Annotated in this window: 187 protein-coding genes, 2 tRNA genes, 4 pseudogenes and 1 riboswitch; of the genes and pseudogenes, 91 read left to right on the top strand and 102 right to left on the bottom strand. The window is 72.8% G+C overall.

The genetic code is table 11. From position 1 onward, the window contains the following. Positions 1-409 precede the first annotated feature (409 nt). The 3 genes from AC07DW_RS13980 to AC07DW_RS13970 form a co-directional block, all read right to left on the bottom strand. Positions 410-835 carry a ParB N-terminal domain-containing protein gene (locus tag AC07DW_RS13980; RefSeq protein ID WP_478857881.1) on the bottom strand — a complete coding sequence of 142 codons (426 nt, stop codon included), beginning with the start codon at positions 833-835 and terminating at the stop codon, positions 410-412. Between the two features lie 357 nt (positions 836-1,192). Then, positions 1,193-1,729 carry a flavoprotein gene (locus AC07DW_RS13975; protein ID WP_478857880.1) on the bottom strand — a complete coding sequence of 179 codons (537 nt, stop codon included), beginning with the start codon at positions 1,727-1,729 and terminating at the stop codon, positions 1,193-1,195. After that, on the bottom strand, positions 1,726-3,087 hold the full coding sequence (locus tag AC07DW_RS13970; RefSeq protein ID WP_478857879.1) for a helix-turn-helix domain-containing protein: 1,362 nt from the start codon (positions 3,085-3,087) through the stop codon (positions 1,726-1,728). The genes AC07DW_RS13975 and AC07DW_RS13970 overlap by 4 nt, the downstream gene beginning before the upstream one ends. Before the next feature lie 86 nt (positions 3,088-3,173). Here AC07DW_RS13970 and AC07DW_RS13965 point away from each other — a divergent pair, with 86 nt between their 5' ends. After that, positions 3,174-3,617, top strand: a complete 444-nt coding sequence (locus AC07DW_RS13965) for an ATP-binding protein (protein ID WP_478857878.1) — start codon at positions 3,174-3,176, stop codon at positions 3,615-3,617. 741 nt (positions 3,618-4,358) lie between these two features. On the opposite strand, the gene AC07DW_RS13960 is transcribed toward AC07DW_RS13965, so the two are convergent. Together AC07DW_RS13960 and AC07DW_RS13955 are read right to left on the bottom strand one after the other, a co-directional pair. After that, positions 4,359-4,640 carry a hypothetical protein gene (locus AC07DW_RS13960; RefSeq protein ID WP_478857877.1) on the bottom strand — a complete coding sequence of 94 codons (282 nt, stop codon included), beginning with the start codon at positions 4,638-4,640 and terminating at the stop codon, positions 4,359-4,361. Between the two features lie 331 nt (positions 4,641-4,971). Then, entirely contained in the window at positions 4,972-5,817 is an 846-nt protein-coding gene (locus AC07DW_RS13955; RefSeq protein WP_478857876.1) for a helix-turn-helix transcriptional regulator, read from the bottom strand. A gap of 263 nt (positions 5,818-6,080) precedes the next feature. Here AC07DW_RS13955 and AC07DW_RS13950 point away from each other — a divergent pair, with 263 nt between their 5' ends. The 22 genes from AC07DW_RS13950 to AC07DW_RS13845 all read left to right on the top strand — a co-directional run bounded on the left by AC07DW_RS13950 (position 6,081) and on the right by AC07DW_RS13845 (position 30,207). Next, positions 6,081-6,239 carry a hypothetical protein gene (locus AC07DW_RS13950; protein ID WP_478857875.1) on the top strand — a complete coding sequence of 53 codons (159 nt, stop codon included), beginning with the start codon at positions 6,081-6,083 and terminating at the stop codon, positions 6,237-6,239. A gap of 97 nt (positions 6,240-6,336) precedes the next feature. After that, the gene (locus AC07DW_RS13945; protein WP_478857874.1) at positions 6,337-7,683 is read left to right on the top strand and encodes a sugar phosphate nucleotidyltransferase; all 1,347 of its coding nucleotides are present in this window, start codon (positions 6,337-6,339) and stop codon (positions 7,681-7,683) included. 28 nt (positions 7,684-7,711) lie between these two features. Then, the gene (locus tag AC07DW_RS13940) at positions 7,712-8,404 is read left to right on the top strand and encodes an SDR family oxidoreductase (protein ID WP_478857873.1); all 693 of its coding nucleotides are present in this window, start codon (positions 7,712-7,714) and stop codon (positions 8,402-8,404) included. A gap of 421 nt (positions 8,405-8,825) precedes the next feature. Beyond that, entirely contained in the window at positions 8,826-10,025 is a 1,200-nt protein-coding gene (locus AC07DW_RS13935) for an IS701 family transposase (protein ID WP_478857872.1), read from the top strand. Then, positions 10,022-11,497, top strand: a complete 1,476-nt coding sequence (locus tag AC07DW_RS13930; RefSeq protein WP_478857871.1) for a maltokinase N-terminal cap-like domain-containing protein — start codon at positions 10,022-10,024, stop codon at positions 11,495-11,497. Before AC07DW_RS13935 ends, AC07DW_RS13930 begins: the two co-directional genes overlap by 4 nt. Positions 11,498-11,502: 5 nt before the next feature. Beyond that, positions 11,503-12,438, top strand: coding sequence for an NAD(P)/FAD-dependent oxidoreductase (locus tag AC07DW_RS13925; RefSeq protein ID WP_478857870.1), 936 nt, complete (start codon positions 11,503-11,505; stop codon positions 12,436-12,438). Positions 12,439-12,574: 136 nt separating this feature from the next. Then, positions 12,575-13,279: an EthD domain-containing protein gene (locus AC07DW_RS13920; RefSeq protein ID WP_478857869.1), complete on the top strand. Its 705-nt coding sequence runs from the start codon at positions 12,575-12,577 to the stop codon at positions 13,277-13,279. Between the two features lie 52 nt (positions 13,280-13,331). Continuing rightward, positions 13,332-14,168: a type 1 glutamine amidotransferase domain-containing protein gene (locus AC07DW_RS13915; protein WP_478857868.1), complete on the top strand. Its 837-nt coding sequence runs from the start codon at positions 13,332-13,334 to the stop codon at positions 14,166-14,168. 31 nt (positions 14,169-14,199) lie between these two features. Next, positions 14,200-15,867 (top strand): thiamine pyrophosphate-binding protein, encoded by a 1,668-nt coding sequence (locus AC07DW_RS13910; protein ID WP_478857867.1) that lies wholly within the window; start codon positions 14,200-14,202, stop codon positions 15,865-15,867. Beyond that, positions 15,851-16,459 carry a DJ-1/PfpI family protein gene (locus tag AC07DW_RS13905; protein WP_478857866.1) on the top strand — a complete coding sequence of 203 codons (609 nt, stop codon included), beginning with the start codon at positions 15,851-15,853 and terminating at the stop codon, positions 16,457-16,459. Before AC07DW_RS13910 ends, AC07DW_RS13905 begins: the two co-directional genes overlap by 17 nt. Before the next feature lie 5 nt (positions 16,460-16,464). Further along, entirely contained in the window at positions 16,465-16,989 is a 525-nt protein-coding gene (locus AC07DW_RS13900) for a hypothetical protein (RefSeq protein ID WP_478857865.1), read from the top strand. Further along, positions 16,968-18,311 carry an AGE family epimerase/isomerase gene (locus AC07DW_RS13895; protein WP_478857864.1) on the top strand — a complete coding sequence of 448 codons (1,344 nt, stop codon included), beginning with the start codon at positions 16,968-16,970 and terminating at the stop codon, positions 18,309-18,311. Before AC07DW_RS13900 ends, AC07DW_RS13895 begins: the two co-directional genes overlap by 22 nt. Beyond that, positions 18,308-18,649, top strand: coding sequence for an STAS domain-containing protein (locus AC07DW_RS13890; RefSeq protein WP_478857863.1), 342 nt, complete (start codon positions 18,308-18,310; stop codon positions 18,647-18,649). Before AC07DW_RS13895 ends, AC07DW_RS13890 begins: the two co-directional genes overlap by 4 nt. Continuing rightward, positions 18,646-20,823 carry a glycogen debranching protein GlgX gene (gene glgX / locus AC07DW_RS13885; RefSeq protein ID WP_478857862.1) on the top strand — a complete coding sequence of 726 codons (2,178 nt, stop codon included), beginning with the start codon at positions 18,646-18,648 and terminating at the stop codon, positions 20,821-20,823. The genes AC07DW_RS13890 and glgX overlap by 4 nt, the downstream gene beginning before the upstream one ends. Next, positions 20,820-21,131 (top strand): STAS domain-containing protein, encoded by a 312-nt coding sequence (locus AC07DW_RS13880; RefSeq protein WP_478857861.1) that lies wholly within the window; start codon positions 20,820-20,822, stop codon positions 21,129-21,131. Before glgX ends, AC07DW_RS13880 begins: the two co-directional genes overlap by 4 nt. A 14-nt stretch (positions 21,132-21,145) precedes the next feature. Next, the gene (locus tag AC07DW_RS13875) at positions 21,146-21,937 is read left to right on the top strand and encodes an ATP-binding protein (protein WP_478857860.1); all 792 of its coding nucleotides are present in this window, start codon (positions 21,146-21,148) and stop codon (positions 21,935-21,937) included. Positions 21,938-21,943: 6 nt separating this feature from the next. After that, the gene (locus tag AC07DW_RS13870) at positions 21,944-23,242 is read left to right on the top strand and encodes a PP2C family protein-serine/threonine phosphatase (protein WP_478857859.1); all 1,299 of its coding nucleotides are present in this window, start codon (positions 21,944-21,946) and stop codon (positions 23,240-23,242) included. Positions 23,243-23,264: 22 nt separating this feature from the next. Next, positions 23,265-24,032, top strand: a complete 768-nt coding sequence (locus tag AC07DW_RS13865; protein ID WP_478857858.1) for a MinD/ParA family ATP-binding protein — start codon at positions 23,265-23,267, stop codon at positions 24,030-24,032. A 48-nt stretch (positions 24,033-24,080) separates the two neighbouring features. Next, entirely contained in the window at positions 24,081-26,285 is a 2,205-nt protein-coding gene (locus AC07DW_RS13860; RefSeq protein WP_478857857.1) for an alpha-1,4-glucan--maltose-1-phosphate maltosyltransferase, read from the top strand. Further along, a complete protein-coding gene (glgB, locus tag AC07DW_RS13855; RefSeq protein ID WP_478857856.1) occupies positions 26,282-28,468 on the top strand; it encodes a 1,4-alpha-glucan branching protein GlgB in 2,187 nt (728 codons plus the stop codon). Before AC07DW_RS13860 ends, glgB begins: the two co-directional genes overlap by 4 nt. Positions 28,469-28,496: 28 nt before the next feature. Further along, entirely contained in the window at positions 28,497-28,982 is a 486-nt protein-coding gene (locus AC07DW_RS13850) for a cation:proton antiporter regulatory subunit (protein WP_064071875.1), read from the top strand. A 4-nt stretch (positions 28,983-28,986) separates the two neighbouring features. Beyond that, entirely contained in the window at positions 28,987-30,207 is a 1,221-nt protein-coding gene (locus AC07DW_RS13845; RefSeq protein WP_478857855.1) for a cation:proton antiporter, read from the top strand. Here AC07DW_RS13845 and AC07DW_RS13840 read toward each other — a convergent pair. From AC07DW_RS13840 to AC07DW_RS13785, 12 genes are all read right to left on the bottom strand, one after another. Then, on the bottom strand, positions 30,144-31,391 hold the full coding sequence (locus tag AC07DW_RS13840; RefSeq protein WP_478857854.1) for a cation:proton antiporter: 1,248 nt from the start codon (positions 31,389-31,391) through the stop codon (positions 30,144-30,146). The genes AC07DW_RS13845 and AC07DW_RS13840 overlap by 64 nt on opposite strands. Positions 31,392-31,484: 93 nt before the next feature. After that, positions 31,485-31,781, bottom strand: a complete 297-nt coding sequence (locus AC07DW_RS13835) for an antibiotic biosynthesis monooxygenase family protein (RefSeq protein WP_478857853.1) — start codon at positions 31,779-31,781, stop codon at positions 31,485-31,487. Beyond that, positions 31,778-32,614, bottom strand: coding sequence for an NAD(P)H-binding protein (locus tag AC07DW_RS13830; protein WP_478857852.1), 837 nt, complete (start codon positions 32,612-32,614; stop codon positions 31,778-31,780). The genes AC07DW_RS13835 and AC07DW_RS13830 overlap by 4 nt, the downstream gene beginning before the upstream one ends. Next, a complete protein-coding gene (locus AC07DW_RS13825) occupies positions 32,611-33,579 on the bottom strand; it encodes an NADP-dependent oxidoreductase (RefSeq protein ID WP_478857851.1) in 969 nt (322 codons plus the stop codon). The genes AC07DW_RS13830 and AC07DW_RS13825 overlap by 4 nt, the downstream gene beginning before the upstream one ends. Beyond that, entirely contained in the window at positions 33,576-34,088 is a 513-nt protein-coding gene (locus AC07DW_RS13820) for a cupin domain-containing protein (RefSeq protein WP_478857850.1), read from the bottom strand. The genes AC07DW_RS13825 and AC07DW_RS13820 overlap by 4 nt, the downstream gene beginning before the upstream one ends. A gap of 16 nt (positions 34,089-34,104) precedes the next feature. After that, positions 34,105-35,754, bottom strand: a complete 1,650-nt coding sequence (gene mdlC, locus AC07DW_RS13815; protein ID WP_478857849.1) for a benzoylformate decarboxylase — start codon at positions 35,752-35,754, stop codon at positions 34,105-34,107. Beyond that, on the bottom strand, positions 35,751-36,959 hold the full coding sequence (locus AC07DW_RS13810) for an MFS transporter (RefSeq protein ID WP_478857848.1): 1,209 nt from the start codon (positions 36,957-36,959) through the stop codon (positions 35,751-35,753). Before AC07DW_RS13810 ends, mdlC begins: the two co-directional genes overlap by 4 nt. 256 nt (positions 36,960-37,215) lie before the next feature. Next, positions 37,216-37,524 (bottom strand): muconolactone Delta-isomerase, encoded by a 309-nt coding sequence (locus tag AC07DW_RS13805; protein WP_064071883.1) that lies wholly within the window; start codon positions 37,522-37,524, stop codon positions 37,216-37,218. 3 nt (positions 37,525-37,527) lie between these two features. Then, the gene (locus tag AC07DW_RS13800) at positions 37,528-38,562 is read right to left on the bottom strand and encodes an ankyrin repeat domain-containing protein (RefSeq protein WP_478857847.1); all 1,035 of its coding nucleotides are present in this window, start codon (positions 38,560-38,562) and stop codon (positions 37,528-37,530) included. Continuing rightward, positions 38,562-39,008 (bottom strand): nuclear transport factor 2 family protein, encoded by a 447-nt coding sequence (locus AC07DW_RS13795; protein ID WP_478857846.1) that lies wholly within the window; start codon positions 39,006-39,008, stop codon positions 38,562-38,564. The genes AC07DW_RS13800 and AC07DW_RS13795 overlap by 1 nt, the downstream gene beginning before the upstream one ends. A 124-nt stretch (positions 39,009-39,132) precedes the next feature. Then, the gene (locus tag AC07DW_RS13790) at positions 39,133-39,594 is read right to left on the bottom strand and encodes a nuclear transport factor 2 family protein (protein WP_478857845.1); all 462 of its coding nucleotides are present in this window, start codon (positions 39,592-39,594) and stop codon (positions 39,133-39,135) included. Beyond that, positions 39,591-40,793, bottom strand: a complete 1,203-nt coding sequence (locus AC07DW_RS13785) for a low temperature requirement protein A (RefSeq protein WP_478857844.1) — start codon at positions 40,791-40,793, stop codon at positions 39,591-39,593. The genes AC07DW_RS13790 and AC07DW_RS13785 overlap by 4 nt, the downstream gene beginning before the upstream one ends. A 343-nt stretch (positions 40,794-41,136) precedes the next feature. Here AC07DW_RS13785 and AC07DW_RS13780 point away from each other — a divergent pair, with 343 nt between their 5' ends. Next, positions 41,137-42,141 carry an SMP-30/gluconolactonase/LRE family protein gene (locus tag AC07DW_RS13780; RefSeq protein ID WP_478857843.1) on the top strand — a complete coding sequence of 335 codons (1,005 nt, stop codon included), beginning with the start codon at positions 41,137-41,139 and terminating at the stop codon, positions 42,139-42,141. Between the two features lie 63 nt (positions 42,142-42,204). Here AC07DW_RS13780 and AC07DW_RS13775 read toward each other — a convergent pair whose 3' ends face one another. The 6 genes from AC07DW_RS13775 to ku form a co-directional block, all read right to left on the bottom strand. Beyond that, positions 42,205-43,458 (bottom strand): MFS transporter, encoded by a 1,254-nt coding sequence (locus AC07DW_RS13775; RefSeq protein WP_478857842.1) that lies wholly within the window; start codon positions 43,456-43,458, stop codon positions 42,205-42,207. 44 nt (positions 43,459-43,502) lie between these two features. Beyond that, on the bottom strand, positions 43,503-44,012 hold the full coding sequence (locus tag AC07DW_RS13770) for a nuclear transport factor 2 family protein (RefSeq protein ID WP_478857841.1): 510 nt from the start codon (positions 44,010-44,012) through the stop codon (positions 43,503-43,505). A 27-nt stretch (positions 44,013-44,039) separates the two neighbouring features. After that, on the bottom strand, positions 44,040-44,522 hold the full coding sequence (locus AC07DW_RS13765; RefSeq protein ID WP_478857840.1) for a nuclear transport factor 2 family protein: 483 nt from the start codon (positions 44,520-44,522) through the stop codon (positions 44,040-44,042). Between the two features lie 28 nt (positions 44,523-44,550). Further along, the gene (locus AC07DW_RS13760; protein ID WP_478857839.1) at positions 44,551-45,258 is read right to left on the bottom strand and encodes an SDR family oxidoreductase; all 708 of its coding nucleotides are present in this window, start codon (positions 45,256-45,258) and stop codon (positions 44,551-44,553) included. 176 nt (positions 45,259-45,434) lie between these two features. Beyond that, a complete protein-coding gene (gene glgA, locus AC07DW_RS13755; protein WP_478857838.1) occupies positions 45,435-46,655 on the bottom strand; it encodes a glycogen synthase in 1,221 nt (406 codons plus the stop codon). A 314-nt stretch (positions 46,656-46,969) separates the two neighbouring features. After that, positions 46,970-47,992: a non-homologous end joining protein Ku gene (ku, locus tag AC07DW_RS13750; protein WP_478857837.1), complete on the bottom strand. Its 1,023-nt coding sequence runs from the start codon at positions 47,990-47,992 to the stop codon at positions 46,970-46,972. 40 nt (positions 47,993-48,032) lie between these two features. On the opposite strand from ku, the gene ligD reads away from it, so the two are divergent. Both ligD and AC07DW_RS13740 read left to right on the top strand, forming a co-directional pair. Beyond that, positions 48,033-48,917 (top strand): non-homologous end-joining DNA ligase, encoded by an 885-nt coding sequence (ligD, locus tag AC07DW_RS13745; RefSeq protein WP_478857836.1) that lies wholly within the window; start codon positions 48,033-48,035, stop codon positions 48,915-48,917. Continuing rightward, entirely contained in the window at positions 48,914-49,819 is a 906-nt protein-coding gene (locus AC07DW_RS13740; RefSeq protein WP_478857835.1) for an ATP-dependent DNA ligase, read from the top strand. The genes ligD and AC07DW_RS13740 overlap by 4 nt, the downstream gene beginning before the upstream one ends. 31 nt (positions 49,820-49,850) lie before the next feature. Here AC07DW_RS13740 and AC07DW_RS13735 read toward each other — a convergent pair whose 3' ends face one another. Continuing rightward, positions 49,851-50,654 carry a nuclease-related domain-containing protein gene (locus AC07DW_RS13735; RefSeq protein WP_478857834.1) on the bottom strand — a complete coding sequence of 268 codons (804 nt, stop codon included), beginning with the start codon at positions 50,652-50,654 and terminating at the stop codon, positions 49,851-49,853. Positions 50,655-50,913: 259 nt separating this feature from the next. Between AC07DW_RS13735 and AC07DW_RS13730 the strand changes: the two genes are divergently transcribed. The 6 genes from AC07DW_RS13730 to AC07DW_RS13705 all read left to right on the top strand — a co-directional run bounded on the left by AC07DW_RS13730 (position 50,914) and on the right by AC07DW_RS13705 (position 58,538). After that, positions 50,914-53,106, top strand: coding sequence for a PBS lyase (locus AC07DW_RS13730; RefSeq protein WP_478857833.1), 2,193 nt, complete (start codon positions 50,914-50,916; stop codon positions 53,104-53,106). Beyond that, on the top strand, positions 53,103-53,348 hold the full coding sequence (locus tag AC07DW_RS13725; RefSeq protein ID WP_478857832.1) for a zinc-ribbon domain-containing protein: 246 nt from the start codon (positions 53,103-53,105) through the stop codon (positions 53,346-53,348). The genes AC07DW_RS13730 and AC07DW_RS13725 overlap by 4 nt, the downstream gene beginning before the upstream one ends. 151 nt (positions 53,349-53,499) lie before the next feature. After that, entirely contained in the window at positions 53,500-54,228 is a 729-nt protein-coding gene (locus tag AC07DW_RS13720; protein ID WP_478857831.1) for a hypothetical protein, read from the top strand. Then, positions 54,228-55,523, top strand: coding sequence for an ATP-binding protein (locus tag AC07DW_RS13715; protein ID WP_478857830.1), 1,296 nt, complete (start codon positions 54,228-54,230; stop codon positions 55,521-55,523). Before AC07DW_RS13720 ends, AC07DW_RS13715 begins: the two co-directional genes overlap by 1 nt. A gap of 139 nt (positions 55,524-55,662) precedes the next feature. Next, complete coding sequence (locus AC07DW_RS13710; protein WP_478857829.1) at positions 55,663-57,042, top strand: FtsW/RodA/SpoVE family cell cycle protein; 1,380 nt, start codon at positions 55,663-55,665, stop codon at positions 57,040-57,042. Beyond that, positions 57,039-58,538, top strand: a complete 1,500-nt coding sequence (locus AC07DW_RS13705; RefSeq protein WP_478857828.1) for a penicillin-binding transpeptidase domain-containing protein — start codon at positions 57,039-57,041, stop codon at positions 58,536-58,538. Before AC07DW_RS13710 ends, AC07DW_RS13705 begins: the two co-directional genes overlap by 4 nt. Before the next feature lie 14 nt (positions 58,539-58,552). Here the strand turns inward: AC07DW_RS13705 and AC07DW_RS13700 are convergent, their stop codons facing one another. After that, entirely contained in the window at positions 58,553-59,425 is an 873-nt protein-coding gene (locus tag AC07DW_RS13700) for a hypothetical protein (protein ID WP_478857827.1), read from the bottom strand. 35 nt (positions 59,426-59,460) lie between these two features. Then, on the bottom strand, positions 59,461-60,564 hold the full coding sequence (locus AC07DW_RS13695; RefSeq protein WP_478857826.1) for a ferritin-like domain-containing protein: 1,104 nt from the start codon (positions 60,562-60,564) through the stop codon (positions 59,461-59,463). 160 nt (positions 60,565-60,724) lie between these two features. On the opposite strand from AC07DW_RS13695, the gene AC07DW_RS13690 reads away from it, so the two are divergent. From AC07DW_RS13690 to AC07DW_RS13670, 5 genes and pseudogenes are all read left to right on the top strand, one after another. Further along, complete coding sequence (locus AC07DW_RS13690) at positions 60,725-61,660, top strand: AurF N-oxygenase family protein (protein ID WP_478857825.1); 936 nt, start codon at positions 60,725-60,727, stop codon at positions 61,658-61,660. A 42-nt stretch (positions 61,661-61,702) separates the two neighbouring features. Then, positions 61,703-62,431, top strand: coding sequence for a TetR/AcrR family transcriptional regulator (locus AC07DW_RS13685; RefSeq protein WP_478857824.1), 729 nt, complete (start codon positions 61,703-61,705; stop codon positions 62,429-62,431). A gap of 21 nt (positions 62,432-62,452) precedes the next feature. Further along, a complete protein-coding gene (locus AC07DW_RS13680) occupies positions 62,453-62,719 on the top strand; it encodes a hypothetical protein (protein WP_478857823.1) in 267 nt (88 codons plus the stop codon). A gap of 84 nt (positions 62,720-62,803) precedes the next feature. Further along, positions 62,804-63,070: pseudogene (locus AC07DW_RS13675) on the top strand (outer membrane protein assembly factor BamB family protein); the annotation flags it as partial. Positions 63,071-63,292: 222 nt separating this feature from the next. Then, positions 63,293-64,537, top strand: a complete 1,245-nt coding sequence (locus AC07DW_RS13670) for a C40 family peptidase (RefSeq protein WP_478857822.1) — start codon at positions 63,293-63,295, stop codon at positions 64,535-64,537. Between the two features lie 25 nt (positions 64,538-64,562). Here the strand turns inward: AC07DW_RS13670 and AC07DW_RS13665 are convergent, their stop codons facing one another. Beyond that, positions 64,563-65,969 (bottom strand): aminotransferase-like domain-containing protein, encoded by a 1,407-nt coding sequence (locus AC07DW_RS13665; RefSeq protein ID WP_478857821.1) that lies wholly within the window; start codon positions 65,967-65,969, stop codon positions 64,563-64,565. Here AC07DW_RS13665 and AC07DW_RS13660 point away from each other — a divergent pair. Then, positions 65,968-66,900, top strand: a complete 933-nt coding sequence (locus tag AC07DW_RS13660; protein ID WP_478857820.1) for a DMT family transporter — start codon at positions 65,968-65,970, stop codon at positions 66,898-66,900. The genes AC07DW_RS13665 and AC07DW_RS13660 overlap by 2 nt on opposite strands. A 103-nt stretch (positions 66,901-67,003) precedes the next feature. On the opposite strand, the gene AC07DW_RS13655 is transcribed toward AC07DW_RS13660, so the two are convergent. The 5 genes from AC07DW_RS13655 to AC07DW_RS13635 are packed head-to-tail and all read right to left on the bottom strand — an operon-like array spanning position 67,004 to position 72,740. After that, a complete protein-coding gene (locus tag AC07DW_RS13655) occupies positions 67,004-68,239 on the bottom strand; it encodes a styrene monooxygenase/indole monooxygenase family protein (RefSeq protein ID WP_478857819.1) in 1,236 nt (411 codons plus the stop codon). A gap of 17 nt (positions 68,240-68,256) precedes the next feature. Beyond that, the gene (locus AC07DW_RS13650) at positions 68,257-68,874 is read right to left on the bottom strand and encodes a GTP-binding protein (RefSeq protein ID WP_478857818.1); all 618 of its coding nucleotides are present in this window, start codon (positions 68,872-68,874) and stop codon (positions 68,257-68,259) included. Continuing rightward, entirely contained in the window at positions 68,855-69,265 is a 411-nt protein-coding gene (locus AC07DW_RS13645) for a DUF742 domain-containing protein (protein WP_189553156.1), read from the bottom strand. Before AC07DW_RS13645 ends, AC07DW_RS13650 begins: the two co-directional genes overlap by 20 nt. After that, positions 69,262-69,771 carry a roadblock/LC7 domain-containing protein gene (locus AC07DW_RS13640; protein WP_478857817.1) on the bottom strand — a complete coding sequence of 170 codons (510 nt, stop codon included), beginning with the start codon at positions 69,769-69,771 and terminating at the stop codon, positions 69,262-69,264. Before AC07DW_RS13640 ends, AC07DW_RS13645 begins: the two co-directional genes overlap by 4 nt. After that, a complete protein-coding gene (locus AC07DW_RS13635) occupies positions 69,768-72,740 on the bottom strand; it encodes a sensor histidine kinase (protein WP_478857816.1) in 2,973 nt (990 codons plus the stop codon). The genes AC07DW_RS13640 and AC07DW_RS13635 overlap by 4 nt, the downstream gene beginning before the upstream one ends. A gap of 369 nt (positions 72,741-73,109) precedes the next feature. On the opposite strand from AC07DW_RS13635, the gene AC07DW_RS13630 reads away from it, so the two are divergent. Continuing rightward, complete coding sequence (locus AC07DW_RS13630; protein ID WP_478857815.1) at positions 73,110-73,886, top strand: hypothetical protein; 777 nt, start codon at positions 73,110-73,112, stop codon at positions 73,884-73,886. A 39-nt stretch (positions 73,887-73,925) separates the two neighbouring features. On the opposite strand, the gene AC07DW_RS13625 is transcribed toward AC07DW_RS13630, so the two are convergent. Next, positions 73,926-74,444 (bottom strand): MarR family winged helix-turn-helix transcriptional regulator, encoded by a 519-nt coding sequence (locus tag AC07DW_RS13625; protein ID WP_478857814.1) that lies wholly within the window; start codon positions 74,442-74,444, stop codon positions 73,926-73,928. Positions 74,445-74,675: 231 nt separating this feature from the next. Between AC07DW_RS13625 and AC07DW_RS13620 the strand changes: the two genes are divergently transcribed. Beyond that, positions 74,676-75,494, top strand: coding sequence for a lysozyme (locus AC07DW_RS13620; protein WP_478857813.1), 819 nt, complete (start codon positions 74,676-74,678; stop codon positions 75,492-75,494). Between the two features lie 55 nt (positions 75,495-75,549). Here the strand turns inward: AC07DW_RS13620 and AC07DW_RS13615 are convergent, their stop codons facing one another. Then, a complete protein-coding gene (locus AC07DW_RS13615; protein WP_478857812.1) occupies positions 75,550-78,366 on the bottom strand; it encodes a M4 family metallopeptidase in 2,817 nt (938 codons plus the stop codon). 149 nt (positions 78,367-78,515) lie between these two features. On the opposite strand from AC07DW_RS13615, the gene AC07DW_RS13610 reads away from it, so the two are divergent. Continuing rightward, on the top strand, positions 78,516-79,490 hold the full coding sequence (locus AC07DW_RS13610; RefSeq protein WP_478857811.1) for a helix-turn-helix domain-containing protein: 975 nt from the start codon (positions 78,516-78,518) through the stop codon (positions 79,488-79,490). A 38-nt stretch (positions 79,491-79,528) separates the two neighbouring features. Further along, positions 79,529-80,344, top strand: a complete 816-nt coding sequence (locus tag AC07DW_RS13605; RefSeq protein WP_478857810.1) for a trypsin-like serine peptidase — start codon at positions 79,529-79,531, stop codon at positions 80,342-80,344. A 101-nt stretch (positions 80,345-80,445) separates the two neighbouring features. Here AC07DW_RS13605 and lon read toward each other — a convergent pair whose 3' ends face one another. Beyond that, positions 80,446-82,857 carry an endopeptidase La gene (lon, locus tag AC07DW_RS13600; protein ID WP_478857809.1) on the bottom strand — a complete coding sequence of 804 codons (2,412 nt, stop codon included), beginning with the start codon at positions 82,855-82,857 and terminating at the stop codon, positions 80,446-80,448. 124 nt (positions 82,858-82,981) lie between these two features. Here lon and AC07DW_RS13595 point away from each other — a divergent pair, with 124 nt between their 5' ends. Next, the gene (locus AC07DW_RS13595; RefSeq protein ID WP_478857808.1) at positions 82,982-83,779 is read left to right on the top strand and encodes a nucleotidyltransferase domain-containing protein; all 798 of its coding nucleotides are present in this window, start codon (positions 82,982-82,984) and stop codon (positions 83,777-83,779) included. Positions 83,780-83,865: 86 nt separating this feature from the next. Here the strand turns inward: AC07DW_RS13595 and AC07DW_RS13590 are convergent, their stop codons facing one another. After that, positions 83,866-84,414 carry a hypothetical protein gene (locus AC07DW_RS13590; protein WP_478857807.1) on the bottom strand — a complete coding sequence of 183 codons (549 nt, stop codon included), beginning with the start codon at positions 84,412-84,414 and terminating at the stop codon, positions 83,866-83,868. 161 nt (positions 84,415-84,575) lie between these two features. Between AC07DW_RS13590 and AC07DW_RS13585 the strand changes: the two genes are divergently transcribed. Further along, on the top strand, positions 84,576-85,208 hold the full coding sequence (locus AC07DW_RS13585; protein WP_478857806.1) for a GNAT family N-acetyltransferase: 633 nt from the start codon (positions 84,576-84,578) through the stop codon (positions 85,206-85,208). 72 nt (positions 85,209-85,280) lie between these two features. Here the strand turns inward: AC07DW_RS13585 and AC07DW_RS13580 are convergent, their stop codons facing one another. Next, positions 85,281-85,934, bottom strand: coding sequence for a rhomboid-like protein (locus AC07DW_RS13580; RefSeq protein ID WP_478857805.1), 654 nt, complete (start codon positions 85,932-85,934; stop codon positions 85,281-85,283). A gap of 362 nt (positions 85,935-86,296) precedes the next feature. Between AC07DW_RS13580 and AC07DW_RS13575 the strand changes: the two genes are divergently transcribed. From AC07DW_RS13575 to AC07DW_RS13555, 5 genes are all read left to right on the top strand, one after another. After that, positions 86,297-87,010, top strand: coding sequence for a spermidine synthase family protein (locus AC07DW_RS13575; protein WP_478857804.1), 714 nt, complete (start codon positions 86,297-86,299; stop codon positions 87,008-87,010). Positions 87,011-87,092: 82 nt separating this feature from the next. Further along, on the top strand, positions 87,093-87,830 hold the full coding sequence (locus AC07DW_RS13570) for a response regulator transcription factor (RefSeq protein WP_478857803.1): 738 nt from the start codon (positions 87,093-87,095) through the stop codon (positions 87,828-87,830). Beyond that, the gene (locus AC07DW_RS13565) at positions 87,827-88,909 is read left to right on the top strand and encodes a HAMP domain-containing sensor histidine kinase (protein WP_478857802.1); all 1,083 of its coding nucleotides are present in this window, start codon (positions 87,827-87,829) and stop codon (positions 88,907-88,909) included. The genes AC07DW_RS13570 and AC07DW_RS13565 overlap by 4 nt, the downstream gene beginning before the upstream one ends. 269 nt (positions 88,910-89,178) lie before the next feature. After that, positions 89,179-93,000: a multifunctional oxoglutarate decarboxylase/oxoglutarate dehydrogenase thiamine pyrophosphate-binding subunit/dihydrolipoyllysine-residue succinyltransferase subunit gene (locus AC07DW_RS13560; RefSeq protein ID WP_478857801.1), complete on the top strand. Its 3,822-nt coding sequence runs from the start codon at positions 89,179-89,181 to the stop codon at positions 92,998-93,000. A gap of 135 nt (positions 93,001-93,135) precedes the next feature. Next, complete coding sequence (locus AC07DW_RS13555; protein WP_005312030.1) at positions 93,136-93,318, top strand: DUF6104 family protein; 183 nt, start codon at positions 93,136-93,138, stop codon at positions 93,316-93,318. Here AC07DW_RS13555 and AC07DW_RS13550 read toward each other — a convergent pair whose 3' ends face one another. Beyond that, the gene (locus AC07DW_RS13550) at positions 93,319-94,155 is read right to left on the bottom strand and encodes a hypothetical protein (RefSeq protein WP_478857800.1); all 837 of its coding nucleotides are present in this window, start codon (positions 94,153-94,155) and stop codon (positions 93,319-93,321) included. It lies immediately after the preceding gene. A gap of 121 nt (positions 94,156-94,276) precedes the next feature. Here AC07DW_RS13550 and AC07DW_RS13545 point away from each other — a divergent pair, with 121 nt between their 5' ends. Continuing rightward, complete coding sequence (locus AC07DW_RS13545) at positions 94,277-95,110, top strand: DUF4097 family beta strand repeat-containing protein (protein WP_478857799.1); 834 nt, start codon at positions 94,277-94,279, stop codon at positions 95,108-95,110. A gap of 1 nt (position 95,111) precedes the next feature. Further along, positions 95,112-96,005 carry a PadR family transcriptional regulator gene (locus AC07DW_RS13540; RefSeq protein WP_478857798.1) on the top strand — a complete coding sequence of 298 codons (894 nt, stop codon included), beginning with the start codon at positions 95,112-95,114 and terminating at the stop codon, positions 96,003-96,005. Between the two features lie 41 nt (positions 96,006-96,046). On the opposite strand, the gene AC07DW_RS13535 is transcribed toward AC07DW_RS13540, so the two are convergent. Further along, a complete protein-coding gene (locus AC07DW_RS13535) occupies positions 96,047-96,616 on the bottom strand; it encodes a Clp protease N-terminal domain-containing protein (protein ID WP_478857797.1) in 570 nt (189 codons plus the stop codon). Beyond that, positions 96,616-96,825: a helix-turn-helix domain-containing protein gene (locus AC07DW_RS13530; protein WP_064068547.1), complete on the bottom strand. Its 210-nt coding sequence runs from the start codon at positions 96,823-96,825 to the stop codon at positions 96,616-96,618. Before AC07DW_RS13530 ends, AC07DW_RS13535 begins: the two co-directional genes overlap by 1 nt. A 154-nt stretch (positions 96,826-96,979) precedes the next feature. Here AC07DW_RS13530 and AC07DW_RS13525 point away from each other — a divergent pair, with 154 nt between their 5' ends. Then, positions 96,980-97,888, top strand: coding sequence for a hypothetical protein (locus tag AC07DW_RS13525; protein WP_478857796.1), 909 nt, complete (start codon positions 96,980-96,982; stop codon positions 97,886-97,888). A gap of 103 nt (positions 97,889-97,991) precedes the next feature. On the opposite strand, the gene AC07DW_RS13520 is transcribed toward AC07DW_RS13525, so the two are convergent. From AC07DW_RS13520 to AC07DW_RS13500, 5 genes are all read right to left on the bottom strand, one after another. Then, positions 97,992-99,341: a glycoside hydrolase family 5 protein gene (locus AC07DW_RS13520; protein ID WP_478857795.1), complete on the bottom strand. Its 1,350-nt coding sequence runs from the start codon at positions 99,339-99,341 to the stop codon at positions 97,992-97,994. A gap of 60 nt (positions 99,342-99,401) precedes the next feature. Continuing rightward, the gene (locus AC07DW_RS13515) at positions 99,402-100,367 is read right to left on the bottom strand and encodes a zinc-binding dehydrogenase (RefSeq protein WP_478857794.1); all 966 of its coding nucleotides are present in this window, start codon (positions 100,365-100,367) and stop codon (positions 99,402-99,404) included. An 84-nt stretch (positions 100,368-100,451) separates the two neighbouring features. Beyond that, complete coding sequence (locus AC07DW_RS13510) at positions 100,452-102,008, bottom strand: alkaline phosphatase D family protein (RefSeq protein ID WP_478857793.1); 1,557 nt, start codon at positions 102,006-102,008, stop codon at positions 100,452-100,454. Continuing rightward, a complete protein-coding gene (locus AC07DW_RS13505; RefSeq protein ID WP_478857792.1) occupies positions 102,005-102,586 on the bottom strand; it encodes a phosphoesterase in 582 nt (193 codons plus the stop codon). Before AC07DW_RS13505 ends, AC07DW_RS13510 begins: the two co-directional genes overlap by 4 nt. A 207-nt stretch (positions 102,587-102,793) precedes the next feature. Next, a complete protein-coding gene (locus AC07DW_RS13500) occupies positions 102,794-104,011 on the bottom strand; it encodes an NAD(P)-dependent malic enzyme (RefSeq protein ID WP_433114175.1) in 1,218 nt (405 codons plus the stop codon). Positions 104,012-104,572: 561 nt separating this feature from the next. On the opposite strand from AC07DW_RS13500, the gene AC07DW_RS13495 reads away from it, so the two are divergent. From AC07DW_RS13495 to AC07DW_RS13485, 3 genes are all read left to right on the top strand, one after another. After that, positions 104,573-105,553, top strand: coding sequence for an ABC transporter substrate-binding protein (locus AC07DW_RS13495; RefSeq protein WP_478857791.1), 981 nt, complete (start codon positions 104,573-104,575; stop codon positions 105,551-105,553). A gap of 646 nt (positions 105,554-106,199) precedes the next feature. Next, positions 106,200-107,105 carry an amino acid ABC transporter permease gene (locus tag AC07DW_RS13490; protein ID WP_478857886.1) on the top strand — a complete coding sequence of 302 codons (906 nt, stop codon included), beginning with the start codon at positions 106,200-106,202 and terminating at the stop codon, positions 107,103-107,105. Then, the gene (locus AC07DW_RS13485) at positions 107,102-107,863 is read left to right on the top strand and encodes an amino acid ABC transporter ATP-binding protein (RefSeq protein ID WP_064068541.1); all 762 of its coding nucleotides are present in this window, start codon (positions 107,102-107,104) and stop codon (positions 107,861-107,863) included. The genes AC07DW_RS13490 and AC07DW_RS13485 overlap by 4 nt, the downstream gene beginning before the upstream one ends. 57 nt (positions 107,864-107,920) lie before the next feature. On the opposite strand, the pseudogene AC07DW_RS13480 reads toward AC07DW_RS13485, so the two are convergent. Beyond that, a pseudogene (locus AC07DW_RS13480) lies at positions 107,921-108,683 on the bottom strand (class I SAM-dependent methyltransferase). Positions 108,684-108,767: 84 nt separating this feature from the next. Here AC07DW_RS13480 and AC07DW_RS13475 point away from each other — a divergent pair. After that, on the top strand, positions 108,768-109,400 hold the full coding sequence (locus tag AC07DW_RS13475; RefSeq protein ID WP_478857790.1) for a CGNR zinc finger domain-containing protein: 633 nt from the start codon (positions 108,768-108,770) through the stop codon (positions 109,398-109,400). Here AC07DW_RS13475 and sodX read toward each other — a convergent pair. Beyond that, positions 109,304-109,741, bottom strand: coding sequence for a nickel-type superoxide dismutase maturation protease (gene sodX / locus AC07DW_RS13470; protein WP_478857789.1), 438 nt, complete (start codon positions 109,739-109,741; stop codon positions 109,304-109,306). The genes AC07DW_RS13475 and sodX overlap by 97 nt on opposite strands. Positions 109,742-109,936: 195 nt before the next feature. On the opposite strand from sodX, the gene sodN reads away from it, so the two are divergent. Continuing rightward, a complete protein-coding gene (sodN, locus tag AC07DW_RS13465) occupies positions 109,937-110,332 on the top strand; it encodes a superoxide dismutase, Ni (protein WP_064068537.1) in 396 nt (131 codons plus the stop codon). Between the two features lie 229 nt (positions 110,333-110,561). On the opposite strand, the gene AC07DW_RS13460 is transcribed toward sodN, so the two are convergent. Further along, positions 110,562-111,083, bottom strand: coding sequence for a GNAT family N-acetyltransferase (locus AC07DW_RS13460; protein WP_478857788.1), 522 nt, complete (start codon positions 111,081-111,083; stop codon positions 110,562-110,564). Positions 111,084-111,106: 23 nt separating this feature from the next. Then, positions 111,107-112,069, bottom strand: coding sequence for a LysR family transcriptional regulator (locus AC07DW_RS13455; protein ID WP_478857787.1), 963 nt, complete (start codon positions 112,067-112,069; stop codon positions 111,107-111,109). A 174-nt stretch (positions 112,070-112,243) separates the two neighbouring features. Here AC07DW_RS13455 and snpA point away from each other — a divergent pair, with 174 nt between their 5' ends. Beyond that, positions 112,244-112,900, top strand: coding sequence for a snapalysin (gene snpA / locus AC07DW_RS13450; protein ID WP_478857786.1), 657 nt, complete (start codon positions 112,244-112,246; stop codon positions 112,898-112,900). Positions 112,901-113,003: 103 nt separating this feature from the next. On the opposite strand, the gene AC07DW_RS13445 is transcribed toward snpA, so the two are convergent. The 3 genes from AC07DW_RS13445 to AC07DW_RS13435 form a co-directional block, all read right to left on the bottom strand. Then, the gene (locus AC07DW_RS13445) at positions 113,004-113,462 is read right to left on the bottom strand and encodes a DUF6304 family protein (RefSeq protein ID WP_478857785.1); all 459 of its coding nucleotides are present in this window, start codon (positions 113,460-113,462) and stop codon (positions 113,004-113,006) included. A gap of 61 nt (positions 113,463-113,523) precedes the next feature. Beyond that, positions 113,524-113,652 (bottom strand): hypothetical protein, encoded by a 129-nt coding sequence (locus AC07DW_RS13440; protein ID WP_478857784.1) that lies wholly within the window; start codon positions 113,650-113,652, stop codon positions 113,524-113,526. 19 nt (positions 113,653-113,671) lie between these two features. Further along, positions 113,672-114,247 (bottom strand): dihydrofolate reductase family protein, encoded by a 576-nt coding sequence (locus AC07DW_RS13435; protein WP_478857783.1) that lies wholly within the window; start codon positions 114,245-114,247, stop codon positions 113,672-113,674. A 112-nt stretch (positions 114,248-114,359) separates the two neighbouring features. Here AC07DW_RS13435 and AC07DW_RS13430 point away from each other — a divergent pair, with 112 nt between their 5' ends. Next, positions 114,360-114,935, top strand: a complete 576-nt coding sequence (locus tag AC07DW_RS13430; RefSeq protein WP_478857782.1) for a TetR/AcrR family transcriptional regulator — start codon at positions 114,360-114,362, stop codon at positions 114,933-114,935. Positions 114,936-115,115: 180 nt separating this feature from the next. Here AC07DW_RS13430 and AC07DW_RS13425 read toward each other — a convergent pair whose 3' ends face one another. Then, on the bottom strand, positions 115,116-116,168 hold the full coding sequence (locus tag AC07DW_RS13425; RefSeq protein WP_478857781.1) for a family 2 encapsulin nanocompartment cargo protein polyprenyl transferase: 1,053 nt from the start codon (positions 116,166-116,168) through the stop codon (positions 115,116-115,118). A 146-nt stretch (positions 116,169-116,314) separates the two neighbouring features. Then, a complete protein-coding gene (locus AC07DW_RS13420; RefSeq protein ID WP_478857780.1) occupies positions 116,315-117,730 on the bottom strand; it encodes a family 2B encapsulin nanocompartment shell protein in 1,416 nt (471 codons plus the stop codon). 251 nt (positions 117,731-117,981) lie between these two features. On the opposite strand from AC07DW_RS13420, the pseudogene AC07DW_RS13415 reads away from it, so the two are divergent. Further along, a pseudogene (locus tag AC07DW_RS13415) lies at positions 117,982-118,571 on the top strand (N-acetylmuramoyl-L-alanine amidase). Between the two features lie 10 nt (positions 118,572-118,581). Beyond that, the gene (locus tag AC07DW_RS13410) at positions 118,582-119,505 is read left to right on the top strand and encodes a 1-aminocyclopropane-1-carboxylate deaminase/D-cysteine desulfhydrase (protein WP_478857779.1); all 924 of its coding nucleotides are present in this window, start codon (positions 118,582-118,584) and stop codon (positions 119,503-119,505) included. Here AC07DW_RS13410 and AC07DW_RS13405 read toward each other — a convergent pair. Continuing rightward, positions 119,481-121,079: a Na+/H+ antiporter gene (locus AC07DW_RS13405; protein WP_478857778.1), complete on the bottom strand. Its 1,599-nt coding sequence runs from the start codon at positions 121,077-121,079 to the stop codon at positions 119,481-119,483. The two genes, AC07DW_RS13410 and AC07DW_RS13405, sit on opposite strands and share 25 nt — an antisense overlap. A 98-nt stretch (positions 121,080-121,177) precedes the next feature. Here AC07DW_RS13405 and AC07DW_RS13400 point away from each other — a divergent pair, with 98 nt between their 5' ends. The 3 genes from AC07DW_RS13400 to AC07DW_RS13390 all read left to right on the top strand — a co-directional run bounded on the left by AC07DW_RS13400 (position 121,178) and on the right by AC07DW_RS13390 (position 122,997). Beyond that, positions 121,178-121,438: a UBP-type zinc finger domain-containing protein gene (locus AC07DW_RS13400; RefSeq protein WP_478857777.1), complete on the top strand. Its 261-nt coding sequence runs from the start codon at positions 121,178-121,180 to the stop codon at positions 121,436-121,438. A gap of 240 nt (positions 121,439-121,678) precedes the next feature. After that, complete coding sequence (locus AC07DW_RS13395; protein ID WP_073754203.1) at positions 121,679-122,092, top strand: ATP-binding protein; 414 nt, start codon at positions 121,679-121,681, stop codon at positions 122,090-122,092. Next, the gene (locus AC07DW_RS13390) at positions 122,089-122,997 is read left to right on the top strand and encodes an RNA polymerase sigma factor SigF (protein WP_478857776.1); all 909 of its coding nucleotides are present in this window, start codon (positions 122,089-122,091) and stop codon (positions 122,995-122,997) included. Before AC07DW_RS13395 ends, AC07DW_RS13390 begins: the two co-directional genes overlap by 4 nt. Positions 122,998-123,090: 93 nt before the next feature. On the opposite strand, the gene AC07DW_RS13385 is transcribed toward AC07DW_RS13390, so the two are convergent. Next, positions 123,091-123,522 carry a hypothetical protein gene (locus AC07DW_RS13385; protein ID WP_478857775.1) on the bottom strand — a complete coding sequence of 144 codons (432 nt, stop codon included), beginning with the start codon at positions 123,520-123,522 and terminating at the stop codon, positions 123,091-123,093. Positions 123,523-123,623: 101 nt separating this feature from the next. Here AC07DW_RS13385 and AC07DW_RS13380 point away from each other — a divergent pair, with 101 nt between their 5' ends. Together AC07DW_RS13380 and AC07DW_RS13375 are read left to right on the top strand one after the other, a co-directional pair. Continuing rightward, positions 123,624-124,592: a diacylglycerol/lipid kinase family protein gene (locus AC07DW_RS13380; RefSeq protein WP_478857774.1), complete on the top strand. Its 969-nt coding sequence runs from the start codon at positions 123,624-123,626 to the stop codon at positions 124,590-124,592. Between the two features lie 318 nt (positions 124,593-124,910). Then, on the top strand, positions 124,911-125,168 hold the full coding sequence (locus tag AC07DW_RS13375; RefSeq protein ID WP_003953983.1) for a WhiB family transcriptional regulator: 258 nt from the start codon (positions 124,911-124,913) through the stop codon (positions 125,166-125,168). Between the two features lie 161 nt (positions 125,169-125,329). On the opposite strand, the gene AC07DW_RS13370 is transcribed toward AC07DW_RS13375, so the two are convergent. Both AC07DW_RS13370 and AC07DW_RS13365 read right to left on the bottom strand, forming a co-directional pair. After that, complete coding sequence (locus AC07DW_RS13370; protein WP_478857885.1) at positions 125,330-126,799, bottom strand: sensor histidine kinase; 1,470 nt, start codon at positions 126,797-126,799, stop codon at positions 125,330-125,332. A 309-nt stretch (positions 126,800-127,108) separates the two neighbouring features. Continuing rightward, complete coding sequence (locus AC07DW_RS13365; RefSeq protein WP_478857773.1) at positions 127,109-127,726, bottom strand: TetR/AcrR family transcriptional regulator; 618 nt, start codon at positions 127,724-127,726, stop codon at positions 127,109-127,111. 84 nt (positions 127,727-127,810) lie between these two features. Here AC07DW_RS13365 and AC07DW_RS13360 point away from each other — a divergent pair, with 84 nt between their 5' ends. Further along, positions 127,811-128,563 carry an SDR family oxidoreductase gene (locus AC07DW_RS13360; RefSeq protein WP_478857772.1) on the top strand — a complete coding sequence of 251 codons (753 nt, stop codon included), beginning with the start codon at positions 127,811-127,813 and terminating at the stop codon, positions 128,561-128,563. 8 nt (positions 128,564-128,571) lie between these two features. On the opposite strand, the gene AC07DW_RS13355 is transcribed toward AC07DW_RS13360, so the two are convergent. Continuing rightward, positions 128,572-129,621 (bottom strand): SIS domain-containing protein, encoded by a 1,050-nt coding sequence (locus AC07DW_RS13355; RefSeq protein ID WP_478857771.1) that lies wholly within the window; start codon positions 129,619-129,621, stop codon positions 128,572-128,574. Between the two features lie 104 nt (positions 129,622-129,725). Between AC07DW_RS13355 and nagB the strand changes: the two genes are divergently transcribed. After that, complete coding sequence (gene nagB / locus AC07DW_RS13350) at positions 129,726-130,511, top strand: glucosamine-6-phosphate deaminase (protein WP_478857770.1); 786 nt, start codon at positions 129,726-129,728, stop codon at positions 130,509-130,511. Between the two features lie 84 nt (positions 130,512-130,595). Here nagB and AC07DW_RS13345 read toward each other — a convergent pair whose 3' ends face one another. The 4 genes and pseudogenes from AC07DW_RS13345 to AC07DW_RS13330 all read right to left on the bottom strand — a co-directional run bounded on the left by AC07DW_RS13345 (position 130,596) and on the right by AC07DW_RS13330 (position 135,521). Beyond that, positions 130,596-132,101, bottom strand: a complete 1,506-nt coding sequence (locus AC07DW_RS13345) for a glycoside hydrolase family 3 protein (RefSeq protein ID WP_478857769.1) — start codon at positions 132,099-132,101, stop codon at positions 130,596-130,598. An 8-nt stretch (positions 132,102-132,109) separates the two neighbouring features. Further along, positions 132,110-132,928 (bottom strand): carbohydrate ABC transporter permease, encoded by an 819-nt coding sequence (locus tag AC07DW_RS13340; RefSeq protein ID WP_478857884.1) that lies wholly within the window; start codon positions 132,926-132,928, stop codon positions 132,110-132,112. 53 nt (positions 132,929-132,981) lie between these two features. Next, a pseudogene (locus AC07DW_RS13335) lies at positions 132,982-134,005 on the bottom strand (carbohydrate ABC transporter permease). 229 nt (positions 134,006-134,234) lie between these two features. Beyond that, on the bottom strand, positions 134,235-135,521 hold the full coding sequence (locus tag AC07DW_RS13330) for an extracellular solute-binding protein (protein ID WP_478857768.1): 1,287 nt from the start codon (positions 135,519-135,521) through the stop codon (positions 134,235-134,237). Between the two features lie 294 nt (positions 135,522-135,815). On the opposite strand from AC07DW_RS13330, the gene AC07DW_RS13325 reads away from it, so the two are divergent. The 6 genes from AC07DW_RS13325 (at position 135,816) to AC07DW_RS13300 (ending at position 143,468) form a co-directional block, all read left to right on the top strand. Further along, positions 135,816-136,580: a GntR family transcriptional regulator gene (locus AC07DW_RS13325; protein WP_064068516.1), complete on the top strand. Its 765-nt coding sequence runs from the start codon at positions 135,816-135,818 to the stop codon at positions 136,578-136,580. Positions 136,581-136,735: 155 nt separating this feature from the next. Next, the gene (locus AC07DW_RS13320; RefSeq protein WP_478857767.1) at positions 136,736-138,961 is read left to right on the top strand and encodes a carbon starvation CstA family protein; all 2,226 of its coding nucleotides are present in this window, start codon (positions 136,736-136,738) and stop codon (positions 138,959-138,961) included. Positions 138,962-138,969: 8 nt separating this feature from the next. After that, positions 138,970-139,182 carry a CstA-like transporter-associated (seleno)protein gene (locus tag AC07DW_RS13315; RefSeq protein ID WP_478857766.1) on the top strand — a complete coding sequence of 71 codons (213 nt, stop codon included), beginning with the start codon at positions 138,970-138,972 and terminating at the stop codon, positions 139,180-139,182. Positions 139,183-139,264: 82 nt separating this feature from the next. Further along, positions 139,265-139,768, top strand: a complete 504-nt coding sequence (locus tag AC07DW_RS13310; protein ID WP_478857765.1) for a GNAT family N-acetyltransferase — start codon at positions 139,265-139,267, stop codon at positions 139,766-139,768. Between the two features lie 53 nt (positions 139,769-139,821). Next, positions 139,822-139,944: riboswitch (cobalamin riboswitch) on the top strand. Between the two features lie 138 nt (positions 139,945-140,082). Continuing rightward, on the top strand, positions 140,083-142,455 hold the full coding sequence (locus tag AC07DW_RS13305) for a ribonucleoside-diphosphate reductase subunit alpha (protein WP_478857764.1): 2,373 nt from the start codon (positions 140,083-140,085) through the stop codon (positions 142,453-142,455). Beyond that, the gene (locus tag AC07DW_RS13300; protein ID WP_478857763.1) at positions 142,455-143,468 is read left to right on the top strand and encodes a ribonucleotide-diphosphate reductase subunit beta; all 1,014 of its coding nucleotides are present in this window, start codon (positions 142,455-142,457) and stop codon (positions 143,466-143,468) included. Before AC07DW_RS13305 ends, AC07DW_RS13300 begins: the two co-directional genes overlap by 1 nt. Here the strand turns inward: AC07DW_RS13300 and AC07DW_RS13295 are convergent. Next, positions 143,420-143,689, bottom strand: a complete 270-nt coding sequence (locus tag AC07DW_RS13295) for a hypothetical protein (protein ID WP_478857762.1) — start codon at positions 143,687-143,689, stop codon at positions 143,420-143,422. The two genes, AC07DW_RS13300 and AC07DW_RS13295, sit on opposite strands and share 49 nt — an antisense overlap. Before the next feature lie 81 nt (positions 143,690-143,770). Here AC07DW_RS13295 and AC07DW_RS13290 point away from each other — a divergent pair, with 81 nt between their 5' ends. Beyond that, positions 143,771-144,736, top strand: coding sequence for a helix-turn-helix domain-containing protein (locus tag AC07DW_RS13290; RefSeq protein ID WP_478857761.1), 966 nt, complete (start codon positions 143,771-143,773; stop codon positions 144,734-144,736). Positions 144,737-144,740: 4 nt separating this feature from the next. On the opposite strand, the gene AC07DW_RS13285 is transcribed toward AC07DW_RS13290, so the two are convergent. From AC07DW_RS13285 to AC07DW_RS13245, 9 genes are all read right to left on the bottom strand, one after another. Then, positions 144,741-145,478: a D-Ala-D-Ala carboxypeptidase family metallohydrolase gene (locus AC07DW_RS13285; RefSeq protein WP_478857760.1), complete on the bottom strand. Its 738-nt coding sequence runs from the start codon at positions 145,476-145,478 to the stop codon at positions 144,741-144,743. Positions 145,479-145,650: 172 nt separating this feature from the next. Further along, positions 145,651-146,283 (bottom strand): peptide deformylase, encoded by a 633-nt coding sequence (gene def / locus AC07DW_RS13280; RefSeq protein ID WP_478857759.1) that lies wholly within the window; start codon positions 146,281-146,283, stop codon positions 145,651-145,653. Positions 146,284-146,370: 87 nt separating this feature from the next. Continuing rightward, positions 146,371-147,351, bottom strand: coding sequence for a tetratricopeptide repeat protein (locus AC07DW_RS13275; RefSeq protein WP_478857758.1), 981 nt, complete (start codon positions 147,349-147,351; stop codon positions 146,371-146,373). A 105-nt stretch (positions 147,352-147,456) separates the two neighbouring features. Beyond that, positions 147,457-148,734, bottom strand: coding sequence for an HD-GYP domain-containing protein (locus AC07DW_RS13270; protein ID WP_478857757.1), 1,278 nt, complete (start codon positions 148,732-148,734; stop codon positions 147,457-147,459). Between the two features lie 206 nt (positions 148,735-148,940). Further along, entirely contained in the window at positions 148,941-150,359 is a 1,419-nt protein-coding gene (locus AC07DW_RS13265; RefSeq protein WP_478857756.1) for an HD-GYP domain-containing protein, read from the bottom strand. Positions 150,360-150,703: 344 nt separating this feature from the next. Beyond that, positions 150,704-151,003, bottom strand: a complete 300-nt coding sequence (gene rsrA, locus AC07DW_RS13260; RefSeq protein ID WP_189553036.1) for a mycothiol system anti-sigma-R factor — start codon at positions 151,001-151,003, stop codon at positions 150,704-150,706. Further along, positions 151,000-151,656, bottom strand: coding sequence for a sigma-70 family RNA polymerase sigma factor (locus tag AC07DW_RS13255; RefSeq protein WP_198944053.1), 657 nt, complete (start codon positions 151,654-151,656; stop codon positions 151,000-151,002). The genes rsrA and AC07DW_RS13255 overlap by 4 nt, the downstream gene beginning before the upstream one ends. 293 nt (positions 151,657-151,949) lie before the next feature. Continuing rightward, positions 151,950-152,597 (bottom strand): alpha/beta hydrolase family protein, encoded by a 648-nt coding sequence (locus tag AC07DW_RS13250; RefSeq protein ID WP_478857755.1) that lies wholly within the window; start codon positions 152,595-152,597, stop codon positions 151,950-151,952. A 17-nt stretch (positions 152,598-152,614) separates the two neighbouring features. Beyond that, a complete protein-coding gene (locus AC07DW_RS13245; protein ID WP_478857754.1) occupies positions 152,615-153,436 on the bottom strand; it encodes an SOS response-associated peptidase in 822 nt (273 codons plus the stop codon). A gap of 51 nt (positions 153,437-153,487) precedes the next feature. Between AC07DW_RS13245 and AC07DW_RS13240 the strand changes: the two genes are divergently transcribed. The 4 genes from AC07DW_RS13240 (at position 153,488) to AC07DW_RS13225 (ending at position 157,037) form a co-directional block, all read left to right on the top strand. Beyond that, on the top strand, positions 153,488-154,231 hold the full coding sequence (locus AC07DW_RS13240) for a M50 family metallopeptidase (RefSeq protein ID WP_478857753.1): 744 nt from the start codon (positions 153,488-153,490) through the stop codon (positions 154,229-154,231). Between the two features lie 37 nt (positions 154,232-154,268). Beyond that, on the top strand, positions 154,269-155,585 hold the full coding sequence (gene aroA, locus AC07DW_RS13235; protein ID WP_478857752.1) for a 3-phosphoshikimate 1-carboxyvinyltransferase: 1,317 nt from the start codon (positions 154,269-154,271) through the stop codon (positions 155,583-155,585). A 4-nt stretch (positions 155,586-155,589) separates the two neighbouring features. Beyond that, positions 155,590-156,603: a ribosome small subunit-dependent GTPase A gene (rsgA, locus tag AC07DW_RS13230; RefSeq protein ID WP_478857751.1), complete on the top strand. Its 1,014-nt coding sequence runs from the start codon at positions 155,590-155,592 to the stop codon at positions 156,601-156,603. Between the two features lie 110 nt (positions 156,604-156,713). Continuing rightward, a complete protein-coding gene (locus AC07DW_RS13225; protein ID WP_344366389.1) occupies positions 156,714-157,037 on the top strand; it encodes a DMT family transporter in 324 nt (107 codons plus the stop codon). Here AC07DW_RS13225 and AC07DW_RS13220 read toward each other — a convergent pair. Beyond that, complete coding sequence (locus AC07DW_RS13220; protein ID WP_478857750.1) at positions 157,003-157,608, bottom strand: TetR/AcrR family transcriptional regulator; 606 nt, start codon at positions 157,606-157,608, stop codon at positions 157,003-157,005. The two genes, AC07DW_RS13225 and AC07DW_RS13220, sit on opposite strands and share 35 nt — an antisense overlap. A 109-nt stretch (positions 157,609-157,717) precedes the next feature. On the opposite strand from AC07DW_RS13220, the gene hisN reads away from it, so the two are divergent. Together hisN and AC07DW_RS13210 are read left to right on the top strand one after the other, a co-directional pair. Further along, a complete protein-coding gene (gene hisN, locus AC07DW_RS13215; protein WP_478857749.1) occupies positions 157,718-158,515 on the top strand; it encodes a histidinol-phosphatase in 798 nt (265 codons plus the stop codon). 195 nt (positions 158,516-158,710) lie between these two features. Continuing rightward, on the top strand, positions 158,711-159,115 hold the full coding sequence (locus AC07DW_RS13210) for a CBS domain-containing protein (protein ID WP_478857748.1): 405 nt from the start codon (positions 158,711-158,713) through the stop codon (positions 159,113-159,115). Positions 159,116-159,187: 72 nt separating this feature from the next. Here the strand turns inward: AC07DW_RS13210 and AC07DW_RS13205 are convergent, their stop codons facing one another. Continuing rightward, entirely contained in the window at positions 159,188-160,639 is a 1,452-nt protein-coding gene (locus tag AC07DW_RS13205) for a catalase (protein WP_478857747.1), read from the bottom strand. A gap of 153 nt (positions 160,640-160,792) precedes the next feature. Here AC07DW_RS13205 and AC07DW_RS13200 point away from each other — a divergent pair, with 153 nt between their 5' ends. Continuing rightward, positions 160,793-161,209, top strand: a complete 417-nt coding sequence (locus tag AC07DW_RS13200) for a Fur family transcriptional regulator (protein ID WP_478857746.1) — start codon at positions 160,793-160,795, stop codon at positions 161,207-161,209. Positions 161,210-161,373: 164 nt separating this feature from the next. Here AC07DW_RS13200 and AC07DW_RS13195 read toward each other — a convergent pair. From AC07DW_RS13195 to AC07DW_RS13180, 4 genes are all read right to left on the bottom strand, one after another. Then, a tRNA-Met gene (locus AC07DW_RS13195) sits at positions 161,374-161,447 on the bottom strand. 177 nt (positions 161,448-161,624) lie between these two features. Beyond that, positions 161,625-163,484 carry a tetratricopeptide repeat protein gene (locus AC07DW_RS13190; RefSeq protein WP_478857745.1) on the bottom strand — a complete coding sequence of 620 codons (1,860 nt, stop codon included), beginning with the start codon at positions 163,482-163,484 and terminating at the stop codon, positions 161,625-161,627. A 219-nt stretch (positions 163,485-163,703) separates the two neighbouring features. After that, positions 163,704-163,777, bottom strand: a tRNA-Met gene (locus tag AC07DW_RS13185). A gap of 74 nt (positions 163,778-163,851) precedes the next feature. Next, positions 163,852-166,818 (bottom strand): UPF0182 family membrane protein, encoded by a 2,967-nt coding sequence (locus tag AC07DW_RS13180; protein WP_478857883.1) that lies wholly within the window; start codon positions 166,816-166,818, stop codon positions 163,852-163,854. Between the two features lie 138 nt (positions 166,819-166,956). Here AC07DW_RS13180 and AC07DW_RS13175 point away from each other — a divergent pair, with 138 nt between their 5' ends. Then, positions 166,957-167,511, top strand: coding sequence for a PPA1309 family protein (locus AC07DW_RS13175; RefSeq protein ID WP_478857744.1), 555 nt, complete (start codon positions 166,957-166,959; stop codon positions 167,509-167,511). 157 nt (positions 167,512-167,668) lie between these two features. On the opposite strand, the gene AC07DW_RS13170 is transcribed toward AC07DW_RS13175, so the two are convergent. From AC07DW_RS13170 to AC07DW_RS13155, 4 genes are all read right to left on the bottom strand, one after another. Next, a complete protein-coding gene (locus tag AC07DW_RS13170) occupies positions 167,669-168,757 on the bottom strand; it encodes a YlbL family protein (protein WP_478857743.1) in 1,089 nt (362 codons plus the stop codon). A 76-nt stretch (positions 168,758-168,833) separates the two neighbouring features. After that, positions 168,834-169,004 carry a hypothetical protein gene (locus AC07DW_RS13165; RefSeq protein WP_189553019.1) on the bottom strand — a complete coding sequence of 57 codons (171 nt, stop codon included), beginning with the start codon at positions 169,002-169,004 and terminating at the stop codon, positions 168,834-168,836. Between the two features lie 126 nt (positions 169,005-169,130). Continuing rightward, a complete protein-coding gene (locus tag AC07DW_RS13160) occupies positions 169,131-169,592 on the bottom strand; it encodes a molybdenum cofactor biosynthesis protein MoaE (RefSeq protein ID WP_478857742.1) in 462 nt (153 codons plus the stop codon). Between the two features lie 103 nt (positions 169,593-169,695). Continuing rightward, a complete protein-coding gene (locus tag AC07DW_RS13155; RefSeq protein ID WP_478857741.1) occupies positions 169,696-170,829 on the bottom strand; it encodes an SDR family oxidoreductase in 1,134 nt (377 codons plus the stop codon). A gap of 190 nt (positions 170,830-171,019) precedes the next feature. On the opposite strand from AC07DW_RS13155, the gene AC07DW_RS13150 reads away from it, so the two are divergent. Next, positions 171,020-172,405 carry a zinc-dependent metalloprotease gene (locus AC07DW_RS13150; RefSeq protein WP_478857740.1) on the top strand — a complete coding sequence of 462 codons (1,386 nt, stop codon included), beginning with the start codon at positions 171,020-171,022 and terminating at the stop codon, positions 172,403-172,405. Next, positions 172,402-172,974: an NUDIX hydrolase gene (locus AC07DW_RS13145; protein WP_478857739.1), complete on the top strand. Its 573-nt coding sequence runs from the start codon at positions 172,402-172,404 to the stop codon at positions 172,972-172,974. Before AC07DW_RS13150 ends, AC07DW_RS13145 begins: the two co-directional genes overlap by 4 nt. Positions 172,975-173,067: 93 nt before the next feature. Here the strand turns inward: AC07DW_RS13145 and AC07DW_RS13140 are convergent, their stop codons facing one another. The 4 genes from AC07DW_RS13140 to AC07DW_RS13125 all read right to left on the bottom strand — a co-directional run bounded on the left by AC07DW_RS13140 (position 173,068) and on the right by AC07DW_RS13125 (position 176,878). Further along, positions 173,068-173,823, bottom strand: a complete 756-nt coding sequence (locus tag AC07DW_RS13140) for an AIM24 family protein (RefSeq protein WP_478857738.1) — start codon at positions 173,821-173,823, stop codon at positions 173,068-173,070. Between the two features lie 18 nt (positions 173,824-173,841). Further along, positions 173,842-174,522 carry an AIM24 family protein gene (locus AC07DW_RS13135; RefSeq protein WP_336318939.1) on the bottom strand — a complete coding sequence of 227 codons (681 nt, stop codon included), beginning with the start codon at positions 174,520-174,522 and terminating at the stop codon, positions 173,842-173,844. An 11-nt stretch (positions 174,523-174,533) separates the two neighbouring features. Beyond that, the gene (locus AC07DW_RS13130; RefSeq protein ID WP_478857737.1) at positions 174,534-176,192 is read right to left on the bottom strand and encodes a TerD family protein; all 1,659 of its coding nucleotides are present in this window, start codon (positions 176,190-176,192) and stop codon (positions 174,534-174,536) included. Between the two features lie 110 nt (positions 176,193-176,302). Continuing rightward, positions 176,303-176,878, bottom strand: coding sequence for a M48 metallopeptidase family protein (locus tag AC07DW_RS13125; protein ID WP_478857736.1), 576 nt, complete (start codon positions 176,876-176,878; stop codon positions 176,303-176,305). Between the two features lie 221 nt (positions 176,879-177,099). Between AC07DW_RS13125 and AC07DW_RS13120 the strand changes: the two genes are divergently transcribed. Both AC07DW_RS13120 and AC07DW_RS13115 read left to right on the top strand, forming a co-directional pair. Continuing rightward, on the top strand, positions 177,100-178,242 hold the full coding sequence (locus tag AC07DW_RS13120) for a ThiF family adenylyltransferase (RefSeq protein ID WP_478857735.1): 1,143 nt from the start codon (positions 177,100-177,102) through the stop codon (positions 178,240-178,242). 63 nt (positions 178,243-178,305) lie between these two features. Next, entirely contained in the window at positions 178,306-179,679 is a 1,374-nt protein-coding gene (locus AC07DW_RS13115; RefSeq protein ID WP_478857734.1) for an ABC1 kinase family protein, read from the top strand. A gap of 88 nt (positions 179,680-179,767) precedes the next feature. On the opposite strand, the gene AC07DW_RS13110 is transcribed toward AC07DW_RS13115, so the two are convergent. The 5 genes from AC07DW_RS13110 to AC07DW_RS13090 all read right to left on the bottom strand — a co-directional run bounded on the left by AC07DW_RS13110 (position 179,768) and on the right by AC07DW_RS13090 (position 183,656). Continuing rightward, complete coding sequence (locus AC07DW_RS13110) at positions 179,768-179,965, bottom strand: hypothetical protein (RefSeq protein ID WP_478857733.1); 198 nt, start codon at positions 179,963-179,965, stop codon at positions 179,768-179,770. 104 nt (positions 179,966-180,069) lie between these two features. Beyond that, positions 180,070-180,396, bottom strand: coding sequence for a hypothetical protein (locus tag AC07DW_RS13105; protein ID WP_478857732.1), 327 nt, complete (start codon positions 180,394-180,396; stop codon positions 180,070-180,072). Further along, complete coding sequence (locus AC07DW_RS13100; protein WP_478857731.1) at positions 180,393-180,770, bottom strand: WhiB family transcriptional regulator; 378 nt, start codon at positions 180,768-180,770, stop codon at positions 180,393-180,395. The genes AC07DW_RS13105 and AC07DW_RS13100 overlap by 4 nt, the downstream gene beginning before the upstream one ends. A 170-nt stretch (positions 180,771-180,940) precedes the next feature. Continuing rightward, on the bottom strand, positions 180,941-181,273 hold the full coding sequence (locus tag AC07DW_RS13095) for a hypothetical protein (RefSeq protein ID WP_478857730.1): 333 nt from the start codon (positions 181,271-181,273) through the stop codon (positions 180,941-180,943). A 169-nt stretch (positions 181,274-181,442) separates the two neighbouring features. Continuing rightward, complete coding sequence (locus tag AC07DW_RS13090) at positions 181,443-183,656, bottom strand: ATP-dependent DNA helicase UvrD2 (RefSeq protein ID WP_478857729.1); 2,214 nt, start codon at positions 183,654-183,656, stop codon at positions 181,443-181,445. Positions 183,657-183,812: 156 nt separating this feature from the next. Between AC07DW_RS13090 and AC07DW_RS13085 the strand changes: the two genes are divergently transcribed. Next, positions 183,813-184,055 (top strand): mycoredoxin, encoded by a 243-nt coding sequence (locus AC07DW_RS13085; RefSeq protein ID WP_064068479.1) that lies wholly within the window; start codon positions 183,813-183,815, stop codon positions 184,053-184,055. A gap of 13 nt (positions 184,056-184,068) precedes the next feature. On the opposite strand, the gene nudC is transcribed toward AC07DW_RS13085, so the two are convergent. The 5 genes from nudC to AC07DW_RS13060 all read right to left on the bottom strand — a co-directional run bounded on the left by nudC (position 184,069) and on the right by AC07DW_RS13060 (position 194,362). After that, entirely contained in the window at positions 184,069-185,016 is a 948-nt protein-coding gene (gene nudC, locus AC07DW_RS13080; RefSeq protein WP_478857728.1) for an NAD(+) diphosphatase, read from the bottom strand. Between the two features lie 88 nt (positions 185,017-185,104). Continuing rightward, a complete protein-coding gene (locus AC07DW_RS13075) occupies positions 185,105-186,511 on the bottom strand; it encodes a dipeptidase (protein ID WP_478857727.1) in 1,407 nt (468 codons plus the stop codon). Between the two features lie 9 nt (positions 186,512-186,520). Then, positions 186,521-190,315 carry a UvrD-helicase domain-containing protein gene (locus AC07DW_RS13070; RefSeq protein WP_478857726.1) on the bottom strand — a complete coding sequence of 1,265 codons (3,795 nt, stop codon included), beginning with the start codon at positions 190,313-190,315 and terminating at the stop codon, positions 186,521-186,523. Between the two features lie 34 nt (positions 190,316-190,349). Continuing rightward, positions 190,350-193,787, bottom strand: coding sequence for an ATP-dependent helicase (locus tag AC07DW_RS13065; protein ID WP_478857882.1), 3,438 nt, complete (start codon positions 193,785-193,787; stop codon positions 190,350-190,352). 167 nt (positions 193,788-193,954) lie between these two features. Beyond that, a complete protein-coding gene (locus tag AC07DW_RS13060; RefSeq protein ID WP_478857725.1) occupies positions 193,955-194,362 on the bottom strand; it encodes an MGMT family protein in 408 nt (135 codons plus the stop codon). A 179-nt stretch (positions 194,363-194,541) separates the two neighbouring features. Here AC07DW_RS13060 and AC07DW_RS13055 point away from each other — a divergent pair, with 179 nt between their 5' ends. The 3 genes from AC07DW_RS13055 (at position 194,542) to AC07DW_RS13045 (ending at position 200,486) form a co-directional block, all read left to right on the top strand. Continuing rightward, the gene (locus AC07DW_RS13055; RefSeq protein WP_478857724.1) at positions 194,542-197,184 is read left to right on the top strand and encodes a lysylphosphatidylglycerol synthase transmembrane domain-containing protein; all 2,643 of its coding nucleotides are present in this window, start codon (positions 194,542-194,544) and stop codon (positions 197,182-197,184) included. Between the two features lie 70 nt (positions 197,185-197,254). Continuing rightward, the gene (locus AC07DW_RS13050) at positions 197,255-198,868 is read left to right on the top strand and encodes an alpha/beta hydrolase (protein WP_478857723.1); all 1,614 of its coding nucleotides are present in this window, start codon (positions 197,255-197,257) and stop codon (positions 198,866-198,868) included. Positions 198,869-198,920: 52 nt separating this feature from the next. After that, positions 198,921-200,486 carry an alpha/beta hydrolase gene (locus AC07DW_RS13045; protein ID WP_478857722.1) on the top strand — a complete coding sequence of 522 codons (1,566 nt, stop codon included), beginning with the start codon at positions 198,921-198,923 and terminating at the stop codon, positions 200,484-200,486. A 90-nt stretch (positions 200,487-200,576) separates the two neighbouring features. Here AC07DW_RS13045 and moeZ read toward each other — a convergent pair whose 3' ends face one another. The 5 genes from moeZ to AC07DW_RS13020 all read right to left on the bottom strand — a co-directional run bounded on the left by moeZ (position 200,577) and on the right by AC07DW_RS13020 (position 206,977). Continuing rightward, complete coding sequence (moeZ, locus tag AC07DW_RS13040) at positions 200,577-201,755, bottom strand: adenylyltransferase/sulfurtransferase MoeZ (RefSeq protein WP_478857721.1); 1,179 nt, start codon at positions 201,753-201,755, stop codon at positions 200,577-200,579. 67 nt (positions 201,756-201,822) lie between these two features. Beyond that, positions 201,823-202,584, bottom strand: a complete 762-nt coding sequence (locus AC07DW_RS13035; protein ID WP_478857720.1) for a spherulation-specific family 4 protein — start codon at positions 202,582-202,584, stop codon at positions 201,823-201,825. Continuing rightward, positions 202,572-203,561 carry an NAD-dependent epimerase/dehydratase family protein gene (locus tag AC07DW_RS13030; protein ID WP_478857719.1) on the bottom strand — a complete coding sequence of 330 codons (990 nt, stop codon included), beginning with the start codon at positions 203,559-203,561 and terminating at the stop codon, positions 202,572-202,574. Before AC07DW_RS13030 ends, AC07DW_RS13035 begins: the two co-directional genes overlap by 13 nt. Positions 203,562-203,673: 112 nt before the next feature. Beyond that, on the bottom strand, positions 203,674-205,074 hold the full coding sequence (locus AC07DW_RS13025) for a hypothetical protein (protein WP_478857718.1): 1,401 nt from the start codon (positions 205,072-205,074) through the stop codon (positions 203,674-203,676). Continuing rightward, the gene (locus AC07DW_RS13020) at positions 205,067-206,977 is read right to left on the bottom strand and encodes a DUF3492 domain-containing protein (protein ID WP_478857717.1); all 1,911 of its coding nucleotides are present in this window, start codon (positions 206,975-206,977) and stop codon (positions 205,067-205,069) included. Before AC07DW_RS13020 ends, AC07DW_RS13025 begins: the two co-directional genes overlap by 8 nt. Between the last annotated feature and the right edge of the window lie 178 nt (positions 206,978-207,155).

Here is a 207,155-nt window from a genome sequence, read left to right as displayed (position 1 = left end):
GAACCCCCGCCCCTTCACATGGACGAAGAGCGCCGACGAGATCCTCGAACGCCTGGCCTCATATCTTAATCGAATTCCCGGCGCAGGACACTAGCACTATTGAACGAAGCCGCCTATGCGCTGAAGTGTTCACCACTGCGGCCCACTTGACGATAACTCAGCTAGCCGCCTGCGGCCCACCGGTTCACCTGGGATCTCTTGCGCGGGGCACCACACTGCTTCGAGAGCTGCCCTGGCCTCGCGTCCGCTGTAGCCAGTACCGACGGCGGGCACCGGCGGGTGTCGACCACGCTCTCCCACCAGGCCGGCCCGCTTGCACGGTGCACTGGCCAACTGACCGAGGTTCTGGACCAGACGGACGGCATCGACGCCCCAGTGATGGTGTGCGTCGTCTGGGCCGGCCGGCCGCTTACATCGCGGACGAACTCGTGGCGTCCATGTCCGGCGAGGGTCCGCCACAGCAGCCGATGTGCGCAACCCAGGCATAGAGGTTCGCCACACCCTCCTTGCGTGCAGCATTGAAACGGTGGCACCCGTCGAGGAGGAAGTAGTTACCCCGATCGGGGGTGAGCCCGTGGACCAGCACGACCGGCGGTACGGAGCCACCGTCACTGAGTGTGGCACGAAGCCTCTCGACGCGATGCGTACCGTCGTGGTCGTCGAGGTCATCCATTATCTGGAAGCGGTCAATCTCGCCGACCGGCACCGCTTCAGACTTCCAACACCGAAGTGCCTCGGTGCTGTTGTACAGGGCAACCAAAGCGTCCAGGACCGCTTCGTAGTCTTTACAGGGCTCGAAGTGGTGGAGGTGTGCCAACGTCGTCCAGGTCGTCATGCCGCGAGGCTACCCACTGTCATACGGCAGAGGAGGACGATCTGCGACGCCTCCTTTGGACGGGCAAGACTCGGACGGACGCCGTGGACCACCTGTGGACCGGATGAGTTCTGGGCAGGCATAACACGACCTCGGCCAGGCCTTACGCCGACGGACGAAGCGGCCTCCGCAGCCGTGTGCGCAGGGTCGAATCCTGCCGGGTCAACCCTGCACGAGGTGGTGTCCAAAGACCCCGTCATCAGCGGAAACGCTGAGGCCGGGGTCTTCGCGTATGTGCAGGCGTGTGCCGCCCGGAACGGGCGTGTGTCGGGGCTGTGGTCGAGGCGTGACGGGATCCTCGCATCGCCCCGGAAGTGACTAGCTCACCTTCGGCTCCAGCAGCTCCAGCGCCGACTCCCAGCGGAAGCGATCAGCGCCCCCGCCTGACTTCGGCTTATGGGGTTCGTACTCCCCCACCAGGACGTCCATCTCGCGTAGGCGCTCCAAGCTCTGGCGATAAGCCGGGTAAGCGGCCTGGGCGGCGTTCACGTAGGGCAGGACCGCTGTCGGAATGCCGGCGCCGTACGCCTCGCACAGGATGCCCAAGGCTAGGGTGTCCGAGATTCCGGCAGCCCACTTGTTGATGGTGTTGAACGTGGCCGGCGCGACGGCGATGGCATCGGCGGGCGGCAGGGGGCGTGGATCTCCGGGAACGCGCCATGCGGAACGAATCGGGTAGCCCGTCCGGGACTCGATCGCCGCGACGTCGAGGAAGCCGAGGCCCTGGGGCGTTGCGACGACGCCGACGTCCCAGTTCCGCGCCTGTGCGGCGGTCACCAGCTTGCCGGCGTCACCGGCGATGCCCGCCGCGCAGACCACGACGTACAGGAAGGGCTTCTTCGGCTGATCATTCATGCGGGTACTCCGAGACGACGACTGAAGTCGTGCAGCTGAGGAAGCTTACGACGGTGGTCACGGGCCGCCATGTGTGCGACCGGTTCCCGGACGGCCGGGCGACGGATGTCCTGAGCGGCACAGCTCTCCGCGACGCGGAGTGCTTGGTAGCCCTCGGCGAGTCGGTCCTGCTGGGTGTACGCGCGCGCCGTCTCGACCCACAGCGCGGCGCGACGCTCGGGCACGGGGATGTGGCGACGCATGAGAGGGCGGGCGGCCCGCAGTGCCACGCCCGGGTCGCTGAGGGCGACTGCGGCGCTCACCTCGTGCAGAGCCACGGCGAGGGGACTGAAATTCGCCCACTCGTCCGGGCGGTCGAGGGCGACGTACCGGGCCACCTCTTTGGCCTCCAGGAGAAGTTCCTGGGTGGCTTCCCTGTCGCCGCCGCTACTGGCAGCGGTCACCCCCCGCAGGAGCAGCAGCCCGAGCGCCGCGAGATGACGTGGGGAGCGCTGGTCGTAGGCACCGGCAAGCCGGCCGCTGGTGTGCCGGACGAGGGTGATCGCCTGGTCCGCGTGCCTCTCACGGGCCAGCACGTGTGCGTGAACCCTGACGCTGGAGGCGAGGACCACCGGATCGCCGGAGCGTTCCGCCTCGGCGATGGCGCGGCCGACCGCGAGCCAGGCATTGCCCTGATCGCCCTGCTTGAGAAACAGACTCACCGCGGTCTGGTAGGCCGTGGCAAGAAGCGCGGACAGCTCCGCCGAGCCCGGGGACTCTCCGACTGCTTGCCGGAGAGCGCTGACAAGACCTGGCAGGGTGCGCGCCACTCCCGCGTAATCACAGGTGCAGAAGAGCCGGCGCACCGCGGTGACGCGGTCACGGAGTTCTCCGAGCGCCGGGATGCGACGTGGTGGATCCGGCGGTGGTCCGGGAAGGAGCGACGCGATCAGTGCCTGCCGGGTTCCCGAGGGTGGTGCAGGAGCCGTGAGTGCGGCGACGCCTGTCGCCAGGATGGACCGGCGGCGCACTGTCTCCGCGCAGGGCTCTGTGCGCCGTACCTCAGGCGTGGCAGCCAGTCCGAGACGACCAGGAGGAATGTCGAGCGCCCGCGCGATCTCGCGAAGCAGGCGTACGTCCCCGGTTCCACGCCCACTTTCCAGGCGGCTGACCTTCGACTGGTGGTAGCCGAGGGCCTGAGCGACGTCAGCCTCCGAGCGGCCCCGCGAGACACGAGCTTGGCGAATCACCGCACCGATCCGCCTTGCTTCCCTCTGTACATCGGCCCATCCGTGCCAGGGCTCCTTCCGCCGTTGCCGATTTTGCCCCACCAAACGAGCTTCAGGCAGCGGGACTTGGTGGCAATGCAGGACGTGCATAAGCCATGCACCAGCGGCATCCGCGATCGCTGACAACTGTGCGCTCCGGTTTCGTGAAGTCACCACGCTCGATCAGGAGGCCGCTCATGGAAGCGCACTGTCTGGACCTGTCACTACCGGCCACTCCGGCGGCTGCCGCCGCCGCACGCCAGCGACTCGCGGACAAGATGAGGAGCAGTTGGGGCAGTACTGTCCACGCCGAAGCGCTGCATGATGCCGAGTTGGTGGCAGCGGAGCTGCTCGGTAACGCCGTGACCCACGCAGGACCCGGGCCTGTCTCGGTCACCGCCTCTCTCGACGACGGCGTGCTGCGGATCGAGGTCCAGGACGCCACCGGCACGTCGCCCTCCCCAAGGCTGCCCCATGTGGAGGACGAACGAGGACGAGGTTTGTTCATCGTCCATGTCCTGACCGATCGTTTCGGCGTCGAGCCGCATCCCGCCGGCAAGCGGGTCTGGGCGGAGATCACGACCGATGTCGGCAGGCGGCCGCCCCTTGGCGCGTCCACACTCCCGAGCTCCGCGTCATGACCGACCCGAGAAGTTGGATGGATCCGGGCGTCCCCCTTCCCCTCCCCCTGGTAGCACCCCGCCCCGCGGAAGGCTGCGACATCTGCGCCGCCCTCGCCGAACAGAGGCGTGCAGCGAAGCGTGCAGGAGACTATTCCGCCGCGAGTGACGCCTCCGTCGCAATCAGCGCCCATCCCCACGCTGTGGGGAACCGTCCGTGACAGCTCAGCAGCCGCCCCGACGACTTGAAGGCGGCGCCGCCGCCGAGGGGGCAAGCGATCTCCGCGCGCCCTGGCAGGGGGGGCGAACGGTGCAGCCGTCAGCAGTGAGGGTTGGGGAGGTCTCCGCCCTTCGTTGTAGCGAGCAGGCCGTGCCTGTCGACGTCGCCACCGGCAGGTTCGGCGGCCCGCCATTCGGTCCAGAGGCCGCCGTGGACCGCGGTGCCGGCGCAGCCGGACAGGTGGGCCGCGAGGGCGAGCAGGCAGACCTGCTGCCCTGAGCCGCGGGCAAGGAGGAGCGTGCGACGGGGGCCGGCCGCACTGGTGAAGGGGGCGCATCCGGGCGCCGGGCGGGGCAGTGGGCGCCGAACCGGGGGCGAGGGCGGCCGGCGTGTGGCCGTCGCGGAAGCTCGGGCGTGGCTCGGGGCCCGGTCGGCGAAGCGGGCGGGAGCGGGCGTCGGGGGTCGAGGGGCCGGGGCGGCCGCCACCAGCGTGCTGTCGGCCGGCAGAGGCAGGTGGAGGCGTGTGCCGTTCGGCGCGGACGTCACATTGCGGTTCGGGTCTCCACCAGCAGGCGCTGTACGTCGTCGACGACGTGCCGGAGGTGGCCGGGCCGTACGCCTTCGTGGTCCAGCCACTCGTCGAAGCGGGGACGCAGGTGCCGCACCATGACCGTCCCGTGGCGGCGCAGCACCGAGCGGGTGACCGAGATTTCCTCCTGTACCTCTCGGCGGAGATCGTCGGTCCAGCCCTGCGCCCGGTCGGCCTCCTCCAACGGGGCCTTGAGCGTGGCCACCGCTTCGTCGAGTACCGCCAGCAGGCTCATGACATCTCCAGGGACCGCGATGCGCGGTCTTCGGCTCGGGGTGAGGGTCAGACCGTATACGACGTCGGGCAGCGCGCGGGGGCGGGAACGGGAGGTTGGGGGAGCCCGGTGTGTGGCTCGGGGGGCCGGCGGAGACGGGCGGGGGACGCCGTGAGGGCCGTCGTGTCCGGGGCGGCCGCCGCCCGGGTGCGGGCGGTACGTGTGGCCGTCGTCGTCCTCGGGCCGGGTCGCGTGCCGTTCGGGACGCCCGGGAGAGGGCCGGGCCGGTGGGGGGATGTGCGGGGCACATCGGCGGGGGCGGGGGGCCTGCTCCTCGTGCGGGTGTGGGGGGTCAGCCGGGGCTCGTGTCGAGGAGGTCGGACTGGGCCAGGAGGTAGGCCAGGTGGGCGCGGCTGCGGCCGCCCAGGAGGTCGGAGGCCTTCTTGATGTGGGTGGAGACGGTACGGGCGCTCACGCCCAGCCGGCCGGCGATCGCCGCGTCGGTGTAGCCCTCCACCATCAGACGCAGCACGGCGCGACGGGTCTCGTCGGTCATGAGCGGGGGGCGGGCGTACTCCTGGGTGATGCTGACCGCCTCGGCGCGCTCCCAGGTGTGGTCGAACACCTTGGCCAGGTAGTGGACGATCGCCGGGTGGTCGATGGCCAGGGCGGCGGTTCTCAGTTCGTGCCGCGGGTCCGGGATGAAGGCCGTGGTGCGGTCGTAGATGATCAGGCGGTCGAAGACCTCGTTGATGGTGCGGAACTGGGCGCCCGACGCGGTGGCCCGCTCGATGTAGGCGAGCGTGGGGCCGTGGGCGCGCACCGTGTGCTGGTAGATGGTGCGCTGTTTGACGCCGCGCCGGTGCATGGCGAGGACGCGGGAGAGGGATCTGGCGAGGTTCTCCGGGGCGCGTCCGCCGCCCGGCTGGCAGGTCAGGAGTTCCTCGCGGCAGGCCTCGGCGGCCTGGTGCAGGGCGGCCTGGATGACTTCGGCTCCCTGGAGGAGGCGTACCGGGCCGGCGCCGGCCGACCGGGTGGAGCGGTACACCGTCTCGGCCGCCGAGATCGAGTCACGGATGGCGGCGATGGTGTGCTGGTGGGCCAGCAGCTCGCGTTCTATGGGCCGGGTCAGCTCGCGGTCCGCTATGTCGGGAGGGACGGCTGCCAGCAGTGTGGGGGTTTCGGCCAATGGCCGCATCAGCCCCAACCGGAGGAGACAGTCCGGCACTTCCTCGGAAACCGGACCCTGCAGCAGGGCACGGCGGTAGACCTCGAGACCACGAGCGCACAGCTTGGCGACGTTCGAATGCGGGGCTAAGTCCGAATTTGTGCACATTTGCCTCTCCTTCCGATTCTCGCATTGCGTGATCATGATGCTACTCAACCGACCATTGGGGCGCTGTCGTACGGCATATTTCTCGTGGCGAGAGGCCGAGGGGCCTTTCAGCCAGGGGAGGGAAAATGCAACAGAAGTCAATCTCCATACCCGTGTTCCTCGCGGTGGCATTGGCACTGATCTCGGGCCTGGGCGGACAGGGCGTCGCCGGCTTCTTCGGAGGATCGAATTCCGCCATCGTGCAGGCGACGGTGAAGACCGAGCAGCCCGACGACGACTGGTAGAGAGCGGACGGTCGGCCGGGCGGCCGACGGGAACGTCGGATTTCCGCGGTGTGAATCCCGGGCGTCGCTGATTCGCCCGATTCGAGGGGGGCGCTGGATGAGTACGGACAGGAACCGGGAAACGGTCGGCATACTCCTCGCCGGCGGCCGGGGCGAGCGGGCCAAGCCCATCACGCTCAAGTCCCCGGACCACATCCGCAGCAAGGCACTGATCCCGTTCGCCGGGCGCCGCCTGGTGGAGTGGGTGGTCGACGCCTGCCGCGAGCAGGGCATCCGCCGCTTCTACGTGGTGACCCACGGCCTGGAGAACCGTACCCAGATCAAGCTCCTGCTCGGCCACGGCGAGCGCTACGGCGTCGACGTCACCTACTCCCGCTCGCGCTTCGACCGGTACAACGTCGGGTCGGCCGGCGCCACCCTGCACAACCTCGAGCAGTGGGACCTCCAGGGCCGCGCCCTGGTGCTCCCCGTCGACTCCCTCTTCGACTTCGACCTGGGGGCGATGGAGGCGACGCACGCCGAGCGCGGCGCGCTGGTGACCGTGGCCGCCGTGCGGCGCACGGCGGACGAGATCGCGGGCAAGTACGGGGTGATGCGCACCGACGACGAGGGCCTGGTCCAGGGCTTCGTCGAGAAGCCCGACCGGACCCGGCTCGGGGAGCTGTTCCCGCGCACCACGGTGGACGCGGGGGTCACCCTCCCCACCAACGCGGGGATGTACCTGGTGGACTGCGCCCGGCTGCGGCTGCTCGCCCGGGAACCGGAACTGTTCCGGCAGAGCTACCAGCGGCTCGACTGGGGCCAGGATTTGTTGCCGTGGCTCGCGGCCCGCGGCCTGCCGGTGGCGGCCCACTCCATCGGGCGGCTCGGCGACCTGGGCAACGTACCGGACTACCTGCACACCCTGGGGCTCGTGCTCGACGGCGCGTACGAGCAGATGAACCGGCTGATGCGGCTCCCCGACGTCGCCTCACCGCGCTGCTGGATCCATGAGAGCAGCCTGCGGACGAAGGACGACGTCACCGGCACCACCCTCGCCCAGAAGATCGACGAGGGCTCGGTGGTGGTCGGACCGGGCGTCAGGATCGGCCGTGAGGTGGAGATCGGACCCGGCGTACGGCTCGACCACGCGGACATCGGCGACGGGGCCGAGGTCCGCGAGGGCGCCAGCGTGGTCCGGTCGGCCGTCGGTGAGTCCGCCGTCGTCGGCGCGTACGCCGAGATCGAGGACTCCTACATAGGCCCCATGGCCGAGGTCTGCTCGGAGCGGACCCGGCCGGCACGGCTCGAACGATTCTCGGCCATCGGCGACGGCGCCATGCTCTGGCCGGGGTCACGGTTCTGCGGGGTGAGCGTCTACCCGCGGCTCAGGGTGCCCGCGATGACCGGGGTGCCCGCGGAAACGGAACTCAAGAGCGCCGACGACATCCTCAACTGGGTGTAGCGGCGGCGGATCACTCCTGGAGGGGACCATGCGGAGTCCCATTGCGGTAATCGGAGGCGCGGGCCGGCTGGGCAGTCTGGTGACCCGCCGCCTGCTCCAAGAAGGCACCCGGGTACGGGTGGTGAGCCGGCATCCCGAACGCGGCCGGCTGCCGCTCGGAGTGGAGGAGCACCGCGCCGACGTGCGGTACGCCGACTCGCTGGCCACCGCGCTGCGCGGCTGCGCCGGTGTGGTGTTCAGCGTCGAGCCGGGCACGGCCGACTCCGGGCCCGACAGCCCCGAGACGACCATGTACGACGGCGTGCGCAACGTGCTGGCCGCGGCCACCGAGCACGGCGAACGGCCGCACTTCGTGCTGGTCAGCCAGATCTTCGTGACGCGGCGCGAGCACCCCATGAACGCGTACGGCAGGCTGCTGGACTGGCGGCTGCGCGGTGAGGACGCCGTGCGCGAGTCGGGGCTCCCGTACACCGTCGTACGCCCCAGCTGGCTGACGGACGAGGGCTTCGCGGGCAACCGGGTGCGGCTGGAACAGGGCGACCGGGGCGACGGCTGGGTGTCGCGCACGGCGGTGGCCGAGGCGTGTGTCCAGGCGCTGGGCTCGCCGGCCGCCGCGGGCCGCACCTTCGAGATGTACAACGAGCTGGGCGAGACGCCGACCGACTGGGCGCCGCTGTTCTCCCGGCTCAGCGCCGACCGGCAGCTCGAGCGCAGCCGCTAGGCGGTGGCCGGGGGTGTGCCCGGGCCGGGCACACCGATGACCGACGCGGGCGGGCCCCCCATCCCCCGCCCCCGTCCTCACCCCCGTCGCCCACGTCCCCCGGGGCGGCGGGGCCGGACCCGGGGCCGGTGACACGCGCGTGCCACGACGGCGCGTCCGCGTGCCGGCCGGCCCCGGTGTCCGCTTCCGGACCGGCGCTTTTGGCAGAGGGGCCCGGACCGGTGTTTCCCGGGTTCCCGCTGTACCGCGTTCCGGGGTTCGCGCTCCGGAATGCGGAGGGCGGATTCATGGAGTGCGGGTGCGCGTACCGGTTCGCCGCCACGCTCCTTGAATTACCGGAAAAAACCGGCTGGCCGATTTGCTCGGGACAAACGTAGACTTCTGTGGAGAGAGCTGGGTAACGGTCGTGGAAGACCTGAATATGCCCGAGGATCATTCCCCCGCGATATTCGCCGAGTTCCTCACGCGGACACTCGCTTCCATTCCCCGGAGCGACCAACGCCGCTGGGGCGAACTGTATGTGCGGGGCCTTCTCTCGGTGGACGGCAAGAAGACGATGAGGGCCCTCGCCGGCCACGCGGGCGGCGGTGTCGAACAGAGCCTGTACCAATTCATTACGAAGTCGCCGTGGGACTGCGTTCCCGTGCGGCGGGAAATGGCCCGTCACCTCCACCTGCGCACCGAGCCGCGCGCCTGGGTGGTGCGGCCACTGGTGATCACCAAGGTGGGTCAGCACTCCGTCGGCGTCGAGCGGCAGTTCGTGGCGCAACTGGGCCGGATCGTCAACTGCCAGCAGGGCATGGGGCTGTGGCTCGCGTCCGACCAGCTCAGCACACCTGTCGACTGGTGGCTGGCGCTGCCCGAGTGCTGGACCGACGAGCCCGAGATGCGCCGCCGCGCCTCCATTCCGGAGCACGTCGGGTCGTGCCCGCCGGAACAGTGCGCGATCGGCTCGGTCGTCCGGATGACCGAGGAGTGGAACATGCCCGCCCGTCCCGTGGTGATGGACCTGCGCGACACGGCCCCGTTCCCGCTGTGCGCCGAGCTGATGGACCGCCAGGTCCCGTTCGTGGTACGGGTGGATCCGGCCAAGTCGCACACGCTCGTCGAGCCGTTACGGCCCGCCGACCGGTCCCCGGCCCCCCTCTCCGCGGCCGACCCGGACGGCGGCCTGACCGGGGCGCTCAGCCGCAACCGGATGCCCGTCGAGTGGCTCGACCACCGCACCGGGGCCGTCCGCGCCACGTCCGTCGGCTCCACCCGCGTGCGGCTGCGCTCCCCCGGCGGCGGCCGCGACGGCCGGCAGGAGCTGGTCCTCCTCGGGGCGTGGGGCAAGCCGGGGCGGCGCACGCCCAGCGAGTACTGGCTGTCCAACCTGTCCCGGCCCCGCCTCGGCACGGTGTACCGCACCGCGATGCTCGCCCGGCGCGTGGAGCGCGACCAGGCGGAGGTGAGCGACCGGCTCGGGCTGCGCGACTTCGAGGGGCGTTCCTTCCGGGGCTGGCACCACCACATGACCATGGTGTCCCTCGCGCACGCGATCACCATGCTGTCCCGGGCGGACCGCGGTCCCGCGCCGGAGTCCTCCGTCCCCCGTAGCGCGAAGGTGTCCGCCGCATGACCGTGTCCCCGGACGTGACCGAGACCGGGCGGATCGCCGCCGATCTGCACCGCCTGCTGCCCGGCTGGCTGGCCCGGCAGCGCTGGTTCGGCGGCAAGGACCGGGCCGCTCCCGACGTGGAGCCCGTCCTCGTCGAGACCCTGTGCGCCGACGGCCCGCGGCTGTTGCTGGTCGTGGTGCGCACGGAGCACGACGAGTGGTACCAGCTCCTGGTCGGCGAGAGCCCGGCCGTGCCGGTGGGGCTCACCGACGCGGTCATCGGGCCGAGCGGCGGGACGCTGCTGTACGAGGCGACCGGCGACCCCGAGCTGATGGGGCGGCTGCTCGGCCTGATCGCCGCCGGTGACCCGGGCCCGGGGGACGGCGGCGGGGCGGCAGGCGCGGCGGGTCCGGTGGAGTTCCACCGGGTTCCCGGCGCGGACATCCCCGCCGGGCTGCCGGCGTCGGTGCTCACCGCCGAGCAGTCCAACACGTCCATCGCGTTCGGCGGCCGGATGATGCTCAAGGTGCTGCGGCACGTGGTGCCCGGACCCAACGCCGAGGTGGAGATGCTGGCCGCCCTGCGGCGCGCCGGTGACGTGCCGAGCGCGGCGCCGCTCGGCTGGGTGCGGACGTCCCCGTCGGCGCCCGGCGGCGGGATCACGCTCGCCGTCCTCCAGGAGTTCGTGCCCAACCGGGGCGACGGCTGGGCGGTCGCCGTCGAGGAGGCCCGCGCCTGTGTGGTCGGCGAGTGCGAGAGCGTCGCCCCGCTGGGCGGCTTCGCCGAGGAGGCGCACGCCCTCGGGCGGGCCACCGCCCGGGTGCACGCGGCGCTCGCCGAGCAGCTGGAGACCCGGGTGCTCGGGCCGGAGCAGGTCGACGGGCTCGTGGACGCCCTGACGCGGCGGCTGGAGGCGGCGGTGGACCAGGTGCCGGCCCTGCTGCCGTTCGCCCGGCAGTTGCGGGCGGTGCACCAGGACCTCGGCGAGGTCGCCAAGCGCGGCAACACCCCGCTGCTGGTCCAGCGCGTCCACGGCGACCTGCACCTGGGCCAGACGCTGCGCGGGCGGGACGGCTGGGTCGTGATCGACTTCGAGGGGGAGCCGGGGCAGCCGGAGGCGGAGCGGCGGCGGCTCCAGCCCGCGCTGCGGGACATCGCCTCCATGCTGCGGTCCTTCGACTACGCCGCGCACCACGCGCTGGCCGACGTGCTCGGCGTACCGCCGGGCGAGCAGTCGCCGCAGAACGTGCACGGCACCCGGCTCGCCCGCCGGGCCTCAGCGTGGGCGGTGCACAACCGGGGCGCGTTCTGCGCGGGTTACACGGCCGCCGGCGGTACGGACCCGCGCAGCCAGCCGGTGCTGCTGCGGGCCTTCGAGGCGGACAAGGCGGTGTACGAAGCGGTGTACGAGGCCCACAACCGGCCCGAGTGGCTCTCCATCCCGATGGCCGCGGTGCGCCGCCTGGCGGGCCGCCGCCGCCCGGCCCGGTGAGCGGCGTGGACGTGTCCCCGGCCGGGCCGGACCGGGTCGACGCCGCCGTGGTGGGCGGCGGGCCCGCGGGGCTGTCGGCGGCGATCTACCTGGCGCGCTACAACCGGCGGGTGCTGGTGTTCGACACCGGTCACGGCCGCTCCACCCACCACCAGGTCAACCACAACTACCTGGGCTTCCCCGGCGGCATCGCCACCGTCGACCTGCGCAGGCTGGCCGTCGAGCAGCTCGCCCGGTACGACAACACGCGCCTCGTCCACCACCTGGTCACCGCCGTCGAGGGGGACGCGGCCGGCGGGTTCACGCTCCGCTCCCAGGGCCACCGGTGGCGGGCCCGCACGGTGCTGCTGGCGACCGGGGTGCTGGACCACTTCCCGCACTTCCCCGACTGGCGGTCGTACGTGGGGCGGTCGATGTTCTGGTGCATCACCTGCGACGGGTACGAGAACCGGGGCCGCGACATCCTCGTCGTCGGCCACACCGACGCCGCCGGCGAGGCGATGCAGCTGCACGCGCTGACCGACCGGGTGCGGCTGCTGACCAACAGCCGTCGCGACGACATCAGCGAGACGTTTCGCCGCAGGCTCGCCGGCGCCGGGATCGAGGTGGTCCACGACCGGATCGAGGAGGTCGAGGGGGCGGACGGCCGGCTGCGCGCCGTCCTCACCCGGGGCGGACGCCGCCTCGGGCTGGACGCCCTGTTCTCCATCCAGGGCGCGACCCCCGAGACCGCGCTCGCCCGCTCCCTGGGCGTGACGCTCAACGACGCCGGATACATCACGGTCGACTCCGAGCAGAAGACCTCCGTGCCCGGGGTGTACGCGGCCGGGGACGTCACCTCCCTGCATTCCCACCAAGTCGCCGCGGCGGTCCACGAGGGCGCGCAGGCGGCGTCCGCCGCGCATTACTTCCTCCATCCACCGGAACTCAAAGCCGACTGACCGAACCTCAGTTCAGGAAGTCGGCGGAGGTTCTTTGCCGCGTGCCCGGACGGCCGCCAATGATGGCGTAGCACCGTCCCGGAAATGTGGCATTTCCATGCGCGATGCCGCGCGGGGCCGAAAAGGAGACTTCCCCATGATTCATCAGTTCATTCTGGCGGCGCCCAAGCCGGGAATGACCGCCCAGGAGTTCCAGGACTACTGGGTGGACGTCCACGCCGTGAAGTACGCCGCGAAGATTCCGCAGATCCGCAAGTACCTGGTCGACACCCGCGTCGAGACCGGTGCCGACCTCGGCACGCCGGCCCTGCCCCACCAGGGCATCGCCGAGATCTGGCTGGCCAACGGCGAGGAGCAGCTCGCGTCGCTCCAGACGGAGGAGTTCCTCCAGGGCGCCCGCCTCGACGAGCCCAACTGGGCCGCGTTCTGGCAGACGATCGTCGTCGACACCACGGCGTACGAGGTCATCCCCGGGCCCGCGCTCGCCAAGGGCCAGGACTGGGTGAAGCTCACCGTCCTGATGAAGCGCCGGCCGGGCCTCGGCCTGGAGGAGTACCGCAAGCAGACCCTCGGCGGCTACGCCTCCGTCGTCGGCGCCACGCCCGGCCTGCGCCGCTACCTGCACGCGCACACCGTGGACGGCGCCTACGTCTTCGGCGAGGCCGGCTTCGACAGCGTCGAGCAGCTCTGGTTCGACGACGTCGACGCCCTGAAGGAGGCGCTGCGCTCGCCGCACTTCACCGGCCAGGTGGCGGCCGCCCGCGACGAGGTGGCCGACCCGAAGTACGTGTTCTCCCTCGCCGTGAAGGAGAACTGGATCATCGGCCCCGAGGCCCGCTGACGGGCCGGTGACGCGCCGCTGATCCACCCCACCGATTACCGAAGGAGCAGGCGTGGCCAGAAGGAACGCCAAGAAGATCCTCGTGATTCTGTCGGAGTACGGCTACTGGGGCGAGGAGCTCGTCGGGCCGCTGCACCACTTCGACCAGCGCGGTTACGAGGTCGTGTTCGCCACCCCGACCGGCAGGCAGCCGCACGCGCTCCCGCCGAGCATGGACCCCACGTACATCGACCCGCCGCTGGGCAAGTCGGTGACGTCCGAGGAGGTCGCGAAGCTCACCCGGCAGATCGACGAGTCGGACCGCATGGCCGACCCGATCGACATCTCCGGCTGGGTGCCGGAGCGCCCCTACACCGCGGACGAGGACTACCTGCGCAAGCTGGAGGCCTACCACCGCGCCGTGGACCTGGTCGCCCAGGAGCTGGAGGAGTACGACGCGCTGCTGATCGTCGGCGGCTCGGGCCCGATCGTGGACCTGGCCAACAACGAGCGGGTGCACCAGCTCATCCTGTCCTTCCTGCGCGCCGACAAGCCGATCGCCGCCGAGTGCTACGGCGTCGCCCCGCTCGCGTTCGCCCGCGACTGGGAGGACCGCAAGTCGATCATCTGGGGCAAGCACGTCACCGGGCACTGCAAGGAGTACGACTACAAGGACGGGACCGGTTTCCTCGGCACCGATTTCGTCATGGGGCCGCCGCCGTATCCGCTGGAGTACATCCTGCGTGACGCCACCGGCCCGGACGGCCGCTATCACGGCAATTTCGGCAAGGAAACGTCGGTGATCGTGGACTACCCGTTCATCACCGGGCGTTCGACGCCGGACTCGTACCTCACCGGCGAAAAGATCGTCGAGGTCCTCGAGGACGGGCTGCGCCGCTTCGGCTGGTAATTCAACGGTTGACCGACGAGAGAAGGAAGACATGGCCAGGCAGGGCAAAGCGGCGATCATCGAGCAATTCCTCGCCGATGGAATTCCCTATATGTTCGGCAATCCAGGAACGGTCGAGCAGGGATTCCTGGACGCGCTGGAGGACTACGACGGCCTCCAGTACATCCTGACCCTGCAGGAGACGGTCGCCGCCGGCATCGCCGACGGGTACGCCCGGGCCACCGGCCGCCCGGCGCTGCTCCAGCTGCACAGCGGCGTCGGCCTCGGCAACGCGATCGGCATGCTCTACCAGGCCAAGCGGGGACACTCACCGCTCCTGGTGATCGCCGGCGAGGCCGGGGTGAAGTACGACGCGATGGACGCGCAGATGGCGGCCGACCTGGTCGCCATGGCGGAGCCCGTCACCAAGTACGCGACCCGGGTCACCGACCCGCACTCGGTGCTGCGGGTGCTGCGGCGGGCCATGAAGATCGCGATGACCCCGCCGCGCGGCCCCGTCTTCGTCTCCCTTCCGATGGACGTCCTGGACGCGGTCAACACCGAGCCGGTCGTCCCGAGCACGTTCCTGGAGACCCGGGCGCTGCCGGTGCCCTCCCTGGTGGAGCAGGCGGCACGGCTGCTGGCCGGCGCCGAGAAACCGGTCGTCATCGTGGGCGACGGCGTCTCGGCGTCCGGCGGGCAGGCGGAGCTGGTGCGGGTGGCCGAGCAACTGGGCGCCGACGTGTGGGGCATGGACTTCTCCGAGGTGAACCTGGACGCCCGGCACCCGCTCTACCGGGGCCAGCTCGGCCATATGTTCGGCGAGGTCAGCCGGGCGGCGGTGAAGGACGCGGACGCGGTGCTGATCGTCGGCACCTATGTCTTCGGCGAGGTCTTCCCGGTGCTGGACAACCCGTTCCGGCAGGACGCCAAGATCGTCCACATCGATCTCGACGGGTACGAGATCGCCAAGAACCACCCGGTCACCCTCGGGCTGGTCGCCGACCCCAAGGCCACCCTCGCCGCGCTCGCCTCCGAGCTGGACGGCCGGCTGTCGGCCGAGGACCGGGCGCTGGCGTCGGGGCGGCTGGAGTCGCGCCGCCGCGAGCAGCCGGCCGGACCGCGGGACGACGGTTCGCTGCTGCACCACTTCCTCCGGGAGCTGGCCGGGCAGGCCCCGGAAGACCTGATGGTCTTCGACGAGGCGCTGACGGCGGCCGGGCCGCTGAACGCGTACCTGCCGGGGCGGCTGCCGGGGCACTGGTTCTCCACGCGCGGCGGGTCGCTGGGCGTGGGCATTCCCGGGGCGCTGGGCATCAAGCTCGCGCACCCCGACAAGACGGTGATCGGCTTCACCGGCGACGGCGGGTCGATGTACACGTTCCAGGCGCTGTACACGGCCGTCCGGCACGACATCGGCGCCAAGTTCGTGATCTGCAACAACCGCAGCTACAAGCTGCTCGACCTCAACATCGAGCAGTACTGGCGGGAACGGGACATCCCCGAGCACGCCCACCCGACGCCGTTCGACCTGTCCCACCCCGACCTCGGCTTCACCCGGCTCGCCGAGGGGTTCGGCGTCGAGGCGCTGCGGGTCGACGACCACGAGCAGGTGGCGTACGCGGTCAAGCGGATGCTCAGCGACGACAAGCCGTTCCTCATCGACCTGCGGACCACCGAGGGAACAACCGAAGGGGGGACCCATGGCCGGCACAGCTGAGACACCGTCGCGCGACGGTGTGCTCACCGGCCGGAGGATCGCGATCCTCACGGAGAGCGACTTCTACGAGCCCGAGATCGCCTACTACCAGCGCCGGTTCGCCGAGGAGGGCGCCCGCGTCGACTTCCTCACCCGGCTGTGGGGCAACAAGTCCATCACCTTCACCGGCCACGAGTACCGTGCGCCGCTGACCGTGACCCGCAGCCTGGAGGACCTGGACGACCGGCGGCTGCGCGAGTACAGCGCGCTGATCGTGCCGTCCGGCATGGTCGCGGACCGGCTGCGCTACACCGAGGACATCGAGCGGCTGGCGCCGGCCACCGACCTGCTGCGCCGGGCGTTCGCCCGGTCGGGCGTGGTCAAGGGGATCATCTGCCACGGCATGTGGCTGGCCGCGTCGATCCCGTACGTGGTGCGCGGCCGCAAGGTGGTCTGCCACAACAACCTCATCGGCGACGTACGCAACATGGGCGCCAACTACGTGGACCAGGACGTCGTCGTGGACGGGGACCTGGTGACCGCCCGGACGGGCGACCACTGCCATCTGTTCGCCAGGACCATCATCGACGAGCTCGTGCTGCGAGGGGCGTGAAGGCCATGTCCACCACTTCCGACACCGTGAACTTCACGTTCTCCGACACCATCGCGGGCCGTGTCACCGGCTTCGACCGCGACGCCCGGGTGGTGAGCGTGGTCACCCAGGCCGGCACGGAGTTCCGGATATCCCTGGACGGCGACCCGAGCGCCGAGCTGCTGCACAACCTGGGCGAGCCGTACCAGGACGCCTCGGGGCACATCGACGACATGCTCCAGGAGGGCACGTTCCTCCTGGCGTACGGCGTGTTCTACCCCACCGAGGAGCGGCTGCGGTTCGAGGCCAAGCGGCTGATCTTCGTGGGCCGGCAGGGCGACGACTTCCGCTTCGAGGAGACGGGCTGGTGGGTCCGGCAGATCAAGGAGATCGCCGCGTTCTACCGCAAGGCGCAGTTCGGCGACGGCCCCGTCGACTTCGGGCAGTACCGCACCGAGATCCGGCCGGCGGGGAGAAGACCGCCAGCCACGTCCAGGAGACCGACACCATCTCCCGGCTGGTGTACGGCATGGCGTCGGCGTTCCTGCTGACCGGTGAGGACGAGTACCTGGAGGTCGCCGAGCGCGGCACCGAGTACCTGCGCGAGCACATGCGGTTCGTCGACACCGACGAGAACGTCGTGTACTGGTACCACGGGCTGTCCATCGACGGCGACATCGAGAAGAAGCTGTTCACCTCGGAGTTCTCCGACGACTACGACGCGCTGCCGGCGTACGAGCAGATCTACGCGCTCGCCGGGCCGGTCCAGACGTACCGGATCACCGGCGACCCGCGGATCAGGAACGACGCCGACGCCACCCTCCGGCTGTTCGACCGGTTCTACCTGGACCCGGAGCACGGCGGGTACTTCTCGCACATCGACCCGATCCTGCTGAGCCCGCACCACGAGTCCCTCGGCCCGAACAGGGCCCGCAAGAACTGGAACTCGGTCGGCGACCACGCCCCCGCCTACCTGATCAACCTGTACCTGGCGACGGGCGAGAAACGTTACGCCGACATGCTGGAGTACACCTTCGACACCATCGTCGAGCGGTTCCCCGACCCGAAGAACAGCCCCTTCGTCCAGGAGCGGTTCCACCAGGACTGGTCGCACGACACCACCCACGGCTGGCAGCAGAACCGGGCGGTCGTCGGCCACAACCTGAAGATCGCCTGGAACCTGATGCGGATGCACAGCCTCCGCCCCAAGCCCGAGTACCTGGAGATGGCCGCCTCCATCGGCGAGACCATGCCGGACGTCGGCGCCGACCGCCAGCGCGGCGGCTGGTACGACGTGGTCGAGCGGATCAAGCGGGACGGCGAGGAGCACTTCCGCTTCGCCTGGCACGACCGCAAGGCCTGGTGGCAGCAGGAGCAGGCGATCCTCGCGTACCTCATCCTGCACGGCATCACCGGACGGGAGGACTTCCGCGACGAGGCCCGCGACGCCCAGTCCTTCTACAACGCGTTCTTCCTCGACCACGACGAGGGCGCCGTCTACTTCAACACCCTCGCCAGCGGCCTGCCGTACCTGCTGGGGGTCGAGCGGCTCAAGGGCAGCCACTCGATGAGCATGTACCACTCGGCGGAGCTGTGCTACCTGGCGGCCGTCTACAACAACCTGCTGGCCGGCGGGAAGGCCATGGACTTCTGGTTCAAGCCCGACCCGTCCGACCTGGACGGCCGGCTGCTGCGGGTCGCGCCCGACCTGCTGCCGCCCGGCTCGGTGCGGATCGAGTCCGCCGAGATCGAGGGCGAGCCGCACACCGACTTCGACGCCGACGCCCTGACCGTGACGCTCCCCGAGACGTCCGGCCGGGTCAAGGTCAAGGTCCGGCTGGCCCCCCGGGCCAGGACGGAGGTGGCCGGATGACCGTCAAGGTCAACGCGCGCTCCGAGGGCGACATCACCGTCATCGCCCTCGACGGCGAGATCAACAGCACCACGTCCGGGGGCCTCCAGGCGCAGCTCCTGCCGTTCATCCGGCAGGGTGCCGACGTCCTGGTCGACCTCACCGGGGTGTCCTACGTCTCCAGCGCCGGGCTGCGCACCCTGCTCATCGTGCACCGCAGGGCGCAGCAGCTCACCGCGCGGATCACCCTCGTCGGCCTGTCGGAGGAGGTCACCTTCGTCATGAACGCCACCGGCTTCCTCGACTTCTTCCGGATCGGCGAGGACGTGGACTCCGAGCTGGAGCGGGCGGCGCGATGAGCCCCCGGGACCTGACGGAGATGCGCGAGCGCGTCGACGCGTACCCCACGCACCGGATCGCCGGCTACCGGGTAAGGGCCGGGCGGCCCTTCCCGTACGGGGCGACCCCGGTGCCGGGGGGCGTCAACTTCTCGGTCTACTCGGACCGCGCCACCTCGATGAGCCTGGTGCTCTTCGAGCGGGGCGCGCCCGAGCCGGCCGCGGAGCTGCCCTTCCCGGCGGAGTTCCGCACCGGCAGCGTGTACGCGATGACGGTGTTCGGGCTCGACGTGGAGAACCTGGAGTACGGCTTCCGCGCCGACGGGCCCTTCGACCCGGTGACGGGCGACCGCTTCGACGCGCGCCGGGTGCTCAGCGACCCGTACGCCCGGCTCGTCTCGGGGCGGGACGTGTGGGGGCGCGAGCCCGACTGGAACGACGTCTACCCCTACCGCGCCCAGGTGGTGAACGACGACTTCGACTGGGGCGACGACACCCCGCTGCGGATCCCCACCGAGGACCTCGTCATCTACGAGACGCACGTGCGCGGTTTCACCCGCCACCCCTCGTCGGGGGTGACGGCGCCGGGGACGTACGCCGGGCTGCGGGAGAAGATCCCGTACCTGCGGAAACTCGGCGTCAACTGCGTGGAGCTGCTGCCGGTCTTCGAGTTCGACGAGCTGGACAACCCGCGCACCAACCCGGTCACCGGCGAGCGGCTGCACAACTACTGGGGCTACAACACCGTCTCCTTCTTCGCCCCGAAGGCCGGCTACGCGGCGACGGGCCGGTTCGGCATGCAGGCCGACGAGTTCAAGTCGCTGGTGAAGGAGCTGCACCGGGCGGGCATCGAGGTCGTCCTGGACGTGGTGTTCAACCACACCGCCGAGGGCAACGAGTACGGGCCGACGATCTCGTTCCGCGGGCTCGACAACGCCACGTACTACATGCTCACCCCGGACGGGCAGTACTACAACTTCAGCGGCACCGGGAACACCGTCAACTGCAACCACCCGGTGGTGCGGGACTTCGTACTGGGCTGCCTGCGCCACTGGGTCGCCGAGTACCACATCGACGGGTTCCGCTTCGACCTGGCGGCCATCCTCGACCGCGCCCCGGACGGCACCCCGCTGCCCAACCCGCCGCTGCTGGAGCAGCTCGCGTACGACCCGATCCTGCGGCACACCAAACTGATCGCCGAGGCCTGGGACGCGGCCGGGCTGTACCAGGTGGGGCACTTCCCCAACTACGGCCGCTGGTCGGAGTGGAACGGCAAGTACCGCGACGCGGTCCGCAGGTTCGTCAAGGGCGAACCGGGGCTCGCCGGCGAGCTGGCCACCCGGATGGCCGGCTCCCCCGACCTGTACCGGGGTCGCGGGGCCGCCGCGTCCGTCAACTTCATCACCGCGCACGACGGCTTCACCCTGAACGACCTCGTCTCGTACAACGACAAGCACAACGAGGCGAACGGCGAGGGCAACAACGACGGCGCCAACGACAACCACAGCTGGAACTGCGGCGAGGAGGGCCCCAGCGCCTCCCCGCACGTGCGGGACCTGCGGATGCGCCAGATGAAGAACCTGCTGGCGATCCTGCTCACCAGCCAGGGTGTCCCCATGATCCTGGCCGGCGACGAGGTGGGCCGCACCCAGCTCGGCAACAACAACACGTACTGCCAGGACAACGAGCTGTCGTGGTTCGACTGGGGCCTCGTGGAGGCCAACGCCGAGCTGCTGCAGTTCACCCGCGGCCTGATCGCCTTCCGGCACGCGCACCCGGTGCTGCGCAACACCGAGCACCCGCGCGGCGTCGACTCGACGGGCAGCGGCTACCCGGACGTCAGCTGGCACGGGGTGCGCGCCTGGCACCCCGACTGGGCGGACCACTGCCGGGTCGTCGCCCTGATGCGGTGCGGCCGGCACGCGAAGGGCGGGGTGCCCGACGACCACGTGTACGTCGCCGTCAACGCCCACTGGGAGCCCCACGACATGGAGCTCCCGCAACTCCCGGACGGCCAGGCCTGGCACCTGTTCGCCGACACGGGGGCCCTGATGCCGTACGGCATGCACCCGCTGGGCCAGGAGCCCCTGCTGGAGCACCCCGGGCGCTACCACCTGGGCCCGCACTCGGCGGTGATCCTCGTGGGCCGCCCGGTATCCACGACGCAAGCGACGCAGAAGGAGATGGCACCGTGACGTTCGACGTGAGGCTCAGGCTCAACGAGCGGGTGGCGACGATAGAGCTCATCGGCGAGCTGGACGCGTCCAGCGCCGGCCGCTTCCACGACACGATCGACGAGGCCGCGGCTGCCGGGTCGATCGAGCTGGTGATCAGGGCCGAGAAGCTGGAGTACATGTCCAGCGCGGGGCTGCGGTCGCTGGTGTTCGCCCGCCAGAAGATGGGCGACGGCGTCAGGATCGCCGTCGTCGGCGCCACGGAGCCGGTCGCGCACACGATCAGGCTGGCCGGGTTCGACCACAGCATCGACCTGATCGACGCCTGAGGGGGCGGGGAGACATGGGCCTCGACTCCGGCGCCACGTCGCCGTCCGGCACGTCCGCCGGATCCCTCGCCCCGGGCGGCCTCGCCCCGTCGGGCGGTGCCCTTCCCGGTGCGCCGGCAGCCGCTGCCGGCCGCGCGCCGGCCACCTGCGCGCCGGGCGTGCCGGGCGGCCCGGGTGCGGCGGGCACGTCCCACGGCCCGGGCGCGACCGGGGCCGGGGCGGCACGGGGCCCGCGCCCGGGACCGGGACCAGGGCCGGAACCGGGCTCGGCACCGAGACCGGCACCGAGACCGGGCGGGGTCCCGGACGGCGCGGGCGCACGCCCCGGCGGCGCGAAGGGCGCCGGCGCCGGGCCGTGGACCCCCGGGACGCCGGACGCGCTGCGGATCCCCGCGCGGCTGGCGTGCCTGGACCGGGTCGCCGAGTTGGTGCTGGGCCTCGGCGCGCGGGCCGAACTGCCGCAGAGCTCCGTGTACCGGCTGCGGCTGGCCGCCGACGAGCTGGCGACCAACATCGTCATGCACGGCTACCGGGGCGCCACCGGTGAGATCTCCGTGGACGGCGGCATCGACCCGGACCAGGTGTGGGTGCGCTTCGAGGACGACGCCCCGGCCTTCGACCCGCGCCAGGGCATGCGCGCCCCGGTGCTCGACGTGCCGCTCGCCGAACGGCAGATCGGTGGGCTCGGGGTCTTCCTCGCCTTCACGGCGGTCGACTCCTTCGAGTACGAGCTGGTCGCCGGCCGCAATGTGAGCACGCTCGTGATGCGCCGCTCGGCCACGGCCGCCGGCCCCGGGACGGGATGAGGTGACATGCTCCAGACCAATGTGCTGCTCCTGGACGAGCACCGCAGCGCGCCGCCGGAGCTGCTGAAGGCCCTGGACAGCGTGGGCGCCGTGGTGCGCATCCGCACCCCGGCCGACGTGCTGGTCGTCCAGCACGGCCAACTGCCCACCACGGAGGTGCTGCTGGCCTACGCGGGCCTGTCGCCGCACACCGTCCGCGCCGTGGCGCGCCGGCTGGACGACGAGGGGCAGCGGCCGACCGTCGTGGCGTTCGCCGAGCACGACCTGCACCTGCTGGGAAGCCACATCCACGCCGGCTCCGACTACCTGGTGCCGCCGTTCTACCCCGACCTCGTACGGGCCCGGCTGCGCGACTGCCACGAGCGGGCCAACTTCACCCGGACCATGGAGGACGTCACCGCCCGCGCCGAACTGCTCAGCTACGAGCGGGAGCTGGAGATCGGGCGGGAGATCCAGATGGGCTTCCTGCCCGAGACGCTGCCCAACCCCGACGGCTGGGAGATCCACGTCCGCTTCCGGCCCGCCCGGACCGTCGCCGGCGACTTCTACGACGTGTTCGAGCTGGTCAACAACCGCCGCCTCGCGCTGGTCGTGGCCGACGTCTGCGACAAGGGCGTCGGCGCCGCGCTGTTCATGGCGCTCATCCGCAGCCTGCTGCGGCACACCGCCGAGCAGAGCGGACTGCAGAGCCTGATCGCCGCCGACCTGCTGGGCGAGGACGCGGGCTGGGGCGAGCAGAGCCGGGCCATCCCGGTGGTCGGGGCCACGCCGCTGCTCAACGCCGTGGTGGGCACCAACAACTACCTGACCAGGAACCACATCCGGCAGGGCTACTTCGCCACCATGTTCTTCGGCGTCCTGGACCCGCTCACCGGCAACCTCGTCTACATCAACGGCGGCCACAACCCGCCCGTCCTGGTGAGCGGCGAGGGCAAGGACCCGGTGCTGCTCGAACCCACCGGGCCCGCCGTCGGCGTGATCCCCGACGGCACCTTCTCGCTCGGGTACGCGCAGATCGGCCCCGGCGACACCCTCTTCGTCTACACCGACGGGGTGACCGAGGCCCGGTCGATGTCGGGGCGGTTCTTCGGCGACGAGCAGTTGCTCACGGAGCTGGGGCGGGCGGCGGTGCGCGGGGAGGAGCTGCTGGACCACATGGACGGGGTGCTGAGCGAGTTCGTCGGCCCGTCCGAGCAGTCGGACGACATCACCATGATGGCCGTCCACTGGCGGCTGCCCGGGGAGGGCGGGGACGACGCCCGCGCACACGACCACCGCCGGGCCCACGGCCAGGACGACCACTAGACCGATTCACCGGATGGGATCCATGTCGCAGATCATCACCGTGCACTCCTACCGAGGGGGTACGGGGAAGTCCAGCACGGCCGCCAACCTCGCGTTGCTCCTGGCCTCCGGGGGCCGCCGGGTCGCGCTCGTGGACACGGACATCCAGACGCCCGCCCTGGACCTGATGTTCGGTGACACCGTGCCCGCCGCCCGCCGCTCGCTCGCGGACTACCTGGTCGGCCACTGCGAGATCGAGGACGCGGCCTACCCCTGCCGGGCGGACGTGGGCCACGACGGTGTCTTCCTGGTACCGGCCAGGAGCGGGGCGGCCGGCATCAACGAGATCATGGGGCGCGGCTACGACGTGGGGCTGCTGCGCGAGGGCTTCGACCGGCTGATCGACCTGCTGGCCCTCGACGTGCTGCTCCTCGACACCCATGCCGGGTTCAACAACGAGACCGTGACGGCGATGGCCAGCTCCGACGCGCTGGTGATCGTCACCCGGGCCGACCGGCTCGACCTCGCGGGCGCCGCCGAGACCATGGCGCTGGCGGGCCGGCTCGGCTGCGTACGGGTGAGCGTGGCGCTCAGCATGGTGCCGGACGGCGTGGTCGACGCGCGGATGCGCGCGGAGGTCGAGTCCGCGTACGCCACGGAGATCACCGCCGTCCTGCCGTACGCCCCGGAGATGGCGTCCCTCGCCGGTGAGCGGCTCTTCAGCCCGGCCTACCCGCACCACCCGCTGGTCACGGGCTACCGCCGGATCATCTCCGCCGTGAGCAACGGCACCACCGCGATACGCCGGTGACACCGGCGCCTTTCCAGCGACTGCACCCCGGTGCGAGGAGGCACGACGATGCACGGCAGGACCAGACACCGCGACGCCACGCCGAAGGGCACGGCCCGGCCCGGCGCGTCCACCCCCCGGGGCGCGGACGCCCGGACGGGCGGCACCGCCCCGTCCGCCGGGGCCGGCCCCTCGCGGCGAACCGGTGACGCGGACACGGCGGGCGCGCCGCCGGCCGCCCGCGCGGCGGCACCCCGGACCTTCGCGCCCACCGTCGGGCGCATCCCGGTCGTGGACGTACGGCCCCGCGTGGACGGAGGGCGGCGTCCCGCCCGCGCCGTTCCGGGAGAGGTGTTCGAGGTGAGCGCCACCGTGTTCCGGGAGGGGCACGACGCGGTGGCCGCCAACGTGGTGCTGACGGGCCCCGGAGGGGAGCCCGGCCCGTGGACGCCCATGCGGCTGACGGCACCCGGAACCGACCGGTACGCCGCACCCGTGTCGGCGGACCGGGAGGGCGACTGGACGTACCGCGTGGAGGCGTGGGCCGACCCGGTGGCGACCTGGCGCCACACCGCGGAGGTGAAGGTCCCGGCGGGCATCGACGTGGAGCTGGTCCTCCAGGAGGGCGCCGCCCTCCTGGAGCGGGCCGCCGGGGCGTTCCCCGCCGGCGAGGGCGCGCCCCTGACGGACGCGGCCGCCCGCCTCCGGGACGTCTCGCTGCCCGTGGCGGAACGGCACGCCGCGGCCCTCGCCCCCGTGGTGACCGGCCTGCTCGCGGCGCGTCCGCTGCGCGAGCTGGTGACCTCGTCGGGCGAGCTGCCGCTGCGGGTCGACCGCGAACGCGCCCTGTACGGCTCCTGGTACGAGTTCTTCCCCCGCTCCGAGGGCGCGGTCGTGCCCGCGGAGCCGGGCCCCGACGGGCACCTGGAACCGCCCCGCTCGGGCACCTTCCGGACGGCGGCGCGCCGGCTGGACGCGGTGGCCGCGATGGGCTTCGACGTGGTGTACCTGCCGCCGGTCCACCCCATCGGCACCTCCCACCGCAAGGGTCCGGGCAACACGCTCACGCCCGGACCGCACGACCCGGGCTCCCCGTGGGCGATCGGCTCGGCGGACGGCGGGCACGACGCGGTCCACCCCGACCTGGGCACCCTCGACGACTTCGACGCCTTCGTCGGCCGGGCGCGCGAGCTCGGCCTGGAGGTCGCCCTGGACTTCGCCCTCCAGTGCTCGCCCGACCACCCGTGGGTGACGGAGCACCCGGAGTGGTTCCGGCACCGGATCGACGGCTCGATCGCGTACGCCGAGAACCCGCCCAAGAAGTACCAGGACATCTACCCGATCGACTTCGACACCGACCCCGAGGGGCTGCACGCGGAGTGCCTGCGGATCCTGCGCCACTGGATGGCGCACGGGGTGCGGATCTTCCGGGTCGACAACCCGCACACCAAGCCGGTGGCGTTCTGGGAGCGGCTGATCGAAGCGGTCCACGCCACCGACCCCGACGTGCTGTTCCTCGCCGAGGCGTTCACCCGCCCGGCGATGCTGCACGCCCTGGCCCGCGTCGGGTTCCACCAGTCGTACACGTACTTCACCTGGCGCAACTCCAAGGACGAGGTGGAGTCCTACCTGTCCGAGCTGGCCGGGCTCGGCGGCGAGGAGAGCGCCGCCCACCTGCGCCCCAACCTGTTCGTGAACACCCCGGACATCCTGCACGCCTACCTCCAGTACGGCGGCCGGCCCGCCTTCGAGGTACGGGCCGTCCTCGCCGCCATGGCGTCCCCCACCTGGGGCGTGTACGCGGGGTTCGAGCTGTGCGAGAACGTGGCCGCCGGCCCCGGCAGCGAGGAGTACCTGGACTCGGAGAAGTACCAGTACCGGCCCCGCGACTGGGCCGCCGAGGAGGCCGCGGGCACCTCGCTGGCGCCGCTGCTGCGCACCCTCAACGAGGTGCGCCGCGCCCACCCCGCCCTGCGGCAGCTGCGCAACCTGCGCTTCCACCGCGCCGACGACGACGCGGTGGTGTGCTTCTCCAAACGGCACGGGGACGACTGGGTGCTCGTGGTGCTCAACCTCGACCCGCACGGCGTCCGGGAGACGACCGTCTCGCTGGACCTGCCCGCCCTCGGGCTGGACCGGACCGGCACGTTCACCGTCCGCGACGAGCTCTCCGGCGACGGCGCCACCTACACCTGGGACCGCAGCAACTACGTACGTCTCGACCCGCGCCGGCAGGTCGCCCACATCCTCACGAACGGGGACAGCGCGTCGTGAACCGCGAAATGGCCGACACCCATCTGCCCGCCACCGACCTCAAGCGCCTCACCAGCGGCGAGGTCAGCGACCCGCACGCGCTCCTCGGCCCCCACCCGGGCCCCGCCGGCGTGACGGTACGGGTGCTGCGCCCGCTGGCCGACGGCGTGACCCTCACCGGTCCGTCAGGCGGGCCGCTCGCCGAGCTGGCCCACGAGGGCGGGGGCGTCTTCTCCTGCGTGCTGCCCGGCCGGGACGTACCGGACTACCGGGTCGCCGCGGTCTACGGCGACACCGTGTTCACGTACGACGACCCCTACCGCTATCTGCCGACGCTCGGCGAGCTCGACCTGCACCTGATCCGGGAGGGCCGCCACGAGCAGCTGTGGCGGGTCCTCGGCGCCACCGTCCGCGAGCACGAGTCCGGGCACGGCCGGACGCGCGGCACCGCCTTCGCCGTGTGGGCGCCCGGCGCCCGTGCCGTACGCCTGGTCGGCGACCTCAACCACTGGGACGGCGCCGCCCATCCGATGCGGTCGCTCGGGGCCAGTGGGGTGTGGGAGCTGTTCGTCCCGGGGGTGGAGCCGGGCTGCCGCTACAAGTACGAGATCCTCACCCCCGACGGCCGCTGGATCCAGAAGGCCGACCCGCTGGCGACGTCGGCCGAGCCGGCGCCCGGCACCGCGTCGGTCGTCCACAGCTCCGCGTACCGCTGGGGCGACGGCGACTGGATGCGCCGCCGCGGCGAGCGGCCCGCCACCTCGGCGCCGATGAGCGTGTACGAGATGCACCTGCCCTCCTGGCGGCCCGGCCTCGGCTACCGGGAGCTGGCCCATGAGCTCCCCGGGTACCTGAAGGGGCTGGGCTTCACCCACGTGGAGTTCCTGCCGCCCGCCGAGCACCCCTTCGGCGGCTCGTGGGGCTACCAGGTGACGTCCTACTACGCGCCGATGGCGAAGCCGGGCTCCCCCGACGACTTCCGGTACCTGGTCGACCGGCTGCACCGGGCGGGCATCGGGGTGATCGTGGACTGGGTGCCCGCGCACTTCCCGAAGGACGACTGGGCGCTCGCCCGGTTCGACGGCACCCCGCTGTACGAGCACCCCGACCCGCGCCGGGGCGAGCACCCCGACTGGGGGACGCTCGTCTTCGACTACGGGCGCGCGGAAGTGCGCAACTTCCTGGTCGCCAACGCCGTGTACTGGTGCGAGGAGTTCCACGTCGACGGGATACGCGTGGACGCCGTCGCCTCCATGCTGTACCTCGACTACTCCCGGCGGGACGGCGAATGGCTGCCCAACGCCTACGGCGGGCGGGAGAACCTCGAAGCGGTCGAGTTCCTCCAGGAGATGAACGCCACCGTGCAGCGCCGCTGTCCCGGGGTCGTCACCGTCGCCGAGGAGTCGACGGCCTGGGACGGGGTGACCCGCTCCACCGACGAGGGCGGTCTGGGCTTCGACCTGAAGTGGAACATGGGCTGGATGCACGACTCGCTGTCGTACATGGCCAACGACCCCGTGCACCGGCAGTACCACCACCACGCGATGACGTTCGCGACGATGTACGCGTACGCCGAGAACCACCTGCTGCCGATCAGCCACGACGAGGTGGTCCACGGCAAGGGGTCGCTGCTCGGCAAGATGCCCGGCGACCGGTGGCAGCGGTTCGCGAACCTACGCGCCTACCTGGCGTGGATGTGGGCCTTCCCCGGGAAGCACCTGCTGTTCATGGGGCAGGAGTTCGCCCAGGACAGCGAGTGGTCCCACGACCGGGGCCCCGACTGGTCACTGACGGGGTACGCCCCTCACGCCGGGGTCCGCGACCTGGTGCGCGACCTCAACCGGCACTACCTGGCCGACCCGGCGCTGTGGAGCCGCGACACCCGCCCGGAGGGGTTCCGCTGGATCGACGCGGACGCCGCGCAGGACAACGTGTACTCGTTCGTGCGGTACGGGGAGTCGGGCGGACCGCTGGTGTGCGTCTTCAACTTCCAGCCCGCCGCCCGCCCCGGCTTCCGGGTCGGCCTGCCGTCGGCGGGCGACTGGACCGAGGTGCTGAGCACCGACGCGGCGGCGTACGGCGGCAGCGGCGTGACGAACGCCGGGCCGGTGCGGGCACGGGACGTGCCCTGGCAGGGACTGCCCGCCAGCGCGGAGCTCACGCTGCCGCCGCTCGGCGCCGTCTGGCTTTCGCCGCACAGCTGACAACGACTGGAGAGGGAGGCGACCCGCCATGCCCGCACCGCGACTGAGGACCACCCCGCTGCCCGGGATCGGCGTGCAGTACGAGCTCACCACCCGGCGGCACGACACCCTGTCGGTCGTCGCCCACCGCGACGGCACCCGCACCCTCAACGTCCACCACGACGACGACCCCGACTCGTGCGGCCTGTCCATGCGGCTGACCGGCGCGGAGGCGCTCACCCTCACCGAGGCGCTGCTCCCCGGCCACAACAACCCGAACCTGCTGCACACCAGCGACTTCGGGCTGCTGGCGGAGCGGGTCACGGTGACCGGCGACTCGTACTGGAACGGCCGGCAGCTGGGCGAGACGAGGATGCGGACCGCGACGGGCGCGTCGATCGTCGCCGTCATGCGCCGCGCGCACCCGATCCCGTCCCCGGGGCCGGAGTTCCGGCTGCGCGGCGGGGACACGATCATCGTCGTCGGCACCCGCGAGGGCGTGGACGCGGCGCACGCCATCCTCGAACGGAAGTGATGTCGTGCATTCCGCTGTCTTCCTGATCGAGTTCGGCGCGGTGGTGCTGGCGCTCGGGCTGCTCGGCCGGTTCGCCGCACGGGTGCGCTTCTCCCCCATACCGCTGTACCTGCTGGCCGGGCTGGTCTTCGGGCACGGCGGGATCGTCCCGCTGGGCGGCAGTGAGGAGTTCATCGAGATCGGCGCCGAGATCGGGGTCGTGCTGCTGCTGCTGATGCTGGGGCTGGAGTACACGGCCGGTGACCTGGTGGGGCACCTGAGGACGCACGCCCCGGCCGGGGCGGTGGACTTCGTGCTCAACGCCGTGCCGGGCGCGGCCGTCGCGCTGCTGATGGGCTGGGGCCCGGTGGCCGCGGTGGTGCTGGCCGGGGTGACCTGGGTGTCGTCGTCCGGGGTGATCGCCAAGGTGCTGGGCGACCTGGGGCGGATCGGCAACCGCGAGACGCCGGCCATCCTGAGCGTGCTGGTCCTGGAGGACCTGGCGATGGCCGTGTACCTGCCCATCCTGACGACGCTGCTCGCCGGCGCCGGCTGGGCGGCGGGCGGGGTGACCCTGGCGATCGCGCTGGGCGCGGTCGGTGTGGTGCTGGTCGTCGCGGTCCGCTACGGGCGGCACATTTCGCGGTTCATCTCCAGCGACGACCCGGAGAAGCTGCTGCTGGTCGTCCTGGGACTGACGCTGCTGGTGTCCGGGTTCGCCCAGGAACTCCAGGTGTCGGCCGCGGTGGGGGCGTTCCTGGTGGGCATCGCGCTGTCCGGTGAGGTCGCCGAGAACACCCACCACCTGCTGATGCCGCTGCGGGACCTGTTCGCCGCCGTCTTCTTCGTCTTCTTCGGGCTCAGTACGGACCCGTCGACCATCCCGCCCGTGTTCCTGCCCGCGCTGGCGCTGGCGCTGCTCACCGCCCTGACGAAGATCGCCACGGGGTACTGGGCGGCCAGGCGCGCCGGCATCGGCGAGCGGGGGCGGTGGCGGGCGGGCGGGGCGCTGGTGGCGCGGGGCGAGTTCTCCATCGTCATCGCGGGGCTCGCGGTCACCGCGGGCGTCGAGCCGGCGCTGGGGCCGCTGGCGACGGCGTACGTGCTGCTGCTGGTCGTCCTCGGCCCGGTGGCGGCGCGGTTCACCGAGCCGGTGGCGCTGTGGGTGACGGGCCGCCGGGCTCAGCGGCGGGGCGTCGCGCCGGTGGTCGACGCGGTGGTCGAGCCGGTACCGGTGCGGGACTGAGGGCCGGCCGCCAGGCGCTCCGCGAGGCGGAGCGCCGGGGCGGTCATCGCGGTGGTGACCAGGGCGACGACGGTGAGGGCGATCAGCAGCGTCCGGTCGATGAGCCCGGCTTCGTGGCCGATGGAGATGACGACGATCTCGGTCAGCCCCCGGGAGTTCATCAGCGCCCCGACGCGCAGCCACTCGCGGCGCGGCAGACCGCCGAGGGCGCCGGCCGCCGCGCACCCCACCGACTTGGTGAGAACGGCGACCAGCAGGAGCACCGCGGTGAGCGGCCCGTCCCACGGGGCCGCGCCGAGGTCGAGGCGCTGCCCGAAGCCCAGGAAGAAACACGGCAGCAGGACCGTGCCGGCGACCGTGTCGAGTGACCTCAGCGCCGGTTCTCCGGCCGAGGCCGGACGGCGGCGGCCGTACACGTAACCGAACAGCAGCGCGCCCAGCAGCTGGTGGAGCCCGGTCGCGGACGACGCCGCGGCGGCGAGCGCGCAGCCGGCGACGGTCAGGGCGAGGTCGGTGCCACGGCTCGCGGGGCCCGGCCGCGCGCGGAGCAGGACGGCCACCGCGACCAGGCCGGTGGCCGTCAGGGCCAGGTGCCGGGCGCCGAGGGTGCCCGAGGCGATCAGCGCGGCGGTCAGGACGCACCAGGCCACCGCGTCCCCGACGGCCGCCGCGGCGAGGCTGGTGCGGCCCGCGGGGGTGGCCGTCAGGCCCTCGTCGTCCAATATCCGGGCGAGGACCGGCAGCGCGGTGACCGACAGGGCGCAGCCCAGGAACAGGGCGGAGGCCGCGGGGGTGGCCCGGGGGCCGGCGTGGGCGCCGTCCAGGGCGAGCGCCAGCACCGCTCCGGCCGCCATCGGCAGCAGGACGGAGGCCGCGCCGACGGCGGCGAGCGCCGGGGGCGCCGTCGTCGGTCCCGCCGGGCCGGCCAGGTGGCGGCCGATGCCGAAGGCGTACAGGACCAGGCCGAGTTGGGCGAGGGCGCCCAGGGCGGGCAGGACGTCCGGCCCGAACAGGAAGCGGTGGACGCCGGGGGCGACCGCGCCGAGCAGGGACGGCCCGAGCAGCAGCCCGGCCGCCAGTTCGGCGATCACCGGGGGCTGGCCGGCCCGGCGGGCGAGCCGGCCCGCGGTGCGGGTGAGCAGCAGCAGGCACGCGAGGGCCAGCAGGAACCGGCCGTCCGTCATCGGGGGGCTCCTTCGGTCGGGTGGGGGGAAGCCGAAGGGCGCCCGGTCAGGCCGGGCGCCCTTCGTGGTGCGGCCTCGCCGCGGCCCGGCGGGTCAGCGGGCGACCCGGGCGTAACGGCCGGACTGGACCGTGCTCTTGTCGATGGCCGCGAGGAAGTCCTGGGTCTCGGCGGCGGAGAAGAAGCCGGTCATGGTGGCGTCCGCGTCCTCGGGGGTGGCCCAGTGGACGATCACCAGGTACTCCCCGTCGTCGCTGCGGGTGACTTCGCGGGACAGGAAGCCGGGACGCTTGGCCATGTAGTCGTCCTCGACCTTCCGGTCGAGGGTCTCGAAGGCGGTGGTGTCGGTGCCGGGGACCAGCTTGAACCTGACGGTCTCTACGGTGCTCATCGTTCCTCCTGGAAGACGTGGGCGTGGGCGCGGGCCCACTGGGTGAAGGTGCGGGGCGGGCGGCCGAGGAGCTCGGCGACGGTGGGCCGCACCCGCGAGTCGTCGAGGGTGCCGTCCGCGTAGTAGCGGAAGAAGGCGTCGATGTACGCGGGCGGCGTGCCGCCGGCCTCCATCTCCTCGCGGGCCTCCTCGTCGGTCAGGCCCTCGAAGCGCAGGGGGCGTCCGAGGACCTCGCCGAGGACGCGGACCCGGTCGGCGGGCAGCAGCGGTTCGGGCCCGCTCAGGGCGTGGGCGCGGCCGTGGTGGTCCGGGTCGAGCAGGACGTGCGCGGCGACGGCCGCGATGTCGTACGGGTCGATCATGGCGACCGGCACGGTGGGGAACGCGGCGCGCACCACGTCGCCGGCCGCCAGCTGCGCGGTCCACTGGAAGGTGTTGGACATGAAGCCGCTGGGCCGCAGGATCGTCCAGGGCAGCCCGGAGGCCCGTACCGCCTCCTCGGAGACGATCATGAACCGGGAGATGGCGTTGTCCATGTCGCCGTCCGGGGCGGCGATGCTGGAGAGCAGCACCACGTGCTCGACCCCGGCCCGGGCGCACTCGCCGAGCACGCCCGGCATGTCCGCGTAGCCGGGCAGCAGGAACACCGCGCGGGCCCCCTTGAGGGCGGGGCGCAGCGATGCGGGGCGGTCGAGGTCCCCGACGGCCGCCTCCGCGCCGGCGGGCGGTTCGGCGCCGTTCCTGACCAGGGCGCGCACCGGCCGGCCGGAGCGGGCCAGCCTCGTGGTCAGCTCGCCGCCGACGTGGCCGGTGGCTCCGGTCACCAGGATCATGCGGGTCTCCTCGCCTCAGACGTCAGGTCGAGCACCAGGCGGCCACGTACGTGGCCCTCCTCGCCGAGCCTGTGCGCCCGTGCCACCTCGTCCAGCGGGAAGACCCGCTGGATCTCGGGGCGGACGCCGCCGGTGGCGAGGAGGCCGGCGAGCCGGTCGAGGACCGGGCCGTCGGGGTGCACGTAGGTGAAGCCGGCACGGACGCCGTGGGCCTGCGCGGTCCGGCGGTGGTCGGGTCCCTCTCCCTTGAGGGTGACGACGATCCCGCCGGGGCGTACGACGTCGAGCAGCCGGAAGAACTCGGCGCCGCCCATGGGGTCGACGGCCAGGTCCACGTCCCCGACCTCCTTCTGGAGCGGGACGGTCCGGTAGTCGACGGCCCGCTGGGCGCCGAGGGAGCGGACGAACGGGTGGTTGGCGGGGGACGCGGTGCCGATGACCTCGGCGCCCGCGTCGGCGGCCAGTTGCACCGCGATGTGCCCGACTCCCCCGGCCGCCCCGGACACCAGGACGCGGTGGCCCGGCCGCAGCCCGCCGTGCTCGAACAGCGTCTGCCAGGCGGTGAGGCCCACCATCGGCAGCGACGCGGCCACCACGTGGTCGACGCCGTCCGGTTTGGCGGCGAGTTCGGCCTCCGGGGCGACGGCGTACTCGGCGTACCCGCCCGCGAGGGCGGGAAAGCGGGGCATGCCGAACACGGCGTCGCCCTCGGTGAACCGCCGGGTGCCCGGGCCGGTGGCGGCCACCGTGCCCGAGACGTCCCAGCCGAGCACGGCGGGGAACCCGTCGACGCCGACGCCTTGACCGGCCCGGGTCGCCTGGTCGATGGCGTTGACGCCGGCCGCGTGGACGCGGATCAGCACCTCGCCCTCGCCGGGCACCGGGACGGGTACCTCACGCACCCGGAGGGTGTCCGGCGTACCGAAGGCGTCGATGACCGCCGCCCGCATGACGGCCGGCGTCACGGCGCGAGGCGCAGGTCGTGCTTGGGCGCGAGCTCCACGATCTGCCGCTTCCGCTCGTCGGTCAGCGGGACCGGGGCCTCGCCGGCCCGCGCCTCGTGGCCGATCTCCATGAAGAAGTTCTCCAGGTACGCGGGGGTGAACAGGAACAGCATCCGGCTGACGTGCAGCCCGACGTTGCGGAACCGGTGGCGGGTGCCGCGCGGCACGAAGACGAAGTCGCCGTCGTGGGCGACGAAGGTCTTCTCGCCGTTGAGGAACTCGATGTCGCCGTTGAGGATGTAGAACGCCTCGTCCGCGTGCGGGTGGATGTGCGGCGGCGGGCCGCCGCCGGGCGGGACGGACGCCTCGGCGAAGGTGAGCGTGCCGCCCGTGTTCTCGCGGGTGGCCTTGAAGGTGTAGACGGCGTCGCCGAACCAGTACGTCGGGCCGGTGCCCGCCGGGTGGTGGACGACGGCGCCCTCGGGGTGGGGGTCGCTCGTCCCCGTGGTGGGCCGTGCGGTGGTGGTCATCCGGGTCTCCTGGGGGTCAGAGGCGGAACAGGCCGGGGTCGCCGACCACGACGTCGAGGAGGACGGGGCCGTCGGCGGTCAGCGCCTCGCGCAGCGCCGCCTGGAGGCCCTCGGGGGTCTCGACGCGCTCGCCGCGCACGCCGAACCCGCGGGCCAGCTGCGCCATGTCGACGCCGCTGAGGTCGTACCCCTTCTCCCAGGACTTCTGGTCCTGGAGGTAGTACTTCAGCGAGAGGTAGCCGGCGTTGTCGGGGATGACGAAGGTGACCGGCAGGTTGTGCTGGGCCGCGGTCCACAGGGAGTGCAGGGTGTACTGGGCCGAGCCCTCCCCGACCACCACGACCGCGCGGCGGTCGGGGCGGGCGAGCGCGTAGCCGACGGCGCCGGCGAAGGGGAAGCCGAGCGCGCCGCTGGCGGTGGCGAAGTACCCGTTGCCGGCGCCGAGCGGGATCTGCTCGTGGAAGTCGGCGCGGGCGATGGGCAGTTCCTCGAACAGGACCGCCGTCTCGGGCAGTTCCTTCGACAGCAGGTGGAACAGGTACGCCTGGGTGAGCGGCGTCGAGGGCTCCGGTACGGGGACGGGCTCGCGCACGGGGGTCAGCTCGACGCGCTCGCGCTGCTCGACCAGCGGGACCAGGGCCCGCACCACGTCGCCGGGCCGGGCGATGAACGCCGCGTCGGCCAGGGTGGCGGCGGCGGCCTGCGGGTCGTCGGTGACGTGCAGGAACTCGACGTCGGCGGTGAGCGTGGGCCGGGGGCTCCGGTCGAGGTCGGCCGGCGCGGTGGAGAACAGGTCCCAGGCGGTGAACAGGGTGAACGCGGGCCCGCCGAGGACGACGACCACGTCGTGCTGGGCGGCGAGCCGCTCGTTGATCAGCTCGGGGATGGGCGGCAGGACCCCGGCGAACAGCGGGTGGTCCTCCGGGAACGCGCCGCGGTTCCACACGGGGGCGCCCCAGACGCGGGCGTTGAGCTTCTCGGCCAGCTCGACCAGCGCGCCGCGCGCCCCCTGGGCGTCCACCGGGCCGCCGGCGATCAGGCCGGGGCGCCGCGCCCCGTTGAGGGCGGCGGCGATGCGGTCCAGGGCGGCGGGGGACGGGACGGTGGCGTCCTCCACGGTGGGGATGCGCACCGGCTCGGGGTCGGCGGGGCGGACGAAGTCGTCCTCGGGGACGGCCACGAACACCGGGCCCTGCGGCGCCTGCTTGGCGATCCGGTAGGCCTGGGCGATGGTCGCGGGCACGTCCTGGGGGCGGGCGGGTTCGGCGGCCCACTTGATGTACGGCTTGGGCAGCTGGGTGGCGTCCTTGGCGATGAGGAACGGGTCGCCGAGGAGCATCTTGCGGGCCTGCTGGCCGCCCAGGATGACCATGGGGGTCTTGGCGGAGGCGGCGGTGTAGACGCTGCCCATGGCGTTGGCGAGGCCGGGGCCGCCGTTGATGATGACGAGCGCGGGTTCACCGGTGGCCTGGGCGTAGCCGTCCGCCATGCCGACGACGGACGCCTCCTGGAGGCCCATGACGAACCGGAACTCGTCGTCCGGCCAGGCTTCGAAGAGCTTCATCTCGGTGTGGCTGGGGTTGCTGAAGATGGTCGTCAGCCCCAGCCGGCGCAGCACGTCCAGCGTTTCGTCGCGTACGGTCCGGTGGCCGGTTGCCTCGGTCACGGCATGTCTCCTACGGGGGTGGGCCGGCTGGCGGGGGCCGCCAGGGCGGTGGGAAGGGTGAGCTTGCGCCCGGCCCAGGTGGCGGGCAGGGCGAGGGCGCAGACGATCAGGGCGACGAGGGGCGTGCGGCCGACGCCGTACGTGGCGACCGCCCAGCCGCCGATGGCGGCGCCGGCGGCGATGCCCGCGTTGACGGCGGAGGCGCCCAGGGTGGCGGCGAGGTCGCCGCCGGGGCCGGCGAGGGAGATGATCCGCAGCTGGAGCGACGGCACGATGCCGAACCCGACGAGGCCCCAGGCGGCCAGGGCGACCGCGGCGAGCACCGGGTGGGAGCCGGTGAGGTGCAGCGCGCCGAGGGCGAGGACGAGGACGGTGTTGCCGACGAGGAGGGTGAGGTCGGCGTTCCGGTCCGCGAACCTGCCGCCGGCGAAGGTGCCGGCGGCGCTGGCGAGGCCGAAGATCAGCAGGAAGGCGCTGACGCCGCCGCCGGAGATGCCGGTGACGTCCTCCAGGTACGGCGCCAGGTAGGTGAAGGCGGTGAACTGGCCGCCGAGCAGCAGCAGTCCGATGCCGAGCATGGCCAGCACGCGGGGCGCGAAGGCGTGCCGGGCCTGGGCGCGCAGCCCGCCGGAGCCGCTGCCCTCGACGGCGGGTACGAGGGCGAGGACGGCGACGAGCGCGAGGGCGCCGAGGACGACGATGCCGGTGAAGGCGGCGCGCCAGCCGAGGGACTGGCCGACGAGCGTGCCGAGCGGCACCCCGATGACGGTGGACACCGCGATGCCGCCGAACACCATGGAGACGGCCTGCCCGCGGCGTTCGGCCGGTACGAGCCCGGCGGCGACGGCGGAGGCGACGCCGATGAACAGACCGTGGATGGCGCCGGTGACCACCCGCGCGGCCAGCAGCAGCCCGAACGCGGACGCGAACACGGCGACGAGGTTGCCGGCGACGAACACGGCCAGGGCGAGCCCCAGCAGTGTGCGGCGGGGCAGCTTGATGGTCGCGGCGGTGACGACGGGCCCGCCGAGCGAGATGCCCAGCGCGTACGCGGTCACCAGGAGCCCGGCCGTCCCGACGGACACGTCCAGGTCGCCGGCGATGAGGCTGAGGACGCCGACGATGACCAACTCGGCGGTGCCGATGACGAACGCGCCGAGGCCGAGTGCGGCGAGCGCGTGGGTACTGCTCCGGGTCCCGCTCATCGGCGAGCCCCTCCTTCTGTTTCCGTTCGGACGTGGTGACCGGCCCATGGCCTCGGGGGATCACCGGCCCCGTGGGGGCCGCCCGGGGGCCGGGCGGGGGGGGAGAACCGGGTGTGGGCGGGGCGTGGGCCGGGCGTGGTGGCGACAGGCGCGGCTGCGGGGGAGCCGCCCCGGCGGGGGCGGGGGTCCCGGGGGCGCGCCTCCGTGGGGGTGGGGGCGCGCCCCTGTGGGGCCGTGGCGGGGGTGGGGCCCCGCGTCAGACCTTGTAGCGCTGCTTGACGTCCTCGGCGAAGCCGAGGTAGTCGCGCAGCGGCCAGACCTGCTCGAACTCCAGGTACTCGCGCATGGGGAGGCGCCCCAGGGCGGTGCGGTCGAGTTCCTCGGCGTCCGGGGAGTCGATGATGGCGATGACCCGCTTCTGGGCGGCCACCTTCCAGATCCCCACGCAGAAACCGGAGTCGAGCGTCTCCTGGGCGTGGACGGCCTCGTCCTGCTCCAGCTCCCACAGCTCGTCGAGCGTGAGGCGTCCCTCGTGCTTCCACTTCATCTGGACGTAGAACAGCATGGGTCACTTCCCGTCGGTGTCGCGTATCAGTGCGGTGAGCGCGTGGTCGGCGCCGAACACCTCCACGGCCAGGTCGAGCGGCGTCTTGCCGTCGTGGCCGACGAGGTCGAGCCGGGCGCCGGCGTCGACGAGGATGCGGACGCACTCCTCGTAGCCGTGCCACAGCGCGTCGTGCAGCGGCGTGTATCCGTTCGTCGCGCCCTGGAAGTCCAGGTCGATGCCGGGCCGGGCGACGAGCTGGGCCGTGATGTCGGCGTGGCCGTTGTAGACCGCCTTGTGCAGGGGTACGGCGCCGAACGTCGGCTCCACCGCGTTGACGTCCGCGCCCGCCGCGAGCAGCAGCGCGACGATCTCGCCGTGCCCGTCGCGGGAGGCGACCAGCAGCGGGGTGTGCCAGTCGTTGAACCCGCCCAGGAACGGGGACCGCTCGTCGACCTCGGCGCCCTCGTGCAGGAGTTTGCGGACCCGCTCGGTGTCGCCCTCCGCGGTGGCGGCCATCAGCTCCTGCCGGGACACCGCCGCCTCGTCGCTCGCGCGCCGCGCGTTGAGGTGCTCCTCGGCCTTGAGCAGCTTGTCCTTGCCGAAGGTGTTGACGTTCAGCTCGTACGCGAAGTGCTGCTCCAGCGAGAAGCCGTAGTGCGTGTACACCTTGAGGGAGGCGCCCTTGGCGAGCAGGTACTCGGCGATGTCCGGGTACTTGTACCAGAGGGCGTCCATCAGGGCGGTGTGGCCGGTGGTGGGCGCGACGGCGTCGACGAACGCGCCGGCCTCGACCAGGGCGCGCACCACGTCGAGGCTGCCGCCCTGGCAGGCCTTGTGCAGGGCGGTCGCCCCGGCGCGGGTGTCGGCGGTGTGGACGTCGGCGCCCGCCCCGATCAGTGCCCGCACGGTCGGCGCGTCGGCCTGCCCGGCGGCGATCATCAGGACGGTCAGGCCGCTGGCCGCCTCGCGGGTGGAGGGGTCGGCGCCGGCGACCAGCAGCCCCGCCACGTTGGCGGTGTCGCGCTCGCGGACGGCCGCGACGAGGTCGGTGCTCATCAGGCGGCCACCTGTCCGGACGTGTCCCCGCGCAGGGCGCGGACGATCGGGGACGGGTCGGTGTACGACTTCCAGCGGACGATCCTGCCGTCGCGGACGGTCAGCCACTGGACGAACTCGATCTCGAATTCGACACCGTTGTTCCGGACCGCCGACAGTTCGTGGATGACACCCGCGGCCTTTTCGCCGTCGACCACCAGGTCCACGAGCTTCTCGAACTTGACCTCGCACTCCCCGGTGAAGACCTGGAGGCTGGCGAGGACCGCGTCACGGCCGCGGATCGCGCCGATCCACTTCATGTCGTCGTTGTAGCCGGGGACCGGCGTGTAATTGATCCACTCGACGTCGTCGGCGAGCAGTCCGAGACAGGTCTCGAAATCCCCGGAGGCGAGCGCGTCGAACCAGCGCTGGGCGACCGAGCGGGTCGCTGCTGTGAGGTCACTCATGTGTACTCCTCGATAAGCCCGAGAGAATTCCCAGAAGATAGTGATTCCGTTTCCGCCCGCTCACCAACAATGTGCCGCCGACTTCCTGAGATTCCGGATTCCGGGGCCGCCGGAATCCGGAATCTCAAGACTTCTGCGACTCGGCGGCGAGCGTGAGCAGTTGCCGGTTGCCGTCGGCCCATGTCGCCGTCATGACGACGTCGGCGATGCGCCAGCCGTCATCGGTGCGCACGAGCGCGAAGCGGTAGTGGCCGCCCAGGGTCCACAGCGGGCCGCCGTGCTCGTTGGGCAGCCGGTGCGTGGCCTGGAACATGGCCGTGCACACGGCCGAGTCACCGTCGAGGTCGACCAGGAAGTTGCTGAACACGTGCTGGGTGGCGGTGAAGGCGCCGAGCAGTCCGGACCAGGCGCTCACCAGGCCCTTGGCCGGGACGACGGCCGGCTCGCCGCCGTTGAGGCTGGTGTAGTCGAGCCGGACCTCGTCGGTGAACACCCGCTCCAGCGCCTCCCAGTCGCGCTGGTCGGTGTACCAGCCCATCCGGGTGCAGGTGTCGATGACGTCAAGTCGGTCCGTCGTGGTACTCATCGGCCGACCACCTCCAGATTCTCCGTGGGTGCGTAACAGGTGTGGCCCGACTGCTCGGTCCACCGGTGCTCGATGAACAGCGCGCAGACGATCAGGGCACCGAGGGACATCACCTCGGCGACGGCCGCGCCGAAGTGGCCGGCCGGCACGGTGAGGAAGGCCAGCGCGGCGGCGGCGAAGTGGAAGCGCTGCGGGCCGATCTTGAGGATTCCGTGGAACCAGGCGATGCCCACCAGGTAGAGCGCCACACCGCCGGCCAGCGCCAGGGACGGCGCGAGCGGCAGCTGGGCGAAGGGGTGGGCGATCGTCTTCTTCACGGCCGCGGCGATCAGGATCAGGCCCAGCAGCATGGGGACGTGTGCGTAGAAGAAGGCGGACAGCGCCATGCGGGACCGGGTGGTGGCGTCCTGCCGCTCCAGAGCGACCTCGGCGCGCCGGGCCTTCTCCGACTCGTTGAAGTACACCCACCACAGGCAGGCCGGGATGACGAAGATGAGCACGGCCGTGGTGACGACCGACAGCCCCGCCGGGGCGCCGTCGGTGCCGATGCCCAGCGCCAGGAAGGAGTCCCCCAGCGCGATGATCATGAGCAGGCCGTGGCGCTCCACGAAGTGGCCGGGTTTGAGGTCGAAGCCGGAGACCCCGGTGATGATCGGCGCCAGGATCTCCAGCAGCACCGCGCCGCCCCAGCACAGGTACACCGGTGTCCCGTCGAGGAACCCGGCGCAGATGATCAGGGCCGCCCCGGTGACGTGGAAGGGGGCGATGCGCAGCATGTTCCGGGCGGCGCTGGGCCCGCTGAAGGCGAACAGCGCGGCGTGGACGCTGACGATCAGCAGGTAGCCCACGCCGAAGGCGACGCCGTCGCCGTCGAAGGCGTTGGGCGTGGTGAGCCCGACGACCAGGAACGACGCCATGCCGAGGAGCAGCAGCAGTCGCTGGTGCTTGCCGTGCGGCGGGACGTGGTTGGTCAGCCAGGCGTACCCGCCGTACATCCACCACAGCAGCCAGAAGATCAACAGGATCTGGAGGACCCCGAGGGGGTTCATGCGGTCGCTGAAGACCCGGGCGAGCTGGGTGAAGTTGAAGACGAACGCGAGGTCGAAGAAGAGCTCCAGGGTGGTGACCCGCGCCTTGTCAGCCGGCGGCGCGTCGTCGCCGACTTCCCGGGTGCCTTTCGTAACGGCTTCCGTGGACATGGTCGTGAAGGTAACGGCCGGTCCGGCGGTGGGTCGAAAAGTTCGGTCGGACATCATGAGGTCGCGCGCACCAGGGATCGGCGGTTCGGCTTTCGCACTCCTGCGCCCCCTCCGGCGGAACGGCAAAATCCGCACTTGACATGAGAAAGTCTGGCTGTCCTCGGCCCGGGGATGAGCACCCCTTTTCCGGTGCGTGCCGCCGTCCTCACCTGAGCTTTCCGGCCATCCGGAAGGTTTTCCCGGAGGTATTGCGGTCCGGCCGGAGTCCGCCGTCCGAAACATAAGGTCTCTCGCACCTGGGCGGGTTGGCCCGAAGCCGCCCTTCGAGAGAAGAGAGACACACGTGCACCGCATTCGTCCTTTCCGTTCTTTGCTGGCCGCCGGGCTCTCCCTGGCCGGTCTGCTCTCCCTCACCGGCATGGCCGGTACGGCCGTCGCCGACGACGACATGGCCGACGCCAAGTACGTGGCGGGCACCGCCTTCACGCTGCCGGGCGCCCGCGCGTTCCCCGAGGGCATCGCCGTGGACAGCAGGACGGGTGACTTCTACGTCGGCTCGTACGCCACGGGCGCGATCTACCGCACGCCGGCCGGCCAGAAGGCCGCCGAGGTGTTCCTGCCGGACGGCGCCGACGGCCGTACGACGGCGGCCGGGCTCAAGGTCGACGGCGCCGGCCGGCTGTGGGTCACCGACCCCAAGGGCGTGATGGTCTACGACATCGCCGGCCGCAAGCGGCTCGCGCACTTCACCGTGTCGGCCCCCGAGGTGTCCCTGCTCAACGACCTGGACATCGCCCCGGACGGGACGGCGTACGTGACCGACTCGTACCTGGCGGTGGTGTACCGCGTCACCCCGGCGCAGCTCCAGACGGCGATCGGGGCCGGCGGCAACGGTGGGACGCTGACCACCGCGTACAACCTCACCGGCGTCATACCGCCGCAGCCGGCGAAGACCGTCACGCTCAACGGCATCGAGGCCGACGCTTCGGGCGGCTACCTGATCACGGTCGACTCGGCCGGCGGCGGGCTGTACCGGATCGACCTGAGATCGGGGGCCATGCAGAAGGTGACCGGCACCGTCAGTCTCAAGTACGGCGACGGGCTGCACCTGGAGTCGGGCCGCGTGTGGCTCGCGCACTACGGCAACGACACCCTGAGCCGGCTGCGGCTCAACTCCGACGCCACGTCGTTCACCGTGGAGCGCCAGGTCGTCGACGCCACGCTGGAGATGCCCACGACGGTGGTGCGCCGCAACAGCCACCTGTACGTGGTGCGTTCGCAGTTCGGCAAAATGGCCGGCGGCACGGCCGACCTCCCGTTCACCATCGCCGACGTGACCGGGTTCTGACGCGCGACGGCGGGGAGACCGGGTTGCGCCCCGGTCCCCCCGCCGCCCGTCCGGCGGCCGGGCTCAGCCGGCCGTCACCACCGGTACGGCGCTCACGCCGTCCTGACCGTCCGCGGCGGAAGGACCGGGTGCCGGGACCCGCGGCACCTTCAGGAAGCGGGTGGCCCACACCACGGGCAGCGCGACGACGGCGGCGACCAGCGCGACGACCGGCACCTCGCCCGTGCCGAAGGCCGCCAGGGCCCAGCCGCCGACCGCCGCGCCCGCGGCGACCCCCACGTTGGCCGCCGAGGCCCCGAGCGTGGCCGCCAGGTCGGCGCCCTCGCCGGCGAGCGAGATGACGCGCAGCTGGAAGGACGGGGTGACGCCGAACCCGACGATGCCCCAGCCGGCCAGGGCCAGCGCCACCAGCCAGGCGTTGGAGCCGAACGCCCACAGCGCCGCCATGGCCGCGATCACGACCAGGTTGCCCACCAGGAGCGTGGCGGAGGCGTTGATGTCGGCGAACCGGCCGCCCGCGAACGTACCGATGGCACTGAAGACACCGAAGATCAGCAGGAAGGCGCCCACCGCGCCGCCGGAGATGCCGGTGACGTCCTCCAGGAACGGGGTGAGGTAGGTGAAGGCGATGAACTGGGAGCCCATCAGCAGGACCGTGGCCGCCAGCATCGCCAGCACCCGGGGGTGGAAGGCGTGCCGGGCCTGCGCCCCGAGGCTGTCGCCGGTGCGGTGCTCCACCCGCGGCACGCACACCAGCGTGGCGACCAGCGCGAGCGCGCCGAGCACGACGACGCTGCCGAAGGTGGCCTGCCAGCCGAGGCCCTGGCCGATCAGGGTGCCCAGCGGCACGCCGATCACGGTGGAGACGGAGATGCCGCCGAAGACCAGGCCGACGGCCTGACCCCGGTGCTCGGGCGCCACCAGGCCGGTCGCCACGGTGGACGCCGCGCCGAGGTACAGGCCGTGGATGGCGCCGCACAGCACGCGGGCGGCCACCAGCAGGCCGAAGGAGGCGGAGAACACGGCGATCAGGTTGCCGGCGATGAAGACGGCGAGGGCGGCCCACAGCAGGGTGCGCCGGGGCAGCCGGATGGTCGCCGCGCTCACGACCGGGCCGCCGAGGGAGACGCCGAGCGCGTACGCGGTGACCAGGAGGCCGGCCGTACTGACGGAGATGTCCAGGTCGCCGGAGATCAGGCTGAGCACGCCGACGACGACGAGCTCGGCGGTCCCGATGACGAACGCGCCGAGACCCAGTGCGGCCAGCGCGAGATTGTTACGGGTCGGGGCGGGCCCGGTTCCGGTTGCGGTGCTCATACGGGAGCCCTTCTTCTTCGACTGTCTTCGACTCTTCGGGCGGGTCAGGCGTACTGGAGGTTCAGCTTCTCGATGCGTCCGTCGCGGACGTCGAACTCGTAGTTGGCCTCGAAGCCGCCGGTGCCGCCGGGGGCGAAGCGGACGAGGAGCGTGGTGCCGTTGCTCTTGGGGGTGTTCTTCAGGACGGTGAGCCTGCCGCCGATCACCTCGTTGTCCGCCCACCGGCGGATCTCGTCGTGGCCGGAGAAACGGCGTCCCACGTCGGTGAGTTCGGCGTCCGGGTGGAAGGCGGCGACCAGCGCGTCGAGGTCCTCGGCGGCCACGGCGTCGACGTAGGCCTGGGCGGCGGGGTCGACGGCATCCTTGTCGTCGGCGGCGGCCGGGGCGGACTGACGCACCCGCGAGACGGTGTCGCTGGGCGCGGGCGAGGCGGCCGCCCGGTCCCGCGTACCGCCTTCGCCGGCGCCGCTTCCGCCGCCGTCGTCGGAGCAGGCGGTCGCGCCGAGGAGCAGGGCGGCGGTGAGGACGACCGGAGGTATCACACGCTTTCTCATGACATTTCTCCCTGAGGGGGTCGGTGGTCAGGCATAGCTCATGGACACGCCGTGGATGAGCCCGTCCACGACCGTGAACGTGTAGCGGGCCCGGAACCCGGCGAGCAGTCCCGCGGGGTCGAACCGCAGCAGCACGGTCGGGCCGTTGTCGCCGGGCGTGTGACCGAGCACCGTGACCTTGCCGCCGATCACCTCGTCCGCCGCCCAGGCGCGGATGGCGTCCCGCCCCTGGAACCGGCGCCCGGTGTCGGTGACCGTGCCGTCCTCGTGGAACGCGGCGGCCAGGGCGTCCGCGTCCCCGGCGTCGACCGCGTCCACGTAGGCGCGGACGGCCGGGTCGAGGGAGGACAGGGTCTTCGGCTCGTGCGCCTGGGGCGTGGACCGCAGCGCCTCGCTCGCCGCGGCCTGTACGTAGTCGCTGCTGAACGCGGCGCCGATGCCGAAGATCAGTACGGCGGCGGTCACGATTCCCGCCGTGCGGCGCCCTCGGCCGCGGGAGGAGAGCTTCATCGTTCTTCCCTTCGTGTGTCGTGGCCGCTCACCACGGGATCCGCCGGCGCTCCCGGAAGAACCCGCCGGTGGGGCCCTCGTCCTGGAGCAGCGCCAGCCAGGTGACCGTGTCCGCCCCCTTCTCCACGCTCGTCGGCGCCCAGGAGCCGCCCATGTCGGTGCGGACCCAGCCGGGGCAGACCGCGTTGACCTTGACCGAGGGCGGCACGGCGGCGGAGACGACGAGCGTGAGCGCGTTGAGCGCGGCCTTGGTGATGCCGTACGCGGCCGGGGAAGGGACGTTGTCGGTCATCGCGCCGAGGCCGGAGGACACGTTCACGACCCGCCCGTGGCCGCGCCGGACCATGTCCGGGACGAAGGCCCGGCAGGTGCGGAACGCGCCCATCAGGTTGACGTCGACCGACCGGCTCATCGTCTCCTCGCCGAGCGAGAAGAACGACTCGGTGGGGTAGACGCCCGCGTTGTTGACGAGGGCGTCTACCTCCACGCCGTCGTGCGCCAGCCGGTCGGCGCACGCCCGCACGCTGTCGCCGTCGGTGATGTCGAGCTGCTCGAACCGTACGGCCAGGCCCTGCCGGGCGAGCCGGTCGGCCGCCGCCCGGCCGCGTGCGGGGTCGCGCGCGGCCAGGACGACGTCGAGGCCCGCCCGGCCGAGCTGACGGCAGGTCTCCAGGCCGATCCCCCGGTTGCCGCCGGTGACCAGCGCGGTGCGGATTGTGTGCGGCGCGTGGGACATGACGACGACGCTAACGGCGGCCGGTACGGCCGGGTCAACGACACCGCCGCGACAACATGAGGTCGGCCCCGGGCCGTTGAGGAGCCGGGGACGCGGATGGCCGGGGGCCCGGGTGGCGGTGGTGCGGGTGCCGGTCGGTGCCGCGGGTGCCGGTCGGTGCCGCGGGTGCCGGTGGGTCAGGGGCCGAGCAGCCGCCGGTAGACGGCGTTCACCCGGCGGGTCGCCTCCTGCCAGCTGAACCGTTCCGCCGCCCGGGCCCGGCCGGCCGCGCCCATCGCGGCAGCGCGGGCCGGATCGGCGAGCAGCCGGTTGACGGCCGCCGCCAGGTCGGAGGCGAATCGCTGCTCGTCGAGCGGCGTGCCGGTGCCGTCCCGCTTCTGTTCGATCGGAACGAGCAGCCCGGTCTCCCCGTCGGCGACGACCTCGGGGATGCCGCCGGTGGCGGTGGCGACGACCGCCGTGCCGCACGCCATGGCCTCCAGGTTGACGATGCCCATCGGTTCGTACAGCGACGGGCAGACGAACACCGTCGCGTGCGTGAGGAACTGGCGCAGCGACTCCGGGTCGAGCATGCCGTCGACGCGGACCACCCCGCCGCGCACCCGGCTCAGTTCGTCGACCAGCGCGGCCGTCTCCGCCGCGATCTCGGGGGTGTCGGGCTGCCCGCAGCACAGCACCAGTTGCGCGGCCGGGTCCAGTTCGAAGGCGGCGCGCAGCAGTTGCGGCAGCCCCTTCTGGCGGGTCACCCGGCCGACGAAGAGCACGATGGGCCGGGTCGCGTCGACGCCGTGCCGCTCCAGGGCCGCCACCCGGTGGTCGGGGCGCTGGACGGTGGTGTCGATGCCGTTGTGCACCACGTGGACGCGGTCGGGGTCGACGTCGGGGTAGACGCGCAGGATGTCGTCGCGCATCCCGCGCGACACGGCGACGACGGCGTCCGCGGCCTCGATCGCGGTGCGCTCCACCAGCGAGGACAGCGCGTACCCGCCGCCCAGTTGCTCGGCCTTCCAGGGCCGCAGCGGCTCCAGGCTGTGCATGGTCATCACATGCGGTACGCCGTGGAGGACCTGCGCCAGGCGCCCGGCCGCGTTGGCGTACCAGGTGTGGCTGTGCACCACGTCGGTGCCCTCGCAGCGGGCGGCCATCTCCACGTTCACGCCGAGGGTGCGCAGGGCCGGGTTGGCGCCCGCGAGCGACTCGGGATCCCGGTACGCGGTCACACCGGGCGCGGTACGGAGCTCCCCGAAGCAGTGCACCCGCAGGTCGACCAGCGCGCGCAGCTCCTGGGCGAGCTCCCCGACGTGGACTCCGGCGCCGCCGTAGATCTCGGGCGGGTACTCCCGGGTGAGCAGGTCGACGCGTATGGCGGGCGGGGTACGGGGTGCTGGGGAATTCATGCGTACTTCCTGACGTCGAGGGCCTGAAAGACGGTGCTGCCACGCCCCGTTCGGCGGCGCGGCGACAGCGGAGGGCCCACGGCGGCGGTACGGCGGGGCGGTCGTTCCCCCGCCGCAGTCCCCCCTGCTCCGGACGGTAGCCAATCCGGCCACCCGCACGGTGTGGCGGAGCCCGGCGGGCGGGGCCGCCCCGACGGGGTCGCCGCCGGCGGAGGGCGGACGCCGGTGCGGGGTGCCGGGCGGGTCCCCGGCGCGTGCCCGGCGCGGCGGCACCCGGCGGGGGGCGCCCAGCGGGGGGCGGCCGGCCCGGGGCATCAGGAGGCGCGTTTGCGGGGCGGGGTCTTCTTCGGGGTGGCCTTCTTCGCGGTGGTCTTCTTCTCCGCCGCCTTGCCGCTCGCGGCCGTCTTGGAGGTGGACTTGCGGGCCGGCGCCGCCTTCTTCGCGGCGGCCGACTTGGCCGTGGACTTCTTCGTACCGCTCTCCTTGGGCGCGCTGCGGGCTGCGGCGGCGGTCTTCTTGCGGCCGGACAGCTCGTGCACCTCCGCCTCCGGTCCGCCCTCCCCACGGGCCTCCCGGGCCGCCCTTACGCTGCTCTCCAGCGCCGCCATCAGGTCGATGACCTGGCCGCCGGGCCGTTCCTCCTTGGGCGCCGCGACCTCGGTTCCCTCCGCCTTCGCGGCGATCATCTCCTCCACCGCCGTCCGGTAGTCGTCGTGCAGCGATTCGATGTCGACCTCGCCGAGGGTGTCCATCAGGGCGTCCGCCAGGTCCAGTTCGGCCTCGCGGACCGTCACCGAGGTGTCCGGGGCCACGCCCTCGGGGCGGCGGATCTCGTCCGGCCACAGCAACCCGTGCATGGCGATGACGTCGTCGACGACCCGCAGCATCCCCAGCCGCTCGCGCCCGCGCAGCGCGAACTTCGCGATCGCGACCCGCTCGCTGCGCTTGAGCGCCTCCCGCAGCAGCGTGTAGGGCTTCGCGGCCGGCACGCCGTTGGCCGACAGGTAGTACGCCGTGTCGATCTGCAGCGGGTCGATCTGCGCCGCCGGGACGAACGCGACGATCTCGATCGTCTTCGCGGTCGGCAACGGCAGCGAGGCCAGGTCCTCGTCGGTGATCGGGATCATGGTCCCGTCGGCCTCTTCGTACGCCTTGCCGATCTCGTCCGACGACACCTCCTCGCCGTCCAGCTCGCACACCTTGCGGTAGCGGATCCGGCCGCCGTCCTCCGTGTGGATCTGCCGGAAGGAGATGGACCGGTTCTCGGTCGCGTTCACCAGCTTGATGGGGATGCTGACCAGACCGAATGAGATGGCGCCATTCCAGATGGACCGCACGTTTCATCCCTTTCGTCCTGATTCGTGGGATTCTCATCGTATGACGCCGATCACGGAGGTGGAGGGGCGGCGCCTGGCGCTCAGCAACCTGGAGAAGGTCATCCACCCCGCCACCGGGACCACCAAGGGCGAGATCCTGCACTACTACGCCACCGTCGCGCCCTGCCTCCTCCCCCACCTGCTGGGCCGCCCCCTGTCGTTCCTCCGCTACCCGGACGGCCCCGACGGCCAGCTGTTCTTCACCAAGAACCCGCCGCCCGGCACACCCTCCTGGGTGAAAACCGTCTCCGTCCCCCGGTCGGAGGACAAGAACGCCCGCCAGGTGCTCCTCCAGGACCTCCCGTCCCTGATGTGGGCGGCGAACCTGGTCGTGGAGCTCCACACCCCCCAGTGGCTGGCCGACGCCCCCGCCCTCGCGGACCGGCTCGTCCTCGACCTGGACCCCGGCCCGCCCGCCACCGTCGTGGAGTGCTGCGAGGTCGCGCTCTGGCTCCGGGAGCGCCTCGCGTCGGACGGTCTGGAGGCGTACGCCAAGACGTCCGGCGCCAAGGGCATGCACCTGTACGTGCCGCTGGAGCCGGCCCCCTCCGAGCGGGTCCAGGCGTACGCGAAGCAGCTCGCCGTCGAGGCCGAGGCCGAGCTCCCGGCCCTGGTCGTGCACCGGATGACCAAGGCCCTGCGGCCCGGCAAGGTCTTCGTGGACCACAGCCAGAACAACGCCGCCAAGACCACCGCCGCCCCCTACACCCTGCGCGCCCGCCGCGAACCGGCCGCCTCGGCACCGGTGACCTGGGAGGAGGTCGAGTCCTGCGGCAACCCCGGGCAGCTGGCGTTCCTCATGGCGGACATGGCCCCCCGCCTCCAGGACCACGGCGACCTGCTGGCGCCCCTGCTGGACCCGGACCGGGCCGGGCGGCTGCCGTGACGCCGGAGCCGCGCCCGAGGCCGCCCCTGAAGGTCGCCCTCGCCCGGTCGGTGGGCACGCTGCCGCGCGAGCCGGGACTCGCGTACGAACCCAAGTTCGACGGCCACCGGATGGTGGTCTTCCGGCACGACGACGGGGTGGTCCTCCAGGCCCGCTCGGGACGGATCGTCACCGCCGCGTTCCCCGATCTGGCCGCCGCCGCCCGGGACCTGCCGGACGGCACGGTGCTGGACGGCGAGGTCGTCGTCTGGCGGGAGGGGCGCATCGACTTCGCCGCCGTCCAGGGCAGGGCCGCCGCGACCGCCGGGCGGGCGCCGGGGCTCGCCGCGCGGCTGCCCGCCTCGTACGCCGCCTTCGACATCCTTGCGGCGGGCGGCACCGACCTGCGCCCCCGGCCCTACGCGGTGCGCCGGGAACGGCTGGTGGATCTGCTCGCGGACCTGGGCCCGCCGATCCAGCCCGTCCCGATGACCACCGACCCGGAGCTCGCCGCGACCTGGTACGAGACGCTGCCCGGGATCGGCGTGGAGGGGCTGGTGGTCAAGCGCCTGGACCAGCCCTACAAGGCCGGCACGCGCGCGTGGCGCAAGCTCCGGCACACCGACACCCGGGACGCGGTGGTCGTCGGCTTCACCGGGAGCCGGCAGCGGCCCGCGTCCCTGGTGCTGGTCCTGCCCGACGACGACACCCCGGTCGTCTCCAGCCCCCTGACACCCGCGCTGCGCGCCCGCGCCGGTGCCGCGCTCACCGCGCTCACCCCCGGCGCACCGGGCACCGCGACGGCCGTCGGCCTGGGGGAGGTGCCCTACCGGTCCGTGCCGCCGCACCTGACGGCGGAGGTCGCCACCGGCACGACCCGCCACACGGTGACCACCGTGCTGCGGCTGAAGGACGAGCTCTGAGCCGTGCCCGCGCCTTCCCGCGTCCGTACCCCTACGCCGCCGACCACGTCCGGCGGTCGCGGGCCGTCGCGTACAGGGAGTCCACCTCCGCCGGTTTCAGTACCCCGCCCAGACGCCCCAGGGACGGGATCTCGCCGTCCCGCAGCACCCGTACGCCGTCGAGGCCGAGCGGCACCTCCAGCCGTCCGGGACCGGCGACCGCGAGGACCGGGCGCACGCCCGTGGCCAGCACGTGCGCGGCCCGGGCGGCGGCCTGGCGCAGCCGGCGCAGGTGCGGCAGGGGCTCCGCGCGGCCGACCGCGACCACCGGATCGGCGATCCGCACCCGACGTCCGCGCGCCGCGACCGTACGCACCACGAACACCCCGGCCGGGCCGATCGCCAGGTGGTCGATCCGCGCGGCGCCCGGCAGCGGTACGCAGTGCAGGACCCGCCAGCCCGCCCCCTCCAGTCCGTCGAGCGCGTCACCGATCCGCTGCTGTGCCGCCAGCTCCGCCGGTCGCGGGTCGGAGCGCGCGAAACGGCGCCGCGGGAGGCCGTCGAGCACGCCGCGCAGGGCCTCGCCGGGACGGTTGGGGGCCAGGTCGTCGTCGGGGTGGAGGGCCAGGCGAGCCAGCTCGGAGGCGGTGGGGAGGACGGGCGGCGGCCCGACCGTGACCTCGCCGGTGACGTAGGGCGCGAGCGCGGCCAGGACGTCGTCCTCGTACGCCTCGGACAGCAGGCTGATCCGGCCGCCGTCCGGGTCGTACCAGGCGATGCTCCGGCCGTCCGGCAGGCTGACCCACAGCCGGTCCCGGCCTCCCTGGCCGGCCGGTGTGACGCGCAGTGCGCTCATGCCCCATCACCCCCACGCCCATGGGAACAGCCGCACCGCGCGGGAGCAAGACAAGGAGCCCGACGGGGCGGAGGAAGAGGCCGCGCGGGGGCGGGAGAACGGGCCCTACGAGGACGGAAGGAGGGGCCTTACGAGGACGGGAGGCGGGCAGGAGCCTGGTGGGCGACCGTGCCGGAGCGTGTCCGATTGCCGGGGCATCGCCATCGGCGGTGTGGTGCACTATTGCCCCCAAGTGCAGTGTTTCGCGGGGAGGGACGGCATGTTCACGGGGATCGACGAGGTCGACTGGGCCTCGCTGGGTCATGCCTACGGTCCGGCCGACGACGTGCCCGGCCTGCTGCGCGGGCTCGCGTCTCCCGATCCGGTGGAGCGGGAGGTCGCGCTCGACGGCATGTACGGGACGGTGCACCACCAGGGCGACGTGTACGACTCGACGCTCGCCTGCATCCCCTTCCTGCTGGAACTGGTGGCCCGGCCGGAGGTCCAGGACCGCGGCTGCGTCATCGAGCTGCTGACCAGCATCGGCGGTATCGACCTGGGCGGCGACGACGAGCTGGACGATCTCGACCCGGAGGACGAGGAGTTCGAGGACGCGGCGAACTACGCGATGGCGGCCGCCGCCGTCGCCGCCGGCGCGGACGTGTTCCTCGCGCTCGTCGGGGACGCCGACCGGGAGGTGCGCCTCGCGGCACCGGGTGCGCTCGCCTCGCTGCACCGGGACCCCGCGCGGGTGCTGATCCTGCTGCGCGAGCGGCTGACCACCGAGACGGACACCGAGGTGCGGCTCGCGCTGGTGGAGGCCGTTGGCCGGATCGCCCTGCGGTACGAGTCGCTGCGGGACGAGATCGCCGACTGGCTCGGCTGGCTCACCGACGCCGCCCAGGACCCGGCCCTGCGCCTGTCCGCCCTCGCCCAACTGGCCCGGTGCGCCCCCGCCCGGCTGCCCCGGGACGTCGTGGTGACGGTGACGGAACTGCTGCGCCGGCTGCGGGAGGCACCGGGGCGGCGCGGCGGCCGGCCGGCGCCGCTGGGCGGCCTGGAGGACCTGGCCGCCGTGGCGTGCCGCCCGGACCTCACCGACCTGGCCGTCCTCGCGGAACTGACCGAGCCGCCGGACGCGGCCGAGCTGCGGCCCGGCTCGCCCATCCTGGTGGGCCGGGTACGGGAGTTGCGCGAGGAGCAGCGGGCCGGGCGCGGCTCGGCGTGGGCCGACGACCTGCTGCGGACCCTGCACAGCGCCCTGGACGACCGGGTGGAGGACCGGATCGCGCTGGTCACCGCCCAGCTGCGCAGCCCCGACCGGGACCAGCGGGCGGACGCGGTGTGGATGTGCGGTGGCCTGGTGCGTACGTGGCGGGGGGCGTACGACGAGGTGGTGCGGCTCGTCGGGGCGCAGCTGGGCGACCCGGAGCCCCGGCTGCGCGAGGCCGCCGTGAGCTGGCTTGAGGGCCTGTTCGAGGTGGCCCGCCCGGCGGCGGACGCGCTGGCGGCCAGGGTGGCGGCCGACCCGGTCCCCTGGGCGCCGGAGCGGACGGGCGGCCGGGCGGGGAAGGGCAGCGCGCTGCTCGCCCTCACCCGTACCGGTGACGCCCGGGCGGTGCCGGCGCTGGCCCGCGCCCTGGAGCAGCCGGGCCTGGACGGCCGGCTCGGCTACGCGATCACCCATTTGGGTGAGGCCGGTGCCCCGCTGGTGCCCGCGCTGCGGCGCCGGCTCGGCGGGCTGCCGCTGGACGAGGGGCTCGGCGAGGAGGCCGGCCCGCTGCTGCGGGCGCTGGCGCGCCTGGGTGCCTCGGAGGCGCTGCCGGAGGTGCTGCGGGTGCTGCGCGGGGCGCCCGCGTTCCGCCGGGAGTGGGTGGTGGAGTCGTCGCTGCGGGCGCTGGCCGCGTTCGGGCCGGCGGCGGGCGGGGCGGCGGGTGACCTGCGGGCGCTGCTGGACGACCGGTCGGTGGCGGTGGCGACGTCGGCGGCCCGTGCGCTGTGGGCGGTGGCGGGCGACGCCGGTGCCGTACTGCCCCGGCTGCGTGGCCTGCTGCTGGCGCCGGACGCGGCGCACCGGCGGGAGGCGGCCAGGGCGGTGGGCGCGATCGGCCGGGCGGCCGGGGCGGCGGTTCCGGAGCTGCGGGCGTGCCTGGCGGCGCCCGGGGTGTGGCTGCGGGTGGACGCGGCCGTGGCGCTGTGCCGGGCGACCGGCGACGTGCGGGAGGCCGGGCCGGTGCTGGTGGGAGCATGGAGGGAGAACCGGCACACGCGCGTGGAGATCGCCGGGTGCCTCGCGGAGCTGGGGTGCGTACCGGCGGAGGCGGCCCCGCTGCTGCGGGCGGAGCTGTCCCGCGCGCGTCGGCACAACGTGTCGGAGGGCTCGTCGGGTGACCACGACGTCCACCAGGACGAGAAGCTGCTGGCGCTGTGCCGGCGGGCGCTGGGCCACTCCCGGGAGGAGAACACCGCATGATCATCTTCGGGACGAAGGGGTACCTCCGGCAGCTGGCGGTGCTCACGCTGGTGTGCGGGCGGTGCGGCAACCCCGCGGCGCACGCGCTGCGGAAGAGGACCACCAAGTTCACGCTGTTCTTCGTGCCGCTCTTCCCGGTGTCCACGTCGTACACGACGCAGTGCTCGTTCTGCGGCGCGGAGCAGCGGGTGGCGCGGGACCAGGCCGACCGGATGCTGTCGGGCGGCTCGCGCGTGCGGTGACGCGGGGGTGCGGTGACGCGGGTGCCGTGACGCGGGTGATGTGCCGCGGGTGGGCGACGACCTGGCCGGGTCGACAAAAGGGACTTCCGTCCGCATAAGGTTGACGGGACGACCAGCCGCCGGCCTCCGGCGCCGCACAGACGGGAGCACCGTGAGACCGCACCGCCCGGCCGTGTACGCGGCTGTGCTGCCCTGCGCGGCCGTGACCGCGCTGTTGCTGGCGGGATGCGGCGACGCGGGCGAGCTGCGGAGCGCCGGCCCCACACCGACGGCCGTAGGCCCGGTCCGGCTGTGGCCCGACATGCCGCCGGTCACGGCGCCGCCGTACGACTACGGCGAGAGCGACAGCGCGCGAGTGCCCGGCGTCAGTGCCCCCGGCGACGACGTCCACCGGGTCGACCCGGTGGACGTCGTGCGGGCCGAGGTGGCCGCGCACCCGGACGAGTACAGCGGCCCCGACGGGATGTACGAGGAGACGGCGGGGCGTATCCGCGCGTGCCGGACCGAGCCGAGGCGGTGCCCGGTGATGACGCCGTACTACCGGGACCTCACCGGGGACGGCAAGGACGAGCTGGTCGTCGGCATCCGCATGCCCGACCAACAGACCGGCCTGCGCGTGTACATGCCCGAGAAGGGCGGCCTGACCCGGATCATGTCGACCGTCGACCAGGTCGTGGGCGTGCAGCTCGCGGGCGTGCAGCTCGCGGGCCGGAACCTGGTCGTACGGGTGGTCTCGGCGGGCATCCCGGGCTACGAGTACCGCACCGCGTGGTCCTGGGACGCCCAGCAGCGGACGCTGCTCCCGACGCGGGACGAGATCGTCCGCGTGAAGCCGGTGCCGCCGGGGCGGAGCAGCCCTTCCCCCTCGGGCGGTGCGTGATGCGGCGCCCCCGGCCGCCGGCCTGGATGGCGACCCTGACGTGGAAGGCCGGGGTCTTCATCACGGTGATGTGCTGCGCGCTGGCCGCCCTGCTGGGCGCGCTGGTGCACGTGTCGGTCACCCGGCAGACGGTGGACACGGCACGGGAGAAGGCGCTGGACCGCCTGGAGGAGGTGACGCACGCGTACGAGGCGGGCGAGCCGTTGCCGCCGTACGCGGGCGTCGATCCGGACGGCCTGCCGTCCGCGCTGCGGGCGACGGCGGTCCGGGGGGAGCGCGGCACGGTGGTCGCCGACGACCCGGCGGGGCGGCCCGCCATGTGGGCGGCGGGCCCCGCCGACGGCCGGGCGCTGGCGGTGCGGGTGGACTACTCGTTGAGCGCGGGCACCATCAGCGGGCTGGACAAGGCGATCGTGGGCTCCTCCGTCCTGGCCATCGGGGCGACGCTGCTGGTCGGCTCGTTCGCGGTGACCCGGGTGACCCGGCGGCTGCACCTGACGGCGCAGGTGGCGCGGCGGATCAGCGCGGGCGACCTGGACGCGCGTGTCAACGACCGCCGTACATGGGACCCGGCGCGCCCGGAGGACGAGGTGGCGACGGTGTCGGGCGCCCTGGACACGATGGCGTCCAGCCTCCAGGGCAAGCTGCTGAGCGAGCAGCGCTTCACGGCGGACGTGGCGCACGAGTTGCGTACGCCGCTGACCGGGCTGTCGGCGGCGGCCGAGCTGCTGCCGCCCGGGCGGCCCGCGGAGCTGGTGCGGGACCGGGTGAAGGCGATGCGGGCGCTCACGGAGGACCTGCTGGAGATCTCGCGCCTGGACACGCGTACCGAGAAGGTCGACCTGGACGTGTACGAGCTCGGCCCGCTGGCGCGGCGGGTGGTGCGGGCGTCGGGCACGGACACGGAGGTGCGGATCGTGCGGGACGCCCGGGTCGAGACGGACAAGCGGCGCTTGGAGCGGGTGCTGGGCAACCTGGTGGCCAACGCCCACAAGCACGGCCGGGCGCCGGTCACCCTGACGGTGGACGGCCCGGTGCTGACGGTCCGCGACCACGGGCCGGGGTACCCGGAGTACCTCCTGGAGCACGGCCCGCAGCGGTTCCGTACGGAGAGCGGCAGCAAGGGCCACGGCCTGGGCCTGACCATCGCGGCGGGCCAGGCGTCGGTCATCGGCGCGGAGCTCCGCTTCGGCAACGCACCCGGCGGCGGCGCGGAGGCCCGCCTGACGCTGGCCGAGTACCGGGACGACCCGGATCCCGGCGGGCCCGCCCCCGTCGCGCCCGGCCACGTCTGACGCGCCCCGGCGTGTCCGGCGGCGCGGCGCCCCTCCGGGCGGACGGTGGGTGGGGCACGGGCGCGGCGGGATGCCAGGGCGGACCGTGTCAGGTGTGACATAAGGGACATATGCCTCACCGCTTGCTACGTTGCCGTGCATGACCGCAACGAGGGCCGACGCCCCGCCGCCCGGGCTGCGTCTGCACAAGCGCCGGGGGGTGGAGCTGTCGCTCCTCATCGGGGGCGTCCTCATCTCCGTGCTCGGCTACATCGACGTCGGCCTCGCACGCAACGGCGCCGTCCCACCGGACGCCGCCGCGTACGGCGCCGGACTCGGGTTCCTGGCGCTGCTGGCGCACCTGGCGGTCCGCCTCCGCGCCCCGTACGCCGATCCGCTCCTGCTGCCCATCGCCGTCCTGCTCAACGGCCTCGGCCTGGTGCTCATCTACCGTCTCGACCTGGAGACCCCCGCCGACCACGCCGCACCCACGCAGCTGGTGTGGTCCACGCTCGGCGTCGCGCTCTTCATCGCGGTGGTCGTCCTGCTGCGCGACCACCGGACCCTCCAGGGCTACGCGTACGTGTCGGTCGCCGCCGCCCTGCTGTTGCTGCTGGTGCCGATCTTCTTCCCGGCCGTCAACGGCGCGAAGATCTGGATCCGGGTCGGCGGCCTCTCGTTCCAGCCGGGCGAGTTCGCCAAGATCCTGCTGGCCGTCTTCTTCGCCGCGTACCTCGCCGCCAACCGCCACGCCCTCGCCCACACCGGCCGCCGTGTCTGGGGCGTGCAGTTGCCCACCGGGCGGGTCCTCGGACCGGTCGTCGCGATCTGGCTGGTGAGCGTCGGAGTGCTGGTGCTGGAGCGCGACCTCGGCACCTCGCTGCTGTTCTTCGGGCTGTTCGTGATCCTGCTGTACGTGGCCACCGGCCGCACCGGCTGGGTGGCCGTGGGGCTGCTGCTGGCGGCGGCCGGGGCGTTCGTGGTCGGCGGCCTCGAACCCCACGTCCACGGCCGGGTCGAGGACTGGCTCCACCCGTTCGCCTCCATCGAAGCGGGCCGCGGCCCCGGCCAGCTCGCCCAGTCGCTGTTCGCCTTCGCCGCGGGCGGGGTGCTCGGCACGGGCCTGGGGCTCGGCGACTCCGTCCTGATCGGCTTCGCCGCCAAGTCCGACTTCATCCTGGCCACCGCCGGCGAGGAGCTGGGTCTGGCCGGGCTGACCGCGGTGTTCCTGCTGTACGCCCTGCTCGTGGCCCGTGGCTTCCGGACCGGCCTCGCGCTGCGCGACCCGTTCGGCAGGCTCCTGGCGACCGGCCTCTCGTCCATCCCGGCGCTCCAGGTGTTCGTCATCGCCGGCGGGGTCATGGGCCTGATCCCGCTGACCGGCATGGCCATGCCGTTCCTGGCGCAGGGCGGCTCGTCGGTCGTCACCAACTGGATCATCGTGGCGCTCCTGATCCGGGTCAGCGACTTCGCCCGCGTCCCCGAACCCGGGGGCGTCGAGCCCGGCGCCATCCTGCCCGTCACGACGGAGGTCCGGTGATCCCCTGCATCCGGCACGCCGCTCTCCTGTGCCTGCTCCTGCTCGCCGCCCTGCTGGTGAACGCCGCCCGGGTCCAGGTCTTCGAGGCGCCGTCGCTGGACAAGAACCCGGCCAACCGGCGGCCCGTCATGGCCCGTTACGCCGAGCCGCGCGGCGACATCGTCGTCGACGGCACGCCGGTCACCGGCTCGAAGGACACCGGTGAGCAACTCCGCCACGAGCGCACGTACACCGACGGCCCGCTGTACGCCCCGGTGACCGGGCACGCCTCGCAGACGTACGGGACCACGCTGCTGGAGCACGCCGAGGACGCCGTCCTGTCCGGTACGAGCCCGACGCTGGCGCTCCTCCCCTTCTGGCACGACCTCAGCCGCACCCGGCCGCCGGGCGGGAACGTCGTCACCACCATCAGTGAACCGTTGCAGCGCGTCGCGTACGAGGGGCTCGGCGGCCGGCGCGGCGCGGTCGCCGCCCTCGAACCGTCCAGCGGCCGCATCCTGGCGCTGGTGAGCAGCCCCTCGTACGACCCCGGCCTGCTGTCCGGGACCGGCGGCGAGGTGGCCGCGGCGTGGGCCCGGCTCAACGCGGCGCCGGACCAGCCGATGCTCAACCGGGCACTGCGGCAGACCTATCCGCCCGGCTCCACGTTCAAGATCGTGACCGCGGCGGCCGCGATGGACGCGGGGATCGTCACGGACGTCGACGCGCCGACCGGCGCCCCCGAGCCGTACCTGCTGCCGGGCACCCGCACCGTGCTGCCCAACGAGGCGAAGGGGTGCGGCAACGCCTCGCTGGCGTACGCGATCCGCTGGTCGTGCAACACCGTGATGGCCCACCTCGGGGTGAAGGTGGGGGCCGCCGGGATGCTCGACGCGGTGACGCGCTTCGGCTTCAACGACGGCTCGCTGCGCGTGCCGTCGGCGGTGGCCAGGTCCAACTTCGACAACGGGCTGACCCCGGACCGGCTCGCGCTCTCCGCCATCGGCCAGTACGACACCAGGGCCACCCCGCTCCAGATGGCGATGGTCGCCGCGGCGGTCGCCAACGGCGGCGAGATCGCCCACCCGCACCTGGTGGACCGGACGACGACCTCCGACGGCGACACCGTGACGCAGCACGTCCGCCGCGGCTACCGGCAGGCGATGCTGCCGCCGACGGCGCTGCGGCTCCAGGAGCTGATGGTGGACGTCGTCGACGGCGGCTCGGGCAGCAACGCGGCCATTCCGGGCGCCCGGGTCGGCGGGAAGACCGGCACGGCGCAGCACGGCGTGGGCAACACCGGTACGCCGTACGCCTGGTTCATCGGCTGGGCGCAGGCGGAGGGCACGGGCCGCCCGGCGGTGGCGGTGGCGGTGGTCGTGGAGGACGCCTCCGCCAACCGGGAGGACATCAGCGGCGGCGGCAGCGCGGCCCCGATCGCCCGGTCGGTGATGGAGGAGGCGCTGCGGGAGGAGGAGCGGCGCGGTGCCGACCGCCCCGGTGCGGGCGGCCCGTGATCACGACCGGGTGATCAGCCGATCGGTGTGCGCATCTCGGCGCGGACCTTCAGTGTCAGTTCGGCCGCCGCGGTGAGGTCGATGTCCCCGGGCTTCCCCGCCATCGACGCCCCGTCGACGACGCCCACCCCGACGGCGGTGTTGCCGTCGGCCCAGGCGCACATCGGGAAGGTCACCTTGTTGCCGGCCTCGGTGTTGCTGAGGACCTCGCACTCGACCTTCACCTCGGCGCCGGCGGGCGTGACGTCCTTCGCCGGTATCTCGATCTTCGCGTTCTGCGCGGTGCCGGCCCCGCGCAGCAGGCTGCCGCGCTCGGTGTCGGGGCGCTTGATCTGCCCGTAGTAGCCGGAGACGACCAGCGCCTTGATCGCGCCGTCCTTCTCGGCGGTGTACTGCGCCACGGCCGCCCCGTCCGTGCGGGCGTAGGGGCTGTACGACTCGTCCAGCAGCTTCTTGCCCTCGGTGCCGGACATGTCCTGGGCGAGCGTGTACTGGCCGTCCACGAGCTTCTGCGGGACGGTGAGCTTGTGCGTGGCGGGCGGGAAGGGCGTGTCGCCGCCGGCCGCGTCGAAGACCATCTTGACCCCGTAGCCGAGGCAGCCGAGCAGGACGAGCGCCCCGGCGACCAGGCCGACGACCAGCCCGGTGCGCTTCTTCCGCGGCGGCTGCGGCATGCCGTACGGGCCGGGCGCCGGGCCGCCGTAGGGGCCCGGGTACTGCTGCGGGACACCGGGCGGCGGGCCCGGGTACTGCCCGGGGTGCGGCCCGGGCGGCTGCGCGCCGTAGGGGCCGGGCTGCGGGCCGGGATGCGCACCGTAGGGGCCGGGCTGCGGGCCGGGATGCGCACCGTACGGGCCGGGCTGCGGGGACGGAGGCGGCATGGTCATGACCGTCAATCTACGTCACGGGGTGCGACACCCGATCATGCTCCGCCCTCCGCGATGGCCTCCGTCACCTCCGCGACCCGCTCGGCCTCCTCCGCGGCGAACCGTTCGCGGTCGAGGCGTTCCGCGATCTCCTCGTCCTGGGTCATCAGCAGGTCCAGGTTGGAGTCGCCCAGCTCGAAGACGCCCATGTCCACGTACGCCTTCTGGAGCCGCTCGCCCCACAGGCCGATGTCCTTGACGCACGGGACGATGCGGCTGAAGAGCAGCTTGCGGAACAGGTGCAGGAACTCGGACTGCTCCGAGAGCTCCTCCGCCTCCTTCTTCGAGACGCCGAAGTTCTCCAGCACCTCCACCCCGCGCAGCCGGTCGCGCATGAGGTAGCAGCCCTCGATGACGAAGTCCTCGCGCTCGCGCAGTTCGGCGTCGGTGAGCTGCTGGTAGTAGTCGCGCAGCGCCATACGGCCGAACGCGACGTGCCGGGCCTCGTCCTGCATGACGTACGCGAGTATCTGCTTCGGCAGCGGCTTGTCGGTGGTGTCCCGGATCATCCCGAACGCGGCGAGCGCGAGGCCCTCGATGAGGACCTGCATGCCGAGGTAGGGCATGTCCCAGCGGGAGTCGCGGAGGGTGTCGCCCAGCAGGCCCTGGAGGTTGTCGTTGATCGGGTACAGCATCCCGATCTTCTCGTGGAGGAAGCGGCCGTAGATCTCGGCGTGCCGGGCCTCGTCCATGGTCTGGGTGGCGGAGTAGAACTTGGCGTCCATGTCGGGGACGGACTCGACGATCCGGGCGGCGCAGATCATCGCCCCCTGCTCGCCGTGCAGGAACTGGCTGAACTGCCAGGAGGCGTAGTGCTTGCGCAGCTCGCCCTTGTCCTTCTCGGTCATCCTGGCCCAGTGGCGCGTCCCGTACAGCGTCAGCGCCTCGTCCGGGGTGCCGAGGGGGTCGTGGGGGTCGACCTCCAGGTCCCAGTCGATGCGCCGGGCGCCGTCCCACTGCTTGTCCTTGCCCTTCTGGTAGAGGGCGAGCAGCCGGTCGCGGCCGTCGTCGTACTCCCAGCTGAAACGCGCCGAGCCGGTGGCCGGCACCTGCCAGACCTGGTCTCCCGGGTCCCTGGTGTAGAGATCGTGCGTCGACACGGACGGCTCCTTCGCCTGTGCGCGGACGGGTGGTTGGCAGGCTCACACGTTGGTAGACGCCGGGTCAACAAGTCGGGCACAGGGGATTGACGGCCTTGCTGACAAGCAGTCTTATAAGGGATGACCCCCAGTAACGCCAACTGCGCGAGGTGCCCCGCCCATGACCACCGTGTCCGAACGCGACATCCGTCTGCTCCGCGACGCGCTCGGTCCGCTCCGGGACCGTGAACAGGTCGCGGAACGGCTGCTCGAGTCGTCCGCGAAGCACTCCTTCGACCCCGACAAGGAGCTCGACTGGGACGCCCCGCCGGAGGACGGCAAGTGGTTCTGGCCGCCGGAGCTGGTCTCTCTCTACGACACCCCGCTGTGGCGCAGGATGTCCGAGGAGCAGCGGATGGACCTGGCCCGGCACGAGGCCGCGTCGCTCGCCTCGCTCGGCATCTGGTTCGAGATCATCCTCATGCAGCTGCTGGTCCGCCACATCTACGACAAGTCGGTCACCAGCAACCACGTCCGGTACGCCCTCACCGAGATAGCGGACGAGTGCCGCCACTCGATGATGTTCGCCAGGATGATCCAGAAGGGCGGGGCGCCCGCCTACCCCGTGCCGCGCGTCTACCACAACATGGCGCGCGTCCTGAAGACCGTGTCCACCACGCCCGGTTCGTTCGCGGCGACGCTGCTGGGCGAGGAGATCCTCGACTGGATGCAGCGCCTGACCTTCCCCGACGAGCGCGTCCAGACCCTGGTGCGCGGAGTGACCCGCATCCATGTGGTGGAGGAGGCCCGGCACGTCCGGTACGCCCGCGAGGAGTTGCGCCGGCAGATGGTCACCGCCCCGCGCTGGGAGCAGGAGTTCACCCGGGTCAGCTGCGGTGAGGCCGCCCGGGTCTTCTCCGTCTGCTTCGTCAACCCCCGGGTGTACGAGAACGTCGGCCTCGACCGGCGCGAGGCGGTCGCCCAGGTGAGGGCCAGCGGCCACCGCCGTGAGGTCATGCAGTCGGGCGCCCGGCGGCTGACGGACTTCCTCGACGACATAGGGGTGCTGCGCGGGCCGGGCCGCAGGCTCTGGAAGAGTTCCGGCCTCCTCGCCTGAGGCCCGGCGCCACCGGGGACGGGGCGGAGTTACGCTGCGGGCATGACCCGTGCCGCCACGCCCGCACCCGCGTACCGACGGCTCAGCGTCGAGGAGCGCCGTACGCAGCTCCTCCGCGTCGCCCTGTCGCTCTTCGCGCACCGGGCGCCGGAGGAGGTGTCGCTCGACGACGTCGCCGAGGCGGCCGGGGTGTCGCGCCCGCTCGTGTACCGGTACTTCGCGGGCGGCAAGCAGGAGTTGTACGAGGCCGCGCTGCGGTCGGCCGCCCACGAGCTGGAGCTGTGCTTCACCGAGCCGCCCGTGGGCCCGCCCACCGAGCGGCTCACCCGCGTCCTGGACCGGTACCTGGCCTTCGTCGACGAGCACGACACCGGGTTCAGCGCCCTGCTCCAGGGCGGCAGCGTCGCCGAGACCTCCCGTACCACCGCGATCGTCGACGAGGTGCGGCGCGCGGCGGCCGAGCAGATCCTGCTGCACCTCGGCGTGCCGGACCCGGGCCCGAGGCTGCGGATGATGGTGCGGACGTGGATAGCGGCGGTCGAGGCGGCGTCACTCATCTGGCTGGACGAGGACAAGCAGCCGCCCGCCGCCGATCTGCGCGCCTGGCTGGTCGACCACCTGGTCGCGCTGCTGACGGCGACCGCCGCGACCGACGCCCGGACGGCGGGAGCGGTGGCGTCGCTGCTGTCGCAGGAGCGGCCCGAGGGGCCGGTGGGCGTCCTCGCCCGTGGTGTGCTCCCCGTGGTGGGCGACGCCGCGCACCTGCTGTGACCCGGGTGTGAGACTGGGGGCGTGCGAAGCGAGAACACGCCGTTCCACGGCGGCCCCCTGGACGGCCGGGTCCTGCCGGTGCTGACCGGCCCCACCGGCCACCCGCCCAAGTGGTACACCGTCCCCGTCCCGGCCGAGGACGGCGGCCCGCCGGCCGTCCACGCCTACCGCCGCGTCCCGGCAGGCCACACCAAGCGGCTGGGGCTCCAGCGCGGCTGGAAGTACGAGTACGCCCCCGAGGGCCGTGAGCGGCGCGAGGTGAAGTGGCCCTGGTCACAGAAGTCGTAGGATCACGGGCATTCGCGCCGCCAGAGGCGGGAACGCCGCTCAGGTCAAGGCCGCCGAGGGGCCGTCTTCTTCTCGCACGACCGGGCGACCGGCGCGCGCCGGTGGTTCCGCCCGTTCGGCGCGGCCCGTCCGGGCGGCGCGGTGTCCGGGGACGCGTCCGGGCGGCTGTACACGGCGGTCGAGGACGGCCTGCACGCCTTCGACACCCGGACCCGCAGGCCGCTGTGGCGGCTGCGCGGCTCCGCCGCCTTCGGGCGCGCCCAGGTGGCGGGCGGCACGCTGTACGCCGCCGACCGCTCCGGGACCGTGTACGCCGTCGACCCGGCCACCGGCAGGGCGCGCTGGCGGCGCGGTACGGAGTCCGCCGCGGGCGGTGACGCCCCGGGCGTGACCGTCGGCGCCCGTGGCCGCACCCTGGGCGGCGGGGGCGGTGGTCCGCCGGGACCGCGTGTTCTACGGGTTGCCCGTGGAGTAGCCAGGACGGGTGACCCTGCGGGGACGACCCCCCCACTCACCCACTTAATACGCTTTTCATACCATCTACCGCCCCATGATGAGGGCGGAGGTGATGACATGTCAGGAAGACTGCTGCGGGCCGTCTGCGCCGCCGCGCTGCTGACCGCGCTGCCCGCCGCACCGGCCGCCGCCGCGCCCGGACCCGAGCCGACGGAACCGGCGGCCGCCACCGGGTCCGGACCGACCGCGTCGGCAACCGCGACGGAGTCCGGGCCGACCGCGCCGGCGAGCGCCACCGAGTCCGGGCCGGCCGGTTCCCCCCGCGCGGCCGAACCGGCCGGCCCGGCCACCGTGCCGGCGATGCTCGCCCAGCTGCGCACCCTCTACCGGCAGGCGGAGGAGGCGACCGAGACCTACAACGCCACCGAGGAGGAACTGAAGGCGCTCGCCGCCGAGACCAGGAGGCTCACCGGCGACCTGACCCGGACCCGCGACTCCCTCGCCCGCGCCCGCGCCGACGCCGGCCGGCTGGCCCGCGCCCAGTACCAGGGGCGTACGGACTTCTCCTCCGCCCTGCGGCTGCTGCTCGCCCGCGACCCCGACCACGCGCTGGACCAGCACCGGGTGCTCCGCCGCGCGGCCCGCGAACGGGCGGCGACGGTGGCCCGGCTCAAGAAGGGCGAGAAGCGGGCGGACCGGCTCGCGACGGCGTCCCGCAAGGCGCTGGACCGGGAGCAGACGCTGGCGGAGGAGCGGAAGAAGGCCCGGGACGAGGTCACGGCCCGGCTGAAGGAGGTCGAGGAGACCCTCGCCGCGCTGTCGGACGAGGAGGTCGAGGAGCTGACCGCCCTGGAGGACGCGGAGACGGCCGACGCCCAGCGCGAACTCCTCGCCACCGGCGAGCTGGAAGGCGCCCGCACCCCCTCCGAGCTGGGCGACGACGCCCTGGCGTACGCGGCCGAACAGATCGGCAAGCCGTACGTGTGGGGCGCCGAGGGCCCGGAGTCCTTCGACTGCTCGGGCCTCACCTCCCGGGCGTGGGCGGAGGCGGGCCGCGCCATCCCCCGCACCAGCCAGGAGCAGTGGCGCACCCTCCCCAAGGTGCCGCTGCGCTCCCTGCGCCCGGGCGACCTGGTGGTCTACTTCCCCAAGGCCACGCACGTGGCGATCTATTTGGGCGACGGTCTGGTGATCCAGGCCCCGCGCCCGGGCGCCCGGGTCAAGGTCTCCCCCATCGCCGCGAACCCCCTCCTCGGCGCGGTCCGCCCCGACCCCGCGGCCCGGCCCCTGCGCTCGTACACGCCTCCGGAACTGCCTACCGGCGCGGCGGGCGGCCCGGACGAGGGGTACGACGAGGGGTGACGGCACACGCGCCCGCCTCCCGCGCCTACTGCCGCGCGAGCGCCCGCCCGATGAGGCGGGCGCCCTCGGGGAAGGCGCCGGGGTTCGGGCCGGAGTAGTTGAGGCGGAGGAACGCCCCGGTCGGTTCGGCGGGGAACCAGGCGTTGCCGTGAGCGATGATCACCCCGGCGGTCTCGCAGTCGCGGACCAGCCGGGTCACGTCCGTGGTGTCCGGCAGCCGCACCCACAGGTTGAGCCCTCCCCGGGGGACGGCCGCCAGGTCGGCGGCCGGCACGTGCTCGCGAAGCGCGCCGGCGAGCAGGTCACGGCGGGCGGCGAGCTGATGGCGCAGGTTGCGCAGGTGGGTGCGCCAGGCGGGCTGGGTGACGACGTCGAGCGCGACGGCCTGGAGGATGCCGCTGACGTACATGGACTCGGCCTGGGCGTCGGCGAGGACACGCTCGCGGACGGGCCCGCGGGCGGTGATCCCGGCGATGCGGACGGTCGGGGAGACGCTCTTGGTGAGGGACCGCAGGTGGACGACGTGCCCGCTGTCGTCCCGGGCGGCGAGCGGGACCGGCTCGGCGTCGATGCCGAAGTCGTGCGCCCAGTCGTCCTCGATCAGGAACGCGCCGTGCGCCCGGACGATGCCGAGGACCCGGTCGGCCAGGCCGGGCGACCAGTGGGCGCCGGTGGGGTTGGCGAAGTGGGGCTGCGCGTAGAACGCCCGCGCCCCGGTGCGCTCGAACGCCCGCTCCAGCTCGTCCGGGTCGGGGCCGTCCGGCCCGCTGGGCACCGGCACGAGCCGCACGCCGGCCAGCGCGGCGGCGAGCATCGCGCCCCAGTAGGTGGGTGACTCCACCAGCAGCGGGCGGCCGGCGCCGACGACCGCCCGGAAGATGGTGGAGAGCGCGCTCTGGCTGCCGGGGAAGACGACCACGTCGCTCGGGGCCGGGGGCGTGAGCCCGACGGGCATCGCGGCGCCCAGCTCGGCCGCGAACCACGCCTGGAGCTCGGGCAGTCCGGCGGCGGGCGGGCGGCTCACGGTGGCGTCGCCGCGCGCCGCGCGGGTGAAGGCGGCCCGGACCAGGCGCTCGGGCAGCAACTCCCGGTCGGGGTAGCCGGAGTGCAGCGCGATGACGTCGTTGGGGTAGGTCCGCAGCGCCGGGGCGAGGTGCGGGATGCGGTGCCGCGGTGCGCCGAGCGCCGCCGTCTGCCACCCGTGGTCGTGCGGACGGGCCATGCGGACCGCCCGGACGAACGTCCCCACGCCGGGCCGGCTCTCCACCATCCCGCGCGCCGCCAGGGTGCGCAGCGCCTTCTGCACGGTCACCGGGCTCGCCCCGTACCGCGCGACCAGCGACCGGGTGGAGGGCAGTCGGGCTCCGGGCGCTGCGGTCGCGATCCACTCGCCGAGTCCGGCGACGATCCGGGCGCTGCTATCGTTGTCCATGAAGACAGACAGTAGCGCTACTCTCCTTCCGGCCCGCGCGCTATCGCCCGTTCGCACCGGCCTCTCCTGGGGCCTGCTCGGTGTCGCGGCGTTCTCGTTCACCGTCCCGTTCACCCGGGTCGCCGTGGCGAGCGGCGGCATGTCCCCGCTGTTCATCGGCTCCGGCCGGGCGGTGGTCGCCGCGCTGCTCGCCGCCGCCGCGCTGGTGGTCACGAGGCAGCGCCTGCCGCGCGGTGTCCAGTGGGCCCGGCTCGCGGTCGTCGCCGGCGGCGTGGTCGTCGGCTTCCCGGTGCTGACCTCGTACGCGCTGACCACCGCCTCGGCCGGTCACAGCGCGGTGGTGATCGCGCTCCTGCCCGCCGCGACGGCGGTGTTCGCCGTGCTGCGGGGCCACGAGCGGCCCCCGGCCAGGTTCTGGACCATGGCGGTCCTCGGCGCGGTCGCGGCGGTCGGGTTCGCCTCGGTGCAGGGCGGGGGCCTGGGCGGCCTGCACTGGTCCGACCTGCTCCTGCTCGGCGCGGTCCTCGCGGCCGGCGTCGGCTACGCGGAGGGCGGGCTCCTCGCCCGGGAGCTGGGAGCCTGGCAGACCATCTCCTGGGCGCTGGTGCTCTCCGCCCCGCTGATGGCCGGCCTCGCCGGCCTCTCGATGGCGCGGCACCCCCCGACCGGTACCGCGACCGAGTGGGCCGCGTTCGCCTACCTCGGCGTGGTGAGCATGTTCCTCGGCTTCTTCGCCTGGTACCACGGCCTCGCCATCGGCCCCATGGCGCAGGTCAGCCAGATACAACTGGTCCAGCCCGTGCTGACCATCAGCTGGGCGGCCCTGCTCCTCGACGAGCGGATCACCTGGTCCACCGCCCTCGGCGGCCTCACCGTCATCGCCTCGGCGGCCCTCGCGGTCCGCACCCGCCTCGCCCCCGCACGGGGGTGACGGGCGGCGCGAAGAACCCCCGGCCCGTCGGGGCCGGGGGTCCGTGACGTCCGGCCCCGGCGGCGCGTTCGGCGCGAGGAGCGGGGCGCCGGCCGCGGAGGGTTCACGCCCCGGTGACCGACGCGAGATACGCCGAGGTCTTCTCCGGGTCGTAGAAGAAGTTCTCGAAGTCGGCCGGGTTGTTGAAGCCGTTCGCGAAGCGGTCGGCGACCGGCTGGAGCCGGCCCGCCGCGCCGATGAGGTCGAGGACGTGCTCCGGGGGGACGCCCAGCATGGCGTTGGTCCACTTGGTGACGTGCTGGGCGGTGTCCCAGTAGCGGTCGAAGGTCTGCCGCATCCAGGGCTCGTCGAACGGCTGGTCACCGCGCTCCACGATGGACGACAGGTACGACGCCGCGCACTTGGCGGCGGAGTTGGAGCCCTGGCCGGTGATCGGGTCGTTCGCGACGACGACGTCCGCGACGCCGAGGACCAGACCGCCGCCGGGGAGCCGCCCGACGGGGTTGCGGACGGTCGGGGCGTAACGGCCGGAGAGGGTGCCGTTGGCGTCGGTCAGCTCGACCTTCGTGGCGCGGGCGTACTCCCAGGGCGTGTACTTCTCCATCAGCCCCAGCGTCAGCGCCAGGTGTTCGGAGGGGTCCTTCACGCCCTGGAAGACGTCCAGCGGGCCGCCCGGGACGCCCTCCCAGAAGAGGATGTCCGCCCGGCCGCTGATCGTCAGGGTCGGCATGACGAACAGCTCGCCCACGCCCGGCACCAGGTTGCAGCGGACCGCGTCGTAGTCCGGGTGCTCGGGGCGGGGGCCGAGGCCGTGCACGTACGCGACGGCCAGTGCGCGCTGCGGCTCGCTGTACGGCGAGCGGGACGCGTCCCGGCCGAACATCGACACCAGCTCGCCCTTGCCGGCCGAGACCAGCACCAGGTCGTACGTGCGGGAGAAGTAGTCCAGGTCGGAGACGGCCGCCCCGTGGATCACCAGTTGGCCGCCGCGCTGCGCGAAGGTCTCCATCCAGCCGGCCATCTTCACGCGCTGGTCGACGGACTGGGCGTACCCGTCGAGCTTGCCGACCCAGTCGACGGCGCGGGTGGAGTCCGGCGCGGCGACCGAGACGCCGAGGCCCTCGATGCGCGGGGCCTGGGACTCCCAGAAGTTGATGCCGAGGTCCCGCTCGTGCTGGAGCGCCGTGTGGAACATGCACTGCGTCGACATCACCCGGCCGGCCCGGATCTCGTCCGCCGTGCGGTTGGACATCAGGGTGACCTCGTACCCCTGGGACTGGAGTCCGAGGGCCAGTTGGAGGCCGGACTGCCCGGCTCCGACGATGAGTATCTTCCGCATCGAAGAGTCTCTTTTCCTTACTCAGGGGTGATTTCGAGGGCCCGGGCGACGAGCGCCAGCAGCGACTCGACCACCGTGATCCGGTTCCGGGCGTCCATGATCACGACCGGTACGTCCTTCGGCACCGTGAGCGCCTCGCGCACGTCCTCGGCCTCGAACAGCTCCGACCCCTCGAAGTGGTTGACCGCCACCACGTACGGCAGGCCGCAGCTCTCGAAGTAGTCCAGCGCGGGGAAGCAGTCGGTCAGCCGACGGGTGTCGGCCATGACGACCGCCCCGATCGCGCCGCGCACCAGGTCGTCCCACATGAACCAGAACCGCTGCTGCCCCGGCGTACCGAAGAGGTACAGCACCAGGTCGTCGTCGAGCGTGATGCGCCCGAAGTCCATGGCGACGGTGGTGGTGAGCTTCTCCGGCGTCGCGGAGAGGTCGTCGGTGTCCTCGCTCGCCTGTGTCATCAGCGCTTCGGTCTGCAGCGGCGTGATCTCGGAGACGGACCCGACGAAGGTCGTCTTGCCGACGCCGAAGCCGCCCGCGACCACGACCTTCGTCGCGATGGGCGCGCGGGTGTGGTCGAGCTGCCAGGCCTGGGCCTCGGGCTCGTCCACGGGTATCTCAGAGACGGCGGAGGCCACTCAGCACCCTTTCGAGCAGTGCGCGGTCGGGCTGGCCGGTTCCGTGACCGGTGCCGTACACGCGGATTCTCCCCTGGTCGGCCAGGTCGCTGAGCAGCACCCGGACGACACCCAGCGGCATCTTCAGCAGCGCCGAGATCTCGGCCACCGTACGCATCCGGCGGCAGATCTCGACGATGGCCCGCATCTCCGGCATGACCCGGGAGGCGAGACCGCCGTTCGTCAGCTCCTTGCGCTCCTCGGGTGCTTCGAGCGCGGCGACGAACGTCTCGACGAGCAGGACGTGGCCGAAGCGGGTGCGGCCACCGGTGAGCGAGTAGGGCCGGACGCGTGCGGGCCGCCGCCCGCCGCCCCGGACCGGCAGCCGGCCGGCGGCGGATGCGGAGGTCATTCGGCACTCTCCATCGACTTGCGCAGCTCGCTGCGGAGTTCGGGCGTGAGTACGTGTCCGGCACGGCCGACGAAGAGCGCCATGTGGTACGCGACGACGCTCATGTCGCAGTCGGGCGTGGCGTGCACACCGAGGAGGGAGCCGTCGCTGATCGACATGACGAAGACGCTGCCCTCCTCCATGGCGACCATCGTCTGCTTGACGCCGCCGCCGTCCATGAGCTTGGCGGCACCGATGGTGAGGCTGCCGATGCCGGAGACGATGGTGGCGAGGTCGGCGGCCGCCCCTCGGGGCCCGTCGGAGCGGGTCGCGCCCGCCTCGCCCTTGGCCTTGCGGTCCGCCGGGTCGGAGGAGAGCAGCAGCAGCCCGTCGGACGAGACGACGGCTACGGAGCGCACCCCTGGCACCTCCTCGACGAGGTTCCCGAGCAGCCAGTGCAGGTTCCTGGCCTCGCTGCTCAGTCCGAACGTTGCGGTGCCGGTGGTACTGCCGGTCGTCGCAGTCAACTGCGTGCCTCCTCGACTGTGTCCCCCGTCTCTTCGGTACGTACCGCTTCCATCTGCTGGGTGCTCTCCGCGATCTCCGTCTCGGCGTCGCGGCGGCCTTCCTTCGCGCCCTGGTAGAACCCGCCGAGCCGGCGCCGCAGCGCCTCGGCGTCGACCCCGCGGGTACGCCCGGCGGGCGGCGCGGTGGGCTCGACCAGCTTCGGGGTCCGCTTGGGCAGGCCCTTGTCGGTCACCCGCTCCCACTTGGGCCCGCGGGCACGGGGCTCGGCGGCGGCCTCGGCGGGTGCGCCGACCCGCTCGTGCGCCTCCGGCTCGGTCTCGGACTGCGGCGTGGGCGTCGCCTCGGATCCGGTCTCCGTCCCGGTCCCGGTCCCGGTCGCCGGCTCCGTCCCGGTCCCGGTCGCCGGTCCGCTCGTCGCCTCGGGCTCCGGTTCGCGCGGGACGCGGACCTGGAGGGTGGTCTCGGGGCCGGAATCGGCCCGCGCGGGGACATCCTCGTCGTACGCGTCCGGCTCGTCCGGCGACGGCGCGTCCGGCTCGTCCGGTACGGGCGCTCCTGGTCCCTCCGGCGCCGGTAGGCCGGGCGCCTCGGCCGCCGGGGCGTCGGGAGCGGCGCCCCCGGCGGCGGGTGTCGCCCGCAGCGTGGCCTCGGCGGCGGCGACCAGGGGGTCACGGACCGTACGCGCGCCCGGCAGGGAGTTGGAGTTGGCCTCCGCGACCGACCCCGGGAGGTTCAGCGTGGGCGCCGTCCCGGCCAGGGTGACCGAGGGGGGCAGGGCGGTCGGCGGGGTTTCGGGCAGCAGGGCCGGGGGCAGCACGACGACCGCCGCCACACCGCCCTGCTTGTGCTCCCGCAGCTGGACCCGCACCCCGTGCCGTGCCGCGAGGAGCGCGGTCACCCGGATGCCGAGGCCCTCGCCGTCGCGGTCCGCCTCGGACGCCACCTCGGACTCCGGGTCGGCCAGGCGGGCGTTCAGCTCGGCGAACCGGCCCTCCGTCATCCCTATGCCCTCGTCCTCGACGGAGAGCATCACCTCACCGCTCTCCAGCAGCCAGCCGGACAGCTGTACCTTCGCGTCCGGCGGCGAGAACGACGTGGCGTTCTCCAGCAGCTCGGCGAGCAGGTGACTGAGGTCGTCGGCGGCGAACCCGGCCACGTAGGCGTGCGGCGGCAACGACTGGATGGTGACCCGCTCGTACCGCTCGATCTCGCTGACGGCGGCGCGCAGCACGTCGACCAGCGGCACGGGCCCCTGGTGGGCGTGGTTGTGCTCGTGGCCCGCGAGGACCAGCAGGTTCTCGCTGTGCCGCCGCATGACCGTCGCCATGTGGTCCAGCTTGAACAGCGTGCCGAGCCGCTCGGGGTCCTGCTCGCGCTCCTCCAGCTTCTCGATGACGGCGAGCTGCCGCTCGACGAGCCCGAGGGTGCGCAGGGAGAGGTTGACGAACGTGTGGTGGACGCTGCCGCGCAGCGCCTCCAGTTCGGCGCCGAGCTCGGCCGTGCGCTCCCGCAGCTCGGTGCGCTGCCCGGCCAGCTCGGCGGTGAGGGCCTCGCGGGCGGCCACGGCGTCCGTGCGCTCGGCGTCCAGGCGCTCGGCGCGGGCACCGAGGTCGCGCAGCCTGCCGTGCAGGGAGTTGAGGGAGCGTACGACCTGGGCGAACTCGTCGTTGCGGCCGGTGAACCGGACCGGCTCCTCCGTCTCGGGCGACTCCGCGAGGCGCGCGGCGCCGATGCGGAGGACGGCGAGCGGCCGGGTGAGGGTGCGGGCGACGGCGGTCGACACGCCGATCGCGATGAGCAGGCAGCCGCCGAGGAGCGCGACGCGCAGTTCGAGCGCGGTCACGTCGTCGTCGCGGAGCTGCTCCATGCGCCGCACCTCGGCGGTGGCGAGGGAGGATTCGACGCCCCGCATCTGCTCGATGCGGGCGGTGAGGGTGGCCCGGAGCTCGTCCTGGTCGGTCTCGCGCTCGTTCCCGGACAGCTCCGGCCGGTCGGTGAGGCGCGCGAGGTACGTCTCGGCGCTCTTGACCTCGGGGCCGGTGACGGTGGCGGCGAGGGAGTCGCGGGAGGCGGGCGGGGCGGCCTGGTCGAAGTCGGCGAGGGCGGCCTGTTCGCGGACGCGGGCGGTCTGGGCGGCGGCGCTGAGGGCGCCGCGGGTGCGGTCGGCCTCGTCCCCGGCGGGGTCCTCCGGCTCGGTGTACCGGCCGGTGACCGGGTCGTAGACGGGGCCGGTGTCCTTCTTCCCGGGGACGGCGAGGGCGCCGAGGAGCAGGCCGCGGGTGGCGGATGCCTGGTCGACGGCGCGGCCGAGTTCGGTGAGGGCGCGGGTGCCGGCGCCCGCCTCGGCGGCGCGGGCGGGGGTCCGGTCGGCCAGTTCGGCGGACAGCGCCTGGAGCTTGGCGATGACGGCGGTGTACGCCCGGTGGGCCTCCATGGCGGTGCCCTTGCCGGTCAGGGCGGAGCGCCGGATGCCGGGGAGGCCGGCGAGTTCGCGGCGGAGGTCGGCGGGGGCCTCGCCGTGGATCTCGTCGATCTGCCGGTCGACGCGGGCGCGGTGGGCGGCGTCGACGCCGGTGGCGCCCTTGCCGGGAGCCGTGCCGGTGTCCTGGGCGTCGCCGCCGGAGGTGTCGCCGGTGCCGGTGCCGTCGTCCCCGGCGCCCGTGTTCCCGGTGCCGTCGTCCCCGGCGCCCTTGCCGGCGCCTCGTCCGGCGGCGACGTACGCGGTGACCTGGTCGCGCTCGTCCGCGAGGGAGTGCGCGAGGGTGACCGCCTGCCGGTTGAGTTCGGCGAGGGTCACGAGCCGCTGGGAGTCGTTGAGGTCGCCGGAGGCGGTGAGGACGGCCGGGGCGCCCGCCGCTATGACGGTGATGCCGACCAGCGCGACGCCGGCGACCAGCCGGCTGCGTACGCGTACGCGGCGGCCGCCCGGTGCCTGGGGGTCGCCGGGAGTCTCACTGCGCTTCTGCACCGGTGCTCACATTCTCGAACTCGTCCGCCCATGAAGCAGAGGTGACGACCGGTCACGCATGCGAACAGCCCCCCGACCCCTGGTACGGCCTCGACCATCCCAGCGCCGTTGTTGAAGGGGACACACGTCGGCCACTCCGCCACCCGAACGAGTGAACAGCACTCCCGAGTTGGCGAACAACTCCCCCGGCCATATGCCCCGGGGACGTACGGGCGGGCGGGTTGAAAGATCTACACGGGCTTTGGCAGGATGCCCGCCCGCACCTTCCCGGGGGGTCGGCCTCCGGCGATTACCCGCGCCGTGACCTGCCGGTACAGTCCGATTTCGGCCCGCTGCGGGCGATGTGAAGAAGTCATGCAGACTGGGCCCATGCAGAGCGAGATCTCCTCCGTCCCGGGCTCGCCGGAACGCGCCAACGAGGACTGGGCATCCGTGGTGGTTCCCGCCTCCGGCCAGGGCGGCGCGCTGGTGGTGCTCGACGGGGTGACGCCCCCGATCGACGACGACGGTTGTGTGCACTCGGTGCCCTGGTTCACCGCGGCACTCGGCGGCGCGCTGACCGAACTGTCCGGTTCCCGCCCGGACCTGACACTGGCCGGGATCCTGTCGGAGGCGATCCGGCGCACCGCGCTCGCCCACCGCGAGACGTGTGACCTTTCTCACGTACGCACACCTCAGGCAACCGTGGTGATGGCCCGCTGGGACGCGGCGTACGTCGAGTACCTGGTGCTGTCCGATTCGGTGCTGCTGCTCCGGTCTCCGGAGGGGGCGGTACGGGCGGTGCTGGACGACCGGCTCGACCGGCTGCCGCCCGGTTCGCTGGCGTCCCACGCGATCACGGACGCCACCGTGCGGAACAAGGAGGGCGGCTTCTTCACGGCGGCGGCCGACCCGTCGGTGGCGGCCCGCGCGGTCACGGGCCGGGTGCCCGCGGCCGAGGTGCGGGCGCTGGTGGCGATGACGGACGGCGCGACGCGCTGGACGGAGGTGTTCGGGATGGGCGACTGGGCGGACTGCTTCGCGGTGGTGGCCAAGGAGGGCCCGCGCGGCCTGATCGCCCGGGTGCGGGAACTGGAGGCGTCGCCCTCGTACGCGTACCGCTGGAAGCGGCACGACGACGCGACGGTGGTGCACGTCGAGTTCTAGATGTACTGGCCCGCGAATTGTGCACGCCGGTCGACACACCTAGCGCGGGTCGGGCCCCGGTGGCCGCCCCGGGCCGTGGTCGTCGCCGCCGGCGTTGAGCTGGTGCAGCAGCCGGGCCAGCTCGGCGATCTCGGCCCGGTCCCAGCCGGCGAGCTTGCGCACGTAGCGGGCGCGGCGGGCGTCGCGCACCCGGCGGAAGCGGCCGCGGCCCTCGTCGGTGAGGCGTACGAGGGAGGCACGGCCGTCGGCGGGGTCGGGGTCGCGGGCGACGAGCCCGAGGTCCTCCAGAGCGCGCAGCTGGCGGCTCATGGTGGCCTTGCCCACGCCGAAGTACGCGGCGAGCGCGGTGGCGCGCTGGGTGCCTGCCTCCTCCAGGCGGACGAGCAGGCCGTAGGCGGCGGGTTCGAGCTCCGGGTGGACCTCGCGGGCCATCTCGCCGGACGAGGCGCGGGCGCGTCGCAGGAAGACGGCCAACTCGCGTTCCAGGGCGAGGAATTCCTGGTCCACACCGTGCTCCCCGCCGGATGCGGCGTCGTTCCCCGTACGGCTTCCCTGCACGTCAGTACCCCTCGCGCGCTTTCCCCGGCTTGAAAGTTGTTCCCGGCGGCGGCCATCGCCGCAGCTCGTCCAGTATTTCGCAGGCGTAGACCAACGGCGGCATCGCGACCCTCTTCCGCGGCCCGGTTCTACGTGCGTAGCGTCGTACTCACCCCCCACTCTGGCATGTCCACGCCAGGACATGCCGCGCTTCCCGGCACCACCCCCACCGAGGCCTTTCGGAGGCACGCCATGCCCGTGCACAGATCCGGAACGACCCGCTCGACCACGGCCGTACTCGTCACCGCCCTCGCCCTGCTCCTCGCCCTCGCCGGCGGGGCCGCCGCGTCCGCCAACGGCGGGCCCGCCCGGGGCACCGCCCACATGGGCATGGGCGTCCCCGCCCACGACGGCGTCGGCGGCCTGCCGCCCGACAGCCGCGCCGCCCAGACCGAGGGCGTGGACGTCTCCAGCCACCAGGGCAACGTCGACTGGCCCGCCCTGTGGAACAACGGCGTGCGCTGGGCCTACGTCAAGGCCACCGAGGGCACGTACTACACCAACCCGTACTTCGCGCAGCAGTACAACGGCTCCTACAACGTGGGCATGATCCGGGGCGCGTACCACTTCGCCACCCCGGACACCACCACGGGCGCCGCCCAGGCGGACTTCCTGGTCGCCAACGGCGGCGGCTGGTCGCGTGACGGCAGGACGCTGCCGGGCGCGCTGGACATCGAGTGGAACCCGTACGGCGCCGCCTGCTACGGCAAGAGCCAGTCCGCCATGGTCACCTGGATCCGCGACTTCCTGAACCGCTACAAGTACCGCACCGGCCGCGACGCGGTGATCTACACCGCCACCAGTTGGTGGAAGCAGTGCACCGGCAACTACGGCGGCTTCGGCGCGACCAGCCCGCTGTGGGTGGCCCGCTACGACACGACGGTCGGGGAGCTGCCGGCCGGCTGGGCGTACCACACCATGTGGCAGTACACCTCCACGGGCCCGATCGTCGGCGACCACAACAGGTTCAACGGCGCCTACGACCGTCTCCAGGCCCTCGCCTACGGCTGACCCCGCCGGAAACCCCCCGGCGCGCGGGCGCCGGGGGGCTCGGGGGAGGGCGGGCTCAGCCGCAGCGGCCGGCCGGCCGGGTGCGGGTGACGAGGTTCGTCCAGCCGGTGGTGCCGTCGATCCACACCACCTGGGTGCCGGACACCGCCGCCGGGGACAGCTGCTCGCCGCGGTTGCAGGAGACGCGCTCCTTGCGGGTGCCGTCGGTCGTCAGCTGCCAGTTCTTCGGCAGGGTCTCGTTGCGGTACGCGGTGTCCGGCAGCAGCGCGTTGACCGTGACCGCCGTCTCCGAGACCGTCAGGTCGGTGGCGATCAGGGCGCCGGGTTTGCCCTCGCCGCTGATGTCGTAGGTGCCGGTGCCGTCGAGGTTCGCGCGGCGGATGCCCGTCCGGCCGTCGTCGGCGGCGTTCGCGTCGGTCAGCCAGAAGACGTTGCTGCCGTTGAGGCCGGTCTGCCCCACGGTCTGCGGCTCGTCCAGCGGCTCGGTCAGGGTCTTCCGCCCGGTCCGCAGGTCGAGGAGCTCCACCCCGAGCCGGTACTCGCCGCGCTCCGGGTAGAGCTTGACGTACGCGATCCTGCCGTGCGCGACGGACGGCAGCCCGGTCAGGACGTCGTCGCCGCCACCGTCCACGTACGTGGGCTCGCGGTCGCCCGGGCGCAGATGGACGACGTGCCGGGTGAACAGGCCGAGCGTCTCGAAGACCGTGACGCCGTTGTCCACCCGCAGTCCGGCGACGTCCGTGGTCGTGGACGAGTACAGCTTTCTGACCGGGCCGCCCGCGATCGGCCGGGACAGTACGTCCACGCTCGCAGCGCCGTACGCCGCCCAGACGACGGTCTTCCCGTCCGTGGCCGGGTGGACGTGGTAGCGACCGTCGTTGGGGCTGATGAGCCTCGGGGCGCCGGTGCCGTCCGCGCGGCCGGCGTAGACGGAGTACGGCTCGGTGCCGTCGTCGTTGGACTTGGCGGCCGTCCACCAGCCGCCGCCCGCCTGCACACCGGTACCGGCGACGTTCAGCTTCCCGAAGAGCTCGTCGGAGTCGACGCCCAGTGCCTCCTCCCAGCCCGTGACGATGCCGTGGGCGTTGAAGGACCGGGTGGCCGCGTTCAGCCGCTGCCCGCCGACGCCCAGGTCCCTCGCCGCCGCGAGGACGGCGTTGCGGCCGTCGGTGAAGCCGTCCAGCGGGGTCATGTACTCGGTCAGCGCCTTGTACACGATCCGGTCGGCCAGTTCGGCGCCCAGGTCCCGGCGCAGGTCCCACAGCGCGCCGGAGAAGATCGTCGAGTTGAGGTGCACCCCGCCGTTGTCGGTGCCGAAGGTGGTGCCGAGGAAGTTTTTGGACGTGGTGGCGCCGTCGTCGAGGTCGCGGAACGCGCAGTCGCGGGGCGCCTTGGTGCGGCACAGGTCCTCGCCGATGAGGCCCGCGTCCGGGTGGTCCATCGGCGTGCCGGACACCGTGACGTCGATGGCGTTGCCGAAGTAGTCGGCCACGGCCTCGTTGAGGGCGCCGGACTGGCCCGCGTACACGAGGTTCGCGGTGTTCTCGACGACGCCGTGGGTCATCTCGTGCCCGACCACGTCGAGGTCGGCCGACAGCGGCCGGTAGTCGGCGTCACCGGAGCCGTACACCATCTTGGTGCCGTCCCAGAAGGCGTTGACGTACGGCAGTCCCATCTCCGTCACGCCCACCAGGCTGTTCACCGCCGACCCGCGTCCGTCGAGGCCGTCCCTTGCGTGGTGCTTCTTGTAGTAGTCGTAGACCTGCCCGGCCGCCCAGTGCGCGTCGACGGCGCCCGCGTCGGTGGCGTCCTCGCCGAACTCCGCGCTGGGCGAGCCGAACTCCTTCAGGTCGGCCGGCCAGCCGCCGAGCACCTCGAAGACGTCCCTGTCGCGCGCGTCCCAGGTGGTGAGGGCGGCCCCGCTGCCGTCCGCCATCCGCGCGCGGTCGGCCATCACGTACCGGTCGTCCCCGGCCTTGCTCACGTCGAGGTCCACCGTGGCGCCGCTCAGCAGCCTGCCCCGGCCGACGGCCCCGGTGCCCGGACCGGCCGGGGTGTCCGCCTTCCTCGCGGCCGTCCCCGCCGGGGACCCCGGCGGCGTGACGGACTTGATGCCGCTGTACTGGAGGACCGGGAACCCGGCCCGGGCGTCGACGTACACGTGCTGGAGCACCGGCGCCCCGGTCACCGGGTGGGTGCCGCGCACCGTCACGTGGTACGTCAGCACGCCCTCCCCGCGCGGGACGACGACCAGCCCCCCGGCGGTGCCGCTCAACCGCTGCCGGCGCTCCCCGGCACGTCGCGCGTCGGTGAGCGCCAGCCGGTGGCCGCCGAGCCGCTGTTCGGTCGCGGCGACCGCGCGGCGCACCGCCACGTCCCCGGCCACGGCCGGCTCCACCCCGGTCGTCAGGCCCGTGAAGTACTTGCCCGACGTGCCGGTGACGACCCGCTCGCCGCCCTCGTGCTCCATCCGGACCACGTACTGCCCGCCGAGGACGGGCACGCCCCGGTGCTTCTGCTGGAGCCGTACGGTCTCCTCCGCGCCGCGCTTCAGCGTCTGCACGGGGGCGAGATCGCGCCGCGGTTCGGCGATCTTGTAGCGGCTCTCCTTGGCGGCGAGGTGGTCGCGCGCCGCGTCCGCCGGCCTCGCCTTCGCGTCCACCGCCTCGTGGAGGCCGTCGACGAGGGCGGGGGTCGCGGTCCGCGCCCCCGGGATGACGTCGGCCGGCGGTCCGGCGGCCGGCGGGGTCGCCGCCGAGGCCGGAACCGCGGTGATCAGGAGCCCGGCGACGGCGAGCAGGGCCGCTGCCCCGGCCCCCGCCCGTATGCCGGATGTCCCCGAATGCGTGCGGGGCGTGCTGGGTTCGCGCACGGTCCGTATCCCTCCCACGTGCTGGTCGGCCGTTCAGGTGGTCATGGCCATGCAATCCGGGGGCCGCCAACGGGGCAACGGTCACGGAGGGTTGAGAAGTGGACACGCACACTTGTGTGGCCTGTGAAGACGGAGTGAGAATCCGACGCATGATCCAGGGAGAACTGACCACTCTCGGCCTGGGCAGGACCGAGGAGCGTGCCTACGAGGCGCTGCTGGCGGAACAGGCGGACGGGGCGGACGAGTTGGCGCGGCTGCTCGACCTGCCGCGCGAGCGTCTGGACGCCGCGCTCGACCGGCTCGTCGAGCACGGTTTCGCCCGGCCGCCCGATCCTGCCGACCAGGGTGACGCGCTGCCGCACCCGGCCGCGCCCGCCGCCGCCATCCGCACGCTGATCCACCGCCGTCAGGCGGAACTGCACCTGAAGTCGGCCGAGCTGGCCCGGTTGCGCATGGCCGCGGACCGGTTCGCGGGGGACGCCGGCGCCCGGGGCGGGGAGCGGGGGCGCGTCGACGTGGTGACGGGGCGGCGGGCCATCGCCGAGCGGGCCGCGCGGCTGCTGGACGGCGCGGAACGGGAGGTCGTCGTCCTCGACCGGCCGCCGTTCACCGCGCTGGACGTCGAGTCGCTGCTGGCCCGGGGGGTGCGGGTGCGGGCGGTGCTCGACCGGTCGGGGCTCGCCGACCCGGGGCGGCTACGGGCCCTGACCGGCCTGGTGGGGCGCGGACTGCGGGTGCGGGTGGCCCCTGGTGTGCCGGCGAAGCTGGTCGGGGTGGACCGGCGCGTCACGCTGCTGCCGCCGACGGAGGCCGCCGGTCCGCGGGCGGCGGCGCTGGTGGTCGGCGACGGGCTGCTGTGCGGGGTCCTGCTGCCGCTGTTCGAGGCGGTGTGGGAGCGGGCCGAGCCGCTGTGCGCGGAGGAGCGGGACGGGCCGGGCGGGGCGCAGCGGGAACTGCTGGTGCTGCTGGCGGCGGGGCTGAAGGACGAGGCGATCGCACGGCGCCTGGGCGTCCATGTGCACACGGCGCGGCGGCGGATCAGCCGGCTGCTGGAGTCGCTGGACGCCCGGACGCGGTTCCAGGCGGGGGCGCGGGCGTCGTCGCGGGGCTGGCTGGATGGCTGAGCGGTGGGCCGGTGGGCCGGTGGGAAAGGATGGGCCGTATGCGCTGGAGAAGGCCGTTGCCGTGGATCGTCGCCGTCGTGACCACCGCCACCGCGTGCGGGGGGCCGACCCTTTCGGCCCCACGCCCGGACACGACGGCCGGGGTCGCGGCGGGGGGTGCGGCCGGGGGTGCGGCGAGCGCCCGGCCGGCGCCGCAGCGTTCGGCGGTGCCCTCCGCCGGACTGCGGTCGGTGGGGGTGCTGCTCGACGAGGACGGCCACTGGTGCACGGCGAGCGTGGTGGACAGCCCGAAGGGCGACGTCGTCGCGACCGCCGCGCACTGCGTGTTCGCGGACGGCTCGGCGAGCTCCGGCTTCTCGTTCGCACCCGGGTACCGGGGCGGCGGCGCGAACCCGACCCCGTACGGCACGTGGAAGGTCCGTACGGTGCAGGTCGCCGACGCGTGGAAGGCCGCCGGTGACGAGGCGGACGCCCACGACTACGCCTTCCTGACCCTGGAAGCGGACGGCCGCGGGCGCCAGGTCCAGCAGGTGGTGGGCGCGGCCCGGCCGGACTGGGCGTCGGCTCCCGAGCGGCGCGTGACGGTGGTCGGGTACCCGAACAAGGACCGCAACCCGTCCGACGGGCCGATCTCCTGCACCACCGACACCCGGAAGGACCCGGATCTGGCCGGCTCCCTGCTGATGGAGTGCGACGGCTTCTTCGACGGCACGAGCGGCAGCCCGTGGCTGGCCGACGGCCGGCTGATCGGCGTGCTGAGCGGCGGCGACACGGACGAGGAGTCGACGGCCGTCCTCTTCGACGCGAGGAGCCGCGCCCTGTACGACCGCGCGCTCAGGGCCTCCGGCGCGTAGGCCGCCGCCGGACCCGGACCCGGGAGCGTCCCGCCCCGGCGGCAGGCCCCGCCGGGGACGGGCCACGGGTGGGGTCCGTCCCCGGGGCGGGGCCTTCGGGATCAGGCCGCCAGCGGCACCTTTGTGGTCGCCGGGGCGAGAGCGAGGTCCAGGACCTGGCGGACGTCGGTGACCGGGTGGACCTCCAGCTTGTCGAGGATCTCGGCCGGGACGTCGTCCAGGTCCGCCTCGTTCCGCTTCGGGATGATCACGGTGGTGATGCCCGCCCGGTGCGCGGCCAGCAGCTTCTGCTTGACGCCGCCGATCGGCAGCACGCGCCCGGTGAGGGAAACCTCGCCGGTCATCGCCACGTCCGTACGGACCAGGCGGCCGGACAGCAGCGAGGCGAGCGCGGTGGTCATGGTGATGCCCGCGCTGGGCCCGTCCTTGGGCACCGCTCCGGCCGGGAAGTGGATGTGCACGCCCCGGTCCTTCAGGCCGGTGACGGGCAGCTCCAGCTCGGCGCCGTGCGAGCGCAGGAAGCTGAGGGCGATCCGCGCCGACTCCTTCATCACGTCACCTAGCTGACCGGTCAGCGTGAGCCCCGCCGCACCCGTCTCCGGGTCGGCCAGCGACGCCTCGACGAACAGCACGTCGCCGCCCGCGCCGGTGACGGCGAGTCCGGTGGCGACACCGGGCACCGAGGTGCGGCGCTCCGCCGGGTCCTGGGCGGACTCGGGCACGTGGTGCGGCCGCCCGAGCAGCTCCCGCAGGTCGCCCCCGCCGAGGGTGACGGGCAGCTCCCGGTCGCCCAGCTCGCTCTGGGCGGCCACCTTGCGCAGCAGCCGCGCGATCGACCGCTCCAGGTTCCGGACGCCCGCCTCGCGGGTGTACTCGCCCGCGAGCCTGCGCAGCGCCGACTCGTCCAGCGTCACCTCGCCGCTCTCCAGGCCCGCCCGCTCCAGCTGGCGCGGCACCAGGTGGTCGCGGGCGATGACGACCTTCTCGTCCTCGGTGTAGCCGTCGAGGCGGACCAGCTCCATGCGGTCGAGCAGGGCCTCGGGAATGGCCTCCAGAACGTTGGCGGTGGCGAGGAAGACCACGTCGGACAGGTCGAGTTCGACCTCCAGGTAGTGGTCGCGGAAGGTGTGGTTCTGCGCCGGGTCGAGGACCTCCAGCAGCGCGGCCGCCGGGTCGCCCCGGAAGTCGGAGCCGACCTTGTCGATCTCGTCGAGCAGCACGACCGGGTTCATGGAGCCGGCCTCCTTGATCGCCCGCACGATCCGGCCCGGCAGGGCGCCCACGTAGGTGCGCCGGTGGCCGCGGATCTCCGCCTCGTCGCGTACGCCGCCGAGGGCGACCCGCACGAACTTGCGACCCATCGCGTGCGCGACCGACTCGCCGAGCGAGGTCTTGCCGACGCCGGGGGGCCCGACCAGCGCGAGCACCGCGCCGCCGCGCCGCCCGCCCACCACCCCGAGGCCGCGGTCGGCGCGCCGCTTGCGCACCGCGAGGTACTCGGTGATGCGCTCCTTCACGTCCTCCAGGCCGGCGTGCTCGGCGTCGAGGACCTCCTTGGCGCCCTTGATGTCGTAACTGTCCTCGGTGCGCTCGTTCCACGGCATCTCCAGGACCGTGTCGAGCCAGGTGCGGATCCAGGCGGTCTCCGGGTTCTGGTCGCTGGACCGCTCCAGCTTGTCGACCTCCTTGAGCGCGGCTTCGCGTGCCTTCACGGGAAGGTCGGCGGCCTCGACGCGGGCCCGGTAGTCGTCGGACTCCTCGCCGTCCTTCTCGCCGTTGAGCTCGCGCAGCTCCTTGCGTACGGCTTCGAGCTGCCGGCGCAGCAGGAACTCGCGCTGCTGCTTGTCGACGCCCTCCTGGACGTCCTTGGCGATGGACTCGGCGACGTCCTGCTCGGCGAGGTGCTCGCGCAGTTGCTCGGTGGCGAGCCTCAGGCGGGCGGCGGGGTCCTCGGTCTCCAGGAGCTCCACCTTCTGGGCGACGGTCAGGAAGGGCGAGTATCCGGCGTTGTCGGCGAGGGCGGAGACGCCGTCGATCTGCTGCACCCGGTCCACGACCTGCCAGGCGCCGCGCTTCTTGAGCCAGCTGGTGGCCAGCGCCTTGTACTCCTTGACGAGGTCGGCGAGCTGGCCGGGCAGCGGGTCGGGCACCGTCTCCTCGACGGTGGTGCCCTCGACCCACAGCGCGGCGCCCGGACCGGTCGTACCGGCGCCGATCTTCACCCGGCCGCGGCCGCGGATGAGGGCGCCGGGGTCGCCGTCGGAGAGCCGCCCGACCTGCTCCACGGTGCCGAGGACGCCGATGCCCGCGTACGTCCCGTCGATGCGCGGCACCAGCAGGACCTTCGGCTTTCCGCCCTGGGTCCCGGAGGACCGGACGGCCGCCTGGGCGGCCTCCACAGCGGCGCGCACCTCGGTGTCGGACAGGTCCAGCGGCACCACCATCCCGGGCAGCACGACCTCGTCGTCGAGCGGCAGCACGGGCAGGGTGAGCGGTGTGGACGTCGAAGCCATGATCTCCCCTTCGGCAGTCAAGTTGAGCTGTACACACTCAATGCTTGTGACAGCCGGGGTGTTCCCCGCCCCTGTTCGCTCTGAGCGATCACTCCTTCGCGCCGGGGAGGGGCACAGTGGGCGGGTGCTGAACGACGACGGAACCCTCGCCCGCGAAGGCTCGCTCGACCGCGTCTCCGAGGAGTTCGCCCCGGTGGTGGCCACCGCGCGGGTGCGGATCGGGGAGACCTTCGGCCCCGCACGACTCCACAGCGCCTACCTGTACGGCAGCATTCCGCGCGGCACCGCCAGGGCGGGTGTCTCCGACCTCGACCTGCTGGTGGTCCTGCGCGAGGAACCGGCGGACGCCGACCGGGCGGCGGTCGCGGAGCTGGAGGCCGAACTGGACGGCGCCTTCCCGCAGATCGACGGCGTCGGGGCCCTGCTGGTCGGCGCCGGTACGGCGCTGAGCGAGCCGGAGCGGTACGACCTGGGATTCCTCGTCGCCTGCCTGTGCACTCCCCTGCTGGGCGAGGACCTCGCCGGGCGGCTGCCGGACTACCGGCCCACCTCGCTGCTGGCCCGCGAGACCAACGGCGACCTGGATCTGCTTCTGCCGCGCTGGCGGCGCCGGCTGGCAGAAGCCCCGACGGGCCGGGAACGCGTCCTACTGGGCCGGCGGGTGGGGCGGCGTCTGGTGCGTACCGGCTTCACGCTGGTGATGCCGCGCTGGGGCGACTGGACGAGCGATCTGGACGAGATGGCGGAGGCGTTCGCCGGGTACTACCCGCGGCGGGCGGAGCTGATGCGGACGGCCGTGGCGGTGGGACGCCACCCCGAGGGCGCCGACGCGGCGGCGCTGGGCCCGCTCGTGGACGACCTGGGGCCATGGCTGGCCGCCGAGTACCGGTCGGTGCACGGCGTGAAGGCGCCACGCCCCTGAACCGGCGGCACGCCTCGGCCCGGGGGCGGCGGCCGCACAGGGCGGGCGCCGCAGCCCCGGACCGAACGGGCCCACCGGGGCCGGGCCTACTCGAAGAAGCGGTTCTCGCAGGTCATGGGCACGGCGTCGGCGGCGTCCGCGAAGAAGGTGTCGTGAGTGCCGCCGCCGCAGCTCTCCACCCGGTCGCCGCCCTCGCCGTCCCGGACGTTGATGGTGTCGTTCGCCGCGCCGGTCCGCACCAGGTCCCGGCCGTTTCCGGCGTCGATCGTGCTGGCCTCGGCCACATCGACCCGTACGACGTCGTCGCCGTCGCGGACCATGGCCCGCACGCGCGTGACGGCGGCCAGGGAACCGCAGACGGCGGTCGTGCCGTCGGTGCCCGCCCGCCGGCACCCCGGGCCCACCTTCAGGCCCGAGGCGTCACGGACCACCAGCTCGCGGGCCGCGTTGGCGGTGAAGCCGACCCGGTTCTCCACACCGCCGCGCGCGTTGAGCGTCACGGTGCCGCTGTAGCGGGTGACCGTGGCGCCCGCCGCGGCGGAGCCGGCCGGCGTCGCGCCGGCGAGCGGGAGGGCGAGTCCCGCGACCAGGGCCGGGACGGCCAGCCGCCTCAGGGTGCTGCTCGGAATTCTCATGCTGTGTTCTGTCTCCTTGTGTGCGCTGCGATCCACGCCGGGCGCCGTACGGCGACCTCGGCGACAGTGAAACAAGGAGTGCCCAACTACGCACCTTTTGTCAGCATTTGACGGACAGAAACCCTCTGGCGTCACACACCCGTCCACGATGTAATGGCCCTATGGACTCTTCAGCCATTACATCCGCCTGGGTCCGGGGTTGGGCCGTCTCCCGTGGCACCCCGCCTCCCGTCGAGGAGCCGTGGGGCCACCGCATCGACGTCGGCCTGCCGCACCACGTGTTCCGGCACGTCCTGCCCCGGCCCGACGAGGTGTCCGTGCGCAAGCTCTGCGAGGACATCACGGTCCCGGGCGCCTGGCTCAAGGTGCTGGCCGAGCCGGAGGACGTGACCCACTGGATCACGCCCGGCTGGACCGTGCCGGACGACCCCGGCTTCATGATGTTCACCGCGCTCCGCGCCACCGCCGCCCCCGCGCTCCCGGAGGGGTACGCGAGGGAGGTCGCCGGCGCCGACGGGGTCGTCCGCGTCCGGATTCTGGCCCCCGACGGGACGCTCGCCGCCCGCGGGCAGATCGCGGCGACCGGCGCCACGGCGGTGGTGGACCAGGTCGAGACGCACCCGGCCCACCGGCGGCGGGGCCTCGGCCGCGTCGTGATGCGGACACTGGAGGCGGTCGGCGCCGAGGCGGGCGCCACCACGGGCATCCTCGGCGCGACCACCCGGGGCAGGGCGCTCTACACGGCGCTGGGGTGGCGGTACCAAGGACCGCTGACCGGGATCGTCCGGTCCTGAGGAGCGTCCGCGAGGCGCCGGCCCCGGCCCCGCGACGCCCGGCGGGCGGACGCCGCTGAGTACCCGGACGCTCTAGGAGCCCCACCGGACCCGGCGCAGCAGCGGCCAGAAACCGACGCCGATCAGCAGCGCGAGCGGGTGGCCCCAGTTGGTGAGCGGATCCTCGAACGCCACCAGGTCCTGGAGCAGCATCACCGACACCCAGACCAGCACCATGCCGCGCGCCACCGGGGCGAGCAGCCCCGCCAGCGCCCCGACGGACGCCAGCAGCCCGAAGCTGATGCCGTAGTCCAGCCGGTGCAGCGACGTGTCCGGCAGGTGCCCGGCCAGTACGGACAGCCCCACCGGGACCTCCGTGGCGAGCGTCGCCACCACGTGCCCCACCAGGAACACGGCCGCCGTCCGCCACGCGCCGATGCGGCGTTCCAGCGCCGTGAGGACGAGGACGAACCCGACCGCGCAGGCCGAGAACAGGCCGCCCGCCACCCACAGCGCGCTGGCGACCAGCACCAGCAGCGGCGTCCGGAAGAGGTGGGCGACGTCGGTGCTGGAGGCGTGCAGCAGACCGGCGACGGTGCCGGGGTCGCCGTACTCGGCGAACAGCGACGTGGCCACCAAAAGCAGGGTGTAGCCGAAGGTGAAAGGTGTGCCGGCCGGTGTGGGCAGCAACCGCCCCGCACGCCTCAGCCGGCCGGGGGCGCGGGTCGCCGCGGTGCTCGCGCGCACGGTCGCGACGGCGGCGGGGGCCGCCTCAGGGGCCGTTCGCGGGCCGGGAACGACCCGCAGCGACTCGACGCCGCCATCCGTCCCACGCGTCCGGAGCTGGAGCACCGTCCCGCCCCTTCCTCACCGACGAACCACACGCACAACGCCCCCGGGTCACCTCTTGCCCCGGCCGGCGCGATCATGTGCGCCCCCGTCCATGACATGGATCACACCCCCCCGGTCCGCGCCCTCCCGCCCGCCGGGAGGTGCCGGACCCGGGCCGGAGCCGTCGTGCCGGTCCCCGGCGGGGTGCTCCCGGCCGCCGTGGCGGAAGCCGGCCAACGGCCGCCGCCCGCCCCGCGCCCCTCGCTACGCTGAGGATCATGGCTGCGACGACTCCCGTGACCACGCCCCTCACCACCCCCACGACCGCACCCGCACCCGAGACGCTCGACCGCCGCGAGGGTCCGTACGGCGAGGTGGTGCTGCGCCGGCGCGGGGAGGACTTCGAGATCATCGCCAACGGCACCTTCCTGATGGACACCTCCGACGGCCGGTCCGAGCGGCTGCTGGTCGAGGCCGCCCTGCGGGCGCTCGGGGCCCGCCCGCACCCCGCCGTCCTCGTCGGGGGGCTCGGCGTCGGGTTCTCGCTCGCGCACGCGGCCGCCGAGCCCGCCTGGGGCCGCATCGCGGTCGTGGAGCGCGAGGAGGCGATCATCGACTGGCACCGCCGGGGGCCGCTCGCCCGGATCTCCGGCGAGGCCCTCGCCGACCCCCGAACGGTGCTGGTCCGGGCGGACCTGGTCGAGTACGTCCGCAGCTCCCCCGACACCTTCGACGCCCTCTGCCTGGACATCGACAACGGCCCCGGCTGGACCGTCACGGAGGACAACGACGGCCTCTACTCGCCCGCCGGTCTGGCGGCCTGCGCGGCCCGGCTGAACCCCGGCGGAGTGCTCGCCGTCTGGTCCGCCCGGCCGTCCGCCGATTTCGAAGAGTCATTGCGGAATGCCGGGTTCAGCGGGGTAAGAACCGAAGAGGTGCCGGTTGCCCGGGGCGTACCGGACGTCGTCCACCTCGCCGTTCGCCCTGCGTAGCCGGGACGCGGTCGGTGCCTTTACGCTGCTGACCGAACACACGGATCTACACGCTCGCGCAGGACGCGACAGGGGCGGGGCGATGGAGCAGACACACACCAGCCAAACCGGCACGGCGGCAGCGCCGGGTACACAGCGCCGCGTGCTGGTCGTCGAGGACGACACCACCATCGTCGAGGCCATCTCCGCCCGGTTGCGGGCCGAGGGCTTCCTGGTGCAGACGGCCACCGACGGCCCGGCGGCCGTGGACGCCGCCGAGGCGTGGCAGCCGGACCTGATGGTGCTCGACATCATGCTGCCGGGCTTCGACGGCCTGGAGGTGTGCCGCCGGGTGCAGGCCCAGCGGCCGGTGCCGGTGCTGATGCTGACGGCGCGCGACGACGAGACCGACATGCTGGTCGGCCTCGGGGTCGGCGCCGACGACTACATGACCAAGCCGTTCTCGATGCGGGAGCTCGCGGCCCGGGTGCACGTCCTGCTGCGGCGCGTCGAGCGGGCGGCGCTGGCCGCCGTCACGCCGCGCAGCGGCATCCTCCGGCTCGGCGAGCTGGAGGTCGACCACGCGCAGCGGCGGGTCCGGGTCAGGGGCGAGGACGTCCACCTCACGCCGACCGAGTTCGACCTGCTGGTCTGCCTGGCGAACACGCCCCGCGCGGTCCTCTCCCGCGAGCAGCTCCTCGCGGAGGTCTGGGACTGGGCGGACGCGTCGGGCACCCGCACCGTGGACAGCCACATCAAGGCGCTGCGCCGCAAGATCGGCGCCGAGCGGATCCGCACCGTCCACGGTGTCGGTTACGCGCTGGAGACGCCTGCCCCATGACATCGCTCCGGTCCCGGCTGCGTTCGGTCTCGGTCTCGATCAAGACCAAACTGTGCACACTCGTCGTCGTCTCGGTCTTCATCACGACCGGGCTGCTGATGGTGGCCCTGCGGACGGAGACCGAGCTGCGCTTCATCACCGTCTTCTCGGTGATCGCGACGCTGTTGATCACCCAGTTCGTGGCGCACGGCCTGACCGCACCGCTGGACGAGATGAACACGGTGGCGAAGTCCATCTCGCACGGCGACTACACCCGCCGGGTGCGCGGCGCCGACCGCCGGGACGAGCTGGGCGACCTGGCCTCCACCATCAACCGCATGGCGGACGACCTGGAGGCGGTGGACCGGCACCGCAAGGAGCTGGTGGCCAACGTCTCGCACGAGCTGCGCACGCCGATCGCGGCGCTGCGCGCGGTGCTGGAGAACGTGGTGGACGGGGTCTCGGCCGCCGATCCGGAGACGATGCGCACCGCCCTGAAGCAGACCGAGCGGCTGGGCCGGCTGGTGGAGACGCTGTTGGATCTGTCACGTCTGGACAACGGTGTCGTACCGCTCCGGTCGCGCCGTTTCGAGGTGTGGCCGTACCTGTCGGGCGTGCTCAAGGAAGCCAACCTGGCCGCCGCGCAGCGCGGCCTGAGCTCCGGCTCGGGCAGTCACACGCGTACGGACGTGCATCTGCACCTGGACGTGTCGCCGCCCGAGCTGACCGCCCACGCCGACAGCGAGCGGCTGCACCAGGTGGTGGCGAACCTGATCGACAACGCGGTGAAGCACTCGCCGCCGCACGGCCGCGTGACGGTACGGGCCCGGCGCGGGCGGCAGCCGGAGTCGCTGGACCTGGAAGTGGTGGACGAGGGGCCGGGCATCCCGGAGTCGGAGCGGCACAAGGTCTTCGAGCGGTTCAACCGGGGCGGTGTGTCCTCGCCGCACGGCCCGGACAGCGACGGCGGTACGGGCCTGGGCCTGGCGATCGCCCGGTGGGCGGTCGATCTGCACGGCGGGCGCATCGGAGTGGCCGAATCCGCACGTGGATGCCGGATTCAGGTCACTCTTCCAGGGATCCCGCAGCCGCGCGGTTGACGTAGGGTTCGAACCGGAAGCGCGCGTTCTGCGTATACCTGTGCAGGACGTGGTCGAGGCTGCGCGCCCCTGGTGGCCACAGCCGCGCGTTCGTGTACCCATTCACAGGGCAACCATGCTTGTTTCCCGCCATTTCCAGCGCCGAAACACCTCTCCGGATGTGATCTACGCGACGATGGCCTGCCCGGCCTGCACGTCCCGGCCGGGGAGGCGTAGCCTTTATTTCCGCTGTCCATCACCTTGTGAAGCGGAAGAGGGCGGTTGCCGCCGTGTCGTCTCAGTCCCCCAGTAACTCGAGTATCTCGACCGACCAAGACGGGCAGGGTCCTTCGAACCCTGCCGCCGCGTTCGGTGCCAATGAGTGGCTCGTCGACGAGATCTACCAGCAGTACCTCCAGGACCCGAATTCGGTCGACCGTGCCTGGTGGGACTTCTTCGCCGACTACAAGCCGGGCTCCTCGTCCGGCTCGGCGGACAAGCCCGCGGGTGAGGGTGCCGTGGCCGCGGGGGCTGCGGGCACCGCCGCCCCCCAGGCCCCGGCTCCGCAGGCTCCGGCCCCGGCCACCCCGGCGCAGCCGGCAGCAGCGGCACCCGCACAGGCCGCTGCTCCCGCCGCGAAGCCCGCGCCCGCCGCCGCTCCGGCTCAGGCCGCCGCCCCGGCCCCGCAGCCCGCGCCCGCCGCCAAGCCGGCCGCCAAGGCCGCGCCCGCCACCGAGGCCCCCGCCGGCCCCGAGTACGTGCCGCTGCGCGGCCCGGCCGCCGCGGTCGCCAAGAACATGAACGCCTCCCTGGAGCTGCCGACCGCCACCTCGGTCCGCGCCGTCCCGGTGAAGCTGCTGTTCGACAACCGCATCGTCATCAACAACCACCTCAAGCGCGCCCGCGGCGGGAAGATCTCCTTCACGCACCTCATCGGGTACGCCATGGTGCAGGCCATCAAGGCCATGCCGTCGATGAACTACTCGTACGGCGAGAAGGACGGCAAGCCCGTCCTGGTCAAGCCGGAGCACGTCAACTTCGGCCTGGCGATCGACCTGGTCAAGCCGAACGGCGACCGGCAGCTGGTCGTCGCGGGCATCAAGAAGGCCGAGACGCTCGGCTTCTTCGAGTTCTGGCAGGCGTACGAGGACATCGTCCGCCGCGCCCGCAACAACAAGCTGACGATGGACGACTTCACCGGCGTCACCGTCTCGCTGACCAACCCCGGCGGCCTGGGCACCGTCCACTCCGTGCCGCGCCTGATGCCCGGTCAGTCGGTCATCATGGGCGTCGGTTCGATGGACTACCCGGCCGAGTTCCAGGGCACGTCGCAGGACACCCTGAACAAGCTGGGCATCTCCAAGGTGATGACCCTCACCTCGACGTACGACCACCGGGTCATCCAGGGTGCCGCGTCGGGCGAGTTCCTCCGCATCGTCGCGAACCTCCTCCTCGGCGAGGACGGCTTCTACGACGACGTCTTCGAGTCGCTGCGCATCCCCTACGAGCCGGTCCGCTGGCTCAAGGACATCGACGCGTCGCACGACGACGACGTCACCAAGGCCGCGCGCGTCTTCGAGCTCATCCACTCCTACCGGGTCCGCGGCCACGTCATGGCCGACACCGACCCGCTGGAGTACCGCCAGCGCAAGCACCCCGACCTGGACATCACCGAGCACGGCCTGACGCTCTGGGACCTGGAGCGGGAGTTCGCGGTCGGCGGCTTCGGCGGCAAGTCCATGATGAAGCTGCGCGACATCCTCGGCGTGCTGCGCGACTCGTACTGCCGCACCACCGGCATCGAGTTCATGCACATCCAGGACCCCAAGCAGCGCAAGTGGATCCAGGACCGCGTCGAGCGCCCGCACTCCAAGCCCGAGCGCGAGGAGCAGCTGCGCATCCTGCGCCGCCTCAACGCCGCCGAGGCGTTCGAGACGTTCCTGCAGACCAAGTACGTCGGCCAGAAGCGGTTCTCGCTGGAGGGCGGCGAGTCCGTCATCCCGCTGCTGGACGCGGTCATCGACTCGGCCGCCGAGTCCCGCCTCGACGAGGTCGTCATCGGCATGGCCCACCGCGGCCGGCTCAACGTCCTGGCGAACATCGTCGGCAAGTCGTACGCGCAGATCTTCCGCGAGTTCGAGGGCAACCTCGACCCGAAGTCGATGCACGGCTCCGGCGACGTGAAGTACCACCTGGGCGCCGAGGGCACCTTCACCGGCCTGGACGGCGAGCAGATCAAGGTCTCGCTGGTCGCCAACCCCTCGCACCTGGAGGCGGTCGACCCGGTCCTGGAGGGCGTCGTCCGCGCCAAGCAGGACGTCATCAACAAGGGCGGCACGGACTTCACCGTCCTGCCCGTCGCCCTGCACGGTGACGCGGCCTTCGCCGGTCAGGGCGTCGTCGCCGAGACGCTCAACATGTCGCAGCTGCGCGGCTACCGCACCGGCGGCACGGTCCACATCGTCATCAACAACCAGGTCGGCTTCACCGCCGCCCCGGAGTCGTCGCGCTCCTCGATGTACGCGACCGACGTGGCCCGCATGATCGAGGCGCCGATCTTCCACGTGAACGGCGACGACCCGGAGGCCGTGGTCCGCGTGGCGCGGCTCGCCTTCGAGTTCCGCCAGACGTTCAACAAGGACGTCGTGATCGACCTCATCTGCTACCGCCGCCGCGGCCACAACGAGGGCGACAACCCGCAGTTCACCAACCCGCAGATGTACAGCCTCATCGACAAGAAGCGCTCGGTGCGCAAGCTGTACACCGAGTCGCTGATCGGCCGCGGCGACATCACGCTGGAAGAGGCGGAGCAGGCGCTCCAGGACTTCCAGGGCCAGTTGGAGAAGGTGTTCGCGGAGGTCCGCGAGGCCACCTCGCAGCCCGGCACGGCGCACAGCCCGGAGCCGCAGGCCGAGTTCCCGGTCGCCGTCACCACCGCGGTCTCCCAGGAGGTCGTGAAGCGGATCGCCGAGTCGCAGGTGAACATCCCCGACCGGGTCAAGGTGCACCCGCGCCTGATGCCGCAGCTCCAGCGCCGCGCCGCCTCCATCGACGACGGCACGATCGACTGGGGCATGGGCGAGACCCTCGCCATCGGTTCGCTGCTGATGGAGGGCACCCCGGTCCGGCTCGCCGGCCAGGACACCCGCCGCGGCACCTTCGGCCAGCGTCACGCGGTGCTGGTGGACCAGGAGACCGGCGAGGACCACACCCCGCTCCAGTACCTCTCCGAGGACCAGGCCCGCTACAACGTCTACGACTCGCTGCTCAGCGAGTACGCGGCGATGGGCTTCGAGTACGGCTACTCGCTGGCCCGCCCGGACGCCCTGGTGATGTGGGAGGCCCAGTTCGGTGACTTCGTCAACGGCGCGCAGACCGTCGTGGACGAGTTCATCTCCTCGGCCGAGCAGAAGTGGGGCCAGACCTCCGGCGTCACGCTGCTGCTGCCGCACGGCTACGAGGGCCAGGGCCCGGACCACTCCTCGGCCCGCCCGGAGCGCTTCCTCCAGCTCTGCGCGCAGAACAACATGACGGTCGCCATGCCGACCCTGCCGTCGAACTACTTCCACCTCCTGCGGTGGCAGGTGCACAACCCGCACCACAAGCCGCTGGTCGTCTTCACCCCGAAGTCGATGCTGCGCCTGAAGGCCGCCGCGTCGAAGGCGGAGGAGTTCACCACCGGCGGCTTCCGCCCGGTGATCGGTGACGAGTCGGTGGACGCGAACGCGGTCCGCAAGGTCGTCTTCTGCTCCGGCAAGGTCTACTACGACCTGGACGCCGAGCGGGTCAAGCGCGGCGTCTCGGACACGGCGATCATCCGCCTGGAGCGTCTCTACCCGCTGCCTGGTGCGGAGCTCCAGGCCGAGATCTCCAAGTACCCGAACGCCGAGAAGTACCTGTGGGCCCAGGAGGAGCCGGCGAACCAGGGTGCCTGGCCGTTCATCGCGCTCAACCTGATCGACCACCTCGACCTGGCGGTCGGTGCCGACATCCCGCACGGCGAGCGCCTGCGCCGCATCTCGCGGCCGCACGGCTCGTCCCCGGCGGTGGGTTCGAAGAAGCGCCACGAGGCCGAGCAGGCACAGCTGGTCAACGAGGTCTTCGACGCCTGACCGGCACCCCTTTGAACCGGAGGGCCCGTCCCCGCACCACGCGGGGCCGGGCCCTCCGGCGTACCCGGGCGGGGTGGGCGGGCCGGGGGACGTCCTACCCTGGGGGGAACACCGAGCAGGCATCAGGAGCACGTCTTGTACTTCACCGACCGTGGCATCGAGGAGCTGGAGAAGCGGCGCGGCGAGGAGGAGGTCACCTTCGAGTGGCTCGCCGAGCAGCTGCGTACGTTCGTCGACCTCAACCCCGACTTCGAGGTGCCCGTCGAGCGGCTGGCCACCTGGCTGGCCCGGCTCGACGACGAGGACGACGAGGAGTAGTCACCGTCCGGCCGGGGCGCTCCCGGCGCCGAGGGCGGCCGGAGTGCGCAGGCGGTCGTGGGCGAGGCCCAGCGCGCCCCGGGCGATCAGCAGCGCGGCGGTGGCCGCCCAGCCGGGGCTGCGGCGGCCGACCGCCCAGACCAGCAGGGGGAGGCCCGCGGCCAGCCGGGCCGTGGCGAGCGCGCGGGCGCGGGGGCCGCGGAGCCAGGGGCCGAGAGGGCCTTCCTCGACGGCGTCCGGTTCGGCGCGTACGGCGTCGAGCCGGCCCTGCCACGCGACCGGTTCCGCGCCCTGGACCTCGGCGGTCGCCCACAGGCGGGTGGCCGGTTCGCCGGGCGCGAGGCCCGGCGGGAGGGTGAGGCCGTGCCGGGTCAGGACCGCCGTGAGGCCCCGCAGGCGGGCCGGGGCGTCGGCGTGCTGGTCGGGGCGGGTGAGGGGATCGAGGTCCCGGGCGTCGAGGACGGGGTCGAGCCCGAGGCGGGCGGCGAAGGTGTGCATGGCCTCGTCCTCGCCGGCCGGGGTGCCGTCCGCCAGCCAGGTGTAGGCGACGGGGCGGCGGAAGCCGGTCGCGAGGACGCACCCGGCGCGGTCCGCGTCCCACCACAGGGCCACCACCGGCCGGGGCACGCCGATCGCCAGGGCACCTGCCCAGCCCGCGACGACCCGGTCGACGGGTTCGGCGCCGTCGCGCCAGGGGGCGCCCTCGGGGACGAGCAGGGTCCAGTCGGGCCCCGCCGGGGTGAGGAGCAGACGCTCGCGCAGCAGCAGGGCCGGTGCCCGTACGGACGCCGTATCGGCCCGGCAGAACAGCAGCGCGCCCGGGGATGTCGCGTTCATGGGCCTTACGCTAGGGCAATTTGTCCGGTTCCGGGGCGCTTGACTTCCCGAGGCCGCGATATATCGTGTCTCTCAGAAGACACGATATGTTGCGTATCGTGTCCCGTCCCAGGGAGGCCCCATGCCGGAGTGGTCCGTCACCGAGCCGACGAAACTGACCCTCGACGACGAGCCCGTGACGGCGCTGAACGTGCGCCTCGTCAACGGGACCGTGAACGTGGTGGGCACCGACGAGGGGCCGGCCCGGCTGGAGATCTCCGAGATCGACGGCCCGCCGCTGATCGTGACCCGCGAGGGCCCCACCCTGACGATCGGCTACGAGGACCTGCCCTGGCAGGGGCTGCTCGCCTGGCTCGACGCCAAGGGCCGGCACCGCAGCGCCGTCGTGTCGCTCGCCGTCCCGGCCGGCGCCCGCGTCGAGGTCGGCGTGATCGGCGCCGGGGCCGTGGTCTCCGGCATCCGGGGGCGTACGGACGTACGCGGCGTCACCGGCGACACCACGCTCGTCGGGCTCTCCGGCGAGGTGCGCGCCGACACCGTCTCGGGCAGCGTGGAGGCGCAGGCGCTCACCGGGGACCTGCGGTTCAAGTCCGTGTCGGGCGACCTGACCGTCGTCGACGGCGCAGGCACCTCCGTACGCGCCGAATCGATCAGCGGCGACATGGTCCTCGACCTCGACCCCGCCGAGGAGCCCGCCGACATCCGGCTCACCACCGTCTCGGGCGAGGTCGCCATCCGGCTGCCGCACCCGGCAAACGCCCAGGTCGAGGCCAACACCGTCGGCGGCGCCGTCTCCAACGCCTTCGACGACCTGCGGGTCACCGGCCAGTGGGGCGCCAAGAAGATCACCGGCACCCTCGGCGAGGGCAGGGGCACGCTGAGGGCCACCACGGTCTCCGGGTCCATCGCGCTGCTCCGACGGCCGGAGGAAGCCCCCACCGGAAAGGTGCTCTGACATGTCCCCCGTCTTCGCCCACGGCCGGCTCCGCCTCTACCTGCTCAAACTCCTCGACGAGGCACCGCGCCACGGCTACGAGGTGATCCGCCTCCTGGAGGAGCGCTTCCACGGCCTGTACGCGCCCTCCGCCGGCACCGTCTACCCGCGCCTGGCCAAGCTGGAGGCCGAGGGCCTGGTAACGCACGCCACCGAGGGCGGCCGCAAGGTGTACTCGATCACCGAGGCCGGCCGCGCGGAGCTCGCCGACCGCGGCGGTGAACTCGCCGACCTGGAGCTGGAGATCCGCGACTCGGTGTCCGAGCTCGCCGCCGAGATCCGCGACGACGTGCGCGGCGCGGCCGGCACGCTGCGCCGCGAGATGCGGGCGGCGGCGGGCGAGTCCCGGCGCACCTCGCCGCCCGAGGGCGACGAATGGGCCACGTGGCGCCGGGCCAAGCAGGAGTGGAAGGAGCAGGCGCGGCGGGCCAAGGACGAGTCGCGGCGCGCCCGCGAGGACGCGCAGTCGGCGCGCCGGCAGGCCAAGGAGGCGCAGGAGAAGGCGCGCCAGGAGATGCTCCGCATGGCCCAGCAGGTGCAGGACCACGTGATGCGGGGCGAAGGGCTGGCCGACCTGGCCGGCCGGCTGGGCACGCTGCTCGGCGGCGGTACGGCCCCGACGGCTCCCTCGTCCACGCGGCCCGGCCCGGCCGACACCCCCGAGTGGGCCCGGGACGAGACCCCGTCCGCCGACCCGGCCCGCGATCTGGAGCGCCTGCTGGAGCGCTTCCGCGACGACGTCCGCGACGCGGCCCGCGACCACGGCGTGACGGGCCCCCAGCTCGCCGAGGCCCGCCGCCACCTCTCCACCGCCGCCGCCCACATCGTCGCGCTTCTGAGGAAACCGGCGGGCTGACCGCCCCGGCCGGTGGGGAGCCGCCCCGCCCCGGGGCGGCGTCAGCCCGCCTTCGCCCCGCCTCCGTGCGAGCCGGGCATAGCCCGCTCCAGCGCGGTGTACGTCGCCCCGTGGTCGGCGAGGACGTCGGCGACCACGCCCGGTCGGGCCGCGAGGGCCAGGAGCAGGTGCTCGTCGCCGATGTACCGGTCGCCCCGGCCCAGGGCGACCCGGAGGGACCGCTCCAGCGTGCCCTTCGCCGGGCCGGTGAAGGGGCGGTGGCCGGTCCAGCGGCGTTTCGGCTTCCGGCCGCCCGCCAGGGCGCCCGTGCCGTGGGCCGCCTCGACCTTGGAGACGATCTCCGTCACGTCGATGCCGATGTCCGCCAGTGCTTCCGTGTCCGCCCGCGTCAGGCCGCCGCGCCGCCGCGCCTCGGCGAGGGCGGACTCCACGCTGTGGCGCCGGCCGGTGACGCCGAGCGCGTCGAACGCGTCCGCCGCCCTGGTGCCCTCCAGGTCGAGCAGGGCCAGCAGCAGGTGCTCCTCGGTGACGGAGTCGTCACCCGCCCGTTCCGCGTGGGCGGCGGCTCCCTTGACCACCCTCCGGGCCGCCTCGGTGAATCGCTCGAACATCAACGCCTCCCGTACTTCTTGTGCACGGCCTGCCGGCTGACGCCCAGCTCGGCGGCGATCTCCTGCCAGGACCAGCCCTGGGCCCGGGCGCTGCGGACTTGTACGGCTTCCAGCTGCTCCAGCAGCCGCCGCAGCGCGGCCACGGCCCGCAATCCCACCCGGGGATCGCGGTCGCCCGCACGTGCGGCCAGATCGGTCGCTTCGGTCATGACGTCAACTTACGTTGACACCACCTCGCGCGTCAACTGGAGTTGACACGCGGCTTTGGCTGAAAGATCAACGAAGCACTCCTGAAACAGCGTTGTCTCCCGTCACTCCGGTTGACAGACTCCTCACGCCAACATCTCTTGAGGGGGGACACCCATGAGACTGGGAGCACCTGGGCGCGTCGTCGCCCGCGCCACCGCCGTACTCGCCCTGGCCCTCGCCATGGCGACCGGGACGACCGGCCTCGTCGCCGGTCCCGCCGCCCACGCCCTGCCGGTCACCGAGGGCACCTTCGCCTTCTCCGGCGACGAGGGCGACTGGATCAGCAACGGCGCGTCCTACGCCTACTCCACCGCGTCGCAGGACCGCATGAGCATCACCGGTTCCACGGACAACCGGGTCGTCTCGGTCGCCGTCGACGGCGTCAACGGCGACTGGTGGCACCTGGACTTCTCCGCGCCGGCCGACAGGCCCCTGACGACGGGGACGTACACCGACGTCACCCGCCACCCGTTCAACGACGCCGGCCCCGGGCTCTCCCTGAGCGGCAACGGGCGCGGCTGCAACACCCTGACCGGCAGCTTCACCATCGCGGCACTGGAGTTCGGCCCGCAGGGGTACGTCAAGACGCTCGACGCCACCTTCGAGCAGCACTGCGAGGGCGGCGCCACCGCCGCCCGCGGCGAGATCCACGTCAGCAACCCCGCACCGCCGGCCGAACTCGGCCTGGGCCTCGCCGTCGCGCTCGACGGCACGGCGAACACGCTGAACGGCAAGGCGGTCCTGCACGGGACCGTGAGCTGCGACAAGCCGGTGCGGGTGGACGTCGCGGGCGACGTCACGCAGGTGAAGAAGCGGAGGATCATCCGGGGCTCGTACGCCACCTCCGTGGCGTGCACGCCGGGTACGCCCGTCGCGTGGACCGCGGCGGCCACCCCCTCCGGGGACGTGCCCTTCCAGCGCGGTGACGTCGAGGTCGAGGCCCGGGCCACGGCGACGGACCCCGACTACGACCGGCAGGTGACCGTCTCCGAGACCGTCGCCGTCCACCTCAACCGGGGCTGAGCCCCGCCGCTGGACCTCCCGGCCCGGGTCGCCGCTCCGCAGGAGCGCGGGACCCGGGCCGGGGCGTTCGGCGGGCGCGGACCCTGCCCGGGCCCGCCGGTGTTCAGCGGGGATCCGGGGTCACCGTCACGGTGACCGTCGCCCCCGGGACGGCGTGGACCACTGCCCGGCCGGCCGGGCTCGGGACCAGCCGGGCCCGGCCGCGTACCGTCACGCGCCAGCCGTCGGGGTGCGGCGGCAGGGAGAGCACCGTGGCGCCGCCGCGTCCCGCGACGTAGACGAGCCGGGACGGGCCCTGCTCGACCACCCGGCCCGCGACCGCCTCCGCGTAGGGGGCGGCCGTCTGCTCCTTGTTGGCGCGCCAGGCGCCCGAGCCGTCCACCGCGCAGTAGCCGCCCCCGTAGCACCACACGTAGCCCGCCCAGCCCGAGCTGTAGCGGTTCAGGGAGGCCAGCGCCTCGCGGTAGAAGCGGCCCATGTTGGGCAGGGAGTTGTTCAGCGGGCCCCACTCCCCCACCACGACCGGCACGCGGTACTTCTCCGGGTACGCCGTCACCGCCGCCTCGTACGCCTCGATCCAGCCGGCCGAGGGGTCGTAGTCCGCGCCCGCCTCCATCGCCGCGTTGTAGAAGTGGGGGGCGTAGACGACCTTGTGGTCCTCGATCCGCCCCAGGCCCGTCGGGACGCCCTCCCCCACGATCGGGGTCGGCTCGACGAACAGCCAGTTGTCGCCGTCGGCCGAGCGGACCGCGTCCGCGAGGCGGTTGTACATGGCCGTGAGGTGGTCGCGCTCGATCCTGCGCGCGGCCGTGGCGAGGTCCTCGCCCTCGCGCAGCTCGCCCATCGGCTCGTTGATGAGGTCGTAGCCGAGCACCGCCGGGTGGTGCGCGAAGCGGGTGGCGAGGACCCGCCACATGCGGGCCTGTGCGCGCCGCAGGTCCTCGTCCTCGTAGAGGTGGGTGAAGGCCCGCTGTACGGCCGGTTCGAAGTACTCGGCGAACCAGTCGTCCGGGTGCGGGGTGAACGGCAGGCCGTCGGTGCGGGTGGCCCACTCGGGGACGCCCCGGTGACCGAAGGCGGGACCGAAGACGTCCTGGTGGGCGTCGATCACCACGTGCATGTCGTACGTGTGCGCCCAGTCCAGGACGCGCTCGATCCTGCGGAGGTAGCGCTCGCTGTACCGGCCGCGCACGGGCTCCAGGTCGTCCCAGAAGACCAGCAGCCGGGCGAAGTCGAAGCCCTGGGCGCGCATGTCGCGGAAGTGCTTCTCGGTGACGGCGGACAGCGCCGCCTCACCGCGGTGCGTCTTGTCCTCGACGTTCCAGCCGCGCAGCGTCAGGACCCTGCCGCGGTCGTCGGTGAGGCGGGGGATGTCCGGGGTGCCCGCGTGGGCGGGCGGCCCGGTGGGGGCGAACGCCAGCAGGGCGGAGAGTACGAGTGCGAGGGTGCGCATGACGGGACCTCCGGCACGGTGGACAGTGCCGGAAATCCCATCAGCGGGCCTGACGGTCCATCAAGAGGTGGTGAGGACAATCTTCCCGAAGAGGTCGCCGGCCGCCATCTTCTCGAAGCCCTCCCGCGCCCGGTCCAGCGGCAGCACCTCGTCGATGACCGGCCGCACCCCGGTCGCCGCGCAGAACGCGAGCAGGTCCTCCAGCTCGTCCTTGGAGCCCATCGTCGAGCCGACGACCCTCAGCTCCAGGAAGAAGATGCGGGTCAGCTCGGCGTGCGAGGGCCGGTCACCGCTCGTCGCGCCGGAGATCACCAGCGTGCCGCCGGGCCGCAGCGACTTGACCGAGTGCGACCAGGTGGCCGCGCCGACGGTCTCGATCACCGCGTCCACCCGCTGCGGCAGCCGGGCGCCCGGCTCGTACGCCTCCAGCGCCCCGAGCTCGACCGCCCGCTTGCGCTTGGCCTCGTCGCGGCTGGTGGCGAAGACCCGCAGGCCGGCCGCCCTGCCGAGGACGATCGCGGCCGTGGCGACCCCGCCGCCCGCGCCCTGCACCAGGACCGAGTCGCCGGGGCGTACGCCCGCGTTGGTGAAGAGCATGCGGTACGCGGTCAGCCACGCGGTCGGCAGGCAGGCGGCCTCCGCGAAGGACAGCTCCTTCGGCTTCGGCAGCACGTTCCAGGCGGGGACGGCGACCTTCTCGGCGAACGTGCCCTGGTAGCGCTCGGTCAGGATGGAGCGGGGCTCGTCCGGCCCGACACCGTGGCCGGTCTGGCCGATGACGGAGTGGACGACCACTTCGTTGCCGTCCTCGTCGAGGCCGGCGGCGTCGCAGCCGAGGATCATCGGGAGCTTGTCCTCGCCGAGCCCGACCCCCCGCAGCGACCACAGGTCGTGGTGGTTGAGGGAAGCGGCCTTGACGGTGACGGTGGTCCAGCCGGGTCGTACCTCGGGAGCGGGGCGTTCGCCCAGCTCCAGGCCGTTCAGGGGCTGGTCGCGGTCGATTCGGGCGGCGTAGGCAGCGAACATGACCCCGAGGTTAGGGCGGCACCGGTGCGCGGCGGAACCGCGCACCGGTGTGACGTACGTCAGCCCCCCCCGCCCGGCCCCGTCTCAGTCGCGGCGCCACTGGGCCGGGCTGTTCCTCGTCGCCGGGTCCTCGTACGAGCCGGGCCTGCCCCGGTCCACGTGGAAAGTGGTGAGCGTGGTGACGGGGGAGACGGGGTCGCGGCGGTCGGCGATGACCCGCATGTGCGCGCTGAATCGTTCCGGCGTGACCTCGTACACGTCGTAGCCGTACCGGTTGCCCTCGAAGTACTTCAGGTGGGGGTTGGCCTTGCCCATGAGGGGGCCGTTGGCCGCGTTCCAGTCGGCGGAGTACGCGCCCGAGGTCACCGAGTGGGCCGTGAACTCCGTGCCGACGAGCGGTGAGGACGCGTCGTCGAAGTCGGTGCGGATGTCGTCGACGAACGCCGAGTGCCAGTCGCCGGTGATGACGACGAGGTCTTCCAGGCCGCTGGTGTGGACGTGGTTCAGGACCTCCTTGCGCTCGGCGAGGAAGCCGTCCCACTGGTCGGTGAACATGTACGAGCCGCCCGGCCGGCTCCGCAGCTGGCTGAGCATGATCGAGTTGGCCCACACGTGCCAGGAGTCGGGCGCCCGGTCGATGGTCCCCTTGAGCCAGGACTTCTGGCCGTCGCCCAGGATGGTGCCGTTCGCCAGGTTCTGGGCGGAGCGGTGGGAGCGCAGGTCGAGGACGGTCAGCTCCAGCAGGTCGCCCCAGCGGCGGACGCGGTGGATCTCCGGGTCGGGCAGCGCGGAGGTGGCCGAGGCGTCCCGGTGCGGCATGTTCTCGTACCAGGCCTGGTACGCCGCCGCCCGCCGCTGGAGGAACGGCGCCCCGCCGCCCGTACCGCTGTAGTCGTTGGCGACCTCGTGGTCGTCCCAGGTGAGGAACCAGGGGTGCGCGGCGTGCGCCTCGCGCAGGGAGGCGTCGCCCTTGTAGAGGGCGTGGCGGCGGCGGTAGTCGGCGAGCGTGAGCACGGCGGGCCCCTCGTGGTCCCGGACGTGGTCGCCGCCGACCGGGCCGTGCTCGTAGATGTAGTCGCCCAGGTGCACCACGAAGTCGACGTCCTCGCGGGCGATGCCCCGGTGGGCGGCGTAGTAGCCGTCGTGGAACGCCTGGCAGTTGGCGGCGGCGAAGCGCACCCGGGACACGGCGCCGACCGGGGCGGTCTTCGTACGGCCGATCCGGCTGGTCCTGCCCAGCGCGGTGAAGGCGTACCAGTAGTGGCGCCCCGCGGCCAGCCCGCCCACGGGTACGTGGACGCTGTGGCCGAGCGTCGCCGAGGCGGGCGCCGTGCCGCGGGCCACGACCCGGCCGAGCGCCGGGTCCTCCGCCACCACCCAGCCGACCTCGACGACCTCGGGCAGCGGCTGCTCGGCGGCGAGCGGCTCGGGCGCGAGGCGCGTCCACAGCACCACGCCGGTGGGCTGCGGGTCCCCGGAGGCGACCCCGAGGGTGAAGGGCGCCGGGTCGTAGTCGGCGCCGAGCGCCTCGGCGGCCTCGCGGGCCCGCGCGGGCGACAGGCCGGCGCTGAGCGGCCACACCACGTTCAGCGCCCCGGCCGCTCCGGCGGCCTTGAGCAGGTTGCGTCGGTCGAGCGTCATGTCCGTACCCCCGTGGCCGCGGTGAGCGTGAGCGTGATCCCGTCCGCGTAGCCGTCGTTCGACGTGCCGCCGCCGGTGCGGGTGAGGACGAGGAGCACCCGCGCGGTACGGGCGCCGGGCGGTACGAGCGACCCGGCGGTGCGCTCCAGCAGCCCGGTGCGGCCCCGGCGCTCCGCCGCCGTCACCGGCCCCAGGACGCTGAGCGCGACCGGGGTGCCCCGGCCGTCCCTGAACTCCACCGACAGCCGGGCGCCGTCCTCCTGGGAGGCGTAGCCGCCGAGCCAGGCGCTCACCGCGTACCGCACCTGGCCGGCGTCGACGGCCGCGTGGCCGGTGGTGCCGGTGGCGGGCAGGGCGACGTCCTGGAGGAGGGCGGTGCGGGGCGAGGTGCCTCCGGAGAAGAACCGGCTCCCGCGCCGGGCGGGGCCCGGGTCGGCGGCGGTGGGGTAGCCGCCGCCGAGGGTGTACGCGACGAGGGCGGGCGCGCCCTGTACGACCCGCCAGCCGGTGACCGTTCCGACGGGTTCGGCGGTACCTCCGGGACCGCTCTCGGCGTCTCCGTTGACGACCAGGTTCACGCGGCGCCTCCTGTCTGCTGTCGTTGCGCGGGGTGGGTGCGCGCGCATCACAGCAGCCCCGCGTGAACCTCCGGAAGAGTTGTGGCGAACACCGGACGGGCGGTCCAAGGATCGCTGCGGAAAGTCCAAGGCCGGGACGCCGAAGGGCCCCGTCCCGCTCCCCGTGGGGATCGGAACGGGGCCCTTGGAGGCGGGGCCCGGCCGGCGTCAGCGGCGGGCGACACCCTCCGCGCGCGCGGCGGCGGCGACGGCGGCGGTGACCGCCGGGGCGACGCGCTCGTCGAACGGCGACGGGATCACGTAGTCGGCGGCCAGCTGGTCACCGACGACGTCCGCCAGCGCGTTGGCGGCCGCGATCTTCATGCCCTCGGTGATGCGGGAGGCCCGCACCTGGAGGGCGCCGGCGAAGATGCCGGGGAAGGCGAGCACGTTGTTGATCTGGTTCGGGTAGTCCGACCGGCCGGTGGCCACGACGGCCGCGTACTTGTGCGCGACGTCGGGGTGGACCTCCGGGTTCGGGTTGGCCATCGCGAACACGAAGGCGCCCGGCGCCATCGACGCGACCGCCGGCTCCGGCACCGTACCGCCGGAGACGCCGATGAAGACGTCCGCGCCGGCCAGCGCGCTCTCCAGGGAGCCGGAGAGCCCGGCGCGGTTGGTGAGCTCGGCGAGCTCGCGCTTCACGGGCGTGAGGTCCTCGCGGTCCCGGCTGACGATGCCCTTGCGGTCCGCGACCGCCACGTCACCGAGACCGGCCTCCAGCAGGAACTTCGCGATGGCCACACCGGCCGCGCCGGCGCCGGAGATCACGGCGCGCAGGTCGCCGAGGCCCCGGCCGGTGAGCTTCGCGGCGTTCCGGAGGGCGGCCAGGGTGACGACGGCCGTGCCGTGCTGGTCGTCGTGGAAGACCGGGATGTCGAGCCGCTCCTGGAGCTTGCGCTCGATCTCGAAGCACCGCGGTGCCGAGATGTCCTCCAGGTTGACGCCGCCGAAGGACGGGGCGAGGCGGACGACGGTCTCGACGATCTCGTCCGTGTCGGTCGTGGCGAGCGCGATGGGCACCGCGTCCACGCCGCCGAACTGCTTGAAGAGGATCGCCTTCCCCTCCATGACCGGGAGGGACGCCTCCGGGCCGATGTCACCGAGTCCGAGCACGGCCGTACCGTCCGTCACGACGGCGACGACCTGGGACTTCCAGGTGTAGTCGTGCACGAGCTCCGGCTGCTCGGCGATGGCGCTGCACACCTTCGCGACGCCGGGCGTGTACGCGAGGGACAGGTCGTCCTTGTCACGGATCGGAACCGTGGCCTGCACGGCCATCTTGCCGCCGCGGTGGAGGGCGAACGCCGGATCGAAGGGCTCGTCGGCGCCACTCTCGGTGGTGTTGTCGCTGTCGCTGCGAGGATTGACGATCTCCGCTGCCATTTGTTGACCCCTTAAGTCATTTCGTTCGAGGGTGGCCACTCCTGGTTGAGGAGGGGTGGGCGGGCACCGCGTCCGTGCCTGCGCCAGGTGGTTGGCCCGCCCGGGCAGGGGAGGTACGTACGCGTCGGGCGCGCCGCACACGCGCCCTGAGCCCCGGGTGAGGGGTGTAAGGATCCTTCTTACCGGACGGACCGCTCTGTCGACGAGTCGGTATCTCATATGAGCCTCGACCCCGACCACAGCCGGGGTCCGGTGACATGACTCATAGCTGAAATTCTGGACAAGTCAGTACGCGGCCCGTTTTGCGACTGCTATCGCGTCCGAATGACGAGATCAACCGGAGATTTTCCGGCGAGAAGAAGGCAACCCCGTAAGAGGTCCGGCCTTGATGTACCGGCCTGTTGGGGTTCGGGGGTGTCCCGTTATCCGATTTTGACATGCGCGGCCCCCTGTTCGGGCCAGTCCGAATGGCAAGATGCCGTAATCACACGCGGTCGAAGCACCCGATGGTGCGTGCTTGACCGCTTTGGCAACTCCCTCACCCGCCGGAGGAACCCGACCATGACCGCAAGCACCACCCGCTGTACGACCGCCGCGAAGCCCGGGACGTCCCGGACGTCCCGGATAGCCGCGGTCGCCGCGATCGCGGTCGCCGGCTCCATGCTGCTGACCGCCTGCGGCGACCAGACCGAGGCCGGCAAGGCGAAGGACTCGGGCGCCGTCTCCCAGGGCAGCACGGCCCCGCTGTTCGCGAAGCTGCCCGAGAAGTACAAGAAGTCCGGCGTCGTCAAGGTCGGCACGGATGCCGCGTACGCCCCCATGGAGTCCATGGAGGGCAACAAGATCGTCGGTATCGACCCGGAGATCGGTGAGGCGCTCGGCAAGAAGCTGGGCGTGAAGTTCACGTTCGAGAACGGCAAGTTCGACGGTCTGGTCGGCTCCCTGTACTCGGGCCGCGTCGACATCGTGATGTCCGGCATGACGGACAACAAGGACCGCCAGCAGGGCCTGGACGAGGGCAAGAAGACCGGCAAGGGCGTCGACTTCGTCGACTACTTCCAGTCCGGCACGGCCATCCTGGTCAAGAAGGGCAACCCCAAGGGCATCAAGACCCTCGACGACCTGTGCGGCAAGAAGGTCGCGGTCCAGCTCGGCACGACGTACGCGGACGCCGCCAAGGCGCAGTCCGCGAAGTGCGTGAAGGACGGCAAGCCCAAGATCGCCATCGAGACCCCGGACACGGACGCCGAGGCGCAGGTCCGCGTGAAGTCGGGCGGCGCGGACGCCGACCTGAACGACTTCCCGGTCGCCGTGCACGTCGCGAAGACCGCGGACGCGGGCAAGGCCTTCGAGGTGGCCGGCGAGCCGGTCGACGCGGGCCCGTTCGGCATCGCCGTGGACAAGGGCAACGCCCAGCTGCGTGACGCGATCAAGGAAGCGCTGGACGCGATCATCGCCGACGGTTCGTACCAGAAGATCCTGGACAAGTGGGGCGCTTCGCAGAGCGCGATCGACAAGGCCGTCATCAACGGCGGCAAGTGATCCACCCCGTGCTCTGTGAAAGGCAGTCATCGTGACTGAAAAGCTCAACCCGGAATCCTCCGACACCCCGTCGGAGAACTCCGGCAGCGGCCCGGCCAAGGCCGCTGCCGCGAAGAAGACCTCGACTCCGAGGAAGACGGCGGCCAAGAAGGCGGCCACGCCCCGCAAGACGGCGGCCGCCAAGAAGACCACCACCGCGCGCAAGACCACGACGGCGGCCAAGAAGGCCCCGGCCAAGCGCACGACGGCGGCCACCCGGGCGGCCGAGGCCGTGAAGGCCGCCGAGGCGACCGGCACGGCCGCCACCGCGGCCGAGACCCCCGCCGCCACGGGCGGTGCCGCCACCGAGGCCACCGCCGCCAAGGCGGTCGAGGCCGCCGAGGCCACCGCGACGGCCGCCACCGCGGCGGACGCCGTGGAGACCGTCCGGGAGTCCCCGGCCGCCGCGACGGAGCCCGAGGACGCCAAGCCCGCGGAGCCCGCGGCCGCGACGGACTCGGGGACCGCGAAGCTCGCCAAGGAGCCCGCCGCCGCGAAGCCCGAGGCCGTCGACGCCGAGGCCCCGCAGGGCGCCGAGGTCACCGGCCTCACCAAGGAGCCCGCCGCCGGGGACGCCGACGGGTCCGGAAGCGGGGGCACCGCCCGGATAGCCAAGGAGGACGGCGACGCCGCCGAGCCGATCCGGGCGATACCCGTCCGGCACTACGGGCGCTACGTCAGCGGCGCCCTCGTGCTGGCCTTCCTGGTCTGGCTGGTGTCCGCCTTCGCCGGCGGCAACGTCAACTGGAACACGGTCGGCGACTACATCACCGACGGCAACATCCTCGCCGGCATGGGCAGGACGCTGATGATCAGCGTCATCTCGATGGTCATCGGTCTCGTGCTCGGCGTCGTCCTCGCCGTGATGCGGATGTCGAAGAACCCGGTCACCGGTGGTGTCTCGTGGCTCTTCATCTGGGTCTTCCGGGGCACCCCGGTCTACGTCCAGCTGCTGCTCTGGTACAGCCTCGCGCTGATCTTCCCCATCTTCGAGATCCCGTTCATCTACAAGGACGAGATGTCGGACGTCATGACCCCGCTGGTCGTGGCGCTGCTCGGCCTGGGTCTGAACGAGGGCGCCTACATGGCGGAGATCGTCCGGGCCGGCATCCAGTCGGTCGACGAGGGGCAGACCGAGGCCGCGCACGCGCTCGGCATGACCCAGGCGCAGACCATGCGCCGCGTGGTGCTGCCGCAGGCGATGCGGGTGATCATCCCGCCGACCGGCAACGAGTTCATCAACCTGCTGAAGACCTCGTCGCTGGTGGCCGTGGTCTCGTACCCGGACCTCCTGCGCAGTGCGCAGATCATCTCCGGCCGCACGTACGCGGTGATGGAGATGCTGTTCGTCGCCTCCTTCTGGTACCTCGCGCTGACCAGCGTCTTCAGCGTCGGGCAGTACTACCTGGAGCGCCGTTACGCCCGCGGTTCGCTGCGCGATCTCCCCCAGACCCCGTGGCAGAAGGTCAAGGCCAATCTGTCGACCCTGCGACGCCCGGAGGTGGCGCGATGACCGCCATGGTGAAGGCCGAGGGCGTGCACAAGTCCTACGGCGCGGCCCACATCCTCAAGGGGATCGACCTGGAGGTGGCGCCGGGTGAGGTGTTCTGCCTCATCGGCCCGTCCGGGTCCGGCAAGTCGACCTTCCTGCGGTGCATCAACCACCTGGAGAAGGTCAACGCCGGCCGGCTGTACGTCGACGGCGAGCTCGTCGGCTACCGGCAGAAGGGCGACAAGCTGTACGAGCTGAAGGACAGCGAGGTCGCGCTCAAGCGCCGGGACATCGGCATGGTCTTCCAGCGCTTCAACCTGTTCCCCCACATGACGGCCGTCGAGAACGTCATGGAGGCCCCGGTCCAGGTCAAGGGCGAGTCCAAGGCCGTGGCCCGCGAGCGGGCGCTGAAGCTGCTGGACCGGGTGGGGCTGGGCGACAAGTCCGGCAACTTCCCCTCCCAGCTCTCCGGCGGCCAGCAGCAGCGGGTGGCGATCGCCCGGGCGCTGGCGATGGAGCCGAAGCTGATGCTGTTCGACGAGCCGACGTCGGCGCTCGACCCGGAGCTGGTGGGCGACGTGCTGGACGTGATGCGGGACCTGGCCGAGTCGGGCATGACGATGGTCGTGGTCACGCACGAGATGGGCTTCGCCCGTGAGGTCGGCGACTCGCTGGTGTTCATGGACGGCGGTGTGGTGGTCGAGTCCGGCCACCCGCGCGACGTCCTGACCAACCCGCAGCACGACCGGACGAAGGCGTTCCTGTCGAAGGTGCTGTAGCGCGCGCGTGAAGGGGCGGTACGGGTCCACCCGTACCGCCCCTTCCCATGACCCTTGCTACTTCAGGGCCAGCACCAGCGCGTCGGAGGGCGACGACCACACGGGCCCTGGCCTCCGCGAACCCGGCCTCCCGCAGGGTCCGCATGTGCCAGTCCAGGGAGGGCGTGTCGCCCTCGGCGTGCTCGCCGTAGATCGCGAACCGTTCGGCGGTGGGCGCGGCGAGCACCGGGTCCTTGGCGGCCAAATCCCACCAGGCGGCCCAGTCGAGGGCGCCGGCCTCCTTGGCGCGGTCCATGGCGGCGTGCCGGTGGGCGCGTTCGGCGGCGTTGATCCGGGGCGTGGCCTCGTCCCTCATGTGGTCGGCGTTCATGAGGACGCCGCCCTCCCGGACGAGTCCGCCGAGCTGCCGGTACAGCGCGGCCAGCGGCTCGACGCGGAGCCAGTGCAGGGCGGTGGCGGTGAGGACGGCGTCGTACGCGTCGTACGGCAGCGCCCGCGTCCACCGCGGTTCGGTGAGGTCGGCCCGTACGAAGGTCACCCGCTCGTCGCCGGCGAAGTAGCCCTCGGCGATGGCGAGCAGCGCCGGGTCGAGGTCGACGCCCGTGCTGACGGCGTCCGGGAACCGGTCGAGGAGCCTCTTCGTGATACTTCCCGTACCGCACGCGAGGTCGAGGACCCTCGGCGCGGGGCCGGTGAACGCCTCGACCATGTCGAGCATGACCCGGAACCGCTCCTCGCGGTCGGGCATGTACCACTCCTGCTGCCGGTCCCAGCTGTCCTGCCAGGCCCGCCAGTCGGTTCCCGCAGCCGCCTCCGTCACCACGACCTCCGTAATACCCTCGTATCAGACCTGTCCGTTACCCGTTCTGTTCCCGACCCTAGACCGCCGCCGTAAGGACTACAAGTGGAACTGGCCTATTACTCGGACTACGCCGTACGTCTGGTGAACACCGAGGAGCCGGCGCGCAACAAGGACTCCCTCACCTCCGTGGAGGCGGTCCGTGACCTGTTCGGCGGCGAGGCCTCGCAGATGGCGCGGCGCGCGACCGACGCGGACGTCACCCGGTTCCGTTCGGTCCGGTCGCGGCTGCGGGCGGTGTTCACCGCGGCCGACGCGGGCGACCAGACGCACGCCGTGGACCTGCTCAACTCGCTCCTGCTGGAGTTCCCGGTCAGTCCGCAGATCTCCGGTCACGACTTCCTGGACGACGAGGGCCGGCCGCGCTGGCACATGCACCTCGCGGACCACCCGTCCAACGCGACCGCCGGGTACGCCGCGATCGCCGCGATGGGCCTGGCGTTCCACCTCACCGAGTTCGGCGCCGACCGGCTCGGCCTGTGCCAGGCGGCCCCGTGCCGCAACGCGTACCTGGACACCTCCACCAACCGGTCCCGCCGCTACTGCTCGGACCGCTGCGCGACCCGGGCGAACGTCGCCGCCTACCGAGCCCGCAAACGCCTGGAGACCGAACGGTCGGCGAGCACCGGCCGCACCGCGGACACCAGCCAGGAGAGCACCACGCCGACCGACCGCTGACGCCCGGGCCGGATCCCCCGGTACCGCGCCCGCACCCGCCCGAGCACCAGGTCCTCCGGTACGGGGCCGAAGGCCCGGCTGTCCACGGCCTCGGCGGCCCGGTTGTCGCCGAGCACCCACCAGCCGCCGTCGCGCCGCTCCACGAGCCGTTTGACGAGGAGCAGGTCCTGCTGCAACGGATGCCGCAGCACCACCACGTCCCCGGCCCGCAGCGGCGCCCCGTAGTGCACCAGCAGCTGGTCACCGTGGTGCAGGGTGGGCACCATCGACGGCCCGGTCACCTCCGCGACCCCGAACGGCGCCTTGGGCCCTCGTTCGTACTCCCCGCCCTGCTCGGTCATCCGGCACACCTCCTGAACCGTCCCGGGCTCACCCCGGGCCCCCCTGGGCCCTCCCGGGCCTCTCCTGGACCTTCCTCCACGAGTCCCATGGTCACCCTGGACTTTTGTCGTAAGCCCATGGGGGCACCCGCGTAAACCCGTCCGCCACGGAGTAATGTCCCACCTGAGAAGACGATCACGAGGAAGGACAGCTCAATGCTCTCCCGCCTGTTTGCCCCGAAGGTGAAGGTCAGCGCGCACTGCGACCTCCCCTGCGGTGTCTACGACCCGGCCCAGGCCCGCATCGAGGCCGAGTCCGTCAAGGCCACCCAGGAGAAGATGCAGGCGAACGACGACCCGCACTTCCAGGCCCGCGCCACGGTCATCAAGGAGCAGCGCGCGGAGCTCGCCAAGCACCACGTCTCGGTGCTGTGGAGCGACTACTTCAAGCCGCCGCACTTCGAGAAGTACCCGGAGCTGCACCAGCTGGTCAACGACGCCCTGAAGGCCCTCTCGGCCGCGAAGGCGTCCACCGACCCGGCGACGGGCCAGAAGGCGCTGGACTACATCGCGCAGATCGACAAGATCTTCTGGGAGACCAAGAAGGCTTGATCTGCTCATCAGGAGCAGCGCAGCGGAACGGAGCGACGGCCCGGCCGGGCGGCACACGCCATGGCCGGGCCGTCGCGCGTCCGCGCGGTCGGCGCCGGCCGGGACGCGTGCGGGCCGGCGCCCCGGTGGGCAACGGCCGGGCCGGTGAGCGGCGTTGGGCCGTGGCCGGGCGACGGCGGTGCCGGTGAGGGCGGTTGCGGCCGGCGCGGGGCGGGCGGTCTGGGGTGGCTCAGGGGGCCGCGGGGTTTTCGTGGGCCCAGGTGAGGAGCGGGTGGGCGCGGCCGTTGCCGCGCACCGTCCCGGGCGGGTCGCCGGTGAGACGGAAACCGGCCGCGCGGGCGACGGCTTCGCTGGCGGTGTTGCCCGGCTCGATCCGCAGGACCACCCGCCGCAGGCCCAGTACGTCGTGGGCGTGCCAGGTCAGCAGGCGGGTGGCGCGGGAGGCGAGGCCCCGGCCGCGGTGGGCGGCGCCCACGGCGTACCCGAGGGCGCCGTCGGTGACGCCGAGCAGGACCTCGCCGAGCGGTGCGCCGCCGTCCCGGGTGATGGCCAGGTGGAGTCGGGTGCCGTCGGCGCGGGCGCGGCGGATCGTCGCCAGGTAGGCGGTCGCCGCGGCCTCGTCGAAGGGGGAGGCGAGGGGCGTGCGGTACGCGACGGCCGGCTCGTCGAACAGCTCGCTCATCGCGGGGACGTCCGCGTCCGTCCACTCGCGCAGGACGATGCGGCCGTCGGTGAGGACAAGGGAGTCCATGGGTCCCTTCCGGGGCTGGGGGTTCAGGCCGCTCGTGCCAGCGGGCTTCCGTGGCGCCGCAGCCACTGCCGGTACGCCGAGGTGCGCAGCGCCGCCTCGCGGTAGGCGGCGGCGAGGTCCGCGTACGCCGGCTCCGCGTGTCCCTCGTCGGCTTCCGTCCCCGGGCGGCTGTACAGCAGCAGGCGGACCGCCAGCGGGTCGCCCCGTAACGGCCGTATCGCCATGTCGTCGCGCGGCCCGGACGTGGGCTGGCAGGGCGCCACCACCTCGCCCGCCACGATGAGCGACGCCGCCGTGTGGTAGTCGCCGTGCAGGACGGGCGGGTCGATCCCGGCCGCGCCCAGCACCCGGCGCAGGCCGTCCCACTCGCCGTCCACGGTCGGGTCGACCATCCAGCGGTCGCGGGCCAGGTCGGCGAGCTCCACCACGGGCGCGGCGGCGGCCGGGTGGTCCCGTGCCATGGAGATGAACTGGGGCTCCCGCTCGACCAGTACGCGCCGCTCCAGCCCGTCCGGGACGCGCAGCGGGCAGCCCTCCACCTCGTGGACGAAGGCCACGTCGAGCTGACCGGCCGCCAGCGCCCGCAGCAGGGCGCCCGCCGAGACGTCCATGTGCAGCGTGATGTCGGTGCCGGGCAGCCGGTCCCGCAGCCGGCGCAGCCAGCCCGCCAGGGCCCTGCTCGCGGTGGAGCCCACGCGCAGCCGGGCGCCGTCGGCACGGGCGGCCGCCGCCCGGGTCTCGGTGACCAGCAGCGCCATCTGGGCCACCAGGGGGCGGGCGCGGCTGAGGACGGCATGACCCAGCGGGGTGGGCCGGCAGCCGGTCCGCTCGCGGGCGAACAGCTCGGCGCCCAGGGCGTGTTCGATGCGCCGCAGCTGCGTCGTCAGGGACGGCTGGCTGACGCCGAGCAGGCGCGCCGCTTTGTGCACGCTTCCCGTGTCGGCGATGGCGCACAGCGCCCGCAGGTGCCTCACCTCCAGCTCCATGCCCCGAGAGTAGGGCGGTTGACGGGTGTACCACCAGAGACGGCAAGGGAGTTGGGGGCCGGGTGATGCGCCGGTGCTATCGCCCGTTGGCATCATCCGCGCGGGGCGCGGGTTCCCCGACACTCTCCCCAACCGAACGGCCCACCCAGCCGTTCCGGACACGAGGAGCCCCCCATGAGACACCCCAAGGCCTCGCTGGCCGCCGCGCTGAGCCTCGCCGCCGCCCTGGCGGCCGTGCCGGCCGCGACCGCCACCGCCGCCCCCACCGCGGCTGCCCCCGCCCCGGCGCCCGCCTCCTACGCGGCGTACGCCGGTTCCGCCGAGGACGCCAAGGCGAACCGCGCCTTCTTCGAGGCCGTCATGGAGTCGGTCGCCGAGAAGCGCGCCGCGAACCCCGGCGCCCTGGCCGTCACCGTCGTCTACTCGGCGACGGGCGCCCCGACCTTCCGCACCCAGATAGCCCGCTCCACCCAGATCTGGAACAGCTCCGTCAGCAACGTGAAGCTCCAGGAGGGCAGCAACCCGGACTTCCGGTATTACGAAGGCAACGACTCCCGCGGCTCCTACGCCAGCACCGACGGCCACGGCCGGGGCTACATCTTCCTCGACTACCGGCAGAACCAGACCTACAACTCCACCCGGGTCACGGCGCATGAGACCGGTCACGTCCTGGGCCTGCCCGACCACTACTCGGGACCGTGCAGCGAGCTGATGTCCGGCGGCGGGCCCGGCCCGTCGTGCCAGAACGCCCAGCCCAACAGCCAGGAGCGGAGCCGCGTCGACTACCTGTGGCGCAACGGCCTGGCGGCCGCCCTGGCCAGGGTCTCCTAGCGGACCACGGGTGTCCGGTGGGCGGCGCGGCCGGCGGGCGAGCCGTACCCGCCCCGCCCGCCGGGCGCCGAAACGCCGGGCGCCGGGACGCCGGCTCCCGGTGTCAGGCGGCGGCCTCCGCGCCCCGCGGGAACGAGCGGCCGAACCGGGTGCCGGGCGGCAACTGACGCAGGATGCGGTCGAGGGCCTGGTCGAAGTCGCCGCCGGCCAGGCCCGATTCGTACGCCGCTCCCCCGCAGTGCAGGGTCAGCTGAAGATCCACTCGCTCGGGCGAGCCGTCGGACAGGGCCTCACCCAGCGCCAGCAGGCAGCTCAGCGTGGCCTGTTGGCCGGTGCCGTCGGTGATGACCGGCAGCGGCAGGTCCCACTCCAGTACGCAGCCGGCCAAGGGCAGGCCACCGTTCTCCTCCGCCGCACGCAGCCCGTCAAAGCTCGGGCCCGCGTACTCCACACCCCTGATACGGGTGGCGATCCGCCGCCCGTCCGCCGTGATCACGATCGCTTCCGCACCACGGCGGTCCCGGTACCAGCCGGTCCAGACTTCCGTCGACTCCGATGACATGGCGCGGACTGTAGCGCTAGGACCGCCCCGGCGTGCGGCCGGTCACCCCCGGAGCCGGACTTCAGCCGGTCTCGGCGCTCTTGCCCGGCTCGTCCGCCGCGTCCCCGGCGTACAGGGCGCAGCCGGGATTGCGGCACGGCTGGGCCTCCCGGACGGGCGCCCACACACCGAGGACCTTCCGTCGCTCCACGGCCGTGGTGGCCGGGCGGTCACCGCTTGCGGCTGTACCAGCGGACCACGACGCCGTTGTCGAAGGCGCGCACCGCGTCCAGGGCGAAGTCGGTGACGGCGAAGCCGCTGTCGCCGAACATCGGCATGCCCGCGCCGTACACCTGCGGGTAGGTCTTGATCACCAGTTCGTCGACCTCGCCGAGGAGCTCGCCCGCGATGCGCGAGCCGCCGCAGAGCCAGATGCCCCGGTCGCCGTCCTCCTCCTTGAGCGCGCGGACCCGGCCGGCGATGTCGTCGGCGACGATCTCCACATTGGGGTGGGGCGATTCCTCCAGGGTGCGCGAGACGACGATCTCGCGCAGGTGCCCGTAGGGGCTGGGGACGCCGGCGTCAAGGCCGAGCTGGTAGCTGCCGCGCCCCTGGATCACGGTGTCGAAGTGTCTGTTCTCCACCCCGGCGAGCCCCATCGCCTCCCTGCCCTGGACGGGCAGGGTGTCGGGGTACTCGGAGACGAGCCAGGCCAGGTACTCGTCTCCGGCGAACCGGATCATCGAGGTCGGGTCGCCGATGAAGCCGTCGATCGAGCACGCGACGAAGTAGGTGAGCTTGCGCATATGGATGTCCCCCGTGTTGTCGTGATGGAAGCCGTGACCGCGGCGCAACCACGACAGTTATAGTGCTCCAAGCGTAGTGGTTGCGCAAGGGCAATTCTCAGGAGGCCGCCGCATGGCAAGGAATCCGGAACGCAGGACGGCACTGCTGGACGCCGCCATCGACGTCCTGGCGCGGGACGGGGCGCGCGGGCTGACCTTCCGGGCGGTGGACGCCCAGGCCGGGGTTCCGGCGGGCACGTCGTCCAACTACTTCGCCGGTCGCGACGACCTGCTCACCCAGGCGGGGACGCGGATCCACGCGCGGCTCGTGCCCGCGCCCGAGAAGGTCGACGCGGCGATGCGGCCCGCGCCCAGCCGCGAGCTGGTCACCGAGCTGATGAGGTGGCTGGTGCGGCGTATCGCGGCGGAACGCACCGGTTACCTCGCGATGCTGGAGCTGCGGCTGGAGGCGACCCGGCGGCCCGCCCTCCGGGCCGAGCTGACCCGGGCGGTCCGCGCCGACCTCGACGAGAACATCCGCTTCCACCTGGACGCGGGGCTGCCGGGCGACGCGGACACCGTGCTGGTGCTGTACCTGGCCATGACGGGCCTGCTGCTGGAGCACTTCACGCTGCCCGGGGTGCTGTCCGAGGAGGCGCTGGACCGGGTGGTGGAGACGGTGGTGAACGCGATCGTGCCCGCCCGGTAGTCCTGGGGCCACCGGCGGCGGGCATGAACGGCGGGGCGCCCGGCGCCGTAGCGGCGTTCGCCCCGGACCGGCCGGTGGTACGAGGGGCCGGCAGCAGACCGGCCTGGCAGGACGGGGGCGGCGCGTACAACAGGTCGGCGCGCACCACCGGAGAGGTGACGGGGCGGCGCGTACAACAGGTCAGCGCGTACGGCGGGTCACGAACTCCGCCAGTGCCAGCAGGTCACCGGCCGCCGTCAGGTCCGGCACCGCCCGCGAGAGCTGCTGCACCGCCCGCGCCATCCGGTCCGCCGCCTCCGCCTGGGCCCAGTCGCGCCCGCCCGCCCGCTCCACGGCGTCCGCCGCGCGCCGCACGCCGGCGCCGTCGAGGGCGGGCCGTCCGTACAGTTCCGCGAGCTCGGCGCCGGCGGCCGTGCCGGAGCCCAGGGCGGCCACCACGGGCAGCGACTTCTTGCGGGCGGCCAGGTCCGCCCCGGCGGGCTTGCCCGTGCGGTCCGGGTCGCCCCAGATGCCGATCAGATCGTCGATCAGCTGGAACGCCAGGCCCGCCTCTCGCCCGAAGGCGTCCATCGCGGCGACCTCCGCCTCCCCCGCGCCCGCGTACAGCGCGCCCAGGGCGCAGGCGCAGCCGAGCAGCGCGCCCGTCTTGGCGGTGGCCATGGCGAGGCACTCGTCCAGCGACACCTCGTGCGGCCCCCGCCCCTCGAAGGCGCAGTCCGCCTGCTGGCCTGCGCACAGCTCGATCACACAGGCGGCGAGCCGCGCGGAGGCGACGGCCGCCGCCGGGTGCCGGTCCTCGGCGAGCAGCCGCAGCGCGAGGGCGAGCATGGCGTCACCGGCGATCAGGGCGTCCGGCATGCCGAAGACGGCCCAGGCGGTGGGCCGGCTGCGGCGGGTGGCGTCCTCGTCGACGATGTCGTCGTGCAGGAGGGTGAAGTTGTGCGCGAGCTCCACGGCGGCGGCCGCCCGGACGGCGGTGTGGGGTTCACCCCCGAGCGCCCGAGCGGCGGCGAGCACGAGCGCGGGCCGGATCGCCTTGCCGGCCTGCCCGGCGGCGGGCGTGCCGTCGGGGTCCTCCCAGCCGAAGTGGTACATCGCCACGCGCCGTACGGAGCCGGGCAGCGTCTCCACGGTGGAACGAAGCTGAGGGGTGACGACGGTCCGGGTCCGGTCGAGGAGCACCGCGGCCCCCCGGCCCTCGGCCGTCGCGGTATCCGTGCTGGTCACAGTCACTTCCTTCGGGCAACAGAACGCACAACGGGAAGAAGGGGCACGCCGGTGCCGCGCGGGTCCGGCGCCGGGCGCGGAGCCGGCGCCGGACCCGCCCGCGGCAGGGCCCCGCACCCGCGCGGCACCGGCGGGGGTGCCGCGGCCGGGCGTCAGCTCCAGCGGCTGACCTCCACGTTCTCCAGGACACCGAGCGCGTCGGGGACGAGGATGGCCGCCGAGTAGTACGCGGTGACCAGGTACGAGATGATCGCCTGCTCGTCGATGCCCATGAACCGGACCGACAGGCTCGGCTCGATCTCGTCGGGGATGCCGGTCTGGTGGAGGCCGATGACGCCCTGGTCCGCCTCGCCCGTACGCATGCAGAGGATGGAGGTCGTCCGGGCCTCGGAGATCGGGATCTTGTTGCACGGGAAGATCGGCACACCGCGCCACGCGGGGATCCGGTGGCCCGCCACGTCGACCGTGTCGGGCACCAGGCCCCGCCTGTTGCACTCGCGGCCGAACGCGGCGATGGCGCGCGGGTGCGCGAGGAACAGCTTGTTGCCGCGGCGCCGGGAGAGCAGCTCGTCCATGTCGTCCGGGCCGGGCACGCCGTCGTGCGGCTGGAGCCGCTGGCCGTAGTCGCAGTTGGACAGCAGCCCGAACTCCCTGTTGTTGACGAGCTCGTGCTCCTGGCGCTCGCGCAACGCCTCGACGGTGAGCCGCAACTGCTGCTCGGTCTGGTTCATCGGCTGGTTGTACAGGTCGGCGACCCGGCTGTGGACCTTCAGCACGGTCTGGGCGACGCTCAGTTCGTACTCGCGCGGGCAGGCCTCGTAGTCGACGTAGGTGTGCGGGACGACCGCCTCGCCCACGTGCCCCGCCGACAGGTCGATGGCCTTCTCGCCGTACTTGTTGGTGCGCTGGTGCGGCAGGGACGCCAGTGCGGCCAGGTGCCCGGCCAGCGAATCGGCGCGCTCCGCGAGGTTCGTCACGTCGGCGCGGGTGAGCTCCAGCACGGTGCAGGCGGTCGCGGCGCGGGCCGTCCAGTCCCAGGTGGCGTCCCGGTCGACCAGGCAGCCGTCGCCGAAGTACGCGCCGTCGGCGAGCACCCCGAGGACCGCCTCGTCGCCGTACGGGCCGGTGCCGACCTGCTCGACGCGGCCGTGCGCCAGCAGGTACACCCGGTCGGTCTGGGCGCCCGCCTCCGCGATCACCTCACCCGCCGCGAACTCCCGCTGCGTGCACCGCTGGGCCAGCTCCGTGAGCGCCGCGTCGTCCTCGTAGGAGCGCAGCGCCGGCAGCTCCCGCAGCTCGTTGGGGATCACCGCGACCTGCCGGCCGGTCTGCACGAACGTCACGCGCCCGTCGCCCACCGCGTAGCTGAGCCGCCGGTTCACCCGGTAGGTACCGCCCTGCACCTGCACCCACGGAAGCATCCGCAGCAGCCACCGGGAGGTGATCCCCTGCATCTGCGGAACCGACTTGGTGGTGGTCGCCAGGTTCCGCGCGGCGGCGGTACCGAGACTCTGCTGCGGCGCCCCCTGTTCCGGACGGATCTCCTCGCCAACCGAACCAACCGACATGAACATCCCTCTCGATCACAGTCCGACCTTCGGAGGAGAAGCCTTTCAGCACGGACGGTGTTCACACCATTACACAAACGAGCGAGATTGAATCTTCACCCACTGGGCAGGACGGGCGTTTCCCCCGCCCCCTCAGCCCCAGGAGCCACTGTCCGGATCGGCTCGCACGCCGTCCGAACGATGAGTCGGCCGGGCGCCGCCTTCGTACCCCACGGGTAGAACCCGCACAGTTACGAACCGAAGGAGGCGGCATGGCCCCACCCATGTCCGCGAACGGCTTTCTCGACGCGCTGCGCGACGAAGGCCTCACCGTCGTCGAGGTCGGCGACTGGCGCCCCACAACCGCAACCACAAGGGGCCCTGGGGGCCGGTGCACGGCGTGATGATCCACCACACCGTCACCGAGGGCCGGGACCACACCGTCCGCCTCTGCCGGGACGGCCGCCCCGGCCTGCCGGGGCCGCTCTGCCACGGCGTGATCACCAAGGACGGCTGTGTCCACCTGGTCGGCTACGGCCGCGCCAACCACGCCGGCCAGGGCGACCGCGACGTACTGCGCGCCGTGATCGCCGAGAAGGCACTGCCGCACGACAACCAGGCGAACGTCGACGGCAACACCCACTTCTACGGGTTCGAGTGCGAGAACCTCGGCGACGGGAAGGACCCGTGGCCCGAGGCGCAACTGCTGGCCATCGAGAAGGCGGCTGCCGCGATCTGCCGCCGGCACGGCTGGACGGCCCGCTCGGTCATCGGGCACCTGGAGTGGCAGCCGGGCAAGGTCGACCCGCGCGGCTTCTCCATGAAGACGATGCGGGCACGCGTCGCGGAACGGCTGAAGTGACAATGGCCGGGTGAACGCGCTCGGCCCCGCCTCCCTCGACCCGCTCCTCCCCTCCCCCCTGGAGCCGGTCGAGGACGAGCGCTTCACCCGGCACGGCGTGCGGCTGCTGCTCAAGCGCGACGACCTGATCCACCCGGACCTGCCGGGCAACAAGTGGCGCAAGCTCGCGCCGAACCTGGCCGCCGCGGCCGGGCGCCCGGTGCTCACCTTCGGCGGCGCCTACTCCAACCACCTGCGCGCCACGGCCGCCGCCGGCCGCCTGCTGGGCTTCCCCACGATCGGGGTGGTACGCGGGGACGAGCTCGCCGGACGGCCCCTGAACCCGTCCCTCGCCCGGTGCGCGGCGGACGGGATGCGGCTGCTGTTCGTGGACCGCGCCACGTACCGCGCCAAGAGCGAGCCCGAGGTGCTGGCGGGCCTGCTGCGGGGCGCGCCCCCCGGCACCTTCGTCGTCCCCGAGGGCGGCAGCAACGCCCTGGCGGTGCGCGGCTGCGCGGAGCTGGGGCGCGAGCTGCGCGACGGGGGCGTGGACGTGGCGGCGGTCGCCTGCGGGACGGGCGGCACCCTCGCCGGACTGGCGGCCGGGCTGGGCGGTGACCGCCGGGCGGTGGGCGTCCCGGTCCTCAGGGGCGGGTTCCTGGGCGGCGAGATACGGGCGCTCCAGGAGGCGGCGTTCGGCGGTCCGGCGGGCGACTGGAGACTCGACGAGCGGTTCCACTTCGGCGGCTACGCCCGTACCGCGCCGGCGCTGGAGGCGTTCGCCACCGACTTCGAGGCGCGGCACGGACTCGCCATCGAGCGCATATATGTCGCCAAATTGCTGTACGGGCTCGTCGCGCTGGCCGAGGAGGGGGCGTTCCCGGCCGGAACGGTCCTCGCCGCGGTGGTCACCGGACGTCCGGACCCCGGTCAGCCGTCGGCGGCCTCCCGGTAGGCGGCGGCCTCCTCCAGGTCGAGCCGGCGCAGCAGGGTGCGCATCATCTCGTCATCGATGCGACGCTCGTCGCGCAGCCGCACGAACACCTCGCGCTCCGACTCGATCATCGCCCGCGCGAGCCTGCGGTAGGTGTCGTCCGCGGACTCCCCGGTGACCGGGTTGGCCGCGCCCAGCCGCTCCCACACGGCGTTGCGCCGGCGTTCCAGGACCGTGCGCAGCCGGTCGGCGAGCGGCTGGGGCAGGGCGTTGCGCTCGTCGGCGAGGAGTTCCTCCAGCCGCTGCTCGGCGGCCCGCGACGCCTCGCTCTGCGCCTGCGCCTCCGCCAGCGTCTCGGCCCGGAGATCCCGGCCGGGCAGCTTCAGGGCCCGGATCAGCGGCGGCAGGGTCAGGCCCTGCACCACCAGGGTGCCGATGACCGTGGTGAACGTCAGGAACAGCACCAGGTTCCGCGCCGGGAACGCCTCGCCCGCGCCGGCCACCGGGATGGAGAAGGCGATCGCCAGCGACACCACGCCCCGCATCCCCGCCCAGCCGACGACCACCGGCGAGGCCAGGCCCACGTCCGGCTCCCGCTCCCGCACCCGGCGCGACAGCGCCCTCGGCAGGTAGGTGGCCGGGAGGACCCACAGGAACCGGACGACGACCACCGCGACGAACACCCCGACCGCGTACAGGGCGGCCTCGCCGGTCCCGTACGTACCGAGTTCCCGCACCACGTGGGGCAGCTGGAGCCCGATCAGCGCGAAGACGGACGTCTCCAGCACGAAGGCGACCATCTTCCACACGGCCTCCTCCTGGAGGCGGGTGGCGAAGTCGACCTGCCAGGAGCGGTGCCCCAGGTACAGGGCCACCACGACGACCGCGAGGACCCCGGAGGCGTGGACGCGCTCGGCGGCCGCGTAGGCGACGAACGGGATGAGCAGCGACAGGGTGTTCTGGAGCATCGGTTCGCGCAGGGAGCGGCGCAGCCAGTGGATCGGCACCATCAGCACCAGGCCGACACCGATCCCGCCGAGTGCCGCGACCGCGAACTCGGTGAGCCCGCCGGCCCAGCTGACGCCCTCGCCGACCGCCGCGGCGAGCGCCACCTTGTACGCGGTGATCGCGGTCGCGTCGTTCACCAGCGACTCGCCCTGGAGGATGGTGGTGATCCGGCTGGGCAGGCCCAGGCGCCGGGCGATGGCGGTGGCGGCCACCGCGTCCGGCGGCGCGATCACCGCGCCGAGCACCAGGGCCGCGGTCAGCGGCAGGTCCGGCACCATCAGGTGGGCGAGGTACCCGACGGCGAGCGTCGCGAAGAGCACGTACCCCACGGACAGCAGCGCGACGGGCCGCAGGTTGGCCCGCAGGTCCAGGTACGAGGAGTCGAGCGCGGCCGTGTGGAGGAGCGGTGGCAGCACCAGCGGCAGCACGATGTGCGGGTCCAGGGTGTAGTCCGGCACGCCAGGTACGTAGGAGGCGGCCAGCCCGACCGCCACCAGGAGCAGCGGCGCCGGAACCGGGGTCCTGCGGGCCGCTCCCGCGATGACGGCGCTCACCGCCACCAGCGCCACCAATGACAGTGCGTCCATCGTCTCCCCACTCCGCGTACGACCGGTCCGGGGCGCTCGCCGCCCCGCTTCCTCCGCCCGGGTGCGCCACCGGGGCGGCACCTCGTAACCTGGCCATCATGCGCGAGTGCATGCACCTGGCCGAACTGCCGCAGCCCGAGCCCGCCCCGCTTTCGGAGACCTGCCCGGAGTGCGCGGCCGACGGGACCCACCCCGTGCAGCTGCGGCTGTGCCTGGGGTGCGGTCACGTCGGCTGTTGCGACTCCTCCGCGGGGCAGCACGCCACGAAGCACTTCAAGGACACCGGGCACCCGGTGATGCGGACCTTCGAGCCCGGGGAGAACTGGCGTTGGTGCTTCGTCGACGGTTCGATCGTGTGAGGTCTGGGTACGTCAACCCTCCGCCGGTTTCTCGCGATTGGGCCCCGCAGACCTCTAGCCACTGAGCGTACCCATGTGCTTACCATGAGTGACAAGCGCCGGACGAGGGGTCCCGGCGACACGGCACCACGTATCGCGATAGCGTCACGGCGGACTGCGCATACCTGCGTACCGCACGGTTCCGCGGAGGATCAGCCCTCCGGGAGCCCCGAAAGAGCTTGTGCCACCTTGGAGGTGAGGGTGTCCCAGATCGCAGGCGAGCCCGGGACCCAGGACTTCGTGGAAGTCCGGCTGCCCGCTGCGGGTGCCTACCTGTCCGTGCTGCGTACGGCCACGGCCGGCCTGGCGGCGCGTTTGGACTTCACCCTCGACGAGATCGAGGACCTGCGCATCGCCGTCGACGAGGCGTGCGCGATCCTGCTCCAGCAAGCCGTGCCCGGCTCGGTCCTGAGCTGTGTTTTCCGTCTCATCGACGACTCCCTGGACGTCACGGTCTCGGCGCCCACCACCGACGGCAGGGCTCCGGAGCGCGACACGTTCGCCTGGACGGTGCTCTCGGCACTGGCCGGCAAGGTCGACTCGTCCGTCGCCGACGACCGGACGGTCTCCATCAGCCTGTACAAACAGCGCGGCGCGGGACCCGGGCCGGCGTGAGGAACGGGGACGGTCCGGTGCGAGACGAGGAGCGCGGCCCGCGGGCACTGAGCTCGATCCCGGAACAGCAGGCGCGGCCGCACCCGGTGGACGGTCTTTTGGATGAGCGGGCGGACCGGATGAACGAGCAGCAGCACAACCACCACGATCCGAACGACCGCAGTGTCGCGAGGGCACTCTTCATCCGGCTGCGCGCGCTGCCCGACGGCTCGCCGGAGCGGGCCGAGCTGCGCAATCGGCTCGTGCGGATGCACCTGCCGCTGGTCGAGCACCTCGCGCGCCGCTTCCGCAACCGCGGGGAGCCGCTGGACGACCTGACGCAGGTCGCCACCATCGGCTTGATCAAGTCCGTCGACCGCTTCGATCCGGACCGGGGCGTGGAGTTCTCCACGTACGCGACTCCCACGGTCGTCGGCGAGATCAAGCGCCACTTCCGCGACAAGGGCTGGGCGGTGCGAGTGCCCCGCCGCCTCCAGGAGCTGCGCCTGTCCCTGACGACGGCCACCGCCGAGCTCTCCCAGCTGCACGGCCGTTCCCCGACCGTGCACGAGCTCGCCGAGCGCCTCGGCATCTCGGAGGAGGAGGTCCTGGAGGGCCTGGAGTCGGCCAACGCGTACTCCACGCTGTCCCTGGACGTCCCGGACACGGACGACGAGTCCCCGGCGGTCGCCGACACCCTCGGCGCTGAGGACGAGGCACTGGAGGGCGTCGAGTACCGCGAGTCCCTCAAGCCGCTGCTGGAGGACCTGCCGCCGCGCGAGAAGCGCATCCTCCTGTTGCGTTTCTTCGGGAACATGACCCAGTCGCAGATCGCGCAGGAGGTCGGCATCTCGCAGATGCACGTCTCGCGCCTGCTGGCCCGCACGCTGGCGCAGCTGCGCGAGAAGCTCCTCGTCGAGGAGTGACGGGCGCCTGGGCCCCGGGACACCTGAGCACCGGGCAGGTCGAGCCGCGGGCTCTCAGGCCACCCGGGCCCCGGGCAGCCGGGCCACGGGTCCTCAGGCCCGGCCGCGTACGCCCAGGGCCACCGCGGTCGCCGGGTGCAGCAGCAGGACGAGCCCGGTCACGGCGGCGGCGGCCAGGGCGATGCCGGCCGCGATGGCCGCGCTCGACGCCTGGAGGAGCGTCCAGGCCACGGGCAGGGCCATCAGCTGTGTGATGATCGCGGGCCCCCGGCTCCAGCTGCGGCACCGCAGCAGCCCCCGGGCGGCCAGCAGCGGAATGAGTCCCAGCGCGACGAGCGTGACGCCGCCCGTCATGGCCTGCGTCAGGTCGTCGGGCCGACCCGTGAGACTCGTCACCAGCAGGTAGACGCCCCCGGCGATCAGGGCGAGCGCCTCCAGTCCGGCCACCGCCGCGGCGGCGGTCAGCCGGGCGGGGCGCGGGGCGGAGGGGGAGGGGGTGGCGGGTGTCTGCTCCGTACTGCTCACCCCCGCAGGGTAACCGCCGGGCGGCCGGCGGGGGTGTCCAGCCGGTGGACCGGGCGGGGAGCCACTGGGCCCGGTACCGCGCGGTAGGTAACCTGGCGGGCATGCGCGCACTTCTCGTGGTCAATCCGGCAGCCACCACCACCAGTGCCCGCACCCGTGACGTGCTGATCCACGCGCTGGCCAGCGAGATGAAGCTGGAGGCCGTCACCACCGAGTACCGGGGCCACGCCCGCGACCTGGCCCGGCACGCCGCCGAGTCGCAGGACGTCGAGCTGGTGGTGGCCCTCGGGGGCGACGGCACCGTCAACGAGGTCGTCAACGGTCTGCTGCACCGCGGCCCCGACCCCGACCGGCTCCCGCACCTCGCGGTCGTGCCGGGCGGGTCGACCAATGTGTTCGCCCGCGCGCTCGGCCTGCCGAACGACGCCGTGGAGGCGACGGGCGCGCTGCTGGACGCGCTCCGGGAGAAGCGTGACCGGACCGTGGGCCTGGGCCTCGCGGCGGGTACCCCCGGTACGGAGGACGAGTCGGTTCCGGCCCGGTGGTTCACGTTCTGTGCCGGTTTCGGGTTCGACGCGGGGGTGATCGGCCGGGTCGAACAGCAGCGCGAGCGCGGGAAGAGATCGACGCACGCCCTCTACATCCGTCAGGCCGTCCGCCAGTTCCTGGGCGAGCCGCGCCGGGGCCGGGGGGCGATCACGCTGGAGCGCCCGGGTCACGACCCGGTGCACGACCTCTCGCTGTCGATAGTCTGCAACACCTCCCCCTGGACCTACCTGGGCAATCGCCCGGTGTACGCGTCCCCCGGGGCGTCCTTCGACACCGCGCTGGACGTGCTGGCGCTGAGCCGGCTGACGACCGCTTCGGTGGCCCGCGCGGCGACCCAGTTGCTGACCTCCAGCCCGGAGCGCGGCCCCCACGGCAAGCACGCCGTCTCCCTGCACGACCTGACCGACTTCACCTTGCATTCGAAGGTGCCGCTGCCCTTCCAGATGGACGGAGACCACCTGGGTCTGCGCAGCAGCGTGACGTTCACAGGCGTTCGTCGTGCACTGCGTGTGATTGTGTGAGTGGAAGGGCCCTTGGTCCTTTATCTCGAACGTATGGGCCAGGGTCCACCCCATAGAAGTACGGCTGTGACCTAGCCGACACCGAGGAATCAAAAAAAACTTTCCAGAAGGGGTTGTATCCGCCGCCGAGGTTTGCGAATCTCTACATGGCGATCGGGACGGCCCGCAAGACCGGCCTCCACTGAGAGCCAGAACCCCTCCTCAAATCCAGGACCACACCAGTTCATCTGGCGTTCGGCCCTTCACTTGTTGAGGGATTCGTGAAAGCGTTCACATTCACAAGCACCGTGCATGCAACACCAAGGAGAGGTAGCAGCCATGGACTGGCGTCACAACGCCGTTTGTCGTGAGGAAGACCCCGAGCTGTTCTTCCCCATCGGCAACACCGGTCCTGCGCTGCTGCAGATCGAGGAAGCCAAGGCTGTCTGCCGGCGCTGCCCCGTCATGGAGCAGTGCCTGCAGTGGGCGCTCGAGTCCGGCCAGGACTCCGGCGTCTGGGGTGGCCTCAGCGAGGACGAGCGTCGCGCCATGAAGCGCCGCGCCGCCCGCAACCGGGCGCGTAACGCCAGCGCCTGAGCGACGCCACCGCTACGAGCCTGAGCCAGGCGGCGCGTACAGCGAGTACGCACTGACCCGCCTCCCGAGCCGCAGCGCGCAGCAGTAACCCAAAGCGTTCGAGCCCCGGACCGTCTCCCACGGTCCGGGGCTCGCTGCTGTCGTCCGCGCCCGCGCCCTGGTTACTTCTGCGCCCGTACGGGGACGTCGAGCACCACGCGCGTGCCGCGTTCCGGGGCGGGCTGCATGTCGAACGTGCCACCCAACTCCCCTTCCACCAGCGTCCGTACGATCTGCAGGCCGAGGTTGCCGGCCCGCTGGGGGTCGAAGCCCTCGGGAAGTCCCCGGCCGTCGTCCTGGACGGTGATCAGCAGCCGGGCGTCGTCGGCGCGCGTACCCCCGCGCACCGCCGAGACCTCGACGGTGCCTTGCTCGGCGGGGCCGAAGGCGTGCTCCAGGGCGTTCTGGAGGATTTCGGTGAGCACCATCGACAGCGGGGTGGCCACCTCGGCGTCGAGGATGCCGAAGCGGCCGTTGCGTCGGCAGACGACCTTGCCGGGTGAGATCTCCGCGACCATCGCGATCACCCGGTCGGCGATCTCGTCGAACTCGACGCGCTCGTCCAGGTTCTGAGAGAGCGTCTCGTGCACGATGGCGATCGAACCGACGCGGCGCACCGCCTCGTCGAGCGCCTCACGGCCCCGGTCGGAGTCCATCCGGCGGGCCTGGAGGCGCAGCAGGGCGGCGACGGTCTGGAGGTTGTTCTTCACCCGGTGGTGGATCTCCCGGATGGTGGCGTCCTTGGTGATCAACTCGCGTTCGCGGCGTCGCAGTTCGGTGACGTCCCGGAGCAGGACCAGGGAACCGATCCGGGTGCCCTTGGGCTTGAGCGGGATGGCGCGCAGCTGGATGACGCCGCCGTTGCCCTCGACCTCGGCCTCGCGCGGCGCGTACCCGCTGGCCAGCTTGACCAGGGCCTCGTCCACGGGGCCCCGGGAGGGGGCGAGTTCGGCGGTGATCTGGCCGAGGTGCTGGCCGACCAGGTCGGCGGCGAGGCCGAGGCGGTGGTAGGCGGAGAGGGCGTTGGGTGAGGCGTACTGGACGACGCCGTCCGCGTCGAGGCGGATCAGTCCGTCACCGGCGCGGGGCGAGGCGTCCATGTCGACTTGTTGACCGGGGAAGGGGAAGGAGCCGGCCGCGATCATCTGGGCCAGGTCGGAGGCGGACTGGAGGTAGGTCAGCTCCAGCCGGCTGGGGGTGCGGACGGTGAGCAGGTTCGTGTTGCGGGCGATCACTCCGAGGACGCGGCCCTCGCGGCGTACGGGGATGGACTCGACGCGAACCGGCACCTCCTCGCGCCACTCCGGGTCGCCCTCGCGCACGATCCGGCCCTCGTCGAGCGCGGCGTCGAGCAGCGGGCGGCGGCCGCGCGGCACGAGGTGGCCGACCATGTCGTCCTGGTAGGAGGTGGGGCCGGTGTTGGGACGCATCTGGGCGACGGAGACGTACCGGGTGCCGTCGAGGGTGGGCACCCACAGCACCAGATCTGCGAAGGAGAGGTCGGAGAGCAGCTGCCACTCCGAGACCAGCAGGTGGAGCCACTCGAGGTCGGACTCACTCAGAGCGGTGTGCTGGCGTACGAGGTCGTTCATGGAGGGCACAGGTGCGAGCGTACCCGCGCACGCGCACCTGGTGTTCTGCCGGTGGGTGAGGGAGTATGGGCGATGGATTATCGATCGCAGACCGATGGACAGACCAGATTGGTCTAGTCCACAATGCCACAAGTGAAGCTTCCGTCCTCCCCGCACAGGAGGGCGGATCGGAGTACCCGGCGCTCTCTGCCCTGACTGCGCCGAGTCCTCCCACGGCCGCGGGACCGCACACCCGACGGCCGGGCAACTCCGGGCTGCGGTGCCGGACGGGTTGAGGGTCCCGTCCCGGCGCCGCGGCCCGCGGGTGTGTCAGGGGGCGGGCGCCGCCGCCCGGGACCCGGGCCACGCCCGCATGGCCGCTTCGGCCACCGCCTCCAGCTCCTCCTTGCTCGCACCGTCCCGCGCCTGCTGGCTCATGCCCTGGAGGACGGCCCCGCTGAAGCGGGCGAGGGCGCGGGCGTCCGTGTCCGACGGGAGCAGGCCCGCCGCCACGTCGGCACGGATACGGGACTCGATGGCCGCCAGGTTGCCGTTGCGGCGGTCGCGGAGGGCGTCGGCCACCTCGGGGGTGCCGCAGTTGAGCGCCGCCGAGATCATCAGACAGCCGCGCGGGTGCGCGGGGTCGGTGAACTCCGTCGCCGCCTCGCGCAGCATCCGGGCGACGCCCGCCCTGGTCGTGGGCTCGGCGTCCAGGGCGCGCCCGGCGTAGGAGCCGTACGACTCGGCGTACACGCTCACGACCTCGTCGAAGAGCGCCTTCTTGTCGCCGAAGGCGGCGTAGAGACTCGGGGCGCCGATGCCCATGACCCGGGTCAGGTCGGCCACCGACGTCGTCTCGTACCCGTGCTCCCAAAAGGCCATCGTCGCCCGCTCCAGGGCGGTGGCACGGTCGAAGGAGCGGGGCCTGCCGCGTCGTGTCGTCGCCATGGACCTCATTCTATAGCGCCCGTTAGAGAATCTCTGCTACGGTCTTTCTGTAACGACCACTAGAGAAAGAGGGGGGCGTTTCCCATGGGCGCGCTCACGGGCAGGACGGCACTGGTCACCGGCGGCAGCCGGGGCATCGGACGGGGCATCGCGGAGCGGCTGGGGCGCGACGGGGCGCTGGTCGCCGTCCACTACGGCAGCAACGAGTCGGCCGCGAAGGAGACCGTCGCGGCGATCGAGGAGGCCGGCGGCTCCGCGTTCGCGATCGGGCAGGAGCTGGGCGTGCCGGGGGACGCCCAGGAGCTGTGGGCCACTTTCGACCGGCACGCGGACGGGCTGGACATCCTGGTCAACAACGCGGGCATCACGGCCCCCGCGCCCTTCGAGGAGATCGACGAGGCGGGGTTCGACAAGCTCTTCGCGGTCAACACCAAGGCGCCGTTCTTCGTGACGCGCGCCGGGCTCGGGCGGCTGCGGGACGGCGGCCGCATCATCAACGTCTCGACGGGGCTGTCGCGGGCCGCGCTGATGCCGGAGCACCTGACGTACGCGATGAGCAAGGGCGCTCTGGACCTGTTCACGTCGTACCTCGCGAAGGTGCTCGGGCCCCGGGGGATCACGGTGAACACCGTGGCGCCCGGCATCGTCGACACGGACATCAACGCGGGCTGGCTGCGGGGGGACGCCGAGGCGCGGGCGCGGGCGGCGGCCTACTCCGCCCTGGGGAAGGTCGGCACCCCGTCGGACATCGCGGACGTGGTGGCGTTCCTGGCGTCCGACGGCGCGCGGGCGGTGACGGGGCACTGGATCGACGCGACGAACGGCTCCTTGCCGTAGGGCGGCGGTCAGCGGGTCTCGGTGACCTTGGCGAGGGCGCGGGGTGCGTCGGGGTCCTGGCCGCGGGCGATGGTTACCTCGTGGGCGAGGAGCTGGAGCGGCAGGATCTCCAGGATCGGCTGGAGCTCCTCCGGTACGCCCTCCGTGGGCAGGACGAAGCCGGCGGACGCGGCCTCGACCTGTGGGCGGGGGCCGATCACCACGAGGTCCGCGCCCCGGCCGCGGAGGCGGTCGAGGACGGGCTGGAGCGCGGTGCCGCCCCTGCCGTCCGGGACGACCGCGATGACCGGCGAGATGTTGTCGACCATGGCGAGCGGGCCGTGCAGCAGGTCCGCGCCCGAGTAGGCGAGCGCGGGGATGTAGCTGGTCTCCATCAGCTTCAGCGCGGCCTCCTTGGCCGTGGGGTAGCCGTAGCCGCGCGAGGTGATCACCATCCGCTCGGCGAAGCGGTAGCGGCCGGCCAGGACCCGCACCTCGGGGCGGCGGTCGAGAATCCGTGCGGCCAGGTCGGGTACGGCGCGGGCGGCGGCGGCGCCGTCGTCGCCGCGCAAACCCTCGACGAACAGGTAGAGGGCGAGCAGCGAGGCGGTGTACGTCTTGGTCGCCGGCAGGGCCTTCTCGGGGCCCGCGAGGATGTCGATGTGGTGCTCGGAGACCGCCGCGAGCGGTGAGTCCGCGTTGTTGGTGACGGCGAGCGTGACCGCGCCCGCCTCGCGGGCGGCCCTGGTGGAGGCGACGAGGTCGGGCGAGCCGCCGGACTGGCTGACCGTGACGACGAGGACGTCGGTCAGGTCCGGTTTCGCCCCGTAGGCGGTCGTCGTCGACATGGAGGTCAGTCCGCAGGGCAGGCCGAGCCGGATCTCCAGCAGGTACTTGGCGTACAGAGCGGCGTTGTCCGACGTGCCGCGGGCCGTGAGCAGGACGAACCGGGGCCGGCGGGCGGCGACGGCCCGCGCGACGGCACCGATCGCGGGCGCGCCCTGCTCCAGGATCCGGCGCAGTACCCGGGGCTGCTCCGCCATCTCGCCCGACATGATCCGGCCCGGCTGATCGCTCATGCGGTCCAGTCGAGCACGGGCGGCCGAGAACCCGCCAGTCGGAGGGGCCATTCTGCTAGATTGGTCTATACCACATACGTTTCTCCGAGATCGGCAGGCCCAGCGTGGAAGTTGTCATCGTCCAGGACGCCAAGGCAGGCGGCGAGCTCATCGCCGAGGGCATCGCCGGCCTTCTCCGCCGCAAGCCCGACGCGCTGCTCGGCGTGGCCACCGGCTCCACCCCGCTGCCCATCTACGAAGCGCTGACCGCCAGGGTCGCGGCGGGCGACGTGGACGTCTCGCGCGCCCGGATCGCCCAGCTGGACGAGTACGTCGGGCTGCCGGCCGGGCACCCCGAGTCCTACCGGTCCACCGTGCTGCGCCAGGTCGTCGAGCCGCTGGGGCTCGGTCCCGACGCCTTCATGGGCCCCGACGGCTCCGCCGACGACGTCCAGGCGGCGTGCGAGGCGTACGACAGGGCGCTGGCCGAGGCGGGCGGCGTGGACCTCCAGATACTCGGCATCGGCACCGACGGGCACATCGGCTTCAACGAGCCGTGCTCCTCGCTCGCCTCCCGCACCCGCATCAAGACGCTGACCGAGCAGACCCGGGTGGACAACGCGCGCTTCTTCGGCGGCGACATCGACCAGGTGCCCCACCACGTGATCACCCAGGGCATCGGCACCATCCTGGAGGCCCGCCATCTGGTCCTCCTCGCCACCGGCGAGGGCAAGGCGGAGGCGGTGGCGCAGACCGTCGAGGGCCCGGTCGCCGCCCTGGTACCCGCCTCCGCGCTCCAGCTGCACCCGCACGCCACGGTGGTCGTCGACGAGGCCGCCGCCTCCAAGCTGAAGCTCGCCGACTACTTCCGTCACACCTACGCCAACAAGCCGTCCTGGCAGGGGCTGTAGGGCCCGGTACGACACCGGGAAGGCCCGCACGACGAAGGGGCCCGGTTCCCTCCTCGGAACCGGGCCCCTTCGTCGTGCGCCCGCTCAGACCGCGCCAGCGACGACCTCCGCCGCCGCGGTCCCGCACACCCGCGCCGCCCCGTGCGTCGCGACGTGCAGCGCCCCGCGGGCGGGCGCCTGGTTCACGCCCATCTCCACGACCACCGTGTCGGGGCGGGCCGCCAGCAGACCGTCCAGCGCGCCCGCCATCCACGGGTGGCGGTGCACGTCCCGGACGACCGCGACGATCCGCCGCTCCCCCGCGTCCCGCAGCACCCGCTCCACGGCCGCGTCGGAGGCGTACGTCCCCGACGCGGTGCCCGGCAGCAGCCGCGCCAGCTCGGGCGCGACGCCCCACGGGGTCTCGTCCCCGACCGCGATGTTGGTGGCCGGGGCGAAGGCGGCGACGTAGCCGGGCGCGGTGAGCGGCCCGCCCGCGCCGGTGACGCGCAGCGCCCGCCGCGCGGCCACCAGGCCGATGTCGGCGCCGGGCGCGGCCGCCTGCGCCGGCCGCGCCGCGGCCCCCCCGGCCCGGTGCGCCCGGGTCCACGACGCGAGGGCCCGCACCCGCGCCGCCGCGCCGGCCAGCCGCTCCTCGGACAGTTCGCCGGTCCGTACCGCGTCGACCAGCGCGTCGCGCAGGCGCAGGACGATCGACTCGTCCGCCAGGCCGCCACCGACGCAGATGGCGTCGGCGCCCGCCGCCAGCGCGAGGACGGAACCGCGCTCGATGCCGTACGTCGAGGCGATGGCCTGCATCTCCATGCCGTCGGTGACGATCAGGCCCTCGTAGCCCAGCTCCTGGCGCAGCAGGCCGGTGAGGATCCGGGGGCTCAGGGTCGCCGGGCGGTCCGGGTCGAGCGCGGGAAGCAGGATGTGCGCGCTCATCACCGATTTGGACCCCGCCGCGATGGCGGCGCGGAAGGGCACCAGCTCACGGGCGTGCAGGGTGGCGAGGTCGGCGTCGATGCGGGGCATCGCCAGGTGCGAGTCGACGTTGGTGTCGCCGTGGCCGGGGAAGTGCTTGGTGCACGCGACGACCCCGGCGGACTGCAGGCCCTCGACGTACGCGACCGTGTGGCGGGCGGCCAGCCGCGGGTCGGCGCCGAAGGACCGTACGCCGATGACGGGGTTGGCCGGGTCCGAGTTGACGTCCGCGGAGGGCGCCCAGTTGAAGTCGACGCCGCACGCGGCCAGCCGGCGGCCGAGTTCCGCGGCCACCTCCCGGGTCAGGTCGGTGTCGTCGACCGTACCGAGGGCGAGGTTGCCGGGGAAGGAGGAGCCGGTGCGCGCCTCCAGCCGCGTGACGTCGCCGCCCTCCTCGTCGATGGCCACGAGGACGTCCTCCCGCTCGGCGCGCAGCCGGGCGGTCAGCGCGGCCAGTTGGCCGGGCGAGGCGATGTTGCGCCCGAACAGGCCGACCGAGGACAGCCCTTCGCCGATGCGCCGCAGCAGCCAGTCGGGCGCCGTGGTGCCGGTGAAGCCGGGCTGGAGGACGGTGAGCGCGTCCCTGACCAGGGTCGGGGAGGCTCCGCGTACGAGGGTCGTCATGGGTGCCGTTATCCCTTCACTGCGCCGGCGGTCATGCCGCCGACGGCCCGGCGCTGGAGGAAGAGGAACACGATGAGGACGGGCAGCGCGAAGAGCGAGGAGGCGGCCATGGTGGCGCCCCAGTCGCTGCCGAAGGCCGTCTGGAACTGCGTCAGCCACAGGGGCAGGGTCTGCGCGGTCTTGTCCTTGTTGAGGATCAGGACCATCGCGAACTCGTTCCAGGCGGTGATGAATCCGAAGAGCGAGGTCGACATCAGACCGGGTGCGAGCAGCGGGAAGATCACCTTGCGGAAGGCCTGGCCGCGGGTGCAGCCGTCGATCTGGGCGGCCTCCTCCAGCTCCACCGGGACGGCGGCGATGAAGCCGCGCAGGGTCCAGATGGTGAAGGGCAGCACCATGACGAAGTAGATGGCGGTCAGCAGCGGGAGGCTGTTCAGCATGTCGCCGTCACGGGCGATCATGTACATCACGATGACCATGACCTCCCAGGGGGCCATCTGCGCCATCATCACGCCCAGGACCAGGCCCTTGCGGCCGCGGAACTTCATCCGGGCGATGGCGAAGCTCGCCGCCAGGGCGACGACCAGGGCGAGGAGCACCGCGCCGATCGTGACGGTGAGGCTGTTGCCCACGTACGTCCAGAACAGGTCGACGCCGGTGGCGGTCGGGTAGTTCTCGAACGTCGGGGTGAAGAGGAACACCGGGTCCTTGGTGAGGATCTCCGACTGCGGCTTCAGCGAGGAGCTGAACATCCAGTAGACGGGGAAGACGAACACCACGGCGAGGACGAGCGCGGCGACGTTCTTGGCGACGGTCCCGGGGCGCAGCGGCTTCCTCCGGCGGAGGACCTGCGGGGCCGGGGCGGGGGTGGTGGTGGTGCTCACTGCTCCTCCTCCTGCTTCAGGATCAGGCGGAAGTAGAAGGACATGGCCGCGATCAGCATCACGATGGTCAGTACGGAGATGGCGGCGGCGAGGCCGTAGTGGGCCTGGCCCTGCCCCTCGATGTAGGCGAAGACCGGAAGGGTCTCGGACGTCCGGTCGGGACCGCCGAAGTTCATCGCGTACACCTGGGCGAAGACCTTGAAGACCCAGATGATCTCCAGGAACGTGGTGATCAGGAAGAAGGACTTCAGGTTGGGGAAGACCACGGACCAGAAGGTCCGCCAGCCGTTCGCGCCGTCCATCCTGGCCGCCTCGTACAGCTCGGTACCGACGGTGGTGAGACCGGCGTACATGTTGAGCGCGACGAACGGGATCGAGCCCCAGACCACCAGGACGGTGACGATGGCGAGGGTGGAGAAGCCGGTCTCGAACCAGTTGTGCTGCTCGTAGCCGGAGAAACCGAGCGAGCGCATCAGCCAGTTGACGACGCCGAACTGCTCGTCGAACAGCCACCGGAAGACGGTGACGGAGGCGACGATGGGCATGGCCCAGGCGAGCATCAGCGACAGGGACAGGACCAGGCGCATCTTCTTGCCCAGCCGGTTGAGCAGCAGGCCGACCAGGGTGCCGATGATCATGATCAGTACGACGTTGGCGGCCGTGAAGACGACGCTGCGGAGCACGACGGTCCAGAACGCCGGGTCGCCCAGCAGTTCCGTGTAGTTCTCGACGCCGGTCCACTCGGGTTTGCGGGTGATCAGTTCCCTTCCTGTTGACCTGCTGGAAGGAGAGGATCACGTTGCGGATCAGCGGGTAGAGCAGCAGTACCGCCATGGACAGGACGGCGGGCGCGATCAGCAGGTAGGGCAGCACCCCGTGAGGCAGGGAGCGCCTGCCGCGAGGAGGCTGGAGGACGCGCTTCGAGCCGGACGGGGGCGGCGGGGTCTTCGGCGTCCCTGCCGCGCTCCCGGGCGCGTCCTGAGGAGCGGCGCTCACCGCTCCCTGGGAGTCCACGGTCATGGTCTTCTTCCTCGCGGTTCTGTGCTGACCGGGTCATGGGCCCGGTGGGACGACCGGCACAGGGTCATCGGTCGCCCCACCGGGCGGCTGTGGCGACCGCGGCCGGCCGCCGCGCGGGCCGGTGTCGGCCGGTCGGCGGCGGGGCGGGCGGCGGGTCGCTCGCAGCGGGCCGGCCGCGGCGGTCCGCCCGGGGAGGGGCGTCCGCCGGCGGCCGGCCTCGGCGGTTCGGCTACTGCTGGTTGACGCGCTCGGTGATCACCTTGTCGGCCGCCTCGCCGGCCTTCTTGGCGTCCTCACCCTTGAGCACCTTGGTCATGTAGTCCTTGATCGGGTTGGGCGCGGTCTCGACGTTCGCCCAGCCCGGGGTGACCGGGGTGATCTTGCCGACGGGCGCGGCCTTGGCCATGGCCTCGGCGAACGAGCCGGCGGCGGGCCTGAACTGCGCCGCGTCGTTGTTGGGGAGCAGCGCGCCCTGGGTGGCCTCGGCGTACTTGGCCATGTGCTCCTTGCCGGCGGCCAGCGCCAGCCACTCCTTGGCCAGGTCCTTGTTCGGCGAGCGCTCGGACACCGCGAGGTTGGAGCCGCCGAAGAAGACGGAGCCGGGCTTGTCGGCGGTCTTGCCCGGGATCGGGAAGTAGCCGAAGTCGGCGGTCTTGCCGGCCTTCTTCATCGCGTCGATCGCGCCGCCGGCCTCCCAGCCGAGGCCGATCCAGGACGCGACGCCGCCCTTGGGGACGATGTCGGTGGACTGCTGGGGGGTCGCCTCGTCCTTGTCCTTGGGAGCGGTCGAGTACGACTGGAGCTCCTTGTAGAAGTTCATGGCGGCCACGGCCTGGGGGGAGGACAGGTTGCCCTTCCACTTGTCGCCGTCCTTGACGGCGAGGTCGCCGCCCTCGTCCCACACGAAGCCGGCGTAGACGTACCAGCTCTGGCCGGGCAGATAGATGGGCTGGGTCTTGGCGTCGGCGGCCTTCAGCTTCTTCAGGCCGTCGATCCACTCGGCGCGGGTCTTCGGCGGGGTCACCCCGGCCTTCTTGAAGGCGGCCTTGTCGTAGACGACGACGCGGTTGGCGGCGTACCAAGGGGCGGAGTAGAGCTTCCCGTCCAGCTCGTTGGAGGCGAGCATGCCCTTGTTCCAGCCGTCGGCGCCGAGCGCGGCCTTGTCCTCGGTGAGGTCGGCGAGGCCGCCCGTGGCGGCGTAGCCGGCGGTCTGGGTGTTACCGAGCTCCAGGACGTCCGGCGGGGTGTCCTCGGAGAGGGCGGTGGTGACCTTCTCCTGGATGCCGTTCCACTGCTGGATCTCGACCTTGACCTTGACGCCCTTGTGCTTGGCCTCGAACTCCTTGTTGACGTTCTTGATCCAGGCGTCCGGGGCCGAACCGTCCATCACCCAGACGGTGAGGGTCTTGTCGCCGCCGGCGTCGGCGCCGCCCCCCTTGCCGTCGTCCGAGCCACACGCGGCAATACCGACCATCATGCCCGCGACGCCTATCGCCGCGATGAGCTTGCGCTTCACGCCACCCTCCTCAGGGATGCCTGCAAACCCTGCCCCCACCGCGAAGCCATACCGGTGTACTGCCCGTGCTGCCCGTGGGACTGGGACCTGGTCTTTAATGGTTTAGACCAGTAACCCGGAGCTTGGCCTAGACCTTTAGGGGTGTCAAGGGTGTATAAGAAGGGCAGTCGGGTCCGTTACCGGACCGACACCTGAGGGAGGGCGACGACCCGTGACCGGTCCGTGCCACCATGTGAGCCGCAATAGACGGAGGAGCCGGTGACGGCAACAGCACAGGAGTCGGGAAGGCGGGCCATGGCCACGGATGGGGGCGGCACCGAGACCGAGGGCGGGGCAGCCACCCGCACCGCGCGCGTGCCCAAGTACTACCGCCTCAAGCGGCACCTGCTGGACATGACGGAGACCATGCCCCCGGGTACGCCGGTCCCGCCGGAGCGCACGCTCGCCGCCGAGTTCGACACCTCCCGCACGACCGTGCGGCAGGCACTCCAGGAACTCGTCGTCGAGGGACGCCTGGAGCGCATCCAGGGCAAGGGCACCTTCGTCGCGAAGCCGAAGGTCTCACAGGCGCTCCAGCTCACCTCGTACACCGAGGACATGCGGGCGCAGGGCCTGGAGCCGACCTCGCAGCTCCTGGACATCGGGTACGTGACGGCGGACGACACCCTCGCCGGGCTGCTCGACATCTCGCCCGGCGGGCGGGTGCTGCGCATCGAGCGGCTCCGGCTGGCGAGCGGAGAGCCGATGGCCATCGAGACGACGCATCTGTCGGCCAAGCGCTTCCCCGCGCTGCGGCGTTCGCTGGTGAAGTACACCTCGCTCTACACGGCCCTCGCGGAGGTGTACGACGTCCACCTCGCCGAGGCGGAGGAGACGATCGAGACCTCTCTCGCGACGCCCCGGGAGGCCGGCCTGCTCGGTACCGACGTGGGCCTGCCGATGCTGATGCTCTCCCGGCACTCGCTGGACGGGAACGGCGAGCCGGTGGAGTGGGTGCGCTCGGTGTACCGGGGCGACCGGTACAAGTTCGTGGCACGGCTCAAGCGGCCGAACGGCTGAGGTTTCGGCCCGGCCGGCACCGGGCGGGGCCGGGCCCGCCGCGTGGTGCGCCCCAAAGCGTTGCCGTACCGATATGCGGACGGGGGGTGACGCTGCGCGAGGCGCTCCCCTAGATTTCCTGCGCATTACAGGTGATCAGCGAGGGGACGTGCACCATGCCAGAGCCGACGGCACCACCCAACTCCCGGCGGACGGGTCTCACTCCGCGGTCGATCGTCATCTGGTCGCTCGTGGCCCTGGCCGGGGCGGCCGGCTGGACCGTGCTCGCGGTCTCCCGCGGTGAGGAGATCTCGGCCGCCTGGATGCTCGCGGCGGCGCTCGGCTCGTACGCCATCGCCTACCGCTTCTACTCCCGCTTCATCGCGAACCGGGTGCTCAAGGTCGACAAGACCCGGGCCACCCCGGCCGAGCGGCTCGACAACGGTGTCGACTTCCACCCCACCGACCGCCGGGTGCTGTTCGGCCACCACTTCGCCGCGGTCGCCGGCGCCGGCCCCCTGGTGGGGCCCGTCCTCGCCGCGCAGATGGGCTACCTGCCGGGCACCATCTGGATCATCGTCGGCGTCATCTTCGCCGGTGCCGTCCAGGACATGGTGACGCTGTTCTTCTCCACCCGCCGTGACGGCCGCTCCCTCGGGCAGATGGCCCGCGACGAGATCGGCCCCTTCGGCGGCGCCGCGGCGCTGATCGCCGTCTTCGCCATCATGATCATTCTGTTGGCGGTGCTGGCCCTGGTCATCGTCAACGCCCTGGCGCACTCGCCCTGGGGCGTCTTCTCCATCGGCATGACCATCCCGATCGCCCTGTTCATGGGCGTGTACCTGCGGGTGCTGCGGCCCGGCCGGGTCACCGAGGTCTCCGTCATCGGCGTCGCGCTGCTGCTGCTGGCCATCGTCGCGGGCGGCTGGGTCGCCGAGTCCTCCCTCGCCGGCACCTTCACTCTGGAGCCGGGCACCCTGGTCGTCTGGATGATCGTGTACGGCTTCCTCGCCTCCGTACTGCCGGTGTGGATGCTGCTGGCACCGCGCGACTACCTGTCGACCTTCATGAAGGTCGGCACCATAGTCCTGCTCGCCGTCGGCGTCTTCGTCGCCCTGCCGACCCTGAAGATGCCGGCGGTCACCGACTTCGCGAGCCGCGGCGACGGTCCGGTCTTCGCCGGGTCGATGTTCCCGTTCGTCTTCATCACCATCGCGTGCGGCGCCCTCTCCGGCTTCCACTCCCTGGTCTCCTCGGGCACCACCCCGAAGATGGTCCAGAAGGAGACCCAGATCCGGATGATCGGCTACGGGGCCATGCTCACCGAGTCGTTCGTCGCCGTCATGGCGATGATCACGGCGTCGATCATCGACCCCGGCCTCTTCTTCGCCATCAACTCGCCCAGCGGCGTGATCGGCACGACGGTGCAGTCGGCCTCCGAGGCGGTGTCGAACTTCGGCTTCACCATCTCCCCCGACCAGCTGGCCAAGGCCGCGGCCGACGTGGAGGAGGCGTCGCTGCTGTCCCGGACCGGTGGCGCCCCGACGTTCGCCCTCGGCATGTCGGAGATCTTCTCCGCCGTCGTCGGCGGTACCGCCATGAAGGCGTTCTGGTACCACTTCGCCATCATGTTCGAGGCGCTGTTCATCCTGACGACCGTGGACGCCGGCACCCGCGTGGGCCGCTTCATGCTCCAGGACATGCTCGGCAACGTCCACAAGCCCTTCAAGCAGGTCAGCTGGAAGCCGGGCGTCTGGATCGCCAGCGCGGTCGTCGTCGGCGGCTGGGGCTACTTCCTCTGGGTCGGCGTGCACGACCCGCTGGGCGGCATCAACCAGCTCTTCCCGCTGTTCGGCATCGCCAACCAGCTGCTGGCCGCCGTGGCGCTGGCCGTCTGCACGACCCTGCTCGTCAAGTCCGGCCGCCTGAAGTGGGCGTGGGTGACCGGTGTGCCGCTCGCCTGGGACGTCGCGGTCACGCTGACCGCCAGCTGGCAGAAGATCTTCTCGGCCGACCCCCGGGTGGGCTTCTTCGCCCAGCGGGACAAGTACCAGGCCGGCATCGACTCCGGGCAGCTGCTGCCCCCCGCCAAGTCCATGGACGACATGCACACGGTCGTCACCAACTCCACGGTCGACGGGGTCCTCTCGGCCCTCTTCGCCCTCCTCATCGTCGTGGTGATCGCCGACGCCGGGCGGGTCTGCTACAAGGCGGTGACCCGGCCCGCCGACGTGAAGCTGTCGGAGGCCCCGTACACCGAGTCCCGGATCGTCGCCCCGGCCGGGCTGATCCCCACGGCGGAGGAGAAGGCCGAACTCGTCGCCGCCGGGCTCGGACCCGAGGGCGGCGTCCGCAAGGACGGCACCGGTGACGAGACGCCGGCCGGGACCGGCTCCCGGTGACCCCCGCGGTGGCGACGCGCACGGGCGGCCGGCTGCGGCGCGCGGCGGGCTGGGTCCGCTGGTACGTGCGCGAGGTGTCCGGCGAGGCCGCGTACGACACGTACGTCGCCCACGCCCGCTCCCTCGATCCGGACGCCGCGGTCATGACCCGGCGGGAGTTCGAGCGCAGGCGCACCGACGCGCGGGAGGCGGACCCCCGCGACGGGTTCCGCTGCTGCTGAGCGGGTGACCGCACCGCGGGCCGCCGTGTTTCCGGGGACGGAAATGCGGCGGCCCGTCGCCGTACCCCTCCACACTCGGACCATGGACATCACCATCAGGGCGGTACGGCCGGAGGAACACGGGGCGCTCGCCGAGGTCACCGCCCGGGCCTATCTCGGCGACGGACTGCTGGCCTTCGGGGAGAGCGACGAGTACCTCATCGGTCTGCGGGACGTGGCCCGGCGGGCCGCCGAGGCGGACGTGCTGGTCGCGGTCGGGGAGGACGGACGGGTCCTCGGCGGGGTGACGCTCGTCGCGCGGGCCGGCACCCCCTGGGCCGAACTCGCGCGGGCCGGGGAGGCGGAGCTGCGGATGCTGGCGGTGGAGCGGGAGGCACGCCGGCGGGGCGCGGGCGAGGCGCTGGTGCGGGCGTGCGTGGAGCGGGCCAGGGAGGTCGCCGGGTGCGCGCGGCTGGTGCTGTCCACGCAGGCGTCCATGCGGGCGGCGCACCGGATCTACGAGCGGCTGGGGTTCGTACGGACTCCCGGACGGGACTGGGAACCGGTTCCGGGCGTGACGCTCTCCACGTACGCACTGGAGTTCTGAGCCACACGAGACACAACATGTGGGGGGTGCTTCAACGGGCGCCCCCCACATGTATGCTCGTGCTCGCTGTCGCCGCAGGGGAATCCGGTGGAAATCCGGAACTGTCCCGCAACGGTGTGTTGGTGTGCCTTTGTGTACCTGCGAGTCCGAAGACCTGCCGACAGCGCGCCCGGACCGTCCGGCCCGGGTGCCCAGACGTCCGGGCCTCGCGGAATGGGCCGGTGGACGCGGTGCCCCGTGCCCTCGTGCCCGGGCGTGCCCGCTCCCCCGCCCGCCCCGCCGGTGGCCCCGAGCCGAGCGAGGGAGAGCCCCCAGTGACCATCGCGCCAGCCGATCCGGTCTCAGCGATCGAAGGCGACGGGAACGACGGACCCGGGACCGTACTGCTGCGGACCCTGACCGACCTCACCGCCGATCTGCCCGACACCGACCCCGGCCGGGTCGCCGCCGCCGCGCTGCGCGGCCGGCACGCCGGTTCGGACGAGGCCGAGCTGCGCGAGCTCGCCACCGAAGCGGCCGCCGGGCTCATCTCCGAGGACCCCGCCTACTCCCGGCTCGCGGCGCGGCTGCTGACCCGGACCATCGCCCAGGAGGCGGCCGGGCAGGGCGCGGTGGCGTTCTCGGCGTCGGTGGCCGTGGGGCACCGGGAGGGTCTGATCGCGGACCGTACAGCGGCGTTCGTGACGCTCCACGCGGACCGGATGGACGCGCTGATCGACCCGGCGGCGGACGACCGGTTCGGTTACTTCGGGCTGCGGACGCTGTACTCGCGCTACCTGCTCCGGCACCCGATCACCCGAAAGGTGATCGAGACGCCGCAGCACTTCATGCTGCGGGTGGCGGCCGGGCTGGCCGAGGACGACTCGGCGCGCGCCCTGGACGAGGTCGCGGCCCTGTACCGGCTGATGAGCCGGCTGGACTACCTGCCCTCCTCCCCCACGCTGTTCAACTCCGGCACCCGCCACCCGCAGATGTCCTCGTGCTACCTGCTGGACTCCCCGCTGGACGAGCTGGACTCCATCTACGACCGCTACCACCAGGTGGCGCGGCTCTCCAAGCACGCGGGCGGCATCGGCCTGTCGTACTCCCGCATCCGGGCGCGCGGTTCGCTGATCCGCGGCACCAACGGGCACTCCAACGGCATCGTGCCGTTCCTGAAGACGCTGGACGCCTCGGTGGCGGCCGTGAACCAGGGCGGGCGGCGCAAGGGCGCGGCGGCCGTGTACCTGGAGACGTGGCACGCGGACATCGAGGAGTTCCTGGAGCTGCGCGACAACACGGGCGAAGACGCCCGCCGTACGCACAACCTGAACCTGGCGCACTGGATCCCCGACGAGTTCATGCGCCGGGTCAACGCCGACGCCGAGTGGTCGCTGTTCTCGCCGGCCGACGTGCCGGAGCTGGTCGACCTGTGGGGCGAGGAGTTCGACACCGCGTACCGCGCCGCCGAGGCCAGGGGGCTGGCCCGCAAGACCATGCCGGCGCGGGACCTGTACGGCCGGATGATGCGCACCCTCGCCCAGACCGGCAACGGCTGGATGACGTTCAAGGACGCCTCGAACCGTACGGCCAACCAGACCGCCGAGCCGGGCCACACGGTCCACTCGTCCAACCTGTGCACCGAGATCCTGGAGGTCACGGACGACGGGGAGACGGCGGTCTGCAACCTGGGCTCGGTGAACCTGGGCGCGTTCGTGTCGGGCGGGGACATCGACTGGGAGCGGCTGGACGAGACCGTCCGCACGGCCGTCACCTTCCTCGACCGGGTCGTCGACATCAACTTCTACCCGACGGAGCAGGCCGGGCGCTCCAATGCCCGGTGGCGGCCCGTGGGCCTGGGTGCGATGGGCCTCCAGGACGTCTTCTTCCAGCTGAAGCTGCCGTTCGACTCCCCCGAGGCGCGTGCCCTGTCGACCCGTGTCGCCGAGCGGATCATGCTCGCCGCGTACGAGGCGTCCGCCGGCCTCGCCGAGCGCAACGGCCCGCTGCCGGCCTGGGAGAAGACCCGGACCGCGCACGGCGTGCTGCACCCCGACCACTACGACGTGGAGCTGAACTGGCCCGAGCGGTGGGAGGCGCTGCGCGCCCGGATCGCCGAGGTCGGACTGCGCAACTCGCTGCTCCTGGCCATCGCGCCGACGGCGACGATCGCCTCGATCGCCGGTGTGTACGAGTGCATCGAGCCGCAGGTGTCCAACCTGTTCAAGCGGGAGACGCTGTCGGGTGAGTTCCTCCAGGTCAACTCGTACCTGGTGGCCGAGCTGAAGCGACTCGGCGTGTGGGACGCGCAGACCCGCGAGGCGCTGCGCGAGTCCAGCGGCTCGGTGCAGGGCTTCACCTGGATCCCGGCCGAGGTGCGCGAGCTGTACCGGACGGCGTGGGAGATCCCGCAGCGCGGCCTGATCGACATGGCGGCGGCCCGTACGCCGTTCCTGGACCAGTCGCAGTCGCTGAACCTGTTCCTGGAGACGCCGACCATCGGCAAGCTGTCGTCGATGTACGCGTACGCCTGGAAGCAGGGGCTGAAGACGACGTACTACCTGCGCTCCCGCCCGGCGACCCGGATCGCCCGCGCGGCCCAGGCGTCCGCGGCGCCGGCCACCGTTCCCGTACCCGCGCAGGTGACCCCGGAAGACGCGGTCGCCTGCTCCCTGGAAAACCCCGAGTCCTGCGAGGCCTGCCAGTGATGAGTGCCACCGAGAAGAACCTGCTCGACCCGGGCTTCGAGCTGACCCTGCGCCCCATGCGCTACCCGGACTTCTACGAGCGCTACCGGGACGCCATCAAGAACACCTGGACGGTGGAGGAGGTCGACCTCCACTCGGACGTCGCCGACCTGGCGAAGCTGTCCCCGGGCGAGCAGCACATGATCGGCCGCCTGGTGGCGTTCTTCGCGACCGGCGACTCGATCGTGGCGAACAACCTGGTGCTGACGCTGTACAAGCACATCAACTCCCCCGAGGCGCGGCTGTACCTGTCGCGGCAGCTGTTCGAGGAGGCCGTGCACGTCCAGTTCTATCTGACGCTGCTCGACACCTACCTGCCCGACCCGGACGACCGTGCCGCCGCGTTCGCGGCCGTGGAGAACATCCCGTCCATCCGGGAGAAGGCGCAGTTCTGCTTCCGCTGGATGGACTCGGTGGAGAAGATCGAGCGGCTGGAGACGAAGGCCGACCGGCGCCGCTTCCTGCTCAACCTCATCTGCTTCGCGGCCTGCATCGAGGGCCTGTTCTTCTACGGCGCCTTCGCGTACGTGTACTGGTTCCGCTCCCGCGGTCTGCTGCACGGCCTGGCCACCGGCACCAACTGGGTGTTCCGCGACGAGACGATGCACATGAACTTCGCCTTCGAGGTCGTCGACACCGTCCGCAAGGAGGAGCCGGACCTCTTCGACGACGCGCTGCGGCAGCAGGTCACCGACATGCTCAAGGAGGCCGTGGAGGCGGAGCTGCAGTTCGGCCGCGACCTGTGCGGTGACGGCCTGCCGGGCATGAACACCGAGTCGATGCGCCAGTACCTGGAGTGCGTGGCGGACCAGCGCCTGACACGCCTGGGCTTCGCCCCGGTGTACGGCTCGGAGAACCCGTTCTCGTTCATGGAGCTCCAGGGCGTGCAGGAGCTGACCAACTTCTTCGAGCGCCGTCCGTCCGCCTACCAGGTGGCGGTGGAGGGCTCGGTCGACCTCGACGAGGACTTCTGAGCGAGCGCCGTACGCGGTGGGCGGCCCCGGCCGCCGCCGCGGTGGCCGGTCACGGCGTGGTGCGCGGTGGGCGCGGGGGCCGGGCGGGCGGCAGCCGCCGGGCGCTCCGCCTGCCGCAGCCGGCGGTCGACGGCGCGGTCCCGGGCGTGGCCGACGAGTGAGGGAAGCGCCAGGAGGGCGAGGACCGCGGCGACGACGAGGTAGTCCAGGAAGGTGTCCATGCCTCCACCCTCGCCGTCCCGCGCGAGGAAAGTCAGTGGCAGGACTGTCATCGGACATCGAATTACTGCCACACTCGTCGCATGCTGAAGAACGTGGCCGCTGTCGTGCTCGACGGTGTGCACCCCTTCGAACTGGGCGTGGTGTGCGAGGTCTTCGGGCTGGACCGCAGCGACGACGGGCTGCCCGTGCACGACTTCGCCGTGGTGTCCGCCGAGGGCTCCCGGCTGCGCACCCACGCCGGGTTCATCCTGGAGGTGGAGCAGGATCTCGGCCGGCTGGCCGAGGCCGACCTGATCGCCGTCCCGGCGGGTGGCGGCTATGTCGACCGCCCCTACCCGGAGCCGCTGCTGACGGCCCTGCGGGACGCCGTCGACCGTGGCGCGCGGGTGCTGTCGGTCTGCACCGGCGCCTTCGTGCTGGGCGCGGCGGGGCTGCTCGACGGCCGCCGCTGCACCACGCACTGGCGGCACGCGGCCGAGCTGACCCGGCGCCATCCCCGGGCACGGGTGGAGCCGGACGTGCTGTACGTCGACGACGGCCCGGTCGTCACCTCGGCCGGGACGGCCGCCGGGATCGACGCCTGCCTGCACCTGGTGCGGCAGGAGTACGGCCACGAGGTGGCCAACACCATCGCCCGCCGCATGGTGGTGCCCCCGCACCGGGACGGCGGCCAGGCCCAGTACGTCGACCGGCCGCTGCGGCGCACCCGGTGCGACACGGTCGGGGACGTGCTCGACTGGATGGAACGGCACCTGGACCGGGAGATCACCGTCGAACAGCTGGCGGTGCGCGCCCACATGTCCCCGCGCACCTTCGCGCGCCGGTTCCAGCAGGAGACGGGGACGACGCCCTACCGCTGGCTCCTGCGCCAGCGGGTGCTGCTGGCGCAGGAGTTGCTGGAGGCCACGGACGACACGGTGGACGCGATCGCGAGCCGGTCGGGGTTCGGGAACGCCGCCGCGCTGCGGCACCACTTCCTGCGCACCCTGGGCACGACCCCGAACGCGTACCGCCGCACCTTCCGCGGACCGGTGCGGGTGGCCTGAACCGTCAGATGCCGCAGGCGGAGGCGGACCAGAAGCGGCTCGCGCGGTGGTCGAGGTGCGTGTGGTCCCCGTGTCCGGGGTAACCCGGGCCGAGGATGCCGTTGAAGCCGTGGTTGCGGGCCTGCTGGGCGAGCTTGCACAGGGAGTGCGGCCCCGCGCCCAGGTCGGCGGCGTCCCCGTACAGGTGGCGGCTGCCGGACGCCCCGCCGACCGCGTCGTTGCAGGCGTAGGAGCGGAATCCGCTGGTCACGGTGATGGGCTGGTCGCCGAGCGCGTGCCGCATGGCCTCCAGCTTCCACATGGTGCGCAGCGCGTTGGCCTTGGCGGTGGCGGCGCTGACGGCTCCGCCCGCCCAGGTGGTGTTGCAGTCGTTCAGCTCGCCGTAGGTGAAGTGCACGGGCGTGCAGTCGTCGTCCTGAAGGGCGTACAGCTTGCTGAAGGTGGCGGATCCGGCGATCCCGTCGGCGGTGAGGCCGTACGCGGCCTGGAAGCGCTTGACCGCGGCGGTGGTCGCGGGGCCGTACGCGCCGTCGACGGCGAGGACGCCGCCGTAGCCCGGGTAGCCGGCGACCCGGATCTGGAGCTGGGTGACGTCGGCGCCGGAGGCGCCCTCGGAGAGCGTGCGCGACCAGGTGTAACAGCCGTCCGCGTGGGCGGTTCCGGCGGTGGCGACCACCCCGGTCGCCGATACAAACATGAGCATGACAAACGAGAGCAGGAGTCGTGCGGTTCGTCCGGGCATCGAGCCTCCAGGTCAGCTTCCGGGTCGGTCCGGTGAAGAACACCGCCCACGAGACTGGCCGGAGGGGTCGACGCGCGTCAACAGGCCACGCCCACCTGTCATTTGTCGGCCCATTGGCGGTCGCGCGAGGGCCCCGTCCCGGTCACCGGAACGGGGCCCTCGGCAGGCGGGGTCAGTCGTTCGGGACGACCGGGTAGCGGGGAGTCCCCTCGGCCATCTGCTTCAGCGCGTCCTTGCGGTCCCGCTTCGACAGCCGGTCGATGTACAGGTACCCGTACAGGTGGTCCGTCTCGTGCTGGAGGCAGCGGGCGAAGTACCCGGTGCCCCGCACCTTGATGGGGTTGCCCCGCACGTCCTGGCCGCGCACCACCGCGTAGTCGGGGCGTGCCAGCGAGGCGTAGGCGGTCGGCACGGACAGGCACCCCTCGTTGGAGTCGTCGAGGCGCCGCTGGTCGGCCGGCAGCTCCTCCAGTACCGGGTTGCACACGACGCCCACGTGCCGCACGCCCTCGTCGTCCGGGCAGTCGTAGACGAAGACCTTCAGGTCGACGCCGATCTGGTTGGCGGCCAGGCCGACGCCCTCCGCCGTCCGCTGGCTGGCGAACATGTCGTCGACGAGCCGCGCGAGCTCGTCGCCGAACTCGGTGACGTCCTTGCACTCCTTGTGCAGCACCGGATTGCCGACCACCGTGATCGGGCGGGAGGTGCCGCGCTCGCGGTACGCGCGCTCGCGCTCCTCGCAGTCCTCCGTGTCGACGATGAAGCCCTCGTCGTCGACCTGCTGAGCCGTCTCCTGCTGCGCCATGTCCGCTCTGCGCCTTCCTGAGTACCCGATGCGGCGCCGTACCCGTGCAGCACGGCGCGTTGTGCCCGTACAGCCTACGGGCAGGAATCAGCAGACTTCCTCGAGATCCCGCCACTCGCGGCTGTCCGGACTGTCCGCCACCCAGCCGTCCAGCAGCCCCCGGACCAGCCCGGCGGGCGCCGCGATGCCGCACTCCCGCTCCGGCACCCACAACTCGCCCGGCGACCGGTGGCCCAGCGGCCCGGGATGCCCCGGCTCGCTGTGGTCGTGCGGGTCCAGGTGATCGCCCTCGCCCTCGGCGCTGGGCATCCGCGACTCCGAGCAGGCCCGGCACAGCAGACGTACCGAGGACGACCAGTCCTCGGCGGCGAACCCGGCGTCGGCCGCCAGCCGTTCCAGGGCGTCGCGGTCGTCCTCGGTGGCCGCCTCCAGCAGCACCACCCAGGTGGGTACGGGGGACGGCGCCCACAGTTCGATCTCGTCGAACACCGGGAAGCTGTGCCCCGCCGACGTCGTCCGCTCGCCGTTGGGGACCCCGTCGTGCAGCACGACCTCGCCCCAGCGCCGCCCCGAGGACGGCAGCGGGATGGACAGCACCTCGACCCTGGCCGGGTCCAGCCGCCGGCCCCACACCACCTCTGCCTCGCCCTCCGGCGACAGCCGCACGGCGGCGCTGCCCAGCTCCATCCCGGTCGGCTCCCCGCCGGCCGCCGCCGCCCCGGGCACCTTCAGCCCGTACGCCTGCCAGGCGCGGCGGGCCAGCGGCCAGTCCTGGAGAGCCGTGGCGGCGATCCCGACGTTCCACCAGTCGGGCGCACCGGTCTCCCGGTCGAGCAGCGCGACGGCCCGGAGCCCCGCGGTGCGCGCCTGTTCCCAGTCGTGCCGGAACTTGTGCAGCAGCGCCAGGTTGAACCAGGACTCCGAGAGCCAGGGCTCCAGGTCCGCCGCCCGCGTCAGCAGCGCGCCCGCGTCCTCGTACCGCCCGTCCCCGATCAGCGTGAACGCGCGGTCGGTGGCCTGCCGCCACGAGGCGGAGGGCCGATGCCGTACCTTCCCGAAGATCCTCACGATTCCCGCCTGCCGGTCCGCCGGTCGCTGAAGGTCTCTGCCCCCGGACACCCTCTTGTTCGCATCCAACCATGCCGGGTCGCACGCTCGCTCATTACCCATGGGTTACCCCGGGGCCGGCCCCGTGACGCCGCCCCGGGCGAGGACTCTGGCGAGTGCCTCCACCACTTTCGGGTGATGGTCCCGCGCGGCGCCGAGCCGCAGCCGTTCGAGGGCGCACAGGGCCCCGTCCGGGTTCTCCGCGCTTTCCCTGGACAGCTCGTCGTACGCGTTCACGGTGCGGACGATCCGCGCCGGCAGCGGCTGCTCGCGGTACGGGTCGGCCTGCCGTTCCACGACGACCGCGACGGCCGCCGGGGCGCCGGTCTGGCGCACGACGGCGCCGCCGAGCAGGGCGATGCGCCGCTGCTCGGCCTCGGTGAGGCGGGCCGTGGCCCCCTCCGGTACGGGGTCGACCAGGGACAGCTGTCCGATGTCGTGCATGAGTGCGGCGTACTCCAGAACGGTCAGATCGGGCCCCGGCAGTCCCAGCTCGCGTCCTACCGCACGGCTGAGCGCCGCCACCCGGTGGGCATGTCCGGGGGACGTGTACCCGGCGATCTCAGTGGCACGCGCCAGGGAGGCGATGGTCTGGCGGTAGGTGTCGCGGACCGCGGCGTACCGCCGGAACGACAGGTGCGCGAGCAGCAGCGGTACGCAGAAGACGGGCAGCGCCCACAGCCCGGCGACGGCCACGGCGAGGGCCATCACCGCGCCGGTGGCGCACACGGCGGAGCCGATGCCCGGCAGGGCGCGCAGCTCGTCGCGGAGCAGCGGACCGTAGGGGTGGCCGGTGCGGGCGCGCAGCAGCGACGCGGTCAGCACCGCGTCGCACAGGGCGGTCAGCACCAGGAGGACCAGCAGGAACAGCGCGTAGCGGGGCCCGCGTCCGACGGCCCGCAACAACTCGCCCGAGTTGTACAGGGGCTGGAAGCAGAGGGCGGCGAAGCCGACCGTGAGCACCCGGCGGGCCAGGTGGTCCAGCGCGGCGGCCCCACGGCCCCGGGCCACCTGCGGTACGGCCCCGACCAGGGCGCCCGCGACGACGACGGTCACGATCTGGGCGACCCCGTGGGTGGTCGGCCGCCCGGCGGACTCGCCGAGCAGGGCGTACGCGAGGGCCCCGGCGGCCGCGAGGGGCGCGGGCTCCCTGCCCCGCGGCTCCTCGAGCACGGGCGGCGCGCCCGTGTCCGGCCGGGCGCCCCACCGGGCGAGTTCTCCCACCGCGACGAGGACGCCGAAGGCGAGCGCGGTGCCCGGCTCGGCGACCCCGTGCCACAGCGTCCAGCCGAACCCGGCCGCCGCGGCGGTACCGGCGGCGACCCGGAGCAGCACGCCCACCATGAGCCGAACGGGTGGTCTCCCGGCGCCCCGTCTCCGGCGGGTGCCGCCGCTTCCGGCGCCGCACTTCCGGGCGCCACCGCTCGCGGTCCCGCCGCTCCGGGTGCCGCCGCCATGGGTGGCGGCCGTCCGCGCGCCACCGCTCGCCTTGCCGTCCGCCCCGGTGCCGCCGCCGGACCGGTGGGGCGGGGCCCGGTGCGGCCGGGCCGTCACCGGGCGCCGCCCCAGGCCTGGCCGGGCCCGCCACCCGGCCGGGGCCGGCCCGCGGGGACGCTCCCGTGGGCCCGCGCCGGCGGCACCGGGCGCCCGTCGGCGGGACCAGGGCCGGTACCCGTGCCGGTGGGGGCCGGACCGTTCTCGTCGGCGGTGACCGCCGTCTGCCAGCCGTACCGGTCCAGCGCGCGCACCAGCGCCCGCACCATCCGCGGGTCGAACTGCCGCCCGGCACACCGCTCCAGCTCCGCGACCGCCGTCGCCACGGGCCGCGCCCTGCGGTAGGAGCGGGTCGACGTCATCGCGTCGAACGCGTCGGCGACGGCGACCACGCGCGCCGCCTCCGGGATCCGGTCGCCGCTGAGCCCGTACGGGTAACCGCTGCCGTCCATCCGCTCGTGGTGGTGCAGGATCGCGGCGCGCGCCTCGCCCAGGAAGCCGATGCCGCGCACGATCTCGTGGCCGTACTCCGGGTGGAGCTCGATCACCCGCCGCTCCTCGGGGGTCAGCGGCCCGTCCTTGCGGAGCACCCGCGTCGGGACGCCGAGCTTTCCCACGTCGTGGAGGATCCCCGCGAACCGGATCACGTCGAGCCGGGACTCGTCCATGCCCAGTTCGCGGGCGATGAGCACGGAGGCCCGGCCGACCCGCTCGCTGTGACCCCGGGTGTAGGCGTCCTTGATGTCGACGGCCTGGACCAGCGCCCGGATCGTGGCCTGGTGGGCGGCGCGCTCCCGGTGGTACTGGGCGTACATCCAGCAGGAGATGCACATGGGCAGCAGGACGAACAGCGCGGCCGGCCAGCCGTACGGGCTGCGCCACAGCACCGCCATCATCAGTCCGGCGAGCCCGTGCACGGCGTGCGGGGCGAGCGACCGGGGCAGCAGGCCGTGCCAGGCGTCGCGCGGCGGCACCGGCTCGGCGGCGGCCAGGATGCCGCCGTCGAGGGCGGTGACCACCAGGCAGAAGACCAGCGCGGCGGCGCCGGCGGGCACCAGGGCGTACGGGAAGTCGGATGCGGCCACCGCGGCCGGACCGCCCAGCAGCGCGGCAGCCCGCGCGGCCGCCCACCCGGCGAGGGCGAGCCGCGCGGCGCGCCAGATCCGGCGGGGCGGGGCGGGCTCCCGCGCGACGGGCGAGATCAGCGCGCCGGGCACGGCGACCAGCGCCGCCGCCGCCGGCGGCAGCAGCAGGGCGGCGGCGAGCAGGACGGACAGGAACGATCCGGCGCCGAACGCCCCGTCGAGCGGGGAGCGGCGGGTGGGGCACTCGCTGACGGCGTAGAGCGCGGCCAGCAGAGCGAGGGGCCACCAGGGGGTTCCGGCGCCGGGGCCGAACGCCGGGAGCGCGCACACGGCGGCGCACACCACGGCTCCCGCGATGTACGCGCGCGCCGCTACCGGAATCCCCACCACCGTCTCCCGCCGGCTCGTCGGCCTCTCGTCGGCTCTTCTCGACCAAGTGGACCGTCAGGCTAACGACTCGGCCAGGACGCGGCGGCGGGACGAAACCGATTAGCACCTTCGGGTGATGTGAGGAATGAGCGGGCCGGAACAGGGCTCAGGAGCCGCCTCCCCGTCCACCGCGCGGGCCCGCAGCCACCGCCACCCGTCCCCGGGGGAAGCCGCGCGCCGGAGCCGGCCACCGCGCGGGCCCCCGGTCCGGCGGCCCCCTGTACACACGAGACCGCCCCACGCGGGCGGGGCGGTCTCGTGTGTACAGGGGCGTCAGGGGTCGCCGGAGCGGGGCGACCGGGTCGTCACTCCTGGGTGGCGGCCGTCACGTCGTGGTCCGGCACGGCCTCGCCCGAGCGGATCAGCTCGATCCGGCCCATGACCTTGGCCCGCAGGTCGGACGGGACGTCATCGTGACCGCAGCACCGCTTGACCAGCTTCTTCACGGCCTGCTCCAGCCCGTACTTCTCCAGGCACGGGGAGCACTCCTCGAAGTGCACCTCGAACTTGGTGCAGTCGCTGTCGGGCATCTCGTGGTCGAGGAACTCGTAGAGGTGGTCCAGGACCTCCGAGCAGTCCGTCTCGTGCGGCTCTCCGCAGCTCATGAGCCCGAGCCTTTCCCGTTGTTCGACGACTCTCCGGCGCCCGCCGGGACCAGTCCGCGCTCGCGGGCGTAGTCCTCGAGCATCCCGCGCAGCTGGCGGCGGCCACGGTGCAGCCGGGACATCACCGTACCGATGGGTGTCCCCATGATGTCCGCGATCTCCTTGTACGCGAAGCCCTCGACATCGGCCAGGTACACGGCGATGCGGAACTCCTCGGGGATCGCCTGGAGGGCTTCCTTCACGTCGGAGTCGGGCAGGTGGTCCAGCGCCTGGGACTCGGCGGACCGCAGACCGGTGGACATGTGGGACTCGGCGCGGGCGAGCTGCCAGTCCTCGATCTCCTCGGCGGCGCTGCGCTGGGGCTCGCGCTGCTTCTTCCGGTACGAGTTGATGAAGGTGTTCGTGAGGATCCGGTACAGCCACGCCTTGAGGTTGGTGCCCTCGCGGAACTGGTGGAAGGACCCGTACGCCTTCGCGTACGTCTCCTGCACCAGGTCCTCCGCGTCGGCGGGGTTGCGCGTCATGCGCAGCGCCGCCGAGTACATCTGGTCGAGGTACTCCAGCGCGTCACGCTCGAAACGCGCGTTGCGCTCGGCCGTCGTCTCCTCGTGGCCGTCGTCGGTCCCTGTGTCGGTCCCAGTGACCGGACCCACCTCCTCCAGCGCTGCGGCGGCGAGACCGAGTGCGGACCCGCTCGAATCGGAGAATAGTCGACCTTCCGGGGACAGGTCCTTCCGATTCTTCCCGCCCGATGTGCGACCCGACGGACCAGGGGCGGTCCTGGCCGCCGGCAGCACGGTCCAGTCCAGCTCGGTGGCTGACTGCGACCGGCTCGGGCAGATGGTCGAACCCATGCGACGGACTCCCTCTCCTGGCTCTGTACTCTCACCGACGTCCGTCACAACACCGGGCGGACCGTCCGGCATTCCCGCCCGTCGCCGTCGCCTCACCGCAGGGCGTCCAGCCACGCGCCGACCCCGTCGGTGATCACCGCCAGCGCGTCCTGCTGGGTGACGGGCGCCCGTTTGGGCACGGCGAAGCCGTGGTCCCCGAAGGGCACCCCGACCAGCTCGTGGTCCCCGGCCGGGAACTCCTCCGGCCGGCCGAACGGGTCGTTGCCGCCCTGCACCACCAGCGTGGGCACCCCCGCGCCGAGCAGCTCGTCCGCACGGGAGCTCTCCGGCCTGCCGGGCGGGTGCAGCGGGAAGGACAGCGCGAGCACGGCGCGGGCGTCCAGCTCGCGGGCGGTACGGCAGGCCACCCGGGCGCCGGCGCTGCGGCCGCCGGCCACCACCGGCAGGCCGGGGGCCCGGAGCGCCGGCCACAGGTCGCGCCAGCCCTCGTCGAGCCGCTTGGGCGCGGGGGCCAGCTTCTTGCCGGCGACCCGCCAGGGCTGCTCGACGAGGGCGACGGTCACCCCGGCGGAGGGCAGGCTCGCGGCGAGCGCCCGGAGGTCGCGGGCCTCGATGCCGCCGCCGGCGCCGTGGCCGAGGGCCAGCACGAGGCGGGCGGCGCGGCCCTCGGCCTCGTACCAGGTGATGCGGGCGTCCCCGGTGCCGGTGGGGACGGTCTCGGTGGTGGTCACCCGGCCCATCCTGCCGTGTGCCGGGCTCAGAAGAGGGTTTCCTCCTCGGGGGCGGCGATTTCCTCCAGCAGCTCGGGGCCGTTGTTGCGGACGTTGCTCACGGCGGTGGCCACCGGGTAGGCCCGCATCAGGCCGGCGGGCGGCGGGGTGAGCAGCGAGCGCAGGTCGTCCGGGTCGGTGCGGGCCGGGTCCAGCCAGGCGTCCCACCGGTCGGGCGTCAGCATCAGCGGCATGCGCGGGTGGATGTCGGCCAGCGAGTGCGGGCCCTCCTCCGGGGCCACTCCGAGCGGTTCCTTGTCGGCCTCGGTGGTGATCACCGAGCAGGTGGCCCACCACGCCTGCGGGTGGTCCGGCGGCAACGTGGGGTCGCGCCAGAACTCGTACAGCCCCGCCATCGCGAAGACCGACCCGTCGGCGGGCGTGACGAAGTACGGCTGCTTGCGGGGGCGCTTCTTCCTGCCCTGTTCCTCGAGCTGCCGCTCGGCGGCGCCGGTCACCCACTCGTAATAGCCGTCGGCGGGCAGGATGCAGCGGCGCTGGGCGAAGGCCCGGCGGAAGGAAGGCTTGTCCGGCACGGTCTCCGCGCGGGCGTTGATCATCCGCGCGGCACCCTCCGGTGTCTTCGACCAGGACGGCACCAGGCCCCATTTCAGGACCCGCAGCTGCCGAACCGGACGGTCGGGGTCCGCGTCCTTGTCCTTGAGGGGTCGTTCGAGGACCGCGTACACCTCTTTGGTCGGGGCCACGTTCCAGTCGGGGGCCAGGGCCTCCTCCGGCTCCCACTTCTCTATCCGGAAGAGGCCGGTCAGGTCCTCGGGCCTACGACTCGCCGAATAACGTCCGCACATACTTGCCAACATTGCCACGTACCACCGACCCCATGAGGAGCCGTCCGAGAAATGGCCAGCACCGATCTCCTCGGTACCCAGCCCGCCCCGGACCTGTGGCTCGTCGTCGTCACCGCCGTGGCCGCCCTCGCGGTGACCGTCCCGCACCGGGTCTGGCGCGTCTCGCGCAACGCGGTCACCATCGCCCACGAGGGCGGCCACGGGCTGGTCGCCCTGCTCACCGGCCGCCGCCTGGACGGCATCCGGCTCCACTCCGACACCAGCGGCCTGACCGTCAGCCGGGGCAGGCCCACCGGTCTCGGGATGGTCCTCACCGCGGCCGCCGGGTACACCGCGCCCTCCCTGCTGGGCCTGGGCGGCGCCTGGCTGCTCGCCGCGCACCGCGTCACGCCGCTGCTGTGGATCGCCACCGCGCTGCTCCTGGCCATGCTGGTGATGATCCGCAACGCGTACGGGGCACTCACCGTGGTGGTGACGGCGGCGGCCTTCCTGCTGGTGTCGTGGCTGACGGAGCCGGAGGTGCAGGCGGCTTTCGCGTACAGCGCGGTGTGGTTCCTGCTGCTGGGCGGGGTACGCCCGGTCTTCGAGCTCCAGGCCAAGCGGCGGCACGGCTACGGCGGGCGCCAAGCGCCGGTCCGGAGCGGTGGCGGCAGCCGGGCGGTCGGGGCACCGGACTCGGACGCCGATCAGCTGTCGCGGCTCACCCACGTACCGGCGGCACTGTGGCTGTTCTTCTTCCACGCCGTCTCCCTGTGCTCCCTGATCGGCGGGGGACGCTGGCTGCTCGGCCTGTGATCGGCCGTGACCATCCGCCCCGTCTAAAGTGAGGGGCATGACCGAAACCCCCGCACAGCTCGATCTCTGGCCGGCCCCGTACGCGAGTGGAGCCGTGGACGCGACCGTCACCGTGCCCGGGTCCAAGTCGGTCACCAACCGGGCCCTGGTGCTCGCCGCCCTCGCCTCGGAGCCCGGGTGGCTGCGGCACCCGCTGCGCTCGCGCGACACCCTGCTGATGGCGGAGGCCCTGCGCACGATGGGCGTCGGCATCGAGGAGGGCGTGGGCCCGGACGGCAGCGGCGAGCGGTGGCGCGTCATCCCGGCCGGCCTGCACGGCCCCGCCACGATCGACGTCGGCAACGCGGGAACGGTCATGCGCTTCCTCCCGCCGGTCGCGGCGCTCGCCACCGGCCCGGTCCGCTTCGACGGCGACCCGCGCTCCTACGAGCGGCCGCTGCACGGCGTGATCGACGCCCTGCGCGTCCTGGGCGCCCGGATCGACGACGAGGCGCGCGGCGCCCTGCCGATGACGGTGCACGGGGCGGGCGCCCTGGAGGGCGGCCCGGTGGAGATCGACGCCTCGTCGTCGTCCCAGTTCGTCAGCGCCCTGCTGCTGTCCGCGCCGCGCTTCAACCAGGGCGTGGAGGTGCGGCACACGGGCGCCAGGCTGCCGTCGATGCCGCACATCCGGATGACCGTCGACATGCTGCGCGCGGTCGGTGCCCAGGTCGACGAGCCGGAGACGGGCGGCGAGCCCGACGTCTGGCGGGTCTCCCCCTCGGCGCTCCTGGGCCGGGACCTGACCATCGAGCCCGACCTGTCCAACGCGCAGCCGTTCCTGGCCGCCGCGCTGGTCACCGGCGGGCGGGTCACCGTCCCCGACTGGCCCGAGCGGACCACCCAGCCCGGTGACGCGCTGCGGGAGATCTTCACCGAGATGGGTGGCTCCTGCGAGCTCACCGAGCAGGGCCTCACCTTCACCGGCACGGGCCGCGTCCACGGCATCGACGTGGACCTGGGCGAGGTCGGCGAGCTGACGCCCGGCATCGCCGCGGTCGCGGCCCTCGCCGACTCGCCCTCCACGCTGCGCGGCGTGGCCCACCTGCGCCTCCACGAGACGGACCGGCTGGCCGCGCTCACCAAGGAGATCAACGGGCTGGGCGGTGACGTCACCGAGACCGCGGACGGCCTGCACATCCGGCCGCGCCCGCTGCACGGCGGCGTGTTCCACACGTACGACGACCACCGGATGGCGACGGCCGGTTCGGTCATCGGCCTCGCCGTCCCCGGCGTGGAGATCGAGAACGTCGCGACGACCGCGAAGACCCTGCCGGACTTCCCGCAGATGTGGACCGGAATGCTCGAGGCCTGACGACATGCGCCGCTACGGCAAGCACACCGACGAGGACGACATCCGGTCCCGCCCCAACCGCAAGGGCAACCGGCCCCGCACCAGCATCCGCCCCAAGCACGAGGACGCGGCCGAGGGCATGGTCCTCACCGTGGACCGCGGCCGGCTGACCTGCCTGGTGGACGACCGGGTCGTGATGGCGATGAAGGCGCGCGAACTGGGACGCAAGGCGGCCGTCGTGGGCGACCGGGTCTCCCTCGTGGGCGACCTGACCGGCAAGAAGGACACCCTCGCGCGGATCGTCCGCATCGAGGAGCGCGCCTCCGTGCTGCGCCGCACGGCCGACGACGACGACCCCTTCGAGCGGGTGGTCGTCGCCAACGCCGACCAGCTGGCCATCGTCACGGCGCTGGCCGACCCCGAGCCCCGCCCCCGGCTGATCGACCGGTGCCTGGTCGCGGCGTACGACGGCGGCCTGGAGCCGCTGCTGGTGCTCACCAAGTCCGACCTCGCCCCGCCGGAGAAGCTGTTGGAGCTGTACGGCGCGCTCGACATCCCCTTCGTCGTCACGAGCCAGGACGAGCTGTACGACGGGCACACCGCCGCCGACCGGGTGCGCGAATACCTGGCCGGCCGCACCACCGCGTTCGTCGGCCACTCGGGCGTCGGCAAGACGACCCTGGTGAACGCCCTGGTCCCGGAGGAACGCCGCAGGACCACCGGGCTCGTCAACGCGGTGACGGGACGCGGCCGGCACACCACCACGTCGGCGCTGGCGCTGCCGCTCGACCGGGCCGAGGGCTGGGTGATCGACACCCCGGGCGTGCGGTCCTTCGGGCTGCACCACGTCGACCCGTCCCGGGTCATCAACGCCTTCCCGGACCTCGTACCGGGTACGGAGCGCTGCCCGCGCTCGTGCAGCCACGACGAGCCGGAGTGCGGGCTGGACGGATGGGTGGCCGAGGGGCACGCCGACGCGGCCCGGTTGCTCTCGCTGCGCCGGCTCCTCGCCACGCGTGAGCGACGCGAGGGCGACTGAGCCGCGCGCGTTCGCGGCGCCTCCGACCGGTAAGTGCATAATCGCACCGAGTGACACGAAGCAGTCACCGACATCACTCACCGAGGTCACCGACGCGGGAGGCACTGACGATGGCGTGGCTGCTGGTGATTGTCGCCGGTTTCCTGGAGACCGGTTTCGCGGTCTGCCTCAAGCTGTCGCACGGGTTCACCCGGCTGTGGCCGACGGTCGCGTTCGCCTGCTTCGCCCTGGGCAGTTTCGGCCTGCTGACCCTGTCGCTGCGGAAGCTGGACATCGGCCCGGCGTACGCGGTGTGGACCGGTATCGGCGCGGCTGGCACGGCGGTCTACGGGATGGTCTTCCTCGGTGACCTGGTGTCGGTCCTGAAGATCGTCTCCATCACACTGGTGATCGTCGGTGTCATCGGTCTCCAGCTGTCGGGCTCGTCGCACTGAGGGCGTTCCGCAGCAGCGCGTCGAGCCCCTGGGCGCCAGGCGCGACGACGTACGACAGAGCCAGCCGCACCGCCAGCTCGCACGCCTCCTCGCCCGGCCCCGCGCCGTCGCGCCCCAGGGCGGCCCGCGACCGCTCCCGCACCGCCGCCAGCAGCTCACCGGGCGTGGGCGGTCCGGCGTCGGCGCGCCGCTGCGCCGGGGTGCCGGCCAGGACGCGGGAGCGGACGGGAGCGGGGCGCGGCGCGGGCAGCCGGTCGCCCCAGCAGCCGGTGAGCAGGGCGCGCAGCAGCGGCCGCTCCGCCGCCTCCACGGTCCACTCGGCGACGGCGGCGAGCCCGGAGGCGGCGTCCGGCCCGGCCGCCAGGGCGCGTTCCACCCCGTGCAGATAGGCGTCCGCCTCGCGCCGCACCAGGGCCCGGGCGAGCCCCTCCTTGCTGCCGAACTCGTTGTAGAGGGTCTGCCGGGAGACGCCCGCCGCGCGGGCCACGTCGACCATCCGGACCGCCGGCCAGGGCAGTCCCCGCAGTGCCGCCAGGGCGGCGTTCAGCAGTGCTTCCCGCGTGGTGGGCATCGTCGCCTCCCGCACCGTCGCTCCGGCTCTGCGCCCAGCGTTGACGGGTGGCCACGCACTGTCAATAGGCCCCGCTGAACCGGCCGGATCACCGGGATAGAGTCGGCCCATGGCCGATTACCACGATGATCTGCGTCTTGCCCACGTCCTCGCGGATGCCGCCGACGCCGCCACCATGGAGCGGTTCCGGGCCCTGGACCTGAAGGTCGAGACAAAGCCGGACATGACGCCGGTGACGGAGGCGGACAAGGCGGCCGAGGAGCTGATCCGCGGCCAGCTCCAGCGGGCGCGCCCGCGCGACGCCATCCTGGGCGAGGAGTACGGCGTGGAGGGCACGGGCCCCCGCCGCTGGGTGATCGACCCGATCGACGGCACCAAGAACTACGTGCGCGGAGTGCCCGTGTGGGCGACGCTGATCGCGCTGATGGAGGCGGGGCCGGGCGGCTACCAGCCCGTGGTGGGCGTGGTGTCGGCGCCGGCGCTCGGGCGCCGCTGGTGGGCGGCGAAGGGGGCGGGCGCCTACGCGGGCCGCGGCCTGTCGTCGGCGACGCGCCTGCGGGTGTCCTCGGTCGGTGAGTTGTCGGACGCCTCGTTCGCGTACTCCTCGCTGGGCGGCTGGGAGGAGCAGGGGCGCCTGGCCGGGTTCCTCGACCTCGCGCGCGCGTGCTGGCGGACCCGCGGCTACGGCGACTTCTGGTCGTACATGATGGTCGCCGAGGGGTCGGTGGACATCTGCGCCGAACCGGAGCTCTCGCTGTGGGACATGGCGGCGCCAGCGATCGTTGTCCAGGAGGCGGGCGGCGTGTACACCGGCCTCGACGGGACGCCGGGCCCGCACGGTGGTAACGCGGCGGCGTCGAACGGGCTGCTGCACGAGGAGCTGTTGAGCTACCTCAACCAGCGCTGACCGCTCGCTGCCGGCCGCCCCGTGGCCGGGCGCCGTCCGGCGGCGGGGCGGGGGCGGACGGTAGTGGCGTACGCGCGCCAGGTGACGCAGACCCCTTGTTGACGGCCGTGCCGACTGCCACTCTGAGAGTCCCCCCGCTTGTGCACTTGTGAATCCCTTCTCATGAGGGGTTCACCGAGGAGGTGGCTTTCGCCCATGCTCGTCCGTGACGCCATGAGCACGGTGGTTCTCACCATCGGCCCGACACACACACTTCGCCAGGCGGCCGCCCTGATGGCGGCGCGCCGCGTCGGCGCGGCCGTCGTCCTGGACCAGGACACCAGCGGCCTCGGCATCCTCACCGAACGGGACATCCTGGTCTCCGTGGGGTCCGGCCAGGACCCGGACCTGGAGACGGCCGGCGCGCACACCACCACGGACGTCGTCTTCGCGGCGCCGCACTGGACCCTCGCCGAAGCCGCCCAGGCCATGGCCCACGGCGGCTTCCGCCACCTGATCGTGCTGGACGGCGAGGGGCCGGTCGGCGTCGTCTCGGTGCGTGACATCATCCGCTGCTGGGCGCCGGTGCGGCTCCGCGAGGCCACGATGGCCGTGGGTTAGCGGACGCGCGAGAGGGCCGACCCCCGCGTACGGGAGCCGGCCCTCTGCTTACGACAAGCGATCCAGTGCTGTTCAGCCGCGCAGGGCCTGGACTGCGGCCTCCAGCCGCTTGCCGTAGTCCTCGTCCGCCTGACGGAAGTTGTTGATCGCGCGCTCGGCGATGTCGTCGCGCGAGACCTTGGCGATGAAGCCCGACAGGTTCGCGATCAGGCGCTCCTTCTCCTCCTCCGTCATCAGCCGGTAGAGGTTGCCCGCCTGGACGAAGTCGTTGTCCTCGGCGTGGACGGGCGCCTCCTGGTCACCGGTCACCCCGTTGACCGGGACCGGCTGCCACAGCGGGCGGCCGGTCTGGTTCGGGCCGCCGAAGCTGTTGGGCTCGTAGTTCTTCGCACCGGCGTGGCGGCCGTCGTACAGGAAGCCGTCGCGGCTGTTGGTGCGCGCCTCGGTGGCGTGCGGACGGTTCACCGGCAGGTGGTCGGCGTTGATGCCGACGCGGTAGCGGTGGGCGTCGCCGTACGCGAAGAGGCGGCCCTGGAGCATCTTGTCGGGCGAGGGGCCGATGCCGGGCACGAAGTGCGCCGGGGAGAAGATCGACTGCTCGACCTCGGCGAAGATGTTCTGCGGGTTGCGGTTGAGCTCCAGCTTGCCGATCTCGATGACCGGGTAGTCCGCGTGCGGCCACACCTTGGTGAGGTCGAACGGGTTGAAGCGGTAGGTCGCGGCCTCGGCGGCCGGCATGATTTGCACCCCGACCGTCCAGGACGGGTGGTCACCGCGCTCGATGGCCTCGCGCAGGTCCCGCTGGTGCGAGTCCGGGTCCTCACCGGCGAGCTTGTTGGCCTCGTCCTGCGTGAGGCACTTGATGCCCTGGTCGGTCTTGAAGTGGTACTTGACCCAGAAGACCTCGCCGGCCTCGTTGTTCCACTGGAAGGTGTGGGAACCGAAGCCGTCCATGTGGCGGTAGCTCGCCGGGATGCCGCGGTCACCGAACAGCCAGGTCACCTGGTGCGTCGACTCGGGCGACAGGCCCCAGAAGTCCCAGACGTTGTCCGCCTCCTGGGAGCCGGTGTAGGGGTCGCGCTTCTGGGTGTGGATGAAGTCGGGGAACTTGATGGCGTCCTTGATGAAGAACACCGGGGTGTTGTTGCCGACGAGGTCGTAGTTGCCCTCTTCGGTGTAGAACTTCAGCGCGAAACCGCGCGGGTCACGGACGGCGTCGGCCGCACCGAGGTTGCCCGCCACGGTCGAGAAGCGCAGAAACGTTTCCGTCTGCTTGCCGACCTCGGAGAGGAACTTCGCCCGGGTGTACCGGGTGACGTCCGCCGTCACCGTGAACGTGCCGTACGCACCGGCACCGCGGGCGTGGACCACGCGCTCCGGAATGCGCTCACGGTTGAAGTGCGCGAGCTTCTCCAGCAGCAGCTGGTCCTGCACCAGAACCGGACCACCGACGCCCGCGGTCTCGCTGTTCTGGTTGTCGGCGACCGGAGCCCCGGCCTCCGTGGTGAGCGGTCCCTGCGTCACGTGCGCCTCCTGCGTGTGTCCTGCGGTGTCCTGCAAGTCCTGTCCCTTGGCTAATGCCGTCCCCGATCCTACAATGGACATTGTCTAAGTCAAGCCCGCTTCCAAAGCCACACCGATTCGGGACTTGGGTCCCCTACTGTTAGGCTGGTTTCCATGAGTGACCTGTTGGAACGACTGCGCGGACGCGGCTGGCGTATGACCGCACAGCGGCGTGTCGTGGCCGAGGTCCTCGACGGGGACCACGTCCACCTGACGGCCGACGAGGTGCACGCGCGCGCCGTGGAGCGGCTGCCCGAGATCTCCCGGGCGACGGTGTACAACACGCTCGGCGAGCTGGTGACGCTGGGTGAGGTCCTGGAGGTCTCCACGGACCGCCGCGCCAAGCGCTACGACCCGAACGCCCACCGCCCGCACCACCACCTGGTGTGCGCCGGCTGCGGCACCATCCGCGACGTGCACCCCACGGGCGACCCGCTGGGCGACCTGCCGACCACCGAGCGCTTCGGCTTCACGATCTCGGACGTCGAGGTCACGTACCGGGGCGTCTGCCCCGACTGCGCCTCGGCCTGACGCCGCCGCCCGGTCACGACCGGCACCGAAGCCCCCGGCCGCCATCCGCGCCGGGGGCTTCGCCGTACCGGGCACGGGGAGCCGAGGGGCGGGAACGCGGGCGGCCGGAAAGCCGGGGATACGCCGAAGGCCCGGATCCTGGGGATCCGGGCCTTCGGTTTCAGTAGCGGGGACAGGATTTGAACCTGCGACCTCTGGGTTATGAGCCCAGCGAGCTACCGAGCTGCTCCACCCCGCGTCGATGAACACAACCTTACGGGACCGCGTGGACCAGCGCAAATCCATAAGAGAGCCTTGGGCCGCCGCCCCCCGTGAGCCGCTCACGGACGCACGGGTCGGCCGCTCACCCGCCCCGGCCGGCCGCCGGTCCCGGGCCCGCGCCACCGCGGCGGCGGCCCCTGCCGGGACGACCCACCTAGGCGGTCAGCTCCTGGTGCAGCGCCTCGCTGAGCCGTGCCGCCCGTTCGGCGACCTCGGCGGGGCCCAGCTCCACCGCGCGGGCGCACCAGCGGCGGCCCTCGGTGAGCTCGCCCCGGCGGGCGGCGAGCAGCGCCAGGCGCAGGGCGGCCCGGCCGTGACCCGCCCGGGCGGCGCGCGTCCACCAGAGCGACGCCTCCCGCTCGTTCCCGTCACGGGCGAGCAGCAGGCCGAGGTTGAACGCGCCGTTGCGGCTGCCCGCGTCGGCGGCCTCCCGGTACCAGCGGGCCGCCTCCGCGGTGTCCCCGCGGGCGGCGGCCAGCATGCCGACCCGTACCTGGGCACGACGGTGGCCCTGCTCGGCGGCCCGCTCGTACCACTCCTCGCACTCGCTCTTGTGCGCCTGCGGCTCACCGAGCGCGGGCGGCCCGGAGGGGGCCTGCCGGGCGTCCAGCACCGTGGCGAGGCGGAACGCGGCCTCGGCGCTGCCGCCGCCCGCCGCACACCGCAGGTGGCGTTCGGCCTCCTGCTCGTCACCGTCCCGCAGGCGGGCGATGCCGACCTGGAGCGCCGCCTCCGTGTGGCCGGCCGCGGCGGCCCGCTCGTACCAGCGCAGCGCCGTCCCGTCGTCGTCGCGACCCGCGTAGAGGATGCCCAGGTTGAACGCGGCGTCGACGCTGCCTGCCTCGGCGGCCTTGGAGAACCACGGCTCGGCCCCGTTCGGGTCGCCGCTCTGGAGGAGCAGGATCGCCAGGGCGTTGGCGGCCTCGCGGTGCCCCGCGTAGGCGGCGCGGCGGTACCACTGCTCGGCCTGGGCGACGCGGTTCTGCGCGGCGAACAGCAGCCCGAGGTTGTACGCGCCGTTCACGTCGCCCGCGTCGGTGGCCGCGCGGTACCAGCGCTCGGCGGTCTGGTGCTCGCCCCGGGCGGCGTGCAGGGCCCCCAGCGCGTTGGCGGCGTTGCCGTCGCCGTCCTGGGCGGCGCGCAGCCACCAGACGGCGGCGCTCTCCTCGTCGCCCGCGTCCCGCAGCAGGAACCCGAGCGCGCAGGCGGCCCGCGGCTCACCGCCCTTGGCGGACGTCAGGTACCAGCGGCCGGCCTCCTTGAGCTCGCCCCGCCGCTCCAGGATGGCCCCCAGGTGCAGGGCGGCGCGCCGGTGCCCGCGGGCCGCGGCCTGCCGGTACCACTGCTCGGCGGTCTCGGTACCGGTGGTGGACGCGGTGTCGTCGGCGGCCTGGGACCGGGCCTGCTCCTGGCGCTCCAGGGCGCGGGCCAGCCGGTAGGCGGCCTCCCGATGGCCCTGCTCGGCGGCGGCACGGAGCCACCGCTCGGCGCCGACGTCGCTGCGGTGCTCCAGCAGGTCCGCGAGTGCGTACGCGCCGAGGGCGTGGCCCTGCTCGGCGGACTGGCGCAGCCAGTACTCCGCGGCCGGCTCGTCGCCGCGCTCACGGTAGTGGCGGCCCAGGGCGTGGGCGGCGGCGGCGGAACCGGCCACGGCGGCGATGCGCCACCAGCCGGCCGCCTCGTCGGCGTAGCCGCGCTGGTGGAGGAGGACACCGAGGTTGTTGGCGGCGGCACGGTCCCCGTCGGCGGTGGCGGCACGCAGGTAGGGCTCGGCGGCGTCGAGGTCGCCGCGGCGGAGCAGCAGGGCCCCGAGGACGCTCATGGCGGCGGTGTCACCGTTCTCGGCGGCGCGGCGGTGACGCTCCTCGGTCTCGACGGGGTCGCCGGGCTCAGCGCTGTCCATGGCGGTCGTCTCCATGACGGCGTCGCTCATCACATCTGCGGCGCTTTCGGCGTACCGCTGCACAAACCGCCCTGTTTCCAACAGAGTTGCCCTGTCCCCCATAATTCCCATCGTCGCACCACCCGCTACCCGCGTACACCTGGTATACCGCAGCCAGTGAGGTCACTTCAGCGTTTTGTCGACATGCCCACAGGGAGACAAGTCAAACACGTCTCACCCCAACTCCCCCCGTCAGGGCCGTTCTTCAGATGAGCGCCAACACCGGTACGCCTACCCCGAAAAACGCAACAAGGGCCCGGATCCTGGAAGGATCCGGGCCCTTGCTTTCCGTAGCGGGGACAGGATTTGAACCTGCGACCTCTGGGTTATGAGCCCAGCGAGCTACCGAGCTGCTCCACCCCGCGTCGTTGTGTCACTACCGTATCACGCCTGGGAGGACCCCCTGCCCGCCCCGGGACGGGCAGGGGGCCGCCGTGGATCAGCCGTCCGAGGCGGGCCTGCCCGCTCCGGCCGTACCCGCTCCGGGCGCGGGCTTGGCCGCTCCGGCCGCGGGCTTGTCGGCGTTCTTGTCCGAGTCGGCCTTGCGCTGGGCGTCCGCCCCCGCGACCCGCTGCAACGCCGCGGCCAGCTCGTCCTGCGCCTTGCCGTACGCGGTCCAGTCGCCCTTCTTCAGAGCGGCCTCACTGTCCGCGAACGCCTTCTGGGCATCCGCGATCGCCTGGGCCAGCGCGGCCTCGCCGGTGACCGGCGGCTTGGTCGGATCGCTCGGCGGCGTGGGGGGCGTGTCACCGTCCACCCCGAAGACCGCGTTCAGCGCCTGGGCGAGGTTGTCCTCGAACACGGTGGTGTCCTTGGTCGTGTCGCCTTCCGGCTGGTCCGCGTCGACGTACGACACGGCCACCTTCCGCATCAGCGGGTAGAGCGCGTTGCGGCCCTGCGCGTAGATGGGCTCGACGTACAGGAAGCCGCCGTCGAGCGGCACCGTCAGCAGGTTGCCGTACTGGATGTCGGAGTCGGCGCCCTTGAGGTCGCGGACGAACTGGGCCACGGAGGGCAGGCTGTTGAGCTTGTTCTGCACCTGCGCGGGGCCCGGCACGTCCTGTGTGACCCTGAGCAGCCTTATCCGGCCGTAGTCCTCGCTGTTGGCGTCGGCGTCGACCGCCATGAAGCCGCCCAGGTTGGGCCGGCCGTTCGGCGTGAACGTCGTCGTGAGCGCGAACTCCTGCTTGGTGTCCCCGGGCATCTTCATGCTCAGGTAGTACGGCGGTACCGCGTTGCCGTCCTTGTTCGTCGGGTCGTCCGGCACCTGCCAGGCGTCGCTGCCGCTGTAGAACTGGGCGGCGTCCTGGACGTGGTAGCGGGTCAGCAGCTCACGCTGGACCTTGAACATGTCCTGCGGGTAGCGCAGGTGCTCCCGGAGGTCCGCCTTGATGGCGCTCTTCGGTTCGACCGTGCCGGGGAACGCCTTCATCCAGGTCTTGAGGACCGGGTCCTTGGTGTCCCACTGGTACAGCTTCACCGTGCCGTCGTACGCGTCGACGGTGGCCTTCACTGAGTTGCGGATGTAGTTGACCTGGTTCTGCTGGGCGACCACCGCGCGCGTCTGGTTCCCGGCGGTGAGGGAGTCCGTGGTGGTGTCCCCCAGCGTCGTGCGGGACGCGTACGGGTAGCCGTTCGTCGTCGTGTAGGCGTCGACGATCCACTGGATCCGGCCGCCGATGACCGCCGGGTACGCGTCGCCGTCGATGGTCAGCCACGGGGCGACCGCCTCCACCCGCTGCTTGGGCGTGCGGTTGTACAGGATCCGCGAGCCGTCGCCGATGGCGCCCGAGTAGAGGATCTGCGGCTCGCTGAAGGCCACGGCGTACGCGGCCCGGTTGAACGCGTTGCCGAGGTTGACCCCGCTCTTGCCCCGGTAGCTGGTGGTCTTCTCGCCGTTCTCCTCGTAGTCGAGCTCCTTCTGCGGCCCGCCGACGATCGAGTACTGCTCGGTCTTCTCGCCGTAGTAGATCCGCTGCTCGTACTTCTTGGTCTGGCCGCTGGTGGGCAGGCCGGACTCGGTGAAGACCGGAGAGCCGTTGGCGTCCGTCGCCGTACCCGTGGCCATGATCGCGCCGTAGCCGTGGGTGTAGGTGAAGTGGTCGTTGATCCAGTTCCGCTTCGGGATGCCCTTGATGTTCAGCTCACGCAGACCGATGACCGTGTCCTTGCCCTGGTACCGGTCGACGTCGAGCGTGGTCGGGAACTGGTAGTACTTCCGCCGCTGCTCCAGCTGCTGGAAGGTCGGCGACACGATGTTCGGGTCGACCAGCCGGTAGCTGGCCGCCGAGTCGGCGTCCGCGCGCAGCCGGTCCTTGGCCTTGACCGTGGACTTGCCGGAGTAGTTCTCCGGCTTCGTCTGGTCGATGTCGTACGCCTTGCGGGTCGCGTCGATGTTCTTCTCGATGTACGGCGCTTCCTTGGCCTGCTCGTTCGGCTGGACCTGGAACTTCTGCACGATCGCCGGGTAGAGCCCGCCGATGAGGATCGCCGACAGGACCATGAGGCCGAAGCCGATCACCGGCAGCTGCCAGGTCCGCCGCCACAGCGTGGCGAAGAACAGCACGGCGCAGATGACCGCGATGCAGAACAGGATCGTCTTCGCCGGGAGGTAGGCGTTGGCGTCGACGTACCGCAGGCCCGTCCAGTTGCCGGTCGCCTTGAAGTCGCTGGACTTCACGGCCAGGCCGTACCGGTCGAGCCAGTACGCCACGGCCTTCAGCGAGACGAAGACGCCCAGCAGGACCGAGAGGTGCCCGGTCGCCGCGGCGGTCGCGCGGGCACCGGGGCTGGTGATGCGCAGCCCGCCGTACAGGTAGTGCGTCAGGGCCGCGGCGATCAGCGACAGCACGGTCGCGGCGAACCCGAAGCCCAGCAGGAACCGGTACCAGGGCAGGTCGAACGCGAAGAACGACACGTCCAGCCCGAACTGCGGGTCCTTCTGGCCGAAGGGCACCCCGTTGACCCACATGAGCCAGGTGCGCCACTGCCCCGAGGCGGAGGCACCCGCGATCAGCCCGATCAGGGCCGTGATCGCCAGGAGCACCCACTTCTTGTACGGGGCGACCCCCATCCGGTACCGGTCGAGGCTCTGCTGCTCCAGCGACATCGCGCTCAGCGGCGGACGCAACCGGTGCGCGAGCCAGATGTTCAGTCCGACCGCCACGGCCATCAGCAGGCCGAAGACGGCGAACAGGCCGATCTTGGTCCACAGGGTGGTGGTGAAGACGGACGAGTAATGGACGGACCTGTACCACAGCCAGTCCGTCCAGAACCCGGCGAACATGACGAAGATCATGGCCAGTACGGCCAGGACGCCCAGTGTCATGAGCAAGGTACGGGCCCGCCGGGACGGCCGGCCGACTCTGATCCGTGGCCCGGTCGGGCCTCCGCCGCGGTCCGGCATCTGGAAAGCCAACGTGCGCCCCTCGAGTTCGCGGTCGTGTGGTGTAGCAGGCCCAGCGATCGTAGAGCCCACTGATGCAACTTACTGAAGCTTTACCTAGTTCCCGTTCCGGGGTCGAAAGGAGGCAGGATATTGACCATGTCCAACGTTTCCCCCTCAGGCCCCCCGATGGCCGCCAGCCCGCTGACCCGCGCGGTGCTCGAGATCGACGAGTACGCGTCCGGCCTCGGCTGGGACCAGCCGGCCCGGCTGTTCGCCCTCGTCGACACCGCGCGGCTGCGCTCCCAGGAGCCGCGGCTGGCCGCCCAGCTCCGCCTCGGCTCCGACGAGGCCGCCGCCCCGCTGACCCCGATCGAGCAGGAGGAGATCCCGGCCGGCCGGCCGCTCGACGAGTTCCTCGGCACCATCGCCTGGCCGGACGCCGTGGTCGGCTGCGCGATGACGGTGGAGCGGCTGATGCTCCCGCCGTCCGCGGAGGCCTCCGTCCCGGACGGCCTCGACGAGGCGGGCCTCGCCAGGTGGGTCGGCGCCCACCCGGACCGCCAGGAGGTCCGCATGACGGTGGCGGTCCTGCGCGACGGGGCCCGCGAGTCGGCGCTCCGGCTGCGGGAGAAGGACTCCCCCACCGAGGTCCTGACCGGCGCCGACCTGGTCCCGGGCCTGGCGGAAGCCCTCGCGGCGACCTTCGCCTGACCGCCCGGGCCGCTCCCGCTGTCCCGCCCGGTTCGTCGAGACCCGGTTCGTGGAGGCCCGCCCCGGCCCGGTCCCGCCCGCCGGGGCACGTCCCGGCCGGGCGGCCGGCGCCGCCTCGGACGCACGGGCCGCGCGGCCGGGGCGGCGGTGCTTCGGGTCAGCCGGTCGAGCAGCGGGGAAGGCCGGACGTGGCGCCCTTGCGGACCTTCTCCAGCGACGCCACCGCGTCCTTGATCGTGTTCACCTTGATCAGGGTGAGCCCGTCCGGCGTGTCGGAGGCGGCGGCCGCGCAGTTGTCCGCCGGCGTCAGGAAGTACCTGGCGCCCGCGTTCCGCGCGCCGACCAGCTTCATCTCGATACCGCCGATCGGGCCGACCTTGCCCGCATCGTCGATCGTCCCGGTGCCCGCGACGAACCTGCCGCCCGTGAGGTCACCCGGGGTCAGCTTGTCGACGATCCCGAGAGAGAACATCAGGCCGGCGCTGGGGCCGCCCACGTCGGCGAGCTTGATGTCCACCGTGAACGGGAACGTGTGGTCCGTCCCGGCCTGGATGCCGACGATCGCCCGGTCGCCCTCGTCGGACGTCCTGGTGGTGATGGTGACCCGCTGGGTGGTGGTGGGCTGTCGGCCCGCCTTCTCGGCCGCCGCCGCGTCCTTCGCCGGGACGATGGTGAAGACCACCCGCTCCTTCGGCCTGTGCTTGGTGACGAGCTTCGCCACGTCCTGCGGCTCCTTGACAGGCGTACCGTCCACGGCCTTCACGACGTCGCCCGCGTGCAGCGTGCCCTCGGCGGGGCTGTCCTTCTGCACGGAGGAGACGACAACCCGGGACGCCACGGGAATGCCCAGCTGCCCGAGCGCGGCGACCTTCGCGCTCTCCTGGGACTGGCTGAACTCCTCGGCGTTCTCCTGGGTCGACTGCTCCTCGGTCTTGCCGTTCGGGTACAGCGTGTCGTGCGGCACCACGACGCTGTCGTGCGCGAGCCAGCCGTGGACCGCCTCGACCAGGTTCATCCGGTAGTCCGCACCGGTGACCCTGACCGTCGTCATGTTCAGGTGCCCGGACGTGGGGTAGGTCTTGTGACCGGAGACCTGCAGCACCGGCTCGCCATCGGCCTCACCGAGCGTGTTGACCGTCGGCCCCGGGCTCATTTCCGAGTAGGGCACCGGAAAGAACACACCCGCGCAGAGCAGCGCGATCAGGACGAGGGTGGAGGCGAGCATCGTCGCGGTGCGGCGTGGCATGGAACGACAGTACGGGACGCGTCCGTCCGTGCACCCCTGGGGCCGGTCCGTCCGGGGGGACGCGCGCCAGGGGGGTTCAGACCGTGCCGCTGCCCGAGTGGGACTTCTCCATCACCTCGCGGAAGCGCGCGTAACCGGCCAGCTCGGCCACGTCACCGGTGGTCCGGTCCCGTGAGGCCCAGCTCCCCCATATCGCGGCTCCGATGGCAGCGAACAGCGGAATCAGCAACCAGGCGAGAACTGCCATCGCGACCTCCCGTCCCCAGTGAGCACAACGCACTGACTGATCAGCAGATTAACCATCCGCCGGTTCAACGCTCACGCCAGGGGTCCGGTTACGCAAATCGGACGCTTGCCCACCGTCCGGATCGGCTCAGCAGGCGCCGACCCACTCCTCCGTGCCGTCGGAGAAGCGCTGGTGCTTCCAGATCGGCACCTCGTGCTTGAGGTCGTCGATCAGCCTGCGGCACGCCTCGAACGCCTCCGCACGGTGCGGGCACGACACCGCGACGACGACGGCCAGGTCGCCGATGGTCAGCTCCCCCACCCGGTGGACGGCGGCGAGGGCACGCACCGGATAGTCCGCGACGACCTTCTCCGCAACCCGGCGCAGCTCGGCCTCGGCGGTGGGGTGCCGCGAGTACCCGAGGGCGTCGACGTCGGCACCACCGTCGTGGTTGCGCACGGTGCCCACGAAGAGGGCGGTCCCTCCGGCCGCGTCGTCACCGACCGCCCGGAAGACCTCGTCGAGGGAGAGCGGGGTGTCACGGATCGCCAGCAGCCGGATCGGATCCGCCGCCGCGCGCTCGCCGGGGTGGTCGTACGTGGGTGCCATGCAGCCCATCGTGCCGCACGGCACTGACATCGCGGAATAGCGTTTTCGCCCTGCCCGGCCACGCGCGCGTTGGAGCCTCCTACAGAGCCCCGCCGCGGGAGCCCTACAAGCCCCGGCGCTTGCGGGCCCGGCGTACCAGGGCGGCGGTGCCCAGCAGGGCGACCGTCGCGCCCGCGGCACCCGCCGCCGTGGCGTCCTTGCGCCCGAGGCGGCGGCCCGCGACCGTGTGGCGGCCCTCGACCTCCTCCAGGAGCGCGGCGAGGACCTCCTCGTTGGTCCACCCCGGCCGCCAGCCGGCGTCGTGCAGCCGCCCGACGCTCACCACCCACGGATGCATCGTGTACGCCAGGTCCCCGGCCGGTGAGGGGGTGAGCCCGATCCGGTGGAGCCGGGCGGCGGCGCCCAGCGCCACCGCGGAGGGCAGCTCCATGCGGCGGATGCCGCTCAGCTCCTCGACCTCCTCCTGCTCCAGCCAGCCGTCGCAGCCGACCGCGAACTCGCCCTCCACCTTCTCCAGCGCCGCGTACTCCAGCGCGCTGACCAGGTCCTCGACGTGGCAGAACTGCCAGGCCGGCCGGGATCCGGCGACCACCAGCAGCCGGGGCGACTCGAAATACCGGGTGAGTGCCGTGTCCGTGCCGCCCACGAGGACGGCCGGGCGCACCACCGTGACGTTCAGGCCGGGGTGCGCGCGGGGCGCGCGGCGCGCCAGGCGCTCGATCTCCAGCAGGTCGCCCACACCGGTGGCCTCGGCGGTGGCCCGCAGCTCGGCGTCCTCGGAGAGCGGGATGTCGTTGTCGGGCAGGGCCCCGTACACCATGGCGGAGGTGCACAGCACGACCCGGTGGACGCCCGCCGCGGCGGCCGCGGTCAGGACGGTCTGGGTCCCCCGCACGTTGTACGCCGTACGGGCGGCCGCGTCGGTCTCCAGGTCGAGGTCGAGTGCCAGGTGCACCACGACGTCGGCGCCGCGCAGCTTCTCGGCGATGGCCGGATCCCGCACGTCGAGGATCTGCCAGTGCGCCTCGGGGACCTCGCCCCGGCGCTCGTCGATGGCGATGACCTGCTTGACCTCGTCGGACGCGGCGAGGCGCCGGGTGAGCAGGTCGCCGACGCCGGACGCGGCACCGGTGACCGCGACGACGGGGCCGCGGCCGGCGGACTGGGTCGAGTTGTTTCGCCTCTGGCGAACTTCAGCGTCGTGCGCTGCGGGAACCTGTGGATCTGGGGAACTCACCGGGCGTCTCCAGCGGTTGTCTTCAGTACGTACGTGTATGACGCGTACGTACCAGGTGGCGTCCATCCTGCCCCAGGCCATGCGCCGGCGGAGCACCGAGCCCACATCCGGCTCGGATGTCTACGCTGGTGGTGTTGTCGGGCAGCCGCCGCCGGCAGGAAGCCGGCGGCCCTACGAGCCGAGGAACCCCGTGAGTGACACCCCATTCGGATTCGGCCTTCCGCCGGAGGAGCCGGAGGACGGCGACGAAGGCAAGAAGAAGGGACCTGCCGAAGGTGGTGCCGGTGGCAACCCCTTCGGGTTCGGCGGCATGGGCGGGGACAACCCGTTCGCCGCGATGTTCGGCTCGCTGAACCCCACGGACCTGGGGGCGGCCTTCCAGCAGCTCGGCCAGATGCTGAGCTATGAGGGCGGTCCCGTCAACTGGGACATGGCCAAGCAGATCGCCCGCCAGACGGTCTCCCAGGGCACGCCCGACGGCACCAAGGACGCCAGCGTCGGCCCCGCCGAGCGGGCGGCCGTCGAGGAGGCCGTGCGCCTCGCCGACCTGTGGCTGGACGGCGTGACGTCCCTGCCGTCCGGGGCGGGCACCGCCGTGGCGTGGAGCCGGGCGGAGTGGGTCGAGGCGACGCTGCCGGCCTGGCAGCAGCTCGTGGACCCGGTCGCCGAGCAGGTCGGCGCGGCCATGGGCAACGTACTGCCGGAGGAGATGCAGGCCATGGCGGGCCCGCTGATCGGCATGATGCGCTCCATGGGCGGCGCCATGTTCGGCCAGCAGATCGGCCAGGCCGTGGGTGCCCTGGCCGGTGAGGTGGTCGGCTCCACCGACGTCGGACTGCCCCTCGGGCCGGCCGGCAAGGCCGCGCTGCTGCCCCTGAACGTGACGGCGTTCGGCAAGGACCTCGGAGTGCCGCAGGACGAGGTTCGGCTGTACCTGGCCCTGCGCGAGGCCGCTCACCAGCGGCTCTTCGCCCACGTGCCGTGGCTGCGCTCGCACCTGTTCGGCGCGGTCGAGGGGTACGCCCGCGGAATCAAGGTCGACACGGGCAAGCTGGAGGACGCGGTCGGCGGGCTCGACCCGTCCAACCCGGAGCAGCTCCAGGAAGCTCTCCAGCAGGGCATGTTCCAGCCGGAGGACACGCCGGAGCAGAAGGCCGCGCTGGCGCGCCTGGAGACGGCGCTCGCGCTGGTCGAGGGCTGGGTGGACGCGGTGGTGCACGAGGCCGCCAAGAGCCGCCTGACGTCGGCGGGCGCGCTGCGCGAGACGCTGCGCCGCCGCCGCGCGTCGGGCGGACCCGCCGAGCAGACGTTCGCCACCCTGATCGGTCTGGAGCTGCGGCCGCGCCGGCTGCGGGACGCCTCGCGGCTGTGGGCGTCGCTCACGGACGCGCGCGGTGTCGACGGCCGTGACGGCCTGTGGGCGCACCCGGACATGCTGCCGACGGCGTCCGACCTGGACGACCCGGACGGCTTCGTCCACCGCGAGCACCTGGACTTCTCGGAGCTCGACAAGATGCTCGGCGAGGCCGCCGGGCAGGACGAGCGCGACCAGGGCGAGGACGACTCCGACAAGTGAGCCTGCACGATGACGCCGTCCGCGTACTGAAGGAGTACGAGGACCAGCCGGAGCTGCGGCAGGTCTATCTGGACCACCTCGCGGCCCATCCGGACGGGATGTGGAAGGCGTGCGGGGCCGGGCACCTGACGGCCAGCGCGCTGGTGGTGGACCCGCCGCGCGGCCGGGTCCTGCTGACCCTGCACAAGAAGCTGGGCATGTGGCTGCAGATGGGCGGCCACTGCGAGCCCGGTGACAGGACGGTCGCCGGGGCGGCGCTGCGGGAGGCCACGGAGGAGTCCGGGATCACCGGGCTGACGCTGCTGCCATCGGCAGGGGCAGCGCGCGGCGCGCCGACGAGGGGCGGCGACCGGGCGACGGTCGGGCCGGTGCGGCTGGACCGGCACCCGATCCCGGCGCCCTGCCACTGGCACCTCGATGTGCAGTACGTGGCGGTCGCTCCGCCGGGCGCGGTGGCGGCGATCAGCGAGGAGTCGCTGGACCTGCGCTGGTTCGGGTACGAGGAGGTGGCGGCCGTGGCCGACGCGTCGGTCGTGCGGCTGGTCGAGGCGGCCCGGGCGGCGTTCTAGGACGGGGGTGGGTGGCGGTCCTCGCAGGGCGACCGCCACCCACCAGTGAGGGGCGGCACCCGGAAGGCGACCGCCCCTCACTCGTTGGTCCCGTCAGTTCCAGGCGTTGTTCTGGTTCTGGGCGTGGGCGCCGTGCTGGCCGACGCCGAACTGGGCGCCGAGGCCCTGCCCGATGCCGGCGTCCTGCGGCGGCATGACCTCGCTGGGCTGGACGAGCGCGAAGCCCTGGCCGAGGAAGCTCAGTTCCCAGCCCTCCCCGGTGGTGCCGCGGCGGCGGCGCACGTTGGAGGAGTGGGTCTGCGCCTGCATCTGGACCCGCAGCGACGACGACCAGGCGACGATCGCGTCGGCGTCGGCGTTGACGTACTTGTCCGGCGTGACCTGCATCATCAGCGGCTGCCCGGAGGTCATCAGGGCGACCTTGCCCCGGCCGGAGATGTTCAGCTGGTACTTGCCGGACCCGGAGATGCCGTACTGGCTGTCCACGGCGATCACTTCGGTGTGCAGGGTGGAGTCCAGCGCCAGCACGTAGGAGCTGTCGACCGTCATACCCTCCTGGTCGACGTCCACGACGTGGATGTACTGGGCCAGGTTGGCGAAGTAGACGGTGCCCTGCCCTGAGCAGCGCATCAGGTCCAGGCCCTCACCGGTGCTGGCGCGGGCGCGGCGCTGGTTGTTGTTCCGGTACTCGCCGTCGAAGTCGATCAGACCCTGGTACGCCACCATGGCGCCCTTGCGGGCGAGGACGTCGTCGTGGCCGGTCAGGGCCACCCGCAGGAGCTGCGGGTTCTGTACGACGTACCGCTCCTGGCTCTGCTGTTCGGTGTTGCTGAAAAGCGGGCTCTGCATGGTTGTTCTCACTCCCCCTCAGCCCCGGACCCGCAGGCGGTCGGTGCTGTCCTCGCTCGGCTGTACGACGACGATGCCCTGTCCCGAGAAGGCCATCTGGTACGCCTCTCCGCTGCCCCGCCCGATGAGGGAGGAGGCCTTGAAGCTGCGCTTCCCCTTGACCTTGAGCGCCGGCGACCACGCCACGAGCGCGTCGGGGTCGACGTACGTCTCGTCCTCGCCCCGGCCGCAGTCGACGACGATCGGGGTGCCGCGTGAGGTCAGGGCGACCCAGCCGGTGCCGGCGAACTGGACGTTCCACAGGCCTTGCCCGGCGAACTTGGCCATGCCCTTGACCCTTTCGGCACCCCACTGGAGGTGGGCGTCGAAGGCCAGCACATTGGTGCCGTTGACGGAGAGCGCGTCGTTGTCGAGGTTGATGACGACGACGTCGGCGCCGTAGTCGGCGAGGTAGAGCAGCCCGTCACCGGAACACTTCATGACCGGCGCGCCTTCGCCGGTCACCCACTGGGAGGCGATCTGGCGGACGGCGGGCGGGTTCGGCTCGTACTGCACGAAGCCCTCGTAGGCGACGACGGAGCCGGTGCGCGCGTACAGGTCCTGGCCGGAGGCCATGGCGACCTTGAGCATGTGGCGGCCGTGGTTCTCCATCCGGGCCGCGACGGGGGTCGGGGCGTAGCCCGCGAGTTGCTGGTTCATTTCGGGCTCCCTCAGACCTCGTAGGGCTGGACGACGATGAAGTTGCCGGGAGCACCCCGGAACTGGAGGTTGACGGTCTCCCCGCTGTGACCCGGGTAGGCGTTCCGGCGCAGCCGGACCTGGCTGGAGAGGATCACCTGGGAGGCGGCCGACCAGGCGACGACCGCGTTGCAGTCCGCGAAGGTGGTCGGGGTGACGGGCAGCACGACCGGGACGCCGTGCGTCTTCACGACGACGGTGCCGGTGCCCTGGAACTGCATGGTGAACAGCGCCCCGCCGGGGATGCCGTGGCCCTCGATGCGACGGACCTCGTACTGCAGCGACTCGTCGAAGGCGAGGACGTTCTCGGCGGAGACGCAGATGCCGTCGCCCTGGAGCTCGATGGGGTGCAGATGGGCACCGTTCTCGGCGAGGAACACCTGACCGCGTCCGGTGCAGCGCATCAGCTGCATCTCCTGGCCCGTGGCGTTGCCGACGATACGGCCGGAGAAACCGGCGCCCTTGTAGCCGAAGTCGACCTTGCCCTGGTACATGACCATGCTGCCCTGCCGGGCCAGCACGGGGGCGCCGCCCATGGCCAGGTCGACCCGCATGAGGTGCTGGTTCTGCGGCGTCCAGCGCTGGCCGGTGGCGGTCTCCCGGTACTTCTGGAGTGCGGCCTCCAGCCCGGCACCGGCCTGCGGAACGCCCTGCGGCATGCCGGGCGGCATCCCGCCGGGGGGCATGCCCACGGGCGGCTGCTGTCCGTACGGCTGGGCGTACTGCTGCGGGGCGTACTGCTGCTGGCCGTAGGGGGCGGGCTGGCCGTAGGGCGACGGGGCGCCGTGCGGCGGGGTCTGGCCCGGGACCTGGCCGTACTGCGGCTGCTGGGGCGGGGCCGGCTGCTGGGGCGGCTGGCCGTACGGGGCCGGGGCGCCGTGCGGCGGGGTCGGCGCGACCGGCGCCATGGGCGCGGCGAGCGTCGGCGCGGTGTGCACGGGCTGCGCCGGGGCGGGGGCCGGTGCCGCGGGGGCCGGTGCCGCGGGGGCGCCGAACGACGGCGCGGGCTGCGGCGCGGCGGGCGTGCCGGGCGCGGCGAACGGCGGCGGCGCGAAGGACGGCGCCGCGGACGGCGCCGGCTGCTGCGGCGCGGCCGGCTCCTCCTCGGCCACCTCGCCGCCGAAGTTCTTCAGCAGCGCCTCCAGCCCGCCGTCGAAGCCCTGCCCGACGGCGGCGAACCGCCATACGTCCTTGAGGTAGAAGTCGCCGAGCATCACGGCGCGCTCGGTGCTGAACTCCGAACCGTCGAACGCGTACCGGGCGACCTCCTCGCCGCCCGCGACGATACGGAGGTGACCGGGCCCCACCTGGGACATCTGTCCGGCGCCGTCGATCGTCGCGGTGAAGGACAGCTTGTGGATGTGCGGCGGGACGCGGTCGAGGGTGACGCGGAAGGACTCGGTGTCACCGGCCTGCGCGCCGAGCAGCTGGATGGACTCCTCGGGCGACTTCGGCTGGTTGAAGAAGACGAAATACCGGTCGTCCGAGAGCTGCTCATCGGCGTCGAGGCCGAAGCAGCTGATGTCGAAGGTCAGACCTGGAGCGGTGATCTGTACACCCACGTACAGATCGGTTCCGGGTGTGAGATCGCTGATCTTGGCCTTGTGGCCCCGTTGGAATTCCCTGGCCATGCGTAACCGACCGTCCCCCATCCCGACTTTTCCAATGCGTCGCGCCAGGCTAACGGCTGGCGACGACAATGAGCCAAGTCGGGACTGTTTCGGTACAGGACTGACGAATGTCACTCTCCGCGAGCGGTCGGGCTGTGCGGCAGCCGAGCCGCCGCGACGACCCCTTCGAGATAGCCGCGGGCCCGTTCGGTGCGGGGGTACGCCTCCAGCAACCGCCAGAACCTGGGCCCGTGGCCGGGCACCAGCAGATGGGCCAGCTCGTGGACGAGGACGTAATCCACCACGTACTCGGGCATGCCCTGCAGGCGGTGCGACAGGCGGATGCTGCCCTCCGCCGGGGTGCAGGAGCCCCAGCGGGTGTTCTGATTGGTCACCCACCGCACGGACGTCGGCCGCGCCCGGCCGCCGAAGTACTGGGCGGACAGGCGGTCCGCCCGCTCGGCCAGCTCCGTGTCGCCGGGCATGCGCTTGCTCTCCTGGGCGGCGAGCTTGTCCAGCATCACGTTCACCCAGCGCCGTTCCTCCGCCTCCGACATCCGGGCGGGGATGAGCACGACGGTCCGGTCGCCCTCGCGGTAGGCGGAGACGGTCCGGTTGCGCCGGGAGCTCCTGCGGACCTCGACCGCACGCGTCCCGGCGCTGCGGGGCGGGTCGCTTGTCGGACTGCGCTGAGGGTCGGCGGGCACGCCCCGACGTTACCCGCTGTCAGCAGGGGAAGTCCCGCCCCTGGATCGGTTCGGGTGTGATCCGTCCACAGGCTGCACCATTTGAACGACTAATGCTCTGCACCTGTGGACAACTTTTCACCGCCGGCGCCGGTGCCGGGCATTCTGACGCCGGAGATCGACAAGACCGTCGTGGCTCACCGGAGATCACCGGCTGTCGACGAGGACCACAGGGGGCGGATATGCATCCGATGCTGAAGCCGGCGCTGCGGCGCGCCTGGCGGAATCTGCAGTTCGTGCAGTTCGGGGCGGCGCCTGCGCACGCGGTGGTGGTCGGTCCGGTGGACACGACGACGGGCAGTCTGCTCACCCTGTTCGACGGGACGCGGGGGCTGGACCTGCTGCGTGAGGAGGCGCGGGCGCTGGGGTTGCCGGACGGGCGGCTGGAGGCGCTGCTGGACCGGCTGGGGGAGGCGGGGCTGCTGGACGACGCCGCGGCCGGCGACCCGGCGCTCGAAGCGCTGCGGCGGGAGGGCGGCGCGCTCGACCGGCTGCGCGCCGATCTGGGGGCGCTGTCCGTCGTGCACCGCGAACCGGGCGGTGCCGCACGGCGGTTGGCGGCGCGGCGGGGCATGCGGGTGCAGGTGCGGGGAGCGGGGCGGGTGGGTGCGGGCATCGCGGCTCTGCTGTCGGCGTCGGGCGTGGGCCGGGTGGAGGTGCGGGACGGTGACCGGGTCGAGCCGTGGGACGTGGCGCCCGGCGGGCTGCCGGCCGAGGCGGTCGGTGAGCGGCGCGACGCGGCGGCCCGGCGCCTGGTGGGGCGGTCGGCCCCGGGCGGTCGTGCCGCGCGGACGGAGCGGGACGGCCGGGCGGGGTCGGAGCCGGGGCTGTCGCTGGTGGTGGTCGCCCCTCGGGACGGACTGGCGGCGTACGCCCCCGACCCGGTGCCCGCCGACGAGTGGGTGGCCACCGGTACCCCTCATCTGTACGCGGGAGTGATCGAGGCGACGGGCGTGGTGGGCCCACTGGTGCTGCCCGGTGGCACGGCCTGCGCGGGGTGTGTGGAGCTGGAGCGGTCCGACCGGGACCCGGCGTGGCCGCGGATGCTGGCGCAGTGGCGTTCGGGGCGGCGCGGCAGGGTGCCGGCGTGCGACCAGGGACTGGCGGCCGCGGTGGCGGGGCTCGCGGCGGCGCATGCGGTGTCCTTCCTGGACGGGGAGCTTCCCGCGAGCACCGGTGCCCGCTGGGAGGCGTCGCTGCCGTTGCTGGAGTGGCGCTCGGAACGGATGGCGCCCCATGCCGGCTGTCCCTGCGGGGCGGGCCGGCGACCGGAGGGGGTGCGCGCCTCGGGGCCCGAGAGCGGGCAGGACACAATGGCGGGGTAACCGCGGCCGACGAAGCGACGCCTACGGCAAACGCGGCACGGCATCTGGGATTTGGAGGGGCGCATGTCTGATCTACCCCGGAAGGCGGTAACCCGTACCGTCAAGTTGGCCGCGTTGCCCCTGGGCTTCGCCGGCCGGGCCACATGGGGGCTGGGCAAGCGGATCGGGGGCAAGTCCGCGGAGATCGTGTCCCGCGAGTTGCAACAGCGCACGGCGGATCAGCTCTTCCGGGTGCTGGGGGAGCTGAAGGGGGGCGCGATGAAGCTCGGGCAGGCACTGTCCGTCTTCGAGGCGGCGCTGCCCGAGGAGATGGCCGGTCCCTACCGGGCGGCGCTGACCAAGCTCCAGGAGGCGGCCCCGCCCATGCCGACCCGGACGGTCCACTCCGTGCTTGAGGCACGGCTGGGCGAGGAGTGGCGCGAGCTGTTCCTGGAGTTCCAGGACAAGCCGTCGGCTGCCGCGTCGATCGGCCAGGTGCACCGGGCCGTGTGGCACGACGGGCGCCAGGTGGCGGTCAAGGTGCAGTATCCGGGCGCGGGTGAGGCTCTGCTGTCGGACCTGACGCAGCTGAGCAGGTTCGCCCGGATGCTGGGGCCGCTGGTGCCGGGCATGGACATCAAGCCGCTGATCACCGAGCTGCGGGACCGGGTGGCCGAGGAACTGGACTACGGCCTGGAGGCCGAGGCCCAGCGGGCGCACGCCGAGGTGTTCGCGGACGATCCGGATGTGGTGGTGCCGGGTGTGGTGCACCAGTCCGACCAAGTGCTGGTGACCGAGTGGCTCGACGGGATACCCCTGTCGACGATCATCGCGGACGGTTCTCCGGAGCAGCGCGACCGGGCGGGGCAGTTGCTCGCCGGGTTCCTCTTCTCGGGGCCTGCGAGGACGGGCCTGCTGCACGCGGACCCCCACCCGGGGAACTTCCGGTTGCTGCCCGACGGGGACGAGGAGGACGTGGCGGGCTGGCGGCTCGGGGTGCTGGACTTCGGTACCGTGGACCGGCTGCCGGGCGGCCTGCCGGAGACCATCGGTGCCTCACTGCGGCTTGCCCTGGAGGGCGACTCGGAGGGGGTCTACGAACTGCTCCGTGGCGAAGGGTTCGTGAAGGAGACCATCGACCTCGACCCGGACGCCGTCCTGGAGTACCTCCTGCCGATCGTCGAGCCGGCGGAGGCCGACGAGTTCACCTTCAGCCGCGAGTGGATACGCGGCCAGGCCGCCCGGCTCGCCGATATACGCTCGCCCGCGCACCAGTTGGGCAAGCAGCTCAACCTGCCGCCGTCGTATCTGCTGATCCACCGGGTGACGCTGAGCACCATCGGGGTGCTGTGCCAGCTGAACGCGACGGTCCGGATGCGCGACGAACTGGAGTCGTGGCTGCCCGGCTTCCTGCCCGGGGACGACGCCGATCCGGCACCCGCGAAGGCGCACGCCTGACCGCGCCCCGGGGCGTGGCCGGCCCGTGCGGCGCCCGGTCCAAGCGGCCCGCTTCCGTGCGGGCCGGCCACGCGGGCGGTGACAGGGATCACCACGAGGAGGAGTCGAGTCTGCTCTCGATGGCTCTCAGGTGGGCCCGGGCGCAGTCGTCGCAGAAGTAGAGGCGGCCGCCGTTCTCCACGGAACAGGTCCAGGTCACCGGGTGGCCGTCGGCCGTCGCGCCGCAGCGGGAACACACCACGCTCCGCGCACCCGGCTGTGTGGGGGGAGAAGTCCGCTCGTTCACTACGGGACGATAACCCCGCCGCGCGGTCCGGGCAGCGCGCAACGCACGGCGGGGACCGGCCCGTCAGGAGCGGTCCCCGCTTGGTGGTCAGTGCCGCGTCGGCACTAGTTCATGACGGCCATGGCCAGCGCGCGGCGGGCCCGCAGGGACACGCGCTCGGCGCGGCGCTGCATGCGCCGGGCGGCGACCAGGCGCATGGCCTGGCGTTCCGCGTCGGCTTCCGCCATGCGCTGATGCATATGCGCACGAGCCAGGGCTTCTTGGATGAGTTGCATTTCACGGTTCCTGTTCTGACGCGAAACGGTCGCGTCGAAGGTGCTGAAGGCTGGGTTCGCGGAGCCGGACGGCTCGCTGGTGGAAGAGGTCATCGGGGCCTGCTTCTGGGGATCGTGCGTGAGGGGGCGGTCGATGGTTCCGGCTCGGACGTTCATGCCGTGACCGGGTTCTTGCGCGGGCGGCCACGCGGCCGCTTGCGGGCGACGACCACGCCCTGGACGAAAAGCTCACCGCCCCACACGCCCCACGGCTCGCGCCGCTCCTTGGCGCCGGCGAGGCAGGCCTCCATGAGCGGGCAGGTGCGGCAGAGCGACTTGGCGTACTCGACGTCGGCCGGCGACTCGGCGAAGAAGACCTCCGGGTCGTACGAGCGGCAGGGGACGGGTACGCCGAGGTTCTCGATGGCGTCGTCGAGCGCGGTGAGCGCGGTGAGGGGGGCGAGGGGGGTCAAGGCGGAGTCCTCCGTGAGGCCGGGCGGGGGGATCGTTTCGGAAGGCGGTACGGACGGGGCGTGCGCTTCGAGTTGCACGGTTTCGTTTTCCTCGTCTGGTCGGTCCGGCCTGTTGGCCGGTGGGCTGGTACCGGGTACTGCGTCGTCCCGAGGCCCCTTCGCTCCGCCTCGCCCGTTCGGGCAAAACAGAAGGGCCGCGGATCCCGGGTGGGGTTCCGCGGCCCTGAAGGCGCCGGCCTGATCATGGATCAGGCTGGATCACTCCAGGGTTCGAGCCCACGGAAGGCCCACATCGTGTGGTGCTGCTGGGTCTGCGTCTTGGTTTCGGCACCGGTCGCCGCAAAGGCATAGGCCTGGGCCTTGCCTGCTGCTACTCCTGCTTCCAGTGCCTTGGTCGGTCGCTCACTCCGCTCCCGGACGGGCAGAGCCGCCAGGAGAGTGGCAGGGCGCACGGCGGCGAAGCCGGGCAGACCGGTGCCGAGGAGCGCCGAACCGGAGAGGCCGAGCGAGCAGGCGGAGACGACCGCGCGATCGGTCATTTTGGCGGTGGTGCTGACGGAGCTGCTGTTGATGCTGATCACTGGAATCGCCTCCTCTCGGCGTCTCTGGGGGATCGGTCGGAACCGGCCCCGCGCGTATTCGGATAAGTACAGCACGAAGACAGGGCTTCGGAGAAGCCGCTGTTTCCGTGGTTAAGAACCTATGGGGCTTGACGGGGCGTGCGCAAACTATTTTTTCGACGAGTTCGGATCAGTCCTCCCCACCCCCCTCACCGGGGTCCTGGCCTGCGCAGATGGCGAGAACATCGGCGCCGAAGCGGCCGAGCTTGCGGACGCCGACGCCGGAGATGCGGGCCAGCTCGCCGTCGTCGGCCGGCACGGTCTCGGCGATCGCCATCAGGGTCTTGTCGGTGAAGACGCAGTACGGGGGCTGGCCGAGCTGCCTGGCCTGCTCCGAGCGCCAGTCCCGGAGCCGTTCGTACAGGGCCTCGTCCATGTCGGACGGGCAGTCCTCACAGCGCATCAGCTTCATCTCGCCCGCGTCGGTGAGGGTCGCGCCGCACACCCGGCACCGCACGGGGCCGCGGCGCCCGCGCCGGGCCACCGCCGCCGCACCGCCGCCGCGTTCGATGCCGGCGCCGCCGCCCGGGGTGCGGGCCCCCGGCGCGGCGGAGCCGGGGCGCAGGCCGGTCAGGAACCGGGTCGGGCGGCGCGAGGCGCGGCCACCCGGAGAGCGGGCGAGCGCCCAGGACAACGAGAGGTGGAGCCGGGCCCGGGTGACGCCCACGTACAGCAGGCGGCGTTCCTCCTCGACCTGCTCGTCGGTCTTGGCGTAGGTGATCGGCATCATGCCCTCGGTGAGGCCGACGAGGAACACGGCGTCCCACTCCAGCCCCTTCGCCGAGTGCAGCGAGGCGAGGGTCACGCCCTGCACGGTGGGGGCGTGCTGGGCGGCGGCCCGCTCGTCGAGTTCCGCGACCAGGTCGCCGAGGGTCGCCCCGGGCCGGGCACGCGCGAAGTCCTCGGCCAGCCGGACCAGCGCCGCCAGGGACTCCCAGCGGTCCCGGACGGCTCCCGAACCGGTCGGCGGCTCGGTGGTCCAGCCCTTGGTGGACAGCACCGCCCGCACCTGCGAGGGCAGGTCCTCGGCGTCGTCCAGCAGGGAGTCGTTGCCGCCGGCCCGGGCGGCGCCGCGCAGGGCGACGCCCGCTTCCCGTACCTCGGCGCGCTCGAAGAAGCGCTCGGCGCCGCGCAGCTGGTAGGGCACGCCGGCGTCGGCGAGGGCCTGCTCGTAGACCTCCGACTGGGCATTGATCCGGTAGAGCACCGCGATCTCGCCGGCCGGGACGCCCGCGGCGATCAGGTCGCGGATCCGGCGGGCGGTGCCCTCGGCCTCGGCCGGTTCGTCGGCGTACTCGGCGAAGACCGGCTCGGGGCCCGGGTCCCGCTGGGAGATCAGCTCCAGGCGGTGCTCGGCGGCGCGGCCGCGGGCCTGGGCGAGCAGCCCGTTGGCCAGGTGGACGACCTGGGGTGTCGAGCGGTAGTCGCGGACCAGCTTGACCACGGTGGCGTTCGGGTGCCGGGTGCGGAAGTTCAGCAGGTGGTCGGGGGTGGCGCCGGTGAAGGAGTAGATCGTCTGGCTGGCGTCGCCCACGACGCACAGGCTGTCGCGGTCGCCGAGCCACAGGTCGAGGAGGCGCTGCTGGAGCGGGGAGACGTCCTGGTACTCGTCCACCACGAAGTGCTGGTACTGGCGGCGGATCTGGTCGGCGATGTCGTGCCGGTCCTGGAGGATGCCGACGGTCAGCAGCAGGACGTCCTCGAAGTCGATGGCCGAACGGTCTCGCTTCAGCTGCTCGTACATGGCATAGATCTGGCCGATTTCCGCGGGGTCGCGCGGGGCGTCCCGCAGCGCCTTGGCGACTGCCGCCGGATAGTCCGCCGGGACGGTCTGGGTGACCTTCGCCCACTCGATCTCGCTCGTGACGTCCCGCAGCTCGTTACGGTCGAGCCGGATACGGCACCGAGCGCCCGCCTCGGCGACCAGCTGGACCTTGCGCTCCAGCAGCCGGGGCAGCTCACCACCGACGGCTTTCGGCCAGAAGTACTGGAGCTGGCGGAGGGCGGCCGAGTGGAACGTCCGCGCCTGGACGCCGCCCGCGCCGAGCTGCCGCAGCCGGCCGCGCATCTCGCCGGCGGCGCGGTTGGTGAAGGTGACGGCCAGCACACTGCTGGGCTGGAGTATGCCCGCGCGGACGCCGTACGCGATGCGGTGGGTGATCGCGCGAGTCTTGCCCGTGCCGGCGCCCGCCAGCACGCACACCGGACCGTGCAGGGCGGTGGCCACCTCGCGCTGCTCGGGGTCCAGCCCGTCGAGCACCGCGTCGGCGTCCCGGGGCGGGGCCAGGAACTGGCTCGGCCCCGGGACCTGCGGGAAGAGAGTGGAGTGCGTTGCTGCTGTCACCCTGCCATGCTGCCAGGTCGCCCGGGGCGGCCGGGACGGTTGTCCACAGGCCCGGCCCCCCGGTCGTACTTGTCCGGGAATGGTGGCGCCGGGATGTACGTTCTGCTTCCTGGTGCCCCGAGGCACCATCCCCAGCGACACCGAGGAGCGCAGACGATGCAGGGCAGCCTGACGATGTACAGCACGACGTGGTGCGGTTACTGCCGGCGGCTGAAGAGCCAGATGGACCGGGAGGGCATCGCGTACACCGAGGTCAACATCGAGCAGGACCCGGAGTCGGCCGCGTTCGTGGAGAAGGCCAACGGGGGCAACCAGACCGTCCCGACCGTCCTCTTCGCGGACGGGACGACCCTGACGAACCCCTCGCTGGCCCAGGTGAAGCAGAAGATCGGCGCCTGACCGGCGACCGGCGCTACGCCACGTTCCCGGGCTTCGGCAGCGGCTTGCCGTACCAGAGCTCGATCAGACGGGCCGCGATCGAGATCCCGTACGGGGGGAGGACCTCGCCGGACTCGAACGCGGCCCGCAGGTCCTCCCGGGAGAACCAGCGGGCCTCCTCGATCTCGTCGCCGTCCACCTCGATCTCCGACGACGTGGCCCGCGCCATGAAGCCCAGCATCAGGCTGGAGGGGAACGGCCACGGCTGGCTGGCGACGTACTCCACCTCGCCGACCGTCACCCCGGCCTCCTCGAAGACCTCGCGGGCCACCGACTGCTCGATCGACTCGCCCGGCTCCACGAAGCCCGCCAGCGTCGAGAAGCGGCCCTCCGGCCAGTGGACCTGCCGGCCCAGCAGCGCCCGGTCCTCCTCGTCCGTCACCAGCATGATCACCGCCGGGTCGGTACGCGGGTAGTGCTCGGCGCCGCACGCCGGGCAGCGGCGGATGTGGCCGGCGGCGGCGATGACCGTGCGCTCGCCGCAGCGCGAGCAGAAGCGGTGCAGCCGCTGCCAGTTCTCCAGCGCCACCGCGTGCACCATGAGCCCCGCATCGCGCGGGGACAGCAGCAGCCCGGCCTCGCGCAGCCCGGCCGGCCGCGCGGACTGGTCCATGCGGCCCGGCAGGGAGTCCTTCTGGAGCGCGAAGTAGCGGACGCCCTCCTCGTCGGTGCCCAGGAAGTACCGGTGGGTCTCGGTGACCGGCGCCTCGAACGCCGGGGTCATGACCAGTTCGGTGCGTCCGTCGGGGGTGTCGTCGATCAGGGCCTGGCCGCCCGACACGACGAAGACCCGGGTCGTGGGGTGGCTCCACGCCGCGGCCAGCCACGCCTCGTCGAGACGGTGGTGGGCCGCGCGGTCGATGCCGCTCGGGGCGGTGAGGCCGATCGGCCGGTGCCCGGCCTCGTTACTGATGGTGCTCACTGTGCTTCCAACTCCCCCGTGGATGGGTTCTCCTGGTGTCTGTTCAGCGGGGCGCCTCTCGGCGGGGTGCCTTCGGGCGGGGTACGGCTCAGCGCAGGGCGCCGGGCAGGTCGCCCCACAGGTGGGCGACGGTCTCCACACCCTTGAGCAGCAGGTCCAGCTCCACCTTCTCGTTCGGCGCGTGCCAGCCGTCGGACGGCACGGAGATGCCCAGGAACAGCACCGGCGCGTCCAGTACGTCCTGGAGGTCGGCGGCGGGGCCGGAGCCGCCCTCGCGGGTGAAGCGGATCTTCGCGCCGTCGAAGGCCCGGCTCATCGACCGGACGACCGACCGGAGGGCCGGGTGGTCGAGCGGCGTCAGGCACGGCCGGGTCGGCGCACCGAAGGTGATCTTGTGGCGGATGCCGCCCGGGACACGGGCGGCGACCCAGTCGCGTACGGCCGCCTCGATCACGTAGGGGTCCTGGCCGGAAACCAGGCGGAACGACAGCTTCAGCTGGGCGGACGCGGGGACGATCGTCTTGCCGCCGGGACCCTGGTAGCCGCCGCCGATGCCGTTGACCTCGGCGGTCGGGCGGGCCCACACCCGCTCCAGGGTGGAGTACCCGGCCTCGCCGAGCGTCCCGTGCGAGGCGGCGTTGGCGAGCCACGACGCCTCGTCGAACGGCAGCTCGGCGATCAGCGCGCGCTCGGCGTCGGTCAGCTCCTCGACGTCGTCGTAGAACCCGGGGATCGTCACCCGCTCGTTCTCGTCGTGCAGCGCGGCCACCAGACGGGCGGCGACCGTGGCCGGGTTGGGCACTGCGCCGCCGAAGGCACCGGAGTGGATGTCCTGGTCGGGGCCGTGCAGCTCGATCTCGCAGTCGGCGACGCCGCGCAGCCCCGTGCACACGGTGGGCGTCGTCTCCGACCACATACCGGTGTCCGAGACCACCACGGCGTCCGCGGCGAGCCGGTCGCGGTGACGCTCGACCAGCGCCCGGAAGTGCGGGGAGCCGGACTCCTCTTCACCCTCCACGAGCAGCTTGAGGTTGACGGCGGGGGCGGTGCGGCCGGTCAGCGCCAGGTGCGCGCGCACTCCCAGGGTGTGGAAGAACACCTGGCCCTTGTCGTCGGCGGCACCGCGCGCGTAGAGCCGGTTGCCGCGGATCACGGGCTCGAAGGGGTCGGTGTCCCAGCCGTCCTCGCGGGCGGCGGGCTGGACGTCGTGGTGCCCGTAGACCAGGACGGTGGGCGCGCCCTCCTCGCCGGAGGGCCACTCGGCGTAGACCGCCGGGGCACCGTCCGTCTCCCACACCTCCGCGACCGGGAACCCGGTCTCCCGGAGCTTGGCCGCGAGCCACTCGGCGCTGCGCCGTACGTCCGGGGCGTGCGCGGGCTGCGCCGACACGGACGGGATGCGCAGCCACTCGACGAGGTCGTCGAGGAAGGCGGCGCGGTGCTGGTCTATGTACCCGCGTACGGTCTGGACGGCGCTGTCCGGGGTCTCGCTCATGCCCCGAGCCTATCCGGCGTCGGGGGCCGTCCCGTCGGCCGTCCCACGGAGCAGGACGCGCTCGATCCCATCGCGTCCGGGGAGGTCGTGCGGGCGCACGACCTCCCCCGTCCGCACGTAGACGAAGGCGGCCGTGACCGCGTCGAGGGGCAGGCCGTGCTGCTCGGCCCAGGCGAGCCGGTAGACCGCGAGCTGGAGGGGGTCGGCGGTGCGGGAGCGGTTGGTCTTCCAGTCGACGATCTCGTAGGTGACGGCGCCGGTGTCCGGGTCGACGTCCCGGTAGACGGCGTCGATACGGCCGCGGACCACCCGCCCCGCCAGCGCCAGCTGGAAGGGCGCCTCGACCCGGTGGGGGGTGCGGTGGGCGTAGGCGGTGTTCTCGAACGCCTCCTTCAGAGCGGCCAGGTCCCGTTCGTCGGCGATCTCCGGCTCGTCGGCGTACACCTCCCCGCCGGGGAGCTCCTCGGGGCCCAGCATGGGCAGCGGCAGCGCCTCGAACCGGGACTCCACCCAGGCATGGAACCGGGTCCCGCGCCGCGCGGCGGGCTGCGGCGGGCGCGGCATGGGGCGGGCCAGCTCCTGGGCGAAGCCTTCGGGATCGGCCGCGAGGCGCAGCAGCTGGGAGGCGGACAGAGCGGCCGGGAGCAGGACGTCCCGGGTGGTAGCGCGGGCGCGCAGGAGCTCCCCGGTGAGGGCGTCGAGGTCGCGGTCCCAGGAGGCGATGGCGCGGGCCTCCTCGGGCGTGAGGCGCTCCGGCTCGCGCGGCCGGGAGTGCGACGCGCCCCCGCCGTTCCCCGGGTCGTCGCCTACCCCGCCGGGGCGGGGGGCCGGGACGCGCGGGCCGGGGACGGGCGCGGGGTCGTACGCGCCGGGGTCGTGCGGGTGCGGGGCGGACGCGGCGGGGTCGTGCGCGGCGGGCGCGGCGGGGTCGTGCACGGCGGGCGCGGCGGGGTCGTGCACGGCGGGCGCGGCGGGGTCGTGCACGGCGGGCGCGGCGGGGTCGTGCGGGTACGGGGCGGGGCCGGCCGCGGCGCCGGCCCGCGCGGCGCCGGGTACGGGTCCGCCGCCGGGCAGCCCGGTGGACCAGTCGTCCCAGTCGGCGAGGTCGTCGGCCCAGTCCTCGTCGGCCCTGTCCTCCTCGGGCCCGCCGAGATCGTCGGGCCACGCCTCGTCCGGATCGGGGTGGCCGAGGAGGTGTACGGGGTCGGGGCGCCCGGACGCGTCCGCGTCCGGGTGCTCGCGGCCCGGCAGGTCCGGGCCGGGGAACGCCGGCTCCGGGCCCGGGCCGTCCTCCGGCGCCGGCGCCGGGTCCGGCGGGGAGTCCAGATACGCCATCACCGTGTCGGCGGCCGCGCGGCGGCGGGCCAGCGAGATCGGGTCCAGGGGCAGCGGCCAGGCGCGGTCGGCCGTGGCCTCCCGGAGCATGGGGTTCTCGGCGTCCTCGTCCGGTTCGTCCGCCCACGCCTCGATGTCGCCGAAGCCCGCCGCGCAGTGGTCGTACAGCGCGTGCAGGAAGGGCGAGGGACCCCGCGGCCGCTTCTGCGTGGGGCCCCACCAGTGCGCCGAGCCCAGCAGGAGGGTGCGGGGCCGGGTGAACGTCACGTACCCCAGGCGCAGCTCCTCGGTGTGCTGGTGGTCCTTCATGGCGTCCTTGAACGACTTCAGCGCCCTGGCGTCCCAGCCGTCGACCGCCGGGAGGGTGGGGGCGTCACCGCGCAGCGCGTGCGGGAGGACCTGGGGCTGGGACGTCCAGGACTCGCGGGACCTGGTGCTGGGGAACTGGGAGGTCACCAGGCCCGGGACGGCGACGACGTCCCACTCCAGGCCCTTGGACTTGTGGGCTGTCAGGACCTTGACGGTGTTCTCGCCGCCCGGCAGGGCGTTGTCGAGGCCCTTCTCGTACTGGGCGGCCGTGCGCAGGAAGCCCAGGAAGGCCAGCAGGGACGCCTCGCCGTCCAGGGAGGCGAAGCCGGCCGCGATGTCGAGGAAGTTGGAGAGGGTCTCCCTGCGGCGGGCCGCCAGGGCGTGCGGGGAGGCGGACAGTTCCACCTCCAGGCCGGTGGCGGCCAGGATCCGGTGCAGGACGTCCATCAGCGGGTCGGCCAGGGAGCGCCGCAGTTCGCGCAGCTCGGTGGCGAGCCGCGCGAACCGTACCCGCGCCTCGGCGGAGAACGGCAGGCCGTCGTCCGCGCCGGCCGGTTCGAGGAAGGTGTCCAGGGCGTCGGCGAGCGACACCACCTCGGCCGGATCCACCCCCTCGACCGCCGCCGCCAGGCGCTCGTCGGGGTCCGCGTCGCCGTCGTCCCGGGGGCGGTGCACCAGGAGCCGGGCCCGGCGGCCCAGCAGGGCCAGGTCGCGGGCGCCGATCCGCCACCGGGGCCCGGTGAGCAGCCGTACGAGGGAGGCGTTGGCGCCGGGGTCCTGGAGGACCTCGCAGACCGCCACCAGGTCGGCGACCTCCGGAAGGTGCAGCAGCCCGGACAGGCCGACGACCTCGACGGGGACGTCCCGCGCGACCAGAGCGGCCTGGATCTCGGGGAAGTCGGTGGCCGTGCGGCACAGGACCGCGATGTCGCCCGGCTCCTTGCCCGTGCGGACGAGGTGGGCGACGGAGTCGGCCAGCCAGGCGATCTCCTCCGCCTGGGTGGGCAGCAGGGCGATCCGCACGGTGCCGTCCCGCTCCGCGCCGGGCGCCGGGCGCAGCGCCTCCACGCCCGCGTGCATGGCGCGCAGCGGCTCGGCGAGCCCGTTGGCGAGGTCCAGGAGGCGGCCGCCGCTGCGGCGGTTCTCGCTGAGGGAGAACCGGGTGGCCGGGGTGCCGTCCGCGTACGGGAAGTGCTCGGGGAAGTCGTCCAGGTTCGCCACGGACGCGCCGCGCCAGCCGTAGATCGCCTGGCAGGGGTCGCCCACGGCGGTGACGGGGTGTCCGGTGCCCCCGCCGAAGAGCCCGGACAGCAGCAGCCGCTGGGCGACGGACGTGTCCTGGTACTCGTCGAGGAGCACGACGCGGAACTCGCCGCGGAGGATCTCCCCGACCTCGGGCCGGGTGAGGGCCAGCTCGGCGGAGAGCGCGATCTGGTCGCCGAAGTCGAGCAGGTCGCGCTCGCGCTTGGCCGCGCGGTACCGGATCACCAGGTCGGTGAGCTGGCGGCGGGCGTCGGCGGCCTCCGGGACCTTGCGGAGGTCGGCGTTGGTGAGACGGGCGTCCGCCAGGGCGGCGAGCAGCTCGGCGTCGTGACGGAGGAGGTCCGCGGGGCGCACGAGGTGCTCGGCGAGCTCCGCGTCGAGGGCGAGCAGATCGCTGACGAGGGTGGGGAAGGACTTGGTCAGGGCGGGGTACGGCCCGGGCGCCTCGCGCAGCACGCGGGCGGCGAGCTGGTAGCGGGTGGCGTCGGCGAGGAGGCGGGCGCTGGGCTCCAGCCCGATGCGCAGACCGTGGTCGGTGAGGAGCTGTCCGGCGAAGGCGTGGTACGTGGAGATGCGCGGCTCGCCGGGTGGGTCGTCCGGGTCGATCACGTCCGGGTCGGTCACCCCGGCGCGCACGAGCGCCTTGCGCACCCGCTCGGCCAGCTCGCCGGCGGCCTTGTTGGTGAACGTCAGGCCGAGGACCTGCTCGGGGGCGACCTGGCCCGTGCCGACCAGCCAGACCACCCGGGCGGCCATCACCGTCGTCTTGCCGGAGCCGGCTCCGGCCACGATGACCTGCGGGGCGGGCGGCGCGGTGATGCAGGCCGTCTGCTCCGGGGTGAACGGGATGCCGAGGAGCTCCTTGAGCTGCTCGGGGTCGGTCAGGCGAGTGGTCACGGTCAACGAGGCTAACCGGCCCCACTGACAGTCCTCACTCCACGATGTGGCGGCCCTCGGGCCGGGCGCTGCACGAGGCCCGGAACGCGCAGTGGTCGCAGTGCTTGCCGGTGGACGGGGTGAAGCGTTCGTCCAGTACGCGTCCGGCGGCCGTCGCGAGCAGCTCGCCGACCCACTCGCCGCCGAGCGGCTCCTGCGCCTGCACCTTGGGCAGCTCGTCCCCGCCCTCCTTCTTGGGGGCGGCCTGGCGCAGCTGGACGAGTTCGGCGCCGCCGGGCTCGGGCCGGCGGCCGTCGAAGACCTCGTCGACGGCGCCCTCGCGGACCGCGAGCTGGTACACCGCGAGCTGGGGGTGGCGGGCGACCTCGTCCTTGGTGGGGGCCGACTTGCCGGTCTTGAAGTCGACGACGTAGGCCCGGCCGTGCTCGTCGGCCTCGACGCGGTCCATGGAGCCCCGGATCCGTACCTCGTACTCCCCCGCCTCCAGGGTGACGTCGAAGTCGTGCTCGGTGGCGGCGGGGGTGCGGCCGGCGCGGTCCATGACGTGCCAGCGCAGGAACCTTTCCAGCGCCACGCGCGCGTGCTCCTTCTCCTGGGCGGATTTCCAGGGGGCGTCGAAGGCGAGCGCGTCCCAGACGGAGTCGAGCCGCTCCATGAGGACGGTCAGGTCGGCGGGGGTGCGGCCGGAGGCCACCTCGTCGGCGAGGACGTGGACGACGTTGCCGAACCCCTGGGCGGCGGTGGCGGGGGCGTCCGCCTTGACCTCGCGGCCCAGGAACCACTGCAGGGCGCAGGTGTTCGCGAGCTGGTCCAGGGCGCTGCCGGAGAGCGCCACGGGGTGGTCGCGGTCGCGCAGGGGAACGGTCGCGCGGGTCGGCTCGTACAGACCCCACCAGCGGTAGGGATGGGCGGCGGGGACGAGCGGCTGCCCCTCGTCGTCGGTGAGCGCGGCGAGCCGGGCGAGGCGCCGGGCGGCGGCGTCGCGCAGGGCCGGGGAGGCGTCGGGGTCGACGGTGGTGGCGCGCAGCTCGGCGACCAGCGCGGCCACCGCGAGGGGGCGGCGCGGCCGGCCGGTGACGTCCTTCGGTTCCACACCGAGTTCGGTGAGGAACCGGGAGGGCTGGTCGCCGTCGTCGGCGGGCGCCTTGACGGCGGTGACGACGAGCCGGTCGCGGGCGCGGGTGGCGGCCACGTAGAAGAGCCGCCGCTCCTCGGCGAGGAGGGCGCCCGGGGTGAGCGGCTCGGCGATGCCGTCCCTGCCGATGCGGTCGGCCTCCAGGAGGGAGCCCCGGCGGCGCAGGTCGGGCCAGAGCCCTTCCTGTACGCCGGCCACGACGACCAGGCCCCATTCCAGGCCCTTGGAGCGGTGGGCGGTCATCAGGCGTACGGCGTCGGGGCGCACGGGCCGCTTGGAGAGGGTGTCGGCGGCGATGTCCTGGGCGTCGAGCTCCTCCAGGAAGTTCAGGGCGCCCCGGCCGCCGGTGCGCTCCTCGGCTCGGGCGGCGGTGTCGAACAGGGCGCACACGGCGTCCAGGTCACGGTCGGCGTTGCGCCCGGCCGCGCCGCCCCGGAGCGCGGCGCGCTGGAGGCGGGCGGGCCAGGGGGTGCCGCTCCACAGGAGCCAGAGGGCCTCCTCGGCGGTGCCGCCGCCGGCGAGCAACTCACGGGTGCGGCGCAGCAGGTCGCCGAGCCGCTGGGCGCCGCGGGCGTAGGAGGGGTCGTGCGCGACGAGCCGCTCGGGTTCGGCGAGGGCGCGGGCGAGCAGGTCGTCGGAGGGCGGCGGGACCTTGTTGCCGCCGGCCCGTTCCTCGTCCCGCAGGGCCCGCCCGAGGCGCCGCAGATCGGCGGCGTCCATGCCGCCGAGGGGCGAGGTGAGCAGGCTGATCGCCGTCTCGGTGTCGAGCCATGGCCGGGTCTCCGCCGGGGCGTCGTCGGCGGCGGGGCCCTCCTCCCGGGGGGCGTCACCGTCCTCCTGTGGGGCGTCACCCTGGCGGGTGTCGTCGCCGTCCCCCGCGGGGGTGAGCGCCCCGGAGGTCCCGTCCCCGTCCGCACCGTCGCTCCCCGGCACGGCGTCGCGTGCCGGTGCCGGGGCCGACGCCGGGGCCGGGGCCCGGGCATCCGGGGCCGCCGCCGCGCGGAGGGCGGCCAGGAGGGGCGCGACCGCCGGCTCGTGGCGCAGCGGGACGTCGTTGCCGTCGACCTCGACCGGCACGCCCGCCGAGGTCAGCGCGCGGCGGAGGGTGGGGATGGTGCGCCCGCCCGCGCGGACCAGCACGGCCATGTCGTTCCAGGGGACGCCCTCCTCCAGGTGGGCGCGCCGCAGGATGTCCGCGATGTTGTCCACCTCCGTGGAGGGGGTCGGGAAGGTGTACGCCTCGACCCGGCCGCCGCCCCGCACCGCCGCCAGGTCCCGGTGCGCCCGCGCCTTGTCGGCGGGCAGGCGCGGCAGCGGCATCCGGGTGGTCAGCAGGCGGGTGGCGGACAGCAGCGCGGCGCCCGAGCGGCGCGAGGTGGTGAGGACGGCGACCGGCGCTGGGGCGCCGTCCGCGCGGCGGAACGTGGCGGGGAAGTCCAGGATCCCGTTGATGTCCGCGCCCCGGAACGCGTAGATCGACTGGTCGGGATCGCCGAACGCGTACAGGGTCCGCCCGCCGCCCGCCAGCGCCCGCAGCAGCCGGACCTGTGCCGGGTCGGTGTCCTGGTACTCGTCGACGAACACGGCGTCGTAGCCGGGCAGCGCCACCGCGTCGGCGAGCAGCACCGCGCGGTGGACCAGTTCCGCGTAGTCCAGCACGCCCTGCATGTCGAGCACGTCCAGGTACTCGGCGAGGAACGCGGCCGCCGCCGACCAGTCCCGCCGCCCGGTGCGCGCCGCGAAGTCCGCCAGGGCACGGGGGCCGAGGCCCAGCTCACGGGAGCGGGCGAGGACGGCGCGTACCTCGTCGGCGAAGCCGCGGGTGGTCAGGCACGCCCGCAGCTCGTCGGGCCAGTGGATACGGGCCAGGCCCTCCCGTTCCAGGTCGAGCTGGCCGGCCAGCAGCTCGCGGACGGCCAGGTCCTGTTCCGGGCCGGACAGCAGGCGCAGCGGCTCGGAGAAGAGGTCCGCGTCCTGGTGGGCGCGGATCAGGGCGTAACAGAAGGAGTGGAAGGTGGTGGCCTGGGGGGCGCTCACCCCGCCGATCCGCGCCGTCATGCGGTCGCGCAGTTCCACCGCCGCCTTGCGGCTGAAGGTGAGGACCAGGATCCGTTCCGGGTCGGTGCCCTCGGCGATCCGGGCGGCGACCGCCTCCACCAGCGTCGTCGTCTTCCCGGTCCCCGGGCCGGCGAGGACCAGGAGCGGCCCGCCGGCATGGTCAACCACAGCGCGCTGCGACGCGTCCAGAAGAGGGGGGGTCACCGGAGCCGGCGGGGTACGCACCAGTCGGTACGCGCCCGGGGTGCGCCCGCGAGACGGCGTACGCCCGGTGGTAATCGAGGAGGAGCTCACGTGGATCGCCGGTCCTGGTGGGTGTGCTGGTGCTGAGGATGCTGGGAAGGGGGCGCGCTGAGCACGCCACGCGGGACGACGTTACGCGTACTCCGTACGGTCGTGCCCACACCGCTCACCCCGCCCGCCGCGCCGCCGCATGGCCGAAGCTGTCACCTGTGAGCCATCGCACTCGCCGCGCCGCCGGAGCCCTCACCGCCGGAGCCCTCACCGCCGGAACGTGTGCCGCCGTCCCAGCGCGCCCGCCGCATGTCGAGCCGCGGTACATGGCCCTCCGCCGTGCGCGGGGCCTCGCGCAGCGGGGTGCCCTCCTGCCGGTAGTGGCCGAGGGCGCGCGGCTCGTGGCCCGGCAGGAGCGTGCCGTCGGCCCGCACCACCCGCCACCAGGGCACCGCGCCGCCGTAGAGCGCCATGACGCGCCCGACCTGGCGCGGGCCGCCCTCGCCGAGCCACTCGGCGACGTCCCCGTACGTCATCACCCGGCCGGCCGGGATCAGCTCGGCGACTTCCAGCACCCGTTCCGCGTACTCCGGAAGCTCCTCAGCACTCACCCGGTCCATCCTGCACCACCCCACCGACAACGCGGGCAACGCACCCTGATGGCCCCCGGTACCACCCGGTCATGCCACCATCTTCCGGGCGGTGACCGGTGATACGAGATCAACAAGACACGGATACGGCGAAGGGACAGGATGTGCGGCCACCCGAGGTGGGGACCGCTTCGGGGCTTCCTGAGACGATGGAGAAGAATGAGACGAAGGAGACGGTATGCGTGAACGCGGAGGGGCACATCGACCGCGTCTCCGGTGACGAGCCGCTTCTCGCCGCCCGTGTCCACCGGCCGTCCGACCTGCTGCGCCTGCTCATCGGCATCCTCGCGATCGGTGTGGTCATCGCCATCGCCGCCTTCGCCCACGCCACCACCAGCGGCCTGGAAGAGGACATCAGCAAGGGCACCGGCCAGGCTCCCGACGTCTTCGTCAAGGTCGCCGGGCTCGTCTCCAGCATCGCCGTCCTGCTCGTCCCGGTGGCCTTCGCGATCGAACGGCTGATCAAGCGGGACGGGCTGCGCATCGCGGACGGTGTCCTCGCCGCCGTACTGGCGCACGGCGTCACGCTCGCCACCGACCTGTGGGTCGCCAGGGCCGCGCCCGGCACCATCCAGGAGGCGCTGACGCAGCCCCAGGCGGGTGGCGGACTGTCCGACCCCGTCCACGGGTACCTCGCCCCCGTCATCGCCTACATGACGGCCGTGGGGATGGCCCGCAGGCCGCGCTGGCGGGTGTCGCTCTGGGTGGTGCTGCTGCTCGACGCGTTCGCGATGCTGGTCGCCGACTACACCACCCCGTTCTCGATCATCCTGACCGTCCTGATCGGCTGGACCGTCGCCTACGGCACGCTCTACGCGGTCGGCTCCCCGAACGTCCGGCCCACCGGCCAGACCCTCCTCGCCGGCCTGCGCCACGTCGGCTTCCGCCCGGTCACGGCGATGCGCGCCGAGGACGTCACGGACTCCGTCGAGCAGGGCGACCGGGGCCGCCGCTACCTGGTCACGCTGGAGGAGGGGCCGCCGCTCGACGTCACGGTCGTGGACCGCGAACAGCAGGCGCAGGGATTCTTCTACCGGGTCTGGCGCAGGATGACCCTGCGCGGCATCACCACCCGCCGCTCCCTGCAGTCCCTGCGCCAGGCACTGGAACAGGAGGCCCTGCTGGCGTACGCGGCGATCGCCGCCGGCGCCAACGCGCCGAAGCTGATCGCCACCGCCGAGCTCGGCCCGGACGCCGTGATGCTGGTGTACGAGCACCTCGGCGGCCGTTCGCTGGACGCGCTGGAGGACAAGGAGATCACCGACGAGGTCGTGCGGGGTGCCTGGCAGCAGGTGAAGGCGCTCCAGTCCCGGCGCATCGCCCACCGCCGGCTGACGGGCGACGCCCTGCTGGTGGATCGTTCCGGCAAAGTGATCATCACAGATCTCCGGGGCGGTGAGATCGCCGCCGGTGACCTCGTCCTGCGCATGGACATCGCGCAGCTGCTCACCACACTGGGCCTGCGGGCCGGTGCGAAGCGGGCGGTGGCCGCGGCGGTCGAGGTGCTCGGCCCCGACAAGGTCGCCGACTGCCTCCCGCTGCTCCAGCCGATCGCGCTCAGCCGCTCCACCCGCGCCACCCTGCGCAGACTCGCCCGGGAACGGTCGCAGCGCGAGCGGGAGGCCGTCCTGGCCGCGTCCGAGGCGGCCAAGCAGGCCCGCCTGGAGGGCCACACCGAGAAGGCCGACCAGGACAAGCGCGCCGACCGCAAGGCCGTACGGGCGCAGAAGCAGGCCGAGAAGCGGGCCCTGGACGAGGCGATGGACGAGGTCCGCGAGGAGGACCTGCTGGCCCAGATCCGGCAGCAGGTGCTGCGGATCCGCCCACAGGCCCCGGTGGAGCCCGTACGGCTGGAACGCATCCGGCCGCGGACGCTGATCAGCCTCATCGCCGGCGCCATCGCCGTGTACTTCCTGCTCTCCCAGATCGCCGAGGCGCCGCTGTCGGTGTCCACGATCGCCGAGGCCGACTGGGCCTGGATCTCGGCGGCCCTGCTCTTCTCCGCGCTCAGCTATGTGGCGGCCGCGATGAGCCTGCTTGGCTTCGTCCCCGAGCGGGTGCCCTTCGGGCGGACGGTGGTCGCCCAGGTGGCGGGGTCCTTCGTGAAGATCGTCGCCCCGGCGGCGGTGGGCGGCGTGGCCCTGAACACGCGTTTCCTCCAGCGCTCGGGGGTACGGCCCGGGCTTGCGGTGGCCAGCGTGGGGGCGTCGCAGCTGTTCGGGCTGGGCGCGCACATCCTGCTGCTGCTGTCGTTCGGCTACCTCACGGGCACGGAGAAGACGCAGGACTTCACCCCGTCCAGGACGGTCATCGCCGGCCTGCTCACCGTCGCGGTGCTGGTGCTGGTGGTCACGGCGGTGCCGGGCCTGCGCAAGTTCGTCTCGACCCGGCTGCGGTCGCTGTTCGCGGGCGTGGTGCCGCGCATGCTGGACGTGCTCCAGCGGCCGGTGAAGCTGCTCACCGGCATCGGCGGCATGCTGCTGCTGACGGGCGCGTTCGTCCTGTGCCTGGACGCGTCGATCCGGGCGTTCTCGCACGGGGCGCAGCCGCTGACGTACGCCAGCCTCGCCGTGGTCTTCCTGGCCGGCAACGCCCTGGGGTCGGCGGCGCCCACACCGGGCGGCGTCGGCGCGGTGGAGGGCGCGCTGATCGCCGGCCTGGTGGGGGTGGGCGGCATGACCCTGGAGGTGGCCACGCCCGCCGTGCTCCTCTACCGGCTGATGACGCTGTGGCTGCCGGTGCTGCCGGGGTGGTTCTCGTTCAACTTCCTCACCAGGAAGGGCGCCCTGTAGGAGGGAGCGCCGGCCACCCGCATGGACCTCGTCGCGGGCGCCCGCGCGGTGCCGGACGCACCATGGATCCATGACCCACCGCGCCGCCCGGTCCGCCGCCACCCGTACCCCACGGCGTACCGCCGTGCGCGCCACCCGGCCGGCCGCCGTGCTCGCCGCGGCGACCGCCACGGTGCTGATGGCCGCCGGCTGCTCGGACAGCGGGGACAAGGGCGGCCGCGATCCGGACCGGCCCAAGGAGCTGGCCGCCCAGAAACTCACCTGGGAGGAGTGCCCGGCCCCCTCCCTCCAGGAAGGCGGCGGCGCCGCCCCGTCCCCGCTGCCCGGCGGGGCCACCTGGGAGTGCTCCTTCATGCAGGCCCCGCTCGACTACGCGGACCCCGGCGGCGACACCGTCGAACTGGCGCTCATCCGGGCCAAGGCGTCCAACCCGGCGAAGCGGATCGGCTCCCTGGTCTTCAACTTCGGCGGCCCCGGCGGCTCCGGGCTCACCGCCCTGCCCTCGTTCGCCAAGGACTACGAGTCCCTGCGCACCCGCTACGACCTGGTCAGCTTCGACCCGCGCGGGGTCGGCCGCAGCGAGGGCGTGGAATGCGAGGACGACCGGGAGCTGGACGCGTTCTTCGCCCTCGACTCCACGCCCGACGACGCGCGCGAGGAAGCCGCCTACCAGGAGGGGCTGAAGGAGTTCGCCGCGGCCTGCGAGGAGAACTCCGGCGACGTCCTCCCGCACGTGGGCACCGCCAACGCCGCGCGCGACCTGGACCTGATGCGCCAGGTCCTCGGCGACACCCGGCTGCACTACTTCGGCATCTCCTACGGCACCGAACTGGGCGGCGTCTACGCCCATCTGTTCCCCAGAACCGTCGGCCGAGCCGTCTTCGACGCCGTCGTCGACCCCGGCGGCACCACCGAACAGGGCGCACTGGGCCAGGCCAAGGGCTTTCAGCTGGCGCTGAACAACTTCGCCGAGGACTGCGTCCGGCGCGGTGACGCCTGCAAGCTGCCGGGTGGCGACGCCAAGGAGATCGAGGGCTTCATCACCGGCCTGCTGGCCGAGCTCGACAAGAAGCCGATCACCGGCATCGGCGACCGCGAGCTCACCCAGTCCCAGGCCCTCAACGGCATCGCCCAGGCCCTGTACTCCAAGGAGTACTGGCCCTATCTGGAACAGGGCCTCGACGAGGCCGACGGCGGCGACGGAGGTCTGCTGCTCGCCCTGTCGGACTCCATGAACGGCCGGGACCGGAACGGCGACTACAGCAACCTCCAGGCGGCAAACGCCGCCATCAACTGCGTGGACGACAAGGAGCGGTTCTCCGTGGCCGAGGCCAAGGCGAAGCTCCCCGAGTTCCGCGAGGCGTCCCCGGTGTTCGGGCCCTTCCTCGGCTGGGGCCTGATCAGCTGCTCCCAGTGGCCCGTCCCCGGCACCTGGGAGCACCCCGACGTCAGCGCCCCCGGCTCGAAACCCATCCTCGTCATCGGCAACACGGGCGACCCGGCCACCCCGTACGCGGGGGCCAGGGCCATGGCGACCGCACTGGGCAAGGGCGTCGGCGTGGAGCTGACGTACCGGGGCGAGGGGCACGGCGCGTACAACGGCGGGGACGCGTGCGTGAAGCGCGCCGTGGACGCCTACCTCCTCGACGGCAAGGTCCCCAAGCCGGGAACCGTCTGCCCGTAGCTGTCGGTGACCCGGCCTAGGATGGCTGTTCGTACAGGAGTTGGGGGGACACATGTCCATGCGGGTACGGGCCGGGGGCGCGGCGGTCGCGGTGGCACTGGTGGCCGCGCTGGCCACCGGCTGCGACAGCGCCGGCGGCACGGACACCGGCGGTGGTACGGGCGGGGCGGGAAGCGGCGGCACCGGTGGTACGTCCGAGGGCGCGATGGCCTCCCTGCCCGCCGCGCTCACCGGCCAGAAGCCGGAGTGGCGCGCGTGCGAGGCCGCCGAGGACGGCGAGAAGCCCGGCCCCGAGTGGCGCTGTGCGGGCGTGAGGGTGCCGCTCGACTACACCAAGCCGGCCGGCGACACCCTGTCCGTCGCGCTGATCCGCAAGGAGGCCCGCGACAAGGACCGCCGGATCGGCTCCCTGCTGTTCAACTTCGGTGGCCCGGGCGCCTCCGGGGTGAGCGCCATGCCGCAGGCCGCCCAGGGGTTCGAGAAGCTGGGCGCCCGCTACGACCTCGTCGGCTTCGACCCGCGCGGTGTGGGCGGGAGCTCCGGGGTGGTGTGCCGCGGCAGCGAGGAGCAGGCCGCCGCCCTGGCCCGGATCGACCTCACCCCCGACACACCCGCCGAGGAGGCCGCCTTCCTGAAGGACGGCGCCGACTTCGGCGCCGGCTGCGCCAAGCGGTCCGGCAAGGTCATCGGCCACGTCACCACGAGCAACACCGCCCGGGACCTGGACCTCGTCCGGCACGTGCTGGGCGACCGGAGGCTCAACTACGTGGGCTTCTCCTACGGCACCCAGCTGGGCGGGACCTACGCCCACCTGTTCCCGCGCAACGTCGGGCGGACCGTCCTCGACGCGGTGGTCGACCCGACCGCCGACGCGACCGGCCACGCCCGCCACCAGGCCACCGGCTTCCAGCGGGCGCTGAACAACTACTTCGCGTCCACCGGCGAGGGCGCGGCGGCGGGCAACGCGCGCGTGACCGCGCTGCTGAAGCGGCTCGACCGCGAACCGCTGCCCGCCGACGGCGACCGGGAGCTGACCCAGAGCCTCGCGCTCACCGGCATCGCCCAGACCCTGTACTCCCAGCAGATGTGGCCCTACCTCACCGAGGGGCTCCAGGAGGCGGAGGCGGGCAAGGGGAACACCCTGCTCCGGCTGGCCGACATGTACAACGACCGGGGCGAGGACGGCAGCTACGGCACCCAGGCGCACGCGCAGCGCGCCATCTCGTGCGCCGACAGCAGCAGCCGGCCGACGGCCGCGCAGGCCAGGGCGCTGCTGCCGGAGTTCCGCCGGATCTCGCCGGTCTTCGCCGAGTTCATGGCCTGGGACACGGCCGGCTGGTGCGCCGACTGGCCGGTCGAGGGCGAGAGCGCCACACCGGAGGCGAGCGCCCCGGGTGCCGGGCCGATCCTGGTGGTGGGCACGACGGGCGACTCCGCCACGCCCTACGAGGGCGCCAGGAAGATGGCGGAGGAACTCGGGGAGGGCGTCGGCGTCCTGCTCACCTTCAAGGGCGAGGGGCACGGCGCGTACACCGGCGACAACACGTGCGTGCGGGACACGGTGGACGCCTACCTGCTGGACGGCAAGGTCCCCGCGAACGGCACGACCTGCTCCTGAGCAGCCCCGCACGGCGGAAACGACAGGACGACCGCGAAGGGGCCGGACCCGTGCCCGGGTCCGGCCCCTCGACGCGAGCGCGGTCTAGGTCTAGTAGACCGGCTTCGCCGGCTCGATCTGGTTGACCCAGCCGATGACACCGCCGCCGACGTGCACCGCGTCGGAGAAGCCCGCGGACTTCAGCACCGCGAGGACTTCCGCACTGCGGACACCCGTCTTGCAGTGCAAGACGATCTTCTTGTCCTGCGGGAGGTCCTGGAGGGCGTTGCCCATCAGGAACTCGTTCTTCGGGATCAGCCGGGCGCCGGGGATCGAGACGATCTCGTACTCGTTCTGCTCACGGACGTCGATGATGTCGATGTTCTCGCCCTCGTCGATCCACTCCTTGAGCTGCTTGGGAGTGATCGTCGAGCCGAGCGCCGCCTCCTGGGCCTCCTCGGACACGACACCGCAGAAGGCCTCGTAGTCGATGAGCTCGGTGACGGTCGGGTTCTCGCCGCAGACCGCACAGTCCGGGTCCTTGCGGACCTTGACCTGGCGGTACTGCATCTCCAGGGCGTCGTAGATCATCAGCCGGCCGACCAGCGGGTCGCCCACGCCGGCCAGGAGCTTGATCGCCTCGGTGACCTGGATGGACCCGATGGACGCGCACAGCACGCCCAGCACGCCGCCCTCGGCGCAGGACGGGACCATGCCCGGCGGCGGCGGCTCCGGGTACAGGCAGCGGTAGCAGGGGCCGTGCTCGGACCAGAAGACCGAGGCCTGGCCGTCGAAGCGGTAGATCGAGCCCCATACGTACGGCTTGTTCAGCAGCACGCACGCGTCGTTGACCAGGTAGCGCGTGGCGAAGTTGTCCGTGCCGTCGACGATCAGGTCGTACTGGCCGAAGATGTCCATCACGTTGTCGGCCTCGAGCCGCTCCTCGTGAAGGATCACGTTCACGTACGGGTTGATCCCGAGCACGCTGTCGCGCGCGGACGCGGCCTTGGAGCGGCCGATGTCGGACTGGCTGTGGATGATCTGGCGCTGGAGGTTCGACTCGTCGACCTCGTCGAACTCCACGATGCCGAGCGTGCCCACGCCGGCCGCGGCCAGGTACATCAGGGCGGGCGAACCGAGGCCGCCGGCGCCCACACAGAGCACCTTGGCGTTCTTGAGCCGCTTCTGCCCGTCCATCCCGACATCGGGGATGATCAGGTGGCGGGAGTACCTGCGAACCTCGTCTACGGTGAGCTCGGCAGCCGGCTCGACCAGGGGTGGCAGCGACACGGAGACCTCATCTACAGCTGGTCGGTGGTCAGAACGGTTGTTCCCCGTAACACTGCCACGGCCCTCCTCATTCCGAGACACCTGGTCCGATCTGCGAGACGATTTCGTCCCAGTAGCCGGGCAGAGCCGCGAATGGGTTGGTTTGCCCGGTGTCTCCCGTGCGGTCGGTGAAGAAGATCGTCCCCGCGCCCTGCCACCGCGCGATCCGCATCGCCTCGTCGAGGTGGGTGCGCGGCACCCCGTGGACGAGGTGGACGAACCGCTCCGGTGGATGCTCGGCGGTCCACTGAGCCGCCTGGGACCAGCGGTAGTCCGCCCACGGCCCGGAGAACGTCACCAGCTGGTCGGCGATCTCGGCGTAGCCGGGGTACGGATGGGAGCCGTGACCCAGCACCAGGTGGCCGCCGGCGGCGTGGTCCAGGATCACCTCCAGCGTGGCCGTGGTGCGCCGCACGGCGGCCAGGTCCGCCCGGTCCGTGGGACAGCGGTCCAGCAGGTAGCCGTCCACCCGGTACCAGTCGAGGAAGCGGTGCGCGTCGGAGACGAGCTCGCCGAACGGACGGGAGCCGTGCCGCAGGTCCAGGTGGCCCAGCACCCGCACGCCCGCGTTGCGGAGCTTCCCGGCCGCCTCCAGGCAGTGCGGGTCGGGCCGCGCCCCGGGGCCGTCCGCCACATTGAGGACGGCCCAGTGCAGGGGCGTGCCGGGGCGGGTCAGCTCGGCCCACTCGACGGGGGCGAGCAGGGGATGGGCGTAGCCCGGTACGCCGAACCCGAGCCGTTCGGCGCCGGTCGCGGAGAGCCCCGTGTCCGTACGGGTCAGATGCGGCACGCCGCCTCCATCCAGATGTCCGCCAGCGACTCCTCCAGGTTGATGCGGGGCCGCCAGCCGAGCCGGTCGCGGGCGGTGCGGACGTCGGCCTGCTGCCAGCCGCCGCAGCCGTCGGGGTACGGGTGCGGGGCCGCGGCCACCAGGTGGTCCGGGGCGTGCTCACCGCGCTGGGCGCCGATGGACGCCATGCCGCCCACCGACGACAGGGCCGGCCTGCCGGGCGGCCCGTCCAGCTCGTGCAGGGACCCCGCGAATCCGGCGACCCTGGCCAGGACGGCCGCCGCGTCCCGCAGCCGCACGGCCCGGCCGGTGCCGATGTTGACGACGCCCTGCGCCGCCGAGAGGGAGGCGGCGTGCACGGCGCGCGCCACGTCCCGTACGTCGACGAAGTCGCGCTGCACGCCGAGGCCGCCCAGCTTCAGCTCGCCGTCCCCGCTCTGCATGGCGCGCCGCATGGCCTCCGCGAGCCGGCCGAGCGGTGAGCCGGCGGGGGTGCCGGGGCCGACGGGCGAGAAGACCCGCAGCACGACCGCGTCCAGGCCGGAGCCGAGGACCAGCTCGGTGGCGGCCAGCTTCGACACGCCGTAGGGCCCGCCGGGGCGCGGCACCGCGTCCTCGGCGGTGGACGAACCGGGCTGCGCGGGCCCGTACTCGGAGGCGCAGCCGACCTGGACCATGCGCGCCCCGCAGCCGCTGCGGCGCAGCGCCTCGCAGACGGTGGCGACGGCGACGGTGTTGTGCCGCGTCAGCTCGCGGGCACCGCCCCGGGTCGTCCCGGCGCAGTTGATCACGACACCGGGGTGGACCGCGTCCAGGAACCGGGTGAGCGCGCCGGGGCTGCCGCCCGCGAGGTCGAAGCGCACGTCGGCGTCGTCGCCGCGCCCGAGGGCGGTGAGGTGGACGGCCGGGTCGGCGAGCAGCCGGTCGGCGACGAAGCGGCCGATGAATCCATTGGCACCGAGCAGCAGCACCCTCATCGCGCGCCCCCTTCGCGCCGAGTGACCGTTGCGGGGATCTGGGGGGTCATGTCCGTTTTCTCCTTGAGGGTGAGTGCTGGTGAAGGGGGTGTACGCGGGTACCGCCCGGGTCTCAGGTGGCGGTGGTACCCGCGTGGGCGGACGCCCGGCCGAGGACGGCGGTGGCGTACGCCAGCAGGGCGAGTGCGGCGGCACCGCACGCGAGCGCGGGGACGGCCGCGGCTCCCCCGGCGGAGACGGCCGCCTCGACGGGACGGGCCAGCGGGTCGCAGCCCGGCAGGCGGCCGGCGAGCACGGACCCCAGGGCGAGGGCCTGCGCGGCGCTCGCGGCCGTGAGGCCCGCCGCGGCCGCAGCGGCGAAGCCGTGCGCGGTGAGCAGCCGGGCGAGGAAGAGGAGGACGCCGAGCGCCACGGCGCCCCCGCCGGGTGGGCCGCCGTCGAGGACCGCGCCCGCGAGCGCGAGCAGGCCGGTCAGGCTGGCCGTGTACAGGGCGACGATCCCGAGGAGCAGCGGGCGGGCGCCCGCGGCGAAGTCCGCCAGGCCGCGGCTGACGGCGAGCCTGCGGCGGGCCCGCACGGCGAAGAGCCGGGCGCACCAGGCCGCGGGTGCGGCGGCGAGGGCCAGGCCGAGCAGCGGCGGGACGTCCAGTGGCCAGAGCCCGTCGGGACCGCCCGCCAGGAGCTGGTCGAGGAGCCCGGCGCCGGCCAGGGCGCAGGTGAGCAGGAACCCGGTCCACGCGCGCGTGCCGGCCGTGGCGGCGCCCGCGGCGAGGGCGACGGCGATCCCGAGGGCGCCGGCCACTTCGACGGCCGCCCGCGGCGGCCCGTCCGTCGCGGCCAGGCCCGCGACGGTGAACAGGCCCAGCGCGCCGGGCAGCAGCGCCAGGAGGACCGCCCGGGCGGTCCACGGGGCGGCCGTGCCGGGTGCGGGGGCGGTGGAGCCGTTCCGGGGGGCGTCGTCGTCGCGCGGCACGCGCGCGTACAGCTCCTCCGCGAGCGAGAACACGTCCCGGTGCCGGAACCGGGCGGCGGTCCGGTCGGTGAGGCCGTGGGCCTCCAGCCCGGCGGCGATCTCCAGCGGGTCGACCGCCCGCTCGCACAGCTCCCGGTGCCGGTGCAGTAGCGCCTTCACCGGGTCGGCGGAACCGCGCCGGACGACGGCCGCGCGGGCGTGCCCCACAGGGCGCTCGCCGTGCCCGGCCGTCCGGCCACCCGCCGTCCAGTCGCCCGCCGTCCAGTCGCCCGCCGTGGAGGCGCCCGCCCTCGGGGCGCTCGTCGTCCCGCCGCCCGCCGTCGCAGCGCCCGCCGTCGCAGCGCTCGCCGCCGGGGCGCTCGCCGCCGGGGCGCTCGCCGCCGGGGCGCTCGCGGTCCGGCCGGCGGCGCCTCCGGCGCCGGCCGGACCGAGCGCGGGCTCCGACCGGAGGGCCTCCGCGCGGCTGTCCCGGGCGGCTTCGGGGACCGGGCGGAAGCCTCTCGCGTGGCCGCCCGGTGCGGGTGCGCCTCCGTCAGACATGGCCGTCCCCCCTCCCCGCGACCGGGAAGGACGCCGCGACCGGCAGCGAGGCGACGACCAGCTTAGGCACGCCGGCCGGATCGTGCGCCCCTGCGCGGGTCTCCGTTTCCGTCTCCGGGGCCGCCCGCGCCCGCGCCCGCGCGCCAGGGTCCTCGGCACTCGCCGGGACCCGCGGCGGGGTCCCGGGCGCGCCCACCGGCGGTGGCGAGACGGCCCACGCGGGGGTGGCGGCGCCGCCCGACCCGCGCCCCGCCCAGTGGCCGGGCACGTACGCCTCGGCGGGGTGCGCGAACGGCAGGGGCTCACCGTCCGCGCCGACGGCGTCCGCGTCGCGGTGCACGGGCGCGCGGGAGATGAGCTCCAGGTAGATGGCGCGGAAGGCCGCGAGGTTCTGCTCCACGGTGAACAGTTCGAGTGCGCGGGCGCGCGCGGCGGCGCCCAGCCGTTCCCGTCGCGCCCGGTCGCGCAACAGCGCCAGGCAGGCGTCGGCGAGCGCCTGCGGATTGCGCGGGGGTACGACCAGTCCGGTACCCCCGATGACCTCGACGACCGCGCCGACGTCCGTGGACACGGTGGCGCGCCCGCAGAGCATGGCCTCGACCAGGCCCACCGGGAAGCCCTCGACCACGCTGGAGAGGACGACCACGCCGGCCCCGGCGTAGGCGTCGGTGACGTCGGGCGCGTACGGGCCGCCGAGGTCCTCGAAGGAGACGGGGTTGTCGCCCACGGTGTGCGCGTCGACGGCCTCGTCGGGGAAGAGCTGGGCGGCCAGGGCCTCGCAGTGCGTGCGGTAGGTGGCGGATTCGGCGTCGCGGACCGGCGCGGCGACGATCCTGAGCCGGGCCTCCGGTTCCTCCCGCCGCACCTCGGCGAAGGCGTGCAGCAGGCCGATCAGGTCTTTCGCGGGCTCGATCCGCCCCACCCACATCAGCGTGCGGGGGTCGCCGCCGTCGCCGCTCTCCCCCACGGCCGCGAACCGGTCGGCCTCCATGCCCGGGTAGACGGTCCGCAGCCTGGCGCGCTCGGCGCCGCACTTCTCCTGCCAGCGGCGGGCATGGGTGTTGCCCGGCGTGATCACGTCGGCCCGGCGGTACACCTCGGTGGCCAGGCACCCCTGGAAGGCGGCGAGCAGGGTGCGCAAGGGCGCGGTCAACGGCGTGCCGGCGACCGTGAGGTAGTGCGTGCGCAGGTGTACGCCGTACTCGGTGACCAGCAGCGGGACGCCGAAGAAGCGTTTGGCCAACAGCCCGGGAAGGGCCGCGGTCCCCCCGGACGTGGCGTGGCACAGGTCGACCGCGCCGAGGCCGTCCTCGCCGTACCAGTCGGCGGAGAGGGGGCGCAGGGCGCGCTCCACCCGGTCGGCGAAGGCGAGGTGATCGGTGACGGTCGCGCCGTGCACGCCCCGGCGCGCACCACCGGCGCGACAGGCGGATTCCAGGACGCGGACGGCGGTCTCCGAACGGAGGGCGGCGGCGAGGCCGCCGTACTCGCGGGCGAGGTCGGCGAGCCCGTACAGCCCGTCCGCGAAGCCGGACCCGGAGCCCGGGCCGGTACCGGCGGCCGGGCCGGGAGCGGCGCCGGTGCCGGCGTCCGGTGCTCCGTAGACCGCGGCGGCGAGCTCCGCGAAGCAGGTGGTGAAGCGCCGGCGCTCGCGCCGGCCGTACGCGCGTCCACCGCGCCCGCCCGGCCGGTCCTCCTGGGCGCCCCAGAGCGGAGCCGTCCGCACGCGCCGCACCTGGGGCGGGAGCGGGACCCAGCCGGCGTCCTCCTGGCGGGCGCTGCGGCTCAGGGCGTAGACGTCGACGTCGTGCCGCGCGAGCCCGCGCACCAACCGGTCGCACCAGACCCTGGACTCACCCGTCGCATACGGGTAACCACCATCGGTGAGCAGTCCGATCCGCACGAGTACACCCCCGATCTCCCTTGTGTGCGGCCACCGTTGGTCCGGCGGCTCACAGCGGGAAGAACGTAAGCGGATATGCAGGTGGGGGGGGGGGGGGGGGGGGGGGGGGGGGGGGGGGGGGGGGGGGGGGGGGGGGGGGGTGGGGGGGGGGGGGGGGGGGGGGGGGGGGGGGGGGGGG

It is taken from the genome of Streptomyces sp. NPDC045701 (assembly GCF_056432045.1).
The sequence above is the reverse complement of the archived record's forward strand: the minus strand, read 5'-3'. Positions and strand labels throughout refer to the sequence as shown.

What these genes read in the sequence shown, in the direction of transcription:
- AC07DW_RS13980 (WP_478857881.1), bottom strand. Translation starts at nt 835, where the DNA reads ATGACGACCTGGACGACGTTGGCACACCTCCACCACTTCGAGCCCTGT.
- AC07DW_RS13975 (WP_478857880.1), bottom strand. Translation starts at nt 1,729, where the DNA reads ATGAATGATCAGCCGAAGAAGCCCTTCCTGTACGTCGTGGTCTGCGCG.
- AC07DW_RS13970 (WP_478857879.1), bottom strand. Translation starts at nt 3,087, where the DNA reads ATGCACGTCCTGCATTGCCACCAAGTCCCGCTGCCTGAAGCTCGTTTG.
- AC07DW_RS13965 (WP_478857878.1), top strand. Translation starts at nt 3,174, where the DNA reads ATGGAAGCGCACTGTCTGGACCTGTCACTACCGGCCACTCCGGCGGCT.
- AC07DW_RS13960 (WP_478857877.1), bottom strand. Translation starts at nt 4,640, where the DNA reads ATGAGCCTGCTGGCGGTACTCGACGAAGCGGTGGCCACGCTCAAGGCC.
- AC07DW_RS13955 (WP_478857876.1), bottom strand. Translation starts at nt 5,817, where the DNA reads ATGCGGCCATTGGCCGAAACCCCCACACTGCTGGCAGCCGTCCCTCCC.
- AC07DW_RS13950 (WP_478857875.1), top strand. Translation starts at nt 6,081, where the DNA reads ATGCAACAGAAGTCAATCTCCATACCCGTGTTCCTCGCGGTGGCATTG.
- AC07DW_RS13945 (WP_478857874.1), top strand. Translation starts at nt 6,337, where the DNA reads ATGAGTACGGACAGGAACCGGGAAACGGTCGGCATACTCCTCGCCGGC.
- AC07DW_RS13940 (WP_478857873.1), top strand. Translation starts at nt 7,712, where the DNA reads ATGCGGAGTCCCATTGCGGTAATCGGAGGCGCGGGCCGGCTGGGCAGT.
- AC07DW_RS13935 (WP_478857872.1), top strand. Translation starts at nt 8,826, where the DNA reads ATGCCCGAGGATCATTCCCCCGCGATATTCGCCGAGTTCCTCACGCGG.
- AC07DW_RS13930 (WP_478857871.1), top strand. Translation starts at nt 10,022, where the DNA reads ATGACCGTGTCCCCGGACGTGACCGAGACCGGGCGGATCGCCGCCGAT.
- AC07DW_RS13920 (WP_478857869.1), top strand. Translation starts at nt 12,575, where the DNA reads ATGATTCATCAGTTCATTCTGGCGGCGCCCAAGCCGGGAATGACCGCC.
- AC07DW_RS13910 (WP_478857867.1), top strand. Translation starts at nt 14,200, where the DNA reads ATGGCCAGGCAGGGCAAAGCGGCGATCATCGAGCAATTCCTCGCCGAT.
- AC07DW_RS13905 (WP_478857866.1), top strand. Translation starts at nt 15,851, where the DNA reads ATGGCCGGCACAGCTGAGACACCGTCGCGCGACGGTGTGCTCACCGGC.
- AC07DW_RS13900 (WP_478857865.1), top strand. Translation starts at nt 16,465, where the DNA reads ATGTCCACCACTTCCGACACCGTGAACTTCACGTTCTCCGACACCATC.
- AC07DW_RS13895 (WP_478857864.1), top strand. Translation starts at nt 16,968, where the DNA reads ATGGCGTCGGCGTTCCTGCTGACCGGTGAGGACGAGTACCTGGAGGTC.
- AC07DW_RS13890 (WP_478857863.1), top strand. Translation starts at nt 18,308, where the DNA reads ATGACCGTCAAGGTCAACGCGCGCTCCGAGGGCGACATCACCGTCATC.
- glgX (WP_478857862.1), top strand. Translation starts at nt 18,646, where the DNA reads ATGAGCCCCCGGGACCTGACGGAGATGCGCGAGCGCGTCGACGCGTAC.
- AC07DW_RS13875 (WP_478857860.1), top strand. Translation starts at nt 21,146, where the DNA reads ATGGGCCTCGACTCCGGCGCCACGTCGCCGTCCGGCACGTCCGCCGGA.
- AC07DW_RS13870 (WP_478857859.1), top strand. Translation starts at nt 21,944, where the DNA reads ATGCTCCAGACCAATGTGCTGCTCCTGGACGAGCACCGCAGCGCGCCG.
- AC07DW_RS13865 (WP_478857858.1), top strand. Translation starts at nt 23,265, where the DNA reads ATGTCGCAGATCATCACCGTGCACTCCTACCGAGGGGGTACGGGGAAG.
- AC07DW_RS13860 (WP_478857857.1), top strand. Translation starts at nt 24,081, where the DNA reads ATGCACGGCAGGACCAGACACCGCGACGCCACGCCGAAGGGCACGGCC.
- AC07DW_RS13850 (WP_064071875.1), top strand. Translation starts at nt 28,497, where the DNA reads ATGCCCGCACCGCGACTGAGGACCACCCCGCTGCCCGGGATCGGCGTG.
- AC07DW_RS13840 (WP_478857854.1), bottom strand. Translation starts at nt 31,391, where the DNA reads ATGACGGACGGCCGGTTCCTGCTGGCCCTCGCGTGCCTGCTGCTGCTC.
- AC07DW_RS13835 (WP_478857853.1), bottom strand. Translation starts at nt 31,781, where the DNA reads ATGAGCACCGTAGAGACCGTCAGGTTCAAGCTGGTCCCCGGCACCGAC.
- AC07DW_RS13830 (WP_478857852.1), bottom strand. Translation starts at nt 32,614, where the DNA reads ATGATCCTGGTGACCGGAGCCACCGGCCACGTCGGCGGCGAGCTGACC.
- AC07DW_RS13820 (WP_478857850.1), bottom strand. Translation starts at nt 34,088, where the DNA reads ATGACCACCACCGCACGGCCCACCACGGGGACGAGCGACCCCCACCCC.
- AC07DW_RS13810 (WP_478857848.1), bottom strand. Translation starts at nt 36,959, where the DNA reads ATGAGCGGGACCCGGAGCAGTACCCACGCGCTCGCCGCACTCGGCCTC.
- AC07DW_RS13805 (WP_064071883.1), bottom strand. Translation starts at nt 37,524, where the DNA reads ATGCTGTTCTACGTCCAGATGAAGTGGAAGCACGAGGGACGCCTCACG.
- AC07DW_RS13800 (WP_478857847.1), bottom strand. Translation starts at nt 38,562, where the DNA reads ATGAGCACCGACCTCGTCGCGGCCGTCCGCGAGCGCGACACCGCCAAC.
- AC07DW_RS13795 (WP_478857846.1), bottom strand. Translation starts at nt 39,008, where the DNA reads ATGAGTGACCTCACAGCAGCGACCCGCTCGGTCGCCCAGCGCTGGTTC.
- AC07DW_RS13790 (WP_478857845.1), bottom strand. Translation starts at nt 39,594, where the DNA reads ATGAGTACCACGACGGACCGACTTGACGTCATCGACACCTGCACCCGG.
- AC07DW_RS13785 (WP_478857844.1), bottom strand. Translation starts at nt 40,793, where the DNA reads ATGTCCACGGAAGCCGTTACGAAAGGCACCCGGGAAGTCGGCGACGAC.
- AC07DW_RS13775 (WP_478857842.1), bottom strand. Translation starts at nt 43,458, where the DNA reads ATGAGCACCGCAACCGGAACCGGGCCCGCCCCGACCCGTAACAATCTC.
- AC07DW_RS13770 (WP_478857841.1), bottom strand. Translation starts at nt 44,012, where the DNA reads ATGAGAAAGCGTGTGATACCTCCGGTCGTCCTCACCGCCGCCCTGCTC.
- AC07DW_RS13765 (WP_478857840.1), bottom strand. Translation starts at nt 44,522, where the DNA reads ATGAAGCTCTCCTCCCGCGGCCGAGGGCGCCGCACGGCGGGAATCGTG.
- AC07DW_RS13760 (WP_478857839.1), bottom strand. Translation starts at nt 45,258, where the DNA reads ATGTCCCACGCGCCGCACACAATCCGCACCGCGCTGGTCACCGGCGGC.
- glgA (WP_478857838.1), bottom strand. Translation starts at nt 46,655, where the DNA reads ATGAATTCCCCAGCACCCCGTACCCCGCCCGCCATACGCGTCGACCTG.
- ligD (WP_478857836.1), top strand. Translation starts at nt 48,033, where the DNA reads ATGACGCCGATCACGGAGGTGGAGGGGCGGCGCCTGGCGCTCAGCAAC.
- AC07DW_RS13735 (WP_478857834.1), bottom strand. Translation starts at nt 50,654, where the DNA reads ATGAGCGCACTGCGCGTCACACCGGCCGGCCAGGGAGGCCGGGACCGG.
- AC07DW_RS13730 (WP_478857833.1), top strand. Translation starts at nt 50,914, where the DNA reads ATGTTCACGGGGATCGACGAGGTCGACTGGGCCTCGCTGGGTCATGCC.
- AC07DW_RS13725 (WP_478857832.1), top strand. Translation starts at nt 53,103, where the DNA reads ATGATCATCTTCGGGACGAAGGGGTACCTCCGGCAGCTGGCGGTGCTC.
- AC07DW_RS13715 (WP_478857830.1), top strand. Translation starts at nt 54,228, where the DNA reads ATGCGGCGCCCCCGGCCGCCGGCCTGGATGGCGACCCTGACGTGGAAG.
- AC07DW_RS13710 (WP_478857829.1), top strand. Translation starts at nt 55,663, where the DNA reads ATGACCGCAACGAGGGCCGACGCCCCGCCGCCCGGGCTGCGTCTGCAC.
- AC07DW_RS13700 (WP_478857827.1), bottom strand. Translation starts at nt 59,425, where the DNA reads ATGACCATGCCGCCTCCGTCCCCGCAGCCCGGCCCGTACGGTGCGCAT.
- AC07DW_RS13690 (WP_478857825.1), top strand. Translation starts at nt 60,725, where the DNA reads ATGACCACCGTGTCCGAACGCGACATCCGTCTGCTCCGCGACGCGCTC.
- AC07DW_RS13685 (WP_478857824.1), top strand. Translation starts at nt 61,703, where the DNA reads ATGACCCGTGCCGCCACGCCCGCACCCGCGTACCGACGGCTCAGCGTC.
- AC07DW_RS13670 (WP_478857822.1), top strand. Translation starts at nt 63,293, where the DNA reads ATGTCAGGAAGACTGCTGCGGGCCGTCTGCGCCGCCGCGCTGCTGACC.
- AC07DW_RS13660 (WP_478857820.1), top strand. Translation starts at nt 65,968, where the DNA reads ATGAAGACAGACAGTAGCGCTACTCTCCTTCCGGCCCGCGCGCTATCG.
- AC07DW_RS13665 (WP_478857821.1), bottom strand. Translation starts at nt 65,969, where the DNA reads ATGGACAACGATAGCAGCGCCCGGATCGTCGCCGGACTCGGCGAGTGG.
- AC07DW_RS13655 (WP_478857819.1), bottom strand. Translation starts at nt 68,239, where the DNA reads ATGCGGAAGATACTCATCGTCGGAGCCGGGCAGTCCGGCCTCCAACTG.
- AC07DW_RS13645 (WP_189553156.1), bottom strand. Translation starts at nt 69,265, where the DNA reads ATGACCTCCGCATCCGCCGCCGGCCGGCTGCCGGTCCGGGGCGGCGGG.
- AC07DW_RS13630 (WP_478857815.1), top strand. Translation starts at nt 73,110, where the DNA reads ATGCAGAGCGAGATCTCCTCCGTCCCGGGCTCGCCGGAACGCGCCAAC.
- AC07DW_RS13620 (WP_478857813.1), top strand. Translation starts at nt 74,676, where the DNA reads ATGCCCGTGCACAGATCCGGAACGACCCGCTCGACCACGGCCGTACTC.
- AC07DW_RS13610 (WP_478857811.1), top strand. Translation starts at nt 78,516, where the DNA reads ATGATCCAGGGAGAACTGACCACTCTCGGCCTGGGCAGGACCGAGGAG.
- AC07DW_RS13605 (WP_478857810.1), top strand. Translation starts at nt 79,529, where the DNA reads ATGCGCTGGAGAAGGCCGTTGCCGTGGATCGTCGCCGTCGTGACCACC.
- lon (WP_478857809.1), bottom strand. Translation starts at nt 82,857, where the DNA reads ATGGCTTCGACGTCCACACCGCTCACCCTGCCCGTGCTGCCGCTCGAC.
- AC07DW_RS13590 (WP_478857807.1), bottom strand. Translation starts at nt 84,414, where the DNA reads ATGAGAATTCCGAGCAGCACCCTGAGGCGGCTGGCCGTCCCGGCCCTG.
- AC07DW_RS13585 (WP_478857806.1), top strand. Translation starts at nt 84,576, where the DNA reads ATGGACTCTTCAGCCATTACATCCGCCTGGGTCCGGGGTTGGGCCGTC.
- AC07DW_RS13575 (WP_478857804.1), top strand. Translation starts at nt 86,297, where the DNA reads ATGGCTGCGACGACTCCCGTGACCACGCCCCTCACCACCCCCACGACC.
- AC07DW_RS13570 (WP_478857803.1), top strand. Translation starts at nt 87,093, where the DNA reads ATGGAGCAGACACACACCAGCCAAACCGGCACGGCGGCAGCGCCGGGT.
- AC07DW_RS13565 (WP_478857802.1), top strand. Translation starts at nt 87,827, where the DNA reads ATGACATCGCTCCGGTCCCGGCTGCGTTCGGTCTCGGTCTCGATCAAG.
- AC07DW_RS13550 (WP_478857800.1), bottom strand. Translation starts at nt 94,155, where the DNA reads ATGAACGCGACATCCCCGGGCGCGCTGCTGTTCTGCCGGGCCGATACG.
- AC07DW_RS13545 (WP_478857799.1), top strand. Translation starts at nt 94,277, where the DNA reads ATGCCGGAGTGGTCCGTCACCGAGCCGACGAAACTGACCCTCGACGAC.
- AC07DW_RS13540 (WP_478857798.1), top strand. Translation starts at nt 95,112, where the DNA reads ATGTCCCCCGTCTTCGCCCACGGCCGGCTCCGCCTCTACCTGCTCAAA.
- AC07DW_RS13535 (WP_478857797.1), bottom strand. Translation starts at nt 96,616, where the DNA reads ATGTTCGAGCGATTCACCGAGGCGGCCCGGAGGGTGGTCAAGGGAGCC.
- AC07DW_RS13530 (WP_064068547.1), bottom strand. Translation starts at nt 96,825, where the DNA reads ATGACCGAAGCGACCGATCTGGCCGCACGTGCGGGCGACCGCGATCCC.
- AC07DW_RS13525 (WP_478857796.1), top strand. Translation starts at nt 96,980, where the DNA reads ATGAGACTGGGAGCACCTGGGCGCGTCGTCGCCCGCGCCACCGCCGTA.
- AC07DW_RS13520 (WP_478857795.1), bottom strand. Translation starts at nt 99,341, where the DNA reads ATGCGCACCCTCGCACTCGTACTCTCCGCCCTGCTGGCGTTCGCCCCC.
- AC07DW_RS13515 (WP_478857794.1), bottom strand. Translation starts at nt 100,367, where the DNA reads ATGTTCGCTGCCTACGCCGCCCGAATCGACCGCGACCAGCCCCTGAAC.
- AC07DW_RS13510 (WP_478857793.1), bottom strand. Translation starts at nt 102,008, where the DNA reads ATGACGCTCGACCGACGCAACCTGCTCAAGGCCGCCGGAGCGGCCGGG.
- AC07DW_RS13500 (WP_433114175.1), bottom strand. Translation starts at nt 104,011, where the DNA reads ATGGCAGCGGAGATCGTCAATCCTCGCAGCGACAGCGACAACACCACC.
- AC07DW_RS13495 (WP_478857791.1), top strand. Translation starts at nt 104,573, where the DNA reads ATGACCGCAAGCACCACCCGCTGTACGACCGCCGCGAAGCCCGGGACG.
- AC07DW_RS13485 (WP_064068541.1), top strand. Translation starts at nt 107,102, where the DNA reads ATGACCGCCATGGTGAAGGCCGAGGGCGTGCACAAGTCCTACGGCGCG.
- sodX (WP_478857789.1), bottom strand. Translation starts at nt 109,741, where the DNA reads ATGACCGAGCAGGGCGGGGAGTACGAACGAGGGCCCAAGGCGCCGTTC.
- sodN (WP_064068537.1), top strand. Translation starts at nt 109,937, where the DNA reads ATGCTCTCCCGCCTGTTTGCCCCGAAGGTGAAGGTCAGCGCGCACTGC.
- AC07DW_RS13460 (WP_478857788.1), bottom strand. Translation starts at nt 111,083, where the DNA reads ATGGACTCCCTTGTCCTCACCGACGGCCGCATCGTCCTGCGCGAGTGG.
- AC07DW_RS13455 (WP_478857787.1), bottom strand. Translation starts at nt 112,069, where the DNA reads ATGGAGCTGGAGGTGAGGCACCTGCGGGCGCTGTGCGCCATCGCCGAC.
- snpA (WP_478857786.1), top strand. Translation starts at nt 112,244, where the DNA reads ATGAGACACCCCAAGGCCTCGCTGGCCGCCGCGCTGAGCCTCGCCGCC.
- AC07DW_RS13445 (WP_478857785.1), bottom strand. Translation starts at nt 113,462, where the DNA reads ATGTCATCGGAGTCGACGGAAGTCTGGACCGGCTGGTACCGGGACCGC.
- AC07DW_RS13435 (WP_478857783.1), bottom strand. Translation starts at nt 114,247, where the DNA reads ATGCGCAAGCTCACCTACTTCGTCGCGTGCTCGATCGACGGCTTCATC.
- AC07DW_RS13430 (WP_478857782.1), top strand. Translation starts at nt 114,360, where the DNA reads ATGGCAAGGAATCCGGAACGCAGGACGGCACTGCTGGACGCCGCCATC.
- AC07DW_RS13420 (WP_478857780.1), bottom strand. Translation starts at nt 117,730, where the DNA reads ATGTCGGTTGGTTCGGTTGGCGAGGAGATCCGTCCGGAACAGGGGGCG.
- AC07DW_RS13405 (WP_478857778.1), bottom strand. Translation starts at nt 121,079, where the DNA reads ATGGACGCACTGTCATTGGTGGCGCTGGTGGCGGTGAGCGCCGTCATC.
- AC07DW_RS13400 (WP_478857777.1), top strand. Translation starts at nt 121,178, where the DNA reads ATGCGCGAGTGCATGCACCTGGCCGAACTGCCGCAGCCCGAGCCCGCC.
- AC07DW_RS13380 (WP_478857774.1), top strand. Translation starts at nt 123,624, where the DNA reads ATGCGCGCACTTCTCGTGGTCAATCCGGCAGCCACCACCACCAGTGCC.
- AC07DW_RS13375 (WP_003953983.1), top strand. Translation starts at nt 124,911, where the DNA reads ATGGACTGGCGTCACAACGCCGTTTGTCGTGAGGAAGACCCCGAGCTG.
- AC07DW_RS13370 (WP_478857885.1), bottom strand. Translation starts at nt 126,799, where the DNA reads ATGAACGACCTCGTACGCCAGCACACCGCTCTGAGTGAGTCCGACCTC.
- AC07DW_RS13365 (WP_478857773.1), bottom strand. Translation starts at nt 127,726, where the DNA reads ATGGCGACGACACGACGCGGCAGGCCCCGCTCCTTCGACCGTGCCACC.
- AC07DW_RS13360 (WP_478857772.1), top strand. Translation starts at nt 127,811, where the DNA reads ATGGGCGCGCTCACGGGCAGGACGGCACTGGTCACCGGCGGCAGCCGG.
- AC07DW_RS13355 (WP_478857771.1), bottom strand. Translation starts at nt 129,621, where the DNA reads ATGAGCGATCAGCCGGGCCGGATCATGTCGGGCGAGATGGCGGAGCAG.
- AC07DW_RS13345 (WP_478857769.1), bottom strand. Translation starts at nt 132,101, where the DNA reads ATGACGACCCTCGTACGCGGAGCCTCCCCGACCCTGGTCAGGGACGCG.
- AC07DW_RS13325 (WP_064068516.1), top strand. Translation starts at nt 135,816, where the DNA reads ATGGCCACGGATGGGGGCGGCACCGAGACCGAGGGCGGGGCAGCCACC.
- AC07DW_RS13320 (WP_478857767.1), top strand. Translation starts at nt 136,736, where the DNA reads ATGCCAGAGCCGACGGCACCACCCAACTCCCGGCGGACGGGTCTCACT.
- AC07DW_RS13310 (WP_478857765.1), top strand. Translation starts at nt 139,265, where the DNA reads ATGGACATCACCATCAGGGCGGTACGGCCGGAGGAACACGGGGCGCTC.
- AC07DW_RS13300 (WP_478857763.1), top strand. Translation starts at nt 142,455, where the DNA reads ATGAGTGCCACCGAGAAGAACCTGCTCGACCCGGGCTTCGAGCTGACC.
- AC07DW_RS13295 (WP_478857762.1), bottom strand. Translation starts at nt 143,689, where the DNA reads ATGGACACCTTCCTGGACTACCTCGTCGTCGCCGCGGTCCTCGCCCTC.
- AC07DW_RS13290 (WP_478857761.1), top strand. Translation starts at nt 143,771, where the DNA reads ATGCTGAAGAACGTGGCCGCTGTCGTGCTCGACGGTGTGCACCCCTTC.
- AC07DW_RS13285 (WP_478857760.1), bottom strand. Translation starts at nt 145,478, where the DNA reads ATGCCCGGACGAACCGCACGACTCCTGCTCTCGTTTGTCATGCTCATG.
- def (WP_478857759.1), bottom strand. Translation starts at nt 146,283, where the DNA reads ATGGCGCAGCAGGAGACGGCTCAGCAGGTCGACGACGAGGGCTTCATC.
- AC07DW_RS13270 (WP_478857757.1), bottom strand. Translation starts at nt 148,734, where the DNA reads ATGGTGGGCGTGCTGCTCCGGGTCGCCGCCGGTACCGCCGCGGCGGCC.
- rsrA (WP_189553036.1), bottom strand. Translation starts at nt 151,003, where the DNA reads ATGAGCTGCGGAGAGCCGCACGAGACGGACTGCTCGGAGGTCCTGGAC.
- AC07DW_RS13250 (WP_478857755.1), bottom strand. Translation starts at nt 152,597, where the DNA reads ATGGGCCGGGTGACCACCACCGAGACCGTCCCCACCGGCACCGGGGAC.
- AC07DW_RS13245 (WP_478857754.1), bottom strand. Translation starts at nt 153,436, where the DNA reads ATGTGCGGACGTTATTCGGCGAGTCGTAGGCCCGAGGACCTGACCGGC.
- AC07DW_RS13240 (WP_478857753.1), top strand. Translation starts at nt 153,488, where the DNA reads ATGGCCAGCACCGATCTCCTCGGTACCCAGCCCGCCCCGGACCTGTGG.
- aroA (WP_478857752.1), top strand. Translation starts at nt 154,269, where the DNA reads ATGACCGAAACCCCCGCACAGCTCGATCTCTGGCCGGCCCCGTACGCG.
- rsgA (WP_478857751.1), top strand. Translation starts at nt 155,590, where the DNA reads ATGCGCCGCTACGGCAAGCACACCGACGAGGACGACATCCGGTCCCGC.
- AC07DW_RS13225 (WP_344366389.1), top strand. Translation starts at nt 156,714, where the DNA reads ATGGCGTGGCTGCTGGTGATTGTCGCCGGTTTCCTGGAGACCGGTTTC.
- AC07DW_RS13220 (WP_478857750.1), bottom strand. Translation starts at nt 157,608, where the DNA reads ATGCCCACCACGCGGGAAGCACTGCTGAACGCCGCCCTGGCGGCACTG.
- hisN (WP_478857749.1), top strand. Translation starts at nt 157,718, where the DNA reads ATGGCCGATTACCACGATGATCTGCGTCTTGCCCACGTCCTCGCGGAT.
- AC07DW_RS13210 (WP_478857748.1), top strand. Translation starts at nt 158,711, where the DNA reads ATGCTCGTCCGTGACGCCATGAGCACGGTGGTTCTCACCATCGGCCCG.
- AC07DW_RS13200 (WP_478857746.1), top strand. Translation starts at nt 160,793, where the DNA reads ATGAGTGACCTGTTGGAACGACTGCGCGGACGCGGCTGGCGTATGACC.
- AC07DW_RS13190 (WP_478857745.1), bottom strand. Translation starts at nt 163,484, where the DNA reads ATGGGAATTATGGGGGACAGGGCAACTCTGTTGGAAACAGGGCGGTTT.
- AC07DW_RS13180 (WP_478857883.1), bottom strand. Translation starts at nt 166,818, where the DNA reads ATGCCGGACCGCGGCGGAGGCCCGACCGGGCCACGGATCAGAGTCGGC.
- AC07DW_RS13175 (WP_478857744.1), top strand. Translation starts at nt 166,957, where the DNA reads ATGTCCAACGTTTCCCCCTCAGGCCCCCCGATGGCCGCCAGCCCGCTG.
- AC07DW_RS13170 (WP_478857743.1), bottom strand. Translation starts at nt 168,757, where the DNA reads ATGCCACGCCGCACCGCGACGATGCTCGCCTCCACCCTCGTCCTGATC.
- AC07DW_RS13165 (WP_189553019.1), bottom strand. Translation starts at nt 169,004, where the DNA reads ATGGCAGTTCTCGCCTGGTTGCTGATTCCGCTGTTCGCTGCCATCGGA.
- AC07DW_RS13160 (WP_478857742.1), bottom strand. Translation starts at nt 169,592, where the DNA reads ATGGCACCCACGTACGACCACCCCGGCGAGCGCGCGGCGGCGGATCCG.
- AC07DW_RS13140 (WP_478857738.1), bottom strand. Translation starts at nt 173,823, where the DNA reads ATGCAGAGCCCGCTTTTCAGCAACACCGAACAGCAGAGCCAGGAGCGG.
- AC07DW_RS13135 (WP_336318939.1), bottom strand. Translation starts at nt 174,522, where the DNA reads ATGAACCAGCAACTCGCGGGCTACGCCCCGACCCCCGTCGCGGCCCGG.
- AC07DW_RS13130 (WP_478857737.1), bottom strand. Translation starts at nt 176,192, where the DNA reads ATGGCCAGGGAATTCCAACGGGGCCACAAGGCCAAGATCAGCGATCTC.
- AC07DW_RS13120 (WP_478857735.1), top strand. Translation starts at nt 177,100, where the DNA reads ATGCATCCGATGCTGAAGCCGGCGCTGCGGCGCGCCTGGCGGAATCTG.
- AC07DW_RS13115 (WP_478857734.1), top strand. Translation starts at nt 178,306, where the DNA reads ATGTCTGATCTACCCCGGAAGGCGGTAACCCGTACCGTCAAGTTGGCC.
- AC07DW_RS13105 (WP_478857732.1), bottom strand. Translation starts at nt 180,396, where the DNA reads ATGAACGTCCGAGCCGGAACCATCGACCGCCCCCTCACGCACGATCCC.
- AC07DW_RS13085 (WP_064068479.1), top strand. Translation starts at nt 183,813, where the DNA reads ATGCAGGGCAGCCTGACGATGTACAGCACGACGTGGTGCGGTTACTGC.
- AC07DW_RS13075 (WP_478857727.1), bottom strand. Translation starts at nt 186,511, where the DNA reads ATGAGCGAGACCCCGGACAGCGCCGTCCAGACCGTACGCGGGTACATA.
- AC07DW_RS13060 (WP_478857725.1), bottom strand. Translation starts at nt 194,362, where the DNA reads ATGGACCGGGTGAGTGCTGAGGAGCTTCCGGAGTACGCGGAACGGGTG.
- AC07DW_RS13055 (WP_478857724.1), top strand. Translation starts at nt 194,542, where the DNA reads ATGGAGAAGAATGAGACGAAGGAGACGGTATGCGTGAACGCGGAGGGG.
- AC07DW_RS13050 (WP_478857723.1), top strand. Translation starts at nt 197,255, where the DNA reads ATGACCCACCGCGCCGCCCGGTCCGCCGCCACCCGTACCCCACGGCGT.
- AC07DW_RS13045 (WP_478857722.1), top strand. Translation starts at nt 198,921, where the DNA reads ATGTCCATGCGGGTACGGGCCGGGGGCGCGGCGGTCGCGGTGGCACTG.
- AC07DW_RS13030 (WP_478857719.1), bottom strand. Translation starts at nt 203,561, where the DNA reads ATGAGGGTGCTGCTGCTCGGTGCCAATGGATTCATCGGCCGCTTCGTC.
- AC07DW_RS13025 (WP_478857718.1), bottom strand. Translation starts at nt 205,074, where the DNA reads ATGTCTGACGGAGGCGCACCCGCACCGGGCGGCCACGCGAGAGGCTTC.